This is a genomic window from Pseudomonas sp. B40(2017), from assembly GCF_002112855.1.
GTDB lineage: Bacteria > Pseudomonadota > Gammaproteobacteria > Pseudomonadales > Pseudomonadaceae > Aquipseudomonas > Aquipseudomonas pharyngis.
Map to the genome: position 1 here is coordinate 172712 of NZ_NEIT01000005.1, position 227804 is coordinate 400515.

Consider the following 227804-nt stretch of genomic DNA (forward strand, 5'->3'; position numbering starts at 1 on the left):
CATTGAACCGCAGCCGCTACCTGCTGCTGGTATTCAGTGACAACCGCACCGCCGAAGAACGTGCCAACGATGCCGCGCAGGCTCAGGAAAACCTCGATGCCTTTGGTGGCGGTCCGGTGGTTCCGGCCACGGTGCCGAAAATCGTCACCCCGCCTGCCGCAGCCGCAACCCCTGCCACGACGACAGCGCCGGCTGCGCCTGCCGCCAGCACCACGCCGGCCAAACCTGCTGCAGGCAAACCGCCTGCAGCCACACCAGCGGCCAGCAAGCCACCGGCCAATCAGCCCGCTGCTCGACCAGCGGCCAAGCCGCCTGTCACTGCGCCGGCGACCACCGGGAGGCAAGAATAATGGTCGGAGCTACCGCATCGCGTAACGGCTGGATCGTCTGGCTGACGTTTATCGTCGGCATACTGCTCAGCGTGTCGCCATTGCCGATTTTCATGGAAATCCTGCGCCCGCTGTGGCTGGCCTTGCTCCTGACTTTCTGGGCTTTGTACCTGCCGCATACGGTCGGCATGGTCACGGCGTTCTGCCTGGGGCTGGCCGAAGACGTGCTGCAAGGCGATCTGCTCGGTCAGAATGCATTGATCCTGACCCTGATCACGTTCCTGGTGCTGTCTTTGCAGCAACGCCTGCGGATGTTCCCGATGTGGCAGCAGAGCCTGGTGATTCTGGTGATCTTCGGCCTCGCCCAGCTCGTACAACTGTGGCTCAGTGCCTTGACCGGCAACCGTCAGCCGACCCTCGCACTGGTCCTGCCGGCACTGGTCAGTGCCTTGCTCTGGCCATGGGTCAGCTTCGCTTTGCGTGGATTGCGCCGGCGCTACAAAATCAACTGATTCGGTCAGGCATTTGCCCGTACCAGTGCCTTGCCTCGCAAATGAAGTTCTTTTTGGGCGAGCGGCTGTTGTTGCCAGACAAGGCGCCGTGACGAGTCATAGCGTGCTATGGCGAGGAACGGCAACGCAGTATGGCAACAACAGACGCCGACCAAAGGGAACAGCATTTGTGAGGCAGGGCACCAAACAGGGAGATGTCTTGATGAAAAAGCTTTACCTCGCCTCAGGATCGCCGCGTCGGCGTGAGTTGCTCACGCAGATCGGCATCCCGTTTACCGCCATCAGCGCGGACATCGATGAAACCCCTCTCGCCAATGAATCCCCATCGGCCTACGTCGAGCGCCTGGCGCGCGGTAAGGCCGAGGCCGGGCGGCGCACCGTCGTTTGCGACTTAGCGTTTTGCGTACTGGGCGCCGACACCGCCGTGGTGCTGGACGGCAAAATTCTTGGCAAACCGGTGGACGAAGCTGATGCGTGCGCCATGCTGATGATGTTGTCCAGCAAGGAGCATGAAGTGCTGACGGCGATTGCCGTGCTCGACGGCCAGCGCTGCGAGTCGCGGGTTGTGCGCAGTCGGGTGCGGTTCCGTTCGATCAGTCGCGAAGAAGCCGCCGCCTACTGGGCCAGCGGCGAGCCCCGGGACAAGGCGGGTGGCTACGGCATTCAGGGGCTCGGTGCGGTGTTCGTCGCCGGCCTCAACGGCAGTTACTCGGCGGTCGTCGGCTTGCCGGTGTGCGAAAGCGCAGAACTGCTCGGCCATTTCGGCATACCCTGTTGGCAAACCCTGAACGCGCAATAAGCGTCGAACGGACAAGATGCGGCCATTATCGTGAACATGCCTGAACGAGACCCTGCCATGAGTGAAGAGATTCTGATCAACATCACGCCGATGGAATCGCGCGTGGCGGTGGTCGAAAACGGTGTGCTGCAAGAAGTGCACGTCGAGCGTACGCAAAAGCGCGGGATCGTCGGCAACATCTATAAAGGCAAGGTGGTGCGGGTTCTGCCGGGCATGCAGGCGGCTTTCGTCGACATCGGCCTGGATCGCGCGGCCTTCATTCACGCCTCGGAAATTTCCCTGCGCGAAGGTCCTGCGGTGGAAAGCATCAGTGCGCTTGTACACGAAGGCCAGAGCCTGGTGGTGCAAGTCACCAAGGATCCGATCGGTTCCAAAGGTGCGCGGCTGACCACGCAACTGTCGATCCCGTCGCGTTATCTGGTGTACATGCCGCGCACCGCCCACGTCGGCATTTCCCTGAAGATCGAAGACGAAGCCGAGCGCGAACGCCTCAAACAGGTGGTAAGCGACTGCGTGGCCAAAGAAGGTATTAAAGAGGCCGGCGGCTTCATTTTGCGTACCGCCGCCGAAGGTGCAGGGGCCGATGAGATCCTGATGGACATCCGCTATCTGCGCCGTCTGTGGGATCAGATCAACGAGCAGATCAAGACCATCGGCGCACCGAGTGTGATCTACGAAGACCTCGGCCTGGCGCTGCGCACCCTGCGCGACCTGGTCAGCCCGAAGATCGAGAAGATCCGCATCGACTCCCGGGAAACCTTTCAGAAAACCACGCAGTTCGTCGCCGAACTGATGCCGGAAATCGCCGATCGTCTGGAACACTACCCGGGTGAGCGGCCGATCTTCGACCTGTACGGCGTCGAAGACGAAATCCAGAAAGCCCTGGAACGGAAGGTGCCGCTGAAGTCCGGCGGTTATCTGGTCATCGATCCAGCGGAAGCCATGACCACCATCGACGTGAACACCGGGGCGTTCGTCGGTCATCGCAATCTTGAAGAAACCATCTTCAAGACCAACCTCGAAGCCGCGACCGCGATTGCCCGGCAGATGCGCCTGCGCAATCTGGGCGGGATCATCATCATCGACTTTATCGACATGGAAGACGAAGAGCACCAGCGCCAGGTGCTGCGTACCCTGGAGAAACAGCTGGAGCGCGATCACGCCAAGACCAACATCATCGGCATTACCGAGTTGGGCCTGGTGCAGATGACGCGCAAGCGCACCCGCGAAAGCCTCGAGCAAGTGTTGTGCGAACCGTGCAGCAGCTGTCAGGGCCGGGGCAAGCTGAAAACTCCGGAAACCATTTGCTACGAGATTTTCCGCGAGATCCTGCGTGAAGCCCGGGCCTATCAGGCCGAGGGTTATCGGGTGCTGGCGAACCAGAAAGTCGTCGACCGGCTGCTCGATGAAGAGTCCGGTAACGTGGCCGAACTTGAAGGTTTCATTGGGCGCACCATACGCTTCCAGGTGGAAACCATGTATTCCCAGGAACAATATGACGTGGTGCTGCTCTGAACCCCTGCATCACCTTTTTCCTGAAACGGCTGGCCTCAGCTTTTTGCAGTATTTTTGCCATGGGAGCCAACTGACATGGAACGTCTGACACGCATTTTGGCCGCACTGACCCGCTGGGGTCTGGGCCTGTGCGCGTTGGTTCTGGTATTGATGGCGTTGTACGTCAGTCTCGGCCGGGAACTCACGCCACTGGTTGCCGAATACCGCGCCGATATCGAAGACAAGGCCAGTGCCGCCCTGGGCATGCCGCTGCAGATCGGCGAGCTGGAAGGCAACTGGAGCGGGTTTGCCCCGATCCTGCTGGCCCACGACGTGATGGTCGGCAGCGGCGCCAATGCCCTGCGCCTGGATCGGGTGCGCGCGGTGCCGGATCTTTGGGCTAGTCTGCTGGCCCGCGAAGTGCGCATCGCCCATTTGGAACTCAATGGTCTGAAGATCAGCCTCAAGGAAGGCGAAGACGGAAAGTGGGCGCTGGAAGGCTTGCCGGTGCAGCAGGACCAGCCCATGGATCCCGAGCAACTGTTCAACCGCATGCAAATGATTCAGCAACTGTCGGTGCTCGACAGTCAGGTGACGTTGCAGCCGCTGGAGCAGGCGCCGCTGACCCTCACTTATGTCGGCCTCAATCTAAAGACCGGTTCCAGCCGCCAACGCCTCGATGCGCGCCTGACCCTGCCTGACGGTCAGCCTGTGGCGCTGAGCCTGCGCACACGACTTCGTCCGAATCAGTGGCAGAACAGCGAAGTGGACGGTTATGCCAGCCTGCCGCAGAGCGACTGGTCGAAATGGCTGCCTGAGCGCCTGACCCAACAATGGAATTTCTCCGAGATCAAGGCCGGTGGCGAGCTGTGGGTCAACTGGCGAGAGGGGGCTTTGCAGAGCGCGGCGATCCGTCTCAATGCGCCGCAACTGACCGGCGCCTACGCTGAACGCAAGCCGATCCAGATCAACAATCTGGCGCTCAATGGCTATTTCCAGCGCGGTTCCGAGGGAGCCATTGTCACACTTGATTCGCTGGCGATGAATTTCGGCGAAACCCGTTGGGAATCCCATGTCCAGATCAAACAGACTGCCGCCACCGACAAGAACGAAGAACTCTGGCATCTGCAGGCCGACCGGCTCGACCTGACCCCGATCACACCTTTGCTCAATGCCCTCGGACCTTTGCCCCAAGGCTTCGCCACCGTGGTCGAGCGCCTGAAAGTGACCGGCGGTCTGCGTAACGTGCTGCTGGATTTCCGGCCGAACGCCACCGACGACAGCAAATTCAGCTTCGCCGCCAACCTCGATCAAGTCGGCTTCGACGCCTACCACGGCGCGCCGGCGGCACGGAATGTCAGCGGCAGTCTTACCGGCAATCTCGGTGGCGGCGAGCTGCGCATGGACAGCAAGGACTTCGTCCTGCACCTCGATCCGATTTTCGCCAAGCCGTGGCAATACATTCAGGCCAACGCCCGGTTGACCTGGAAGCTCGATAAAGAAGGTTTCACCCTGATCGCGCCGTACCTGAAGGTGCTCGGCGAGGAAGGCAAGATCGCCGGCGACTTCCTGATCCGCCTGCACTTCGACCACAGCCAGGAAGACTACATGGATCTGCGGGTCGGTCTGGTGGATGGCGACGGTCGCTACACCGCCAAGTACCTGCCGCAAGTCCTGAGCCCGGCCCTCGATGAATGGCTGCGTACGGCGATTCTCAAGGGCGCGGTGGATCAGGGTTTCTTCCAGTATCAGGGTTCGCTGAACAAGAACGCCGGGGAAGCGGATCGCAGCATCAGTCTGTTCTTCAAGGTGCACGACGCCGAACTGGCGTTCCAGCCAGGCTGGCCGCACGTGAGCAAGGTCAACGGTGATGTGTTCATCGAAGACAGCGGCGTGCGGATTCTGGCCAGCAAGGGCCAGTTGCTCGACACCCAGGTCAGCGATGTCTTCGTCAATATTCCCCACGTGCCGAGCGGCGAGCACAGCCATATGTTCCTCGACGGCAGCTTTGCCGGCGGGCTGGGCGATGGCCTGAAGATTCTTCAGGAGGCGCCGATCGGCACCGCCGATACTTTTGCCGGCTGGGAAGGCGAGGGTGACCTGCAAGGCAAACTCAAACTCGATGTGCCGTTGGCCAAGGGTGATCAGCCGAAAATCCTCGTCGACTTCAAAACCGCCAATGCGCGCTTGAAGCTGGCGGAGCCGAAGCTCGAACTGAGCCAGCTCAAGGGCGACTTCCGCTTCGACAGCGCCAAGGGGCTGAGCGGGCAGAACATCAGTGCCCGGGCCTTTGACAAACCGGTGACCGCGCAAATCTTCGCCGACGGCGCCCCCGGCAAACTCAAGACCCGGGTCGCGGCGTCAGGACAGGTCGAGGTCAAGAAACTCACCGACTGGCTGGGCGTGACTCAACCATTGCCGGTGTCCGGGACGATTCCGTATCAGTTGCAAGTGAATCTGGACGGCGCCGACAGCCAATTGATGGTCAGCTCCAGTCTGAAAGGCGTGGCGGTGGATCTGCCGGCGCCGTTCGGCATGGCCGCCGATGTCGGGCGTGACACGGTGTTCCGGATGACATTGCAGGGGCAGGAACGGCGTTACTGGGTCAATTACGATCAACTGGCCAATTTCACTTTCGCAGCGCCACCGAGCAGTTTCGCAGATGGTCGTGGCGAGTTGTTCCTCGGCGCTGGCGAAGCGGTGTTGCCGGGCAACAAAGGCCTGCGGGTGCGTGGCGTGTTGTCGGAGCTGGACGTAAAGCCGTGGCAGGATCTGCTGGACAAATACGCCGGCCAGGATCCAGGCGGCAACGCCAAACAGTTGCTCAGCAGCGCAGATTTCAAGATCGGCAAACTCACCGCCTTCGGCACCACCCTGGATCAGGCAGCCGTGCAGGTGAATCGCAAGCCCGGTGCCTGGGCGCTGGCCCTCGACAGCCAGCAGGCCAAAGGCACGGCGGGCATTCCTGACGCCAAGGGCGCGCCGATTGCGGTGAACCTGCAATACGTGCGATTGCCAGCGCCGGACCCGACGGTGCAGGCCGACGAAAACGCGCCGGACCCGCTGGCTTCGGTCGATCCCAGCAAGATTCCGGCGCTGGATATCACCATCAATCAATTGTTCCAGGGCCAGGACCTGGTCGGCGGCTGGTCGCTCAAGGTTCGACCGACCGGCAAGGGCATTGCCCTGAACAACCTCGATCTGGGCCTCAAGGGCATCCTCTTGCAGGGCAGCGGTGGCTGGGAGGGAGCGCCCGGTGCCACGACCAGTTGGTACAAGGGGCGGATCGGCGGCAAGAACCTCGCCGATGTGCTCAAGGGCTGGGGTTTTGCGCCGAGCGTGACCAGCGAAGAATTCCACATGGATGTCGATGGCCGCTGGCCGGGCTCGCCGGCGTGGCTGGCGACCAAGCGCTTCTCCGGCACACTCGACGCGTCCCTTAACAAAGGCCAGTTCGTCGAAGTCGAGGGCGGCGCCCAGGCGTTGCGCGTATTCGGCCTGCTCAACTTCAACTCGATTGGCCGGCGTTTGCGTCTCGACTTCTCCGACCTGTTCGGCAAAGGCTTGAGTTATGACCGGGTCAAGGGTTTGCTGGTGGCGACCAATGGCGTGTATGTGACGAAAGAGCCAATCAAGTTGACCGGCCCCTCGAGCAACCTGGAACTGGACGGCACGCTGGATCTGGTGGGCGACAAGGTGGATGCCAAATTGCTGGTGACTTTGCCTGTGACCAACAACCTGCCGATTGCCGCGCTGATTGTCGGCGCGCCGGCCGTCGGCGGTGCGTTGTTCCTGATCGACAAGCTGATCGGCGATCGCGTGGCGCGGTTCGCCAGCGTCAAATACACCGTCAAAGGCCCGTGGAAAGAGCCGAAAATCACCTTCGACAAGCCTTTTTGAACAGCCAGCCCCTGAACCGATGGAGTAGCATGGCCGCATACCTCTTGCGGAGTGCGCCATGTCTTTAGCGGTGATTCAAATGGTCAGCCAGAGCGATGTGCTGGCCAATCTGCGCGATGCCCGACGTTTGCTCGAACAGGCAGCCAGCGCCGGCGCGAAGCTGGCGGTGCTGCCGGAAAACTTCGCGGCCATGGGCCGTCGCGACATCGCCGATATCGGCCGCGCCGAAGCGCTTGGCGAAGGCCCGATCCTGCCGTGGTTGAAACAGACCGCCCGCGACCTCAGGTTATGGATTGTGGCCGGCACCTTGCCGTTGCCGCCGGTGGGTCAGCCTGAGGCCAAGTCCCATGCCTGCTCGCTGCTGGTGAACGATCAGGGCGAAATCGTTGCACGCTATGACAAGTTGCACCTGTTCGATGTCGACGTAGCGGACAATCGCGGCCGTTACCGCGAATCCGATGACTATGCTTATGGCAGTGGCGTGGTGGTCGCGGACACGCCGGTCGGGCGATTGGGCCTGACGGTGTGCTACGACCTGCGCTTCCCGGAGCTGTACAGCGAATTGCGTGCTGCCGGGGCTGAACTGATTACCGCACCGTCGGCCTTCACTGCGGTGACGGGGGCGGCGCACTGGGATGTATTGATCCGCGCACGGGCCATTGAAACCCAGTGCTACGTGCTGGCGGCAGCCCAGGGCGGAACGCATCCGGGGCCGCGGGAAACCTTTGGCCACGGGGCGATTGTCGACCCGTGGGGCCGCGTGCTGGCGCAGCAGGAACAAGGCGAAGCCGTGTTGCTGGCCGAGCGCGACAGCAATGAACAAGCGTCCATCCGGGCGCGAATGCCGGTGACCGGTCATCGGCGGTTTTTTTCGCAGGGCGCACAGCGACCTGCTTCAGAACACGAATTTAAGGCGTAAAACCTATGAGCGAGTTGTTGTCCTCAGTCAGTGATCACCTGTTGGCGCCCGGCGGCGTGACGATCGAGAGCCTGCAAGGCGTGCTCGGTGATCTGGCGGGTCCAGGCATCGATGCGGCCGACCTGTATTTCCAGGGGCAGATTTCCGAGTCCTGGTCGCTGGAAGACGGCATCGTCAAGGAAGGTAGTTTCAACCTCGACCAGGGTGTTGGCGTGCGTGCGCAGTCCGGTGAGAAAACCGGTTTTGCCTACAGCAACGCGATCACCCTCGAAGCCCTCGGCGCAGCGGCCCGTGCGGCCCGTTCGATTTCCCGCGCCGGGCAGAACGGCACGGTGCAGGCGTTCAGCACCCAGGACGTCGCCCAGTTGTACGCGCCGGATAACCCGCTGGAAGTCTTGAGCCGCGCTGAAAAAGTCCAATTGCTCAAGCGCATCGACGTGGCGACCCGCGCCCTCGATCCGCGAATCCAGCAGGTCAGCGTGAGCATGGCCGGGGTCTGGGAGCGGATTCTGGTGGCCTCGACCGACGGCGGCCTGGCGGCCGATGTGCGTCCGCTGGTGCGTTTCAATGTCAGTGTGATCGTCGAGCAGAACGGCCGTCGCGAGCGCGGCGGACATGGCGGCGGCGGGCGTACCGACTACCGTTATTTCCTCGCCGAAGACCGTGCCATGGGTTATGCCCGTGAGGCGTTGCGTCAGGCGCTGGTGAATCTGGAAGCGATTCCGGCACCGGCCGGGACCTTGCCGGTGGTTCTGGGCTCGGGCTGGTCCGGCGTGTTGCTGCACGAAGCGGTCGGCCACGGCCTGGAAGGCGATTTCAACCGCAAGGGCAGTTCAGCCTACAGCGGACGCATGGGCGAAATGGTTGCCTCGAAACTTTGCACCATCGTCGATGACGGCACTCTGAGCGGTCGTCGCGGCTCCCTGAGCGTCGACGACGAAGGCACCCCGACCGAGTGCACCACGCTGATCGAAAACGGCGTGCTCAAAGGCTACATGCAGGACAAGCTCAACGCGCGGCTGATGGGCGTGGCCCGCACCGGCAACGGTCGCCGGGAATCCTACGCGCACCTGCCGATGCCTCGGATGACCAACACTTACATGCTCGGCGGCCAGAGCGATCCGGCGGAAATCATCGCCTCGGTGAAAAAGGGCATCTACTGCGCCAACCTCGGCGGCGGTCAGGTCGACATCACCAGCGGCAAATTCGTGTTCTCCACCAGCGAGGCTTATCTGATCGAGGACGGCAAGATCACCGCGCCGGTCAAAGGCGCAACATTGATCGGCAACGGTCCGGAGGCGATGAGCCGGGTGTCGATGGTCGGTAACGATCTGGCGCTGGACAGCGGTGTGGGCACATGCGGCAAGGACGGGCAGTCAGTGCCGGTGGGCGTAGGCCAGCCGACCCTGAAAATCGATGCGATCACCGTGGGTGGCACGGGCGCATAAGAAGGAATGGAGCTTCGGGTGGCGCGCAGTGCGGCCACCCGGTGGCGAATATCAGCGCAGACCGCGTTGAGTCTCGTCCAGCTCACGGATGTACTTGAAGATTTTGCGGCTCGACGCAGGAGGTTTGTTTTGCGCAACCTCGTGCTGGGCCTGACGGATCAGGGAACGCAGTTGCTGGCGGTCGGCGTCCGGGTAATCGACGACGAATTTCTCCAGTACGGCATCGTCACCGGCGATCAGGCGGTCACGCCAGCGTTCGAGGTTGTGGAAACGCTCGTTGTACTGACGGGTAGAGGCGTCGAGTTGATCGAGCAGGGTGAGAATCGCGTCAGTGTCCTGATCGCGCATCAGTTTGCCGATGAACTGCAAGTGCCGTTTACGCGCGATGTTCGCGGTGTGCTTGGGCGCATCGGCCAAAGCCCGGCGCAAAGCGTCGGTCAATGGCAGTTTTGCCTGCAAGTCGGGCTTGAGCGTTGTAAGGCGCTCGCCAAGGTCAACCAGAGCATGCAGCTCGCGTTTGACCTGGGATTTGCTTTTTTCTCCCGTATCGAGGGAGTCGTCGTAAGAATCAACCATGGTGGCAGTCCGCAAAGAAACGCCGCCATGATAACCAGTCGGGGGCCGCTTGTCCGGCCCGGTCGCTCGAAGGCCCCAGCCGAAAGCAGAATTTGAGTGGAGATGAGCATGAGTGCAGTTGAAAGCGTCGGCCCACAGGCATTGCCGGCACTGCAGGAACAGGTCGAGCAGATCATCGCCGAAGCCCAGCGTCAGGGTGCCAGTGCCTGCGAAGTGGCGGTGTCGCTGGAGCAGGGCCTGTCGACGTCGGTGCGTCAGCGTGAAGTCGAAACGGTCGAGTTCAACCGCGATCAGGGTTTTGGCATCACGTTGTATGTCGGCCAGCGCAAGGGGTCTGCCAGCACGTCTGCCACCGGGCCGGATGCGATTCGCGAGACCGTCGCTGCGGCGCTGGCGATCGCCAAGCACACATCGGAAGACGAAGCCTCGGGGCTGGCCGATGCCGCGCTGATGGCCAGGGATATTCAGGATTTCGACCTGTTCCACCAATGGGACATCACGCCGGAGCAGGCCATCGAGAAGGCGTTGCTCTGTGAAGCTGCCGCGTTCGACGCCGATGCGCGCATCAAGAATGCCGATGGCACCACGTTGAGCACTCATCAGGGCTGCCGCGTGTATGGCAACAGCCATGGTTTCATCGGCGGTTATGCGTCGACCCGGCACAGCCTGAGCTGCGTGATGATCGCCGAGGCCGATGGCCAGATGCAACGCGACTACTGGTATGACGTGAACCGCCAGGGCAGTTTGCTGGCGGATCCGGTGAGCATTGGCCAGCGTGCGGCACAGCGCGCGGCGAGTCGCCTGGGTGCGCGCCCGGTGCCGACCTGTGAAGTGCCTGTATTGTTTTCGGCGGAACTGGCGGGTGGGTTGTTCGGCAGCTTCCTGTCGGCGATTTCCGGCGGCAGTCTGTACCGCAAATCGTCATTCCTCGAAGGCACTCTGGGGCAGAAGCTGTTCCCGGAATGGTTGACCATCGACGAGCGTCCACACCTGATGCGCGCCATGGGCAGTGCTTCCTACGATGGTGACGGCCTGGCGACTTATGCCAAACCGTTCGTCGAGAAGGGCGAGCTGGTCTCGTACATCCTCGGCACCTATTCCGGTCGCAAACTCGGCATGCTGAGCACCGCCAACGCGGGCGGTGTGCATAACCTGTTCGTCACCCATGGCGATGAAGACCAGGCCGCCTTGCTGCGACGCATGGGTCGTGGCCTGTTGGTCACCGAATTGATGGGCCATGGTCTGAACATGGTGACCGGTGATTACTCGCGCGGGGCGGCGGGTTTCTGGGTCGAGAACGGGGAGATCCAGTTCGCGGTGCAGGAAGTGACCATCGCCGGCAACATGCGCGACATGTTCAAGCAGATCGTCGCGGTGGGTAACGATCTGGAACTGCGCAGCAACATTCGCACCGGTTCGGTGTTGATCGAAAAGATGACTGTCGCTGGCAGCTAAGCCCAGGCCGGTACACAAAAAGGCGCGTCACCCGATTGGGTGGCGCGCCTTTTTCATGTCTGCAAATTTTTTGGGCTGCTCAGGGCAGCTGAAAAGCCACCCTTGTTTTGGTTCTCATTATCATCTAATAATAAATCTCATTATCGGATGAGCCCAGGATCATGAGTTCTGCCTTGCACGAGCAGCCGTACCTCGAAAGCTGGCGCTGGATGAGTCGCCAGATCCGTTGCGCGATGGATCCCGACGAACCACGACTGATCGAACATTACCTGGCCGAAGGCCGGTATCTGGCCTGCTGCACGGCGACCTCGCCCTGGATGATCGCTGAAACCTCCTTCCGTCTGCTGCTCGACACGGCCACCGATATCGCGTTGCCGTGGCACTGGCGCAGCCTGTGTCTCGATCAAGCCTGGCGCCCCTTGCGTGAAATGGAGCGCCTGTCGCTGTGCAAGTGCCGGCTCAAACGCTGGCAAAGCTACACCTGGCAGCTCGCCACCTGCGAGTTGCAACCCTCGATTCCTCTCATTGAATTAGTCCAAGGATTTACCGATGACCAAGACACGTATTGAGCGCGACAGCATGGGCGAACTGCAGGTGCCGGTGGACGCTCTCTATGGCGCGCAGACCCAGCGTGCAGTGGATAACTTCCCGATCAGCGGCAAACCGATGCCCACCCAGTTCATCCGCGCCCTGATTCTGGCGAAAGCGGCCGCAGCCCGCGCCAATGTCGAACTCAACCAGCTCAGCGCCGCGCAAGGCAAAGCCATCAGCGATGCCGCCCAAGGGTTGCTGGAAGGCGACTTCATGCGGCATTTCCCGGTGGACATCTTCCAGACCGGTTCCGGCACCAGCTCCAACATGAACGCCAATGAAGTGATCGCCACCCTGGCCAGCCGCTTGCTCGACGAACCGGTGAACGCCAACGACCACGTCAACTGTGGGCAGAGCAGCAACGACATCATTCCGACCACTATCCACGTCAGCGCCGCATTGGCCCTGCACGAACAACTGCTGCCGGCGCTGCTGCACCTGGTGCAGGTGATCGAGCGAAAGGCCGAACAGGTCCATCATCACGTCAAGACCGGTCGCACCCACTTGATGGACGCCATGCCGGTACGCCTGAGCCAAGTGCTCAACGGCTGGGCGCAGCAGCTCAAGGCCAATATCGGTCACCTGCAGGATTTGCTCCCAAGCCTGCAATCCCTGGCCCAGGGCGGCACGGCGGTCGGCACCGGAATCAACGCGCATCCGGAATTTGCTGCGCGTTTCAGCCGCCAATTGAGCCAGTTGACCAACGTCCAGTTCACGCCGGGCAAGGATCTGTTCGCCCTGATCGGCTCGCAAGACACCGCTGTGGCCGTATCGGGCCAGCTCAAGGCCACCGCCGTTTCATTGATGAAAATTGCCAACGACCTGCGCTGGATGAACTCCGGCCCGCTCGCCGGGCTCGGTGAAATCGAGCTCGAGGGCCTGCAGCCTGGCTCATCGATCATGCCAGGCAAGGTCAATCCGGTGATTCCGGAAGCCACCGCCATGGTAGCTGCGCAAGTGATCGGCAATGACTCGGTGATCACCATCGCCGGTCAATCAGGCAATTTCGAACTGAACGTGATGCTGCCGATCATTGCCCAGAATCTGCTGAGCAGCATTGAGTTGCTGGCCAACTCCAGCCGTTTGCTGGGTGACAAGGCCATCGCCACCTTCAAGGTCAACGAGTCGCGCCTCAAGGAAGCGCTGTCGCGCAACCCGATTCTGGTGACCGCGCTCAACCCGATCATCGGTTACCAGAAAGCTGCCGAGATCGCCAAGCAGGCCTACAAGCAGGGTCGCCCGGTGATCGACGTTGCGCTGGAGCACACCGACCTGTCGCGCAGCCAGCTGGAAGAGTTGCTCAATCCCGAGAAACTCACCGCCGGCGGCGTGTAAGCACCGCAACCGCTTTGGAGGTTCACCATGGAGCACTGGAAACGCACGATCGAACGGGCCAATCGCTGCTTCATCCTGGGCGAGCTGATCGATGCCCGAGAGGCCTACCTGCAAGCCCTGGCTCTGGCGCAAGTGTTGTTCGAGCGCTGGGCCGATGCCGACGAAGCGGTGGCGGCTTGCGTCATCTCCCACCACAACCTGGCCGATCTGCATCTGCGCCTGAATCAGCCGGAGGAGAGCGCCGAGTACCTGTGCGCGATTCATCAACGGCTGTTGCAGACCATGCAGGACGAGCGCCTGCGTCCGGCGCTACGTGAGGCGGCGCTGCGCCAGAGCAGCAAGACCTACGTCGAGCTGCTCAATTTCATCAGCGAACACGGCGAATACCCGCGCACCCAGCGTTTGCTGCACCCGGATACCGGCAACGCGCGCCGCGCGCCTGCCCCACATCACCATGGAGTCCATTGAAATGGCTTTTACCCTGCCAGCCTTGCCTTACGCCTACGACGCACTGGAGCCGCACATCGATGCGCAAACCATGGAGATCCACTACACCAAGCATCATCAGACTTACATCAACAACCTGAACGCTGCGGTCGAGGGCACCGAATTCGCGGAATGGCCGGTGGAGAAGCTGGTCGCCAGCGTCCAGCAACTGCCGGAAAAGCTCCGCTCGGCGGTGATCAACCAGGGCGGCGGTCATGCCAACCATTCGCTGTTCTGGGAAGTGATGGTGCCCAACGGCGGTGGCAAACCGGACGGTGCGCTGGCCAGGGCGATCGATGAGCAACTGGGTGGCCTCGACAGCTTCAAGGAAGCCTTCACCAAAGCCGCGTTGACCCGTTTCGGCAGTGGATGGGCCTGGCTCAGCGTGACGCCGGACAAGAAACTGGTGGTGGAAAGCAGCGGCAACCAGGACAGCCCGCTGATGAACGGCAACACGCCGATTCTCGGGCTCGACGTGTGGGAGCACGCTTACTACCTGCGTTATCAGAACCGTCGGCCGGAATACATCAGCGCGTTCTACAACGTGATCAACTGGCCGGAAGTCGCTGCACGCTATCAGGCCGCGATGGTTTAAGTCCCTATAAAAACAATCCAAGGCTGACTATGGGCACTGAAACACTGGCGATCGGAAGTGGGCGTATGTTTCGTTACGCAATCGGTTCGCTGCTGCTGTTGGCGGGCATGTCCCTGTTGGTCGCACACGGACTCGATTGGCTGAATCTGGAGCCGAGGTTGTCGCGGGCGTTGCAGGGCGGCGCGATCTGCGCGCTCGGCACCGCGCTGGGAGCTGTTCCGGTGCTGGTAATCCGCAACATGCCCCAGGCGCTGGGCGATACGCTGTTGGGTTTTGGTGCTGGCGTGATGCTGGCGGCAACCGCGTTTTCGTTGATCGTACCGGGAATCGCCGCCGCCGAAAGTCTGGGACTGAGCCCATGGGGCGCCAGCGGCCTGATTTGCTTCGGCATCATGCTCGGCGCCTTCGGCCTTTATCTGGTTGATCGCCGTGTGTCGGGCGCTTCGCCGGAAATGCTCATCGGCACCGTCGAACATCCGGTGATTCCGCCACGGATCTGGTTGTTCGTGTTCGCCATCATTGCCCATAACATCCCGGAAGGCATGGCGGTCGGTGTCTCGGCGGGCGGTGGAATGCCGGACGCAGACAGTCTGGCCATGGGCATCGCCTTGCAGGATGTGCCGGAAGGGCTGGTGATTGCACTGGTACTGGCAGGCGCCGGGATGTCGCGGGTCAAGGCGTTTTTGATTGGCGCATCATCAGGTCTGGTCGAACCGGTGTTCGCGCTGTTATGCGCGTGGCTGGTCAGTCTTGCCGAACTGTTGCTGCCCTTGGGGTTGGCGCTGGCGGCTGGCGCCATGCTGCTGGTGGTGACGCACGAGGTCATCCCCGAGTCGCGACGCAATGGTCACGAGAAGCTGGCCAGTCTGGGATTGCTGATCGGCTTCTGTCTGATGATGGTGATGGATACCGCGTTGGGCTGAACCGGGAGGAGGGAGCGGGCTACTTTCGCCTCAGGCGTTTCAACCGCCTTCGTCGAAGTAGTTTTCGATCAGTTCCACCAGCGCGCGCATGGCTTCCTCTTCCTGGTGGCCTTCGGTACTCAGATAGATTTTCGTGCCCTTGCCCGCAGCGAGCATCATCATCGCCATGATGCTTTTACCGTCAACCGTGGTTTCCGGAGTGCGGCCCACTTTGATCGTGCAATCGGGAAACTTACCCGCCACCCCGACGAATTTTGCAGATGCGCGGGCGTGCAGGCCCAGCTTGTTGATGATTTCGATTTCACGAGCAGGCATCGCGGTGTGAATCCTTTAGCTGAGGTCGCGGTGGCGAACCTGGACGTTCTTCAGGGTCTTCTGCAGCGCCTGGCCAAGACGTTCGGTCAGGTAAACGGAACGGTGATGCCCGCCGGTGCAGCCGATGGCAATGGTGACGTAAGCGCGGTTACTCGCGGCAAAGCGCGGCAACCATTTGTACAGATACGTATAAATGTCCTGGTACATCTCCTCGACCTCCGGCTGCGCCGCCAGATATTCGGCGACCGGCTGATCGAGACCGGATTGCGCGCGCAGCTCCGGTTTCCAGTAAGGGTTCGGCAGGCAGCGTACATCGAACACCAGATCCGCATCCACCGGCATGCCGCGTTTGAAACCGAACGACTCCACCAGAAACGCCGTGCCCGGCTCCGGTTGGTTCAACAGGCGCAGCTTGATGGTGTCGCGCAGTTGGTAGAGATTGAGGTTGGTGGTGTTGATTTTCAGGTCGGCGAGATCGGCAATCGGGCCGAGCAGGGCGCTTTCATCCTGAATGGCTTCTGCCAGCGAACGATTGGCGTTGCTCAGCGGGTGGCGGCGGCGAGTTTCGGAGAAACGCTTGAGCAGGGTTTCTTCGTCGGCATCCAGATACAGGACATCGCATTGAATGTGCTTGGCGCGTACGTCCTCGAGCAATTCCGGAAATCGGGTCAGATGGCTCGGCAAATTGCGTGCATCGATCGATACCGCCACCAGTGGCTGCGCCAGCTCGGTGTGAATCAGGGCGCGTTCGGCCAGTTCCGGCAGTAGACCGGCCGGCAGGTTATCGATGCAGTAGTAACCGTTGTCCTCAAGGACATCCAGGGCAGTACTTTTACCCGAGCCGGAACGGCCACTGACAATGATCAAGCGCATGGTTACGGCCTGTTCTGCTCTTCCAGTACAACCTGGTACAAGGCTTCGTTGCTTGGCGCGCTGCGCAGTCTGTCGCGCACGTCCTTGCGGTCGAGCATGCTGGCGATCTGGCGTAACAGCTCCAGGTGCGCATCGGTGGCGGCTTCCGGCACCAGCAGGACGAACAGCAGGTCCACGGGCGCGCCGTCGATAGCGTCGAAATCGATAGGGGCATCAAGGTGCATCAGCGCACTGATCGGCGCTTCGCAGCCCTTGAGGCGGCAGTGGGGAATGGCGATGCCGTTGCCAAAACCGGTGGAACCCAGTTTTTCACGGGCAATCAATGCCTCGAAGACATCTTGCATCTCCAGATCCGGGACTTCCCGGGCGATCAGGTTGGCAATTTGTTCCAGGGCTTTCTTTTTACTGCCGCCCGGCACGTTCACCAGGGAACGGCCGGGGGTCAGGATACTTTCAAGTCGGATCATGGGGGTGGGGGTTATCGACCGGTAGCGCCCTGAAGCAGGCTCTGGGTCTTTTCCTTATGCTTTTTGAGTTGTTTATCAAGCTTGTCGGTCAGCGCGTCGATCGCAGCGTACATATCGGTATGTTCCGCGTTTGCGACGACCTCATTGCCGGGAATATGCAGCGTGGCTTCGATTTTCTGCTTCAGTTTTTCGACGCACATCGTGACTTGCACGTTGGTGATCTTGTCGAAATGCCCTTCGAGCTTCTTGAGCTTGAGCTCGATGTACTCGCGCAGAGGCTGGGTAACTTCCAGTTGGTGTCCACTGATGTTGACTTGCATACAGCTTCTCCTTCGTTGCCAGTGCATAAAGCGGCAGGCCGAAGAGCCTGCCACTGGAACGCTGTAACGTGGCTTACATCAACCGCTTGCGTTCGCTCGAAGGCGCGATTCCGAGGGATTCGCGGTACTTGGCGACGGTGCGGCGAGCCACCTGAATGCCTTGTGCCTCCAGTAAACCAGCGATCTTGCTGTCACTCAACGGCTTTTTCTGATTTTCCGCGGCAACCAGTTTTTTGATGATCGCGCGGATCGCCGTGGACGAGCATTCGCCGCCTTCGGAGGTACTGACGTGGCTGGAGAAAAAGTATTTCAGTTCATATATGCCCCGTGGGGTATGCATGAATTTTTGCGTGGTTACGCGGGAAATCGTCGACTCGTGCATGCCAACCGCTTCTGCAATGTCGTGCAGGACCAGCGGCTTCATGGCTTCGTCGCCGTACTCCAGAAACCCGCGCTGGTGCTCGACGATCTGGGTGGCCACTTTCATCAGAGTTTCGTTGCGGCTCTGCAGGCTCTTGATGAACCAGCGGGCTTCCTGCAACTGATTGCGCATGAAGGTGTTGTCGGCGCTGGTGTCGGCGCGGCGCACGAAACCGGCGTACTGGGCGTTGACCCGCAGGCGCGGCACCGACTCCTGATTCAGCTCGACCAGCCAGCGCTCGTTGTCCTTGCGCACGATGACGTCAGGCACCACGTACTCGGCTTCGGTGGATTCGATCTGCGAACCGGGGCGCGGGTTCAGGCTCTGCACCAGTTCGATGACCTGCCGCAGCTCGTCTTCCTTGAGCTTCATGCGCCGCATCAACTGGCTGTAGTCGCGGCTGCCGAGCAAGTCGATGTAATCGGTGACCAGGCGCTTGGCTTCGGCCAGCCAAGGGGTCTTGGCCGACAGCTGGCGCAATTGCAGCAGCAGGCATTCGCCCAGGTTACGTGCGCCGATGCCGGCCGGTTCGAACTGCTGGATGCGGTGCAGGACGGCTTCGATCTCGTCCAGCTCGATGTCGAGTTCCGGATCAAAGGCGTCGAGGATTTCTTCGAGGGTTTCGTCCAGATAGCCCTGATTGTTGATGCAATCGATCAGGGTGACGGCGATCAGGCGATCGGTGTCGGACATCGGTGCCAGGTTCAACTGCCACAGCAGGTGGCTTTGCAGGCTCTCGCCGGCGGAGGTGCGGGTGGTGAAGTCCCACTCATCATCGTCGCTGCTTGGCAGGCTGCTGGCGCTGGTCTGGTAGACGTCTTCCCAGGCGGTGTCTACCGGCAATTCGTTGGGGATTCGCTCGTTCCATTCGCCGTCTTCGAGGTTATCGACTGTCGGCGCGGTCTCCTGATAGGAGGGTTCCTGGATCTCGGTGTTGGGCTTCTGTTCGGCGTTGTCGGCCATGGGGTCGGAGTTGTCGAAGTCGTCTCCGTCCTCCTGGCGTTCGAGCATCGGATTGGATTCCAGAGCCTCCTGGATTTCCTGTTGCAGATCCAGGGTCGACAATTGGAGCAGGCGGATGGCCTGTTGCAGCTGCGGTGTCATCGTCAGCTGCTGGCCCATTCTCAAGACTAGCGATGGTTTCATGGCAGGGGCTTAACACCTTATTCGCCGGCGCTATGCGCCATCCACTACAGGGCGCCGGAGCGCCAAACTTAAGCAAATTATATGCCTGAAACTGTCGTGTTTGCCTAGAGCGCTGTAACAATAAAAGCGTATAAAAAGGCGTTTCAACGTTACAGCACCCGGACGACTGGTCGGATGCTGTCGCGCTTACAGGCGGAACTCGTGACCCAGATAGACTTCCTTCACCAGATCGTTGGCGAGGATGGTCGCGGAGTCGCCTTCGGCGATCAACTGGCCGTCGTTGACGATATAGGCGGTTTCGCAGATATCCAGCGTCTCACGGACGTTGTGGTCGGTGATCAGTACGCCGATCCCCTTGGCCTTGAGGTGATGGATGATCTGCTTGATGTCGCCGACCGAGATCGGGTCGACACCGGCGAACGGTTCGTCGAGCAGGATGAATTTCGGTGCCGTGGCCAGTGCGCGGGCGATTTCTACCCGGCGGCGCTCACCACCGGACAGGCTCATGCCGAGGTTGTCGCGGATGTGGCTGATGTGGAATTCCTGCAGCAGGCTTTCCAGTTCCTTGCGACGACCTGCCTTGTCGAGCTCCTGACGGGTCTCGAGGATGGCCATGATGTTGTCGGCCACCGACAGTTTGCGGAAGATCGACGCTTCTTGCGGCAGATAGCCGATACCGGCCTTTGCACGACCGTGCATTGGCTGGTGACTGACGTCCAGGTCGTCGATCAGTACCCGACCCTGATCGGCCTGAACCAGGCCGACGATCATGTAGAAACACGTGGTCTTGCCGGCGCCGTTCGGGCCGAGGAGGCCGACGATCTGGCCGCTGTCGATCGACAGGCTGACGTCACGCACGACCTGACGGCTTTTATAGGCCTTGGCCAGGTGCTGAGCTTTCAGAGTTGCCATTACTGGGTTTTCTCGTCGGTTTTCTTCTTCGGCTGGATCACCATGTCGATGCGCGGACGCGCTTCGGTGACCTTGCTGCCAGTGGCTCGACCGGCGCTGGCCAGTTTCTTCACCGTGTCATAGACGATTTTTTCGCCCTGAGTGGTGTTGTTGTCCTTGTCGACTACTTTGGCCTTGTCGATCAGCACGACGCGATTCTGCGCAGCGTGGTACTGAATGGTCACGCCCCAGCCCTGGACGGGTTTGGCATCACCGGCAGTCTGCAACTGTTCGAAGTAGGCGAGGTTGCCGACCGAGGTCACGACGTCGATGTCGCCGTTAGGCGCACGGGTCATGGTCACGGTGTTGCCTTTGACGATCATCGAACCCTGGGTGATGATCACGTCGCCTTTGTAGGTGGCAACGCCGTTCTTGTCGTCCAGTTGGGCATCGTCGGCCTGAATGCGGATTGGCTGCTCTTGATCGTTCGGCAGAGCCCAGGCGCTCACGCTTCCCAGTGCTGCGCCCAGACTGAGCAAAATAGGGAGGGTTTTAACGAGCCTCATACTGTCCTCTTACGTTCGATAGCAGGTGTATCCTGCTTTCCTTCAAATACGCTTTCATTCCTACGCCAGTCGATACACCGCCAGCGCCGTCGATTCTAACGGGTTGCTGGGTCTGCGCATATTGCTGCTGAGGGAACACGGTCATGCGTGTGCTGGTAATCAGGGTGTCGCGGTTCTTTTCGTCGGTGCGCTTGACCCGAACGGAGTCGATCAGCTCGACCTCGGTGCCACCGGAGTTCACTTCACCGCGTTCGCTGGTCACGTGCCACGGGAAGTCGGTGCCACGGAACATGTTCAGATCAGGCTTGGTGACCAGTGTAATGTCGGTTGCCTTGACGTGCTCGGCCTTGTCGGACGTCATTTCGTACTGCACTTTGCCGTCTTCGAGGTACTGGATCGTGTGCGTATTGGTCGCGTACCAGTCGATCGGGCTTTCCTCTGCCGAAACCGGCGGTTTGTCGAGGAAGCGTTCCGGGCTGATGTTCCAGTAGCCGACCGCACCGAAAATCGCCGCGATGCAACCGAACAGCAGGATGTTGCGAAACTTTTTGCTAAACATGGTTGGACTCACAGATACGCATTGTTGGCGGCGTCGAGGCTGCCTTGGGCGCGCAGGATCAGTTCGCAGAATTCGCGGGCGGCACCTTCGCCGCCACGAGCCTGGGTGACGCCATGAGCGTGTTCGCGAACAAAAGGTGCGGCGTTGGCCACGGCCATGCCCAGGCCTACACGGCGGATCACCGGCAGATCCGGCAGGTCGTCGCCGAGGTAAGCCACTTGTTCATAGCTTAGGCCCAGTTGCTCCAGAAGACCGTCGAGAACGACCAGTTTGTCTTCACGGCCCTGAAACAGGTGCGGGATCCCCAGGTTCTTCGCCCGACGCTCGACCACCGGAGTCTTGCGACCGCTGATGATGGCGGTCTGTACGCCGGCGTTCATCAGCATCTTGATGCCCTGGCCATCCAGTGTATTGAAAGTCTTGAACTCGCTGCCGTCTTCAAGGAAGTACAGGCGCCCGTCGGTGAGGACACCGTCGACGTCGAAAACCGCCAGTTTGATGGCCTTGCCGCGTTGCAGCAGATCGTTGCTCATTTACATCACTCCTGCGCGCAGCAGGTCGGAGAGGTTGAAGGCGCCGATCGGGCGATCCTCTTCATCCACGACAACCAGCGCGTTGATTCGGTGGTCTTCCATGATTTTCAGGGCTTCGGCGGCAAGCATCTCGGCGCGGGCGGTCTTGCCGTGCACGGTCATCACCTGGTCGATGGTGGCGCTGTGGATATCAATGCTGCGATCCAGGGTGCGACGGAGGTCGCCGTCAGTGAAGATCCCGGCCAGCTTGCCGTCGGTTTCCAGGATGACGGTCATGCCCAGGCCCTTGCGGGTCATTTCCATCAACGCGTCCTTGAGCAGGGTGCCGCGCTGTACCTGCGGCAGTTCCTGGCCGGCGTGCATGACGTTTTCCACTTTCAGCAGCAGGCGTCGGCCCAGTGCGCCGCCGGGGTGGGAAAAGGCGAAGTCTTCGGCAGTGAAGCCGCGCGCTTCCAGCAGCGCCACGGCCAGGGCGTCGCCCATGACCAGTGCGGCGGTGGTCGAGGAGGTCGGCGCCAGGTTCAGCGGGCAGGCTTCGTGCTCGACGTGAACGTTGAGGTTGACCTCGGCGGCCTTGGCCAGCGGCGATTGCGGGTTGCCGGTGACGCTGATCAGCTGAATGCCCAGGCGCTTGATCAGTGGCAGCAGAGTGACGATTTCGTTGGTGGAACCGGAGTTCGACAGGGCCAGAATGACGTCATCGCGAGTGATCATGCCCATGTCGCCGTGACTGGCCTCGGCCGGATGCACGAAAAACGCCGGGGTGCCGGTGCTGGCCAGGGTCGCGGCAATCTTGTTGCCGATGTGCCCGGACTTGCCCATGCCGACCACGACAACACGGCCCTTGCTGGCCAGAATCATCTCGCAAGCGCGTACGAAATCGGCGTCGATATGGGGCAACAAGCCTTGTACGGCTTCCACTTCGAGGCGAATGGTGCGTTGTGCCGATTGAATCAGGTCGCTGGTTTGGCTCATGTCAGAAATCGTATAGCCCGATGAAAAGGCGGCGATTATAGCGGTTATGTTGAAAAGCCTCACGCAAGTTCGTCGTGCTTTGTCATTCCTCGTTACCAAAACGCTCCAAATATACCTTCAAGCCCCTCAGCTCGCAGATCCGGGCCGGTGCAGGCCTTGGGCGCTTGCCCTTTGCAGTGATATAGTTCGCCGCCAGTTCGGCCTGCCCGGGATGTAGGGGCTTTCCTCAGAAAGCCAGGCGTCCGAGTGAGAGGCTGCATCGCAAGGAGTTTAGATGAGTGCCGATAACGCCTACGCGGTCGAGCTGAAGGGAGTCTCCTTCAAGCGCGGTGCGCGGAGCATTTTCAATAACGTCGATATCCGCATCCCGCGCGGCAAGGTCACCGGCATCATGGGGCCTTCCGGGTGCGGCAAGACCACACTGTTGCGCCTGATGGGCGCCCAGTTGCGGCCATCCAAGGGCGAGGTCTGGGTCAACGGCCAGAACCTGCCGAAGCTGTCGCGCAGCGATCTGTTCGATGCGCGCAAGCACATGGGCGTGCTGTTTCAGAGTGGCGCCCTGTTCACCGATCTCGATGTGTTCGAGAACGTCGCCTTCCCGCTGCGTGTTCATACCGACCTGCCGGAGGAGATGATCCGTGACATCGTCCTGCTCAAATTGCAGGCAGTGGGGTTGCGCGGTGCGATCGAGCTGATGCCTGACGAGCTGTCCGGTGGCATGAAGCGCCGGGTTGCCCTGGCCCGGGCCATTGCCCTCGATCCGCAGATCCTCATGTACGACGAACCGTTCGTCGGCCAGGATCCGATCGCCATGGGTGTGCTGGTTCGCCTGATCCGGCTGCTCAACGATGCCTTGGGCATCACCAGCATCGTGGTGTCCCACGACCTCGCCGAAACCGCGAGTATTGCTGACTACATCTATGTGGTCGGTGATGGCCAGGTATTGGGGCAGGGCACGCCGGACGAACTGATGGGCTCGGACGATCCGCGTATCCGCCAGTTCATGACCGGTGAACCCGACGGCCCGGTGCCGTATCACTTTCCAGCGCCGGATTACCGCGCAGATCTTCTGGGGAAGCGCCGCTGATGCGCAGAATTACATTAATGGAGCGTGTGCGTCGTTTCGGCCTCGCCGGAATCGACAGCGTCGCAGTGTTCGGGCGTTCGACCCTGTTCCTGTTTCATGCCCTGCTCGGGCGTGGCGGCATCGGCGGCGGGTTTGGCCTGCTGGTCAAGCAGTTGCATTCCGTCGGCGTGATGTCGCTGGTGATCATCGTGGTGTCCGGGATTTTCATCGGCATGGTACTGGCGCTGCAGGGCTTCAATATCCTGTCGAGTTACGGCTCGGAACAGGCCGTCGGCCAGATGGTGGCGCTGACCCTGCTGCGTGAGCTGGGACCGGTGGTGACCGCGCTGTTGTTTGCCGGTCGTGCCGGCTCGGCGCTGACGGCGGAAATCGGCAACATGAAATCCACCGAACAGTTGTCCAGTCTGGAAATGATCGGGGTCGACCCGCTCAAATACATCATTGCCCCGCGTCTGTGGGCAGGCTTCATTTCCCTGCCGGTGCTGGCGATGATCTTCAGCGTGGTCGGCATCTGGGGCGGTTCATGGGTCGCCGTCGACTGGCTGGGTGTCTACGAAGGTTCCTACTGGTCGAACATGCAGAACAGCGTGAGCTTCGGTGACGATGTGCTCAACGGCATCATCAAAAGTGCAGTGTTCGCTTTTGTCGTCACCTGGATCGCCGTATTTCAAGGCTATGACTGCGAACCCACTTCCGAGGGGATCAGCCGTGCCACCACCAAGACCGTGGTTTACGCCTCGCTGGCAGTACTCGGCCTGGACTTTATTCTGACCGCTTTGATGTTTGGAGATTTCTGATGCAAAACCGCACCCTGGAAATCGGTGTCGGCCTGTTCCTGCTGGCAGGGATCCTGGCTTTGTTGCTGCTGGCCCTGCGGGTCAGTGGCCTGTCTCCGACTTCGACCACCGATACCTACAAGCTTTACGCGTATTTCGACAATATCGCCGGTTTGACGGTCAGAGCCAAAGTGACCATGGCGGGCGTGACCATCGGCAAGGTCACCGCAATCGATCTGGATCGCGACAGCTTCACCGGTCGGGTAACCCTGCAAGTGGACAAAAGCGTCGACAATCTGCCGACCGACTCCACAGCATCTATCCTGACAGCGGGGCTGCTGGGCGAGAAGTACATCGGTATCAGCGTGGGCGGCGAAGACACCCGCCTCAAGGATGGTGGAACCATCCACGACACGCAGTCGTCTCTGGTACTGGAAGACCTGATCGGTAAATTCCTGCTCAATACCGTTAGCAAAGACGCCAAATGAGGAGCTTTTGAATGATCTCTACCTTGCGACGTGGCCTGTTGGTGTTGCTTGCGGCACTGCCGCTGGTGGCTAACGCCGTGGCGGCACAATCGGCGCACGATCTGGTTCAGGACACCACGAACCGGATGCTCGCCGACCTGGCGGCCAATAAAGAGAAGTACAAGCAGGATCCGCAGGATTTCTATACGGCGCTGAACACCATCGTCGGCCCTGTGGTCGATGCCGAAGGTATTTCCAAGAGCATCATGACGGTCAAGTATTCGCGCAAGGCAACCCCGGCGCAGATGAAGACCTTCGAGGAAAACTTCAAGCGCGGTCTGTTCCAGTTCTACGGCAACGCCTTGCTCGAGTACAACAACCAGGGCATCACTGTCGATGCGCCCAAGGATGAATCGGGCGACCGCACCAGTGTCGGCATGACCGTCAAAGGCAACAATGGCGCGATCTACCCTGTGCAGTACACCCTGGAGAAGATCAACGGCGAGTGGAAGCTGCGCAACGTGATCATCAACGGCATCAACATCGGCAAGCTGTTCCGTGACCAGTTCGCCGACGCGATGCAACGCAATGGCAACGATCTGGACAAGACCATCAACGGCTGGGCCGGTGAAGTCGCCAAGGCCAAGCAGTCGGCCGAGCAGAACGAGAAGCCTGCCCAATGACCGAGTCGGCCATTCGTCTGGACGAAGCCAGTGAGCTGCAGCTCAGCGGCGTGCTGGATTACCGCACCGGCCCTGATCTTCGGGAGCAGGGCCGGGCGCTGATCAAGTCGTGCACTGCCCCGGCATTGGTGATCGATTGCTCGGCGGTGGAGAAGTCCAGCAGCGTCGGTCTGTCGCTGCTGCTGTGCTTCATTCGCGATGCAAAGGCCGCCGGCAAGGCGGTCAGCATCCGCGGGATGCCCGAAGACATGCGCGAAATTGCTCAGGTCAGCGAACTGACCGAGCTGTTGGCGCAACCCTGAACCCGCATCAATAGAGAAGCCCCCCGTCAGAGTCCTGCGCAGCGGGGTTCGCAGGCGCGGGGCTTTTTTGTATGATGTCCGACCCGTGCGCACAGGGCGCCGATTGAGGTTGAGCATGCAGGCCGTAGAAGTGAAGAGCTTCCTTGAAGGAAAGCTGCCAGGAACGCTGGTGGAAGTTGAAGGCGAAGGCTGCAACTTTCAGCTGAACGTGATTAGTGATGAACTGGCGGCGTTGAGCCCGGTCAAGCGTCAGCAAAGCATCTATGCCCATTTGAACCCTTGGATCGCCGATGGCAGCATCCACGCGGTCACTATGAAATTTTTCAGCAGCGCGGCCTGGGCCGAGCGCACCTGAGCCCTAGGGCGTCGAGATTCTTATGGATAAATTGATTATTACCGGTGGCGCTCGTCTTGATGGCGAGATCCGCATCTCCGGGGCGAAGAACTCCGCCCTGCCGATCCTGGCTGCCACCCTGCTGTGCGATGGCCCGGTTACCGTTGGCAACCTGCCGCACCTGCACGACATCACCACCATGATCGAGCTGTTCGGTCGCATGGGCATCGAGCCTGTGATCGACGAGAAGCTCAGCGTCGAAATCGACCCGCGCACCATCAAGACCCTGATCGCTCCGTACGAACTGGTGAAAACCATGCGTGCGTCGATCCTGGTGCTTGGCCCGATGGTTGCGCGCTTCGGTGAAGCCGAAGTTGCACTGCCTGGCGGTTGCGCCATCGGTTCGCGTCCGGTCGACCTGCACATCCGTGGCCTGGAAGCCATGGGCGCGGTCATCGACGTCGAAGGCGGCTACATCAAGGCCAAGGCCCCTGAAGGCGGCCTGCGCGGCGCGCACTTCTTCTTCGATACCGTCAGTGTGACCGGTACCGAGAACATCATGATGGCTGCCGCTCTGGCCAAGGGCCGCAGCGTGTTGCAGAACGCCGCCCGTGAGCCGGAAGTGGTCGACCTGGCGAACTTCCTGAACGCCATGGGCGCCAAGGTGTCCGGTGCCGGCACCGACACCATCACCATTGATGGCGTCGAGCGTCTGGGTTCGGCTTTCTACAAGGTCATGCCTGACCGTATCGAAACCGGCACCTACCTGGTGGCCGCTGCGGTTACCGGTGGCCGCGTGAAAGTCAAGGACACCGATCCGACCATCCTCGAAGCCGTTCTGGACAAACTCCGTGAAGCCGGCGCAGAAATCACCTGTGGTGAAGACTGGATCGAGCTGAACATGCACGGCAAGCGCCCGAAGGCGGTCAACGTGCGCACGGCACCGTACCCGGCGTTCCCGACCGACATGCAGGCGCAGTTCATCTCGCTCAACGCCATTGCCGAAGGCACCGGTGCCGTGATCGAGACGATCTTCGAAAACCGCTTCATGCACGTCTACGAACTGCATCGCATGGGCGCCAAGATCCAGGTCGAGGGCAACACGGCCATCGTGACCGGTACTGAAATCCTCAAGGGCGCGCCAGTCATGGCTACCGACCTGCGGGCTTCGGCCAGCCTCGTGATCTCGGCCCTGATGGCTGAAGGCGATACCCTGATCGACCGCATCTACCACATCGACCGTGGTTACGAGTGCATCGAGGAAAAACTGCAGATGCTGGGCGCCAGGATCCGTCGCGTTCCGGGCTAGTCGCTGCATCTGGACACAGGGAAGTGTCCGTTGAATTCGTTTTGATCGGGGGTGGCAACGCCCTCGATGTATGTCCGGCGCCGATTGCGACCGGACATGAGTACCTTGATAAGGACTGACGTTTCCCATGTTGACCATCGCACTGTCCAAGGGCCGCATCCTTGACGACACCCTGCCGCTTCTCGCCGAAGCGGGCATCGTGCCGACCGAGAATCCGGACAAGAGCCGCAAGCTGATCATCCCCACGACCCAGGAAGACGTTCGCCTGTTGATCGTGCGGGCCACCGACGTGCCGACCTATGTCGAGCATGGCGCGGCCGACCTCGGCGTTGCCGGTAAAGACGTGCTGATGGAATACACCGGCCAGGGCCTGTACGAGCCGCTGGATCTGCAGATTGCCCAGTGCAAGCTGATGACCGCCGGCAAGGTCGGCGCGGTCGAGCCCAAGGGCCGCCTGCGCGTCGCCACCAAATTCGTCAACGTCGCCAAGCGTTACTACGCCGAGCAGGGCCGTCAGGTCGACATCATCAAGCTCTACGGCTCGATGGAGCTGGCGCCGCTGATCGGTCTGGCCGACAAGATCATCGACGTGGTCGACACCGGCAACACCCTGCGCGCCAACGGCCTGGAACCCCAGGAACTGATCGCCACGATCAGCTCGCGTCTGGTCGTCAATAAAGCTTCGATGAAAATGCAACACGCCCGAATCCAGGCGTTGATCGACACCCTGCGCAAGGCAGTGGAGTCTCGACACCGCGGCTGATGTACCTGCGCGACGTTAAGTCGCGCCCGTCTATCCGCCTCATAGCCAGAATCTCAGGTGCCCAAGCGGAAACGACTGCTAAGTTAGGGCGCCTGAGTTTTTGCCATTCCTATGAGGCTCTCGCTATGACCGCACCGACTGCAATTCGCCGACTCAACGCTGCTGACCCGGATTTCGCGCATCATCTGGATCATCTGCTGAGCTGGGAAAGTGTGTCTGACGACTCGGTCAATCAGCGGGTGCTGGACATCATCAAGGCTGTGCGCGAGCGCGGTGACGCGGCGCTGGTCGAGTTCACCCAAAAATTCGACGGCCTCGAAGTCGCCTCGATGGCGGACTTGATCCTGCCGCGCGAGCGTCTGGAACTGGCCCTGACCCGCATCACCGTGCCGCAACGCGAAGCGCTGGAAAAAGCCGCCGCCCGCGTGCGCAGCTATCACGAAAAACAGAAGCAGGACTCCTGGAGCTACACCGAAGCCGACGGCACGGTGCTGGGTCAGAAGGTCACGCCACTGGATCGCGCCGGTCTGTACGTGCCGGGCGGCAAGGCGTCATACCCGTCGTCGGTGTTGATGAACGCGATTCCGGCCAAGGTCGCCGGCGTGACCGAAGTGGTCATGGTGGTGCCGACCCCGCGCGGCGAAGTCAACGAGCTGGTGCTGGCGGCGGCATGCATCGCCGGCGTCGACCGGGTGTTCACCATCGGTGGCGCGCAAGCCGTTGCCGCATTGGCCTATGGCACCGAAAGCGTGCCGCAGGTGGACAAGGTCGTCGGCCCGGGCAATATCTACGTCGCCACGGCCAAGCGTCACGTGTTCGGTCAGGTCGGCATCGACATGATCGCCGGCCCGTCGGAAATCCTCGTGGTGTGCGACGGCCAGACAGATCCGGACTGGATCGCCATGGACCTGTTCTCCCAGGCCGAGCACGACGAAGACGCCCAGGCGATTCTGGTCAGCCCGGACGCAGAGTTCCTCGACAAGGTCGCCGCGAGCATCGACAAGCTGCTGCCGACCATGGATCGCGCAACCATCATCGAAACCTCGATCAACGGCCGTGGTGCCCTGATCCACGTGCGTGACATGGCACAGGCCATTGAAGTTGCCAACCGCATCGCCCCGGAACACCTTGAGCTGTCGGTCGCCGACCCGCAGGCCTGGCTGCCGCAGATCCGCCACGCCGGCGCGATTTTCATGGGCCGCCACACTTCCGAAGCGCTGGGCGACTATTGCGCGGGTCCGAACCACGTGCTGCCGACCTCCGGCACTGCGCGTTTCTCTTCGCCGCTGGGCGTGTACGACTTCCAGAAACGCTCGTCGATCATCTTCTGCTCCGAGGCCGGCGCTTCCGAGCTTGGCAAGACTGCATCGATCCTGGCTCGTGGCGAATCGCTGAGCGCCCACGCGCGCAGCGCCGAATACCGCATCAAAGACGAAGTGAAGGGGAACTGAACATGAGTAAATTCTGGAGCCCGTTCGTCAAGGATCTGGTGCCTTACGTGCCGGGCGAGCAGCCGAAGCTGACCCGTCTGGTCAAGCTCAACACCAACGAAAACCCGTATGGCCCGTCACCAAAAGCCCTGGCGGCGATGCAGACCGAACTCAACGACAACCTGCGCCTGTACCCGGATCCGAACAGCGATCGGCTGAAAAACGCCGTCGCCAAGTACTACGGCGTACAAAGCAATCAAGTGTTCCTCGGCAACGGTTCGGACGAAGTGCTGGCGCACATCTTCCACGGTCTGCTGCAACACGATCAGCCGATCCTGTTCCCGGACATCAGCTACAGCTTCTATCCGGTTTACTGCGGCCTTTACGGCATCACGTTCGACGCGGTGCCGCTGGATGCGCAGTTCCAGATCAACCCGGCGGACTACGCCAAGCCGAACGGCGGGATCATCTTCCCCAATCCGAACGCACCAACCGGTTGCCTGCTGGCACTGGAAGCGGTCGAGCAGATTCTCAAGGCCAACCCGGATTCCGTGGTGGTGGTCGACGAGGCCTATATCGACTTCGGTGGCGAAACCGCGATCAGCCTGGTGGATCGTTACCCGAACCTGCTGGTGACCCAGACCCTGTCCAAGTCCCGTTCGCTGGCGGGCCTGCGGGTCGGTCTGGCGGTCGGGCATCCAGACCTGATCGAGGCGCTGGAGCGGATCAAGAACAGCTTCAACTCCTACCCGATCGATCGCATGGCGAATGTCGGTGCGGCGGCGGCGTTCGAAGATCGCGAGTACTTCGACAAGACCTGCGCATTAGTCATCGAAAGTCGCGAATGGGTGGTTGCGCAGTTGCAGGCCAAGGGCTTTGAAGTGCTGCCGTCGGCGGCAAACTTCATCTTCGCCCGGCATCCGCAGCACGATGCGGCAGGGCTGGCGGCCAAGCTGCGGGAGCAGGGTGTTATCGTGCGCCACTTCAAGCAGGAACGGATTGCCCAGTTCCTGCGGATCTCGATCGGCACGCCGGAGCAGAATCAGGCGTTGATTGAGGGGTTCGGGCAGTTGTAATCGCTAAAGGAACACAGTTCCCATGCAAGTGGGAACTGTGTAGCCAAATGTCAGGCGGAATTGATGTTAGTGACGGAGAACGTTCCAGAAACTTTGTCATGATTATCAGTGATGAAGTCAAAAGTCCCTTCAGCGATCTGAAGATGTTTTGAGAAGGTTATCTTTAGCGTACCTTCTTGCGCGTAATAATTTTTTCCGCTTGCGTCGGTAAACCTCCAGGTCAGATATGGCTCCTGAAAATCATCCTCGTACTTGGCGGAATTGGGCCCATCCTTGACGGTGCCTGGATACCCGAATGCGATCAGGGATGTGGTATCCGTGTATCCCGCTATATAGCCACCCTTTTCTTCTCCGAAATCATGAAGATGTACCTTTTTGAATTTAACCTCTGTGCCTCCGTTCACGCTGACAACCACTTCCCCAGTGGTCTTGGAGTTTTGCAGATTTTTAAGGGCTTCTTGAATATCCATTATTGCCTCACTCTTCCAGGAAGTTGTCGAGGCTCAAGCGTAAGACAATGTTCCAGAGAGTGAACCTGTCAGATCTGACAGGTGCAGAGAACTATTTTCTTGGTCCTTAATAGCAAGAAGTAATAAAGCAGATGTAAATAAATGAGGCTGTATGAGCGAGTGATCCCGCTCACACAGTAAGTCATCCTTAGTCTTCTTTTTCTTTCAGCGGCGCCGGTGGTGGGCGCAGACCGATTTCAGCCGTCAGCTTCAACTCCTTGCCATTGCGCATCACCTGAATCGTGACCTTGTCGGTCGGCTTGATCCGCGCCACCTGGTTCATCGACTTGCGGCCATCGCCGGCCGGTTCGCCGTCGATGCTGAGGATCACATCACCCAGTTGCAGGCCGGCCTTCTGCGCCGGACCATCGCGGAAAATACCCGCCACCACGATCCCCGGACGCCCGGACAGGCCGAACGACTCGGCCAGTTCCTGGGTCAGCGGTTGCACTTCAATGCCCAGCCAGCCGCGAATCACCTGACCGTGCTCGATGATCGACTTCATCACTTCCATCGCCAGTTTCACCGGGATCGCAAAACCGATGCCCTGGGAGCCGCCGGACTTGGAGAAAATCGCGGTGTTGATGCCGGTGAGGTTGCCGTTGGCGTCGACCAGCGCGCCGCCGGAGTTGCCCGGGTTGATGGCCGCGTCGGTCTGGATGAAGTCTTCGTAGTTGTTCAGGCCCAGCTGGTTGCGGCCGGTGGCGCTGATGATGCCCATGGTCACGGTCTGGCCGACGCCGAACGGGTTGCCGATGGCCAGTGCGACGTCGCCGATGCGGATGTTGTCGGAGCGGCCGACGGTGATCGACGGCAGGGTTTTCAGGTCGATCTTCAGGACCGCGAGGTCGGTTTCCGGATCGCTGCCGATCACTCGGGCCAGGGTTTCGCGACCGTCCTTGAGCGCCACGACGATCTGGTCGGCGCCGCTGGTGACGTGGTTGTTGGTCAGGATGTAGCCTTCCGGGCTCATGATCACGCCGGAGCCGAGGCTCGATTCCATGCGCTTCTGCTTCGGCGAATTGTCACCGAAGAAGCGGCGGAACTGCGGATCCTCGAACAGCGGATGGCTCGGCTTGTTGATGACTTTGGTGGTGTAGAGGTTCACCACCGAAGGCGCGGCGATGGTCACCGCGTCCGCATAGGACACCGGCCCCTGCTGCACGCTGGTGGTCTGCGGGGCCTGTTGCAGGTTGACGTCGAGGCTCGGAAGCCCGACCCACTGCGGGTAACGCTGAATAATCAACAGAGCGATAAGCACGCCGGCCAACAGCGGCCAGCCGAAAAAACGCAGCGCCTTGAGCATTAAGCACGTCCTGGAAAAGTTGCAGGCGGGGTCAGACCGCCCATAATGTCGCGCATTATACGAGGCCGCGCGCGCCTCTGAACGGGATATTTAGGAGTCTTTCATGGCCGTCGCCCTGAGCACCCTGGTCGAAGAAGCCGACCGTTACCTTGGCAGTGCGAAAATTGCCGATTATTGCCCCAATGGTCTGCAGGTCGAGGGCCGTCCGCAGGTGATGCGCATCGTCAGTGGTGTCACCGCCAGCCAGGCGTTGCTCGATGCCGCCGTCGAAGCCGAAGCCGATCTGGTGCTGGTGCATCACGGTTATTTCTGGAAGGGCGAGAACCCGTGCATCACCGGCATGAAGCAGCGCCGTTTGAAGACGCTGCTCAAGCACGATATCAGTCTGCTCGGTTATCACCTGCCGCTGGATCTGCATCCGGATGTCGGCAATAACGTGCAACTGGCCCGTCAACTGGACATCACCGTCGAAGGGCCGCTGGACCCGGACAACCTGAAGATCGTCGGTCTGGTCGGTTCGCTGAGCGAACCAATGACCCCGCGTGACTTCGCTCGCAAAGTGCAGGAAGTCATGGGCCGCGAACCGCTGCTGGTCGAAGGCAGTGCGATGATCCGTCGTGTTGGCTGGTGCACCGGCGGCGGTCAGGGCTACATCGACAACGCCATCGCTGCCGGCGTCGATCTGTTCCTCAGCGGCGAAGCCTCCGAGCAGACGTTCCACAGCGCCCGGGAAAATGACATCAGCTTCATCGCCGCCGGCCACCACGCCACCGAACGCTATGGCGTGCAGGCGCTGGGCGATTATCTGGCGAAACGTTTTGCGCTGGAGCACATCTTCATCGACTGCCCGAATCCGATCTGAGCGCCCGAACAGGCAGGCATATTCATATACCCTTTCGATCTAGTTGGCGTCCTGATTAGAAGGGGGCGCTGTGCTAGGATTCCCCGCTCGAACACGGCCCGCTGGCCGTTCATAAGAAAGCTTTCGTGAGTAGCCATGGTCGACAAACTGACGCATCTGAAACAGCTGGAGGCGGAAAGCATCCACATCATCCGCGAGGTGGCCGCCGAGTTCGACAACCCGGTGATGCTGTACTCCATCGGTAAAGACTCCGCCGTGATGCTGCATCTGGCACGCAAGGCGTTCTTCCCGGGCAAACTGCCGTTTCCGGTGATGCACGTCGACACCCGCTGGAAATTCCAGGAAATGTACAAGTTCCGCGACAAGATGGTCGAAGAGCTTGGCCTGGACCTCATCACTCACATCAACCCCGATGGCGTGGCGCAGAACATCAACCCGTTCACCCACGGCAGCGCCAAGCACACCGACATCATGAAGACCGAGGGCCTGAAGCAGGCACTCGACAAGCATGGTTTCGACGCCGCTTTCGGCGGTGCCCGTCGCGATGAAGAGAAGTCCCGCGCCAAGGAGCGCGTCTACTCGTTCCGTGACAGCAAACATCGCTGGGACCCGAAGAACCAGCGTCCCGAGCTGTGGAACGTCTACAACGGCAAGGTCAACAAGGGCGAATCCATTCGTGTATTCCCGCTGTCGAACTGGACCGAGCTGGACATCTGGCAGTACATCTACCTCGAAGGCATCCCGATCGTACCGCTGTACTTCGCCGCCGAACGCGAAGTGATCGAGAAGAACGGCACGCTGATCATGATCGACGACGAGCGCATCCTCGAGCACCTGTCCGACGAGGACAAGGCGCGCATCGTCAAAAAGAAAGTGCGTTTCCGTACCCTTGGCTGCTACCCGTTGACGGGCGCGGTGGAGTCCGAGGCCGAAAGCCTGACGGACATCATTCAGGAAATGCTCCTGACGCGAACTTCCGAGCGCCAGGGCCGGGTCATCGACCACGATGGCGCAGGCTCGATGGAAGACAAAAAACGTCAAGGCTATTTCTAAGGGGCTGTCATGTCGCATGTTTCTGATTTGATCAGCGAGGACATCCTCGCCTACCTGGGCCAGCACGAACGTAAAGAGCTGCTGCGCTTTTTGACCTGCGGTAACGTCGATGACGGCAAGAGCACCCTGATCGGGCGCCTGCTGCACGACTCGAAGATGATCTACGAGGATCACCTCGAAGCCATCACCCGCGATTCGAAGAAAGTCGGCACCACCGGTGACGACATCGACCTGGCATTGCTGGTTGACGGCCTGCAGGCCGAGCGCGAGCAGGGCATCACCATCGATGTCGCCTACCGCTATTTCTCCACCGCCAAGCGCAAATTCATCATCGCCGACACCCCCGGCCATGAACAGTACACCCGCAACATGGCCACCGGTGCGTCCACCTGTGACCTGGCGATCATCCTGGTCGACGCCCGTTACGGCGTGCAGACCCAGACCCGCCGCCACAGCTTCATCGCCTCGTTGCTGGGCATCAAGCACATCGTTGTCGCCATCAACAAGATGGACCTCAAGGGCTTCGATCAGGGCGTGTTCGAGTCGATCAAGGCCGACTACCTGAAGTTCGCCGAAGGCTTGAAGATGAAGCCGACCAGCATGCACTTCGTGCCGATGTCCGCTCTGAAGGGCGACAACGTGGTGAACAAGTCCGAGCGCTCGCCGTGGTACACCGGCCAGTCGCTGATGGAAATCCTCGAGACCGTGGAAGTGGCGGGCGACCGCAACTTCACCGATCTGCGTTTCCCGGTGCAGTACGTCAACCGTCCGAACCTAAACTTCCGCGGTTTCGCCGGCACCCTGGCCAGCGGCATCGTCAAGAAGGGCGACGAAGTCGTGGTCCTGCCGTCGGGCAAGAGCAGCCGTGTGAAATCCATCGTCACCTTCGAAGGTGAGCTGGAGCATGCAGGTCCTGGCCAGGCGGTAACGCTGACCATGGAAGACGAGATCGACATCTCCCGTGGCGACCTGCTGGTTCACGCCGACAACGTTCCGCCAGTGACCGACAGCTTCGAAGCGATGCTGGTATGGATGGCCGAAGAGCCGATGCTGCCGGGCAAGAAATACGACATCAAGCGCGCCACCAGTTACGTGCCGGGCTCCATCGCCAGCATCGTCAACAAGGTCGACGTCAACACTCTCGAAGAAGGCCCGGCGAGCGCGTTGCAGCTCAACGAAATCGGCAAGGTGAAGATCGCGCTCGACGCGCCGATCGCCCTCGACGGTTACGACAGCAACCGCACCACCGGCGCGTTCATCGTCATCGACCGTTTGACCAACGGCACCGTCGGCGCCGGCATGATCGTCGCTCAGCCGGTGACCCACGGTACGGCTACGCATCACGGCAAACTGGCCCATGTAGCGACCGAAGAACGCGCTCAGCGTTTCGGTCAGCAACCGGCTACCGTGCTGTTCAGCGGCCTGTCCGGCGCAGGCAAGAGCACCTTGGCATACGCGGTCGAGCGCAAGCTGTTTGATCTGGGTCGTGCGGTGTTTGTGCTGGATGGCCAGAACCTGCGTCACGATCTCAACAAGGGTCTGCCGCAGGATCGCGCCGGTCGCACCGAGAACTGGCGTCGTGCCGCGCATGTGGCGCGTCAGTTCAACGAAGCGGGTCTGCTGACGCTTGCGGCGTTTGTGGCGCCGAGTGCCGAAGGTCGTGAACAGGCGAAGGATCTGATCGGCAAGGAGCGTCTGCTGACGGTTTATGTTCAGGCTTCGCCGACTGTGTGCGCCGAACGTGATCCGCAAGGTCTGTATGCTGCCGGTGGCGACAACATTCCGGGCGAATCCTTCCCGTATGACGTGCCGCTGGATGCTGATCTGGTGATCGACACCCAGTCGCTGTCGCTGGATGAAAGCGTCAAGCTGGTGCTGGATCTGTTGCGCAAGCGTGGCGCGATTTAAGCGTTCGCTGCAAAAAGAAAACCCGCAGACAAGTGATTGTCTGCGGGTTTTTTTATAGATCGTTCCCACGCAGAGCGTGGGAACGATCAGTGCCTCGAGGTGCGAACGATCGATTAGCGGCGATCCGGATACTCGCGGTGCATCTGCGCAAGCAGTGCATCCTTGTCTTGCCACAGCTGGTTGATCCAGCCCTGGAATTGCAGGCGGTATTCGCCGTCCTGGTCGTAGTTCCTGCCGATGAACTGCGGTGGGATTTTCAGTTCTTCGAAGTGCACCACTACGTCTCGGACGTTGCCGCACAGCAGATCCCAGAAGCCAGGGCGTCCGCCCGGGTAGTGGATGGTGACGTTGACGATCGATTCCAGTTGTTCGCCCATCGCATCCAGCACGAACGCGATGCCGCCGGCCTTGGGTTTGAGCAGGTATTTGAACGGTGATTGCTGCTGCGCATGCTTGCCTTCGGTAAAGCGTGTGCCCTCGACGAAGTTGAAGATGCCTACCGGGTTGTCGCGGAATTTCGCGCAGGTCTTGCGGGTGGTTTCGAGGTCTTTGCCTTTCTGTTCCGGGTGTTTTTCCAGATAGGCTTTTGAATAGCGCTTCATGAACGGGAAGCCCAGTGTCCACCACGCCAGACCGATGACCGGGACCCAGATCAGTTCCTGCTTGAGGAAGAACTTCAGCGGCTGGATGCGCCGGTTGAGCACGTATTGCAGCACCAGGATGTCGACCCAGCTCTGATGGTTGCTGGTGATCAGGTACGAGTGCTGGTAGTCCAGGCCCTGCAGACCGCTGAGGTGCCAGCGGGTGCGGCGCACCAGGTTCATCCAGCCCTTGTTGTTGCTGATCCAGGCCTCGTGGGTGTGGCTCATCAGCCAACGCGAAGCGCGGCGTGCGAGGCCGAACGGCAGCACTTTGATCAGCGCCACAAGAAACAGGAACGAGCACAGCAGGATCGTGTTCAGCGCCAGCAGCAGCGCGGCGATCACGCCGCGCAGGGGGGCAGGGAGAAAAGCCAGCATCGGGTCAGATATCCAGAGGTCGGTTGGCAGCCTGAATCGCGGTCAGGGCGATGGTGTAGACGATGTCGTCGACCTGCGCGCCGCGCGGCAGATCGTTCACCGGTTTGCGCAGGCCTTGCAGCATCGGGCCGAGGCTCACGCAATCGGCACTGCGTTGAACGGCCTTGTGGGTGGTGTTGCCGGTGTTCAGGTCGGGGAATACGAACACCGTGGCGCGACCTGCCACCTGGCTGTTCGGCGCCAGTTGCCGGGCCACGGTTTCGTTGGCGGCGGCGTCGTACTGCAACGGCCCGTCGATCAGCAGCGAGTGCTGTTGTTCATGGGCGAGCAGGGTGGCTTCGCGGACTTTCTCGACTTCCTCGCCAGTGGCCGATTCGCCGCTGGAGTAGCTGATCATCGCCACTCGTGGCGTGATACCGAATGCGGCGGCCGAGTCGGCGCTTTGCAGGGCGATCTCCGCCAGTTCGCTGGCGCTCGGATGCGGGTTCATCACGCAGTCGCCGTAGACCAGCACCTCTTCCGGGAACAGCATGAAGAACACCGACGACACCAGTGTGCAGCCCGGAGCGGTCTTGATCAGTTGAAGCGCCGGGCGGATGGTGTTGGCCGTGGTGTTGATGATGCCGGAGACCAGGCCGTCGACTTCATCCAGTGCCAGCATCATGGTGCCGATCACCACGGTGTCTTCCAGTTGCTGCTCGGCCATCGGCGCGTTGAGGCTTTTGCTCTTGCGCAGCGCGACCATCGGCTCGACGTAGCGCTCACGGATCAGGTCCGGATCGAGGATTTCCAGCCCCGGCGGCAGCGTGATGCCCTGAGCACGTGCGACAGCTTCGACGTCCGCCGGTTTGGCCAGCAGCACGCAACGGGCAATCCCGCGTTCCTGACAGATTGCCGCTGCCTGTACGGTGAACGGCTCGCTGCCTTCGGGCAGGACGATACGTTTGTTGGCGGCCTGCGCGCGTTGAATCAACTGATAGCGGAACACCGCCGGCGACAGGCGCATTTCCCGTGGCGTGCCACAGCGCTGGTGCAGCCAGTTGGCATCGAGGTGACTGGCGACGAAATCGGTGATGATCTCCGCGCGTTCGCGGTCATCGACGGGGATTTCCTTGTTCAGGCCGTTGAGCAGGTTGGCCGTGTCGTAGGAGCCGGTGCTCACCGACAGCACTGGCAAGCCAGCCTGCAATGCGCCACGGCACAAGTCCATGATGCGTGGGTCGGGCAGGGTGTCGCTGGTCAGCAACAGGCCGGCCAGCGGTACGCCGTTAATGGCCGCGAGGCTGACGGCGAGGATGATGTCGTCGCGATCGCCGGGGGTCACCACCAGCACGCCGGGCTTGAGCAGATCCACGGTGTTGCGCATGGTGCGCGCGCAAATGATGGTCTTGGTCATGCGCCGGGTTTCATAGTCGCCGGCGTTGAGCACCTGGGCGCCCATCAGGTCGGCGACGTCGCGGGTGCGCGGAGCGTTGAGTTCGGGCTGGAACGGAATGCAGCCGAGCAGACGGAAATCACCTGTGCGCAGCAATGGCGAGTGCTCTTTCAGACGCGCGGCGAAGGCGTCCATGCTTTCGTCGGTCTTGACCTTGTTGAGGATCACGCCGAGGACTTTCGGGTCTTTCGGCCCGCCGAACAACTGCGCCTGCAACTCGACGCGGCCTGACAGCTCGGTCAGCACTTCGTTTTCCGGGGCCGAGACCAGAATCACCTCAGCATCCAGGCTCTTGGCCAGGTGCAGGTTGACCCGCGCGGCGTAGCTGGCGCTGCGGGTTGGCACCATGCCTTCGACGACCAGCACGTCTTTGCCGATGGCGGCCTGCTGGTAGAGGGTGATGATTTCTTCGAGCAACTCGTCGAGCTGACCGTCACCGAGCATCCGCTCGACGTGGGCCAGGCCCAGTGGCTGCGGCGGTTTCAGGCCGTGGGTGCGCGCTACCAGTTCAGTCGAACGCTCAGGGCCGGTGTCGCCCGGATGCGGCTGGGCAATCGGTTTGAAGAAGCCGACTTTCAGCCCGGCACGCTCCAGCGTACGCACCAGCCCGAGGCTGATGGAGGTCAGACCCACACCAAAGTCGGTGGGCGCGATAAAAAAAGTTTGCATGCGGATTCTCTAAGGGTGCATGGCAATGGCGATCGTCTCTGTGTGCCGATCTGCCGCAATTCAGTCGCCAAGGTTATCGCTAACCGAGCCTTGTGCGCACCAACCGCAAGCAAAGGGTTGGCCTATTTTTTCAATACGTTGCGCGGCGTCCAGGACCCAAGCCCGGGACTGCCAGGGCGGGAGGTGGCGCAGGTGCTGGGTGTGGCCGCAGGACAGCTCGGCGACCCAGTGGCCGTCCTCGTCCTGATGGAATCCGCGGACGGTCACGGGCGCCAATCGATCCCGTCTGTCCGGGTTCTGTTCGCTTTCGGGCAAATCCTTGTTTAGACTTGTCCGTTCTTCATTCTTATGCAAAAGGTCTCGCCCCATGCTGATCGCCGCCAATAAGGCTGTCTCCATCGACTATACCCTGACCAACGACGCTGGTGAGGTCATCGACAGCTCCGCCGGCGGCGCTCCGCTGGTCTACCTGCATGGCGCAGGCAACATCATCCCGGGCCTGGAAAAAGCCCTGGAAGGTAAAGAAGTCGGCAACGATCTGGAAGTGTCCGTCGAGCCGGAAGATGCCTACGGCGAATACGCCGCCGAACTGGTCAGCACCCTGAGCCGCAGCATGTTCGAAGGCGTTGACGAGCTGGAAGTCGGCATGCAGTTCCACGCTTCGGCGCCGGACGGCCAGATGCAGATCGTCACCATTCGTGACCTGGACGGCGACGACGTCACTGTCGACGGCAACCACCCGCTGGCCGGTCAGCGCCTGAACTTCAAGGTGAAGGTCGTTGCCATCCGTGATGCCAGCCAGGAAGAAATCGCTCATGGTCACGTCCATGGCGAAGGTGGCCATCACCACTGATTTTCTGCGCTAAGCTTTCGAGTACTGGAGAGGCGCCCGAGGGCGCCTTTTTAGTCCGCGGCTGTCCTTGGTGGTCTCGCCAAGTGGCTGTTTCGAGTAGAAAACGGGAATCTGGAGTTCGTCATGAGTGCTTTTCACGACCTTAAGTTGACAGCCCTGGATGGCCAGGAGCTACCGCTGGCACCCTTCAAGGGCCAAGTCGTGCTGGTGGTCAACGTCGCCTCCAAATGCGGCTTGACCCCACAGTACGCGGCGCTGGAAAACCTTTATCAGCAATACAAAGGCAAAGGCTTCAGTGTGCTGGGCCTGCCGTGCAACCAGTTTGCCGGCCAGGAACCGGGCAGTGAGCAGGAGATCCAGGAATTCTGCAGCCTCAACTATGGCGTGAGTTTTCCATTGTCGAAAAAGCTCGAAGTCAACGGTCACGACCGCCATCAGCTATACCGTCTGCTGGCGGGCGAGGGCGCGGAGTTTCCCGGTGACATCACCTGGAATTTCGAGAAATTCCTGCTCGGCAAGGACGGTCGGGTACTGGCCCGGTTCTCGCCGCGCACGGCGCCGGATGATCCTTCGGTGATCACGGCGATTGAAAAAGCCCTGAGCTGAAACACAAAAATCGCAGCCATCGAGCTGCGATTTTTTTCGCCTGCCTTTTGACCCTTAATCATTCAGATCAATAGTGCTATCGGCTGGTTGAAACTGCGCATATTATCGCCGTCATATGATTTGCATGACCGTCGATCAATTTTTCGTGGAGCCTCCCATGCCCGTGCAAGCCCTGTTCAAACCGTTCCAGCTCGGTGCCCTCGAACTGCCGACCCGCGTGGTCATGGCGCCCATGACCCGCTCGTTTTCTCCAGGCGGTGTGCCCAATTCCAAAGTGATCGAGTACTACCGTCGTCGTGCGGCGGCCGGTGTCGGCCTGATCATCACCGAAGGCACCACCGTCGGCCATCAGGCTTCCAACGGTTACCCGAACGTGCCGCACTTCTACGGTGAAGCCGCGCTGGCCGGTTGGAAAAAAGTCGTGGACGCGGTTCACGCCGAAGGCGGCAAGATCGTTCCGCAACTGTGGCACGTCGGCAATGTGCGCCGTCTGGGTACCGAACCGGACGCGAGCGTGCCGGGTTACGGCCCGTCGGAAAAACTCAAGGACGGTCAGGTCGTAGTGCACGGCATGACCAAGCAGGACATTCAGGACGTGATCGCAGCCTTCGCCCAAGCGGCGAAAGATGCCCAGAGCATTGGCATGGACGGCGTGGAAATCCACGGCGCCCACGGTTACCTGATCGACCAGTTCTTCTGGGAAGGCAGCAACCAGCGCACTGACGAATACGGTGGCAGCCTGGCCAACCGTTCGCGTTTCGCCATCGAGCTGATCCAGGCCGTACGCGCGGCGGTGGGCGAAGGCTTCCCGATCATCTTCCGTTTCTCGCAGTGGAAACAGCAGGACTACACCGCGCGTCTGGTGCAAACAGCCGAAGCGCTGGGCGAGTTCCTCAAGCCGTTGTCCGACGCTGGCGTGGACATTTTCCACTGCTCGACGCGCCGTTTCTGGGAGCCGGAATTCGACGGTTCCGACCTGAACCTGGCCGGCTGGACACGCAAGCTGACCGGCAAACCAACCATCACCGTCGGCAGCGTCGGCCTCGACGGCGAGTTCCTCCAGTTCATGGTCAACACCGACAAGGTCGCGCAACCGGCCAGTCTGGAAAAACTGCTGGAGCGTCTGAACAACGACGAGTTCGATCTGGTGGCGGTGGGGCGTGCGCTGCTGGTGGATCCGGACTGGGCGCAGAAAGTGCGCGAAGGCCGCGAGCAGGACATTCTGCCGTTCAGCCGTGAGGCGTTGATGACGCTGGTTTGATCGTTGTGGGAGGCTTGTCGCGCAGGTCGCGGCAAGCCCCCAGCAAATGGTTTTCAAACTGTTCGACGATAGCCGCCCAACCCTGGCGGCTGGCGTGTTGGCGTGCATTCAGGCGCACGCAGCGCAACCTTTCGTCTTCTTCCAGCAGCCACGCTGCTGCCTCGCAGAACGCCTCTTCATCCCCGGGCATCGCCAGCACGCCGTTGTAGCCATGGCGAATATGCTGGGCCGCCGCGGCCTGGTCGTAAGCCACCACCCCCAGGCCTGAGGCCAGCGCTTCCAGCACGACGTTGCCGAAGGTTTCGGTCAGGCTCGGAAACAGAAAAACATCCCCCGACGCATAGTGCGCCGCCAGTGCTTCGCCCCGTTGCGAGCCGCAGAAAATCGCCTCGGGCAGTTCCTTTTCCAATGCCATTCGTTGCGGCCCGTCGCCGATCACGATCAGCTTCAGATTACGTTGTGGGTAAGTGCCCGCGAGCTTTTCGAAACTGCGCTTGAGCAGGCCGAGGTTTTTCTCCGGCGCCAAGCGTCCTACGTGAATGACCGCAATGTCCTGCTCGCCAAGACCCCATTGCTCACGCAAGGCATTCAGGCGCTTGGCTGGGTGAAACAACTGACTGTCGACACCCCGGGACAGTAGCGCGAGGCGTTCGAAGTGGCGACGCTCCAGCTCCAGGCGCTGGCTGACGCTCGGCACCAGGGTCAGGGCCGAACGATTGTGAAACCAGCGCAGATAGTGGGTGAGCACGCGGGTCAGCAAACCCAGCCCGTACTGGTGGGTGTATTGCTGGAAATTGGTGTGAAAGCCGCTGACCACGGCAATACCGAGTCGGCGTGCCGCGCGCAGTGCCGACAGCCCGAGCGGGCCTTCGGTTGCGATATAGAGTACGTCCGGGCGCTGGCGCGTCCAGCGTCGCAGCAGTTTGTGCATCGACGACTGCCCCCATTGCAGCCCCGGATAACCCGGCAACGGCCAGCCTCGGCACAGCAGCAGCGAGTCATCTTCACTTCGCTGCGGATCGTCAGCCTGACGCGGTCGCACCAGTTCCACCCGATGCCCGCGTGCGCGCAAACCGTCGCACAAGCGGCCAAGGGTATTGGCCACGCCGTTGATTTCCGGTGGGAAAGTTTCGCTGATGAGGGTGATATGTAGAGCTGTCGTCATGGCCTCAGTGTCGGCTGAGGCCATGTCGTGGTTGTGACGTTCGGATGATGGATTTGTGACGCGGCCTCAGCGTTGCGTCACCAGATTCTCGGCCCCGCGCTCACGCACCCAGAACAGTGTCGCGCCAGCCACAGCCGCCGGCATCATCAGGATGTTCACCACCGGAATCAGAAGCACCAGATAGACGATCCCGCCGAAGCTCATGCTCTGCCAGCGCTTCTGGCGCAGCCAGGCGAGCATTTCGTTCCAGCCCAGCTTGTGGTTGTCCGCCGGGTAGTCGATGTACTGGATTGCCATCATCCACACCCCGAACAGCAGCCACAGCGGCGCGGCGACGATGTTCACCACCGGGATGAACGAGAGAATGAACAGGCCGATGGCGCGGGGCAGGAAGTAACCGAGTTTGCGCATTTCCCGGGCGAGGGTGCGCGGGATCATGGCGATCAGTTCGCCCCAACTGAAGGCCGGGAAGTCGTCGGTGCCGCGCACCACGACTTCGACCTTTTCCGCGAGGAAACCGTTGAAGGGCGCTGCGATCACGTTGGCCAACATCGTGAAGGTGAAGAACACCATCAGCGCCACCAGCACCACGAACAGCGGCCACAGGATGTAGCTGAGGAAACTCAGCCATTCGGGCAGCGACGGCATCAGCGTGTCGACCCACAGGCTGAATTGGTGACCGGCCAGATAGATCAATCCGACGAACAGCACCAGGTTGATGGCCAGCGGCAGCAGCACGAACAGGCGCAGGCCCGGGCTCAAGACCAGTTTGAGGCCCTCGCGCAGGTATTGCGGGCCGGACAGAACAGGGGCGGGCATAAGGTGCTCCGAGCAAGGGAAAACGCGCCGACCTTACCGACTTTGCAGAACCTGTGAAAGCGCGGCAGGGGGATCGACATTCACTGTAACAAAGACGTCCATCTCGTCAGTGTGTCGGCATAGAGACCACCTATGAGCTGGATTGTTAAACCGTATTTCCTTAATCTTGCCCCCCTCGATACGCTGCACCCAACTTTTTACAGGACTGTCGAGCTCACGCCTTCCCCAAGGTTATCCACAGTCCTTTTTTATTCCCGCCGGCAGTCCGGCGTCCGGCCAGGTGTCTTGGCCGGTCAACAGGAGCAGGTTCATGTCTGAAGTCCGTCATTCGCGAGTGATCATCCTCGGTTCCGGCCCTGCCGGTTACAGCGCTGCCGTCTACGCTGCCCGCGCCAACCTCAAGCCGCTGCTGATCACCGGCATGCAGGCCGGCGGTCAACTGACCACCACCACCGAAGTCGACAACTGGCCGGGCGACGTCCACGGTCTGACCGGCCCGGTGCTGATGGAGCGCATGCGTGAGCACGCCGAGCGTTTTGAAACCGAGATCGTCTTCGATCACATCAATGCTGTGGACTTCGCTTCCAAGCCATACAGCCTGACCGGCGACAGCGGCACCTACACCTGCGATGCACTGATCATCGCCACCGGCGCCAGCGCCCGTTATCTGGGCCTGCCGTCGGAAGAAGCGTTCATGGGCAAAGGCGTTTCGGCCTGCGCGACCTGCGACGGTTTCTTCTATCGCAACAAGCCGGTGGCCGTGGTCGGTGGCGGCAACACTGCTGTGGAAGAAGCGCTTTACCTGGCGAACATCGCCAGCAAGGTCACCCTGATTCACCGTCGCGAAACCTTCCGCGCCGAGAAGATCCTGATCGACAAGCTCAACGCCCGTGTGGCCGAAGGCAAGATCGAGCTGAAGCTGAACGCGACCCTGGACGAAGTGCTGGGTGACAACATGGGCGTGACCGGTGCGCGTCTGAAGAACAACGACGGCAGCTTCGACGAAATCAAGGTCGACGGCGTGTTCATCGCGATCGGCCACACCCCGAACACCTCGCTGTTCGAAGGTCAGCTGGAGCTGAAGGACGGTTACCTCGTCGTTCAGGGCGGCCGTGAAGGCAACGCCACCGCGACCAGCGTCGAAGGCATCTTCGCTGCCGGCGACGTGGCCGACCACGTTTACCGTCAGGCCATCACCTCGGCAGGCGCCGGTTGCATGGCGGCACTGGACACCGAGCGTTACCTGGACGGTTTGCAGAACGCTTCGTTCTAAGATCGCAGAAACGAAAAAACCGGCCAATTGGCCGGTTTTTTCATGCCTGCGATTCGCTCGGGAATCAGCGGCGGGTCAGCGGTTGCGCTTCGAATTTCACGCCCGCCAGACCGTGCTGGATCAGCGCACGGATATTGCCGTGATCGCTGCCTTCAGGCGTTGCCACGACCGAACGGTAGTGTTCGCCGAACGCCAGCAGTGCTTCTTCATCGCTCAAGCCTTCCAGCAACGCCAGACCCAGGGTCTTGCACGAACCTTCGTTCTGCCCGGCGGCGTTCTCCACGCCGCCGTTGTTGAACGCCTGCGGCTGGTAGTCGTAACCGGCGGCGATGAACGACAGGGTGTCGGCAAAAACGTGTTCGCCGCTCTTGAGGCTGGCGCGCAGGGTGTTCAGATCACTCATGGGGTTTTCCTTTGGCGAACGCCGCTTGCTGTTCGGCGCTGGCTTCTTGCTGATATTGGGCTTTCCACTCGGCGTACGGCATGCCGTAAACCACTTCACGGGCATCGTCGAGGCTGACCTCGATCCGGCGCTCGTCGGCCTCGGCCTTGTACCACTTGGACAGGCAGTTGCGGCAGAACCCGGCGAGGTTCATCAGGTCGATGTTCTGCACGTCCTTGCGGCTGTCCAGGTGGGCGACCAGCCGGCGGAAGGCGGCGGCTTCGAGTTCGAGGCGTTGTTGCTCGGTCATGATGGGCTCTGTGCAGTCAAATCGTGGCGCGGATGATAAAAGTCTGACGCCCGGAGCGCCAGACACGTTCAGCGGCTGGCGGCGAGGGTGATCGACACCGACTCGGCAAAACGCAAGGCATGCGGTTTGTCGACTTCGACTTCCGCGTACAGCACCGATTCGTTGGCCATCACCAGATCCAGCAGCTCCTGGGTCAGGCGTTCGAGCAGCGCGAAGCGGTTGCCTTCCACGTGGGCGATGATCGCCTTGGTGATGGTGCGGTAGTTCAGCGCGTGGTCGATGTCGTTGTCACGCACCGCTTCCTGCGCGGCGTACAGGATGGTCAGGTTGATCAGCACATCCTGCTTGTTGAGGATTTCGTCCTCGTTGATCCCGATAAAGGTGCGCAGGCGCAGATCCTTGACCCGGATGCGCGCCATTCCCGGTTGAAGTTGTGGCATTTATTTGCTCCGTCCAATCAATTGCAGGAACTCCTGGCGGGTGTTGCTCGACTCGCGGAAGGCGCCGAGCATGACCGAGGTGTTCATGGTCGAATTCTGTTTCTCGACACCGCGCATCATCATGCACATGTGCCGGGCTTCGATGACCACCGCGACACCGGCGGCATCGGTGACTTGCTGGACCGCCTCGGCGATCTGGCGGGTGAGGTTTTCCTGGATCTGCAGGCGGCGGGCGAACATGTCCACCAGTCGCGCGATCTTCGACAGCCCCAGCACCCTGCCCGTCGGAATATAAGCCACATGGGCCTTGCCGATGAAGGGCAGCAGGTGATGTTCGCACAACGAATAGAGCTCGATGTCGGCGACGATGATCATCTCGTCGGTGTCGGAGGCAAACAGCGCGCCATTGACGATCTCTTCAACGCTCTGTTCGTAGCCGTGACACAGATACTGCATGGCCTTGGCCGCCCGCGCCGGTGTGTCTAGCAGTCCTTCGCGGTCAGGGTTTTCACCGAGACCGATCAGGATCTCGCGGTAATGCTCGGGCAGGGAACGGGTCATGGAGCATCCTCGCGGGGGCGTATTACTTGACGTGCCGCCCGCCGTTGACGGTCAGGGTCGTGCCGGTGACATACGGGTTGTCGAGCAGGTAACGCAGGCTCTGATAAATCACTTCGCTGCCGGGTTCGATGCCCAGTGCGGACTTTGCCAGCGCCTTGGCGCGGTACGCCGCGTCGTCGTCGGGATTGAACAATAGCAGGGCTGGTGCGATGCCGTTGACCTTGATTGTCGGCGCGTAGCGCGCAGCGAAGGACAACGTGAGACTGTCGAGCCCGGCCTTGCTGGCGCAATAGCCGATGTGTTTGCTGCTGCCCTTGCGCGTGACGTCATCGCTGATGTGGATGATGTCGGCAGGGCTCGAACGTTGCAGCAGTTCGGCGCAATGCAGGTTGATCAGGTAGGGCGCCAGCATATGAATGTTGAACATCCGGCTGAAGGCTTCGGCTTCGCCGTCGTCGGTTTCCGCCAGCCATTCCGAGGCGTTGTGCACGATGGCGCGCAGGCTGTCGGTGCGGGACTTCAGTTCGGTGATGAACGCGAGGATCGAGGCTTCGCTGGAAAAATCCGCATGCAACCCGAGGGCGCCCAGATCCCGCAACGTCTTCACCCCCGGGCGTTCGCTGCGGTAGGTGAAGATCACCCGATGGCCATCTTCCAGCAGACGCTGCGCACAATGCAGGCCGACCCGCTGGCCGGCGCCGGTGATGAGGATGGGAGCGGTGGGAGAAGTCATGTACGGCTCGCGTCGAAGTCAGAGCAAAAACTATAACAGCGACGCGAGCGACGGCTTCAGCGATTTTGTGTGGACGGCGTGGCAGGCAATGGGCGAGCAGGCGCCGGGTTGAGCCAGCCGGCCAGCAGGCGGGTCGACAGCGGAATGAAGAAGTAGACCATCAACGGGGTCAGGCACAGCGTGCTGATGAAGACTCTCGGCAACAGGCTCATTTCAGCGAGCAGCGGGCCCAGCACGAAGTTGAACAGCAGCGACACCGGGAAGAACGCCAGCCAGATCGCCACGGCCTGTTTCCAGCGCGGCGGGCGATGACCGGCAGCACCGAACCAGCCTTCGATCCCGCTGACCCGATGTTCCGTCGGGTGGGCAAACAGATCGCTGCCACGGGCCAGCCATGCGGTGCGCGAAGCCGAATGTTCCCAGGCGTGCAGGGTCTGTTCGTCGACGAAGCGGAAAATGATCTGGAATTCATCGTCGCCGGGAGGCGGGGCCAGTACGCCGGAGCCGAGGTAACCGGGGAAGTCGGTGGCCAGTTGTTCGCCTTCTCGCAACCAGGCGATCAGGTCCTGATAACGACCATTGGCGACACGACGCGCGACCATCAGCGTGACGGGGGAAGTAGACATTGTGTATCTCCGTATTGCAGGTGCGTCGCTCCGGGTAGGAGTTTCGCCTGACGCAGCGCCGGGGTAGAGGGCTGCGTTCTTTGACAAGCAAGGATTATTCCTTATTTTCGTGACGAACCCGATACTTTCGTTCCATTTGATCGCTTGAACCGTTCGGGGGCATCAGGAGTAGAATGGATCCAACTTCGCCCACAAACTCTTCCAACAAGGACGTGTCCGCACAAATGCCTGTCATTACAGACGTTCGTCCTGCTTCGCAGGCATCCGTAGCGCTGGATCGCGAGGAGCTTTTTCCTATACGTGAAGTGGCGCGCCTGACCGGCGTGAACCCGGTGACGTTGCGCGCATGGGAGCGACGATACGGATTGATTCAGCCAACGCGCACCGAGAGTGGGCATCGCCTGTATTCGATGACCGATATCGAGCGCGTTCGCAGCATCGTCGACTGGATCGATCGGGGCGTTTCGGTGAGCAAGGTCGGCAAGATCCTGGCCAAGACCGAGCCAATGAAAGTGCTGGCCCACTTCATTCCCGATGATCTGGTGCAGGCGGACTATCTCCAGTGGCAGGAACAGGTTCGGCAGGCAGTCAGTTCGTTTGACGATCAGTTGCTTGATCGGGTCTACGGTCAGATTTTCTCCACCTATGCCTTGCCTGTCGTGTTTCAAGACATCCTGATGCCGCTGTGGCTGCAAATGCTCCAGCGTCAGGATGCGTTCGGACAAACCAGCGAGTGGCTGTTCTTCGATGGTTTTCTGCGAGCGAAAGTGCTGCAGCGCATCGTCGCGCTGCGGGGCTCGCAACCGCGCAAGGTGATCGTCAGCGCGCTGGCCGGTCAGTGTCGCGAGCTTGAGTTGTTGGTGGCAGCGCTGTTTCTCAGCGGCAATGACGCGGGGGTTCGTGTGCTCACCACCGGTCAGCCGTTCGATGAGCTGACGCTGGTGTGCGAGAAGATCAAGCCCGAGGCGCTGGTGCTGTTTTCCAATCACGCCCCGGCACCCGAGCTGCCGCGTCGACTGAATCGTCTGGCGCTGAGTCTTGATTGTCAGTTGATGCTGGCGGGGGATGCGGCCGATCTGGCACAGGACAGCCTGGCGGGATCATCGGTCGGCTGCCTGGGCAATGAAGGATCGACCATGCGCCAGCGCATGAATCAGTTCCTCGCAGGGACGCTGGATACCTGAGAATCAGGTGTGCAGGGCAGGGTGGGTCAGGCGATGCTGTTGCAGGATGAACTGGCGCAGACGCTCGGTTTCATCGGCATCGCTCTGGCTTAGCTCGTAAGCATAAAAGCCGCTTTCGGTTTCCCGTTCGAACGTCCCGCGCAGGGCAATCCGCTCATAGCCCGACGGGCTGAACCACAAGGCAAAGTGCTTCGGCGGCTTGGTCTTGTTGCGCACTTCCAGCAGCACACCCTTGTGCGAAACCTCGTGAACCCACAGCGTACCTGGCTGGCCCTTGGCGTTTTCCAGTGCCACCGGCTCTTCCAGGGTCAGGCGCCATGGACGCACCATCGGCCCGTCTTCATAAATGCTCGGCACCCCAAGACGCAGATGCAGGGCGTGGAATTCGTCTTCCACCAGATGCAGCGGGAAAGTCATCTGCTGATTTTCGAAGTTAGCCTGGATGGTGACTTGCTCATGGGCCGCCAGACGCGTGAGCAAATCACGGATCTGTGAACCACCATTGACCAGCAGGCTCGACGTCGCATCCCGTACATTGAGTTGCGGGTTGTGTTGCATGGTCTGGATGAAATCCAGCTCATCCTGGGTCAGGAGGGCGTCACGCTGCATGGCTAACTCGAAATGAATAATTACAAAGTCATTGGTGATTGTAGTTAATGACAATTAGTTCGTTGTTTTGTTTTCGCCGTTCGTCGCTTTCAAGGCAGCAATTTCTGCTTCCAGTGCCGCAACCTGGGCTTCCAGTTGCGCCACCCGCTGCTGCGCCTTGACCTGAACCGTAACGTCCTTTTGCACACCTACGAAGTAGGTCTGCCCGTCGTCGGCATTTTTTACCGTCGAAAGAGACAGTTCGTTCCAGAACGGCTTGCCGTCCTTGCGGTAGTTGCGCAGGATTTCGCGGCAGGAACCACCGTTCTTCAGCGCCTCGCGAATCACCCCTAAACCGGCCTGGTCGCGATCCCCGGCCTGCAGAAAACGGCAGTCCTGATAGAGAATTTCTTCGCTGGTGTAGCCGGTCAGTTTTTCGAAAGCCGGATTCACGTAGATCAGGATGTTGTCCTGATCACCTTCTTTTTCTGCCACCACGATTCCATCGTTCGACGCGTTGATCACCATTTGCAGGAGACTGGCATTGATCATCTATGAAGCCTTACAAGGAGTTCGATGGCAGGCATTCTAGAAGATCGACCGGCGCTGTCTACTGGCCACCAGCCCTTATCGAGAGCCAATCGCAACAGAGCGCCGCTGGCTGTTACTATCGCCGCTCTTTTTTTCAGTTTCAGGATCAGATTGATGAAAGTCGCCATCCTCTCCGGCTCGGTGTACGGCACGGCCGAAGAAGTCGCTCGCCACGCTCAGAGCCTGTTGAACGCCGCCGGTTTTGAAACCTTCTACAACTCGCGCGCCAGCCTCGCCGATCTCCAGGCGTTTGGCCCTGAAGCCTTGCTGGGCGTGACCTCGACCACCGGCATGGGCGAACTGCCGGACAACCTGCAACCGTTGTATTCGGCCATTCGTGATCAACTGCCGGCAGCCTGGCGTGGTTTGCCCGGCGGGGTGATCGCACTGGGTGACGCCAGCTACGGCGACACCTTCTGCGGCGGCGGCGAGCAACTGCGCGAATTGTTCGGCGAGCTGGGCGTGCGCGAAGTGCAGGACATGCTGCGCATCGACGCCAGCGAAAGCGTCACCCCGGAAACCGACGCCGAGCCTTGGCTGGAACAGTTGATCGCCACGCTCAAGGGCTGATCCCGCGTTCACGCAACAGCGCCAGCCAGGCCTGCGCAGCCTTCGACAGATAGGCGCCCCGGCGCCAGATGAAAGCGATGTCCCAGCGCAAGTAGTCCGGCGCATTCAGGGTCAGGCGCACCACGCCTGGCCGCACCAGACCGCGTGCCACCACGCTGGGCAGCAGCACCACGCCTTGTCCGGCGGCGACCAGAGCCGCAAGAAAATCCGCCTGCCCACTGCGTCCGCCTTCCCTCGGGGTGAAGCCCATTTGCTGGCACGCCTGGAGCAAGCGATCGTTGAGCACGAAACTGCGCTGATACAAAAGGAACGGCGTATCGGCCAACTCCTCCAGACCGATTTCACCTTTTGCCGCCAGTGGGTGATCCACCGGTAACAGCGCATCCAGCGGTTCATCGCAGAATGGCTGAAAGTCGAATTGCGGATCCTTCGGCAGCAGACTGCCACCCAACTCCAGCTCCCCGCTGAGCACCGCCTGTTCGATATTGCGACTGCCACCCTCAAGCAACTGCACGCTGATGTTCGGATAGCGCCGTCGGTATTCGGCAAAAAGCCCGGCAAACAATGCATCGCTGCCCAGCAAGGGCAACCCGAGACGTAACTCGCCGCGTGCCAATTGGCTGAGGTCATCCAGTTCGCTGAGCAATTCATTGCGCAACCGCAGCATGCCTTCGGCCCGGTGCAGCACCACGCTGCCGGCGGCAGTCAGGCGTATCTGTGAACCCAGTCGTTCGAGCAACGGTGTGCCGAGGCTCTGTTCGAGCTGGGCGATCTGCTTGCTCACGGCGGACTGACTGATGTGCAGGTTTTTTGCAGCTTGAGTGAAACCGCCCTGATGCATGACTTCGACGAAACTTCTGAGTTGTTTGAATTCCATGGCCTGATTCCAGATTGGAATGGCTTTGAGTCTAACAATTCGCTTCGGAGATGGCAGTCAGCTTCGTAAGATAGGCATCCGAAAGGAGCTCACCGATGAAAGCCTCAACCCTCAAATACCTTTCTCGCCTGCTGGCCGAACTGGCCGTGCTGCTCGCTCTTTACCTGCTCGGCTGCCAGATCGCAGCGTGGCTGGCCTGGCCGATTCCCGGCGGCGTGATCGGCATGGCGCTGTTGCTGCTGGGTTTTGCGTTCGGCTGGGTCAAACCGGCGGCGCTGCAAATGGGCGCAGGCTTGTTGATGGCCGAGATGCTGCTGTTCTTCATTCCGGCGCTGATGAGCCTGCTGGATTACGGCGCGTTGCTGCGCGATGACGGCTGGCGGATCTTGTTGGTGATCGCGGCCAGCACCCTGATGGTGATGCTGGTGACCGCGTTCACCGTGGAGCTGGCCGTGCGCCTGAGGCGATCCCATGAAGCTTGAGCTGATGCCGATGTTTTGGCTGGCGTTCACCTTGCTGGCCTATTTGTTCAGTCGCTGGCTGTATCGGCGGACCGGACGTTACGTGCTGTCGCCACTGATTCTGGTTCCCGCGTTGCTGCTCGCGCTTGCCGTGCCGTTGCACACCGCTTACGCCGAGTATTCGAGCAACACCCATTGGCTGATGCTGGTACTCGGGCCGGTCACCGTGGCGTTTGCGGTGCCGATCTGGCAACAGCGGCGATTGCTGGTGCGGCATTGGTCGGCGTTGCTGCTGGGCATGCTGGCCGGCAGTGCGGCATCGATTGCCACGTCGTTCGGCCTCGCGAAAGCGCTGGCGCTGGACAGTTCGGTAACGCTGTCGCTGGTGCCGCGCTCGATCACCACACCGTTCGCCATGCCGCTGGCGCAGGACCTCGGTGGCGTGCCTGAGCTGACAGCGGTGTTCGTGATGTTCACCGGGGTGTTCGGCGCCATGCTCGGCGGTGTGCTGCTCAAGTGGCTGCCACTGCGCAGCCCATTGGCGCGCGGTGCATTGTTCGGCGTGGGTGCTCATGGTGCGGGCGTCAGCCGCGCCCATGAAGTGGGCGGCGAAGAGGGCTCGGTCGCGGGGCTGGTGATGGTGCTGACGGGACTGCTCAATCTGTTCGCCGCGCCTTTGTTGGCGTCGTTGCTTTGACATGGATCCAAGCAGATTGCGTCGCTGACTCGTTCAGTCATCAAGCTGGCTGCCAATGCAACTACGCGACCGTCCGGGGCTGACTAGACTGCTGACACACGCAAAAACAATAAGAACGCAGAGGTGCATACAGTGAGCGTAGCCCCCGTCCCTTCGTCCGTGAACGTCAAAGATCAGGTCAGTGCCGCGGAATGGCAGACCCGGGTCGATCTGGCCGCCTGTTATCGTCTGGTCGCTCTGCATGGCTGGGACGATCTGATCTTCACTCACATTTCCGCCAAGGTGCCCGGCACCGAAGATTTCCTGATCAACCCGTTCGGTCTGATGTTCCATGAGATCACCGCGTCCAGTCTGGTGAAGGTCGACCAGGCCGGTAACAAGCTCATGGACAGCCCCTACGAAATCAATCCCGCCGGCTACACGATTCACAGCGCCGTTCATGAAGTGCGGCACGACGTGGCCTGCGTGCTGCACACCCACACTGCCTCCGGTGTCGCGGTGTCGGCGCAGAAGCAGGGCGTGTTGCCGATCAGTCAGCAATCGCTGTTCGTGCTGTCGAGCCTGGCCTTTCACGCTTACGAAGGTGTGGCGCTCAACCATGAAGAGAAAGCGCGGTTGCAGGCGGATCTGGGCGACAGCAATTTCCTGATGTTGCACAACCACGGTCTGCTGACCTGTGGCGGCACCATCGCCGACACGTTCCTGATGATGTTCACCTTCCAGCGCGCTTGCGATATTCAGGTCATGGCGCAGACCGGCGGTGCCGAACTGATCGCCATCGAACCGCAGATTCTGGCAGGCGCCAAGGCGATGATCGCCGGCGTCACCAAAAGTGCTCAAGGCATGGGTGGCGCGCTGGCCTGGCCGGCGCTGCTGCGCAAACTCGATAAACAAGACCCGGGGTATAGACTCTAATGCCTCTCGCCGAGATCCCTCTGAGTGTCTGGCGTAAACGCGGCCAGACGTTTGTCTTCCGTGGTCAGCCGATCCGCTACTGGACAGCCGGGCAGGGCGAACCGCTGCTGTTGATCCATGGCTTTCCGACGGCCAGTTGGGACTGGCATTACCTGTGGCAGCCGCTGTCCCAGCGCTACCGGGTGATTGCCTGCGACATGCTCGGCTTCGGCGACTCGGCAAAGCCGCTGAATCACATTTACAGCCTGCTGGAGCAGGCCGATCTGCAACAGGCCTTGCTGGCGCATCTGTCGGTCGAACAACCGGTGCACATTCTGGCCCACGACTATGGTGACAGTGTTGCCCAGGAGTTGCTGGTCCGGCATTACGAAAACCTGATCGAAGTGGCCAGTTGCGTGTTCCTCAACGGAGGTTTGTTCCCGGAAACTCATCGACCGCTGCTGGCGCAAAAACTGCTGCTCAGCCCTCTGGGCTGGATGATCGGTCGGGCATTCACCCGCGATGCGCTGGTGAAGAGCTTCCAGCAGATTTTCGGCCCGGACACCCGGCCCAGCGAAAGCGAAATGGATGATTTCTGGAGCCTGATCGAATGCAATCGCGGGCAACGCGTCATGCACAAGCTGATTCACTACATTCCTGAGCGCCGGGTTCAGCGTGATCGCTGGGTCGCGGCGATGCAGCGCGGCGAGGTGCCGCTGCGGGTGATCGATGGCGAAGTCGATCCGATTTCCGGGGCGCACATGGTCGAGCGTTATCGCGAGCTGATCCCCGACGCGGACACCGTGCTGTTGCCGGGCATCGGCCATTACCCGCAAAGCGAAGCGCCGGTGCAGGTGCTCAAACACTACCTCGAATTTCGCGATCACTTCGTGTTGCCGCCGCGCAAGGTGGCGTGCTCCTGACTTGGTGCCCGAGGCGCCTGACGCCTCGGCACGTTTCATCATCCCCCAGCCTTATCGCGCACCATTCAGCCTCAGCCGTGTTCGTTGTGACCGCACGCTCTGTGCCTGACACTCAGGGACACTGTCCCTCAGGTCTGCTGGAGTTGCCCCGATGAATGATTCTGTGCGTTTCGAAGATAAAGTCGTGATCGTCACCGGAGCCGGTGGTGGCCTGGGACGCGCTCACGCTTTGCTGTTCGCCAAACAGGGCGCCAAAGTGCTGGTCAACGACCTCGGCGGCTCGACCCAGGGTGAAGGCGCCAACGCTTCGGCCGCTGATCGCGTGGTGGCGGAAATCCGCGAGGCCGGCGGCATCGCCGAAGCCAACCATGACTCGGTCACCGACGGCGACAAACTGGTGCAGAACGCGCTCGATGTGTTCGGCCGAGTCGATGTGGTGGTCAACAACGCCGGGATCCTGCGCGACAAGACCTTCCACAAAATGGAAGACGCCGACTGGGATCTGGTCTACCGCGTCCACGTCGAAGGCGCCTACAAGGTGACCCGCGCCGCGTGGCCGCACCTGCGTGAGCAAAATTACGGCCGGGTGATCTTCACCGCCTCGACTTCGGGCATCTACGGCAACTTCGGCCAGTCCAACTACGGCATGGCCAAACTCGGTCTCTACGGCCTGACCCGCACCCTGGCCATCGAAGGTCGCAAGAACAACATCCTGGTCAACGCCATTGCCCCCACCGGCGGTACGCGCATGACTGAAGGCCTGATCCCGCCGCAAGTGTTCGAACAACTCAAACCGGAACTGGTCAGCCCGTTGGTGGTGTACCTGGCCAGCGAACAGTGCCAGGAAACTTCCGGCCTGTTCGAAGTCGGCGGCGGCTGGATGGGCAAGGTGCGCTGGGAGCGCAGCCTCGGTGCCGGGTTCGATCCTCGCGTCGGGTTTTCCCCGGAAGACGTCGCGGCGCACTGGCAGCAGATCTGTGATTTCGAAGGCGCGGCGCATCCGAAGGACAACATCGAAGCGCTGAAGGAAATGATGGGGAATCTGCAGAAGTATTCGTTGTAACCCGAAGAGGCCACCAGGTGAGAGCCTGGTGGCCGATTTGCCGATCAGGTGTATCTGTTTTCGATCATGAATTTTGGAGGGGACCAGTTGGGGCCTTTAATCGCGACAGACCCTTCGCCGACTGCCAACACCCCGAGTTCAAAAAGCCTTGTGTAGGTTTCCAGCAACTCTCCGCTTTCTATGACTTCACGTCGATATCGGCCAAACATTCTGTCCAGGGAGGGAATAGCTGAGCCGAGGCCGAACACAGTCAAAACATCTTCTACTGGCTCATTTTTGACAATTTGTTCAACGATGCTCATTGCTGCCCTCCTTTTAAAAGGTTTTTGAAAAACACTTCGTCCTGTTTGTCTGCTGCCGCTATGGCATCTTCCGTGTAAAGCAAAGACTCATGATCCGCCAGTTGGAAATCCTCCAATGTTGCGCTGTGCGCGTTGTTCCACATCGGGGATTCTTTGTCTGGCTTGAAGTCATCACTCAATCCTAGCGCTCGAAATCTCTCTAGTTCCCTAATCTCATGAGTGTAATAGCGTAAATCAGTGTCGGTGGCTGCCATTTGACCGTTCAGTATTTTTTCAAGTCGATGAATCATGATGTTGTTCGCATCTGATTGATCAAATCGTGCGATGTGTAGTTTAACCGAGGAAATGCCGGTGCCCGTGATGACTGCCTGACGCCAGTCAAGATGAAGTATCGGTCCACCTGCTTGAGCTGGATTGAAAAGTCGCCCGCTATATATTCCTCTAACAGAAGCCCCCTCATACGGACTGCTGATCACCACATACAGCGGCGCAACCCCCGAGTCCTCCGGAAAGATAATGACGAAGCGCTCCCATTCCTCCTCCAGGCTCGGGTGGAGGTCCAGCCTTCCCTCGATCGGCATGATCGGCGCGCCGCTGTATGTCGACGGATCGGTATCGGCACTCGGGAGCAGCGTGGAGCTGTCGCCCGGGCTGATGACCGGGGTCCAGGTCAGAATGTCGTTGGGCAAATCGGGCAGGACGGTCTCGTAAACCCCGTTGAGCGAATCGAAGGTCGCACGCAGCACCGGAACATCGCTGCGTACCTGAAAGTCGTCAGCGCTGACCACGAAGACTTCGGCGCCGGCGCCCATCCTTCTTGTCCCCAGTCCGATCGGTATCTGCAATGTGCCCTGGCGCTGCGCGATCTCGCGTAATGCCTGCGGCGTGGCAGAAGACAACTCGACCAGCGGCACGCTGACGCTGAAACGCTCACCGTTGCCCAGACGTGAAGGCGCCAGCAAAGCCGCGAACCCGACCGCAACCGGTGCCAGCAGCGAGGCGCCCAAGGCGTTGATGCCGACAACCGCCGAGCGCAGGACCGTGAGGATCGCTGTGGCTGTCGACGGGGTCAGGCGCGCTGCGTTCGAGGCGAATGCGATCACCGGCCCGGCGCTGGCCGCCGCGGCAGACGCTGGATAAACCCGCTGGCCCGCATCCGCTCGTGCCTGTTCACGGGCCTGGCGTGCAGCCTCTGTATGGCGCTGCTGCTTGGCGAGGGCTTCCAAGTGCGCCTGTTCAGCAGCCAGCTGGCGCGCAGCGGCTTCGGCGGCAATCCGCGCCTGTTCCGCGGCTTTGCGTTGTGCCTCGGCCAGCGCCGCCAACCGCGCTTGCTCGCGGGCCTGGACTTCTTGCTGTTCCTGTTGGCGCCGCGCCGTCTCCGCCAAGGCTTTCTGGCGTTGCTGTTCTGCGGCGATCCGCGCCTGTTCGGCGGCGCGGCGTGCGGTTTCTGCGGCCCGGGCCTGCGCGGCGTCATTGGCCTGTACCGCCGCCAGCCAGTTGTGCACGTTGACGTGTTGTTGATGCAGCGTCGCCAGCGTCTGGGTCAGCAATCTGACTTCCATTGCCGCGCGATAGGATTGCTTCCACAGGTTCATCCCCGGTCCGTTGGGACTCAGCACCTTGTCCACGGCGTAGGCCCGGGACAGGAACTGGTAGACCGTCTTGTCGGTGGGATCGCTGCCGTAGAAGCCGTGGGACAGTTGTGCCTGCTGTTGCAGTTGCGCGTTCTTGCGCTGGATCAGCCGGTTGCGCACGCCCAGCTCTCGGCTGATCGCGGCAGCGGGCGGCAGCGGCTGGGTCGACTCTTCCAGGCGGGTCGCGGCCAGATCGACTTCAATGGCTTGCGGGATTTGTGCAGCCTTCGCCTGGTATTCCTGAGTCAGCGGGGTAATGAAGTTCTGCAACACCTGCTGATAACGGGCAGGGCTGCGCGGCGTGCCGAACGGACCGTTATAACGATTGTGATCAACAGTGGAAATGCCGGGGTTGAAATGCGACGGTGCTTCAGCGGTTGTCCACACAGGCTCCGTCAATTCAAATGGAGGTGGTCTTTGCATATTCATATCCTTTTGAATGTGCGTTGGTTTTTCAGAACATAAACGTACGAATCACTAATGGGTATTTGCCCATTGAAGTTACAGGAGAGTTTGCGCAGAGGTATCTGAGAAGGGTGTAGGTTGTAACTTGCGTTTAAGCGTGAACTTTCATTGCTTATACAAAGACTCAGGAAACTTCTTACGTATTAAAAGAACTTTCCTGCGCTGAAAAGGGAAACGGCACTTCAGAGCAGCGCGAGCGCCACGCAATCATTTATCGGGGTCAAAAAGCGCCCATAAAAAAGGCCGCTGCAAACGCAGCGGCCAAGGTAAGACGTTGGATCAAGGAGCTACAAATCAACGTCAGTGAACACCGGGGCGAGGGATCGAAAAACGCTTCGGTCCATCAGAAATCGATTGCCGACGACTCGGTCGCGGACTTTGTGCTTGCTGGCGGTCTGCCGTGAAAGCCCGCACAGAATAAGGGCTGGCGCGTCAGGGAAAAATAGCGATTCCGGACATGCACTGTTACGGGGCATGTAACAGTGGCGCGCACTGGCCTGGTCATTATCCGTTGTGTTGATAGTGGTTCATCCAGCCTGTTCATGGCTGGCGCGAAGCCTCGTCGCAGGCGGGGATTCATCCTTTCGAGCGACAGCGCGAATACCTCCTTGGTGCGCTTATCCTCGCCGTGGCGCGGCAGTAGGGTGGGGCCTTCTGTCACTCACCGGGGAAGACGCATGACAAAAACAACAATGCGCGCCATCTTCACGCCGCAGGCGCTGGCCGCTGCGGTGGCCTTGGGTTGCTGTGCCCAGGCGCACGCGGTCGCTTTCAATATCGGGGAAATCGAAGGCACGTTCGACTCGTCGCTGTCGGTCGGGGCGAGCTGGGGCATGCGCGATGCCGACAAGTCGCTGGTCGGTACGGTCAACGGCGGCACCGGCCAGTCGTCCACCGGTGATGACGGGCGGTTGAACTTCAAGAAGGGCGAGACCTTTTCCAAGATCTTCAAAGGTATCCACGACCTCGAACTGAAATACGGCGACACCGGTGTGTTCGTGCGCGGCAAGTACTGGTACGACTTCGAACTCAAGGACGAAGACCGCGAGTTCAAACCGATCAGCGACAAGGGCCGCAAGGAGGGCGCCAAGTCCTCCGGCGCGCAGATTCTCGATGCGTTCGTCTATCACAACTACTCCATCGCCGATTTGCCGGGCACCGTGCGCGCTGGCAAACAGGTGGTGAGCTGGGGCGAAAGTACCTTCATCGGCAACTCGATCAACAGCATCAACCCGATCGACGTCTCGGCGTTCCGCCGGCCGGGTGCGGAGATCAAGGAGGGGCTGATTCCGGTGAACATGCTGTTCGCCTCTCAGGGGCTCACCGACCAACTGACGGTCGAGGGCTTCTATCAACTGGAATGGGATCAGACCGTCCTCGACAACTGCGGCACCTTCTTCGGTGTCGACGTGGCGGCGGACGGTTGCAACAACGGCTACACCGTCGGCAGCCCGGCGATCGCCCCGTTGGCACCGCTGACGGCAGCCTTCGGCCAGCCGATCCAGGTGACCCGCGAAGGCGTGGTCGTGCCCCGTGGCGGCGATCGCGATGCGCGGGATTCCGGGCAATGGGGCACGGCGTTGCGCTGGCTCGGCGACGACACCGAATACGGCCTTTACTTCATGAACTACCACAGCCGCACGCCGACCGTCGGCACCAGTACCGCCGGTCTGTCGACCCTCGCGGCGCTGCCGGGCATGGTCGGGATCGCCAACCGCCTGGCCCCCGGCAGCGGTTCGGGACTGGCGCAAAGCGTGATGCTCGGGCGCGGCCAGTACTACCTCGAATACCCGGAAGACATTCGCCTGTACGGCGCGAGTTTCTCCACCACGTTGCCGACCGGCACCGCCTGGACCGGCGAGATCAGCTATCGGCCCAATGCGCCGGTGCAGGTCAACACCAACGACCTGACCCTGGCGCTGGTCAATCCGATTGCCGGCGGTACGGCGTCGCCGCTGGTTACCTCGCCGGGGGCCGACAACAAGGGCTACCGACGCAAGGAAGTGACGCAGATCCAGAGCACGCTGACGCACTTTTTCGATCAGGTCTGGGGCGCTGAGCGCCTGACCCTGGTGGGCGAGGCCGCCGTGGTGCGGGTCGGCGGACTGGAGTCGCGCAGCAAGCTGCGTTACGGCCGCGACTCGGTGTACGGCCAGTACGGTTTCGGCGGCGACACTGACGGTTTCGTCACCTCCACCTCCTGGGGCTATCGCGCCCGGGCGATCCTCGATTACGCCAACGTGATCGGCGGGATCAACCTCAAGCCCAACCTGTCCTGGTCCCACGACGTCGCCGGCTATGGCCCTAACGGCCTGTTCAACGAAGGCGCCAAGGCTGTCAGCGTCGGGGTCGATGCCGACTATCGCAACACCTATACCGCGAGCCTGAGTTACACCGACTTTTTCGGTGGTGACTACAACACCCTCGAAGACCGTGACTTCGTGGCCCTGAGCTTCGGTGTGAACTTCTGATCTGCCCGAGAAGGATGAATGCAATGCGCAAGATGATTCTGCAATGCGGTGTCCTGGCCCTGAGCCTGCTGGCCGCCAATGTGATCGCGGCGGTGTCGCCGGAGGAAGCCAACAAGCTCGGCACCAGCCTGACGCCGCTGGGCGCCGAGAAGGCCGGCAACGCCGACGGCTCGATTCCGGCCTGGACCGGCGGTATCCCGAAAAACGCCGGAGCAGTCGACAGCAAGGGCTTTCTGGCTGACCCGTTTGCCAGCGAAAAACCGTTGTTCACGATTACTGCCGCCAACGTCGACAAGTACAAGGACAAGCTGTCCGACGGCCAGGTGGCGATGTTCAAGCGCTACCCCGAAACCTACAGGATCCCGGTCTACCCGACCCATCGCACCGTGGCCGCACCGCCGGAAATCTACGAGTCGGCCAAACGCAGCGCGCTCAACGTCACCAGCATCAACGACGGCAACGGCCTGGCCAATTTCACCGGTAACCGCTACTACGCGTTCCCCATTCCCAAAAATGGCGTTGAGGTGTTGTGGAACCACATCACCCGTTATCACGGCGGCAACCTGCGGCGGATCATCACGCAGGTGACGCCGCAAACCAACGGCAGCTACACGCCGATCCGCTTCGAAGAAGAGATCGCCGTGCCGCAACTGATGAAGGATCTCGATCCGGAAAAAGCCGCCAACGTCCTGACTTTTTTCAAGCAGTCGGTGACGGCCCCGGCGCGCCTGGCCGGTAACGTGCTGCTGGTGCACGAGACTCTCGATCAGGTGAAGGAGCCGCGTCTGGCGTGGATCTACAACGCCGGTCAGCGCCGGGTGCGCCGTGCGCCGCAGGTTGCCTATGACGGTCCGGGCACCGCTGCCGACGGCCTGCGCACCTCGGATAACTTCGACATGTTCTCCGGCGCGCCGGACCGCTACGACTGGAAACTGATCGGCAAGAAGGAAATGTACATTCCGTACAACAGCTACAAGCTCGACTCGCCGAGCCTCAAGTACGACGACATCGTCAAGGCCGGGCACATCAACCAGGACCTGACGCGTTATGAGCTGCATCGGGTCTGGGAAGTGGTCGGTACGGTGAAACCGAACGAGCGGCACATCTACGCCAAACGCCACATGTACATCGACGAGGACAGCTGGCAAGTGGCGCTGGCCGATCATTACGACGGTCGCGGACAGCTGTGGCGAGTGGCCGAGGGACATGCTCAGTACTACTACGATCACCAGGCCCAGGCCTACACCCTCGAAGCGCTCTACGACATCATCGCCGGCCGCTACATTGCCCTGGGGATGAAGAACGAAGAGAAGCACAGCTTCGAATTCGGCTTCGAAGCCAAGGCTGCCGACTATACCCCGTCGGCCTTGCGCGCCGAGGGCGTACGGTAAGGGTTTCGATACATTGGCAAGGCAAAAGGCGACCGCACGGTCGCCTTTTTTATGGGCGCCAATCAGCGTACTGAATACTCGTCAACAAGCAGCAGGGAGAGGGCTAGGGTGAGCGCACAACGATAAAAAGGCGTACCCGATGACCGCCATGACCCACGCTCCGGATCGAGCGGATTTTCTCCCGAGACTGTCTTCCCATCACCTTGCGCGGCCTCGCCTTTGCGCGGCTCTGCTCGAGTCAGCGGCGCGGGTCAAACTGATCTGCGCGCCAGCCGGCAGCGGCAAGACCGCGCTGCTCACCGAATGCCTGCTGCAGGCGCCGGTCAATTGCACCGTGTGCTGGTTGCCGCTGGCAGGTGCGTCCCTTGGCACTGGCGAGTTTTGCGAGCGGCTTGCACACGCTATGGGGCTGGCCGCATCGGACGAATCGTCACTGCTGCATGAACTGTCGCGACGGACTTCGTCGACCTGGGTGTTGCTCGACGATTACTGCCGATACCCGGAGCCTGCGCTGGATGCATTTCTCGACCGAATGCTGGCGATCAGCAGCCCGGCCCTGACGTGGTGGATCGGTACTCGGAGGCGTCCGCCCTGCAACTGGCCGCGCCTGTTGCTCGATGATGCGTTGTACGAATGTGAAGCCGCGGCGTTGGCGCTGACCCGTGACGAGATCGCACAGGTGTTGCGCCACTTGTCCCCGGCCCAGGCCGATAGCGTGGCCGGACGCATCTTTCGGCGCAGCGGCGGTTGGTGCGCCGGGGTGCGGATGTTGTTGATGCAAAAATGCGACTGGTCGCAAAAGACTTTGCCGCAGCAACGCATGGACACCTTGCTGGACTACCTGCAACACGAACTGTTCAGCGGTCTGAGTCCGGAACTGGCCGAGGCCTGGAGAGTGCTGGCGCATTTGCCGCGGTTCAATGCCAGCCTGTGCGACCACTTGTTCGGCGCCGGCGAAGGGGCGCAATGGATGCGCGATCTGCAAACGCTGGGATGCTTTATCGAACCCTGGCGGGCCTCGTCTGAATGGTTGCAAGTCTGTTCCCCGCTGTCGCGCCTGATGCGCAACGAGCCGTGGCCTGCCGGGCGTTCCTGGCATCGCCGGGCCTGTCAGTGGTTCACCGCCGGACGCCATTGGAAATGCGCCTTTGAACAGGCGCTGCTGGCTGAAGAGTACGAAGTCGCGGTGAGCCTGTTGCAGCACTTCAGTTTCGAGCAACTGTTCGAGGAGCAGACGGTCGTGCTGTTGTTGCGTCTTTACGAGCAACGCGGCGAGGAACTGTTAGTGGGGTCTGCGCAACTGGTCGGGTTGATCACGGCGGCGCTGCTGTTCGCCGGGCGTTTCGAACAGGCCGGTGAGTGCATCGCGCAACTGTCCCGCTTCCTGCCGCCATGGTCGGCGGATGAGCAGCGCCAGTTGATCGCCCGATGGCAGGCCCAGCAAGGGTGGTTGTTGCACTTGCAAGGGCGCATGGACGAGGCGCGCGAACATTTCGAGCAAGCCTTGAACGACTTGTCACCGCAGGCCTGGACGGCGCGTCTGTTATGCCTGTCGGGCCGCACTCAGCAAGCGTTGCTGTGTGGTGAGCTGGATCTGGCTCATTCGATAAATCGTGAAGCGCTGTGCCTGGCCCGGGCGGAAGGCTCATTGCTGTTCGAAGCGTTGCTGGAACTCGATCACGCCCAACTGCTGGAGCAACGGGGCGCGTTGGCTCGCGCCGAAGAGTTGCTGGCCAATCTTTGCGCAATGCTCGCGTCCTCCGTCGAGCGACCGACGCCGCTGTTGGGCCGTATCGCCTTGCGTCGGGGGCGACTGGCGCTGAGCATGGGTCAATCAATGCGGGCTGCCGAACTCTTTCAGCAGGGGCTCGACGACTGCCTGCGCAGCTTTGACAAGCGCGTGCTGTACGGCTTTCTCGGTCAGGCGCAGCTGGCCGCTGATCAGAGTGATTATTCGCAAGCATTCATGCACCTGCGCGATGCCGAACGGTTGATGCAGCAGCGGCAAATTCCAGAAACGGTTTATCGCGGTGTTCTGTTGCAGGTCAGCAGTGAGTTCTGGTTGCAACAGGGACGACCCGAACTGGCTCGTGAAGCGTTGAGTCGAGTGCTCAGGCACTATCGTGGCCCGCGTGGACGGCAGGCGCCGCCGGCGACGCTGGAGCTGATCCCGCGTATCGAGTATTTGCTGATTCTGGCCGAGACCCGCTTGAAGCAGGCGCACCAGCCGGTGGCGCGGCTGCAGTCCCTGCTCGAGCAGGCTCAGTCTTGCCGGATGATCGTTCTGGAAGCCGAGCAGTGGCTGGCAATGAGCGAGGTGGCATCGATCCTCAATGATCGGGATTCTGCCCGACAGTATTTCGACAGGGGGCGCAAGTTGGCCTGCCAGTTCAACTTGCAGCGTCTGGTCATGAAATTTGACGAAGCCGCTTCGGATATTCGCCCCGGGTCATCACCCGAACATCCGTTTCTTGATGGCGGTGACAATGAAAGTTCATTGAGCCTGAGAGAATCGCAAGTGTTGGGGTTGATTGCGGCGGGAAGTTCCAATCAACAAATAGCGGACAAGTTGTTCATCTCATTGCATACCGTTAAAACTCATGTCCGGCGAATTCATGCAAAGTTGGGCGTTGAACGCCGGACGCATGCCGTGGCGCGCGCGAGAGTTCTGGGTTTGTGTTGTTAATTGTCAGTTAATAAGTATGTTGTTTTTTTTTAAGTCTGGTCCTTTTAAATGTCTTGCAATGGACAGTGGGTTTTTTATTGGTTTTGCTCCGGTTAAGTTGTTTGCACTGCTTGGACGATGTTTTGTCGTCTGGTTATCCTGTGTAATAACGGAGTTTTATCATGAATACAGTTGAAAGGTTTTCGGCAGAAAACCATCTGAGTGAAATCAATAAACTCAGGTACGGCCTGGAAGGTTTGCTGGGTGCACTACCGTCGTTCAAATCGCTTTTGCAGGATCTGGTGTTAAAAGAACTTCAACAGTTATCACCGAATATTTATATCAGCAAAACGTACATTACCGCCCAGCGTCCAGAGATTGCGAATCCACAACCGACCGGGTTGTTGATGGACGTGTTCATGCAGTGCCTGGTGTCCGGCAATGCGCCCGTCTATGACGCCAGTCTGTACGGCGTCTACGATTGGCCTGACTCCACGGATGAAGAAGACCGGATTCACGGGCTGGATGTAGTAGCCGTCGGTTCGTTGATCGGTAATGTGCTGGGATCGCTGGCGCAGAAGTACACGCCTTTGCTGGCGCAATACTGGGCTGCTTCTTCGGGAAAGGACGGCTTGGGGCGTGATCTGGCTTCGCGCAGTCTTCAGCTGCAGGATGTCTATGCAGCGCTGTTCTGGCAGGAATTTGGCGCAACGGTGCAGATGCAAGGCGTCAGGCCGGAGGTAGAGGAAAGCTATGCAATTTACATCAGGGGCACGTCCCTGACTCCGGCCTACAGTATTTCACTGCAACTGGGAAACGGTCGATTCGCAACGCTGGCCGGCTGCTTTGTCACGTACCTCACGGGGCGCTCTATCCCCGAACTGGTTCTGGACGATGACGAATGGGTTGTCCTCTACACTTCCGTGAACGGCCTGGAAACATTCCGCACGCCCGCCTTGATGCATCAAACGTTGCAGCAACGCCTGGGCAATGCAGAAACCCGGGCACAACTGCTCAGGAGCGTTTCACAGGAAGATGCCGAGCAGGTCGGCAGCGTTCCGGATATCCGTTACCTGAACATTCAAGGCGAAATCTTCCAGACCCTCACCGCCCAGCTTCTTGATAAACAAATGCGTGACGTTGCTTACTTTCTTCGCCGGTTACAGGTGCCGGGCGGGGATCGGCCTGCTCTCGTGCGTTCGGTCGAGAGCGCCCATCAGCAGCAGGCGGTCATCGACGCTGCCAGGGGACGGGTCGCCAGACTACTGGCCCTGATGAAACGAAACGCCCGGCCGCAATGGTTGAAGGATGCCACTGCCAACCATCAGGAAGTATTCGCTTCTCTGGAAAAGGAACTGCTCAGAGGGCAGGTGAACCTGCATGAGGCCTTGGGAGGGGTATCTTCTTTTCAGGACTACGTGCGCGGAGTCGTCGAAACCCACATCAGCGCGGGCGATACCCGGCGAGTGGACCCTGATACTGTCTGGGTAAAAGTGGAATATTCTTTGCGCATTGGCACGCGGCGTATTGAACATGTCGAGCGTAAAACCCTGACTCAGTTGTTCATGTACGGCGTGCATGACACGGCGGCTCCCTACACGATCAAGCTCGAAGCCTTTCACAACAATCCTCGACTGACAGCTTCGAATATCGAACTCGCCATCCGCCAGTTTGATCTGCGTGTGCAATATGCCAATCAGCGCAATCAGCGTTTCGCACAGGCGCGGATTCGCGAAGCCATGCGCGAAGTCCTGGGGCAGGAAATTGCGCTCAGCCACTTCGCCGCCGTCCTGCAAAAACACATCGGCCCGCAAGGGCAGAATTTGGTGCAGCGGTATCTGCATGGCGATTCGGGAGTCGAAGCGTTTGGCGTTGCGTTTCGTCAAGACTACAAGCCGTTCAAGGACATGATTGCGTTTCGTGCAAGGGGTGCTGCGCCAGACCTCCAGTTACATGTGCTGTATGCGCCGGGTGCCCCGACCGGGCAGCAATGGTACGAATTCTCCGATCTGACCGGATTGAAACGACAGTTCATCTCCTGGGGTTTCGAGCCACGTGATCGTGAGTTCCTGACCGCTCAGGCTTTCAGCAAGGATCGCGCTGCCTTCGTGAAAGACGAGCTCTCTTATGTCGAGCCACGCCCTGTGTTTCATCCGGGGTGGTGGGGGCGCGTCACCTTGGTCGAGTGGACTCGGGGGCGCGGTGAAGGGCCACTGATGGGGGCCATCCATGAAATCATCGATTGGGAAATCGCTGAGGAACAGGTGGCCACGCCCGTTTGGTACAGGAATGCGGCGTCGGGGGATCGCGAGATGCTTACCCGAGTGAACACGGATTTCAAGGCGCTCTACGAACTGTCGAAAGACGAGCTGAATATCCCCACGCTGGTTTCTTATTCGCGAGACCAGGTGATGGAACGGTTAAACAGTCACCTGCGTCGTTCTGACCCGAACCACCCCTTGATCGATCCTGATCGCGTTAATGTCAAGGTGAAAGGGCAGGACTGGATGACGCTTACCCAGCTCTTCATTCAATGGCAGCTTTGGCCTGGTGATGATCAGGTGGCATTCGTCTCCAGGGATGGTTCTTCACTGGGAAATCTGAATGCGACGGTCGTCAAATCGTTGATCGGTTTGCGGCCGGGCATGATGTATGAGTGGCATCTGGTCGACCGTTTCGCCAACGGTCCGTCGCTGGATCTCAAGGCGAAGCTGTTCTGCAAGCTCAAGCAGAACGAAATGCTCAGGGCCGCATTGATCCAGAAGATGCAGGGCTCTCTGTCCTCCGAGCAGTTCAACTGGCTGACGGGACTGGTCGATGGGCTCGATCATGACCGTCCTCATCAACTGGAACCGTTCAAGTCGGGCACTACCCCGCAGGAGGGTATCTACGAGCTGAATCTTGAAGGGCGCCGCATCGAGGGCGCTTATACGTTTGGACGGCGGGTGGCAGGGAGGCTGCAGCTGCTGGTCTATATTCCGAAGGCTCCGGACGGGCTGAGTTTCCGCCCGCTCGAATCCTTGACACTGGGGCTCAAGGACGCCGACCTGGGAAATCACGTCATTGCACTGACCAGGCTCGAACATAGGGGTGTCGTACAGAACTTTGTCATTCGCTGCCAAAAAGCTTCAGGCGCTCTCCCGGTCCCTGCGTTGAACAACAGTTATGCCGTGACTCATTTCAAGTTCGAATTCGACAGCATGATTTCCCGTGTGCTCAGCGACGTTGACTATCAAACCACCACACCTGCCGAGCGATTCTGGAACACGGTCATGGTGATCACCGAGCTTGCGGTGGATATCGTCTCGCTGTTTGTCCCGCCGGTGGGATTGGTGAGCAGCATCGTGCGCATCACACGTTCGATCGTCCAGGGCATCGTTGCCTACAGTCTGGGAGATGACAAAGCCGGCAAGAACCATCTCGCCTCGGCGTGGAGAAGCTCCATTCTCTTGTATGTGGGAATTGTGGCAGGCGTTGGCGGATCTGTTTCGGCGGTGGGGCTGCTGTCGCGAGTCAAGGATATTTCCGAGATCGTGTCGACCGTGACCGGGGTGCCGGTGGGGATTGGTTATGTCACCGCCGTGGCTTCTCCCTACGTGATCGCGGACAGTAAAACCCGAATCATCGGCTGACCCCTTGCCTCGTCAATCTGGCTGATAACCCATCCGCCAACTCACGGCCCGCGTCGCAGCCAATAACCGCTGCGCCGCCGGGCCGTTTTCGTCGGCGTGGAACAACGATGTCGGGCCGACGATGGTCAATACCGCCGCGACCTGCCCGAGGGCGTTGAACACCGGTGCCGACAGGGCATCGACGCCTGGCATCAGCAAGCCGTGGACATGATGCAGACCGCGTTCGCGGATCTGTTCGCACAATGCCTCATAAGCTTTTTCGTCCGCCAGCGGATGGCCGCCGACGGCGATTTCCTGTTCGCGCAATTCATCGGTCTCCCGATGCGGCAGGTAGGCGCCGAACACCAGACCGGTGGAGGAACTGAGCAACGGCAATACCGAGCCCAGTTGCGTCACCACCGTCACCGCGCGCACCGCCGGTTCGATGTGCACCACGGTTGCGCCCTGATTACCCCACACCGCCAGGAAACAGGTTTCGTTGAGTTCGTCGCGCAGCTCGGCCAGCGGCAGGGCGGCGACTTTCAGCACGTCCATACTGTTGAGTGCGGCCAGGCCCACGCGCAGCGCTTCGCGGCCGAGGCCGTAGTGGTTGGTGGCGGTGTTCTGTTCGGCAAAGCCCGAGGCAATCAAGGCCTGCAGATAACGGTGAACCTTGCTCGCCGGCATCTGCACATGTTCGGCCAGGCGCGACAGCGAAGTGGACGGTGACAACTCGGCCAGGGCCTTGAGGATGTCGGTGCCGACTTCGGCGGAGCGGACTTTCTGTTTGCCGTTGCTGTCGCTGGTTTTTTCCATGGTGCTGCCGTGTCCCGGAACGAATGGGCGTCTTTATAGCTTGACGCTCGATAGCGAGCAAATTACGTTATGCGTAATTGAATTACGATAAAAATAACCCCGGCGTGCCAAGACCTCCGATCCAGAGCGTCCGGCCATGCCGACTCCCTGTTCAGGAGGCTCCATGAACCTCGATTCAGCTCTGGCTTACCAGTCCGGTTTCGGCAACGAATTCAGCTCCGAAGCGTTGCCCGGCGCGCTGCCCGTCGGCCAGAACTCTCCGCAGAAAGCCCCGTACGGTCTGTACACCGAACTGTTCTCCGGCACCGCATTCACCATGACCCGCAGCGAAGCGCGGCGCACGTGGATGTACCGGATCCAGCCGTCGGCCAATCACCCGGCATTCGTTAAACTGGAGCGGCAATTGGCGGGCGGCCCGTTAGGTGAAGTGACCCCCAATCGCCTGCGCTGGAACCCGCTGGAGATCCCGGCCGAACCGACCGATTTCATCGACGGTCTGGTGAGCATGGCGGCCAATTCCGGCGCCGAAAAACCGGGCGGCATCAGCATCTATCACTATTGCGCCAATCGCTCGATGGAGCGCGTTTTTTTTAATGCCGATGGCGAGCTGCTGCTGGTGCCGCAACTCGGGCGCCTGCGCATCGCCACCGAACTGGGTGTACTGGAAGTGGCGCCGCTGGAAATCGCCGTGCTGCCACGAGGCCTGAAATTCCGTGTCGAACTTCTCGACCCGCAAGCGCGCGGTTACGTCGCCGAGAACCATGGCGCGCCGTTGCGTCTTCCGGATCTGGGACCGATTGGCAGCAACGGTCTGGCCAATCCACGGGATTTCCTGACCCCGGTCGCCGCCTACGAAAACCTGCAACAACCGACCACCCTGGTGCAGAAGTTCCTCGGCCAGTTGTGGGGCACCGAACTCAATCACTCGCCGCTGAACGTGGTCGCCTGGCACGGCAACAACGTGCCGTACAAATATGACCTGCGCCGCTTCAACACCATCGGCACCCTCAGTTTCGATCACCCGGATCCGTCGATCTTCACCGTGCTGACCTCGCCGACCAGCGTCCACGGTCTGGCCAACCTCGACTTCGTGATCTTCCCGCCGCGCTGGATGGTGGCCGAGAACACCTTCCGTCCGCCGTGGTTCCACCGCAACCTGATGAACGAATTCATGGGCCTGATCCAGGGCGAGTACGACGCCAAGGCCGAAGGCTTTGTGCCCGGTGGCGCGTCCCTGCACAGCTGCATGAGCGCCCACGGCCCGGACGGCGAGACTTGCACCAAAGCCATCAACGCGGACCTCAAACCGGCGAAGATCGACAACACCATGGCCTTCATGTTCGAGACCAGCCAGGTACTGCGCCCAAGCCGTTTTGCCCTCGACTGTCCGCAACTGCAATCCACTTACGACGCCTGCTGGGCCACGCTGCCCGCCACGTTCGACCCGACCCGGAGATAACCCATGACTCAGAATTCCATCACCCGCAGTTGGGTCGCTTCGGCCAACGACCACACCGAATTCCCGCTGCAGAACCTGCCGCTGGGCGTGTTCAGCATCGACGGCTCGGCACCGCGCGCGGGCGTGGCGATTGGCGAACACATCTTCGATCTGCAAGTGGCGCTGGAGGCCGGTCTGTTTGATGGCGTCGCGCGCAGTGCTGTCGAAGCCATGCGCGGCGGTCAGTTGAACGCGTTCTTCGAACTCGGCCGCGACGCCCGCGTTGCCTTGCGCGAACGTCTGCTGGAACTGTTCAGCGAGGGCAGCACTCATCGCGGCAACATTGAAGCCCAGGGCGTGAAGCTGCTGCCGCTGGCTGCCGATTGCCAACTGCACCTGCCGGCGCGCATCAGTGACTACACCGACTTCTATGTCGGCATCGAGCACGCGCAAAACGTCGGCAAACTGTTCCGCCCGGACAATCCCCTGCTGCCGAACTACAAACACGTGCCGATCGGCTACCACGGTCGTGCCTCCACCGTGCGCGCTTCCGGTGCCGACGTGCGCCGCCCGAAAGGTCAGACTCTGCCAGCCGGTGCGACCGAGCCGACCTTCGGCCCGTGCGCGCGGCTGGACTACGAGCTGGAACTGGGGATCTGGATCGGTCAGGGCAACGAGATGGGCGAGCCGATCGCCATTGGTGACGCCGCCGAGCACATCGCCGGTTTCTGCCTGCTGAACGATTGGTCGGCCCGTGACATCCAGGCCTGGGAATACCAGCCGCTCGGCCCGTTCCTGTCCAAGAGCTTCATCACCAGTGTCTCGCCATGGGTGGTGACCGCCGAAGCGCTGGCGCCATTCCGCACCGCGCAACCGGCGCGTCCGCAAGGCGATCCGCAGCCGCTGCCGTACCTGCTCGACAAACGCGATCAGGAGGGCGGTGGTTTCGACATCGAGCTGGAAGTGCTGCTGCTCACCGAGAAAATGCGCGAACAGAACCTGCCCGCCCATCGCCTGACCCTGAGCAACACCCGCTATATGTACTGGACCGTCGCGCAAATGGTCGCGCACCACAGCGTCAACGGCTGCCAGTTGCAGGCCGGTGACCTGTTCGGTTCGGGCACCTTGTCCGGCCCTGAAAACGGTCAGTTCGGCAGCCTGCTGGAAATCACCGAGGGCGGTAAAAAGCCGATCGAACTGGCCTCCGGTGAAGTGCGCAAATTCCTTGAAGACGGCGACGAAATCATCCTGCGCGCCCGCTGCGCCCGCGAAGGTTTTGCTTCGATCGGCTTCGGCGAATGCCGTGGCACCGTGCTGGCGGCGCGCTGACAGGAGCGGCTCATGGATCTCTACACCTATTACCGTTCCACCTCGTCGTACCGGGTGCGGATCGCGCTGGCACTCAAGGGCCTCGACTACCAGGCGTTGCCGGTCAACCTGATCGCACCGCCCGGTGGCGAGCATCGGCAACCGGTGTACCTGGCGATCAATCCCCAGGGCCGGGTGCCGGCGCTGCGCACTGACGAAGGCAAGTTGCTGATTCAGTCACCGGCGATCATCGAGTATCTGGAGGAACGTTATCCACAGGTGCCGTTGCTGCCCGAAGACCTTGTTGCCCGCGCCCAGGTGCGCGGCGTTGCGGCGGTGATCGGCTGCGATGTGCATCCGTTGCACAACGTCAGCGTGCTCAATCGCCTGCGCGGTCTGGGGCATGACGAGCCGCAGGTCAACGAGTGGATCGGCCACTGGATCAGTCAGGGGCTGGCGACGGTGGAGCAGTTGATCGGCGACAGCGGCTTCTGTTTCGGCGAGTGGCCGTGCGTGGCGGACGTTTACCTGATTCCGCAGTTGTACGCGGCCGAGCGGTTCAACGTATCGCTGGAGGCGTATCCACGGATTCGTCGGGTGGCCGCATTGGCCGCTGAGCATCCGGCGTTCATTGCAGCGCATCCGGCGAATCAGCCGGACACGCCGTAACCCCTGTGGGAGCGAGCCTGCTCGCGATAGCGGTATCTCTGTCACATTGATCGTGGATGTGCCGCCGTCATCGCGAGCAGGCTCGCTCCCACAAGGCTCTCGTTGCGGCACCAAAAATCATAAAAACAAAACAGGTACCTTGCGATGCACAACCAGATTGCCAGCTTCCGGGCGGCACTCGACGCCCGTCCTGTGTCCCGCTTTCAGTGGTTGCTCCTGATGCTTCTCGCCTTGCTGCTGGTTACCGACGGCTATGACGCCCAGGTGCTCGGTTACGTGGTGCCGGCGCTGGCGCAGGACTGGGGCCTGGAAAAGTCCGCATTCGGCCCGGTGTTCAGCGCCAACCTGCTGGGGCTGACCCTCGGCTCCCTTGCTGTGACGCCGCTGGCCGACCGCTTCGGCGTTCGACGGATTCTGCTCGCCTGTGTGCTGATCTATGCCAGTCTCACCGTGCTGATGGTGTTCGCCGATTCCCTGAATACCCTGATGATCGCGCGCTTCATCTGCGGCATCGGCATGGGCGGTGCGATGCCCAGCGCCATGGCGTTGATGTCGGAATATTCGCCGCCACGCCTGCGCACGCTGATGGTGACGCTGGCGGCCTGCGGTTTTTCCTTCGGCGGGGCGGCGGGTGGTTTTGTCGCGGCGGGTTTTATCGACCGCTTCGGCTGGCAAGCGGTGTTCCTTGCCGGTGGTGTCACGCCGCTGCTGTTGTTTCCGTTTCTCTGGTGGATGCTGCCGGAATCCTTGCCTCGGCTGCTGCGTGACGCTCCACCGTATGCGCGCCTGCGCAAGGTCACCGCGCGGATGCTGCCGGACTGGCAACCGCCCGCCGCATCGGTTGAGCAGAACGAACGCGAGCAGGGCAGCAAACTGACCGTGGTGGAGTTGTTCCGCAACGGTTACGCCCGCCCGACCTTGCTGATCTGGGCCACGTTTTTCGTCAGCCTGATCCTGCTGTATTTCATGATCAGCTGGCTGCCGTCGCTGCTGCTGGAAAGTGGCCTGAAGCTCAACGAAGCGAACCTGGTGACGTCAATGTTCCTGTTCGCCGGCACACTCGGCGCAATCTGCATGGCGTGGTTCGCCGACCGGTTGAAAAGCAAGGTGAGGCTGCTGTCCGGTGTGCTGGCTGGCGCGGCGCTGTGCACGATCCTGCTGGGCCTGAATCACGACAACCCGCGCTATCTGGTGGCCTGTGTGTTCGCGGCAGGGTTCTGCATCATCGGCGGGCAACTGACGCTCAATGCGTTCGCCAGCAATTTCTATCCGGCCCACGTGCGCGCCACCGGCACCGGTTGGGCGCTGGGAGTAGGGCGCTTCGGCTCGATTCTCGGGCCGCTGTTCGGCAGCCTGTTGCTGGCAATGCACATTCCGGTGGAGCAGATTTTCTTCTTCTGCGCGATTCCGGCAGTGATTGCGGCGTTGCTGATCATTCAGGTGCGTTCGCCAGCCACTGCCCTGCTCAGTGGACGACTGAGTTCGGCGGCAGATGCCCCAGCCGTTCCGTCAGGCGAAGTCGCTGAATCGGGTCGTCACTGAGCAATAGCGCGTGCTCCAGATCGAAACGCTCGGCGTTCGGGCAATCGAGGCGCTGGTACAGACTGGCCCGGGCCAGATAGTCGGCGGCGCTGGCGTTACCCAGTTCGAGCACGCGCTCGGCATCGATCAACGCGGCGATGAAGTCGTCGTGGGTCAGGTGCAACTGGCGCAGGTTGCGTGACAGGCGCTGAAGCATCTGCACCGGTTCGGCAGTCAGCAGATGGTCAGCGCTGAGTTTCATCTGGTGGCCGTACTGGCGGTGCAGCAGTTCGCGGCAGTCGTTTGGATACAGACGTCGTCCGCCGCACGGATCGAGCAGGTGATCGGCCCCGGGCACCTTGAGCAGGAAATGCCCGGGGAAGTTCACCCCGACCAGCGGAATCTCCAGGCCACGGGCCAGTTCCAGAGCGATCAGTGCCAGCGCCAGCGGCTGGCCGCGTCGGGTCTGCATGACTTTGTTCACCATTGCGGCCTGTGGGCGCAGCGGTATGAAATCATCTTGCGCGAAGCCCAGATCGGTCATCCGCCGCAACAACGGTTGCGCCAGCTCGCTGACCGGCAGCAACGGCAATCCATAGCTGACCCGCTGTTGCAGCTCCTTGAAGTCCTGCAGCAGTGCTTCGGGATCGACTTGTTTGTCGTGTTCGGCGGCCATCCACAACGCGGCTTCGAACAGCGCGGGCGGTGAACGGTGCAGACATTCGAAAAAACGTTGGCGCGGACTCATCTCAATCTCCGGGGCATGCCTCGTTTTAGCCCCGTCTTTGCCATTCGTCCAGTGCCGGGCCGCTCTGCCATCGGGTTATGCCACAACCCGGTGATCAGTGGCGGCGCTTATTCCGGCGCGCTTCAGCAATTTTCAGGCGCAAGCCTATACTGGCGTCTACCAGAAGTGATTCGGGAGCCTGCCGATGTTCGCTCTCATGCAAAGCACTCGCCTGGAATCGCTGCACCTTAGCGTTGATCCGGTGTCCGGATTGAAGGCGGTCATTGCCATTCATAACAGTCGCCTCGGGCCTGCCCTGGGCGGGTGTCGTTATCTTGCCTACCCGAACGACGAATCCGCAGTCGAGGACGCCATACGCCTGGCCCAGGGTATGAGCTACAAGGCTGCACTGGCCGGTCTCGCCCAGGGTGGCGGGGTGGCCGTGATCGTGCGGCCGGCCCATGTGGAAAACCGCGCCGCACTGTTCGAGGCGTTCGGCCGTTGCATCGATCAGCTCGACGGGCGCTACATCACCGCCATCGACAGCGGCACTTCGGTGGCGGACATGGACTGCATCGCCCAGCAGACCCAGCATGTCACCAGCACCACCTCGGCCGGCGACCCCGCGCCGCATGCGGCGATGGGTGTGTTCACCGGGATTCGCGCCACGGCCATGGCGCGGCTGGGCAGCGACAATCTCGAAGGCTTGCGCGTGGCGATCCAGGGACTGGGCAATGTTGGTTATGCCCTCGCTGAACAGTTGCACGCAGCCGGTGCCGAGCTGTTGGTCAGCGACATCGATCACGGCAAGGTGCAACTGGCGATGGAGCAGCTCAACGCCCATCCGATTGCCAACGACGCTTTGCTCAGTACGCCGTGCGACATCCTCGCGCCGTGCGGCCTCGGCGGGGTGCTCAACAGTCATTCGGTCACCCAGTTGCGCTGCTCGGCGGTAGCGGGTTCGGCCAACAATCAGCTGACGCATCTGGACGTCGCCGATCAACTGGAACGGCGCGGCATCCTGTATGCGCCGGATTACGTGATCAATGCCGGCGGGCTGATTTACGTTTCCCTCAAGCATCGGGGCGACGAACTGACAACCATCACCGCGCACCTGTCGAAGATCAGTTCGCGCCTGACCGAAGTCTTCGCCCACGCCCAGGCGGAAAAACGTTCACCCGCGCGGGTGGCAGACGAGCTGGCGGAAAAGGTGTTGTACCGCTGAGGTTTGTCCGGACATGAAAAAGCCCCTGAGTCTTTCAACTCAGGGGCTATTCAATTCAGAGGCTTCAATTCAGATGCCGATTACTTCGCAGCCTTCGCCGCTTTTGCAGGTTTGGCTGGCGCTTCTGCCGGTTCGGCCACTTCGGCCGTTTCGGTCGCCACAACCGGTGCCGCCGGTGCGTTGATCAGCTCCGACAGGGCATCAGGCTGGCTCTTGAACGCCCGGGCGAACACATCGCGGTTCTTCGCCATGAAGATCCCGACTTCTTCCACTTGCTGCTCGCTCAACGAAGGAACGGCTTTTTCCAGCACTTCGGCCAACAGTTCGGCCAGTTCGAGCATTTTGTCATGACGGTCAGCTTCGGCTTTATCCATGAACAAGCGCTCCAGATCTCGGCTGCTGCGGTATACCACTTCGACGGCCATTCACCACCTCACATGCCTTCACATTAAGTTATCTTTGCGACTACTGTATCTATATACAGAGAAAAGGATAAGCGAATCCCTGCGCTTTGGGTAGTGGCTTTTCAATGTAGACCGGATTCGGATTTTGTCAGCCCGACGTCTGCGCACAGGTGCGACCAAACGCCACGGCGCAGGTTTCGCGGCGGCTCGCCATGATGGCGTGGCCTCTTTTCTGCATGCATCTGCGTACGTGCGCAATAACCGTCACGTCCAGCAAGCAACATCCGCTCGAACCGGGCTAAGGAACCTTCATCGTGAAAATCAACTGGGCCGAGAAACTGCGGCAAAACGTGCATCAACTGGCCGAGTCCCTGGGCAACCTTTTCGTCGAGACTTTCCACTACCTGGCGCTGTTCGCCATTGGTGCGGTAACCGCATGGGCGGCGGTGATGGAGTTTCTCGGGATGCTCGAGGAAGGGCACATCAAGATCGATGACATTCTGTTGCTGTTCATCTATCTGGAACTGGGGGCGATGGTCGGGATTTACTTCAAGACCAACCACATGCCGGTGCGCTTCCTGATCTACGTGGCGATCACGGCACTGACGCGACTGCTGATCTCCAACGTCTCGCACCACAATCCGCCGGACATGGGGATCATTTACCTGTGCGGCGGGATTCTGCTGCTCGCATTCTCGATCTTGGTGGTGCGTTACGCCTCGTCGCAATTCCCTTCGGTGAAGATCGAGAACCCGCACCGCAAGATCGGCACGGGCTCCAGTGAACACCCGGAAGTAGAGAAGGGCGAACTCTAAAGGCCCGCGGCTGGCCGGGGCTGGTGCTTGACCCCGCGCGGTGGCGGAGCGATTCCGTCGCCGCGTGTCATGGCATCAAGGATCGCCATGGCGCTGTGGCCCTGTTCGATGGCGATGCCGAACTGAATGCTTTGCACCAGGCGTTTGAGGCGCTTGGGGTCATTGCGCTGTTCGGCGCTGATCATCCGTTTGGCGACGATCCGCCCGCTTTTGGAGAGGGTCAGCATGATGCTGCCGTCCAGCCCCTGAATGCTCAGGTTGATCTGATAGTCCGGCGCGAAGGCATCGGTAATGATCTGAAAAGGATTGTCCATGATGCGTCACCGCCTGATTGAACGTGCAGTTGTTGACCGGCCTTGATCGGGTTGGTTCGCCAAACCTGACCATCGGCCTTTCCGTGGTCCTGTCTCCTTCAGCGATGTAGCAAGGGACATGCCGGGAATATTGTCGAACAATGAATCCGGCCAAAAAGAAGGCGAGCACCTGGCTCGCCTTCTTCGTTTGCGGCCCGTTTCAGGGCAGAACCGAGTAGATGATCGCAGACAGTGCAATCAGGCCGATCAGCACCACGAACACGTTGGATGCCTGGCCCGAATACTGGCGCAAGGCTGGCACACGGCGGATGGCGTACATCGGCATCAGGAACAGCAGGCAGGCAATCACCGGCCCTCCGAGGGTTTCGATCATGCCGAGGATGCTCGGGTTGAAGGTCGCCACGGCCCAGCAGCTGAGGATCATGAACAGCGCGGTCGCACGGTTCAGCCAGCTCGCCGACATCACCCGGCCACGGCTGCGCAGGCTTTTGACGATCATGCCCTGGAAGCCTTCGCTGGCGCCGATGTAATGGCCGAGGAAGGACTTGGTGATCGCCACCAACGCAATCAGCGGCGCAGCGTAAGCGATGACCGGGGTCTGGAAGTGGTTGGCCAGGTACGACAGGATCGAGATGTTCTGCGCCTTGGCCGCTGCCAGATCCGCCGGCGACAGCGCCAGCACGCAACTGAAGCAGAAGAACATCACCGTGACGACCATCATGCCGTGAGCCATGGCTAGGATGCCGCTGCTCTTGCGTTCGGACTGCTCGCCGTAGCGCTGTTTCTGCTCGACGGCGAACGCGGAAATGATCGGCGAATGGTTGAACGAGAACACCATCACCGGGATCGCCAGCCACAGGGTCTTGAGGAACACCGACATTTCCATCGGTTCTTGAGCACTGGCGAAGAATGCGCCGTTCCAGTTCGGAATCAGGCTGATGCCGAGCAACAGCAGCGCGGCGACGAACGGGTAGACCAGCACGCTCATGGCTTTGACGATCACGCTCTGACCGCAGCGGACGATGGCCATCAGACCGAGGATCAGCGCCAGCGACAGCACCGCGCGTGGCGGTGGGGCGATGTGCAATTGATGTTCGAGGAAGCTGCCGAGGGTGTTGGTCAGCGCCACGCTGTACACCAGCAGGATCGGGAAGATCGCGAAGAAATACAGCAGCGTGATCAGTTTGCCGGCGCCGATGCCGAAGTGTTCTTCCACCACTTCAGTGATGTCACCGGAGCGGCCCGAGAGCACGAAGCGGGTCAGGCCCCGGTGCGCGAAGAAGGTCATCGGGAACGCCAGCAACGCCAGGATCAGCAACGGCCAGAAGCCGCCAACACCGGCGTTGATCGGCAGGAACAAGGTGCCGGCACCAATGGCCGTGCCATACAGGCCGAGCATCCAGGTGGTGTCGAATTTGCTCCAGCCCTTGTGGGCGGTTTCGGTATTGCGTGTGCGGTCTATAGCGGGATTTTCGGCAGCGGGTGTGCGTACATCGGTCATCGTTTTTGCCTCGTTATTATTCTTGCTCGGGCTCACGTGTTACGGGCGGTCAGGGAGTGCTCCTCAGCACTCCACCCAGCTCACGGCCAGGCCGCCCCGTGAAGTCTCTTTGTATTTGTCATGCATGTCGGCGCCGGTATCGCGCATGGTGCGGATCACCCGGTCGAGAGAAATGAAGTGTTTGCCGTCGCCGCGCAGGGCCATTTGTGTAGCGTTGATCGCCTTTACCGCAGCGATGGCATTGCGCTCGATGCACGGCACCTGCACGAGGCCGCCGACCGGGTCGCAGGTCAGACCGAGGTTGTGTTCCAGGCCGATTTCGGCGGCGTTTTCCAGTTGCTCCGGGGTGGCGCCGAGCACATCGGCCAGACCCGCAGCGGCCATGGCGCAGGCAGAGCCGACTTCGCCCTGGCAGCCGACTTCGGCGCCGGAGATCGAAGCGTTTTTCTTGCACAGGATGCCGACCGCTGCCGCGCCCAGGAAGAACGCAACCACGTCGTCGTCCGACGCATCCGGATTGAATTTCATGTAGTAGTGCAGAACGGCCGGGATGATCCCGGCGGCACCGTTGGTCGGCGCGGTCACCATGCGCCCGCCGGCGGCGTTCTCTTCGTTGACGGCGAGGGCGAACAGGTTGACCCACTCCATCGCCGACAGGGTCGAACTGATGACGTTCGGCTTGCCGATTTCCAGCAGGCTGCGGTGCAATTTCGCCGCACGACGCGGCACATTCAGACCGCCGGGCAGGATGCCCTCGTGGCGCAAGCCTTGCTCGACGCATTCGCGCATCACCGACCAGATGTGCAGCAGGCCCTGGCGGATCTCGGCGTCGCTGCGCCAGGCCCGTTCGTTGGCCATCATCAGTTCGGACACCCGCAGGTTGTGCTGCTTGCACAGCGTCAGCAGTTCGACGGCGCTGGAGAATTCGTAAGGCAACTCGACGTCGCCGGCCGGCGCTGCGCCGGATTCGGCTTCGGCCGCTTCGATGATGAAACCGCCGCCGACCGAGTAGTACGTCTGCTCGAACAATTGGCCGGATGCACCGAAGGCTGTCAGCGACATGGCGTTGGGGTGGTAGGGCAGGCTCTCGTCCAGCAGCAGGAGATCGTGCTGCCAGTTGAAGGTGATCGAGCGTTTACCGGCCAGAGAGAGTTGGCCGGTCTCGCGCACTTGCTGGATGCGCGGCTCGATGGTCGACGGATCGATGCTGTCCGGCCATTCGCCCATCAAGCCCATGACCGTTGCGCGGTCGGTGGCATGGCCGACGCCGGTGGCCGAAAGCGAGCCATATAAGCGGATTTCCACCCGCTGCACATCGTTCAGCAAATGCTGATCGATCAATGCCTGGGCGAAGGTCGCGGCAGCGCGCATCGGGCCGACGGTGTGGGAACTGGACGGACCGATGCCGACTTTGAATAGATCGAAAACACTGATAGCCATGCTAAACCCTTACAAGCAATGGAGTAGGAATCGCTGCCATTTTTTGTAGGACAAGCGCAATGTCGGCGATACTGCCTACCTCGCTTCAACGTGACTAACGAAACTTCCTAAGTAAGCCTTTAGCAGGACTAAACCATGAGTCGTCAATTGCATGCCCAGACTTACGTCTGGCTGCAGGTGTTTTCCTGTGCCGCGCGGCACTTGTCATTCACCCGCTGTGCCGAGGAACTGCACATCACGCCGGGGGCTGTGAGTCAGCAAATCCGACAGCTGGAAGAGCGACTGGGGTTTCGCCTGTTTCATCGCCGTGCGCGGGGCGTGGAGTTGAGCGCGGAAGGGCAGCGACTGGCGATCACGGTCAACGAGGCTTACGGCAGCATCGACGCGGAATTGCGACGGCTGGATGCGGGGATGATCAGCGGGATTCTGCGAGTGCGCTCGATTCCGTCGTTCCTCAGCAAATGGCTGACCCCGCGCTTGCCACGCCTGCAACAGCGTTACCCGGACATCCAGTTGCGGCTGGTGGCCGAGGACAGCAGCGTGCCGTTGCATGAAGGGGATTTTGACCTGGCCATCGACCTGAACGACGGCAGTTATCCGGGACTGTTATCCACAGCCTTGCTCGACGAGCAGATTTTCCCGGTGTGCGCGCCGGGCCTGCTGCGCGGACGGCCGCCGCTGCACGGGCCGGCGGATCTGGTGCATTTTCCGCTGCTGCACGACATCACCGCCTGGCGCGGCAGCTATGAATACGCGGAGTGGGAGTTTTATCTCAATGCCATCGGTTTCGAGGGCGCGGATGTGCGGCGCGGGCACACGTTCAATCGCAACCACCTGACCATCGAAGCGGCGATTGCCGGCATGGGCGTGGCGATTGCCCGGCGCACGTTGCTCAACGACGAGCTGGAGCGGGGGACGTTGATCGTGCCGTTCGGGATTTCGGTGCCCAATCACAAGCGCTATGTATTGCTTTATGCGCCGGGGGCCCTGAGCCATCCGGGCGTGCGGGCGGTGCATGACTGGCTGGTGGAAGAGGCGGGGATTTTTCGCAGCCTGCACCCGTTGGGTGATGGCCAATTGTGAGCAGATTTTTCGGAGGGGCGGGGCGACCCAACTCCCGACCTTACCAGCGCTTTACTCGGTTGTCCGGCTTTTTTTGCGAATGAATATTTATCTTTTTTAAGGGGTTGAAATGTTCGTCCGGCGGGCCGATTGTTGTAATCAAGAGGTCACGAAATCCTGTTCCAGGCCTCTTGCGAGCTAGCTGAAATAAGGGATGAACTATGCAAATCCAAGTCAACAGCGACAACCATATTCAAAGCAGCAAACGACTGGAGGAGTGGGTACGAACCACAATTGAGAGCACGCTCGACCGTTATGAGGAAGACCTGACCCGTGTCGAAGTCCATCTGAGCGACGAGAACGGTGACAAACCAGGTCCTCATGATTTGCGCTGCCAACTGGAAGCGCGGCCAAAAGGCCATCAACCGATTTCCGTCACCCACAAGGCCGATTCGCTGGAACAGGCGATCGATGGTGCAGCCGAAAAACTGGAGCACGCGCTGGAGCACCTGTTTGGCAAATTGCGCGGCAAACCGCGAGCCGCTGTGGTGCCATTCACAAGCAAAGCCAATGACAAGCTGTTGGCGGAAGAGTTTGACGAGAACGAACAGGCAGCGATCAACAGTTGATACGCTGATTTTCCAAGCCACCCAATGAGAAAGGGCCTGCAATTGCAGGCCCTTTCTGTTTTCAGCAGGGATCAGAAAGCAACGGAGGTCTGCACGTACACCGTGCGCGGCTCACCGACATACTTGCCCTTGTTGTTGTCATCGAAAGAACGGGTGAAGTACTGGGTGTTGAAGATGTTCTTCACCCCCACCGCCACGTTCAGGTCCGACAGCTGCGGGCCGAAGTCATAACCGGCGCGGCTGCTGAACAGCATGTAACCGGGGATCTTGCCGGTGCTGCCGTCGGCGCTTTCTTTCGAGGTGTTGGCGTTGTCGGCGAACTGGTCGCTCTGGAAGCTGCTGTCCAGGTTCAGTTTCCACGGCCCTTCGGTGTAACCGACGCCGATCGTGCCTTTGTGTTTTGACGAGAACGGCACACGATTGCCCTTGTTCGGCCCATCTTCGCGGATGGTTGCGTCGACATAGGCGTAAGTGGCATAGACATCGAAGCCGGCCAGCGCCGGGCTCAAGTCGTCGAGAGCGTAATTGACGCTGGTCTCGATGCCCTGATGCCGGGTTTCGCCACGGGCGATTACCGAATCATTGGTCTGGTTGCTTTCGTACTGGTTGTCGAAGTTGATCAGGAATGCGCCGATCTCCGCTCGCAGCGCACCGTTGTCGTAACGGGTGCCGAGTTCCCAGGTGCGGGCCTTCTCCGGTTTCACTTCGCCGCTGCTGACGCGGTTGGGCATCTGGCTGTATTGCACGCTACCGAACGAACCTTCGGTGTTGGCGTACAGGTTCCAGCTGTCGGACAGGTGATACAGCACGTTCAGCGCCGGCAGCGCGGTGTTGTAGTCACCCTTGTATTTGACGTTGGTCAGATTGTTTGTCTGCTGCGACTCGATCATCTCGTAGCGCACGCCCGGGGTAATGGTCCACTTGCCGATGTCGATCCGGTCATCGACGAAAAATGCATTGGCTTCCGTGCCGCCACGGGTGTCGCGGTCATTGCGGCTGTTGGTGGTCGGATACTCGTTGCTGGCAATCGGGGTGCGATAGCGCAGTTCGTGGCCGGCTTCGTTGATGTAGCGATAACCGACGCCGACTTCATGGCTGGTGGCGCCGAGGTCGAAGCCTTGAGCGAAGCGGGTTTCCAGACCGCGCACCCAATACTCGCGCGGCGACAGCGACAGGAACGTGCCCTGATCCAGGTAACCGCTGCGCAGGGTCTTGGTGAAGAAGGTATTGGCGGTGAACTCGCGGCGATCTTCCTGATAGCGATAGCCGAAATTGAACATCGTGCGACGGCCCCAGAACTGGTCTTTAGGCCGGGTCGACTGGTACGGATCGGCATCGTAATCGGCGACATTCAGACCGCCGGGCATGTCGGCCTTGCCTTCGTAATACTGGGCCATGGCGTTGAAACTGTTGGCCTCGTCGAGCTGGTATTTGCCCTTGAGGATCAGGTCGTCGATTTCCGTATCGCTGTGTTCGCGCCAGTCGCCACCGCGAGTGCCGGAGTACAGCAACGCGCCGCCCAGACCGTTGGCATTGGTGCCGCCGGCCAGCAGGTTGGCGCTGGTCTTGAAGCCGTCATGGCTGGACGATGGACTGGTTTCAGACTGGAAACCGCCCTTGACGGTCGGCTCGTCCGGAATCGCCCGGGTCACGAAGTTGACCACGCCACCGACGTTCTGCGGGCCGTATCGCACGGCGCCGCCACCACGCACCACGTCCACGGCGTCCATGTTGCCCATGCTGATCGGCGCGAACGACAACTGCGGCTGACCGTAAGGCGCGAACGGCACGGGAATGCCGTCCATCAATACGGTCGAACGTGCAGCCAGGCGCGGGTTGAGACCGCGAATACCGAAGTTCAGCGCCATGTCGTGGCTGCCGGTGCCGTTGTTTTCCGGCGCGTTGACGCCGGGAATGCGGTTGAGCACGTCACGGGCCTGGGTCGCGCCCTGGCGCTCGAACTCTTCGCGGCGGATCACGTCACGGGCACCGGGATGTTCGAAGACGTTGACCTGCGCAGCCTCACCCAGCCAGTCGCCGACCACTTTCGAGGTGTCCAGCTCCAGGGCGCTGTCGTTCGACGGTTGCAGGCTGAAGGCATTGCCACCCTCGGCGCGGGCTTGCAGGCCGGTGCCTTCGAGCAGCGCATTCAGACCTTGTTCCGCTGTGTAGTTGCCTTCCAGACCACGGCTTTGCACACCGCTGGTGACTTGCGAGCCGAACGAGATCAGTACACCGGCTTCACGGCCGAACTGGTTGAGGGCGTTTTCCAACGACGACGGGGCGATGTGATAAGCCTTGGTTTCGGCAGCCTGCGCAAGGGGCAGAGCGCTGAAGCTCAGGCTGGCGCCGAGAACGAGGTTGCGCAGGGTTCGGGCCAGCGGCGTGAGGCGGGTGGGGTGCATGGAGGACGGTCCTGAGAAGGTTGAATCAAGGGGGCTTTCCTTCTCTGTCACGCCAGATCTGAAAAACGGCTCATTTATTTTTGCAGGGGACGCGGAGCGTCCCGGGGCTGCATTCCCACGCGGACGGTTCGACACCTCGACGTGAGAACGATCAGGCTTTAGCTTCGACCGTCACCCAGTAACGGGTAAAGCGCCTCACTTTTACCGGCAGGCTGATTTCCAGCAGGTCGAGAATCCGCTCGCTGTCGTCCAGTGGATAAGTCCCGGAAATCAGCACGTCAGCCACTTTCGCATCGCAATGGAGCTGCCCGCGCCGGTAGCGACCGAGTTCATCGAGGAAGTCGCCCAGACGCATGTGCGCGGCCACCAGCATGCCGTCGGCCCAGGCGCCGCTGTTGGCGTCCAGCGGTTTTGCCACGCTGACGCCGGTGGTGCTGAAACTCAGTTGTCGGGCGACCGGCAGCAGCATCGGCGCGCGACCTTGTGCGTTCAATTCGACCCGACCTTCAAACAGTGCAATCTGCGTGCGGTCGGCAAACTGACGCACGTTGATCCGTGCGCCCTGGGTTTTCAGCACGCCTTGGGCGGTTTGCACGTCGAAGGATTGCGTGGCGGTCAGCAGCATTTCGCCTTCGAGCAGACGGATCAAACCATCGCCCCGGACATCCGCCGCGCTGGCGGTGTTGAGTTGCAACTGGCCGTCGGCGCCGAGCGAGATCTTGCGCCGCTGACCAATCGGGCTGCGGTAATCGGCCAGCAGCGATGGCAACGGATTGTGCTCGCGCATGCCCCAGGTGACCGCCGAACCGGCGCCGAGAATCAGCAACAACTTCAGCGCCTGACGACGGCTGCCGGACTTCGGCGCATTCAGTGCGGCGTGGGCCAGTGGCGACGACAACCCGCGCAACCGCGAATTGACCCGCTGAATGTGCTCCCACGCGCGGCGGTGTTCGCTGTGGGCATCGATCCATTGCTGCCAGGCTTGTTGCTGGCGCGGGTTCAACGGGCCTTGCTGCATTTCCAGCAACCAGTGCACCGCCTGTTCGGCGACCTGCGCGGAAAAATCCATCGACGGGTTCACAGGGCGAAGTAGCAGCGCATCGCTGCCTTGTTCAGATGACGTTTGACCGTGGCCACGGAAATGCCCAGTTCGGCGGCGATCTGCGGATAAGTCAGGCCATCGACCTGCGCCAGCAGAAATGCGCGTTTGACGACGCGCGGCAGGCCATCAAGCAACTGATCCAGCTCCATCAGGGTTTGCAGGATGATGGCTTTCTCTTCTTCCGAAGGCGCAACCATTTCCGGTATCTGCGCGAGCGTGTCGAGGTAGGCGCGCTCCAGGTCCTGGCGGCGGTAATGGTTGAACAGCACGCGCTTGGCCAGGGTGGTGAGGAATGCGCGCGGTTCGATAATCACTGGCGGCTCGCGGGCGGTCAGCACCCGGATGAAGGTGTCCTGAGCGAGATCGGCGGCGCTGTCCGGGCAGCCGAGTTTGCGCCGCAGCCAGCCGGTGAGCCAACTGTGGTGGGCCTGATAGAGCGATTCGACAGGATGGGCGGACGGCAACGGCATCACTCCGGGCGCATGCAGGATGCGTTAGAGAACAAGAATGGTTCGCATTGTAGGGCTGCGGAGGGTGCCCGGCAATCAGACTCTTTTGCGTATGAGAATATTTATCATTAATATTGCTCGCCTGTCGTTCGGCGTCTTGGTCGGACGTTAATCGTTTCAGGGTCGAAACATGAAAGCCAAACTCGCCACACTTCCCCTGTCCTATCGTCTGGCCGTCACTTCGCGGGTGCTCGCGGCGGTGTTCGGCGGCTATCTGGTCGCGGCATTGGCCAGCGTTACGCTGACGTTGTGGCTGCCGCTGAACCGCGCCGAGGCAGTGGTGACCGGCATGACCGTTTCGTTCCTGGTCTTTCTGGTGGCGGTGCTCTGGTGTTTCGCCTGTCGCACGGCGTGGTCGGCATGGGTCGGTCTGCTGGTGCCAAGCGTGATCCTGGCGACCGTTTCCGGGGCAGCGCGCGGTTTGGGTCTGGCATGAAAGAGGGCTTCCGGCAGGCGATGGCCTGGCTGCACACCTGGACCGGGCTGGTTTTCGGCTGGCTGTTGTTTGCGATTTTTCTGACCGGAACCCTGGCCTATTTCAAGGACGAAACCAGTCACTGGATGCAGCCGGAAATCCAGGCGCACCCATTGGATGCCGAAAAAAGCCTGACGCTGGCCCAGCACTATCTGCAACAAAACGCCCCCGACGCTTCGCGCTGGATCATTGGCCTGCCCGACGCCCGCGATCCCGGTCTGAGCGTGGGCTGGCAGCAGACGCCAGCCAAACCGGGCGAACGCGGCGCATTCACCCGCAAGACGCTCGACGCGCAGACCGGTGTCGAAGTGCAGGCCCGGGAAAGCATGGGCGGCGAGTTTTTCTACCGCTTCCACTTCCAGCTGCAAATGCCTTATCCGTGGGGCCGCTGGCTCTCGACCATCGCCGCGATGGTGATGTTTGTCGCGCTGATCACCGGGATCATCACCCACAAGAAAATCTTCAAGGACTTCTTCACCTTCCGCCCGCGCAAGGGCCAGCGTTCGTGGCTCGACGGGCACAACGCGGTGGCTGTGCTGGTGCTGCCGTTTCATCTGATGATCACCTACAGCAGTCTGGTGATCTTCATGTCGATGGTGATGCCGGCGAGCATTCTGGCTTCGTACGGCAACAACGTTCGAGCGTTTTACGACGAGGTTTTTCCCGAATCCAGCATTCCTGAACGGGCCAATCAACCGGCGACACTGGCACCGCTGGCGCCCCTGTTGCTGGCGGCCAGCGAGCAATGGTCGGGTGGACATGTCGGGCGTATCAGCGTGAACAATCCGGGCGATGCCAATGCCTCGGTGGTGATGTCCCGTGCGGGCTCCGACCGAGTGGTGAATGATTCCGGCAGCGCCGTGACCTTCAGCGGTGTCAGCGGACAAGTCATCGGCACAACGCCCGATCAGCCGATGGCGATGGCGGTTGCTGGCAGTTTCTACGGTTTGCACATGGGCCACTTTGCCGGACCGGTGCTGCGCTGGCTGTATTTCATCTGTGGTCTGGCGGGCACGGCGATGATCGGCACCGGGCTGGTGATCTGGCTCGGCAAGCGTCAGCTCAAACACATCAAAAGCGGTGTGATGCCCTTCGAGTTGCGGCTGGTGCAAGTGCTGAACATTGCCAGCATGGCCGGGCTGGTGGCGGCGGTCGCCGTGTTCTTCTGGGCCAATCGTCTGCTGCCGGTGAATCTGGCCGGGCGTGCCGACTGGGAAGTGAACGCGTTCTTCATCGCCTGGGGCTTGAGCGTGGTGCACGCGATGTTGCGGCCGGTACGCAAGGCCTGGGTCGAACAGCTGTCGCTGGGGGCTGCGCTGTTCGTCGCGGTTCCGCTTCTTAACGGTTTGACCTCCCCGTATCACCTCGGCGTGACAGTGCCCGAAGGTGACTGGGCCTTGGCCGGTTTCGACCTGACGTGTCTGGGCAGTGGCCTCTTTCTCGCCTGGGCCGCCCGGAAAATGCAGCGCGCTGGACACATCGTCAGCGTGCAAAAGCCAGCCCGCGAAACGGCCCGGCCGATCACCCTTGAGCATGGGACGAACTGAATGCTGCTGCCGCTGTTGCTTTGTTATTGCGCTTTCACGGCGCTGTGCCTGGCGATGCCTCGGCATCACGAAGAGCTGCTGGGTCAAAAACCTTCGACCCGCCGTCGGCAAGGTTTGAAACTCGCAGGCTGGCTGTTGCTGGGGCTGTCGCTGTGGGCGGCGGTTGCCATGAAGGGCTGGAGTTTTGGTCTGGTCGACTGGTGCGCAGTGTTGATGCTCAGTGCGCTGACGTTGGTGCTGTTGTTGCCCTATCGCCCACGCCTGGCCTTGACCATGGCCGGACTGAGCCTGTTCGCCAGCCCGGTCGCTGCATGGGCCTTGAACTGACATGCTGATCGGCCATCCTCCCGAGCACCGCGACGACGAACCCCACGGCGCCCGTGCGCATTTTCTTCAGGTGTTCCTGTCCCAGCGTTCGCAGATGGAAGCGCTGGTGAGCCGGCGCGTCGGTTGCCGGGCGACGGCGGCGGATCTGGTGCAGGATCTGTTTCTGCGTTTCTGGCGGCGGCCGCTGGTACAGGTCGAAGAACTCAGCACCTACCTGTTGCGTTGCGCCGGCAACATCGCCATCGATCATTTGCGCAGCGAAGGCGCTCGGGTGCGGGTCAACGAAGGCTGGCAACCGGACGAGCCGGACAGCAGCGCCAGCGAACCGCAGGCGGCGCTCGAAGCGGGCAACGATTTGCGCCACGTCGAAGCGGCCTTGCGCGCCTTGCCCGAGCGCACGCGGCAGATCTTTTTGCTCAATCGCATCCACGGGCGCAAGTACGCCGAGATCGCCAAGGCCATGGGCCTGTCCCAAAGTGCTGTGGAAAAACATATGATGCGCGCCCTCGAGGCCTGCAAGGCCAGCCTGCGCGAACCCGCGCCACGCCTGCCAGGGAAAGCACCGTGAATCACACCGACCGCGTCATCCCGACGCCCGCGCAGGAACAGGCCGCTTTTGCCTGGTTGAGCCTGTTGCACGACCGCCCCAGCACCGGCGATCAACTGACCTTCAGTCAATGGCTGCATGCCGATCCGGCTCACGCCGAGGCCTACGCCCAGGCGCAAGTGGTGTGGGAGTTGAGCGAAGGACCGGCGCGCACCCTGGCCGATGAAGACGCGCTGGCGTTGCAGAGTTTGCTCAACGCGATGGATCGACCGCGCCGTGCATCGCTTCGACGCTGGGCCGGCGCGCTGGCGATGGCGGCCTGTCTACTGCTGATGATCAGCCTCGGCAGCGGTTGGCAGCCGCAGCGCTGGATCGATGATCTGGGCGCCGATTACGTGTCGGCACCGGGCGAGATCCGCACCGTGACTCTGGCCGATCAATCGCAGGTAACACTGGACGCCGACAGCGCCATCGCTGTGGACTTCAGTCACGGCGAGCGGCATGTGCAACTGCGCCGAGGCGCCGGATTTTTCAGCGTGACTCACACGGGCGATCCTTTTGTGGTCGAGGCTGAAAAGGGCCAGGCGCGGGTGCTCGGCACTCAGTTCGAAGTGCGCCTGCAACCTCAAGGCGCCCAGGTGACGGTGCTGTCCGGACGCGTCGGCGTGACGGCATCCCCTGACGGCCAACAGCAGATTCTCACTGCCGGGCAGCAAGTGGCGTACGGCGCAGGCACGGCGGAAAAACTGCACGCCGTGGACAGCGAAGCGCAACTGGCGTGGCGCCAGGGCTGGCTGACTTACTACAAGTCGACACTGGCCGATGTGGTGCAGGATCTTCGCCGTTATTACCCCGGACGGATCGTGTTGCTCAACGACGAACTGGGGGCGCGCAAGGTCAGCGGCAGCTTTCCGAGCAAGGATCCGCAAGCCGTGTTGAATTCGCTGCAAGGGGTGTTGGGATTCGAGCAGCATCAAGTGTTGGGCAAGCTGATCATCCTGCGCTGAAAATATTTTCAACTTTGTGGTGAGGTAAACCCGGACGCCATCCGTGTAGTGACTGAAACTGCGAGTCATTCGCATCCGTTGCGGTTCTACACAGGTCATGAGCAATGAAGTCCAGGGCAAAATCGGGTTCGGTCAAACAGTGGTTGGGCGTTTCAGCCTTGAGTTTTTCGGCATTGGCCCTGTTGCCGCTGAGCGTGGCGCTGGCCGCTGAATCCGTCAGCAGCCAGCCGCAAAAGCAATTCAGTTTTTCCCTGGCTGCCAAGCCGTTGCCTCAGGCCCTGAGTGATTTCAGTCGTGTCACCGGGCAGAGCGTGGTCTATACCGATGAAGCGCCTTATGGCCTGACTGCTCCAGCGGTCAACGGCCAGATGAGTGCCGAGCAGGCGCTGCAACGTCTGCTCACCGGATCTGGCCTGACCTTCCGCCGCACCGACAGCCATACCCTGGCGCTCGAACCGCAACCGACCGCAGGCGCGTTGAACCTCGGCGCGACGAACATCACCTCGGTGGTCGACCAGCCGATGAGCTACCAGCCACCGGAAACCAGTTCGGTGATGCGCTCTTCCGCTTCGCTTCAGGAAATCCCCCAGACCGTCAACGTGATTCCGGCTCAGGTCATTCGCGATCAGGCTCCGCGCAATCTTGATGATGCACTGGCCAACGTCAGCGGCATCACCCAGGGCAACACCTTGGGCAGCACCCAGGATTCGGTGATGACCCGCGGTTTCGGCGACAACCGCAACGGCTCGATCATGCGCGACGGCATGCCGGTGGTGCAGGGCCGTGGCATGAACGCCACCGTGGATCGCGTCGAGGTGCTCAAGGGCCCGGCCTCGCTGCTCTACGGGATTCAGGACCCGGGCGGCGTGGTCAACATGGTCAGCAAGAAGCCCGAACTGACCCAGTACAACGCACTGACCCTGCGCGGCTCGACCTACGGCGACGGCAAGAATGGCAGCGGCGGTTCCTTCGACAGCACCGGTGCGCTGGGGGATTCCGGCCTCGCGTATCGCATGGTGCTGGATCACGAAGACGAAGATTACTGGCGCAATTTCGGCACCCACCGCGAAACCCTGGTTGCACCGTCGCTGGCCTGGTACGGCGAGCGCACCAAGCTGTTGTTCGCTTACGAGCACCGTGAATTCCTGACCCCGTTTGATCGTGGAACCCTGATCGATCCACGCACCAACCATCCGCTGGATATCTCGCGCAACGAGCGGCTCGACGAGAAATTCAACGACATGGAAGGGCGTTCCGATCTCTATCACTTTGAGGCCGATCACGAACTCAACGACGACTGGAAAGCCCATTTCGGCTACAGCTGGAATCGCGAAACCTACGACGCCAGCCAGGTCCGCGTAACCGCGATCGACACCAAAAAAGGCACCCTGACCCGCAGCATGGATGGCACGCAAGGCGCGATCAGCACCGACCGCTTCACCACGGCCAGCCTCGAAGGCAAGGTCAATGTGCTGGGCATGCAGCATGATCTGGTGTTCGGCGTCGACGACGAGTACCGCAAGATCTACCGCGCCGACCTGATCCGCCAGAAAAGCCTGAGCACCTTCAGTTACGTCAACCCGGTCTACGGTCGCGAAGTTGAAGGCACCACCGTCAGCCCGGCGGACAGTGCGCAAACCGATCTGCTGCGCAGCGACTCGGTGTTCCTGCAGGACTCGATCCACCTCAACGACCAGTGGATTCTGGTGGCCGGCGGGCGCTTCCAGGAATACGACCAGTACGCCGGCAAAGGCGTGCCGTTCAAGGCCAACACCGACAGCAACGGCCAGAAGTGGGTGCCGCGCGCGGGTCTGGTGTATCGCTATACCGACGCGTTGTCGTTCTACGGCAGCTACACCGAATCGTTCAAACCCAACTCGACCATCGCGCCGCTGAGCGGCAGCAGCACCGTGCTCGATGGCAGCATCGCGCCGGAAGAAGCCAAGTCCTGGGAGCTGGGCGCACGCCTCGACATTCCGGGGCGTGTCACCGGCAATATCGCCCTGTTCGACATCAAGAAACGCAACGTGCTGGTGGCCAATTCCGAAGGCCCGACGACGATTTACAGCGCTGCCGGCGAAGTGCGTTCCCGGGGCCTGGAAGTGGACCTGACCGGCCAGCTCAGCGACCGCTGGAGCATGATCGGCAGCTACGCCTATACCGACGCCGAGGTTACGGAAGATCCGGACTACAAAGGCAACAGGCTGCAGAACGTGGCGAAAAATACCGGCTCGCTGTCGGCGGTCTACGACTTCGGCAGCGTGATCGGTGGTGATCAACTTCGGGTCGGCGCCGGCGCGCGCTATGTCGGTGAACGAGCGGGTAACGCGGTCAACGATTTCGATCTGCCGAGCTACACCGTGGCCGATGCGTTCGCCACGTACGACACCCGGGTCGAGGGGCAGAAGGTCAAGTTCCAGCTCAACGTGAAGAACCTGTTCGATCGCACCTACTACACCTCGGCGGCGAGCCGTTTCTTCGTGTCGATGGGCGATTCGCGGCAGATTTCGTTGTCGAGCACGCTGGAGTTCTGATCAGCGCAAAAACGCCTGGCGATACTCGCCGGGCGTTCCACCCAGCACCTGGCGAAAGCGGTTGGTGAAGTGGCTGGCACTGGCAAATCCACACGCCAGGGCAATCTCGCCCAACGGCAACGCTGTCCCGCGCAACAACTCCCGCGCCCGACTCAAACGCCGCGCCAGCACATACTGATGTGGCGGCAGTCCGAAGCTCACCCGGAACATCCGCGCGAAGTGGTATTCCGACAACGCACACAACCCCGCCAATTGCCCGAGGCTGATCGGCTCGGCCAGTTGGCTGTCGATGAACTCCACCAGTTGCCGGCGCTGATGCGGCGCCAGCCCGCCCTTGAGGCGCAAGCCGTGGCGTACGCCGACCTGGCTCAACAAGGTTTGGCTGATCAGTTCGTGGGCCAGGCTGCTGGTCAGCAGCCGCTCGCCAGGCTCGTCCCAATTGAGAGTGAGTAACTGGCGAAACCGTCGGGCCTGTTGTGGATCTTCCAGAAAAGTCTGTTCGCGCAGCTGCATTTCCCGGGGCTCGCGATCCAGCAGCGTGACGCAACCCAAGGCAAATTGTTCGGCGCTGAAATACAGGTGGGCCAGGCGAATGTCGCCATTGATCACCCACCCCGACTCGTGGTCGGCTGGCAGGATGCACAACTTGTCCGGACTGCCTTTGTTTGCGGGGGCGCCACGGCGGAACGTGCCGGTGCCGCCAGCGATGTAGCAGGAGAGCGTGTGATGGCTCGGCGCGTCATAGTCGCGGGCGTCGTGGTGGTTGGTCCACAAGGCTGCGGACAGGCCGTCCCCCAACTCGGCGCTGCGCACAAGGCATGCGTTGGGCGAGCTGTTCAAGGCTTGAAAGACTTGCAGGGTATCGATGGCGGCCATGGTCGGTTCTCTTCAACGCCTTGCATCCTACTCCGTAGATGTTGCGCTGCCAGCCTGCACGCCGACAAAAGCGCAAGTTTATGCAAGCGAGGGGTGAAGGCGCAGGCGGACACTGAAACCCAATCGAGGAGTGTCTGCCATGAACCTGTCGTTGTATTTGTTGACCGTGCTGATCTGGGGCACCACCTGGATAGCCTTGAAGTGGCAACTGGGCGTGGTGGCGATTCCGGTGTCGATCGTCTACCGCTTTGGTCTCGCGGCGCTGGTGTTGTTTGCGCTGTTGCTGCTCAGCCGTCGGCTGCAACCGATGAACCGGCGCGGGCATCTGATCTGTGTGGCGCAGGGGTTGTGCCTGTTCTGCGTCAACTTCATGTGTTTCCTGACTGCCAGCCAATGGATCCCCAGCGGTCTGGTGGCGGTGGTGTTTTCCACGGCGACGTTGTGGAACGCGCTGAATGCGCGGGTGTTCTTCGGCCAACGCATCGCGCGCAATGTGCTGATGGGCGGGGCGCTGGGGCTGTCTGGCCTAGGTCTGTTGTTCTGGCCGGAGCTGGCCGGGCATCACGCCAGTCCGCAAACCCTGCTGGGCCTGGGTCTGGCACTCTGCGGCACCTTGTGCTTCTCGGCGGGCAACATGCTCTCGAGCCTGCAACAGAAGGCCGGTCTCAAGCCGCTGACAACCAATGCCTGGGGCATGGCCTACGGTGCGGCGATGCTCTCGGTGTGGTGCTTGGTCAAGGGCATTCCATTCGAGATGGAGTGGACGTCGCGCTACATTGGCGCGCTTCTATATCTGGTTATTCCGGGATCGGTGATCGGCTTCACCGCCTACTTGACGTTGGTCGGCCGCATGGGCCCGGAGCGCGCCGCCTACTGCACGGTGCTGTTCCCAGTGGTGGCGCTGAATGTCTCGGCCTTCGCCGAAGGCTATCAATGGACGGCACCGGCATTGGCGGGGCTGGTATTGGTGATGCTGGGGAATGTGCTGGTGTTTCGTAAACCCGAAGTTGCGGTTGTGGCGAAGCATGGAAAGTTGGCCTGAGATTGATTGAGTCTTGAGCGTTGATTATTCAACGCTCGTTTTTCAATGTTATGAAAATCAGTACCGGTAACATGAAATCGACAATGTGCCGTGCCCAGTCTTTCGCATTCCATACTTGTGAAGTGTCCATGTCGAACCATTCAACACCGATGGTTTGCAGGCAAACATAATAGGTGAAGATCGCAATCAGCAAGCCAATGATCGAGAACCTTTTTGCCTCGTGAAAGACAGCCGCGGACTCGTTGACTTTGCGGTAGAGATAATAAGTACCGAGCAGGCAATAAGCGGTGTAGATCGCTTCCGTGGTGATGATGAACCAATAGATCCGGTGGTGCATCATCGGCGATTCAATCGCCCTGTAACGTATGTTCTCGTTGATCTGTGTCGTATCCATGCTCAGGATGTGTCCGACGTACTCATAGTTTGCCGAGTAGTCGGTCACGTTTCCGTACATCACCAGTAGTCCAAAGAAGCTGATGTAAGCCATCAGGCAGACTTTGCTGTAACGGATTAATTGATCGGTATTGGAAATTCTCACGGTTACTATTCTCCGGTGTGTTTATCTTTGTATTGGATAAAGCCGGGAAAGTTTATAGCGGGATGGTTTATTTCGTTGGCGTGTTGATTTGCAAAGTATGTATTGGCTGAAAGTTGAACGGGCAAGCACTTTACAGTACTTGCCCGATTTGTTTATCCGCGCCAGACCTGCGGGTTCACCAGATCCTGCGGACGCTCGCCGAGCAGGGCACTGCGCAGGTTGGCCAGGGCACGATTGGCCATGGCTTCGCGGGTTTCGTGAGTGGCCGAGCCGATGTGAGGCAGGGTCAAGGCGTTTTTCAGCTGAAACAGCGGTGATTCGGCCAGCGGTTCCTTCTCGTAAACGTCCAGACCGGCACCGCGAATCCGGTTGTTCTGTAATGCCTCGATCAGTGCCGGCTCGTCGACGACCGGGCCACGGGAGATGTTCACCAGAATCGCATCCGGCTTCATCAGCGCCAGTTCGCGGTGGCTGATCAGGTGGCGGGTCTTGTCGCTGAGCGGCACCACCAGACAAACGAAGTCGGCCTCGGCCAGCAGTTGGTCAAGGCTGCGAAATTGTGCACCGAGCTGCTGTTCGAGTTCGGTCTTGCGGCTGTTGCCGCTGTAGAGGATCGGCATGTTGAAGCCGAAGCGGCCGCGACGGGCGACGGCAGCGCCGATGTTGCCCATGCCGACGATGCCCAGGGTCTTGCCGTGCACGTCGCAACCGAACAGCGGTGCGCCGACGCTGGCCTGCCATTGGCCTGCCTTGGTCCAGGCGTCGAGTTCGGCGACGCGGCGGGCGCTGCTCATGATCAGGGCGAAGGCCAGGTCGGCGGTGCTTTCGGTGAGCACGTCCGGGGTGTTGGTGAGCATGATCCCGCGTTCGTTGAAATAGGCGAGGTCGTAGTTGTCGTAGCCGACGGAGACGCTGGAGACCACCTCGAGTTTGGCGGCGTTTTCCAGTTGGGCCTTGCCGAGTTTGCGACCGACGCCGATCAGGCCGTGGGCGTGGGGCAAGGCTTCGTTGAACTGGGCGTTGATGTCGCCGTTTTTCGGGTTGGGGACGATGACGTCGAACTCTTGTTGCAGGCGTTCGATCATTGGGGGGGTGATGCGGCTGAAGGCCAGGACTGTTTTTTTCATTGGCATTTGGCTCGGGCTTGGCGGCTGGTGTGATGCCAAGCAAGCTAACATTTTCTGTTTGGGGTTGTCTTGGCGGCCTTTGGGCCGACCAGGCTTCTGGGGTTTGGGTGTATATCCGTTTTTTCGGGTGTTGCGGCTGGCGGTTCCGCTCTTACAGCGGCTCACTTTTTCAAACGCCAAAAAGTAAGCAAAAGGCTTGGCCCCGGCGTTCGGCACCTCGCTTTGGCTCGGTGTTCCTTCGTTCCGGGATTCATCCGGGGGCATCGCCTACGGTTTGCTTCGCTGCACCTCCTCTCGATGCATGCGGCTGCGCCGCACGGTCGCTGCGCTCCCACCCCCGGATGATTCCCTCCACTCAGCCTTCCGATGGGGCCGGCACGTCAAAAGCTTTACTCGAGCTAACGCTCATCGTGTTGAGTGGTGGAAGCGGAAGCGGAAGCAGATGTGGCAAAAGCTGTGGAAGTAGAAGTGGAAGCTGATGTGGATGTGGATGTGGAAGCATGAGTCGAGTTGCGTGGATCTTGAAATCCGAATTCACCTCGGTATGTCACGTCGGCGTACCTCTTGCAAACAACTCGGTCAGTTCCCTCTCCCTCCGGGAGAGGGTTAGGGTGAGGGGGGCCCTCAGCATCACCCTATTTACAGGCCGGCCAACTCAATTAGCCACCCGAACCCCCGCCAGACTCCCACTCATCTCATAAGCCGCCAGTTCCGCCTGATGCCCCGCCAATATCTCCGGCAGCGAACCACGCAGGTACTCGACCCAGGTCTTGATCTTCGCATCCAGATACTGCCGCGACGGGTAGATCGCGTACAGGTTCAGTTCCTGCGAGCGGTAGTTCGGCATTACCCGCACCAGTGAGCCGTTGCGCAAGCCTTCAATCGCGGCGTACACCGGTAACACGCCGACTCCCATGCCACTGGTGATCGCGCTTTTCATCGCGTCGGCGGAGTTCACCAGGAAGGGTGAGCTGTTGATGGTGACCATTTCCTGACCGTCCGGGCCGTCGAAGGCCCATTTTTCTAGGGGGATCACCGGGCTCACCAGGCGCAGGCAGGCGTGGTTCAGCAGGTCGCTGGGTTTTTGTGCGCAGCCGTTGGCTTTCACGTAGGCCGGGGAGGCGCAGACGATGCTGTAGGTGATGCCCAGGCGTTGCGAGACGAAGCCCGAGTCCGGCAGCTCGCGAGCCAGGACGATGGACACGTCGTAGCCTTCGTCGAGCAGGTCCGGCACGCGGTTGGCCATGGTCAGGTCGAAGGTCACGTCGGGGTGGGTCTTGCGATAGCGGGCGATGGCGTCGATCACGAAGTGCTGGCCGATGCCGGTCATGGTGTGCACTTTCAATTGTCCGGCCGGGCGGGCGTGGGCCTCGCTGGCTTCGGCTTCTGCCTCTTCGACGTAGGCGAGGATCTGCTCGCAGCGCAGCAGGTAGCGCTTGCCGGCTTCGGTGAGCGCGATGCGGCGGGTCGTGCGATTGAGCAGGCGGGTTTGCAGGTGGGCCTCAAGGTTGGAGACCGCGCGCGAGACGTTGGCGGTGGTGGTATCGAGCTGCACGGCGGCGGCGGTGAAGCTGCCGGCTTCCGCTACACAACTGAAGGCGCGCATGTTTTGCAAAGTGTCCATGGGGTGCTCTCAAGGGAGATGGCAAATTGTGACACGAAGTTTCAGGGTCTGAGACCCCCGACCAAGGGATTATCTCGTTAACGGTAACAAAGATTCACAGGATTCCCAGCTTATCGCCGTCATGGCGCCCCCCTAGAATTGCGCCCACCTCGAAACATCTCCCACCTCAGGAATTCGCAGCAGTGCCGCGTCGCATCAACAGAGCGCTTTTGCCGCTCAGTGTTCTGGCTTTTTCGTTAGGTCTTGGCGGCTGCATCGGAACCGGAGGGATTGCCCCGCAGGGCAAGGCTCTGGAGGCCAATGAACTGGCCACCGACGAGGCCATCGCCCACGCCGCCCGTGACGCAAACTGGCCCACCGCCCAATGGTGGCAAGCCTACGGTGACCCGCAACTCAACCATTGGATCGACCTCGCCGTGCAGGGCAGCCCGACCCTGGCCATGGCCACCGCGCGCGTGCGTCAGGCCCGGTCCATGGCCGGTGTCGCCGAAGCCGCCGAATCGTTGCAGATCAGTGGCGAGTCGACCCTCAAGCGCCACAACTGGCCGACCGACCAGTTCTACGGCCCCGGTGAGCTGGCCAACAGCACCACCTGGGACAACAACGCCGCGCTGGGTTTCAGTTACGCCCTCGACCTCTGGGGGCGTGAAAGCAACAGCACCGAGCGTGCGGTGGATCTGGCGCACATGAGCGCGGCCGAGGCGCGTCAGGCGCAGCTCGAATTGCAGAACAACATCGTGCGCGCCTATATCGAGCTGTCGCTGCATTACGCCCAGCGCGATATCGTGGCGGCGACGCTCAAACAGCAACAGCAGATTCTCGAGCTGGCGCAGAAACGCCTGAACGGCGGGATCGGCACCCACTTCGAAGTCAGCCAGGCCGAAACCCCGCTGCCGGAAACCCATCGGCAGCTGGATGCGCTGGACGAAGAAATCGCCCTGAGCCGCAACCAGATCGCCGCACTGGCCGGCAAAGGTCCGGGCGCCGGCGCGCAATTGCAGCGGCCGACCCTGTCCCTTGGCGCGGCGCTCAAACTGCCGTCGGCACTGCCCGCCGAACTGCTCGGCCAGCGTCCGGACGTGGTCGCCAGTCGCTGGCAAGTGGCGGCGCAGGCGCGCGGAATCGATGTCGCGCATGCCGGGTTCTACCCCAACGTCGATCTGGTCGGCAGCCTCGGCTACATGGCCACCGGCGGCGGGGCGCTGGAGTTCCTGACCGGCAAGAAGCTCAACTACAACGTCGGCCCGGCGATCTCGCTGCCGATCTTTGACGGCGGGCGACTGCGTGCGGAGCTCGGCGAAGCGTCGGCGGGTTATGACATCGCCGTAGCGCATTACAACCAGACCCTGGTCAATGCGCTGAAGAACATCTCGGACCAGTTGATCCGCCGCGAGTCGATGGACAAGCAGCAGACGTTCGCCGCCGAATCGGTGGCCACGGCGCAGAAGACCTACGACATCGCGATGATCGCCTACCAGCGCGGGCTCACCGATTACCTCAACGTGCTCAATGCGCAGACCTTGCTGTTCAAACAGCAGCAGGTTCAGCAGCAAGTGCAGGCGGCGCGATTGAGTGCCCACGCAGAACTGGTGACGGCCTTGGGCGGTGGGCTTGGCGCGGGTAAAGACGTGCCGACGGCACAACAAACCCAGGCACCGAAAACCCCGGCCCTCCTGCGTTGAACACACAACCCCTGTGGGAGCGGGCTTGCTCGCGAAGAGGGAGTGTCAGGCAGCCCATGTGTTGTCTGACACAGCGCATTCGCGAGCAAGCCCGCTCCCACAGTTTCTCCGGTTCGACTGAATTTTTGAGCACGACCAAATGACTCCCTTGGCCGCACCTTTACGCTGGCTGTACTCCCTGGAATGGCGCCGGGGTTTCTTCGACTGGGCGCGCAGCGACGGCGTGACCTGGGTCTACATCTTCAAGGTGTTGATCGCCGCATTCCTGACCCTGTGGCTGGCGATGCGTCTGGAACTGCCGCAGCCGCGCACGGCGATGATCACCGTGTTCATCGTCATGCAGCCGCAGAGCGGCCAGGTGTTCGCCAAGAGTTTCTATCGCTTCCTCGGCACCCTGGCCGGGTCGGCAATGATGGTCACGCTGATTTCACTGTTCGCCCAGAACACTGAACTGTTCCTCGGCTCGCTGGCGATCTGGGTCGGCATCTGCTCGGCCGGGGCCGCCCGTTGCCGTAACTTCCGCGCCTACGGTTTCGTGCTGGCCGGGTACACAGCGGCGATGGTCGGCCTGCCGGCGCTCGCTCATCCTGACGGCGCGTTCATGGCGGCGGTGTGGCGAGTGCTGGAAATCTCCCTGGGGATTCTCTGCTCGACCCTGGTCAGCGCCGCGATCCTGCCGCAGACCGCCAGTGCCGCGATGCGCAACGCCTTGTATCAGCGCTTCGGTGTGTTCGCCCTGTTCGTCACCGACGGCCTGCGCGGGCGCAGCAAACCGGAGGCGTTCGAGGCCAGCAACGTGCGCTTCATCGCCGAAGCGGTGGGGCTGGAAGGGCTGCGCAGTGTGACCGTGTTCGAAGACCCGCACATGCGTCGGCGCAACGGTCGGCTCAGTCGCCTGAACAGCGAATTCATGGGCATCACCACCCGTTTCAACGCCTTGCACCAGTTGCTCGAACGCCTGCGCAACAACGGTGCCGATCATGTGGAAGCGGCGATCAAACCGGGCCTGCAGGATCTGGCCGAAGTGCTCGACGGCTTCAGCGGCCGCGCCCTGACCAGCCCGGACGCGGCGCGTCTGGTGCTGGCGCTGGCGGCGTACAAGGAAGGCTTGCCGGCGCGGGTGCGCAGCCTGCGGGCGATCTTCCAGGAGAGTGAACCAAGCGACGCCGAGCAGCTGGATTTCCACACCGCATATGAGTTGCTCTATCGCTTCGTCGATGACCTGCACAGTTATGCACAGACCCACGCCTCGCTGGCCGATCACCGCCACGAACGCGAGCGCTGGGACGAGCCGTTCACCCCGCAAACCAGTTGGTGGGCTGCAGCGGCTTCGGGGATTCGTGCGTCATTCATCCTGATCGTGCTTGGCAGTTACTGGGTCGCTACTGCATGGCCGAGCGGCGCGACCATGACCCTGATTGCCGCTGCCACCGTGGGCTTGTCGGCGGCGACACCGAACCCGAAACGCATGGCGTTCCAGATGGCCTGCGGCACGTTCCTCGGGGCGTTGATCGGCTTCGTCGAGATGTTTTTCATCTTCCCGTGGATCGATGGCTTCCCGCTGCTGTGCGTGATGCTCGCGCCGGTGATCGTGCTCGGCTCGTTCCTCGCATCGCGGCCGCAATACGCCGGCGTCGGCCTCGGGCTGCTGATCTTTTTCAGCACCGGTTCGGTGCCGGACAACCTGACGATCTACAACCCCTACACCTTCATCAACGACTACATCGCCATGGTCATGGGCATGCTGGTCTGCGCAGCGGCGGGCGCGATCATTCTGCCGCCGAACAGCCGCTGGTTGTGGCAGCGCCTGGAGCAGGATCTGCGCGGGCAAGTGGTGTACGCGATCAGCGGCAAGCTCAAAGGCCTGGCGTCGAGTTTCGAAAGCCGTACCCGCGACCTGATGCATCAGGCCTATGGGCTGGCGGCCGGTCAGCCGCAGGTGCAGAAAAACCTGCTGCGCTGGATGTTCGTGGTGCTGGAAGTCGGCCACGCGATCATCGAGTTGCGCAAGGAACAGGCGATCCTGCCGGTGCACCCGGCGTATGCCGAATCCCAGCCGTGGCGCCAGGCAATCCGGGTCATGGGGCGCTCGCTGGTGCGGCTGTTCCTGCAGCCGAATTCGAGCAATCTGGAGCGCGCACTGGTCGCGGTCGATCACGCGATCAGCCGGGTCGCCGCCACCGATGAGCCGTTCGCCCCGCACTTCGATACCTCGGCACTGCGGCGGGTGAAAAGCTACCTGCACTTCATCCGCACCTCGCTGCTCGACCCGCAATCGCCCCTTGCTGCCTACGCCATCGCCAAGCCCGAAGGACTTGCCCATGCCTCGTGAAATCGCCTTCCACGGCGTGTACATGCCGACCATGACCCTGATGTTTTTCGTCGCTGCGGCGCTGGCCTGGGCGCTGGACCGGTTTCTGTCGGGGTTCGATCTGTACCGCTTCTTCTGGCACCCGGCGCTGCTGCGCCTGAGCCTGTTTACCTGTCTGTTCGGCGCGATGGCGCTGACTGTCTACCGTTGAGTCTGAGAATTGTCCCGATGAAAAAGTTTTTCAGCCTGCTCGCGACCCTGCTGGTGCTGGCCCTGGCGCTGTGGATCGGCCGCACGTTGTGGGAGCACTACATGAACACCCCGTGGACCCGCGACGGCCGGGTGCGCGCCGACATCATCAACGTCGCCGCCGACGTCACTGGCGAAGTGGTCGACGTGCCGGTGCGCGACAACCAGTTGGTGAAGAAAGGTGATCTGCTGATGCAGATCGACCCCGAGCACTATCGCCTGGCGGTGAAACAGGCGCAGTCGCTGGTGGCTTCGCGCAAGGCCACGTGGGAGATGCGCAAGGTCAACGCCCATCGCCGCGCCGACCTCGACAACCTGGTGATCTCCAAGGAAAACCGCGACGACGCCAGCAATATCGCCGACTCGGCGCTGGCCGATTACCAACAGGCCCAGGCACAACTGGAAGCCGCCGAACTCAACCTCAAACGCACCGAAGTGCGCGCGGCGGTGGACGGCTACGTGACCAACCTCAACGTCCATCGCGGCGATTACGCGCGCATCGGCGAAGCGAAAATGGCCGTGGTCGACATGAACTCGTTCTGGGTCTACGGCTTCTTCGAAGAAACCAAACTGCCTCACGTGCGCGTTGGCGACAAAGCCGACATGCAGCTGATGAGCGGCGAAGTCCTCAAGGGCCACGTGGAAAGTATTTCCCGTGGCATCTACGACAGCGACAACCCGGAAAGCCGCGAGCTGATCGCCGATGTGAACCCGACCTTCAACTGGGTGCGCCTGGCGCAACGGGTGCCGGTGCGGATTCACATCGATGAAGTGCCGGAAGGTGTGCTGCTGGCGGCGGGGATCACTTGCACCGTGGTGGTGAAGCAGGACGCTGTGGATAACTGACAGACCGATTCGCTGCAAATCGCGAGCAGGCTCGCTCCCACACTGGATCTGTGCCGCACTGAAGATCCCATGTGGGAGCGAGCCTGCTCGCGATTGGGACGACTCAATTTCACGAGCAAATACTCAGCATCTACTCGCTGCAAAACGTCTCGTGCAGATGCCGCCAGATCACCCGTCCGGATTCGGTTTTTTCAAACACCACGGTCGAGCGCCGATCCGTGTGCAACCCGCCTGCATCGGTCTGCTGTTCGCGGTAACTCACCGTCGCACCCCCTTCATGCAAGGCAATCCCCGTAAGTTCGCCGAGTTCGATGCGGAACCCGCTCTTCTTCCCGCCCGCCATTTGAAACAACGCACGCAAGGCTTCGGAATCCAGCACACGTCCCAGTGGCGTCACCATGGAGAACCGTGGCGAAAAACGCGTCAGCAATCGCTCCAGCGCTGCCTCGTCTTCTTCCACCGCAAACCATCGCTCGATGGCCTCATGGGCCTGGATCACTTCGTCAAAATAGTCGGTGTAGTCAGTCATGTGGATGTTTCCTGAAGGTGAGGTGAGCGCAGAAGGGCGAGTAATTTTGTCGAGTCGAAACGCAGCACGGCCGCCATCGGCAACAGCGTGAGCAGCGCGGCGGCGAGAAAGCAGTATTTGAATCCGTTGACGCCCAAGGCACCCAGCAATGAACTGAGCAGCGCCGCGCCGAGGCAGAAACCAAGCTGCCGATTGATGTTCCACAGGGCGCTGGAGTGGCCCATTTTCTCCGGCGTGATGCCGACGAACGCCAAGGTCTGCGCAGTCACGCTGCACAGGCTGCCGCCCAATCCCATCAGGGCGTAGGCGAGGATCAACGGGCCGCTTGCAGGTCGGTCGATCTGCATCAGCACGACGATGCCCAGGGATTGCAGCAGCATGCCGGCGATCAGCAACGGCTTGGGGCCGGTCCGGTTGAAACAGCGTTTGCCCAGCATGATCGCCACACCCGAGGCCGCCGCCCAGGCCAGCATCAGCGCCCCGATTTGCGCCGCACTGAAGCCGAGGTCGTGCAGGTACAGCACGGCGATCATGTGAGTGCCGGTGAAGATGCCGGGCACGCACAGGTAGATCAGCATCGCCAGACGCAATGACGGGTTCTTGATCAGTTGCAGATCAAGCACCGCACCCGGTTTGTTCCAGCCATCGCGCAGGTAGATGCACACCGTCATGACGCTGAGCAGCAGGACACCACCCGCGAGATGGCGGGTGGCCGGGGCGCTCGCCAGACTGACGGCGATCAGCAACAGACACAGCGCGGACGCCGCCAGCAGCAGGCCGCGTGCGTCCAGTTTCGGGCGTTCACTCGCAGCCTGATCCGCTTTCAACCAGCGCAGGCCCAGACCGAAAGCGAAAAGCGCCACCGGCAGGTTCAGGTAGAAAATCCAGCGCCACGACAGCGCCTCGACGATCAGACCACCCGCCGCCGGCGACAGCGCCGGCACCATCAGCGCCACGAGCAAAACCACCCCCGTGAAGTGCGCACGTTGTGTCGCCGGAAACTCTCGATAGGCCAGCGCCTGGCCCACCGGCAGCAGCAATCCACCACCCAGCCCTTGCAGCAGTCGCCAACCGATCAGGCTTTCAATCGAACCGGCCTGAGCGATGAGCCCGGAGGCGATCCCGAACAGCAGCAGCGAACCGAGAATCAGCCGCCGCTCGCCGACCCGTGCAGCCAGCCACACACTCATCGGAATGATCAGCGTCAGCCCGAGCATGTAGGCGTTGGTGATCCAGGCCAGTTGCGTCACCGAAGCCTGCAACTGCGCGGCGATGTCCGGGTAGGCGATGCTGGCGGCGAACATGTTCAGCAGGTCGAGGGCGAACCCCAACAGATACACCAGCGCAACTTTCGAGCGATAGGCCATGGCAGCTTCCCTGTGATGAGGCGTGCAGGGTAGGGCGCTGGCGGCGATAGAAATACGCTGATTTGGCTGCTAGTTTGTCAAAAATATTTTGACAGGGAGTGCAGCGAAACATGGTCAGCCTGGATCGATTCGATACCTTCAAGGCCGTGGTCGAGGCCGGCTCGCTGACCGCTGCCGCCGATACGCTGGGGCAGACGCGGGCGGTGGTGAGCTTCAACCTCAAGCGGCTGGAAGAAGAGTTGGGCGTCACCCTGCTCACCCGCAACACCCGGCAATTGGCCCTGACTGATGCCGGCGAACGTTTTTATCGTCGTTGCCTGCGTACGCTAGACGAAGCGCGGCTGGCGATCGAAGAAGCACGTTCGGAACACTCGCAGCTCAAGGGCACGCTGCGCATCACCACGACCGTGGAGTTCGCGCTGGCTCAGGTGGTGCCGGCGCTGGAGGTGTTTCGACAGCAGCAGCCGCAACTGAATATTCACCTGTCCACGTCCTCAACCCACGCCGATCTGATCTCCGAACGGTTTGACATGGCGATCCGCCTGGGCCGCATGCACGACTCCAATCTGCGGGCGGTGCAGTTGTCGACGTTCGAGGTGTTTGCCGTGGCGGCACCGGGGCTGGCCGAGCGATTTGCACCGGTCCATACGCTGGCGGTGCTGGAGTCGATGCCGACGCTGGGGCATGGGCGAGTGCCGGAAATGACGGTCAGCGACCCCGCCGGCACCGAGCATGTCTATCAGCCAAAACCGGGAACCACCGCCATCGTCGCCGACAACTCCGCGACTCTCCGTGCCTTTGCACTGACCGGGCAAGGCGTGGCGATTCTGCCGCAGTGGCTGATTCAGGAAGACCTGGATGCCGGGCGATTACAGCGTTTGCTGCCGGATTACCGCTTCGCCCAGCAAGGGGTTTACGCGCTGTACCCGGACACCCGGCACCTGCCGCTGAAGGTGCGGGCGTTCATTGATTTCATGAAAGGCTGGGGATGAGTGTTGGCTGGCTTGGCCTCTTCGCGAGCAAGCCCGCTCCCACATTTGGAATGCATTCCCCTGTGGGAGCGGGCTTGCTCGCGAAAGCGTCAACTCGGTCTCAGAGCTTTGCGCGCAAGCCGAAGCGCTTCATCAACGTCGACTCCAACAACCCTTTCGGCAGCAAAGTCGCGAGCAACGGCAACGCCCGGCTGCCATTGCCGATGCGGATCAGGCGTGGCGGTTTGCTCTGCTGCACAGCCTTGAGCAATTCGGCGGCAAATTCGCTGGCCGGGGTCGGTTTGTCCTGGGAGGCCTTGGCCCGCGCCCGGATGCCTTCACGCAACGGAAACCACGGCGATTGTTCGTTGATCAGTTGTTCGGCCTCATGCCCGGCATTCTTGGCGAAACTGGACTGGATCGCTCCGGGCTGCACTTCCATGACGCGAATCCCGAACGGCGCCAGCTCCATGCGCAACGCATCGCTCAACGCGTGCACCGCCGCTTTCGACGCGCAATAGGCGCCGGCAAACGGCGTGACCAAAACCCCTGACACACTGCCGATATTCACCACCAGCCCCTTGGCCCTGCGCAGCACCGGAAACAGTGCGCGGGTGACCCCGACAATCGAAAACACGTTGGTCTCGAACTGGCGCTGCATGGCCGCCACACCGCCGTCGAGCAGCGGCCCCATGGCGCCGTAACCGGCGTTGTTGATCAGCACGTCGAGGCCGCCGTGTTGCTGGTTGATCCGATCGGCGAGTTGTTCCAGCGCTGCATTGTCATTGACGTCAAGCTGCACGGCCGTGAACCCGGCAGCGGCAAGTGCCGCAACATCTTCAGCCTTGCGCGCGCTGGCCCAGACCTCGTAGCCGGCGCCTTTGAATGCATCGGCGAGGGCGCGGCCGATGCCGCTGGAACAACCGGTAATCAACGCAACGGGCATGGCGCATTCCTTGTGCAAACAGTGGGAGAGGGGATCAGTCGGAAAAACTACCCTGCAATCGCTCGGCGCGAAACTCCAGGGTTTGCGGGCGATAACCGGGACGCAACGGCGGCATCGGCAAACAGTCTTCCCAGTTGCCGCCGGGCTGCAATTCGCCGGGGCCGCGATAGCGCGGGGCGGCGTATTGATTGTCGGCCAGGTTCACGGTGTCGCCCGGCGCATACGCGGCAATGCGCCAGCGCAGTTCGGTCAGCGGCACGTCGTTACCATTGTTCAACTTGAGCAGCAGCGGACGGTCGGCGGGGCAGTGTTCGGGGGCATAGACGATGCGCAATTCAAGGCGCGCCAGTTGCCTGACCTCGCGGTTGTCCAGCCACACCACCCACATCGCCACCAGCCCCAGGCCCACAGCGGCGGCCATCGACACCGGCAGGGCCTTGGCCGGGTAGCGCAACAGCAGGATCAGCCAGGTGATGACCAGCAAGACGCCGATGAACATGTTCGAACACTCCTTGAACTTGTGCCTGCCATCCTACCGAAGGGGCGCGGGAATGGACATTCGCGGATTGCGCGCAGGTGCCGTTGGTCGGGACTGTCATTTCCGACAGTAGCCGAAACAGCGCTGAGCTTGCTCTGATGCCAGAGGCACACCGAATGCCGATTGCGGGGAAGCGCGCTCCATGAGCTTGCACGTCAATACGCCGAGGATGTCTGTGATCGACCCGCGCGGCTTGCCGGTTCGCTCGGTCGACTATTGTCGAGACATCGAGAACGGACCGGTCGGCTCCCGGATCAACCGCACCCTGCATGACTCTGCGGGGCGTGCGCTGAAACAGTGGGACCCGCGACTTTGGCTGTCGCAAGCCGACGACCCGCTGACGCCGGCCAATCTGATGCAGGTGTTTGCTCTGGACGCCACGGTGATTCGCTCGGACAGCGTCGATGCAGGTATGCAAATCGAACTGAAGGGACTCGCTGCACAAACGATGTTCAGTTGGGACAGCCGTCAGACGCGGCGCGAGATCGAGCACGACAATTTGCTGCGCCCCGTCGCGATATTCGAAGAAGGAGCAGGCGTGCCTCGGCGTTGTGTCGAGCGCCTGACCTACGGTCATCCCGGCAGCGGGGACCCGTCGCGCAACCAGTTCGGTCAGCTGATCCGCCATGACCATCCGGCCGGCAGCGTACTGTTCAACGCGTTTGCAATCAGCGGTGCATGCACCGAGGACACCCGGCACTTCACGCTGGATCCGCTGACACCCGACTGGCCGGAGCAGGAGGCTGAGCGTGCGCGGCTGCTAGAGCCAGGCGCCGGTGAGCTGTCGCGGTGGCGCCATGGTGCATTGGGGGATGTGCTGGAACAGACGGATGCCCGAGACAACCGGCATACATTCGAGCTGACCGTTGATGGCCGTTTGCGCGAACGCCGCCTTCAGTTGAAGGGGGAGCGTGAGCAGATCCTGGTCACTGACATTCGTTACAACGCGCAAGGCAATGTCACGCAGCAAACTGCCGGCAACGGTGTGCACACCACCCGGACCTATCGTCCCGAGGACGATCGTCTGTTGTGCCTGCGGACCGAAGACGCCCGCGGACTCGTGCTGCAACACCTGATTTATGGATACGACAGGATGGGCAATGTCCTGCGGATTGAAGACAAGGCAATGCCGATCCGTTACTTCGCCAACCAGTGCATAGAGCCGGTCAGTTGCCTGGTCTACGACAGTCTTTACCAATTGATCATGGCGTTCGGGTGGGAAGCCGGGCGTGCCAGTCAGGGCCCGCAATCGATGGGCCGCGTCGATCCGGCGGCGGTCAGCAAGTTTCAGCAGGATTACAAATATGATTGGAGCGGCAACCTGCTCAAGCTGATTCATGTCGGACCACAAAGCCACGGACGCAAACTGCAACCGGCGAGCTACAGCAACCGCAGTCTGCCATACGAAGTCACGCCGCCTACCGATGCACAAATCGAAGTTGCATACGATCGAAGAGGCAACTTGCTGCAGCTGGAACCGGGGCGGATGTTGAGCTGGAACCTGCGTAATCAACTGCAATCGGTCAGTCCGGTCGAGCGTGCTTCCGGTATCAATGACAACGAGACCTATCTCTACGATGGCAGCAGTCAGCGGGTACGCAAGATCCGCTCCTTGTTAACCAATGCCCGAACCCTGGTTGCCGATGTGCGCTATTTGCCTGGACTGGAATTGCGCACCGACAACGGCACCGGCGAACGGCTACAGGTCATCGTCGCCGGCGGTGTCCGGGTACTGCATTGGGAGAGCTCGCCGTCCTCGGGCATCAACAATCAGTATCGATACCAACATGTCGATCACCTGGGCTCGGTCAGTCTGGAAACCGCCGATGACGGTACGATGATCAGTCGCGAAAAGTTTCACCCTTTCGGTACCAGCGCCTGGCAGGACGGCGAATTCAGCTACAAATACATCCGTTACTCGGGCAAGGAGCGTGATGCGACGGGGCTCGACTACTTTGGTCTGCGCTACTACATCCCGTGGTTGCAGCATTGGTTGAATCCGGACCCCAAAGGCATGATCGACGGGCTCAATCTGTACTGTATGGTCGCCAATTCACCGGTCACATTTTTCGACAGCGACGGTGGAGGCAAAACCGAAGCCGCTGAATTGAACAATAGTGTGGACAAACAGCAGGCCTTGTTATCAGCAGTCTCATCGGCCGCTGCGAACACCCGCAACTCCATCATGAATCACCTGTATGCCCGTCAACGTTTTCAGGCGCTGGGCAGGCGCATCATCACGCAGTTGGGCAGTTCCGCATTCAGCGCCGGCGCCAGCGCGGCAGGCTCCGCAACTGGGGGCGGCATTGGCGGGTTGTTGGGTCCGGGTGGTGCGAAATTGGGTGCCGCTGCCGGGGAAAAGGCTGCGTCAATGGCAGCAGACCGCCTTGTGTCTAAAGTGGTGGACGCCTATCAACTGGATCGCGCGATCAATTTCAAAGGCAATGAAATGAATCCCAAGGCTTTCATCGAAAGCGTCGAGCCGAAAAAGAGGCCGGGCCTGGCAACGCTGGGATTCGAGCTCGCGGCATCGGATCCACGTACACCCGAAGGGCGCGCCCGGCTCACCAGAGTGGTGGTCGATAAAGCGATTGACAAGGTGGGTGGCGAGCTGGGTTCGGAGGTGCCGGGCCTTATAAGAACGGGGATTGAGTTTTACCATGCCTCGCAAGGATTGGATGCAGCGACACTGAGTGAAGCCCACGAACAAACGCCAGTGGTGATCGACATGCTGGAATTCAGAATGCAGGCGATCAAGGACGAACTGGCGGTATCCAATGATGCAACGGCGGAGGTCTTCGAAAAGGTTTCCGAGTTGTCGGCGCAAACTCCGGTCGTTGTTCACGCGCTGAACCGGAATCAGGACTTCATCGAGCTTGTTGCACCGACGCCCTATGCCGGCAAACGGCAGTCGCTCAAACGAGGGGCACTGGCGAAGTCTCACGCACCCCGGCAGCATTCGTCTGCCTGAATTGAAAAAGCCCCCGCCCAACCCGCTGCGGATAGGGGACGCAGCGGGCTGGACGGGGGCTTCTTGTTACGGAACGCTTACTGCGCGATGGTTTTCACCGACACGCCGCGTTCGACCGGGGTGGAGCGACCGTAGATATCTTCGAAGCGCTCGATATCGTCTTCGCCCAGGTATGAGCCCGACTGCACTTCGATGATTTCCAGCGGGATCTTGCCCGGGTTGCGCAGGCGATGCACCGAGGCGATCGGGATGTAGGTCGACTGGTTTTCAGTGAGCAGAAACACGTTCTCGTCGCAGGTCACTTCGGCGGTTCCGCTGACCACGATCCAGTGTTCTGCGCGGTGGTGGTGCATCTGCAGCGACAGGCACGCGCCCGGCTTGACCGAGATGTGCTTGACCTGGAAGCGGCCACCCATGTCCACCGAGTCGTACGAGCCCCACGGACGGTACACCTCGCAGTGGTTCTGGGTTTCGCTGCGGCCCTGGGCGTTGAGGGTGTTGACCATCTGCTTGACGCCCTGGACCTTGTCCTTGTGGGCGATCATCATGGCGTCCTTGGTTTCGACCACGACGATGTTTTCCAGACCGATCACCGACACCAGTTTGCCGTTGCCGTGGATCATGCAGTTCTTGCTGTCCTGGATCACCACGTCGCCCTTGCTGACGTTGCCGTTGGCGTCCTTCTCGTTGACTTCCCACAGCGACGACCAGCAGCCGACATCGCTCCAGCCGGCGGTCAGCGGCACCACGCAGGCGCGCTGGGTCTTTTCCATCACGGAATAGTCGATGGAGTTGTCCGGGCAGCAAGCGAAAGTGGCTTCGTCCAGGGTGACGGTGTCGGCATCCTGCTGGCTGCGCTCGAGGGTCAGCAGGCAGGTGTCATAGATGTCCGGATCATGCTTTTTCAGTTCTTCGAGGAAGCGGCTGGCGCGGAACAGGAACATGCCGCTGTTCCAGTAATAACCGCCGGACTCTACGTACTCGGTGGCGCGTTTGACGTCGGGTTTTTCCACGAAGTGCGAGACGCGGCTGACGCCTTCCGGCAGCAGCGAATCACCGGTGGACTTGATGTAGCCGTAACCGGTTTCCGGTTTGGTGGCCGGCACGCCGAACAGCACCATCTCGCCGTTTTCGGCGGCAACGGTGGCCAGAGCGAGGGCACGTTGCAGGGCTTTCTGGTCTTCCAGAACGTGGTCGGCCGGCAGCACCAGCATCAGTTCGTCGCGACCTTCATTGACCAGCATCATCGCGGTCAGGGCCACGGCCGGTGCGGTGTTGCGACCGAACGGTTCCATCAGGATCCGCTGGCATTCCAGATTGCGGCTGGCCAACTGCTCGTTGACGATGAAGCGGTGATCCTTGTTGCAGACCACGATCGGGGTGTCCATGCCTTCGAACACCAGACGCTCGAGGGTTTGCTGGAACAGAGTGTGTTCGCCGGTCAGGGCGAGGAACTGCTTGGGAAACTGCTTGCGCGAAAGCGGCCAAAGACGTGAGCCGCTACCACCTGACAAGATCACCGGAATCATATTGTTTACTCCATAAAATCGATTGGTTAGAGGCACGAACGCTGTGTCGTTTCACTCTTGTTGTTGTTCCGTACCGGGCAGCGACGGCTGCCCGGTTTCATGTGCTTAGCGAGTCGACACCGGGCGTTTCACCCAGACTGGCGACAGGTTGCTGCCGTTGCCGGTGACGTACAGCACGGCTGCTTCACCGCGCTCCAGGGCGACTGGTTTGACGTCGCCGACTTTCTTGTCACCTTCGTACAGCGCCAGGCTGACTTTCACCGGGTTGATTTCACGCTCGCCACGGCCCTTGGCGGCCACGTTCGGCACCACGTCGGTCTTGCCGTCGGCGGTCTTCAGGGTCAGCGACTTGTCGCTGAGGTTCTGCACGCGCACCAGGGATTTCTGCTTGTTCTTGAACGGCGGTTCTTCGATCAGTTGCGGCGCGCCGGAAGCGTTGTTGACCAGGGTGTAGTAGTGGTCACCGGCGAGTTTCACCGGCAGGGTCTGGCTGCCGACCTTGGCGCTGTAATCACCGCCCGGCATGAAGCTGAAGTCGCTGCTGGCCAGCGGCGCGACGTCGCTCAGATTGGTGCTGCCGACGGTGGCGCTGACTTCAGCGTTGCTGGCGTTGTAGACGCGCACGAAGGTCGAGCCTTTCGGTGCAGTCGGGCCGTACAGCGCAGCGTCGCCACCGGCGAAGGCCTGGACCGACAGCACGCTCAGACCCGCAACCAGAGCAATGCGTTTAGCGAGACGACGAGGAGTTGTAGTGAAAGTCATGGTGTTACCTCTCTTTCAGTTTTGCGCCCGATCGGGCGTCTCGGATTTAGTGTTGATGGCTACGTTTTGTTGGCGAGCACCGGCTTGTTTGAGCTCTGCGACCCACTGTGGGTCGGCGTCGCCGATTTCGTTGTTCACAGGCAGATATCGTTCAGGAAACTCCCAGATCAGCACCTGTGGCGGGCTGTTCTTGAAGTCATCGCTTTTCAGGTAGCTGAGCATCGGCAGGATCGGGCCGTGGCCGTCTTTGGCGTAATTGACCACGTCGCTGTGCAGCGCTTGCTTGAGCGCACCGACGAAGTTCCAGTTCGGGTTGGCGCTGTAGCTGGTGCCGATCAGGGCCACCGGCACTTCGCTGTTGGCGAACAGGGCGTCGTCCCCGGCAGGTTGTTCGACGGCCACGGTGTTGCGCTTTTGCAGCGGTTCCTTGGCCGGCATCAGGTTTTCGAACAGCGGATCCAGCGGCAGGAACAGACGCAGGTCGCCCTTGTGCGTGACCTTCTCCGCCGGGGTGGTGACGAAGCGCTGTGGCTCGCCGCTGAGCGGGAACTTGTCGGCGATGGTTTTGGCCAGGGTGTTGGCGGCGATTTCCGCGCCTTCAGGGGTCCAGTGGGTGTCGGTGCGCAGGAACACTTGCTGACCGTTCTGCTTGGCCGCTTGCAGCGGGCCGAGCAGGTCGGGAGCGAGGATCTTGTCCGCCGCGACACGGGCGTGGAAGTCCTGATAGAGGTTGGCGTGGATGCTTGCCGGTTTCACTTCACCCAGGTGTTCCGGGTACAGGCGAGCCTTGGCCGGCACGATCGCCATCACCAGTTTCACGCCTTTCTCTTTCAGGGTCTGGCGCACGCCTTCGACCAGCGCGTAGTTGCCTTGCAGGTTCAGCTCTTCATTGACGATCGGGTTGAATTCCTCATCGCTGTACAACCACTGATCGCGACCGAGCACCACGCCCGGACGACCTTCGTTGAATAGTTTGAAATCCAGCGCGGCCCAAAGATTGGTGCCCAGGCGCTTGATCGGGAACTCATCGTCGTAGTGGGTTTCCACGGCTTTGGTCCAGCGGCCGTTGAGCACCGTCGCATCGGCGTTGGTGCTGAAGCCGAAGAAGCTGCGCACCGACCACAGACCGAGCACCAGCAGGGTCACCAGAAACAGCGCGATGTAGAAGATGCGTAATGAGCGGGTCATGTCAGATCCCTCAGAACTGGAAGTAAAGGAACGGCGAGAAGCTTTGCGCCGAGAGTTTGAGAATCGAGGCGATGAACAGCAGCAGGATCAGCCCGCGCATCACGTAGCGCGACCAGTCCGCGGTCCAGTAGGCCGGTTGCACCTGGGCCTCGACGCCGACGGTGTAGCCAGGCTCGTGGATGCTCGCCGGGTTTTCGCCCGGGGCTGCCTTGATCATTCCCGGAGTCGCTGTGGCCGGACCATTGGCCTCGACGTTGATCTCAGGTTTGGTCTTGGCCGGCGGCTGGTTGGTGTACAGATCGCGCAGGCCGAAGAACGCCAGGGTCACGTAAGCCACAACCAGGGTTGCGACTTGCAGGCCGGTGAGGCTGGCCTGGTTGAGTTCCGACAGCGACCAGTCGCCGAAGCTGAACATCGCGCCGTACATGCGGCCGGCAACGTGCAGGTTCTCGGCGCGGAAGATCACCCAGCCCATGACCACCAGCAGGAACGTCAGCGCCCAGCGGATCGGGTTGAGGCTGCGCGGCGCGGTGTTGAGGCCGAGCATTTTTTCGATCGCCAGCCACATGCCGTGCCACGCACCCCAGACGATGTAGGTGATGTTCGCGCCGTGCCACAGACCACCGAGCAGCATGGTCAGGAACAGGTTGCGATAGGTCATCAGCGTGCCTTTGCGGTTGCCGCCGAGGGTGATGTAGAGGTAGTCACGCAGCCAGGTCGACAGGCTGATGTGCCAGCGGCGCCAGAACTCGGTGATCGACTGGCTGATGTACGGCTGCTTGAAGTTTTCCATGAAGCGGAAACCCATCATCAAGCCCAGGCCGATGGCCATGTCGCTGTAGCCGGAGAAGTCGAAATACAGTTGCGCGGTGTAGGCCAGCGCGCCGAGCCAGGCATCGCCCGTGGTCGGGTTTTGCAGGGCGAAGCAATGGTCGGCTACCACGGCGAGGGTGTCGGCGATGAACACCTTCTTGATGAAACCCTGCATGAACCGCGTGCAGCCCTCGGAGAACTTGTCGAGGGTGTGGGTGCGGTTGTTGAACTGGTCGGCCAGGTCACGGAAACGCAGCACGGGACCGGCAATCAGGTGCGGGAAGATCGCCACGAACGCCGCGAAGTCGATCAGGTTGCGGGTGGCCGGGGTGTCGCCGCGGTAGACGTCGATGATGTAGCTGATCGACTCGAAGATGTAGAACGAGATACCGATCGGCAGCAGCACGTGGGTCAGGATGAACGGCTCCAGACCGACCGACGTCATCATCGCGTTGATGCTGTCGACGCCGAAGTTGGCGTACTTGAAGTAGCCGAGGATGCACAGGTCCACCGCCACGCCGAGCAGCAGCCAGCGCTGGGCCGGTTTGGTGCGCACGCCGGCGGCGCCGACTTTCAGGCCGATCCAGTAGTTCCACAGGGTGACGCCGGCGAACAGCGCCAGGAAGTCCACCCGCCACCACGCGTAGAACACGTAGCTGGCGATCAGCAGCAGCAGGTTGCGATAGCGTTGCCCGCTCAGGTAGTACAAGCCGAGAAAGATCGGCAAGAACAGAAACAGGAACACGTTGGATGAAAATACCATCCCGATCTCTCCATGTTTGAACCAACAGTCAAGGGCCAAAGCCCCCCCAAACCCCCCGTGGTGTTGGAGGGGTGAAACGATCAGCGATTAACTGCCCTTGTTGCCCTTTTCGTGGGACGGGTCGTAGACCTTGGTCAGGTCGCCGCCGAGGCGGAAGGTCTTGAACGGCTGCATGCCGTGTTTTTTCTCGATCACATCCGGCGGGCAGGTGTAGAGGGTGCAGAACGGTTCGAGCCAGGCGAATTTCATGTCCTCTTTCAAATCGGTCATGTCCTGCTCTTTGCCGTTCTTCTTCTCGAACTGATCCGGGTCTTTCACCCCGGCCAGCACCCGGTCACCCAGACGTTTCAGCGCACCGTTGTTTTCCTGACGCAGATCCACACCGTTGACCTGGGCGAAACTGGCGATCATCGCCAGCGGCGGCAGGGCGTAGTTGTGATAGGCGAGGGCGCGTTGCTGACGCTTGAGTTCGTTCGGCAGGAAGCCGTCGGCATCGACTTGATTGACGCCGATCTTGTATTCCTTGACTGCCCAATCGAACAGGTCGCGGCGGTTGGTCGCGACCGATGTCGCCATCACCGACCACGCGGCCCAGTACGAGTGGTTATTGGTTTTTTCCAGCGGCAGGTTGTCCCAATCGCTGACCACCTGATCAGCCATTTTGCTGAACCAGGCTTCGATCACCTGGGCTTCCTGCTGGTGCTGGGCCAGGGGATGGGAGTCGGAGAACTTCAGGCGAATGTACGAAGACGCCATGCTGCCCAGCGCCCATTTGCGCATCGACTTGCCGGTGTGGTTGAAGTCCTTGGACATCAACGCATCGGCCTTGGCCCAGGCGGTCAACCAATTCAGCGTGCAATCCAGTTGTTCCGGACGGCCGTCGCGCATGAACTGCATCACCCGCTTGGCGGTGCCGCGCTCCAAGGTGGTGATGTCTTTGGTGGTGTCGCGGAAGGCCTTTTCCGACTGCACGTTCAGCGTCGCGCGAGCCTTGTCCGAGCCTTCGTACTTGCTGCGAAATTGCAGCGGCCCGGTGTAGGGCGTCGGCATCGCATCGCAGCCTTCGCTCTTGTCGCCGGTCTTGAATTTATCCACAGGCGCAAAATAGCCCTGTGGCGGACGCAGTGGTGCGGCGGCCTGCGCGGTACCGGCGAAGATCGCCAGCCCGAGCAGCGTCGGCGCCAAAAGAGTTTTCAGTTTCGGATTTCGCATAGCAGACCTCATTGCCCGACCTGAGCGGTTTGTTGCCCAGCGCCCGGGAATACGTTGCGTTTGCAGATTTTCGCTTCGACTTTCTGTGGCGCGGTGCCCGCTTCCGGACCCTGGACTTCGACTGCCAGCAGGTTTTGCGAGGCCCAGTCTTCGTCCGTGCGCAACTCAAAGGCGAAACGACCGTCGGTGTCGGAGGTTTCCGGTTTCTCGATCTTGATGTCCTCGTGGCGACCGTTCATGTACCAGAGGGTGGCTTGCAGGGTTTTCACCGAGGTGTCGGCGAAGCGGATGTCGACCTGATGGCTGCTGTTCTGCAGGTTCAGGTTCTTGCTGTTGACCAGCAGTTCTTGTTTGCCGCCCGGCTTGAGCGTGGTGCTGGCGGACATTTGCGCCTCTTTGCCTTCGCAGCCGTTGTCGAGCAGCGCCATCATCTGGCGATAGATGGTTTCCTGGTCGAGGCGGTACAGCGGCGAGAATTCCCAGATGAGGATTTTCGGCGGCGTCTTCTGGAATTCGTCGCTGCCCAGGTACTGCAACATCGAACCTTCCAGACCGCCGCCGGGGAAGGCGACGTTGAGAATGTCGGCGCCGATGGCTTCTTCGAGGAACCCGGCGAAGTTGTAGTTCTTGCCGCTGTGCGAAGTACCCACGAGGGTGATCTGCGGATTGCCGGAGTCACCGAACAGATCGCCGTCACCCGCTTCGCCTTTCGGCTCGGTGGTGAACTGGTCCATGTACTGGATCGCGTAACTGGTGCCGCACAGTTGCCCGGCCATGTTGTGCAGGGTGCCGGTCTTGCCCATGCGTCCGGAGCGTTTGGTTTCGAACTCACGCTTGGGAATGTCGGCGAAGGCCGGAATCTGCTTGACCTTCTCGGCGACGATTTTTGCCGTGCGCTGGGCACCGTATGGCGTCCAGTGCTGGTCGCCGCGGAAGTAGAAATCGTGGGCGGGCAGGGTCTCCGGCAGCGATTCGTTGGTCAGCGGCGACAGGTCCGGTACCACGTAACCCATCTTGGCGAAACGGCCGAGCATGGTCTTGTAGTTGCCCAGCGCTTTCTCGTAATCGAACGCGGCTTTTTCCGCCGGGTTGAGCTTGTTGCGGTTCACCAGGCCACGGGTCGGCTGGTAGACGATCACCAGTTCGACGCCTTTGGCCTTGAACGCATCGTGCAGCTGTTGCAGGCGCTTGTAGCCGGCCGGGGTGGTGTTGAACTCGGTGCGCAAGTCTTCCTGGGTCCGGAACAGCCAGTCGCCCTGTGCCTGCACCAGAGTGGTGAAGTTCTGCTGATAGCGCGTGGTGTAGTTCTTCGCGTCATGGGCGGCCGGGCACAGACTGCAGCAAGGTTCGGCCGTGAATTTCGGCGGCTGGACTTCATCGGCGCGGGCGCCGTTGCTGGCCGCCAGGATGCCCACGGTCAGGGCCGACAGGCTGAGTAATTTGATCAGGTGTGGGTGCATAAAATTATCCTCAGTCCTGCAATTCGGTCTGGCGTTCGACAGGGTCGATCAGCACGGCTTTCTGCTGGCGCACCAGCAGGTCGAGAATTTCATCCTGGCGCTCGCCGAGGATGCCGTTGAAGCTGATGCCGCTGGATTTGGTCGGCGCCAGCATCGACACGCGATACAGCTCGACACTCAACGGCGAATCGATCGACAGCGGGCCGCTGCCGTTGGCCGCCAGTTCACCGCCGACCACGATCAGCGAGACCTGGGCGTCGAACGGGTCGAGCTTGATGTCACGGTCGGTGTCGGTCAGGTCCTTGATGTGCCCGTAGACGCCGGTCAGGCCGTTGGCCATGGCGACGTTTTCGTAGAGGCGGATGTTCACGCTGTTACGAATGCGGATGCCGTGGCGCTTGTTGCTGATGACCTTGTTGCCCCACAGCAGGTTGTCGGCGGACTCGTAGAGGGTGATGCCGTCGGTGTGGTTCTTGTAGATCTCGTTGTAGGCAATGATGTTGTTGACGCTGTTTCGGTCGATCACCAGCCCCGAGAGGTGGTTGTCGTAGCTTTTGTTATTGAAGATGAAGCTGTCGTTCACCTCACGGGAAATGATGATCCCGTGTTTCTTCTTCGTGCCGTACACCGTGTTCTCGGCAATGATCAGACCGTGGGAACGGTCGTGCGGGTCGATGCCGTAGACGATGTTGTCCTTGTAGGTGTTGCCCTTGACCACGAAGTCGCGGGTTTCGTAGCAGTAGAAGCCGTACCACATGTCCGAGAACTCGGAGCCGACGATCCAGCCGGTCGGCTCGGGACGCTTGAGCACCTTGGCCATGTTCGGCGTGTACTGGGAAATACTCACGCCGTAGGACTTACTGTTGGCGTAGCCGAAGCTGGCCATCTTGCTGTTGACGATGTAGGTCTCGGTGCCGCCCCAGGCCAGCAGGAACGGGCGGAATTCTTTCGGCGAACGGAAGGTCGCCGGGCCGTTTTCCTTCTCGCGCCAGCCGGTGACCCTGGTGTCACGCACGAACAACTGACCGTCGTTGACCACGAACGAGCCGGCCTCCTGGGACAGGCGCAATTCCTGGGTCTGGCCGTCGATCTCGAGGATGCCTTTGCGGCCGACCACGATCGGCAACTTGGCCAGGTAGACGCCCGGCGAGGTTTCGCTGAAGTACTGCTTGGGCAGTTTCTGCGCCAGTTCTTTCAGGTTCATGTAGCCATCGTCGACGAAGATCGCCTGCGGGATGCCGTGCTGACGCACCACCCATTCGGCCATCTTGTTGTCGCCGCCGATGAAGTCCTTCAGGGCGTCTTCCTGCATCATCCGGCGCACGCTGATCTTGCCCGGTTTGCTGCGCACGATTTTCGCGGCGGCGGCTTCGGCGGTGTAGCCGGAGAGGTCGGGCAATTTCGGCTTGGCCAGTTCCAGCGCTTCGGTCGGCGCGCTGCTGACGGTGTAGGTCTTGGCCTGTTGCAGCTCCTTGGCGGTGGTCGCGGGTTTGGCCGGTTCCACACTGGCGAAGGCGCCGGCCGAGGCCAGCAGCATCGCGCCGGCCAGCAGGCTGAGTGAGCCTTTGCGGGCACTGTTCATGTCGGGCACTCCCTTGGCGGTCAGCATCAGAAGCGCCAGATCACGTCGATGAACGCGCGGTGCATGTACGAATCGACCTGGCTGCCATAGGCGTCACCTGGCTTGAACACGCCGCCACGGAAACGCACCAGCGCCGACGGTTCGTCGATCGACTGGCTCAACGCCGCCAGCAGCAAGCCTTGCTTGAAGTACTTGGTGACCACCAGATCCATTTCCTGGCCCAGATCCTTGTTGCCGTCCTGCAGTGGCAGGGAAGTGCTGGAAAGGATCGCGCCGGTGACGTCGTCGGTGTTGTTCTCCACGGCGTTGATGCCGTTGCTGCCCACCGGCTTGTTGCCGTCCACACGCCAGAACTTGTGGTAGACCAGGCTGGCGTCGTACTGGTCGTTGAGCATCCACGAACCGAACAGGGTGGCGGTCTGCATGTTGTTCATTTCGCCACGGAAGGCTTCGCCGAAACGGTGAACCCGCGAGCGAGTACCGGTGTAGTTCGAGCGGTTGCTTTCCAGGCCGTTCTGTTCGTAATCGGCGCTCGCACGGGCATACGCCGCACCGACCTGCCATTGCGGATCGAGGCGCAGACGCACACCGATGTCGGTCGCCCAGCCGTCGACGTTGTCGCTGCGCTTGGCCTGGGCCGGGCGGGTGCCGTCGGCGTTGAGGGCGTTGACCGTGTCGCGGTCGCCGCTCATGCCGGTGATGCTGCCCCAGTAGTTGACGGTGTTGGTGTTGCGCCAGTTGTAGGCGTCGCTGTCTGCGGTCAGGCCGAGCCAGCTGATGTCGCCGTTTTCTTTCTTGTCCAGCGAATCGCCGGCCACGCCTGGCTCCGGATAGTCGAGCTTGCCGTCGTCGTGGGTGTGGTGACCGCGAATCCCGACCCAGTTGCCCGGTGTCCACTGGTAAGCGGCGTCGGCGTAGGCGTGCAGGCGATCCTTGTCTTTGGGTGCCAGCTCTTTCAAGTCGGTGCGGTATTCGCTGAAGCGTTCGGCGACACCGGCGTTGGCGCGCAGCAGGGTGGTGTCGAAGGTCCAGTTCAGGGCTTCGATGTTGGTGTCGCGCCACTGGCCGTCGTCATTGCGCAGGCGCTGGCGACCGAACTTGAGGATCTCGCCGGGGTAGGGCGTCAGGCCGCTGTAGCCGACCCAGAACTCGCGCATCGCCAGGTAGTTTTTCTTGGTCTTGCGGTCGCCGTTGTCGGTGGTCTGGGTGCCGTCGCTGTCGGACTGCTGCAGGGTGTCGGTCTCGATGATGTCGGTCGAGGTCACGGCCTGGCCCATGGCATAGGCGCTCCACGCGCCGCTTTCGCCGTAGACCCACGGGCGCAGGTCGAGGCCGACGCCGTTGACGTCGCCGCCGCTGGCGGTACCGAGGTCGCGGTCGTCTTCGGACTGGCCGGTGATTTTCACTTCCAGGCCGAAGTTCTTCGATTCAGTCATCGCGGCCAGGGTCGGGCAAGACCAGATCAGCGCGAACGTGAGGCCAATGCCGGCCTTCACAAAGGGATTCAATTTCATGGTTTTTCCTCGCCGTCTTCTTCTTGCAGGGCGTGCAGTTGCAGCGTGTTCTGGTTCAGGGCGCCACGGGCCGCCTGTTCCTGTTGCAGCAGGCGCTGGGCTTCGGCCAGACGCTCGGGCGGCAGTTGCGCGGCGAGGGTGGTCGCCAGCTCATCGGCTTGCGGAGTGTTTTGGGCTTTGGCCAACTGGCTGAACACGTAGGCATTGAGCGGGTCGGGCTTGGTGCCCTTGCCTTGGGAAAACAGCTGGGCGATGGCGAAGTCGGCGCTGTTCTGGCCGTTGCGCGCAGCGGTCAGCAGATGGTCGAGGGCTTTCTGCGGATAGACCTTGCCCAGGTAGCCACGGCGGTAGATCTGGCCGAGGTAGTAATCGGCGGCGACTTCGCGGCCGACGGCTTTCTGGAAATGTTCCTCGGCGACTTTGGCGTCGGCCGGGACCAGTTTGCCTTCGTAGTAGAGCTTGCCCAGCAGCAGTTCGGCGCGCGGCTGGTCGGCGGCGCGGCCGTTGTCCAGGTACTTCATCATCTGGTCGACGTCGCCCAGTTCCGGGAAGTCGTAGAGCAGTTGCGCGAGGGTGACCCACGACGCCGGGTAACCCGGCGCGATCGGCTCGAGCAGTGACTGCGCGGTTTTTTCGTCGGTCTTGCCCAGGGTCGAATCGGCCAGCACACGGGCCACGGAATCCACCCGTTGAGCGCTGACGGTGCCGCGGCTGTAACCGGCCTGCAGTTGTTTGATCAGCTCGGCCTGTTGCTCCGGCGCGCCACGTTTCTGATAGACCGTGGCCAGCTCGACGTAGCAGATGTCGGTGGTGTTGAGCGCGGCCTTGCAGATTTTTTCCACGTCATCCAGATGCTGGTCGTACGTGCCCTGGGTGCGATACAGCAGTACCTGCGCGAGACCGGCTTCCGGGTAACCGGATTTGCGCCACTGGTCGATCTGTTGCTGAGCGTTGATGTTCGGGAAGCTGTGCGGGTATTGCAGGTACAGCATCGCAAGCGGGATCAGCGTGTTGCCTTCGCCACTGGCGGCGGCCTTTTTCAGCAGGCTTTCGGCTTCCTGATGCTCGGCTTCGGTGGAGCCGGGCTTGGCCACCAGCAAACGACCGAGTCGGGCCTGGGCACGCGGCGAAACACTGGCGGCGGCGCGGTAGGTGGCTTCGGCCTGTTTCATTTGTTCCGGATCGCGGCTGTCGACCTGAATATCGGCAAGGCCCACCTGGGCTTCGCTGTACCCCAGATCGGCCAGCGCACGGTAGTTCTGCGCGGCGGTCGCGGTGTCACCGCGCTTGAGCGCTTCGTTGGCCAGACGCTGGTCGGGCAGGCCGGCGCAACCGGCCAGACTCACTGCCAGCGCAATTGCGCACAACGCATAACCAGTGTGGGAGCCAGCCTGCTGGCGATTCAGGCGACTCGGTACATCAGATACACCGCGCCGATCCCATCGCGAGCAAGCTCGCTCCCACAGGGTCGGCGGTGTGTTCAAGACAGGAGTAGTCACGGGCATGTCCTCGACTTAAAGACCGGCAGCCATGGCTTTGTCGATCAGCCAGTTCAGGTTCGGACCACGGTCGCTGTTGACTTCCACCGGGCGGCCGGCGAAGCGGCTGTCCAGCGGTTCGTCAGGCTGAATCTGCACGCGGATGTCGGAGGACAGGTCGGCACTTTTCAGGCTGGTGCTGCTGACGATCTTGCCGGTGCGGGTCTTGTCTTCGCCGGCGATCTGGAAGCTCACCGGGGTGCCCGGACGCACGTCGCCGAACTGGCGATAGGAGAAGCGCGCATCGACGGTGGCCTGGGTGTTGCGCGGCACCAGCTGGAAGATCACGTCGCCCTTGCTCGCGTATTGACCGTCGGCCACCAGTTGCTGGGCCACGGTGCAATCGCACGGCGAGGTCAGAGTGCCGGTCATCTGTTTGCCGAACAGTTCCTCAACCTTGGCCGGGGACAGTTGATCTTCTTCCAGGTGACCTTTGAGTACGTCGAGCATGCTGGTGCTGAACGTCGCCAGCGGTGCGCCCTTGGCAGCGACGCCGTCGGACTTCACCAGGCTTTGCACGGTGCCGTCGCGCGGCATGGTGATGTTCATCCCCGGCACGCTGACCAGACCGGCCTGCGCATGGCTGACGAAGTACATGCTGTACACCGATTTGAAAATGAAACCCGCCGCCACCAGCCCGACCGCGAAGATACCGGCGCTGAACGTCACCGCTTTCAGACGCCCGAACGGGGTCATGCCGGAGTCGCCGTCCTTGACCTTGCGTGCCTTGGTGAAGTTGTCGCGCTGCAGGGTTGCCAGCACTTCGCCGATGCTGACGATGTCGCCGGCCAGGTGCGAAGTGATCAGGTGGCGCAGGGTGGAAATGTCCTGCGGCTCGAGGTTCTGGAACTGGCAGCCAGCACGACCCGTCTGGCGGTCGTAGGAGCGCACTTGCAGTTCAACGTCCATGGCCAGGCCGAGGTTGTCGATGACGAACTGCAGACGCGCCTTGTACACCTCGCCGACGGTCAGCGGCAGTTGTCCGGCGTTGAACGCCAGACCACCGGCGGACAGGTCGAGGACCCGCGCTTCAACCGGAGTCCGGTCGGGGCCGAAGAAACGCAGCTTGGCCGGGATTTTCACACGGGCGTGCTGACGCTGGGCTTCGGATTCATGCACTACGTTGGCGTTGACGGCGGTATTCATGGGGGCGATTTCCTTGTTAATTCAATAGGGGCAGGTCAGACCATCATCAGCAGCACGGCGACGAAAATGCTGCCGGCGGAGAAGGTCATGGTCCGAGACGACCAGGTGTTGAACCAACGTTGAAAGCTGGCGAGATCACGGGTCAGGGAAGTGGGTTGGCGAGTCCAGGATTGTTGGTCGAGGCGGAAGAACACGTAGATCTTCACCAGCGCACCGACGATCTGGTTGTAATAGAGAATTGCCGGGTAAGCCGGGCCGATCCGGTGGCCGGAGCAGGACAGCAGCAGCGTCAGAATCAGACGGGTGATGCCGATCCACAGCAGGTAAACCAGGATGAACGCGGTGCCGTACTTGAAGCTGGCGATGATTGCCACGGTCAGGCCGAGCAGCGAAGTCCACATCGATACGCGCTGGTCGAACAGCACCACCGAGGTGAAGGCGCCGAGGCGTTTTACACCCAGGCCCAGCGCTCGGGAGTTCTGGCGCAGGTTGTTGCCGTACCAACGGAACATCAGTTTGCGGCTGGCCTTGATGAAGCTCTTTTCCGGCGGGTGTTCAACGGTGTTGATCGCCGCATCCGGCACGTAGAAGGTGTCGTAGCCCAGACGCATCAGGCTGAACCAGCTCGACTTGTCGTCGCCGGTCAGGAATTTGAAACGGCCCAGGCGCCAGTGTTGCAGCGAGTCGCTTTCAACGTCGGCGATGAATTCCGGGTTGGTGACCACGGTGGCGCGAAACACCGACATGCGCCCGGTCATGGTCAGCACGCGTTTGGACAGGGCCATCGAGCACATGTTGATGTGGCGCTGGGCGAAACGCAGCTTGTGCCATTCGCTCATGATGTACCCGCCGCGCACTTCGCAGAACTCGTTGGTGGTCAGGCCGCCGACGTTGCCGAACATCTGGAACCACGGCACGGTTTTGCGCACGACGCCTTCGCCGAGCACGGTGTCGCCATCGATCACGGCTACCACGGCACGGTCGTCCGGCAGGTGACGGGAGATCGCGCGGAAACCATAGGCCAGGCCATCGCGTTTGCCGGTGCCGGGAATGCGTACGAAGTCGAGTTTCACGCGGTCTGGCGGATTCATCCGCGCCCACAGTGCCTTGACCAGCAGCTCATCGGACATTTCGACGATGGAGCAGACCACGGTGGTCGGCAGTTCGCAGTCGATGGCTTCGCGGATCACCGAGCTGTAAACCTGCGCGGTGGTCAACGCGTCGATGCGGAAACTGGTGACCATCAGAAACACATGGGACGGGTCCGCCGCCTTACCCAGCTTGCGAACCTTGCGGCGCAGGTGCGGGTAGACGATGTAGAGAAAAATCATGCCGCGCACAAAGTGCGTGGCACCCATCGAGTAGCGCCAGATACCTACGGCGCCAATCAGGAAAATGAAGTCCTTCGACTCGGAGTCGAATGTGGACGTGGGCAGCATCAGGGCCAGGCCCATCAGCAGGCTCAGAAACAAAAGCCAGCCGGCGGATTGCAGAAAAAAATGTTTGAGCTTGGACATGACCGTCATCCGAAGGTGATGGGGGCTTCAAGCCGCCCGCCGATTCACGGCGTGCGGCCTGAAGCTCGAGGCTTGCTGCTGCGTTACCAGCAGATCCCTTCGGTGCGGCTACCGGCGCTGGTGGCCTTGGACATGAAGCCCACCAGGTCGATCACCTGCTTGCCCTGCGGCGCTTCTTCGGCGAGGGCGCGGAACTTCTCGTCGCGGTTGCCGAGGATGATCACGTCGGAGTTGTCGATCACCGAATCGAAGTCCGAATTGAGCAGGGACGATACGTGCGGGATCTTCGACTCGATGTAGTCCTTGTTCGCGCCGTGGACACGGGCGTACTGGACGTTGCTGTCGTAGATGCTCAGGTCGTAGCCTTTGCCGATCAGCATCTCGGCCAGTTCCACCAGCGGACTTTCGCGCAGGTCGTCGGTGCCGGCCTTGAAGCTCAGGCCCAGCAGGGCGACTTTGCGTTTGTCGTGGCTTTCAACGATGTCGAAGGCGTTCTGCACTTGCGATTCGTTGCTGCGCATCAGCGAGTTGAGCAGCGGCGCTTCGACGTCCAGGGAACCGGCGCGGTAGGTCAGGGCGCGCACGTCTTTCGGCAGGCACGAACCGCCGAAGGCGAAGCCCGGGCGCATGTAGTACTGCGACAGGTTGAGGGTCTTGTCCTGGCAGACCACGTCCATCACTTCGCGGCCATCGACGCCCACCGCTTTGGCGATGTTGCCGATCTCGTTGGCGAAGGTCACTTTGGTGGCGTGCCAGACGTTGCAGGTGTACTTGATCATCTCGGCGACGGCGATGTCCTTGCGGATGATCGGTGCGTCGAGTTCTTCGTACAGCGATTGCAGAACGTCACCCGAAGCCTTGTCGAACTCGCCGATGACGGTCATCGGTGGCAGGTCGTAGTCGGCGATTGCGGTGGATTCACGCAGGAACTCAGGGTTGACCGCCACGCCGAAATCGACGCCGGCCTTCTTGCCGGAGCAGTCTTCGAGAATCGGGATGACAACGTTTGCCACGGTGCCCGGCAACACGGTGCTGCGTACCACGATGGTGTGGCGGGTGGACTTTTCACGCAGGACAAAACCGATCTCGCGGCATACCGCTTCGATGTAGTTCAGTTCCAGGTCGCCGTTCTTCTTGCTCGGCGTGCCGACGCAGATCATCGACAGGTCAGTGTCGCGAATCGCCTCGGCGAAGTTGGTCGTGCCGCGCAGACGACCGGTCTGGATACCTTGTGCCAGCAACTCGCCCAGGCCCGGTTCGACAATGGGAGATTTGCCAGCGTTGATCATGTCGATCTTGTCTTTGGCAACATCGACGCCCACTACGTCGTGGCCCCGAGCAGACAGGCAACCGGCACATACTGCGCCAACGTAACCCAAACCAAATATGCTGATGCGCATCGCAATTACCTCTGTATATATCAGGCCTTAGAGGGCCGGAGTTAATGGTGTTCAGCGTTCATTAGTGCACTCGAAAGTGCGGCATACAGGCGCCACAATGCCGTGTGCAGGCATACTTAAGTTCCGAGTGTCTAAATAAGTGCACTCAAGATGTGCGCAACCAGGCCTTGTTGTTATGACGTGCCCTGTTATGCAGCCGATCTTCTTTGGAGAAGACTCTTGTGCAATCGTCTTGCGCGCTCGATGTCAGGATGAAAGTCCCGTAAATCAAGCGGTTGGGTGCTCAGGTGAGCACGTTTATAAGGGCGCGGCCATGGCCTTTGTAGGGGATATTAATGGTGCGTATCTCCTGTCCATCGTCTGCTTTGAGACTAGTTAGTCATCTAGGCAAGTTGCTGTGACAACTTGGTTACATGGCTATCTGCTCCGCGTAAGTTATCTCGTACAAACTCGGCGAGAATCGTTACCGGTGGTATGAGCTATGCATTCGGACGAAGTTCCTGTCCGCTCATCGCGAAATCTGAAATTTCTTGAAATATTGTCAGAGATGGCACCAGTATCAATTTGATAGCAGTTTCGTTTTCGACCTTTAATAACAGGCGAAAAATCACGTTAGATAGTTTTGTGCCACTACGGTGAAAAAATTTAGGTGCCACTACTGAAAAAAATGATCAGTGTCGAGTGAAACTAATCTTAGAAAAGACAGGGAGGTTTTTCTGGCGCCAGTAAAATGGCGAAATGTGGCGAGGGATTTTTGACATCGTGCGAGCTGCACGACTCTTCATATAAAGAGTCGTGCATTAGGCATGCTTTATTCGGGGGCGTGATCGCGTAGAAACACCAGATTATCCGGTTTCGATTGCTCGGCGCTGTAGCGATAACCCTGCACATCGAACTGTTTGAGCAGGGCCGGATCGTTGATTTTTTCCTGGATCACGAAACGGCTCATCAGGCCTCGGGCCTTTTTCGCGTAGAAGCTGATGATCTTGTACTGGCCGTTCTTCAGGTCCTTGAACTCGGTGTTGATGATCCGCGCATTCAGGGCTGTGCGTTTCACCGCCGAAAAGTATTCGTTGGACGCGAGGTTGAGCAGCACGTCGTCGCCCTGATCGGCCAGTGCTTCGTTCAGCCATTCGCTGATGCGCGTGCCCCAGAAGGCGTACAGGTCCTTGCCTCGGGCGTTGGCCAGTTTGGTGCCCATTTCCAGGCGATACGGCTGCATCAGGTCGAGCGGGCGCAGCAGGCCGTAGAGGCCGGAAAGCATGCGCAGGTGCTGTTGCGCGTAGTCGAAATCGGCTTCGCTGAACGACTGGGCGTCGAGACCGGTGTAGACGTCACCCTTGAACGCGAGCAGCGCCTGCTTGGCGTTTTCCGGCGTGAACGCTGGTGTCCAGCTGCCGAAGCGCGCGGCGTTGAGGCCGCCGATCTTGTCGGACACGTGCATCAGTTCGCTGATCTGCGCCGGGCTCAGTTCGCGCAGTTGCTGGATCAGTTCCTGGGAATGGTCGAGGTATTGCGGCTGAGTGAAGCGCTGGGTCGCCGGCGGTGTTTCGTAATCGAGGGTCTTGGCGGGGGAAATCACCATCAGCATGAAGTCGTCTCCTTTAATCGTGGGGGCGATTCTAGGGGGTTGGAACGGATCACTCCAGCTATCACGTCCATAGGTGATCGGCGGTTTGCCAGCCGGATCGGCTATAGTGCGGCGCGGGTTTTGTTATGGAGACACCCTTTGCGCATTGTTCTTTTCTTCACCGCGTGGCTGTTGAGCGTCGGTGCCGTTGCGGCGCCGGGCGATATCGCGACGCTGGATCGCAGCACCTGGCCGGAAAAGCTCGATAATCCGACCCTGTTCGACGTCGCCTCGCGAGCGGAAATTTTGATGTTCGCCCGAGGCCTGCTCGGCACCGAAGCGCTGGATGAAGCGGCGCTGGCCCAGCGCCTGGGGCTGCGCACAGTCAATCTGGAGGCGATCAACAGCCTGCGCGAGCGGCTGTGGCAGCGTCTGCTCGCCAACTACAACTTCGCCCAGCAAAGCTGCGATCAGGATGCCTCGTTCTGCTTCCTCGTCGAAGACCTGCCGACCCTGCGCGAGCAGGCCGCCAAATTCGTGGTCAGCGACGAAAGCTATTACACCAAATGGGCCGAGCCGAGCCGGATCTTCCATCTGCAATATCTCGATGAACTGATGCGCAAGGCGGCGCTGTCACCGCAGACCAGCAGCGAAATCGATCATTTCGGTGACTACGAGCGCAACGGCGACGACATGCACGATCGCCTGTTTCTGCTGAGTTTCGACAGCGCCGCCAACCTGCAACCGGACAACACTGACTGGCTCACCGAGTACCTGCGCAAGTCGAACCTGAGCGGCACCTTCTTCATGTTGGGCAAGGATGTTCAGGCGCGGTTGGCCGAGCGTTCCGTCAGCAGCCTGCAAGCGGCATTTTCGCAGCAGTGCGTCGGCGTGCAGGGCTGGGAATTCAGGTCCCACAGCCACTGGCAGGACTGGCAGGATTCGGTGCGGCGCAGTGCCGACCTGGTCCGCAACAAACTGCCGGAAAACTACGTGCCGCTGTTCCGTCCACCGGAAGGCCAGCGTCGCAGCGATGCCCGGGGGTTCTTCAACAGTCAGGGTCTGCAAGTGGCGCTGTGGGACATCGATGCCCAGGACGGCGCCGGCAAGCTCAAGGGCAGCCAGAGTGCGCAACGGGTCCTGACCCTGATGCTGTTGTGGCGGCACGGGGTGATCAATTTCAACATGAAACAGGATGCAGTGAAGACTGCGTTGCCGTGGCTGATCACGCAAACCGCGCAAAGCGGCATTGGCTGGGAAGACTGTCAGGACGCGTTTCGCTGAAAAACGGCAAGAGCCCGGAAACATTGGGCTTGGGGTGAATTTTTTGCAGAATTCGATGCAGGCGGACTTCCGACTCTAACGGGGGCAGGGCAGTCCGCCAAGGGCTTTTCGTCACTTTGCAAAATAAACTTCAAAAAAGCGTCAAAGTGCTTTTTTCTGTCACGGGTTTTGGAGTATTACGAAGTCAGACCGCCGAAACCTGCAACACAGGTGGCGTCTTCCAAGACCCATTTTGTGTGCGGTTCACCTGCTATCCCGACAAAAGCTGTGCAGGTGGATTCGGCAGTCACTTCGAGGCGCAGCACCGCCGAGGTATTGCGTCGAATGGCTCCCACAAAGGTGACCGAGTATGGATGATCACGGACGTAGCCCTTCCTCCAACCAGCCAATCCTTTATGTACTCGATACCAACGTACTGATTCACGATCCGAACGCCCTGCTGAATTTTGAAGAACACCACGTCGCGATCCCGATGACCGTGCTTGAAGAGCTGGACAAGCTCAAGAGCGGGCATCACAGCGTGGCCGCCGAATGCCGTCAGGCGATCCGGCTGATCGACAAGACCCTGGGCGATGCCTCACCCGATGATGTCGAACAGGGCGTGCCGATCCAGCGCGGCAAGGGCGGTCCGAAGGGCTTGCTGTCGATTCTGATGAGCAAGCAGGCCGAATCGAACCTGATTCTGCCCGAGCATCTGAACGACAACAAAATCATCAACCAGCTGATCGACCTGCACACCCGCGAACCGAGCAAACCGGTGGTGCTGGTCACCAAAGACATCAACATGCGCCTCAAGGCGCGCGCCTGCGGGATCGACGCCGAGGACTACAGCACCGACCAACTGGTCGACGACGTGTCCCTGCTGCCCAACGGCTATCACAACATGACCGGCTCTTTCTGGGACCGCGTGAGCAAGGTCGAAACCCGTCAGGACCACGGTCGCACCTGGCATCAGGTGCAGCTGATCGACAACCTGCCTGCCGTGCACATCAACGAGTTCATCATCGATGAGCAGGGCTTCGTCGGCTGGATCAAGGAGATCGAAGAGGACAAGCTGCTGATCCTCGACCTGCACCAGGAACCGCTGCTGCACCAGGAAGCCTGGGGCCTCAAGCCACGGGACATCTATCAGAGCCTGGCGCTGTACGCGCTGCTGGATCCGGACATACACCTGGTCAACCTGTCCGGTGCCGCCGGCTCGGGTAAAACCATTCTGGCGCTGGCCGCGGCGATCGAGCAGACCATGGTCAGCAAGCGTTATCGCCGCATCATCGCCACCCGCAGCGTGCAGGGCCTGGACCAGGAAATCGGCTTCCTGCCCGGCACCGAAGCGGAAAAAATGGAGCCTTGGCTCGGCGCCATCACCGATAACCTCGAAGCCTTGCACATGGATGACGAAAACACCCATGGCAGCGTCGACTACATCCTCAGCAAAGTGCCGTTGCAGTTCAAATCGCTTAACTACATTCGCGGTCGCAGCTTCCAGCAGAGCCTGATCCTGATCGACGAATGCCAGAACCTCACGCCGCACCAGATGAAAACCATCATCACCCGGGCCGGCGCCGGTTCCAAAGTAGTGTGCCTGGGCAACCTGGCACAGATCGACACCCCTTACCTGTCCGCGACCAGCTCCGGGCTGACCTACCTGACCGAACGTTTCAAGGATTTCCCCAACGGTGTGCACATCACCCTGCAAGGGGTGCCTCGCTCGATCCTGGCCGAATACGCCGAATCGCATCTGTAACCGTCAAACCGAACCGGGCGACTGCAAAGTCGCCCGGTTTTTTATGTGCGCAATTCTGACCCCCAGGTTTACAATCGACGCTCCTGATCAGGAGTAATCCCGTGCTGACTCATCTCGATTCCCAAGGTCGCGCCAACATGGTCGACGTCACCGAAAAAGCCGTGACGTTCCGTGAGGCGACGGCCCAAGCGCTGGTGCGCATGCTGCCCGATACCCTGCAGATGATTGTCAGCGGCGGCCATCCCAAGGGCGACGTGTTCGCCGTGGCGCGCATTGCCGGCATTCAGGCGGCGAAGAAAACCAGTGATCTGATTCCCCTGTGCCATCCGTTGATGCTGACCGGCGTCAAGGTCGAACTCAGCGCCGAAGGCGATGACACGGTACGCATCGTGGCTCGCTGCAAACTGTCCGGGCAGACCGGCGTCGAGATGGAAGCGTTGACCGCCGCCAGCGTCGCCGCTCTGACCATCTACGACATGTGCAAGGCCGTGGACCGTGGCATGACCATCGAAAGCGTGCGTCTGCTGGAGAAGGTCGGCGGCAAGAGCGGGCATTTCCAGGCGGAGCAGCCATGAACCTGACCGTGAAGTTTTTTGCCCGTTACCGCGAGGCGCTGGGCGTGGATTCGGTGGAGGTCGAGGGTGATTTCGCCACCGTCGATGACGTTCGTGCGTTGCTGGCGCAGCGAGAGGGCGCCGAGGTGCTGAGCGAACAGAACCTGATGTGTGCGCGCAACGAAGACCTCTGCCAGCTCGACGAGCCGGTGGTGGACGGCGACGAAGTGGCGTTTTTCCCCACCGTGACCGGAGGCTGAGCCATGGGGATTCGGGTGCAATCCGAACCGTTCGATCCGGGTGCCGAAGTCAACGCGATGCACGCGGCGAATGTCGGCGTCGGCGCGGTGGTGAGTTTTGTCGGCTACGTGCGCGACTTCAACGATGGCCTCGATGTCGCCGGAATGTTCCTCGAACACTATCCGGGCATGACCGAAAAGGCCCTCGGCAAGATTGCCTTGGAGGCCGAGCAGCGTTGGCCGTTGTTGAAGCTGGAAGTGCTGCACCGCATCGGCGCGCTGGAACCGGGCGAGCCGATCGTTTTTGTCGCCGCCGCCAGCGCCCACCGCCAGGCGGCGTTCGACGCCTGCGCCTTCGTCATGGATTACCTGAAAACCCGCGCACCGTTCTGGAAGAAAGAGAACACCAGCGACGGCCCGCGCTGGGTCGAGGGTCGCGACAGCGATCATGCGGCGGCGGATCGCTGGAAGCAGTAATCCCACAGCGCCCTTCAGTAGTCATCGCTAGCAGGCTGGCTCCCACTTTGGCATGCGTTCCCCTGTGGGAGCGAGCCTGCTCGCGATGGCGCCATCTGCTACACCGCTACTCCACATGTTTCGTCCCGACCACCGGCCGAATGCAATCCCGTTTGCCTGATTGACGGTTTGTACGTAAAAGTCCAGTATGGATTTACAAGTACAAAAAAGTCTTTCCCCGTTTCCAGCTTTTTCTTCTGTCTTGCCAAACCAACAACAACCCGCGAGAGAACGAACATGAAGAAATTCCCCCTCATCACCGGTCTGGCATTGAGCCTGTTGGCCTGCAGCAGCGCGTTCGCCGCCGAGAAAACCCTGCGCATCGGTATCGAAGCGGCGTATCCGCCCTTCGCCTCGAAGACCGACAAGGGTGAAATCGTCGGTTTCGACTACGACATCGGCAATGCCCTGTGCGCGCAGATGCAGGTCAAGTGCGTGTGGGTCGAGGGCGAGTTCGACGGTCTGATTCCTTCCCTGAAAGTGAAGAAAATCGACATGGCGCTGTCGTCCATGACCATCAACGAAGACCGCAAGAAGTCGGTGGACTTCACCCACAAGTACTATTTCACCTCGTCGCGGCTGGTGATGAAGGAAGGCGCGAGCGTCGATGACCAGTACGCCAGCCTCAAAGGCAAGACCGTCGGCGTGCAGCGTGCAACCACCACCGACCGTTACGCCACCGAGGTGTTCGAGCCCAAGGGCATCAACGTCAAACGCTATGGCAACAACGAAGAAATCTACATGGACCTGGCGGCCGGTCGTCTCGACGCAATCTTCGCCGACACCATCCCGCTGAACGACTTCCTGTCGATGCCGCGCGGCAAGGGTTACGCCTTTGTCGGGCCTGAGCTGAAGGATCCGAAGTACGTGGGCGAGGGCGCGGGGATTGCGGTGCGCAAGGGCAATACCGAACTGGTCAGCCAGTTGAATACCGCCATCGACGGCATTCGCGCCAGTGGCGAGTATCAGAAGATTTCCGAGAAGTACTTCAAGTCCGATATCTACGGCGACTGACGGTCCGCCATCGCTGGCAAGCCAGCTCCCACAGAGATTTTCGATATACACAAAACCTGTGGGAGCTGGCTTGCCAGCGATGAGGCCTTAACATTCACCGCAAATCTTCAGCCCTTCAATTCCTTCAAATGCTTGTACACCGTCGCCCGCCCCATGTTCAGCACATTGGCCACATAGTTCGAGGCGCTCTTGCCCTTGAATGCCCCTTCGGCGTGCAGCGCCAGCACCAGTTCGCGTTTGTGATCGCGGGTCAGCAGGTTCAGGCTCAGTTGCCGTTCCCGTAGCCAGGCGTGCAGGAAGGTGTTGATCCGCTCCTGCCAGTCATCGCGAAACAGCGAGTCCGGTTGCGGGATCAGTTTGCTCGGCGAGAGGAACAGGTCCAGCGCAGCCTTGGCGTTCTCGAACAGCGAAATATTCAGGTTGATGCACAGCACCGCCAGCGGATGCCCTTCGCTGTCGCGCAGCACGGTACTCAGGCTGCGAATTTTCTGGCCGTCCCAGTTGAGCTTTTCGTACGGGCCGATGTTCCGTTCGCTGACGTCTTCGCTGAGCATGTCTTCCAGCGACGATTCATCGCCGATCACCCGTTTCGACAGGTTGTTGGCGATGTAATCGACCTTCTGCGTGCGCAGGTCGTGCAACACCACTTCGGCGTGGGGAAAGAACAGCGTGGCAATGGCGTCGGCGATGGCGTGGTAGTTATCCAGTGCGGCGTCATGCAGCTCGGGCGTGTGTTCGGGGGCGGTCATAACTGTGGAGCTCCAGGCAACGTCAACGCCCCCGTGATCCGGGGGCGTTGCGAGTGTGCCGCAATCCGTCGGGCGCGTCATCCGGGTGGACGGTCAGGCCAGGCGGGCAGGGGCGAGCATGGCGGCGGTCAGGCCGAATTGCTGAAGGTGTTCGGGTAACGATTCACCACGCACCAGCGCCGCACTGGCCTGGCCCATCGCCGGCGAAGTCTGGATGCCGTAACCGCCCTGGGCCGCGACCCAGAACAGCCCCGGCACCTGCGGATCGAACCCGGACAGCAAATCGCCGTCAGCGACGAAACTGCGCAGGCCGGCCCAGGTGCGGGTCGGACGGCGGATGGTCAGGGTCGTCGCTTCCTCGATCTGGTAAATGCCCATGGCAATGTCCAGTTCTTCGGGCTGTACGTCGTGGGGTTCGACCGGGTCGGCGTTGGCCGGCGAGCCGAGGAACATGCCGGCGTCGGGCTTCATATAGAAGGATTCGTCGAGGCTGACCAGCATCGGCCAATGGTGGATGTCGACGCCCTCCGGGCCGGCGAAAATGAACGCGGCCCGGCGTTTCGGTTGCAGGCCCAGCGGCCGGGCACCGGCCAGGGCAGCGATCTTGTCGGCCCAGGCGCCGGCGGCGTTGATCACGACGGGAGCGCTGAAGGTCTGGCCGTTGGTCTGCACTTGCCAGATACCGTTGGCATCGCGGCTCAGGCCGAGCACTTCGCAATCGGTCTGAACCTGACCGTTGTTGCGGCGGATACCGCGCAGATAGCCCTGATGCAGGGCGTCGGTGTCGATGTCGCTGGCGGTCGGGTCGTAGATCGCGCCATGGACTTTCTCCCGGCGCAGGATCGGCAGCCGCGCGCAGGCTTCATCCGCGCTGAGCAACTGCATCTGCGGCACCGTGGCCTTGGCGCTGAGGTATTGATTGTTCAGCTCGGCGGCGTCGCCGGTGAAATCCACGGTCATTTCGCCGCGCGGGGTCAGCAGCGGGTGCTCGCAGAAGCCGCTGGGCGGATGGTCGAAGAATTCACGGCTGGCCTGGGTCAGCGCCCGAACCTGTGGCGTGCCGTACGCGGCGGTAAACAATGCGGCCGAGCGCCCGGTGGAGTGATAGGCCGGGTGCGACTCGCGCTCCAGCACCACGACCTTGCCGTGCTGCGACAGCCAGAAACCGGTGGAAGCGCCGGCAATCCCGCCGCCGATGATGATGAAATCTGCATGACTCATGAAAATCTCCGGTGTCAGCGCTGCAATTGATAGACGGCGTTGGCCAGGGCGATGTCTTCCAGGCCCAGACCGATGGAGCGGAAAAACACGTGAAGGTTGTAATCCGGACGCTGCACTTTTGCGCTGAGCAGATCCGCCAGGTCACCGAGGATCGCGCTGTGGTCCCAGCCATGTTGTTCGCTGGCGATCAGCATCTCGCCGGCCGAGCCCGGGGTGGTCAGACGATAGTCACAGAACACCTGCATGTCGTTGAGGCTCTGTGGCGGCACTTCGTGGGCGCGCGGTGCGTTGGTGCTGATCGAGGTGATCAGCGCCGGTTTGCTCAAGGTTGCCGGGTCAATCACCGGGCCTGCGGACGAAGTGCAGAGCATGATCACGTCGGCCCCGGCGATGGCGGTTTCGCGGCTGTCGGCGATGTTCACCCGTGGATCGAGGGCTTGCAGTTGGCGGGCGGTTGCCGGGTCTTCGCTTAAGGTGGGCGAGTACACACTGATGCTCTGCCAGTCGCGCAAGGTTTTGACGTAATGCAGATGCGCCTGGGCGACCTTGCCGCTGCCGATGATTGCCAGACGCGTGGCGTTCAACGGGGCGAGGGCATCGACCGCCACGGCCGTGGTCGCAGCGGTACGGGCAGTGGTCAGTTCGCCGGCATCGCAGAGCAGCAGCGGTTGGCCGGTGTGCATCGACATCAGCAATGTCCACGCCGTCACCAGCGGGCCTTGTTCGCGAACGATGTACGGCGAGGTCTTGACTCCGTACACGCCGTCTTCCGCCAGCACGCCGAGATAGTTGATGAAGTCCCCGGCGCCCTGGGGAAATTCCACCAGTTGCTGCGCCGGTTGCACGGCATGCCCGGCCGCCAGGTCGCGGAACAGCTTGCGCAGGATCTGCGGCACATCGATCCGGGCCAACAGCTCGCGGGCCTGGGTTTGGTCGATCACGTAAGGCGTACTGGACATGTCGGACTCCGCAGATTGTTTATAAACTAATTTGTCCATTATGGACTTTTAGTTTTGTTGAACAATATCCGGGCGAAAAAAAAGCGCAGTCCGTTGCCGGCTGCGCTTCGCTTTATAGCGTCGCTTACTGTGGACGCTTGCGCTCAACCGCCCGCAATAGATGGGTCGGCGGCGTTTCACAGCTGATCTTGCGACCGAGCTTTTCTTCGATGGACGGCAACTGATAGGAGTCGTCCTCACCGGCGAAGCTGATCGACACGCCGTCGGCGCCAGCACGACCGGTACGGCCGATGCGGTGCACGTAGTCGTCCGGGACTTCCGGCAGGGTGAAGTTGATCACGTGGCTGATGCCGTCGATGTGGATGCCGCGACCGGCCACGTCGGTGGCAACCAGTACCCGGATCTTGCCTTCGCGGAAGCCTTCGAGCGTCTTGATTCGCTTGTGCTGCGGCACGTCGCCGGACAGTTGCGCGGCGTTGATGCCGTCACGCACCAGGCGCTCCTCGATGCGGCGCACTTCGTCCTTGCGGTTGGCGAACACGATCACTCGTTCCCAGCCGTTGTCGTTGACCAGGTTGAACAGCAGTTTGTATTTGTCGGCACCGGCCACCGCGTAGATGTGCTGCTCGACGTTCTCGTTGGCCACGTTGGTGACTTCGATTTCGACGATCGCAGGATCGGTGGTCCACTGCTTGGCGAGGTTCATCACGTCATCGGTGAAGGTCGCGGAGAACAGCAGAGTCTGGCGTTCGCTTTTCGGCGGGGTCTGGCGAATGATCTGCCGGACCTGCGGGATGAAGCCCATGTCGAGCATGCGGTCGGCTTCGTCCAGCACCATCACTTCGACCATGTCCAGATGCACGTCACCGCGCTGGTTGAAGTCAAGCAGGCGGCCCGGGGTCGCGACGAGGATGTCGCAATGGCGCGCTTCGAGGTGCTTGAGCTGCTTGTCGAAGTCCATCCCGCCGACGAACGTCATGACGTTGAGGCCGGTGTACTTGGTCAGGTCGGCGGCGTCCTTGGCGATCTGCACCACCAGCTCGCGGGTCGGCGCGATGATCAGCGCCCGTGGCTCGCCCATGTAGCGCTCTTTCGGCGGCGGGGTCTGCAACAGCTGGGTGATGATCGAGATCAGGAACGCGGCGGTCTTGCCGGTGCCGGTCTGGGCGCGGCCGATGGCGTCTTTGCCGGCGAGGGTATAACCCAGCACCTGGGCCTGGATCGGTGTGCAATACGGGAAACCCAGGTCGTGGATGGCGTGCATCAGTTCCGGGGCGAGCTTGAAATCGTGGAAGCGGGTCTTGCCTTCCTGCGGCTCGACGACGAAGTCTTCGAGTTTCCAGGGAATCACCGGCGCCTTGGGCTTGGGTTCGCGACGTGGTTTGGCCGGTTTCGGTGTTTCGCTGCGGGCCGGCTCGGTAGCGGGCGCGGCAGCTGGAGCGGGTTTCGGTTCGCGTTTGGGCGTCTGGCGGTCGGCCTGGCTGGCATCGTTGCGATGACCGGGGGCGTGCGACGGCGCAGTGGGGACTGGCGCGAGCTGCTCAGCCTCGCTTTTACCGAACATTTTCTTGAGTGCTTTGAGCACGGTCATCTCATCAATTGGTTAAGGAATGTACGCCGGCCAGTGTAATGCAAGAAACGGGCGCGGCGTAGTGGGATGATCAAAGGGCGACCCCTGTCGCAATTGTCAGCGCAGGCGTTCGCTCAACCATGCGCCGATGTCGCGAATTTCTTCGGGTAACACTTCGTGCTCCATTGGGTATTCCTGCCATGTCACGGTGACACCATGGGCCTTGAGATACTCATAAGCCGTGCGTCCCATGGAGTTCTGCACCACGTTGTCAAACTGGCCGTGCAGCGCCAGCACCGGAATCCGCTGCTGGCTGGCGGACAACTCCAGTTCATCGCTGAACGTCGGCGCGTATGTCGATAGTGCCAGCACCCCGCCCAACGGCCCCTGCCATTTCAGAAACGCGGTGTGATAGACCACGGCGCCACCCTGGGAAAAACCAGCGAGGAAAATTCGCGAGGCGTCTATTCCGATGCTTCGCTGTTCTTCGATCAATTCGATGATGCGGTCGGCGGAGGCTTCCAGCTCATCGCGGTCGATCGCCCGGGCCGGGCTCATGGCCTTGATGTCGTACCAGCTCGGCATGGCATATCCGCCATTTATCGTCACTGGACGGGTCGGCGCCTGGGGCAGGACGAAACGCGTGCTCAGCAGGCTTTCCTGAAGCGCTTCGGCCACCGGCAGAAAGTCGTAGCGGTCGGCGCCGAGGCCGTGCAGCCAGATCACGCAGGCGTCTGCGGGCTTAACAGGCTGAAGAATCAAGGGCTCGGTCATGTCTGCTCCAAAAATGTGCGGGCGCTCTCATTAAGTGCGTGGTTCGAGTGCGCGTCCGGTTGATCCGTTAAGAAGATGTCGCAAGGTTACAAGTTTTGCTATTGACCTGTCGCCGAATCGATTCCGCGACAGGTGTGGTACGGGCTTTGCTATGGAAGTTTCTGTACGAAGCATCCTACGCGTGGCGGTAACACTATCAGTGTATGACCCGCGACGGGATGGCAACGAATCCGGTGATGGATGTTCGCCAATGGCCGCAACGGGCTTAGCGAACGTGAAAGGGCTACCGCCCGTTCGGCCGACTGGTGAGAAGTGAGTTGTCCATGATGTGGATTGTCTCCTACTAGACTCATAGCGAAGGTCCTGCGTCGGTTGACCCCAAAAAAAGCCAACACGGGTCAACAACGCCTCAAAAGGGTGCGACTGGACTCAAGCTCCGACACAACAAGAGCAAAACTGGAGGTTTGAATGAAGATGTTGAAATCCACTCTGGCGATCGTGACTGCTGCTGCAGTACTGGGTGTCAGCGGGTTCGCTCAGGCGGGTGCAACCCTGGATGCAGTGAAGAAGAAAGGTTTCGTGCAGTGTGGCGTCAGCGATGGCTTGCCAGGTTTCTCGGTTCCGGATTCCACCGGCAAGATCGTGGGTATCGATGCTGACGTCTGCCGCGCCGTGGCCGCTGCCGTGTTCGGCGATGCGACCAAGGTCAAGTTCAGTCAGTTGAACGCCAAGGAGCGTTTCACCGCGCTGCAGTCGGGCGAGATCGACATCCTGTCGCGCAACACCACCATGACCAGTTCCCGTGACGCGGGCATGGGCCTGAAATTCCCGGGCTTCATTACCTACTACGACGGTATCGGCTTCCTGGTAAATAACAAGCTGGGCGTGAAGAGTGCCAAAGAGCTGGACGGTGCAACCATCTGCATCCAGGCCGGTACCACCACCGAGCTGAACGTTTCCGACTACTTCCGCGGCAACGGTCTGAAATACACCCCGATCACTTTCGACACCTCCGATGAAAGCGCCAAGTCGCTGGAATCCGGTCGTTGCGACGTGCTGACCTCCGACAAGTCCCAGCTGTTCGCCCAGCGCAGCAAGCTGGCTTCGCCGAAGGACTACGTGGTTCTGCCGGAAACCATTTCCAAGGAACCCCTGGGCCCGGTCGTGCGTAACGGCGACGACGAGTGGCTGGCCATCGTGCGTTGGGTTGGCTACGCGCTGCTGAACACTGAAGAAGCGGGCATCTCTTCGAAGAACGTCGAAGCCGAAGCCAAAGCGACCAAGAACCCGGATGTCGCTCGTATGCTCGGCGCAGACGGCGAATACGGCAAAGACCTGAAACTGCCGAAGGACTGGGTCGTACAGATCGTCAAGCAAGTCGGCAACTACGGCGAAATCTTCGAGAAAAACCTCGGCAAGAGCACTCCGCTGGAAATCGACCGCGGCCTGAACGCGCTGTGGAACAACGGCGGCATTCAATACGCACCACCAGTGCGCTGATGGTTCTGTCACCCGGCAGGCCAACTGCCGGGTGACGTTCTGTTCCATTATTTCCGGGGCACTTCATGCAAAATTCAATCGGCGCACCAAAGCAGAGGCTCAGCCTCAGCGATCCACGAGTGCGTGCGTGGGTATTTCAGATCATCACCATCGTGGCGGTGGTCTCCCTGGGCTGGTATCTGTTCGATAACACCCAGACCAATCTGCAACACCGGGGTATCACTTCGGGGTTCGACTTTCTGGAGCGCAGTGCCGGGTTCGGCATCGCTCAACACCTGATCTCCTACACCGAAGCGGACAGTTATGCCCGGGTGTTTGTCATCGGCCTGCTCAACACGCTGCTGGTGACCTTCATCGGCGTGATCCTGGCCACGATCCTCGGCTTCATCGTCGGCGTCGCGCGCCTGTCGAAGAACTGGATCATCGCCAAACTGGCAACGGTGTACGTGGAGGTGTTCCGTAACATCCCGCCACTGCTGCAGATCCTGTTCTGGTACTTCGCGGTGTTCCTGACCATGCCGGGGCCGCGCAACAGCCACAACTTCGGCGATACCTTCTTCGTCAGCAGCCGTGGCCTGAACATGCCGGCCGCGCAAATGGCCGACGGTTTCTGGGCGTTCGTGATCAGCATCGTGGTGGCCATCATCGCCATCGTGCTGATGAGCCGCTGGGCCAACAAGCGCTTTGAAGCCACCGGCGAGCCGTTCCACAAGTTCTGGGCCGGTCTGGCGCTGTTCCTGGTGATCCCGGCGCTGTGCGCGCTGATCTTCGGTGCACCTGTGCACTGGGAAATGCCGAAACTGCAGGGCTTCAATTTCGTCGGTGGCTGGGTGCTGATTCCGGAACTGCTGGCCTTGACCCTGGCGCTGACGGTGTACACCGCCGCGTTCATCGCCGAGATCGTGCGTTCGGGCATCAAGTCGGTCAGCCACGGCCAGACCGAGGCGGCGCATTCGCTCGGCCTGCGCAACGGCCCGACCCTGCGCAAGGTGATCATTCCGCAAGCGCTGCGGGTCATCATCCCGCCGCTGACCAGCCAATACCTGAACCTGGCGAAGAACTCCTCGCTGGCGGCCGGTATCGGTTATCCGGAAATGGTTTCGCTGTTCGCCAGCACCGTGTTGAACCAGACCGGTCAGGCGATCGAAGTCATTGCCATCACCATGAGCGTGTACCTGGCGATCAGTATCAGCATTTCCCTGCTGATGAACTGGTACAACAAGCGCATCGCGCTGATCGAGCGGTAAGGAATAGCGCATGAGTACTCATACTTTCAAACCCGACATGCCACCGCCGGCCAAGGTCTTCGGCCCGATGGCGTGGATCCGCGCGAACATGTTCTCCAGTTGGCTCAACACCCTGCTGACCCTGTTCGCGTTTTACCTGATCTATCTGGTGATTCCGCCGATCCTCAGCTGGGCGATCATCGATGCCAACTGGGTCGGCACCACCCGTGCCGACTGCACCAAGGACGGCGCCTGCTGGGTCTTCATCCAGCAGCGTTTCGGCCAGTTCATGTACGGCTACTACCCGCCGGAACTGCGCTGGCGCGTGGACCTGACGGTCTGGCTGGCGGTCATCGGCGTGGCGCCGCTGTTCATCAAGCGCGTGGCGCACAAGGCGGTGTACGGCCTGAGCTTCCTGGTGGTCTACCCGATCGTTGCCTGGTGCCTGCTGCATGGCGGCGTCTTCGGCCTCGACACCGTGGCGACCAGCCAGTGGGGCGGTCTGATGCTGACCCTGGTGATCGCCACTGTCGGCATCGCCGGTGCGTTGCCGCTGGGGATTGTCCTGGCGCTGGGCCGGCGTTCGAACATGCCGGCGATCCGTGTGGTCTGCGTGACCTTCATCGAGTTCTGGCGCGGCGTGCCGTTGATCACCGTGCTGTTCATGTCCTCGGTGATGCTGCCGCTGTTCCTGCCCGAAGGCATGAACTTCGACAAGCTGCTGCGGGCGCTGATCGGCGTGATCCTGTTCCAGTCGGCGTACGTCGCCGAAGTGGTGCGCGGCGGTCTGCAAGCGATCCCCAAGGGCCAGTACGAAGCCGCGGCCGCGATGGGTCTCGGTTACTGGCGCGCCATGGGCCTGGTGATTCTGCCGCAAGCCCTGAAGCTGGTGATTCCCGGCATCGTCAACACCTTCATCGCGCTGTTCAAGGACACCAGCCTGGTGATCATCATCGGCCTCTTTGACCTGCTCAACAGCGTCAAGCAAGCCGCTGCCGATCCGAAATGGCTGGGCATGGCCACCGAAGGCTACGTGTTCGCCGCCCTGGTGTTCTGGATTTTCTGTTTTGGTATGTCGCGCTATTCCATGCATCTGGAACGCAAGCTCGACACTGGCCACAAGCGTTAGGAGTTTTTTCGATGAGCGAAGCAATCAAAAAGCCAGTGGGCCCTGAAGGCATCATTCAGATGCAGGGCGTGAACAAGTGGTACGGCCAGTTCCACGTGCTGAAAGACATCAACCTCAATGTGCGTCAGGGCGAGCGTATCGTGCTGTGCGGTCCGTCGGGCTCCGGCAAGTCCACCACCATCCGCTGTCTCAACCGTCTGGAAGAGCACCAGCAGGGCCGCATCGTGGTCGATGGCGTGGAGCTGACCAACGACCTCAAGCAGATCGAAGCGATCCGCCGCGAAGTCGGCATGGTGTTCCAGCACTTCAACCTGTTCCCGCACCTGACCATTTTGCAGAACTGCACCCTGGCGCCGATGTGGGTGCGCAAGATGCCCAAGCGCAAGGCCGAGGAAATCGCCATGCATTACCTGGAACGCGTACGCATTCCGGAGCAGGCGCACAAGTACCCGGGGCAACTGTCCGGCGGTCAGCAGCAGCGTGTGGCGATCGCCCGCGCGCTGTGCATGAAACCGAAAATCATGCTGTTCGACGAACCGACCTCGGCACTCGACCCGGAGATGGTGAAAGAGGTGCTCGACACCATGATCGGCCTCGCCGAAGACGGTATGACCATGCTCTGCGTAACCCACGAAATGGGCTTTGCCCGCACCGTGGCCAACCGCGTGATCTTCATGGACAAGGGCGAAATCGTCGAGCAGGCGGCACCGAACGACTTCTTCGACAATCCGCAGAATGATCGGACGAAGCTGTTCCTGAGTCAGATCCTGCATTGATATCTGATGAATAAAACCAACCCGGCCTTGTGCCGGGTTTGTTTTTTGGGAGTCAGGAAACGGTGAGAGCTTCTTGTTCTTTGTGCTCGGTGAACTTGAAGGCGTTCCTCAGATCCGCCCCTTCACCCAGGGCTTTCGCATCGGCGAGCAAGTGCGGATAGCGATCGAGCAGGCGCATCAGCAGCATCAACGCCTTCGGCGGAAGCACTTCGCCGCGCTCATAGCGGGAAAATGCGTTGTGTCCGCCACCAGAAAGCAGTTGCACCGTTTCTTTTTGCGTCAGGTGCAATTTGCGCCGGATGCGCTTCATCTCGTTACCGATCATTTGTCGGGCAGCAATCACCAGATCATCACCGGCTTGCGTGTAGCGTTCTGCACTATCGGTATCGGCGTCCCACTCGACCTCACCGCATTTGCGACATTCCCAGCCAGCAAGGTCATCGATACGACGTTCCATGCCTTTGACACTGATGGTTTCGCCGCGGCCCTCGAAATGTGTCATTCCCTCACGTGCACCGCAGCTGAAACATTGCCGGGTCTTCATTGGTTTTTCTCCTTGAAGGAGATTACCGGTGGGCCACCTTCGGGGCGGTATGTCACCTTGATGTAAATCTCCAGATCGTGTGAGTGCGTGTGATAAACGTCTTGCCAGACTCGATGATCGTCATAGGTGGTCATCGACTTGTACAACATCCTGTTCTGCAGTTCGAAAACGATTTCTTGCATCTCTATGATGCTGAAGCCGAGATCCAGTCCGGTTTTTTCTGCGCTCTTGGTGAATGCCTGTCTTCCCCGTCGCCTGACCTCAGCCTTGATCACCACCAAGTCGTAATGGGGTGTGTTCTTTTCCATAAGAAACCAAAACCCTGTCCCTGAAATTACCCTTAAAGGGTAATTTTGACTAATCGAAAATCCCGCTCCATTTGCCTCTCTCTGACCCTAGGTGGTTGCTGTCCTACATGGAGCTGACTAACATGTCAGAAAATTCATCCCATGATTGGATGAAAGGGCGAATCCTATGTCAGACATTTCTCCACTTATTAAGCGATCCCTGGTCGATCAGGCCCTGGATCAGTTGCGCCAACGCATCACCGACGGCACGTGGCAGGTCGGTCAGCGTCTGCCGACCGAGCCCGAGCTGTGCGCAGAACTCGGCATCAGCCGCAACACCGTGCGCGAGGCGATGCGGGTACTGGCGTTCTCAGGGTTGATCGAGATTCGTCAGGGTGACGGCAGTTACCTGCGGGCGGTGGTCGATCCGATGGACACGCTCAAGGCGCTGTCCAAGTGCTCGCTGGATCAGGCTCGGGAAACCCGGCACATCCTTGAAGTCGAGGCCATCGGCCTGGCGGCCTTGCGTCGCACCGACGACGACCTTGTGGCTCTGCGCGAGGCACTGGGGCACGCCGGCAGTCACTACCACGGCGACCTCGACAGCTACATCGCCTGCGATCTGGTGTTCCACCGCCGTCTGGTGGACGCCGCGCACAACCCGACCCTCAGCGAGCTGTATCGCTATTTTTCCAGCATCGTCGGCGCGCAATTACGCCAGACCCTGAACATCGTCCCCCGTCGACAGGAAGTCTTCGATTTGCATGTCGCCTTGCTGGAGGCCGTCGAGCAACGCGACCCGGAGCGAGCAAAAGCCCTGTCGAGGCAACTGATCAATGAACCTTGAAACCGAGAAAACCATGTCCCGCCCAGAAGTCTCCACAGCACCCGTTCGCAAGGCCGAGCTCGAAGAGTTGTTGATCGATGCCGAAGCCGATGACGAACAGGTGCAGCAAAGCCATCCGCCGGTACGGCGCCCGTGGCTGTTGCTGCTGGGGTTGATTCTGGTGGCGTTGAACCTGCGTCCGGCGCTGTCGAGCATGGCGCCGCTGCTCAGTGAGGTGTCGAAAAGCCTCGGTTTGTCCGCCGCTCAAGCGGGTTTGTTGACGACGTTGCCGGTGCTCTGCCTCGGTCTGTTCGCCCCGCTGGCCCCGATACTCGCGCGGCGTTTCGGTGCCGAGCGGGTGGTCTTGGGGATTCTTTTGACACTGGCCGGCGGCATTATCCTGCGCAGCAATTTCGGTGAGATCGGTCTGTTCGCCGGCAGCGTGCTGGGTGGCGCGAGCATCGGCATCATCGGCGTGTTGCTGCCGGGCATCGTCAAACGCGACTTCGCCAAACATGCCGGCACCATGACCGGTGTCTACACCATGGCCCTGTGCCTGGGCGCGGCGATGGCGGCGGGGTCTACCGTGCCACTGAGTGAGCACTTCAACCATAGCTGGGCCATGGGCCTGGGCTTCTGGGTGATTCCGGCACTGCTCGCGGCAGTGTTCTGGCTGCCGCAAATCGGCCAGAAGCACGGTGCGCACAACGTTGCCTACCGGGTACGCGGTCTGCTGCGGGATCCGCTGGCCTGGCAGGTGACCTTGTACATGGGCCTGCAATCGTCGCTGGCCTACATCGTGTTCGGCTGGTTGCCGTCGATCCTTATCGGTCGCGGGCTGACGCCAACCCAGGCCGGTCTGGTGCTGTCCGGCTCGGTGATCATCCAGCTCGCCAGCTCCCTGGCGGCACCGTGGCTGGCCACCCGCGGCAAGGATCAGCGGCTGGCGATCGTGGTGGTAATGGCGCTGACCCTTGGCGGCCTGTTCGGTTGCCTGTACGCGCCGATCGAAGGCCTGTGGGGCTGGGCGATCCTGCTGGGCCTGGGGCAGGGCGGTACGTTCAGCCTGGCGCTGACCCTGATCGTGCTGCGCTCGCGGGATTCCCATGTCGCGGCCAACCTGTCGAGCATGTCCCAGGGCTTTGGCTACACCCTCGCGTCGATGGGGCCATTCGCGGTCGGCGTGGTGCACGACTGGACCGGCGGCTGGAACGCCGTGGGCTGGATCTTCGGCATCATTGGTGCCGGGGCGATCCTCGCCGGCCTCGGTGCCGGTCGCGCGCTGTACGTGCAGGTGACAAGCGAAAAGGTCTGACGCGCACACATTGTCGGTATTCGAAATGCGAATGCCGATAGTGTTTCAGGCGTTTGCGGATTATCGTGCTGGCAATCTGTACCTTTCCTGGAGATTGCCCATGAGTGAAGAAGCCCACAGCGCCCTGATCACCCGTTTCTACCAGGCTTTCCAGCGCCTCGACGCCGAGGCCATGGCCGCCTGCTACACCGACGACGTGGTGTTCAGCGATCCGGCCTTTGGCGAGCTGCGCGGTCGTGATGCCGGCGACATGTGGCGCATGCTCACCACTCGCGCCAAGGACTTCTCCCTGACCTTCAACAACATCCGCGCCGACGAGCGCAGCGGCGGCGCCCACTGGGTGGCGACCTACCTGTTCAGCCAGACCGGCAATGTCGTGATCAACGACATCCAGGCGCGCTTCGTTTTCCGTGACGGCAAGATCTGTGAACACCACGACCACTTCGATCTGTGGCGCTGGTCGCGTCAGGCGCTGGGCTTCAAGGGCCTGCTGCTGGGCTGGACGCCACTGGTGCGCAACGCCGTCCGCGCCCAGGCGCTGAAAGGGCTGAAGGCATTTCAGGCGAGTCGCTGATAAGATCGCCGCCTGTTTTCCTTACGCCTGAATTGCCCCGTGACCAGCCTCAGCGAAAATCCTCTCGATGCCGACGTTCCAGTGAGCAAGTCCTGGTTCGTTTACCTCGTACGCGCCGCCAACGGCTCGCTGTACTGCGGGATCAGCGATGATCCCGTGCGCCGTTTTGCCAAGCACCAGAGCGGCAAGGGCGCGCGGTTCTTTCTCTCAAGCCCGGCGATGGCGCTGGTCTACACCGAGCGTTGTCGCGACAAAAGTGATGCGTTGCGCCAGGAGCGATTGATCAAGAAGCTCAGGAAGAGTGCGAAGGAATGTCTGGTGGCGTCTTATCGGCCTGATTGATCAGGTGCAAACGGTAGAAATTACTGGATGTCGAAGCACTGCCTCGGGCACAGAACAGGCGAAAAAAAACCGCCTTTGCGGGGCGGTTTTTTTTGTAAACGCCGGTTTGCGGCCGGGTTTACTGCATCTCAATGGACACACTAGCGTGGACGAAGATTATTCGGCTTTGCGCCCATTATCAACCTGACTGATCAGTTCCCATCAGCCGGATCCGTAGGCTGCGAACGAATTGCACGCTAAGCTGCGGGCTCATTTTCTGTGCGGCGGAGCCGAGCATGTCCGAGTTGATTCTGCATCATTACCCGACCTCTCCATTCGCCGAAAAGGCCCGGCTGCTGTTGGGTTTCAAGGGCTTGTCCTGGCGCTCGGTGCACATCTCGCCGGTGATGCCGAAACCGGACCTGACTGCCCTGACCGGTGGCTACCGCAAGACCCCGGTGCTGCAGATCGGCGCCGATATCTACTGCGACACCGCGCTGATCGCCCGCCGCCTCGAGCAGGAAAAGGCCCAGCCTTCGTTCTTCCCGGAAGGCCAGGAGATGATCGCCGCCAGTTTCGCCGCCTGGGCCGATTCGGTGGTGTTCCAGCATGCGGTGAGCCTGGTGTTCCAGCCGGAATCGGTGGCGGTGCGTTTCGGCAAGTTGCCGCCGGAAGCGATCAAGGCGTTCCTCGCCGATCGGGCCGGGCTGTTCAGTGGTGGCAGCGCGACCAGGCTGTCGGCCGAGCAGGCCAAACACAACTGGCCGACTGTCATGGCACGTCTGGAGCAACAGTTGCAGCGTGAAGACGGTGACTTTCTGTTCGGTGAGCCTTCGATTGCCGACTTCGCCATGGCCCATCCACTGTGGTTTCTCAAGGCCACGCACGTGACGGCGCCGTTGGTGGATGCTTATCCGGCAGTGTCGGCGTGGCTGGGTCGGGTGCTCGGTTTTGGCCATGGCGCGGCCAGCGAGATGAGTTCGGAGGAAGCACTGGAGATCGCGCGCAGCTCTAAGCCCGCAGCGTTGCCGGATGAGGTGTTCACTGATCCGAACGGGTTCGTGGCAGGTCAACAGGTGCTGATCGCAGCGACAGACTACGGTGTTGATCCGGTGGCCGGTGAGCTGGTGTTTGCCGGTCGCGAGGAGCTGATCCTGCGCCGTGAAGACGAACGCGGCGGAGTGGTGCATGTGCACTTCCCGCGTTTCGGTTTCCGGATCGAGAAACGCTGAAACAACCGAGGGAGCCGATTGGCTCCCTCGTTCATTTCAGTGCAGCGAGAATCTCGTCCGGATCGAACCCGCGGATCAACGTGCCATTGACGTCGATCAGCGGAATCCCGCGTCCGCCCAGCGCTTCATACGCCTTGCGTGCTTCGGCATCCTTCTCGATATCGAATTCCTTGAACGCAATGCCTTTCTGATCGAGAAAGCGCTTGGTCTGCTTGCAGTAGCCGCACCAGTCTGTGGCGTACAGCACAACCCTGGCGTTGGCGCGAACCTGCTCGGACGCCATCTGCGACGGGTTGAACACCCGCTCGATCTTGCCCCAGTTCTGATAGACCACGACCACCAGCAGAACCAGCAGAACCTTTTTCAGCACATTGCCGAGCATCAGTTGCGGCGCTTCAGTTGATCGGTCAGCGAGGTCGGCAGGCCTTTGATGACCAGGGTCCCGGCTTCTTCGTCGTACTCGATTTTCGAGCCCAGCAGGTGCGCTTCAAAGCTGATCGACAGGCCTTCGGCGCGACCGGTGAAGCGACGGAACTGATTGAGCGTGCGCTTATCCGCCGGGATCTCCGGCGACAGGCCGTAATCCTTGTTGCGGATGTGATCGTAGAAGGCCTTCGGGCGTTCTTCGTCGATCAGCTCAGACAGTTCTTCCAGCCCCATGGGTTCGCCGAGCTTGGCCTGGCTGCTGGCATAGTCGACCAGGGTCTTGGTCTTCTCGCGGGCGGAATCTTCCGGCAGGTCTTCGCTCTCGACGAAGTCGCTGAAGGCCTTGAGCAGGGTGCGGGTCTCGCCCGGGCCGTCGACCCCTTCCTGGCAGCCGATGAAGTCGCGGAAGTACTCCGAAACCTTCTTGCCGTTCTTGCCCTTGATGAACGAGATGTATTGCTTGGACTGCTTGTTGTTCTGCCACTCGGAAACGTTGATCCGCGCCGCCAGGTGCAGTTGACCGAGATCGAGGTGGCGCGAAGGCGTCACATCCAGTTCATCGGTCACCGCCACGCCTTCGCTGTGGTGCAGCAGGGCGATGGCCAGGTAATCGGTCATGCCTTGCTGATAGTGGGCGAACAACACGTGGCCGCCGACCGACAGGTTCGATTCTTCCATCAGCTTTTGCAGGTGCTCGACCGCGACCTTGCTGAACGCGGTGAAGTCCTTGCCGCCTTCCATGTATTCCTTCAGCCAGCCGCTGAACGGGAATGCACCGGACTCCGGATGGAACAGCCCCCAGGCTTTGCCCTGTTTGGCGTTATAGCTCTCGTTGAGATCGGCGAGCATGTTCTCGATGGCTGCGGACTCAGCCAGTTCGGAGTCACGGGCGTGCAGGACTGCGGGTGTGCCGTCGGGTTTTTTGTCGATCAAATGGACGATGCAATGACGGATCGGCATAGGCTTCTCGGCTGGTGGAAGGGAGGAGGGCGGGCTCCCCCGAAAAAGCGCCCAGTGTACCGCAACCACTGGATTTGGCGCGGGGTGAAGGGCAAATCCGGGTCACCCGGCGGCCCTTATGCATTTATTTACCGATTTAGCGCAATAAACCTGACCATTTGGCTAGCTAGAGGCGGATATTTCCTTGTCTCTGTGCTAGTTTTGCCCGGTCTTGTGCGAAGTCACCGCGACAAGCATGCATTCAGCTTTTGTCAGGTCGAACCAAACCTTGATTTCGGCATCTATAACCCCGACTCGTCGTGGTTATCGCCGAGGGTGCCAGATCCAGAAGATCGGGCTCGATGGCTGACACTGCACTCTGCAATCCATATGAATTTGATAGGGAAGGAACACTACATGGCTCTTACTAAAGACCAACTGATCGCCGACATCGCTGAAGCTATCGACGCGCCGAAAACCACCGCGCGTGCCGCTCTGGACCAACTGGGCCAAATCGTTGCCGATCAGCTGGAAAACGGTGCCGAAATCACTTTGCCAGGTATCGGCAAGCTGAAAGTGACCGAGCGTCCTGCCCGCACTGGCCGTAACCCATCGACTGGCGCTGCCATCGAAATCCCTGCCAAGAAAGTGATCAAGCTGGTTGTGGCCAAAGGCCTGACCGACGCTGTGAACAAGTAAGACGCAGCGATAAAAAAACCGTGCGCCGGAGTGATCCGGGCACGGTTTTTTTATGTCTGCGATTCAGTGACTGCTGAATCGCGCGGACGAATTCAGCTCTTGCGCACCCAGCGTTCACGCCGCCAGATCTGCTGCTCGGACTTGGTCTGGAAGGTCCAGGCGACGAAGCGACTCTGTTTCTGCCCTTGGGACATTTCCACCACCTGGCTTTCCAGCGCACCGGCCTTCTTCAGAGCGGTTTCGATGGCAGGCAGGTTCGAAGCTTTCGAGACCAGGGTGCTGAACCACAACACCTTGTGCGCAAAGTTCGCGCTTTCGGCGATCAGTTGCGTCACGAAACGCGCTTCGCCGCCTTCACACCACAACTCGGCCGACTGACCGCCGAAGTTCAGCACCGGCAATTTGCGCTTCGGGTCGGCCTTGCCCAAGGCGCGCCATTTACGCTCGCTGCCCTTGGTGGCCTCTTCCATCGAGGCGTGGAACGGCGGGTTGCACATGGTCAGGTCAAAGCGCTCGCCAGGCTCCAGCAGGCCGATCAGGATGTGCTTGCGGTTCTCCTGCTGGCGCAGCTGGATGACCTTGTTCAGATCGTTGGACTGAACGATGGCTTTAGCGGCGGCCACGGCGGTCGGATCGATCTCCGAGCCGAGGAAGTGCCAGCGATATTCGCTGTTACCGATCAGCGGATACACGCAGTTGGCGCCCATGCCGATATCCAGCACATTGACGATGGCGCCGCGCGGAACCACGCCGTCGTTGTTGCTGGCCAAGAGGTCAGCCAGGAAGTGGATGTAGTCGGCGCGGCCCGGCACCGGCGGGCACAGATAATCGGCCGGGATGTCCCAATGCTGGATGCCGTAGAACGACTTGAGCAGCGCCCGGTTGAACACACGCACTGCATCGGGACTCGCGAAGTCGATGCTTTCCTTGCCGTACGGGTTGGTGATCACGAACTTTGCCAGTTCCGGCGTGGTCTTGATCAACGCCGGGAAGTCGTAACGACCCTGATGGCGATTGCGCGGGTGCAGGCTGGCTTCTTTACGCGGCTCCACGGGCTTGGCCGGGGTGGCGGAGTCAGGCTTCTTGCGCGCAGGTTTCGGTGTACGTGGGGCGTTCATGGGCGTGGTCGATTCGGGTAGGGCTGAAAGTGGCGGCTATTGTCCCACAGGGAGCCGTGTTGTTGGCCGGAAAAGTGCCGGGCACAAAAAAGGGAGGCCGTTGCGGGCCTCCCTTTTTCAGTGCGATTTGCCGTTACAGGCTGGCAATCCGCGCGTGCTGCTCGGCCAGCTTGGCCAGAGCCTGTTCGGCTTCGGCCAGTTTGGCGCGTTCCTTCTCGATGACTTCGGCCGGGGCCTTGTCAACGAAACCGGCGTTGGACAGCTTGCCGCCAACGCGCTGGACTTCGCCCTGCAGACGCAGGATTTCCTTGTCCAGACGCGCCAGCTCGGCGTTCTTGTCGATCAGACCGGCCATCGGCACCAGCACTTCCATCTCGCCGACCAGTGCGGTGGCGGACAGCGGCGCTTCTTCGCCGGCGGCCAGTACGGTGATCGATTCCAGACGCGCCAGCTTCTTCAGCAGCGCTTCGTTTTCGGTCAGGCGACGCTGGTCTTCAGCGCTGACGTTCTTCAGGTAGATCGGCAGTGGCTTGCCCGGGCCGATGTTCATTTCGCCACGGATGTTACGCGTGCCGAGCATCAGGCCCTTGAGCCATTCGATGTCGTCTTCGGCCGCCGGATCGATGCGCTCTTCGTTGGCCACCGGCCAAGGTTGCAGCATGATCGTCTTGCCCTGAATGCCGGCCAGCGGCGCGATGCGTTGCCAGATTTCTTCAGTGATGAACGGCATGAACGGATGCGCCAGACGCAGCGCCACTTCCAGTACCCGAACAAGCGTGCGGCGGGTACCGCGCTGACGCTCGACCGGCGCGTTTTCGTCCCACAGCACTGGCTTGGACAGTTCCAGGTACCAGTCGCAGTACTGGTTCCAGATGAACTCGTACAAGGCTTGCGCCGCCAGGTCGAAACGGAACTGATCCAGTTGACGGGTCACTTCGGCTTCGGTGCGTTGCAGTTGCGAGATGATCCAGCGATCCGCCAGCGACAGCTCGTAGGCTTCGCCGTTCTGGCCGCAGTCTTCGCCCTTGTCCAGAACATAACGCGCGGCGTTCCAGATCTTGTTGCAGAAGTTGCGATAGCCTTCGACGCGGCCCATGTCGAACTTGATGTCGCGACCGGTGGACGCCAGCGAGCAGAAGGTGAAGCGCAGGGCGTCGGTGCCGTAGCTGGCGATGCCGTCGGCGAACTCGTCGCGGGTCTGCTTCTCGATCTTCTTCGCCAGTTTCGGCTGCATCAGACCGGAAGTGCGTTTCTGCACCAGGGTTTCGAGCTCGATACCGTCGATGATGTCCAGCGGGTCCAGGACGTTGCCCTTGGACTTGGACATCTTCTGACCCTGGCCATCACGCACCAGACCGTGCACGTAAACGGTCTTGAACGGAACCTGCGGCGTACCGTCCTCGTTCTTGATCAGGTGCATCGTCAGCATGATCATCCGGGCAACCCAGAAGAAAATGATGTCGAAACCGGTGACCAGCACGTCGGTGGAGTGGAATTTCTTCAGGAACTCGGTCTTTTCCGGCCAGCCCAGGGTGGAGAAGGTCCACAGGCCCGAACTGAACCAGGTGTCGAGAACGTCGTTGTCCTGTTGCAGCGCAACGTCCGGGCCGAGGTTGTGCTTGGCACGTACTTCGGCTTCGTCGCGACCGACGTAAACCTTGCCCGACTCGTCGTACCAGGCCGGAATCCGGTGGCCCCACCACAGCTGACGGCTGATGCACCAGTCCTGGATGTCGCGCATCCACGAGAAGTACATGTTTTCGTACTGCTTCGGCACGAACTGGATGCGACCATCTTCAACGGCAGCAATCGCAGGCTCGGCCAGCGGCTTGGTGGACACGTACCACTGGTCGGTCAGCCAAGGCTCGATCACGGTGCCGGAGCGGTCGCCTTTCGGCACTTTCAGGTTATGGTCGTCGACGCTGACCAGCAGGCCGGCGGCGTCGAACGCAGCCACGATCTGCTTGCGCGCTTCGAAACGCTCGAGACCGGCGTACTCGGCCGGAATCTTGCCGTCGATGCTGTCGTTCAGCGTGCCGTCGAGGTTGAACACCTGCGCTGCCGGCAGCACGTTGGCGTTCTTGTCGAAGATGTTCAGCAGCGGCAGGTTGTGGCGCTTGCCGACTTCGTAGTCGTTGAAATCGTGGGCCGGGGTGATTTTCACGCAGCCGGTGCCGAATTCAGGATCGCAGTAATCGTCGGCGATGATCGGAATGCGGCGGCCGACCAGCGGCAGCTCGACAAATTTGCCGATCAGGGCTTTGTAGCGCTCGTCGTTCGGGTTCACCGCGACGGCGGAGTCGCCGAGCATGGTTTCCGGACGGGTGGTCGCGACGATCAGGAAATCGTTGCCTTCAGCGGTTTTCGCGCCGTCGGCCAGCGGGTATTTCAGATTCCACAGGAAACCTTTCTCGTCGTGGTTTTCCACTTCGAGGTCGGAAATCGCCGTGTGCAGTTTGGTGTCCCAGTTGACCAGACGCTTGCCGCGATAGATCAGACCGTCTTCGTGCAGGCGCACGAAGGCTTCCTTAACGGCTTCCGAGAGGCCGTCGTCCATGGTGAAGCGCTCGCGGCTCCAGTCCACGGACGAGCCGAGACGGCGGATCTGACGGCTGATGTTGCCGCCGGACTGATCCTTCCATTCCCAGACTTTCTCGAGGAATTTTTCGCGGCCCAGATCGTGGCGATTCTGGCCCTGGGCTTCGAGTTGACGCTCCACCAGCATCTGCGTGGCGATACCGGCGTGGTCTGTGCCCGGCTGCCACAGGGTGTTGCGACCCTGCATGCGGCGGAAACGGATCAGGGCGTCCATGATCGCGTTGTTGAAACCGTGTCCCATGTGCAGGCTGCCGGTGACGTTCGGCGGCGGGATCATGATGGTGTAGGAGTCGCCCGCGCCTTGCGGGGCGAAGTAGTTCTCGGACTCCCAGGTGTTGTACCAGGAAGTTTCAATGGCGTGCGGCTGGTAGGTCTTATCCATGCGCGGCGGGACCCTATTGGCATTTATTCAGGAAAAGCCGGGAAGTATAGCGGGGCAAGGGGCGCAGGGCGAGCGGGGCGGGCCGGGTGGAGGCTTAAATGTGGGAGCTGGCTTGCCAGCGATGCAGGCGCCGCGGTTTTTCAGGAAAAGCGCGGTGATGCTATCGCTGGCAGGGCGGCTCCCACAGGAGATCAGGGAATTATTCGTACTGGCCGAGAAGCCGTTCCATCCGCGCCTCGAGGCGACGTTTGATTTCGGTTTCGATGTGCGGCGCGAAATCGTCGATCACGTCCTGCATGATCAATTGCGCAGCAGCGCGCAGTTCGCTGTCCAGGTGCAGGATAGCGTCGGGACCTTTATCCACAGGTGCAGCGGCAGGTTGCGGGGGTGGCGTCGGCGCGGGTGCAGCTTCGACGGCGTGCGGCGTGTTGTCGACCGAATCGAACAACATCGGAATCTGTTCCTGTTCGCCATCATCGACCGTGTCGGTCAAGAGCGGCGGTTGCAGGTTGTCATCGCCGAGCAACTGGCGGATGGACTCAAGGTCATCCAGCAGATGCGCGGGTTTTTGCAGCGGTTTTGGAGTGTCCATCGGCGTACTCAGAGTCGCTGTAAACGGTGGTCTTGCAGAGGATAGCCCTGTTCGCGGTAGAAACGGAAACTCTCCCGCGCCGCAGTGCGAATCGCCGGATCTTCCACCACAACCTCCGCCACCCGGGCGAATTTGTTGGCGAAAACCGGGACTTTAAGGTCGAGGTTGACCAGCAAGTCTGCGTGCTGGCCGCAGTCATCGCCCAGTCCCAACACGATCAGTCCTTCCGGTTCGCTCTCAGCCGGGCCGTGAGGCACGAAGGTTTCGCCCTTGAACGCCCACAGTCGCGCATCGAGATCATCACGCTGGGCGGCATCGCTGCAATGCAGGTAGATGCGATGGCCCATGCGCCAAGCCTTGTCAGTGAGCTTGCAGGCAAAATCCAGACGCGCCGAAGGATCGGCACTGGGCAGGATATAAAAGTCGACTTTGGTCATTGCGGTTCCTGAGCCTTGAACGGCGCCGCCCGAAGGCAGCGCCGCCCAGGTTCATCGGTTTCAGGCTTTGGCGCGATCCAGCAGGTATTGAGTCAGCAACGGAACCGGACGGCCGGTTGCGCCCTTGTCCTTGCCGCCGCTGGTCCAGGCGGTGCCGGCGATGTCCAGGTGCGCCCAGTTCAGGTTTTTGGTGAAGCGCGACAGGAAGCAGGCGGCGGTGATGGTGCCGGCCTTCGGTCCGCCGATGTTGGCAATGTCGGCGAACGGGCTGTCCAGTTGCTCCTGGTATTCATCGAACAGCGGCAGTTGCCAGGCGCGGTCGTCGGCAGCCTTGCCGGCGCTCAGCAGTTGCTCGATCAGCTCGTCGTTGTTGCCCAGCAGGCCCGACGTGTGGGCGCCCAGCGCAACGACGCAGGCACCGGTCAGGGTGGCGATGTCGATCACCGCTTGCGGCTTGAAGCGCTCGGAGTAGGTCAGTGCGTCGCACAGCACCAGACGGCCTTCGGCGTCGGTGTTGAGGATTTCCACGGTCTGGCCGCTCATGGTGGTGACGATGTCGCCCGGACGCGAAGCGGTGCCGCTCGGCATGTTTTCGGCGCAGGCCAGGATGCACACCAGGTTGATCGGCAGTTTCAGTTCCAGCACGGCGCGCAGGGTACCGAACACGCTGGCGGCGCCACCCATGTCGTACTTCATCTCGTCCATGCCGGCGCCCGGCTTCAGGCTGATGCCGCCGGTGTCGAAGGTGATGCCTTTACCGACCAGCGCGTACGGCTTCTCGGATTTCTTGCCGCCGTTGTATTGCATGACGATCAGGCGCGGCGGCTGGGCGCTGCCCTGGCCGACGGCGTAGAACGAACCCATGCCCAGCGACTTGATCTTCTTCTCGTCGAGGACTTCGACTTTCAGATCCTTGAACTCTTTACCGAGGTTCTTGGCTTGCTCGCCGAGGAAGGTCGGGTGGCAGATGTTCGGCGGCAGGTTGCCCAGGTTACGGGTGAATGCCATGCCGTTGGCGATCGCGGTGGCGTGGTTCACGGCGCGTTGCACTTCGGCCTGAGCGGCCTTGATGGTCAGCAGGGTGATTTTCTTCAGGGCGCGCGGTTCGGCTTTCTGGCTCTTGAACTGGTCGAAGGTGTATTCGCCATCGACCAGGGTTTCGGCCAGCAGACGGGTCTTGCCGTAGCTGTCGCGGTTTTTGACGATGATTTCATCGAGTGCCAGCACGGCGTCGCTGCCACCCAGGCCTTTAAGCGTGTTGAGGATGCCGGCGACGATCTTGCGGAACGGACGGTCGCCCAGTTCTTCATCCTTGCCCACGCCGACCAGCAGCACGCGTTCGGCTTTCAGGTTCGGCAGGCTGTGCAGCAACAGGCTCTGGCCGACCTTGCCGGCCAGGTCGCCACGCTTGAGCACGGCGCTGATGGCGCCGCCGCTCAGTTCGTCGACCTGTTTGGCGGCAACGCCGAGTTTGCGGCCTTCGCCGACGGCAACCACCAGGGTGGCGGTTTTCAACGTTTCTGGGCTAACGCTTTTTACAACCAGTTCCATGTCCGGATCCCTGAATGAATGGTCAACACACAGGCGTTCGACGTGTCCGCCGTCGCCTGCTTATAGAGAGAAGAGGCGCAGGCCAGTGCCTGCGACAGAGGCGGCAGTTTGAACCTCGCTCACCGCGCCTGACAACCCTCGGTTGTACGATCTTCAACGGATTGCATGCTTGCGTGAGTGTGCGCAGTGACAGGCGCCCTCAATCACAGGATAATGCCGCATCTTTTTTCGACGGCTCTGCCTTGCGGGCCCGTCGATACGTTTGCTTGTTTGGCCGCCTTAGCCTGACAACCCTGGAGTGTCTGGTTTGATCGTCTTCCGTTATCTGTCCCGCGAAGTCCTGTTGACCCTGAGTGCGGTAAGCGCCGTGCTGCTGGTCATCATCATGAGCGGTCGCTTCATCAAATACCTTGCCCAGGCCGCTGCGGGCCAGCTCGATCCGGGATCACTGTTCCTGATCATGGGCTTCCGTCTGCCGGGCTTCCTGCAACTGATCCTGCCACTGGGCCTGTTTCTCGGGATCCTGCTGGCGTACGGCCGGTTGTACCTGGAAAGCGAGATGACCGTGCTCTCGGCCACCGGCATGAGCCAGCAGCGTCTGTTTCGCATGACCCTGTTCCCGGCCACCCTGGTGGCACTGGTGGTTGCGTGGCTGAGCCTGAGCCTGGCCCCGCAAGGCGCCAACCAGTTCCAGCTGCTGCTGAACAAGCAGGACGCCCTGACCGAATTCGACACCCTCGAGCCAGGCCGCTTCCAGGCCCTGCGCGACGGTACGCGGGTGACCTACACCGAAACCCTGAGCGACGATCGGGTCAACCTTGGCAGCGTGTTCATTTCGCAGAAGAACCTCGGCGCCAACCAGAAAGATCGCGGGATTTCCGTGCTGGTGGCGGAAAAGGGCCGTCAGGAAGTGCGTCCCGACGGCAACCGCTACTTGATCCTCGACAATGGCTACCGCTACGACGGCAGCCCGGGTCAGGCCAACTACCGCGCCATCCACTACGAAACCTACGGCGTACTGCTGCCCAAGCCGGATGTCAGCGAGGAAGTCACCGACCGTGACGCCATGCCGACCTCGTCCCTGCTGGGCAGCGACGACATTCGCTCGAAAACCGAACTGCAATGGCGTCTGTCGCTGCCGTTGCTAGTGTTCATCGTGACCCTGATGGCGGTGCCGCTGTCGCGGGTCAACCCGCGTCAGGGGCGTTTCCTCAAGCTGCTGCCGGCGATTCTTCTTTATATGGCTTACCTGACCATCCTGATTGCCGCCCGCGGCGCCCTCGAGAAAGGCAAGATTCCACCTGCGCTCGGCTTGTGGTGGGTGCACGCGATCTTCCTGGTCATCGGTCTCGGCCTGCTGTACTGGGAACCTCTGCGCCTGAAGCTGGCCAGCCGTCGCAGCGCAGCGCTGGAGGTGGCCCGTGGTTAAACTCGACCGCTATATCGGCAGCAGCGTGTTCATCGCGATCATCGCAGTGCTGGCAATCATTCTCGGCCTGGCCACCTTGTTTGCGTTCATCGACGAGATGGGCGACGTCAGTGATACCTATACCCTGGTCGATGTCCTGAGCTTCGTGCTCCTGACCGCACCGCGGCGTATGTACGACATGCTGCCGATGGCGGCGCTGATCGGCTGCCTGATCGGCCTCGGCAGTCTGGCGAGCAGCAGTGAGCTGACCGTGATGCGCGCCGCCGGTGTGTCCATCGGGCGCATCGTCTGGGCGGTGATGAAGCCGATGCTGGTGCTGATGCTGGCCGGCGTGCTGATCGGCGAGTACGTGGCACCGGCCACCGAAAGCATGGCTCAGGCCAACCGCTCGCTGGCGCAAGGCAGCGGCGACGCGCAGAGCGCCAAGCATGGCATGTGGCACCGTCAGGGCGAGGAGTTCATTCACATCAACTCCGTGCAACCCAACGGTCGTCTGTACGGCGTGACCCGCTATCACTTCGACAAGGAGCGCCATCTGCTGAGCTCGAGCTTCGCCAAGCGCGCCGAGTTCGACACCGATCACTGGCAGCTCACCGACGTGACCACCACCAAATTCCACGAGCGCAGCACCGAAGTGGTCAATACGCCGGTCGAGCGCTGGGATGTCTCCCTGAGCCCGCAACTGCTGAGCACCGTGGTGATGGCGCCGGAGTCGCTGTCGATCACCGGCCTGTGGGGTTACATTCACTATCTGGCCGATCAGGGCCTGAGCAACGGTCGTTACTGGCTGGCATTTTGGGTCAAGGTGTTGCAGCCGCTAGTGACCGCCGCGCTGGTGCTGATGGCGATCTCCTTCATCTTCGGTCCGCTGCGTTCGGTTACCCTCGGTCAGCGGGTGTTCACCGGCGTGCTGGTGGGTTTCACCTTCCGCATCGTTCAGGATCTGCTGGGCCCGTCCAGTCTGGTGTTCGGCTTCTCGCCGCTGTTCGCGGTGCTGGTGCCGGCTGGCGTGTGTGCGCTGGCAGGTGTCTGGCTGTTGCGCCGAGCCGGTTGATGAACAAGGTTTCACCCACGCTTTAGCCTTGAAAACGCCTCGGTCGACAGACCGGGGCGTTTTTGCATGCAATCCGGGTGACAGGCGAACGTGACGCTTGCGCCGTGTATCAGGTACAATTCCCGGCTATTTTTCGGCGGGCCAAGCCTGCAGCCTTTTTGAGTGTTGATCCGTGAGTGATTTGAGTCATATCCGCAATTTCTCCATCATCGCCCACATTGACCATGGCAAGTCGACGCTGGCTGACCGTTTCATCCAGATGTGCGGTGGCCTGGCCGAGCGTGAAATGGAAGCCCAGGTACTGGATTCCATGGATCTGGAGCGCGAACGCGGGATCACCATCAAGGCCCACAGCGTTACCCTCTATTACAAGGCCAAAGACGGCGTCACCTACCAGCTGAACTTCATTGACACCCCGGGCCACGTCGACTTCACCTACGAAGTCAGCCGTTCCCTGGCGGCCTGTGAAGGTGCGTTGCTGGTGGTCGATGCGGGGCAGGGCGTTGAAGCCCAGTCCGTGGCCAACTGCTACACCGCCATCGAGCAGGGCCTCGAGGTCATGCCGGTGCTGAACAAGATCGACCTGCCACAGGCCGAGCCCGATCGCGTCAAGGACGAGATCGAGAAGATCATCGGCATCGACGCCACCGACGCCGTCACCTGCAGCGCCAAGACCGGCCTGGGTGTCGACGAAGTGCTCGAGCGTCTGGTTGCTACCATTCCTGCGCCAACCGGCAACATCGAAGATCCGCTGCAAGCGTTGATCATCGACTCCTGGTTCGACAACTACCTGGGCGTTGTCTCCCTGGTGCGCGTGCGTCATGGCCGTGTGAAGAAGGGCGACAAGATCCTCGTCAAGTCCACCGGCAAGGTGCATCTGGTCGACAGCGTTGGCGTGTTCAACCCGAAACACACCGCCACCGCTGACCTGAAGGCCGGCGAAGTGGGCTTCATCATCGCCAGCATCAAGGACATTCACGGTGCACCGGTCGGTGACACCCTGACCCTGAGCTCCACCCCGGACGTTCCGGTGCTGCCAGGTTTCAAACGCATCCAGCCGCAGGTTTACGCCGGTCTGTTCCCGGTCAGTTCCGACGACTTCGAGGACTTCCGCGAAGCGCTGCAGAAACTGACCCTGAACGACTCGTCGCTGCAATACACGCCGGAAAGCTCCGACGCGCTGGGCTTCGGCTTCCGCTGCGGCTTCCTCGGCATGCTGCACATGGAAATCATCCAGGAGCGCCTGGAGCGCGAATACGACCTGGACCTGATCACCACGGCGCCGACGGTAATCTTCGAACTGGTGCTGAAAACCGGTGAAACGATTTACGTCGACAACCCGTCGAAGCTGCCGGACGTCTCGTCGATCGAAGACATGCGCGAGCCGATCGTGCGCGCCAACATCCTGGTACCGCAGGAGCATCTGGGCAACGTCATCACTCTGTGCATCGAGAAACGCGGTGTGCAGGTCGACATGCTGTTCCTCGGCAATCAGGTGCAAGTGACCTACGACCTGCCGATGAACGAAGTGGTGCTGGACTTCTTCGATCGTCTGAAATCCACCAGCCGCGGCTATGCTTCGCTGGACTACCATTTCGATCGTTACCAATCGGCTAATCTGGTGAAACTGGACGTGCTGATCAACGGCGACAAGGTCGACGCTCTGGCGTTGATCGTGCACCGTGACAATTCGCACTTCAAAGGTCGCCAGTTGACCGAGAAGATGAAAGAACTGATTCCTCGTCAGATGTTCGACGTGGCCATCCAGGCTGCCATTGGCGGTCAGATCGTCGCCCGGACAACCGTCAAGGCACTCAGAAAGAACGTATTGGCCAAGTGCTACGGCGGCGACGTCAGCCGTAAGAAAAAACTGCTTGAGAAGCAGAAGGCCGGTAAGAAACGCATGAAACAGGTCGGCAACGTGGAAATTCCACAAGAAGCCTTCCTCGCCGTGCTCAGGTTGGAATAGTCAGGTCCTATGTCACTAAATTTCCCGCTGTTGCTGGTCATTGCCGTGTTCGTCTGCGGTCTGTTGGCGTTGCTCGATCTGTTGATCCTGGCACCGCGTCGGCGTGCCGCCATCGCCTCCTATCAGGGCAGCGTCAGCCAGCCTGATGTGGTGGTGGTCGAGAAGCTGAACAAGGAACCGCTGCTGGTCGAATATGGCAAGTCGTTCTTCCCGGTGCTGTTCATCGTCCTGGTGCTGCGTTCGTTCCTGGTGGAACCGTTCCAGATTCCGTCCGGCTCGATGAAACCGACCCTGGACGTCGGCGACTTCATTCTGGTGAACAAGTTTTCCTACGGGATCCGTTTGCCGGTGATCGACAAGAAGATCATCGAAGTCGGTGACCCGCAGCGCGGCGATGTGATGGTATTCCGCTACCCGAGCGACCCCAACGTCAACTACATCAAGCGTGTAGTCGGTCTGCCGGGCGATACCGTGCGGTACACCGCCGACAAGCGCCTGTTCGTCAACGGCGAGTCGATTGCCGAGCAACTGGTCGGCTCCGAGCCGGGTACGCTGGGCAGCGCGGAACTCTACAAGGAAAAACTCGGCGCCGCCGAGCACCTGATCCGCAAGGAAATGAGCCGCTACCGCGCCACGCCGGACCATACCTGGACCGTGCCGGCCGGGCACTACTTCATGATGGGCGACAACCGCGACAATTCGAACGACAGTCGCTACTGGGATGATCCGAACATTCCCAAGGATCTGCTGGGCATGGTTCCCGACCAGAACATCGTCGGCAAGGCCTTCGCGGTCTGGATGAGCTGGCCGGAACCGAAACTCAGCCACCTGCCGAACTTCTCGCGGGTCGGCCTGATCAAGTAAACAAACACGGCGCTGTTGACCACAGCGCCGAATGCATTTCTGGCGTCGGCACAACCGGCTCCGGGGCATGAAGCCACGATATTCAGGACGTCATTTTTGAACACAGCGTTAATTGTCCCAGGCCTGCGCCGTATCCCGGCGATGGCAGTGGAATCCAGCCACGAACTCAGCGTGGGTAAACCGTGAGCGTTTCTCTAAGCCGTCTCGAGCGTCAGCTCGGTTACACCTTCAAGGACCAGGAACTGATGGTCCTGGCCCTTACGCACCGCAGCTTTGCCGGACGCAATAACGAGCGTTTGGAATTCCTCGGCGATGCGATCCTCAATTTTGTTGCCGGCGAAGCCTTGTTCGACCGTTTCCCGCTGGCGCGCGAAGGCCAGTTGTCGCGTTTGCGCGCACGGCTGGTAAAAGGTGAGACGCTGGCGGTGCTGGCCCGCGGTTTCGATCTGGGCGATTACCTGCGTCTGGGTTCTGGCGAGTTGAAGAGCGGCGGTTTCCGTCGCGAGTCGATTCTGGCCGACGCCCTTGAAGCACTGATCGGTGCGATCTATCTCGACGCCGGCATGGAAGTCGCCCGCGAACGTGTACTGGCCTGGCTGGCCGGCGAGTTCGAAGGCCTGACGCTGGTCGACACCAACAAGGATCCCAAGACCCGCCTGCAGGAATTCCTGCAATCGCGCGGCTGCGAATTGCCGCGTTATGAAGTGGTGGATATCCAGGGCGAGCCGCACTGCCGTACCTTCTTCGTCGAGTGCGAAGTTGTCCTATTGAATGAAAAAAGCCGGGGTCAGGGTGTGAGCCGTCGCATTGCCGAACAAGTAGCGGCCGCCGCAGCACTGATTGCCCTGGGTGTGGAGAATGGCAATGACTGATACAAACGCAACGCGCTGTGGCTATGTTGCCATCGTCGGCCGTCCCAACGTGGGCAAGTCCACGCTGCTGAACCACATCCTCGGCCAGAAGCTGGCGATCACCTCGCGCAAGCCGCAGACCACTCGCCACAACATGCTCGGGATCAAGACCGAGGGCGATGTGCAGGCGATCTACGTCGACACCCCCGGCATGCACAAGGGTGGCGAAAAAGCCCTGAACCGCTACATGAACAAGACCGCTTCGGCGGCGTTGAAAGACGTCGACGTGGTGATCTTCGTGGTCGACCGCACCAAGTGGACCGAAGAAGACCAGATGGTCCTCGAGCGCGTGCAGTACGTGACCGGCCCGCTGATCGTCGCACTGAACAAGACCGACCGCATCGAAGACAAGGCCGAGCTGATGCCGCACCTTTCGTGGTTGCAGGAACAACTGCCGAACGCGCAGATCATTCCGATCTCGGCGCAACACGGGCACAACCTCGACGCCCTGGAAAAGGTCATCGCCGACCATCTGCCGGAGAACGATCACTTCTTCCCGGAAGACCAGATCACCGACCGCAGCAGCCGCTTCCTCGCTGCCGAACTGGTGCGAGAAAAGATCATGCGTCAGCTCGGCGCCGAGCTGCCGTACCAGATCACCGTGGAAATCGAAGAGTTCAAGCAGCAGGGTGCGACGCTGCACATCCATGCGCTGATCCTCGTCGAGCGCGACGGCCAGAAGAAAATCATCATTGGCGACAAGGGCGAGCGCATCAAGCGCATCGGCACCGAGGCGCGCAAGGACATGGAGCTGCTGTTCGACTCCAAGATCATGCTCAACCTGTGGGTCAAGGTGAAGGGCGGCTGGTCCGATGACGAGCGTGCGCTGCGTTCGCTGGGTTACGGCGACCTGTAAGCGCTGATCCCGAGAACACCGATACCCACTGTGGGAGCGAGCCTGCTCGCGATAGCGGTATTTCAGTCGACACCCTTGTTGTCTGATACACCCTCATCGCGAGCAAGCCCGCTCCCACATTAGTTTTGGGTTTGTGTGTAAAACTGCGTTTCGTCATCGAGAACTCAATGTCGCAAAGCCCGCCTCCCGCCCAATCCGCCTACGTCCTGCATTCGCGCGCCTACCGCGAAACCAGCGCCTTGGTGGACTTCCTCACGCCGCAAGGTCGGCTGCGGGCGGTGTTGCGCAGTGCGCGGGGCAAGGCCGGGACGCTGGCGCGCCCGTTTGTGCCGCTGGAAGTGGAGTTCCGCGGCAAGGGTGAGTTGAAGAACGTCGGGCGCATGGAGAGTGTCGGCAACGCCACGTGGATGGTCGGCGAGGCGCTGTTCAGCGGTCTGTATCTCAATGAGCTGTTGATCCGCCTGTTGCCCGCCGAAGATCCGCATCCTGCGGTGTTCGATCATTACGCTGCCACGTTGCTGGCATTGGCCGAGGGGCGGCCGCTGGAACCGCTGTTGCGCTCCTTCGAATGGCGGCTGCTCGACGACCTCGGTTATGGCTTTTCCCTGAACACCGACATCAACGACGAACCTATCGCTGCGGATGGCCTATACCGTTTGCAGGTGGATGCCGGGCTCGAACGGGTCTACCTGCTGCAACCCGGACTGTTCAACGGCACCGAACTGCTGGCCATGGCCGAAGCCGACTGGTCGGCACCGGGCGCGCTGTCCGCCGCCAAGCGCTTGATGCGCCAGGCATTGGCCGTGCATCTGGGCGGTCGTCCCCTCGTCAGTCGCGAGCTGTTTCGCAAGCCCTGATCTCGCCGTATGCTGTGCGCCGAATCTTTCCACTCAGGAGCGCATCCGTGACCACCAGCAATCGCATTCTTCTTGGCGTGAACATCGACCACGTCGCCACCCTGCGTCAGGCCCGTGGCACGCGCTATCCGGATCCGGTCAAGGCAGCGCTGGACGCGGAAGAGGCGGGCGCCGACGGCATCACCGTGCACCTGCGCGAAGATCGCCGGCACATTCAGGAGCGTGACGTGCTGCTGCTCAAGGACGTGCTGCAAACCCGCATGAACTTCGAAATGGGCGTTACCGAAGAAATGATGGCGTTCGCTGAGCGTATTCGTCCGGCGCACATCTGTCTTGTGCCGGAAACCCGTCAGGAGCTGACCACCGAAGGCGGTCTGGATGTGGCGGGGCAGGAAGAGCGGATCAGGGCGGCGGTCGAGCGTTTGTCGAAGATCGGCAGCGAAGTGTCGCTGTTCATCGACGCCGACGAGCGGCAGATCGCTGCGTCGAAGCGCGTCGGCGCACCGGCCATCGAGCTGCACACCGGGCGTTACGCCGATGCCGAAACGCCGACCGAAGTGGCTGAAGAGCTCAAGCGTGTGGCGGACGGCGTGGCCTTCGGTCTGGCTCAGGGCCTGATCGTCAATGCCGGCCATGGCCTGCACTATCACAACGTCGAGGCGGTTGCCGCAATCAAGGGCATCAACGAGCTGAACATCGGTCACGCGCTGGTGGCGCACGCGTTGTTCGTAGGCTTCAAGTCTGCTGTCTCTGAAATGAAAGCGCTGATCCTGGCCGCCGCCAAGCACTAAGCCTCGACAAAGAAGCTGTGGGAGCGAGCCTGCTCGCGAAAGCGGTGTATCAGTCAACGATGATGTCGGCTGACACGACGCCTTCGCGAGCAGGCTCGCTCCCACATTTGTTTTGGGGTGTTTGTTACAACGGGGCGGGCTCTTGAGCCGGTTTCGATTTGTCGATCCCCGGCACATGCAGGTTGCCCTCGGCCACCTGATCGCCTTCAAGCTGCGGCTGGGTCACCCAGGTGAGGATGTCGTAGTAGCGACGGATGTTCGCCACGAAATGCACCGGTTCGCCGCCTCGGGCGTAGCCGTAGCGGGTCTTGCTGTACCACTGCTTCTGCGACAGGCGCGGCAGGATCTTTTTCACATCCAGCCACTTGTCCGGGTTCAACCCTTCCTTGGCCGCCAGTTTGCGTGCGTCATCCAGATGACCGCTGCCGACGTTGTAGGCCGCAAGAGCAAACCAGGTGCGATCCGGTTCCTGGATCGATTCGTCGAGCTGATCCTTCATGTAGGCCAGGTACTTGGCGCCACCCATGATGCTCTGCTTCGGATCGAGGCGGTTGGACACGCCCATGGCCTGGGCGGTGTTCTGGGTCAGCATCATCAGCCCGCGCACGCCGGTCTTCGACGTGACCGCCGGTTGCCACAGCGATTCCTGATAACCGATCGCCGCCAGCAGGCGCCAGTCGACTTTCTCTTTCTTGGCGTAGGCCTTGAAGTGTTGTTCGTACTTGGGCAGCCGCTGCTGCAAGTGCTGGGCGAAGGTGGTGGCGCCCATGTAGCCAAGAACGTCGACGTGGCCGTAGTAGCGGTCCTTCAGGCGTTGCAGGGTGCCGTTCTTCTGCACCTTGTCCAGGTAACTGTTGATCTCGTTGAGCAGGCTGTTGTCTTCGCCGGCGGCCACGGCCCAGCTCTGGCTGCGCGCGTCGCCGAGGTCGAAGGCCACGCGGATATTGGTGAAGTACACCTGGTTCATCGCCACTTCGTTGGAATCGACCAGGGTCAGGTCGATCTGACCTTCATCGACCATACGCAGCAGGTCGACCACTTCAACGGCGTCGGACTCTTCGTATTGAATGCCAGGATATTTCTGTTTCAGCTCCGCCAGTTGTTCGGCGTGGGTGCTGCCCTTGAGCACCATGATCTTCTTGCCCACCAGATCGCCGGCGTCGGTGGGGCGTGACTGGCCGTTGCGATAGATGATCTGCGGGGTGACTTCGAGGTAGGAGCGGGAGAAGCGCACCTGCTTCTTGCGCTGTTCGCTGCTGACCAGGCCGGCGGCCGCCAGTACCGGACCGTTCGGCTTGCCGACCTGATTGAACAGGTCGTCGAGGTTGTCGGCGGTTTCGATCTTCAGCTCGACCCCCAAATCGTCGGCAAAGCGCTTCACCAGCTCGTATTCGAAGCCGGTTTCACCGCTGCGATCCTGAAAGTAGGTGGCGGGGCTGTTTCGGGTGACCACCCGCAGCACGCCATCCTCCTTTACGCGCTCGAGTGTGTTGGGTTTATCAACACAGCCACTGAGCATCAGGAAGAGTCCGGTAGCGATCAGCCATTTGGCGTATCGCGGACGCAAAGCCGTTGGGGAAAACATGTGCGCAGTATACGCAAAGGACAACGGGCGCCATATCTCGACAGTCGAGGGGTTGTCTGCTAGGCATCACAAAACCGCGCGAAACCCCGCAGAAACGGGCCCGAAAGGCATTTTGTGACAGAAAAAATAACCCGCCTTGCAACACCCCATAAATTTGACCCTCAAGGCAGGAACACCACTCGACATCCGGGTGCAACCGTGCGTAGCGTTTCGGGTGATGTTGAGGGCGGTTTAGGCTAGAATGCACGGCCTCAAAGCACACCCCTTCCCGAGGCTGTCCCGAAGATGTTGATCCTGCGCGGCGCTCCTGCCCTTTCTGCCTTTCGCCACAGCAAACTCCTTGAGCAACTGAGCCAGAAGGTTCCAGCTGTCAGTGGCCTGTATGCTGAATTCGCTCACTTCGCCGAAGTCACCGGCGTCCTGACCGGCGACGAACAGCAGGTGCTTGCGCGCCTTCTGAAGTACGGTCCAAGCGTTCCGGTTCAAGAGCCGACCGGTCGTCTGTTCCTGGTGTTGCCACGTTTCGGCACCATCTCGCCATGGTCGAGCAAGGCCAGCGACATCGCCCGCAACTGCGGCCTGAGCAAGATCCAGCGCCTGGAGCGCGGCATCGCGTTCTACGTGGCCGGTCAGTTCAGCGAAACCGAAGCGCAGCAGATTGCAGCCGTATTGCATGACCGCATGACTCAGATCGTTCTGGCCAACCTCGAGCAGGCCGCCGGTCTGTTCAGCCACGCCGAACCGAAGCCGCTGACCGCCATCGACATCCTCGGCGGCGGTCGCGCCGCGCTGGAAAAAGCCAACGTCGAACTGGGCCTGGCCCTGGCCGAAGACGAGATCGATTACCTGGTCAACGCCTTCAACGGTCTCAAGCGCAACCCGCACGACATCGAACTGATGATGTTCGCCCAGGCCAACTCCGAGCACTGCCGCCACAAGATCTTCAACGCCAGTTGGGATATTGACGGCGAGAGCCAGGAAAAAAGCCTGTTCGGCATGATCAAGAACACCTATCAGATGCACAGCGAAGGCGTGCTGTCCGCTTACAAGGACAACGCCTCGGTGATCGTCGGCAACGTCGCCGGCCGCTTCTTCCCGGATCCGGAAACCCGCCAGTACGGCGCGGTGCAGGAGCCGGTGCACATCCTGATGAAGGTCGAAACCCACAACCACCCGACTGCGATCGCTCCGTTCCCGGGTGCATCCACCGGTTCCGGTGGCGAGATCCGCGACGAAGGTGCAACCGGTCGTGGCGCCAAGCCGAAAGCCGGCCTGACCGGTTTCACCGTGTCGAACCTGCAGATCCCGGGCTTCGAACAGCCGTGGGAAGTGCCGTACGGCAAGCCCGAGCGCATCGTCAACGCGCTGGACATCATGATCGAGGGCCCGTTGGGCGGCGCCGCGTTCAACAACGAATTCGGTCGTCCGGCCCTGACCGGTTACTTCCGTACCTTCGAACAATCGATCACCACCCCGCACGGTGATGAAGTTCGCGGTTACCACAAGCCGATCATGCTCGCTGGCGGCATGGGCAACATCCGTGAAGAACACGTCAAGAAAGGCGAGATCGTTGTCGGCTCCAAGCTGATCGTGCTCGGCGGCCCGGCGATGCTGATCGGCCTGGGCGGCGGCGCTGCTTCCTCCATGGCCACCGGCACCAGCTCGGCGGATCTGGACTTCGCTTCCGTTCAGCGTGAAAACCCTGAAATGGAACGTCGCTGCCAGGAAGTCATCGACCGTTGCTGGCAGCTGGGCGACAAGAACCCGATCAGCTTCATCCACGACGTGGGTGCGGGCGGTCTGTCCAACGCCTTCCCGGAACTGGTCAACGACGGCGACCGCGGTGGCCGTTTCGAACTGCGCAACATTCCAAACGACGAGCCGGGCATGGCCCCGCACGAAATCTGGTCCAACGAATCCCAGGAACGTTACGTTCTGGCGGTCGGCCCGGCCGATTTCGAGCGCTTCAAGGCGATCTGCGAACGTGAGCGTTGCCCGTTTGCCGTTGTCGGTGAAGCCACCGCCGAGCCGCAACTGACCGTGACCGACAGCCACTTCGGCAACAACCCGGTGGACATGCCACTGGAAGTGTTGCTGGGCAAGGCACCGCGCATGCACCGTTCGGTGGTTCGCGAAGCCGAGCTGGGCGATGACTTCGATCCGTCGAACCTCGACATCGGCGAAAGCATCGAGCGCGTTCTGCATCACCCGGCCGTGGCGAGCAAAAGCTTCCTGATCACCATCGGCGACCGCACCATCACCGGCCTCGTGGCCCGTGACCAGATGGTCGGCCCTTGGCAGGTTCCAGTGGCCGACGTGGCCGTCACCGCCACCAGCTTCGACGTCTACACCGGTGAAGCGATGGCGATGGGCGAGCGCACTCCGCTGGCACTGCTGGATGCTCCGGCGTCGGGCCGCATGGCCATCGGCGAAACCCTGACCAACATTGCCGCTTCGCGCATCAACAAGCTCTCCGACATCAAACTGTCGGCGAACTGGATGTCCGCTGCCGGCCACCCGGGCGAAGACGCGCGTCTGTACGACACCGTGAAAGCGGTCGGCATGGAACTGTGCCCTGAGCTGGGCCTGACCATTCCGGTTGGCAAGGACTCGATGTCCATGGCCACCCGCTGGAACGACAACGGCGAAGACAAGACCGTCACCTCGCCGATGTCCCTGATCGTGACCGGTTTCGCGCCAGTGGCTGACATCCGTCAGACCCTGACTCCGGAACTGCGCATGGACAAGGGCACCACCGACCTGATCCTGATCGACCTCGGTCGCGGCCAGAACCGCATGGGCGCCTCGATCCTCGCGCAGGTTCACGGCAAGCTCGGCAAGCAGGCTCCGGACGTCGACGACGCCGAAGACCTGAAAGCGTTCTTCGCCGTGATCCAGGGCCTCAACGCCGACGGTCACCTGCTGGCGTACCACGACCGTTCCGACGGCGGTCTGCTGACCTCCGTGGTGGAAATGGCCTTTGCCGGTCACTGCGGTCTGAGCCTGAACCTGGACAGCGTTGCCGAAAGCGCCGCTGAAATCGCCGCCATCCTGTTCAACGAAGAACTGGGTGCCGTGATCCAGGTTCGCCAGGACGCCACCCCGGACATCCTCGCCCAATTCAGCGCGGCTGGTCTGGGCGACTGCGTCTCCGTGATCGGTCAGCCGATCAACAATGGCCAGATCAACATCACCTTCAACGGTGACACCGTGTTCGAAGGCCAGCGTCGTCTGCTGCAACGTCAGTGGGCCGAGACCAGCTACCAGATCCAGCGTCTGCGCGACAACGCCGACTGCGCCGAGCAAGAGTTCGATGCGCTGCTGGAAGAAGATAACCCGGGCCTGAGCGTCAAGCTGAGCTACGACGTCAACCAGGACATCGCCGCGCCTTACATCAAGAAAGGCATCCGCCCACAGGTTGCGGTACTGCGTGAGCAGGGCGTCAACGGTCAGGTGGAAATGGCGGCTGCGTTCGACCGCGCCGGTTTCAACGCGATCGACGTGCACATGAGCGACATTCTGGCCGGCCGCGTCGACCTGAACGAGTTCAAGGGTCTGGTGGCCTGCGGTGGTTTCTCCTACGGCGACGTTCTCGGCGCCGGTGAAGGCTGGGCCAAGTCCGCACTGTTCAACAGCCGTGCCCGCGATGCGTTCCAGGGCTTCTTCGAACGTAACGACAGCTTCACCCTCGGCGTGTGCAACGGTTGCCAGATGATGTCCAACCTGCACGAGTTGATCCCGGGCAGCGAGTTCTGGCCGCACTTCGTGCGCAACCGCTCCGAGCAGTTCGAAGCGCGCGTGGCGATGGTTCAGATTCAGGAGTCGAACTCGATCTTCCTGCAGGGCATGGCCGGTTCACGCATGCCGATCGCCATCGCTCACGGTGAAGGCCATGCCGAATTCGAAAGCGAAGAGGCACTGCTCGAAGCCGATCTGTCGGGTTGCGTGGCGATGCGTTTCGTCGACAACCACGGCAAGGTCACCGAAGCCTACCCGGCCAACCCGAACGGTTCGCCGCGCGGGATCACCGGCCTCACCAGCCGCGACGGTCGCGTGACGATCATGATGCCGCACCCGGAGCGTGTGTTCCGTGCCGTGCAGAACTCGTGGCGTTCGGAAGACTGGAACGAAGACGCACCTTGGATGCGTATGTTCCGTAATGCTCGTGTGTGGGTGAACTAAGCGTCGTGTACAAGCTCGGGTTTTTTGTTCCTGACAGTCATGTCGAGGTGGTCAAGGACGCTGTGTTCGCTGCCGGTGGTGGGCGGATCGGTGACTATGACCACTGTGCTTGGCAGGTGCTTGGCTCTGGTCAGTTTCGGCCTCTGGACGGGAGTCAGCCGTTCATTGGTCAGGCTGGGCAGGTCGAGCGGGTCGAGGAGTGGAAGGTTGAGCTTGTCGTTTGCGATGAGTTGATTCGCTCGGTAGTGGCGGCTCTTAAGTTGAGCCATCCCTACGAGACACCGGCTTATGAAGTGTGGCGGCTGGAGGATTTTTGATCTTCCTTGGCTGCTGATACGGAAAACCCGCTGGGAGTGATTTCAGCGGGTTTTTTGGTTTTTTGGTTTTGGGATTGAGTGAATATCCGTTGCTTCGGGTGTTGCCACTGGCGGTTTCGCCCTTACGGCGAGTCACTTTTTTCAAACGCCAAAAAAGTAACCAAAAACGCTGGGCCCCGGCGTTCGGCCCCTCGCTTTGGCTCGGTGTTCCTTCGTTCCGGGATTCATCCGGGGGCATCGCCTACGGTTTGCTTCGCTGCACCTCCTCTCGATGCATGCGGCTTCGCCGCACGGTCGCTGCGCTCCCACCCCCGGATAAATCCCTCCACTCAGCCTTCCGATGGGGCCGGCACGTCAAAAGCCTTACTCGAGCTAACGCTCATCGTGTTGAGTGGTGGGAGCGAAAGCAAAAGCGGAAGTTGAAGCAGGAGCAGGAGCAGGAGCAGAAGAAGGGGAGGAAGCAAAGGAAGCAAAGGAAGCAAAGGAAATAGAGGAAATAGAGGAAATAGAGGAAATAGAGGAAATAGAGGAAGCACGATTCGAGTTGCATGCATTTTATAACCCGAGTTCACCTCGGTATGTCACGTCGGCGTACCTCTCCCAAACAACGCGGTCAGTCCCCTCTCCCTCAGGGAGAGGGTTAGGGTGAGGGGGGATTCTGAGTCCGCACAAAGATGCGTCAAATCACCCCCCACCCATCGCTTCAGAGGTCGCCCTAAACCTTGGCACTCACCTCACTCCGATTGACCAACCCCTCCAGCGCCGCACTCAAGCTCTGCGCCCGCTCACCTACCAGCAAGTGCCATACGCCATCCTCCAGCGCGCTCACACCCAGACATCCAAGTTCTTTCAATCGGCTTTCCGACAGCGCTTTGCCATCGGCCAGTTGCAGGCGGATGCGGCTCATGGCGATGCAGTCGAGTTGCAGCACGTTGTCGCTGCCGCCCAGGGCGCTCAGCCATTGCTGGGCTTGCGGTGCGGCTATAGCAACGGGCTCGCTGGTTTCGACGACTGTGACAGGAGCAGCCACTACGACTCGGCCCAATGCGGGCATCGCCAGGCGGATTTCGTCGGCAATGCTGTCGGCCATCGGCCCAACGACCACCTGCAGGCTGCCGCCCTTGCCCGGACGTACCACGGCCATTGCACCCAGTGCTTTCAAATCGGCATCGGAGGCTTTGTTGCGATCGACCATTTCCAGTCGCAGCCGCGTGGTGCACGCGCCGACGGTAACCAAATTCTCGGCACCTCCCAAGGCTTTGATATACGCAGCGGCGCGCTCGTTTTCTGTCAGCACGGATTTCTCGGCAGCGGCCACGTCTTCACGTCCCGGGGTTTTCAGATTGAAACGGCGGATACAGAAGTCGAACACCGCGTAATAGATGACGGCATAGACCAGTCCCACCGGCACCACCAGCCAGCCGTTGGTGGAGCGTCCCCAGCCCAGCACCATGTCGATGAAACCACCGGAGAAGGTGAAGCCCAGATGAATATTCAGCGCATTGGTGATCGCCATCGACAATCCGGTCAGCAACGCATGCACCAGATACAGCAGCGGCGCCAGAAACATGAAGGCAAATTCGATGGGCTCGGTCACCCCGGTCAAGAATGAGGTCAGGGCCATCGACAGGAAGATCCCGCCCATGACCTTACGGCGTTCCGGCAGGGCGTTGCGGTACATCGCCAGACACGCGGCCGGCAGACCGAATATCATCATCGGGAACATGCCGGTCATGAACTGGCCGCCCTTGGGATCGCCGGCGAAGTAACGCGACAGATCTCCAGTCACCAGAGCGCCGGTGGTCGGGTCGGTGAAGTTGCCGAACACGAACCACGCCATGTTGTTGAGGATATGGTGCAGGCCGGTGACGATCAGCAGGCGGTTGAAAACGCCAAACACGAAGGCGCCAAGGCTGCCGCTTTCCATCATCAAGGCGCCGAAGCTGTTGATGCCGTGCTGGATCGGCGGCCAGATGTAGCCGAACACCACGCCCAGACCGACCGCCGCGAACCCGGTGACGATCGGCACAAAACGCCGGCCACCGAAAAAGGCGAGGTACTCCGGCAGCTTGATGTCCTTGAAGCGGTTGTACAGCGCGCCGGCCATCAGGCCGCTGACGATCCCGGCGAGCATGCCCATGTTGATGCTGGCGTCGAGCACCTTGAGGGTGGAGATCATCACCAGATAACCGATCACCCCGGCGAGGCCGGCGGTGCCGTTGTTGTCCCGGGCGAAACCGACCGCGATGCCGATGGCGAAGATCATCGCCAGGTTGGCGAAGATCACCTGGCCGGCGTCGTGGATGATCGCGATGTTCAGCAGGTCAGTGTCGCCCAGGCGCAGCAGCAGGCCGGCGATCGGCAGGATCGCGATCGGCAGCATCAGCGCGCGGCCGAGGCGTTGCAGGCCTTCGATGAAGAGTTGGTACATGGCGTTTGTCCTTGTTGTTTTTGTTAGCGCAGAGGCCAATGTTGATGACAGGCATGACGCACCGCGGCGGCGCTGCTCAGCTTGAGCAAGTCCCGGGCGAGGCGTTGGCATTCGGCTTCGTGTAGCTGGCGCACGCGGTCCTTGATTTCGCCGATCTGGACCGGGCTCACCGACAGTTCGGTCACGCCCAGGCCGATCAACACCGGCGTCGCCAGTGGATCCGAGGCGAGGGCGCCGCACACGCCGACCCAGCGTTTATGCACCGCCGCGCCTTCGCAGGTCATGGCGATCAGGCGTAGCAGCGCCGGGTGCAAGGCATCGACCCGCGCGGCAAGGCCGGCGTGGTCGCGATCCATGGCCAGGGTGTATTGCGACAGGTCGTTGGTGCCGATGGACAGGAAGTCGGCGTGTTCGGCCAGTTGCTCGGCCTGCAACGCGGCGGCCGGGACTTCGATCATCACGCCGATTTCCGGACGTTGATTGATGCCCAGTTCCAGGCACAACGCATTGACCTGTTGACGGATATGCAGCAGTTCGTCGACCTCGGTGACCATCGGCAGCAGGATCCGGCAACGCTGCAACGGGCTGACTTGCAGCAGCGCACGCAGTTGCTGATCGAGGATTTCCGGGCGGGCCTGGGCCAGGCGAATGCCACGCAGGCCGAGCACCGGGTTGGCCTCTACTGGCAGCGGCAGGTAATCGAGTTGTTTGTCGCCACCGACGTCGATGGTGCGGATGATCACCGACTTGTCGCCCATGGCATCAATCACGGCTTGATAGGCAGCGCGTTGCTCTTCGACGTCCGGCGCAGTCTGGCGGTCGACGAACAGAAATTCGGTGCGCAACAGGCCGACGCCATCGGCGCCATTGGCAAACGCATCCGCCGCTTCATGGCTGGAGGCTACGTTGGCGACCACTTCGATGCATACGCCGTTGCGGGTTTCGGCCGGCAGATGGGCCTGGGCCTGCTGGGCGTCGCGCCGTTGTTGACGGTCGATTTGCGCCTGCTGCACTTCGGCCAGACGCTCGGCATTCGGCGTCAGTTCGAGACGACCGCCGTCGGCGTCGAGGACCACCGACAGGTCTTGCGCTTGATCGAGCAGCGCCGAGCCCAGTGCGACCACGCACGGCAGGCCTTTGCCCCGAGCCAGAATGGCCACGTGGGAAGTCGCGCCACCTTCGGCCATGCACAAACCGGCGACGCCTTGCGCGCTCAGTTGCAGCAGGTCCGACGGCGTCAGTTCGTGGGCGGCGACGATGGCGCCGACCGGCACGTCGTAGTGCCAGGTTTCGCCGAGCAGGGCGCGCAGCACTCGTTGCCTGAGGTCGCGCAGATCGTTGGCGCGCTCGGCCAGCAGTGGGCTGCCGGTGTTTTGCAGCACTTCGCATTGCGCATCGATGGACTGGCTCCAGGCGTGGGTCGCCGCCGTGCCGGTTTCAATCGATTGCTGGGCGGCGTCGAGCAAGGCCGGGTCTTCCAGCAAGGCCAGGTGCGCGGCGAAGATCGCTTCCTCGTCGGCATTGCGCTGTTTTTTCGCCTGGACGAGGGTGCCGTCGATTTCGCTGCGAACCTGATTAAGCGCGGTGTCGAGAATCTGTAGTTGATGCTCGGGCTGATGATTGCCGGTGTCGGCCGGCAGGCTGATCGCGTTCAGACGAAACAGCGGCCCGCCGACCAGACCCGGTGCGGCGCAAACGCCGTGCAGCACGCCAGCCTCGGCCGAGCGATTGCGTGGAGCGGCGGCAACCGGTGCGGCGGCATGATGGTCTTCGGGCAGTGCGGTGGCCAGCGCAGTGAGCAAGGCTTGCAGCGCAGCCTGTGCGTCCGGGCCCTGGCAACTGACCTGCACTTCGTCCTGCTCGCCAATCGCCAGGCCCATCAAGCCGATGAGGCTGTTGCACGATGCCGACTTGCCGGCGAAATGCAGCTGGGACTGGCTCTTGAACCCTTGCGCGGTCTGGCGGATCAACGCCGCCGGGCGCGCATGCAGACCGCCGCGATGGGCAACCTGCACGTGACCGAGAACTTCCGGGCCGCCGAGTTCTTCTGCATTCGCCGCTGTGCTGTGACGAGCGATGATGTGCAGCAGCGGCTCGCCGACCTTCACCGTTTTCAGGGTGATGGGGCGCGCCTGAAAATCCTGGCTGTTGGTCAGGATCAGCAGGCTGACCAGGCTTTTGCACTGGCGGCCGACCTTGTCCAGGTCATAGCGCAGCAGCGGCTGGCCATTGCTGACCCGCGCGCCTTCCTTGACCAGCATCGAGAAGCCTTCGCCCTGCAACTCCACCGTGTCCAGACCGAGGTGCAGCAACAGCTCGGCGCCGTTGTCGGCGCGCACGGTCAGCGCATGGCCGGTGCGGGCAACGTGGATCACCACCCCGGCGCAGGGCGAATACAGGGTGTCGTTCAGCGGATCGATGGCAATGCCGTCGCCCATCGCGCCGCTGGCGAACACCGCGTCCGGAACGTTGGCGAGCGTGAGCACCGGGCCGCTGAGCGGGGCGCTTAAAGTCAGCTCTTTATTGTTGTTGTGCATGGCTCGGTCTCATCAGGAAAACGTTCGGTTCGGACTCAGTGCGTACGGGTGACTTTGCTCAGGTGTCGCGGCTGATCCGGGTCCATGCCACGGGCCACGGCCAGACCGGCCGCCATCACGTAGAAACTCTGGATCGCCAGGATCGGATCGAGGGCCGGGTGCTCGGCACGGCTGAGGGTCAGGTCGCGTTCGCTCACGTCATCCGGGGCGGCCAGCAGCACGCGGGCGCCGCGCTGACGCATCTCGGCTGCCAGGCTCAGCAGACCGGCCTGTTCGGCGCCGCGCGGGGCGAACACCAGCAACGGGTAGTGTTCGTCGATCAGGGCCATCGGGCCGTGGCGGACTTCGGCGCTGCTGAAGGCTTCGGCCTGGATCGCCGAGGTTTCCTTGAATTTCAGCGCGGCTTCCTGGGCGATGGCGAAACCGGCGCCCCGGCCAATCACCATCAACCGCTCGCAATCGCGCAGGGCGTCGATGGCCGGGCTCCAGTCCTGTTGCGCGGCTTCGCGCAGGCCTTCGGGCAGGGCGTTGTGCGCCTCCAGCAATTCGGCGTCTTCTTTCCAGTGCGCGATCAGACGGGCGCTGGCGCTGAGGGTGGCGATGAAACTCTTGGTCGCGGCGACACTGCTTTCGGTGCCGGCCAGCAATGGCAGGCTGAATTCGCACGCAGCCTCCAGCGGCGAATCGGCGGCGTTGACCATCGACACACTGAGCGCGCCACGCTTGCGCAACAGGCGCAGGCTGTTGACCAGATCCGGGCTCTGGCCCGACTGGGAAAACGCGAACGCAACCTGACCGCTGACCTTCAAGGGCGCCTGTTGCATGGTCACCACCGACATCGGCAACGACGCCACCGGAACCCCCAGTTGCTGCATGGTCAGGTAGGCGAAGTAGCTCGCCGCATGGTCGGAGCTGCCACGGGCAACGGTCATCGCCACTTGCGGCGGTTGACGACGCAGGCGCCCGGCGATCTCGATCATTGGCGAGTCGAGCTGTTGCAGTTGGGCTTGCACGGCCTCGAATGAGGACAGCGCCTCCTCAAGCATTTTTGAAGTCAATGTCTTCTCCTTCGACCATGACGGCGGTCAGTGTGAGTGAGCGATCCAGCCGCACGCAGTCGGCCCAGGCGCCAGGTGCAAGGCGCCCGCGTTCGGTGATGCCGAGGTAGTCGGCGGGGAATTGCGAAAGACGTTGCGAGGCCTCGGCGATCGGCAGACCGATCTTCACCAGATTGCGCAGGGCCTGATCCATGGTCAGGGTGCTGCCCGCCAGGGTGCCATCGGGCAGGCGCACGCCGCCCAGGCATTTGGTGACGGTGTGGCTGCCGAGCTTGTATTCGCCGTCGGGCATGCCGGCGGCGGCTGTTGAGTCGGTCACGCAGTACAGGCACGGAATCGAACGCAGGGCCACGCGGATCGCGCCGGGGTGCACGTGCAGCAAGTCCGGAATCAGTTCGGCGAATTTGGCGTGGGCCAGCGCCGCACCGACGATACCCGGCTCGCGGTGATGCAGCGGGCTCATGGCGTTGTACAAGTGGGTGAAACTGGTGGCGCCGGCTTCGAGGGCGGCGACGCCTTCCTCGTAACTGCCGAGGGTATGACCGATCTGCATGCGGATGCCACGGCTGCTGAGTTCACGAATCAAACCGTCATGGCCGGCGATTTCCGGGGCGATGGTGATCACCCGAATCGGCGCCAGTGCCAGATAGTCTTCGACCTCGGCCATCAACGCGGTGTGGGCAAAGTTCGGTTGTGCGCCGAGTTTGCCGGGATTGATGTAGGGGCCTTCGAGGTGAACGCCGAGAACCCGGGCGGCACCTTTCGGGCGCTGTTCACAGAACTCGCCGACTTCCTTGAGCACGCTGGAAATCTCGGCACTCGGCGCGGTCATCGTGGTGGCCAGCAGCGAGGTGGTGCCGAAGCGCACGTGGGTCTTGGTGATGGTCTCGAAGGCGCTGGCGCCCTCCATGATGTCCTTGCCGCCACCGCCGTGGACGTGCAGGTCGATGAAACCCGGCAGCAGATACGGCAAGTCATTGGTCGCCGGATCGCAAGGCTCGCCTTCGATCGACACGACTCTGCCGTGTTCGTGGATCAGCCGGCCGCGAATCCAGCCGTCAGCGGTGAGGATGTTGTCTTCAGACATTTCGCTTCTCTCGTTTGGCCTGGCTGCTGATCAGCGGCGAAGCTCTGCAACAAAGTCGTAGTAGTCGTTGCGGCAATAGGTGTCGGTGACTTCGATCGGCGTGTTGTCTTCCAGGTAGCCGACCCGGGTCATCAGCAGCATCGCGGTGCCGGGGGCGATGCCGACCAGTGCGGCGAACTCGTCCGAGGCATTGATGGCCTGGATGTGCTGCAAGGCGCGCACGATCGGCTTGCCGATGCTGTCGAGGTGTTCGTAGAGGGAATCGCCCACCACCTGTGGCTTGGGCATGATCGAGGCGGGCAGGGTGCTCATCTCGATGGCCATCACGGTGTCGTCGGCCTTGCGCAGGCGTTTCATGCGCGCGACCTTGTCGTTTGGCGACAGGCCGAGGCGGATCAATTCTTCGTGGGTCGGCAGGGTGATTTCCCGCTCCAGCCATTGCGAGCTGGGCACGAAGCCCTTGAGGCGCAGCATCTCGCTGAAACCCGACAGACGCGACAGCGGTTGTTCAAGGCGTGGGGTGATGAAGGTGCCGGAACCTTGCAGGCGGCGGATCAAACCTTGATCGAGCAGGACTTCCAGCGCCTTGCGCGCGGTGACCCGGGAAATCCCCAGCATTTCGCTGAGACTGCGCTCCGACGGCATCGCCTGTTCGGCTTTCCACTGGCCGGCATGGATCGCCGCTTCCAGATTGCGCGCCAGTTGCAGGTACAGCGGCGTCGGCTGGGAGTCGTCGGGACGTAGGGCGTGGAGGTCGTTCATGTAAGGCTTTTCCGGCGCTGATATAGGATTGTTGTCGCTCGGTTGTCGGGCGAAAACTAATACCACTTGCATACCATGTCAACGCGTCGGAAATGCCTGTAGGTCTATGGTTTCGAGGGTTTCAAGGTGGGTGGTTTCAAGTGGTATTAGAGGTGGACTGTAAAACGCAAAAGATCGCAGTCTGCGGCCGTTCTGGCGGGTGAAAGTGGTATCACCGTTCAGGCCTGGCCGCAGGCTGCGATCTTTTGAATTTATTTTTTACGGGCGACCAATGGTCAGGAGAAAGGGCCGCTTCGCGGCCCGGAGGGAACAGGTGCCCTGGTTACGGAATCAGGGGCGGATTTCGATCATCGTGCCATCCGGCACCAGGTTCCAGACTTCGCGCATGTCGACGTTGCGCATGGCAATGCAGCCGTCGGTCCAGTCCAGGGTGTGGAACAGTTGTTCGGGATTGTCCTCGGAGTCCGGCGTGCCGTGGATCATGATCATTCCGCCAGGCTCGACGCCTTCGCGGCGGGCGCGGGCGGAGTCGCTGATGTTCGGGTAGGAGATGTGCATCGACAGGTTGAATTTGTCGCTGGTCTTGCGCCAGTCGATCCAATAGAAACCTTCCGGTGTGCGCTTGTCGCCCTCAATCAGCTTCGGGCCTTTTTTCGCGCCCTTGCCCAGGGAAATGCGATAGCTCTTGAGTGGCTTGCCGTCGGCGATCAACTGCAGTTGATGAGCCGATTTGAGCACCAGTACTTTTTCGATGAGCGGGGTGTTCGATGGCGTCACAGTGGTCACGAATGACGCTTGGGAGACGGTGACGAACGACAGGCAGAACAGGGCAAGCAACCAGCGCATTGAAACGATTCCCCAGAAATGAAGCAGATACTTTATTTATAGATAGTGTGCAGGCGCTGTCGCGGGCTGCGTAAGCCGGTTATCGGCCGGCCATCGTCGAAATCAAGTGATGGCTGGTTGAGTGAGCGGCGGGATCGATTCGGAACGAACCGGATAGACCTCGACGCGCCGGTCAGCGAAGAAACATTCCAGGGTACGGCCCACCGTGCGGAAAGCCAGTTCGTCCCAGGGAATGTCGGCTTCGTCGAACAGTTGTACTTCCAGGCTTTCGGGGCCGGCGGCGAAGTCCAGATCTGCCAGCTCGGCGCGGAAAAACACATGCACCTGGCTGATGTGCGGCACGTCGATCAGGGTGTAGATGCTCAGGTTGCGTACCCGGGCGCAGGCTTCTTCGGCGGTTTCGCGGATGGCGGCCTGTTCGATGGTCTCGCCGTTCTCCATGAACCCGGCGGGCAGCGTCCAGTAACCGAGGCGTGGCTCGATGGCGCGGCGACACAGCAGGACTTTGCTGCCCCAGGTCGGCACGCAACCGGCCACGATATTGGGGTTCTGGTAGTGAATCGTCTGACAGCTGTCGCAGACGAATCGCAGCCGCGAGTCGCCTTCGGGAATGCGCTGGGTCACCGGGTTGCCGCACTGGCTGCAAAATTTCATGCTGGGGTTCCTGAATGCTGCGCCTATCTTGGCGTGCAGCGGTATCAGTCGGCAAGTTGTCGTTTCGCGACATGACCCCCGTTCGGGGGTTGGGCGGTCGCAATGATTGGTGCATGATGCAGGGTAAGGCACCGATCGAGAACACTTATGCTGGACGAGCTACTGCACCGGGTAAGCAATCACACGCCGCGCACGCTGGAGACCGACACGCGTTTCCCCGAGGCCGCTGTCCTGGTGCCGATTACTCGCAGTGACGAACCCGAACTTGTCCTCACCCTGCGGGCCAGCGGGCTTTCGACCCACGGCGGCGAAGTCGCCTTCCCGGGCGGGCGTCGGGATCCGGAAGACCCGGACCTGGTGTTTACCGCTCTGCGTGAAGCCGAAGAGGAAATCGGCCTGCCGCCGGGACTGGTCGAAGTGATCGGTCCGCTCAGCCCGCTGATTTCCCTGCATGGCATCAAGGTCACTCCGTATGTCGGGGTGATTCCCGATTTTGTCGAATACCAGGCCAATGATGCCGAGATCGCTGCGGTGTTCAGTGTGCCGCTGGAGTTCTTCCGCAAGGATCCGCGCGAACACACCCACCGCATCGACTATCAGGGTCGCAGTTGGTACGTGCCGAGCTATCGTTACGGCGAATACAAGATCTGGGGACTGACGGCAATCATGATCGTCGAGTTGATCAACCTGCTCTATGACGCCAGAATCAGCCTGCATCAACCGCCCAAAAGCTTCATCAATACCTGAAGCCATCGTTCGAATGGCCAGCCACCATGAGCCCTGAGGAAAACAAGATGAAATACCGCCTGGGCGACGCCCGTGTCGACACCCATCCGCAGAGCTGGGTCGCCCCCAACGCCGTGCTGGTGGGCAAGGTCAGACTGGAAGAGGGCGCCAACGTCTGGTTCAACGCCGTGTTGCGGGGCGACAACGAACTGATCCTGATCGGCAAGAACAGCAATGTGCAGGATGGCACCGTGATGCACACCGACATGGGCTATCCGCTGACCATCGGCACCGGCGTGACCATCGGCCACAACGCCATGCTCCACGGCTGCACGGTCGGCGACTACAGCCTGATTGGCATCAACGCGGTCATCCTCAACGGCGCGAAGATCGGCAAGAACTGCATCATCGGCGCCAATTCGCTGATCGGCGAAGGCAAGGAAATTCCTGACGGCTCGCTGGTGATGGGCTCGCCGGGCAAGGTGGTGCGCGAACTGACCGAGCCGCAGAAGAAGATGCTCGAAGCCAGTGCCGCGCACTATGTGCATAACTCCCAGCGCTATGCGCGCGATCTGGTCGAGCAGGAAGAATGACAACCCCGGAAAGACCTGTCGCCTCGCCGTGCGTGAGCATTTGCGCGCTGGACGAGGACGACATTTGCACCGGTTGTCAGCGCACGGTCGAGGAGATCACTCGCTGGAGCCGTATGACCAATGATGAACGCCGGGTTGTACTCGGGCTCTGCCATGAGCGGGCGAAGGCCAGTGGCCTGGTCTGGATGATCGGCAAAACGCCAGGGCAATAACCGATTTGATTGGCGCCATCGAAGGGCTGAAGTAACCTGTGCGCCAAATTGACAGGTCACGCCCATGATTTTCCTCATCGCTTACATCAGCAGCGTCGTGCTGATCAACTTCGCCTTTTCCACTGCGCCGCACCTGGACATCATCTGGTCGGCCTGGGGCGGGCTGGTGTTCGTGCTGCGCGACATGGTGCAGACCCGTTTCGGTCATGGCGCGATCGTGGCGATGCTGGCAGCGCTGGTGCTGTCCTATGTCACGTCCGATCCGTCGATTGCGCTGGCCAGCGCCACGGCATTCGCGGTCTCCGAGTGCATCGACTGGCTGGTGTTCACCATTACCAAGCGCCCGTTGCGCGACCGCTTGTGGATCAGTTCGGCGCTGAGCATTCCGCTTGATACCTTCATCTTCTTTGGCATGATCGACCTGCTGACACCGCCGGTGCTCATCACCGCGCTGGCCTCGAAGTTCGCCGGTGTTACCGCCGTCTGGCTGATCATGGCCTGGCGCGAACGCAAACAGGCTGTCGCCGGCTGAAGCCAAACCCTCAGGTTCATGTAAAATGCCGCGCTTTCTCCCCATGGAAAGCGCGTCTGGCGTTGCTTTCCTCGATGATCCGCTTCTTTGAGGACCTGAGATGACCCGTATCGGAACTCCATTGTCGCCGACCGCGACCCGCGTATTGCTGTGTGGCTGTGGTGAGTTGGGCAAGGAAGTGGTAATCGAGCTGCAACGCCTGGGCGTTGAAGTGATCGCCGTTGACCGTTACGCCAATGCGCCGGCCATGCAGGTTGCCCATCGCAGCCACGTGATCAACATGCTCGACGGCGCCGCCCTGCGTGCCGTGATCGAAGCTGAGAAGCCGCACTTCATCGTGCCGGAAATCGAAGCCATCGCCACCGCCACTCTGGTCGAACTGGAAGCCGAAGGCTTCACCGTGATCCCGACCGCTCGCGCCGCGCAACTGACCATGAACCGCGAAGGCATCCGTCGTCTGGCTGCCGAAGAGCTGGACCTGCCGACTTCGCCGTACCACTTCGCCGACACCTTCGAGGATTACAGCAAGGCCGTTCAGGACCTCGGCTTTCCGTGCGTCGTAAAACCGGTGATGAGTTCGTCGGGCAAGGGCCAGAGCCTGCTGCGCAGCGCCGATGACGTGCAGAAAGCCTGGGATTACGCGCAAGAGGGTGGTCGCGCCGGCAAAGGTCGGGTGATCATCGAAGGCTTCATCGATTTCGACTACGAAATCACTCTGCTGACCGTGCGTCACGTCGGCGGCACGACGTTCTGTGCTCCGGTCGGCCACCGTCAGGAGAAGGGCGACTATCAGGAATCCTGGCAGCCACAGGCCATGAGCCCGGTGGCGCTGGCTGAATCCGAGCGCGTTGCCAAAGCCGTGACCGAAGCGTTGGGCGGCCGTGGCCTGTTCGGCGTCGAGCTTTTCATCAAGGGCGATCAGGTGTGGTTCAGCGAAGTGTCGCCGCGCCCGCACGACACTGGTCTGGTAACCCTGATTTCTCAGGACCTGTCGCAGTTCGCCCTGCACGCCCGGGCGATCCTCGGCCTGCCGGTGCCGCTGATCCGTCAGTTCGGCCCATCGGCTTCAGCGGTGATTCTGGTGGAAGGCCAGTCGACCCAGACTGCATTCGCCAACCTCGGTGCTGCACTGAGCGAGCCGGATACCGCGCTGCGTCTGTTTGGCAAGCCTGAAGTCAACGGTCAGCGCCGCATGGGTGTTGCACTGGCCCGCGACGAGTCGATTGAAGCTGCTCGTGCCAAAGCGACCCGTGCTTCCCAGGCTGTTGTTGTAGAGCTGTAATCACGCCATCTGATCGCTCCCGCCCGCGCGGGAGCGATCTTTGCGCTTACACCACCTGATTCAGGTCGTTATTGCGCGTCTCCTTCAGGCACAGCACAGCGATCAGGCTGAGCACCGCGGCCGCCGACACATACCCGCCGACGTAACTCAAACCGCCCATCGCCACCAGTTTCTGCGCGAAGAACGGTGCCGCCGAGGCCCCGACAATCCCGCCGAGGTTGTAGGCCGCCGATGCGCCGGTATACCGCACGTGCGTCGGGAACAGTTCCGGCAGCAGAGCGCCCATCGGGGCGAATGTCACGCCCATCAGGAACAGCTCGATGCACAGGAACAGGGCCACGCCCCAGGTCGATCCCTGAGTCAGCAACGGCTCCATCAGAAATCCGGAAAGAATCGCCAGCACACCGCCGACGATCAGCACCGGTTTGCGTCCGTAACGATCACTGGCCCATGCCGACAGCGGCGTCGCGGCCGCCATGAACAGCACCGCGAAGCACAGCAGTCCGAGGAAAGTCTCGCGGCTGTAACCCAATGTGGATACGCCATAGCTCAGGGAAAACACGGTCGAGATGTAGAACAGCGCGTAACACACCACCATGGCGGCGGCGCCCAGCAACGTCGGTGCCCAGTATTGGCTGAACAGCTCGACCAGCGGCACTTTCACTCGTTCCTGACGGGCGATGGCATTGGCGAACACCGGGGTTTCGTGAAGCTTGAGGCGCACGTACAGCCCGACCATCACCAGCACGGCGCTGAGCAGGAACGGAATCCGCCAGCCCCAGCTGCGGAATTGATCGTCGCTCAGGCTCATGGCCAACGTCAGGAACAGACCGTTGGCAGCCAGAAAACCAATCGACGGGCCGAGTTGCGGGAACATGCCGAACCACGCCCGTTTGCCTTTCGGGGCGTTTTCGGTCGCCAGCAGCGCCGCGCCACCCCATTCGCCCCCCAATCCCAGGCCCTGGCCGAAGCGCAGCACGCAGAGCAGGATCGGTGCCCAGGCGCCGATACTGTCATAACCCGGCAGCACGCCGATCAGCGTGGTGCAGACACCCATCAGCAGCAGTGAGGCCACCAGCGTGGATTTACGGCCGATGCGGTCGCCGAAGTGGCCGAACAGCGCCGAGCCCAGCGGTCGTGCAAGGAAGGCGATGCCGAAGGTCAGGAAGGCGGAGAGCATCTGCGCCGTGCCGGAGGTCTGCGGGAAGAACACCGGCCCGATCACCAGCGCGGCAGCGGTGGCGTAGACGTAGAAATCGTAGAACTCGATGGCCGTGCCGATGAAACTCGCGGTGGCCACGCGGGTGGCGGAGTTGGTCGGTTGGGCGGGCGTGGTGTCGCTGTAAGCGGTACTGGTCGTCATGCGGTGATCCCTGACAGTCATGAGCTCCGTTGGAGCGAATTATTATGGTCGAACACCCAGGGATGTGGGATGAGGCGCGATCGCTGCTTCAGGTAGGAACAGTCGTCGGTGTGATGCGGATATTGCCGATGAACCGGCCGGAACCAGTCGGGTGCGGGGTAAGCACGCGGTTCGGCGGGGCTTGGGTAAGCCCCGCGATTATAGGAAGGTGGCTAACGATTGAACAAGGGGCTGCCTAGCGGGCCGTGACCAGCGCCGGAGCGGAAGAGGTGTGCCAGATCAGCACCTTGCTCACCCGGTTCTCTTCGGTTTCGAGAATCTCCAGCCGGTAGCGGCCGATCTTCAGGCAGACCGCGCTTTCCGGGATGGTTTCCAGCGCTTCGGTCACCAGGCCGTTGAGGGTCCGGGGGCCGTCGCTGGGCAGGTGCCAGCCCAGGCATTTGTTCAGTTCGCGGATCGACGCGGCGCCGTCGATCACCATGCGGCCATCGGCTTGTGGGTGGATGTGCGGGTTGTCGAGGCTGTGCTCGCTTTCGAATTCGCCGACGATCTCTTCGAGAATGTCTTCCAGGGTGACAATCCCCAGCACTTCGCCGTACTCGTCCACCACCATGCCCAGCCGCCGCTGCTGCTTGTGGAAGTTCAGCAGCTGCAGTTGCAGCGGGGTGCTTTCGGGAACGAAGTAGGGCTCGTAACTGGCCGCCAGCAAGGCTTCGCGGGTCAGGTTGCCATTGTCCAGCAAATGGCGGACCTGCCGGGTGTTGAGCACCGCCTCGACCTGATTGATATCGCTGTGAAACAGCGGCAGACGAGTACGACGGTTGTGGCGCAGTTGCTCGGTGATTTCTTCGATCGGATCGTCGAGGTTGATGCCGTCGACATCGCTGCGCGGCACCAGAATGTCGTTGACCGTGATGTTATCCAGCGCATGGATGCCCGAAACCGGGTGCGGGCGCACTGGATGATCGGGGTCATCATGACGCTCCGCCGGCACATCGTCTTCGCTCTGTTGCACCACCTGGGCCTTGCGGATGAACGGGCGCATCAGCAAACCACTGACGCGGCTGAGCAGCCAGGCAAGCGGGTAAACGACCTTCAGCGGTACTGTCAGCAGCGTATTGCCGAACGACAGCACCGCATCCGGATAACGCTGGGCGAGGGCGCGGGGGAAATAGTCGGCAAAAACCAGCAGCAGGGCGCCGGCGCCAAGGCAAGCCGCCCAGGGGCCGTTTTCTTCACAGAGAAAGATTGCCAGCAGCGTGGCCAGAATAACGGCGAGGGCGCGGCACAGGGTATTGCAGAGGATCAGGCTGTCGAGCGGGAAGCTGAGCTTGGCCAGGGGCTTGTCGCTGGCGCGGGATGCGGTGCGTTGCGCGAGCAGGTGCTGTTGCGCCGCTTCGACGGCGGTAAACAGCCCTGACCAGAGAATCAGCAGGACAAATACCGCGAGCATCGGCCCTATGGGCAAACCGTCCATTTATGCCGCCCGTCAGATGTGCAGGATGTATTCACGGACCAGTTTGCTGCCGAAATACGCGAGCATCAGCAGGCAGAAACCGGCGAGGGTCCAGCGGATTGCCTTGTGTCCGCGCCAGCCGAGGCGGTTACGGCCCCACAGCAGGACGCTGAACACGATCCAGGCCAGGCAGGCCAGCAGGGTTTTATGCACCAGGTGCTGGGCAAACAGGTTCTCGACGAACAGCCAGCCGGAGATCAACGACAGCGACAGCAGCGTCCAGCCAGCCCAGAGGAAGCCGAACAGCAGGCTTTCCATGGTTTGCAGTGGCGGGAAGTTCTTGATCAGCCCGGACGGGTGCTTGTGCTTGAGCTGATGATCCTGCACCAGCAGCAACAAGGCCTGGAACACCGCGATGGTGAACATGCCGTAGGCGAGGATCGACAACAGGATGTGCGCGAGGATGCCCGGTTCTTCATCGATGATCTGCACCGTACCGGCCGGCGCGAACTGCGCCAGCAGCACCGTGATCGCACCCAGCGGGAACAGCAGCACCAGCAGGTTTTCCACCGGAATCCGCGAGCAGGCGAGCAGGGTCAGGGCAATGACCGCCGCAGCGATCAGGCTCGAAGCGCTGAAGAAATCCAGGCCCAGACCGATCGGCGTCAATAAATGCGTAAGCAGGCTGGCGCTGTGGGCCAGCACGGCGAGAACGCCGAGCGAGACCAGCAGGCGCTTGTTGGCCTTGGCGCCAGTGGCCAGGCGGGTGCCCTGATAGAGGGTCGCAGCGGCGTAGAGAAGGGCGGCGGCGAGGGTGGTCAGCAAACTCGGTGACAAGGGGAGCATAAATCCTGTTAGGCAAGCCCGAAAGGGGCTGAGTTTGGCATAGAACCGCCGTTGCACGAAAGACCGGCAAGCTGACAGCGAGGTGTCCGCCAGCCGCAGTCTTCGCTATAATCCGCGACCTGCCCACGCCGCAGGCTCGCCGAGCACATGTTGATTCCGGTCTGGGCCGCCATTATCCCGGTCTACACAGGGCCTGAAAGGATCGCGCAATGTTTGAAAACTTAACCGACCGTCTCTCGCAGACGCTGCGCCATGTCACCGGCAAGGCGAAGCTGACCGAGGACAATATCAAAGACACCCTGCGCGAAGTGCGCATGGCGTTGCTCGAGGCCGACGTCGCCCTGCCGGTGGTCAAGGACTTCGTCAATTCGGTCAAGGAGCGCGCTGTCGGCACCGAGGTGTCGCGCAGCCTGACGCCGGGCCAGGCGTTTGTGAAGATCGTCCAGGCCGAACTCGAAAGCCTGATGGGCGCGGCCAACGAAGACCTGAACCTGAGCGCCGTGCCGCCCGCCGTCATTCTGATGGCCGGTCTGCAGGGCGCGGGTAAAACCACCACCGCCGGCAAACTGGCGCGCTTCCTTAAAGAGCGCAAGAAAAAGTCGGTCATGGTCGTGTCGGCGGACATCTACCGTCCTGCTGCTATTAAACAGCTGGAAACCCTGGCCAACGACATCGGCGTGACGTTCTTCCCGTCCGACCTGAGCCAGAAACCGGTCGACATCGCCAGCGCAGCTATTAAAGAAGCAAAACTGAAATTCATCGACGTGGTCATCGTCGACACCGCCGGTCGTCTGCACATCGATGAAGAGATGATGGGCGAGATCAAGGCGCTGCATGCCGCGATCAATCCGGTTGAAACCCTGTTCGTGGTCGACGCCATGACCGGTCAGGACGCGGCCAACACGGCCAAGGCCTTCGGTGATGCGCTGCCGCTGACCGGTGTGATCCTGACCAAGGTCGACGGTGATGCCCGTGGCGGTGCCGCGCTGTCCGTTCGCGCGATCACCGGCAAGCCGATCAAGTTCATCGGTATGGGCGAGAAGAGCGAAGCGCTCGATCCGTTCCACCCTGAGCGTATCGCCTCGCGAATCCTCGGCATGGGCGACGTGCTCAGCCTGATCGAACAGGCTGAAGCGACCCTCGACAAGGACAAGGCCGACAAGCTTGCCAAGAAGCTGAAGAAGGGCAAGGGCTTCGACCTCGAAGACTTCCGTGATCAGCTGCAACAGATGAAGAACATGGGCGGCCTCGGCGGGCTCATGGACAAGCTGCCGAGCATCGGCGGTGTCAATCTCTCGCAAATGGGCAATGCCCAGAGCGCCGCAGAGAAGCAGTTCAAACAGATGGAAGCCATCATCAATTCCATGACCCCGGCCGAGCGCCGCGACCCTGAGCTGATCAGCGGTTCGCGCAAGCGTCGGATCGCCATGGGTTCCGGCACCCAGGTGCAGGACATCGGTCGCTTGATCAAGCAGCACAAGCAGATGCAGAAGATGATGAAGAAATTCTCCGCCAAGGGCGGAATGGCGAAAATGATGCGCGGCATGGGCGGAATGTTGCCCGGCGGCGGCATGCCAAAGATGTAAAAGAACTCGCCGGTCGTCGCACCGGCGCAGTCCCGCAAGGAAGCGGGATCCACAGCAAACCCGCACTCGGCGGGAGCTGACTGGCCGTTTTGAACGACGGCCCCATATGCAAATCTGCACGGCATGCCACGGGCGCCGGAAAAAGTCATTTGCAAAAGTCCGGATATTCCTTAGAATATGCGGCCTTTCGGGCACCCATGCCCGCTGTGCATTTAGATTTGCAGCACCGACTACAGGAACGATGTTCACATGCTAACAATCCGTCTTGCCCTTGGCGGCTCCAAAAAGCGCCCGTTTTACCACCTGACCGTAACCGACTCCCGCAACCCGCGTGACGGTTCCCACAAAGAACAGGTTGGCTTCTTCAACCCTGTTGCCCGTGGTCAGGAAATCCGTCTGTCCGTGAACCAAGAGCGCGTTGCCTACTGGCTGAGCGTTGGTGCACAGCCTTCTGAGCGTGTTGCTCAGTTGCTGAAGGAATCTGCCAAGGCTGCAGCCTGAGCAGTATGAGCGCGACGCCAGAAAAAGCTGATGACCTGATCGTTGTCGGCAAGATTTTTTCGGTTCACGGCGTTCGCGGCGAGGTGAAGGTCTTTTCCTTTACCGATCCGATTGAAAACCTGTTGGGCTATCGCAACTGGACGCTTCGGCGCGAAGGCGTGGTGAAACAGGTCGAGCTGGTCAGCGGCCGATCCACTCAAAAGGATCTGGTTGTGAAGCTCAAAGGCCTCGACGATCGCGATGAAGCCCGTCTTCTGAGCGGTTACGAGATTTGCATCCCGCGAAGCCTTTTGCCCGACCTGACCGCCGACGAGTACTACTGGTACCAGTTGGAAGGTCTGAGCGTCATCAACCAGGACGAACAATTGTTCGGCAAGGTTGATCACCTGTTGGAGACCGGCGCGAACGATGTATTGGTGGTCAAGCCCTGCGTTGGCAGCCTGGATGATCGCGAGCGGTTGTTGCCCTATACGGAGCAATGCGTGCTGGCAATCGACCTGGAAGCAGGCGTGATGAGGGTGGAATGGGACGCGGACTTCTAAGCAATGGCCAGCCTGCGCGTAGACGTCATTACGCTGTTCCCCGAGATGTTCTCGGCCATCAGTGAGTACGGCATTACCAGTCGTGCGGTCAAACAGGGGCTCTTGCAGCTGACCTGTTGGAATCCGCGGGATTACACGACGGATCGACATCACACTGTGGACGATCGCCCGTTTGGCGGTGGTCCGGGCATGGTGATGAAGATCAAGCCCCTGGAAGATGCTCTGGTTCAGGCCAAGGCAGCAGCCGGGGAGGCGGCGAAGGTGATTTACCTGTCCCCCCAAGGCCGTCAACTGACTCAGTCGGCGGTACGCGAACTGGCGAAATCGGATGCATTGATCCTGATTGCCGGTCGCTATGAAGGCATTGACGAGCGCTTTATTGAGGCTCATGTCGATGAAGAGTGGTCGATTGGTGACTATGTGTTGTCTGGCGGCGAGCTGCCGGCCATGGTCATGATCGATGCGGTTACACGACTGCTGCCCGGAGCTTTAGGGCATGCGGATTCCGCTGAGGAAGATTCCTTTACGGATGGTCTGCTGGATTGCCCGCACTACACCCGACCTGAGGTGTATGCGGATCAGCGTGTTCCCGACGTGTTGCTGAGTGGCAATCACGCGCATATCCGGCGTTGGCGTTTACAGCAGTCCCTTGGTAGGACCTATGAACGACGCGCCGATCTTCTGGAAAGCCGCTCGCTTTCTGGAGAAGAGAAGAAGCTGCTCGAGGAATACATCCGCGAGCGGGACGATAGTTAACAACGTATCGATGGTAGATCAGACGATTTACCTTAGGAGCACAGCATGACCAACAAAATCATCCTTGCACTCGAAGCAGAGCAGATGACCAAAGAAATCCCTACCTTTGCCCCAGGCGACACCATCGTCGTTCAGGTGAAAGTGAAGGAAGGCGATCGTTCCCGTCTGCAAGCGTTCGAAGGCGTTGTCATCGCCAAGCGTAACCGCGGCGTGAACAGTGCGTTCACCGTTCGTAAAATCTCCAACGGTGTTGGCGTAGAACGTACTTTCCAGACCTACTCCCCGCAAATCGACAGCATGGCTGTCAAGCGTCGCGGTGACGTACGTAAAGCCAAGCTGTACTACCTGCGCGACCTGTCGGGTAAAGCAGCTCGCATCAAGGAAAAACTGGCTTAAGTCCAGCTTCCGATGCAGAAAAAAGCAGCCTACGGGCTGCTTTTTTGTTGCCCGCAATTTATCCACCGCATTTCTGTTTCAGGCCTGACCCATGACCCCTCGCGAGCAAGAAATCGAACGCCGCACCGAACTCTCGGTGACCCGCGTGACCAAGGCGGTTTTCCCGCCGACCACCAACCACCACAACACCCTGTTCGGCGGCACTGCGTTGGCCTGGATGGACGAAGTGTCCTTCATCACCGCCACGCGCTTCTGCCGTTTGCCGCTGGTGACAGTGTCGACCGATCGCATCGATTTCAATCATGCGATCCCGGCAGGCTCCATCGTCGAACTGGTTGGGCGGGTGATCAAGGTCGGCAACACCAGCCTCAAGGTCGAGGTGGAAGTGTTCGTTGAAAGCATGAGCTGCGACGGTCGTGAGAAAGCCATTCACGGGCAGTTCAGCTTTGTTGCCATCGATGATGACAAGCGTCCGGTGCCGGTGCTGCCGGGTTTCGCGGCCTGATCCAGCACCGAGCCGCGGCATTCGCGGGCAAGCCCGCTCCCACGCGTTTTGTGTTGTCCGCTGATGATGTGTTCGACATGGACACTGTGGGAGCGGGCTTGCCCGCGATTCGGTCTGTCAGGCGCTGACGCTCTCCGGCTGAATCAGCGCCACCAGCGTCCACCCCGGTCCCGGCTTTAGCACGGTTTCCGGCGTCACGACATGTACCCAGCCGCTGTCATCGCGCATGAACAGCAGCGTCGCGCGATTGCCATGCAGCGCACGGTAATTGTCCCAGCCAAACCCGTCCGTCAGCGTCGTGCTGTAAAGATCGGCACCTTGCCCGAGTTGGCTGGCCAGTCTGGCGTAAGTCAGCGCCTCGCTCCCCAGTTGGTTGCCGCGATGTTCGAGGCTGGCACGGTGCTTGTCGCTGCGCCGGCTTTCCTGACCGCTGGCCAGCCCGAACAACCGCTGATGGCCAAAGTCATGACGAAAGCGCATGGCCGCCAGCGTATTGAGTTCGCCCGACGGTGACAGCGCCAGCAAATGCCCCAGTCCGACCAGGTCCAGATGCGCATCGGCGTGCTGCGAGGCCGGATTGCCGAAGTAGGTCGGCAAGCCATCCATGCGCGCCGCCCGGATGTTTTCCCAACTTGAATCTGTTAGCAGCACCCGGTTGCCCAGCTGTTGCAGCGACTTGCCGAGCAGGCGCGCAGGCCCGTTCGCCCCGACGATAAGGAAGCCACTGGGCGCAGGCTCCGCCACCTTCAACAAACGCGCCAGTGGCCGGGCGGTTGCACTTTGCAGCACGACGGTGCCGATGATCACCGCGAAGGTCAGTGGCACCAGCAACAGCGCGCCTTCATGGCCCGCTTCATCCAGGCGAATCGCAAAGATCGCCGAGACCGCCGCCGCGACAATCCCGCGCGGGGCAATCCAGCACAACAGCGCACGTTCACGCCAACTCAGGCTCGAACCGGCGGTGCTCAGCACCACGTTCAACGGTCGGGCGATCAGCTGAATCACCAGCAACAGGATCAACACCAGCGGCCCGAGACCGATCAACGCGTTCAGATCCAGTCGGGCCGCCAGCAGAATGAACAGCCCGGAAATCAGCAACACGCTGAGGTTTTCCTTGAAGTGCAGGATGTGCCGCACATCCACACCCTTCATGTTCGCCAGCCACATGCCCATCAGTGTCACCGCCAACAGCCCGGATTCGTGCATAGCCTGGTTGGCAGCGATGAATATCCCCAGCACCGCGGCGAGCGATGCCAGATTGTGCAAATACTCCGGTAGCCATTGGCGTCGGATGATCGTGCCGAGCAGCCAGCCACCGGCAACGCCGAACCCACTGCCGCAGACAATCACCCCGCCGAAGGTCAGCAGACTCTGTTCCAGGCCGTGGCCTTCGGCCCGGGCGATGATGAAGCTGTAGACCACCACCGCGAGCAGCGCGCCGATCGGGTCGATCACAATCCCTTCCCAGCGCAGGATGTTGGCGATCGAAGCCTTCGGCCGCACCACGCGCAGCATCGGCACGATCACGGTTGGCCCGGTAACCAGGGTCAGGCTGCCGAACAGGATCGCCAACAGCCAGTCGAAACCCAGCAGCCAGTGCGTCGCGACCGCAATCACTACCCAGGTCGAAAGGGCACCGATTGTGACCAGTCGATGCACGACGCTGCCGATCTCGCGCCATTCCGACAGGTGCAGGGTCAGGCTGCCTTCAAACAGAATCAGTGCCACCGCCAGCGACACCAATGGCATCAGCAACGGGCCGAACATTTCCTGTGGGTCGAGCCAGCCCAGCACGGGGCCCGCCAGAATGCCGGTCAGCAGCAGAAACAGAATCGCCGGCAGCTTCAGGCGCCAGGCGAGCCATTGGCAGCCCAGTGCGGCAGCGCCGATACCACCGAAAGCCAACAGAATTTGCTGCTCGTTCATTGAAGCTCCCTGTTCCTTGAAATAGCGGGCTATGAAAGACTAGCGGCCATTTCAACCGTTCACTCTTTATTTGCGCGCAGTGCCAAACCTGCGTGTCTTGAGCGCCCATGCCTGCCATCGACCACCCACTGATCGACCAGTTTCTCGACGCCCTCTGGCTGGAAAAAGGTCTCTCCGACAACACTCGCGACGCCTACCGCAGTGATCTCGCGCTGTTCAACGGCTGGTTGCAGGACAAAGGTCTCGAACTGGTCAATGCCGGTCGAGAACTGATCCTCGATCACCTGGCCTGGCGTCTGGAACAGAACTACAAACCTCGTTCCACCGCGCGATTTCTCTCCGGTGTGCGTGGTTTTTATCGCTATCTGCTGCGGGAAAAACTGATTTCGGTTGATCCGACTTTGCGCGTGGATATGCCACAACTCGGTCGGCCGCTGCCCAAATCCCTGTCGGAAGCCGACGTCGAAGCGCTGCTGAAGGCGCCGGACTTGAGCGAAGCCATCGGCCAGCGCGATCGCGCCATGCTCGAAGTCTTGTATGCCTGCGGCCTGCGTGTCACCGAGCTGATCAGCCTGACGCTGGAACAGGTCAACCTGCGTCAGGGCGTGTTGCGGGTGATGGGCAAGGGCAGCAAGGAGCGGCTGGTGCCGATGGGCGAGGAGGCGATTGTCTGGGTCGAGCGCTACCTGCGTGACGGTCGCGGCGAGCTGCTCGGCGGTCGCCCGAGCGATGTGCTGTTTCCCAGTCAGCGCGGCGAGCAGATGACTCGCCAGACCTTCTGGCATCGAATCAAGCATCAGGCCAAGGTCGCCGGGATCGGCAAGTCACTGTCGCCGCACACCTTGCGTCACGCGTTTGCCACCCACCTGCTCAACCATGGCGCCGACTTGCGGGTGGTGCAGATGCTGTTGGGCCACAGCGACCTGTCGACCACGCAGATCTACACTCACGTCGCCCGGGCACGTTTGCAGGATCTGCATGCCAAACATCACCCGCGCGGCTGAGCGCCGTTTGTCTTGCGACAGGCGCATTCGGCCACGGGAGCCTTATGTGGTAGGCTTTGCCGGTTTGCACGATGGGCGGTTATGACCCGGTGTTCCGGCACGGGCGTTCTGATCGTTCCATTTGTCCGCCTTCAGGAGTTCTCATGCGTCTGACCCAGATTTTCGCCGCCGCAGCCATTGCGTTGGTCAGCACCTTTGCCGTCGCCGATGACGCGGCCGACAAAGCGATTCGCCAAAGCCTGGAAAACCTCCAGCTCGACGTGCCGGTCGATACCATCACCGCCAGTCCGCTGCCAGGCCTGTACGAAGTCAAGCTCAAGGGCAGTCGCGTGCTCTACGCCAGCGCCGACGGCCAGTACATCGTTCAGGGCTACATGTTCCAGCTCAAGGACGGCAAACCGGTCAACCTGACCGAGAAGACCGAGCGCCTGGGCATTTCCAAACTGATCAATGCGATCCCGGTAGCCGAGACCGTGGTTTACCCGGCCGTGGGTGAAACCAAGTCGCACATCACCGTTTTTACCGACACCACTTGCCCGTACTGCCACAAGCTGCACGCTGAAGTGCCCGAGCTGAACAAGCGTGGCATCGAAGTGCGTTACGTCGCGTTCCCGCGTCAGGGCCTGAATTCGCCGGGTGACGAACAGCTGCAAGCGGTGTGGTGCTCGAAAGACAAGAAAGCGGCCATGGACAAAATGGTCGATGGCAAGGAAATCAAGGCCGCCAAGTGCGATAACCCGGTTTCCAAACAGTTCGCCCTCGGTCAGTCGATCGGCGTGAATGGCACACCGGCCATCGTTTTGGCTGACGGACAAGTCATTCCGGGCTACCAGCCTGCGCCACAAGTCGCCAAACTGGCGCTGGGCGCGAAGTAATTCGCATCGTCACGCTCAGGCGTTGACGAGCGTGGTCCGGCGGCAGGATTGCCGGGCCATCAACAGAGAGCCGCGAACCTGCGGTTGTTTTCACGGCCGGCCTCGCGTCGGCCGTTTTATGGGGAGTTCACAGTGAAACCGGTCAAAGTAGGCATCTGTGGGTTAGGGACCGTCGGTGGCGGAACCTTCAACGTACTTCAGCGCAACGCCGAGGAAATTGCTCGTCGTGCCGGGCGTGGAATCGAAGTGGCACAAATTGCCATGCGCACGCCAAAGCCTCAGTTCCAGACGACCGGTATTGCGATTACCAACGATGTCTTCGAAGTGGCCACGAACCCTGAGATCGACATCGTCATAGAGCTGATGGGCGGCTACACCGTTGCCCGCGAGCTGGTACTCAAGGCCATCGAGAATGGCAAGCATGTGGTCACCGCGAACAAGGCTCTGATTGCCGTTCACGGTAATGAAATTTTCGCCAAGGCACGCGAGAAAGGCGTGATCGTGGCGTTCGAAGCGGCGGTAGCCGGCGGCATTCCGGTGATCAAGGCGATCCGTGAAGGCCTGTCCGCCAACCGTATCAACTGGGTCGCCGGGATCATCAACGGCACCGGCAACTTCATCCTCACCGAAATGCGCGAGAAGGGTCGCACCTTCGAAGACGTGCTGGCCGAGGCGCAAGCGCTGGGTTACGCCGAAGCTGATCCGACTTTCGACGTCGAAGGCATCGACGCGGCGCACAAGCTGACGATCCTGGCGTCGATCGCATTCGGTGTTCCGCTGCAGTTCGACAAGGCTTACACCGAAGGCATCACCAAGCTGACCACCGCCGACGTGAATTACGCCGAAGCGCTGGGCTACCGCATCAAGCATCTGGGCGTGGCACGCAGCACCGCCGCCGGTATCGAGCTGCGCGTACACCCGACGCTGATCCCGGCCGATCGCCTGATCGCCAACGTCAACGGTGTGATGAACGCGGTGATGGTCAACGGTGACGCTGCCGGTTCGACCCTGTTCTACGGCGCCGGCGCCGGCATGGAGCCGACCGCTTCGTCGGTGATCGCGGATCTGGTGGACGTGGTTCGCGCCATGACGTCCGATCCGGAAAACCGCGTGCCGCACCTGGCCTTCCAGCCGGACTCGCTGTCGGCCCATCCGATCCTGCCGATCGAAGCCTGCGAAAGCGCCTACTACCTGCGCATTCAGGCCAAGGACCATCCGGGCGTACTCGCTCAGGTGGCGAGCATCCTCTCGGAGCGCGGCATCAACATCGAGTCGATCATGCAGAAGGAAGTCGAGGAACACGACGGCCTGGTGCCGATGATCCTGCTGACCCACCGCGTGCTGGAACAGCACATCAACGACGCTATCGCCGCCCTCGAAGCGCTCGCGGGCGTGGTCGGTCCGGTTGTGCGGATTCGTGTCGAGCACTTGAACTAAGCCGATCTCCTTCACCGGTCCCGCCAGCGGGGCCGGTGTCGTGAACACTGTCCATTGGAGTCAGTCATGCGTTACATCAGTACCCGCGGCCAGGCACCGGCCCTGAATTTCGAAGACGTCCTGCTGGCCGGTCTCGCCACCGACGGCGGTCTGTACGTCCCGGAAAACCTGCCACGTTTCACCCAGGAAGAAATCGCTTCCTGGGCCGGCCTGCCGTATCACGAGCTGGCCTTCCGCGTCATGCGCCCGTTCGTCACCGGCAGCATTCCGGACGCCGATTTCAAAAAGATTCTTGAAGAAACCTACGGTGTGTTCGCCCACAACGCCGTTGCGCCGCTGCGTCAGTTGAACGGCAACGAATGGGTGCTGGAGCTGTTCCACGGCCCGACCCTGGCGTTCAAGGACTTCGCCCTGCAACTGCTCGGTCGCTTGCTCGACTACGTGCTGGAAAAACGCGGCGAGCGCGTGGTCATCGTCGGCGCCACCTCCGGTGACACCGGTTCGGCCGCCATCGAAGGCTGCAAGCACTGCGAAAACGTCGACATCTTCATTCTGCACCCGCACAACCGCGTGTCCGAAGTGCAGCGTCGGCAGATGACCACCATCCTCGGTGAGAACATCCACAACATCGCCATCGAAGGCAACTTCGATGACTGCCAGGAAATGGTCAAGGCCAGCTTCGCCGACCAGAGCTTCCTCAAGGGCACCCGCCTGGTTGCAGTGAACTCGATCAACTGGGCGCGGATCATGGCCCAGATCGTTTACTACTTCCACGCGGCCCTGCAATTGGGCGGCCCGGCGCGTTCGGTGTCGTTCTCGGTGCCGACCGGCAACTTTGGCGACATCTTCGCCGGCTATCTGGCGCGCAACATGGGCCTGCCGATCAACCAGCTGATCGTCGCCACCAACCGCAACGACATCCTGCACCGCTTCATGAGTGGCAACCAGTACGTCAAGGAAACCCTGCACGCCACGCTGTCGCCGTCGATGGACATCATGGTCTCGTCGAACTTCGAACGCCTGCTGTTCGACCTGCACGGTCGCAACGGCGCGGCGATTGCCGGGCTGATGGATTCGTTCAAGCAGGGCGGCGGTTTCAGCGTCGAACAGGAACGCTGGACCGAAGCACGCAAACTGTTCGACTCGCTGGCCGTGGACGATGCGCAAACCTGCGAAACCATCGCCGAAGTCTACGAGCAGACCGGTGAAGTGCTGGATCCGCACACCGCCATTGGCGTGAAAGCCGCGCGCGAATGCCGTCGCAGCCTGGACATCCCGATGGTGATTCTGGGCACGGCGCATCCGGTCAAGTTCCCGGACGCGGTGGAGAAAGCCGGTGTAGGAAAAGCTCTCGAACTACCTGCACATCTTTCTGATTTGTTTGAGAGAGAAGAGCGCTGCACCGTCCTGCCGAATGAGCTGAAAGCCGTGCAAGCCTTTGTCAGTCAGCATGGCAACCGAGGCAAGCCCCTCTAAGCCCGCAAAGCTGTCACATTTTGAAGCCCGTCTCCTGACGGGCTTTCTTGTTTATGCATGCCACACTGCCCGGGTTTCACCCACGAAGGACGGGTGAGTCGATGACGAAGGATGTGGCAATGCGGTTTTTTTCAGGATTGAAACCGGCGCTGTGCTGGTTGTGTGTGTGGGCGATGTTCGGGGTGTCGCAGTGGACCGAAGCGGCCCATCTGGCGAGGCATTCCGATGGGGTGACAACCGTTCAGCCTATCGAGCTGGATGAGCATGAGCGACAGTGGATTCGAGATAACCCCAGAGTGACGGTCGCCTCGGTGCAGTACCCGTTGTATCTGTTTCAGGATGAACATGGTCATTGGAGCGGCTTGAACAACGATGTGCTCACGCATATCAGCGCCATGACCGGATTGCAGTTCGTCCATCAGGAGTCGTTTTCCACCGATCACATGCTGGAACGGCTTCAGAGTGGCGTGGCCGATATCAGCACGACCCTGGCGATGAACGACGAGCGCAAGGCATTCCTGGACTTCAGTCACGCGTTCGGCGGAGCCGGCTGGGTATTCGTCGGTCATTCGGGCGAACCGGCGATACAGTCGTTCGAAGCGCTGGCAAAGCGGGTATTGGTCCTGCCGGCCCGGCATGCGCTGGAGGACAGCATTCGACGTGACTACCCGTCGATCCAGATCCGCTCGGTGAAAACGTATGCCGAGGCGCGAGCGCTGGTCGAGAGTGGCGAGGCCTACGCCACCATCGAGAACGAGATCGGGGCTCAGCTGTTTCCCTCGGGCCTGCTCAAGGTCGGTGGTCTGGTGGAGGGCAAGTGGGAGGCGGATCATCTGGCGGTACGCAAAGGGCTGCCTGAGCTTGTGAGCATCCTCAACAAGGCATTGGGCGCTTTCTCGGCGGCCGAACTGCGTGCCATGCGCCTGAAATGGCTGGATGGCATTGCTCCCGCTCCGGTTCCCTCGATCGGCTCGCTCCTGATCAAGTGGGGGTGTTGGGCGATGGGTGCGCTTGGGGTGTTCGGGCTATTGCCCTTGCTGTGGAACCGCCGTTTGGCGGCCGAGGTAAAGCAGCGACGGGCGGCTGAAAAGGATCTAAGTGATCAACTGGCTTTCCAACATGCATTGATCGATGCGATGCCCGATCCCGTATTCGTTCGCGATCTGCAGGGGCGGTTGATCATGTGCAATCGCAGTTATGAAGATGCGCTGTCGGTTCGGCTGGAACAGGTACAGGGCCGGATGCTGTTCGAGATCGATGCACTTCCGCAGGCCACGGCACTGATGCTGCACGAAGAATTCATGGCGCAGTTGGGCACTCGTAAAACACGTTTCAGCAAACGGCAGCTGGTGTTCAAGAGCGGCCCCCGTCAGATCTACCAATGGACGGTGCCGTTTTACAGTGCGGATGGAAAACTGCGTGGCCTGCTGGGTGGCTGGACGGACATCACCGAGCGGAGGAAGGAGAGCGGGTGTCAATGTCTGCATTAAAGATGGGAAAAGTCCTATAAACCGCGATTCCTTTTCTGATGGGAGGCTTAGGACGACTGCCCTAGAGTGACAGGCCACTGCGGCGTGAATCCGCGATTGCCGCTCCAGAGGTCGTCCCATGCGCTCGCTCAAGATCCTGATTCTAGAACCCAATCCGTTCCAGCTGATGGCGTTGCACCAGATGCTCAACGCCATCGGTATCTATGATGTGCTGACCGCGCCGTCGCTGGGTTCGGCAAAGCGGTCACTGGAACGTCGCGGGGCGGTCGACATCACCCTGTGCAATCCACAATTGCAGAACGGGGACGGGTTGGCGCTGATCCGGCATCTGGCCGAGCGGCAGGACGCGCGGGCGATGATTCTGCTGGGGGCCGTGACACCCAGCCTGCTGCAAGAGCTGGAAACCTTGCTCGGCGAACACGGGATCACCTTGCTGGGCCGCCTGCACACGCCGGTGTCGGCGGTGTTGATGAGGAGTCTGCTGGACACCTACATGACAAGCCACCGGAATTGCGTGGACGCTTGAACCCCCATGGTTATTTTCCTGTCATCTTCACCCTGCATGCTCCGATAGGCCGGTGACGCTCCGGGAGAGGCCGGCGACAAGCAGAACTTTCCTCTCGGGCCGGTGGTCATTTACTGTGAACACGCCCCAGGCACTGTGTTTTCGGACTATTGAGTGGAGATCGAGATGGAAAGTATCAGTCTATTGCTCGGTGAGGCTCTGAGCCCGTATCAAGTGACGTTGACCCCTCGGGGTCGCCATGGCGAATGCCTGGTGACCTTGAAGAACGGCAGCGGCGCGATCGTGGTGGAGCGCGAATTCAATCAGGCGCAATTGAGCGACAAGCGTCAACTGACAGATGTGGTCGACGGTCTGCACCGTGACATCCTGATTGCCGAAGGCCGGCTGGAACCCTGTGTGATCGCCGCGTTGCGAAACGCAGCCCTCGACAAGCACCCGGCCCTCTGAAACTGATTTTTCATTTGTGGGAACCTTCCTGCATCCAGGTCGGTCAGACCCGGTAACAGCAGGAGCAAGCATTGTGCTCCGGTGCTTGTCGCTTGCTGCTACGGGTCTTTGATACAGGCCACGTTTAACCCCGAGTCGTCTCCCCACTTCTCGGGGTTTCTTTTTGCCCGGATTTCACTGCGCGGCTTGTCGCTGGAAGAAAATCCGCGCCTGTTCCAGATAATCCTGACGCCTTTCGGGGTCGAGCCAATCGGCGTAGAGCTGGTTGAGATGATCGTGGGGCAGGGTGCGCAACAGCTGATTGATCTCGGTGATCGCCTGGCGACCCGCCGTGGTGTCGGTGCAGCCGACATGGCCCGACAGGTACTTGCCCGTGCCGCGAATCGGGAAGAACAGCAGTTCGTCCTCGGTGATCTCGGCCTGGCGCGCCTGATAACGGATTTCCGGCCAGTAACCCAGCACCACCTGCAAACGTCCCAGGCGCTGCATCGACAGCAGGCTGCTGAGCGCATCGTTGCCGTAATGGGGCGTCAGCGCGCCGCTCGGTGCCTGATGCAGCAATGTATCGATGTACTCGCCATAACTGCGCTCGGCTACCACGCCGACTTTTCGCTCGCCGTTGGCCAGAAATGCCGACAGGTCGACTTCATCGTCGACCAGAAACGGCTTCAGCACTTCGCGATCTCTCTGACGCACCACCAGGCCATTGCTGACAGCGCGAAACGCAGGGATGGAGAAGGCGATCCATTGCGCCCGCTCCCTGTTCCAGATCAGCGAAGGATCGCAGGCGAAGGGATGTTCATGCAGCATTTGAGTGCCACGGGCGCGATTGACCCGCAGCAAGGTGTGTTCGTATTGCGGCATGCCGGCAATGAGCATTGGCATCAATTGATCGATAACGCCCTGGCCCTTTTTCGGACCCTCGAAGATCGTCAGTGGCGGCAGGTCGCGCAACAGCCAGATCAGCGTCGGTTTGGCCTGCGCCCACGCTGGCAGTACCATCAGGAACAGCAGGCCGAACAACCGCCAGGTCCACCAATGGTGGGCGCGGTTCGAGGCCGAGGGCATCAGGGGCTTCAGCTCAGATGGCTCCGTCTTCGCGCAGCCGGGCGATCTGCTTCTCGTCGTAGCCAAGATCGTGGAGTACCTGCGCATTGTGCTCACCGAGCTGCGGTCCGACCCATTCGGACGTGCCGGGTGTCTCAGAGAGTTTCGGCACGATGCCCGGCATCTTGAAAGGTTTGCCGTCCGGCAATTTGGCGTGGAGGAACATTTCCCGGGCCAGGTATTGCGGATCGTTGAACATGTCTTCGGCACTGAAGATCCGGCTGGCCGGTACTTCGGCCTGATTCAGCAGATCCAGCACGGTTTGCAGCGGCAGCGAATTGACCCAGCGATCGATCACCCCATACAACTCGTCACGACGGCTGTCGCGCCCGTCGTTGCTGGCCAGCGCCGGGTCGTTTGCCAGATCTTCACGGCCGATGATCAGCATGAAGCGCTTGAAGATTGCATCGCCGTTGGCGCCGATCTGCACGTGTTTGCCGTCGGCGCTGGTGTGGATCGAGGACGGGGTGATGCCCGGCATGATGTTGCCGGTACGCTCGCGAATGAAGCCGAACACATCGAACTCCGGCACCATGCTTTCCATCATGGCGAAGATCGCTTCGTACAGCGCCACATCGACCACCTGGCCGAGACCGCCGTTGACCTCGCGATGACGCAAGGCCATCAACGCGCCGATCACTCCCCACAAAGCCGCAATCGAATCGCCGATGGAAATTCCGGTGCGCACCGGCGGGCGGTCTTCGAAACCGGTGATGTAGCGCAGGCCGCCCATGGATTCGCCGACCGCACCGAAACCTGGCTGATCCTTCATTGGCCCGGTCTGGCCGAAACCGGACAGGCGCACCATCACCAGTTTCGGGTTCAGCGCGTGCAGAGTTTCCCAGCCCAGGCCGAGTTTTTCCAGCACGCCGGGGCGGAAGTTCTCGATCAGGATGTCGGCTTCACCCAGCAGTTTTTTCAGGATCGCCAGGCCATCGGGGTGTTTGAGGTTCAGCGTCAGGGACTTTTTGTTGCGCGCCTGGACGAACCACCACAACGAAGTCCCTTCATACAGCTTGCGCCATTTGCGCAACGGATCCCCGCCGTCCGGCGACTCGATCTTGATCACTTCGGCGCCGAATTCGCCGCAGATGCGCGAGGCAAACGGCCCGGCAATCAAAGTACCCAATTCAATGACTTTCAGACCGCTGAGCGGTTTGTTGGCGAACGGCATGCGAGATCCTGTAGGACAAGGCTGAGCAGATACAGCGTTTTAACATAGCCGGCTGTCAGTCGCGCAAGGTTGATCGCCATCAATTCGTGGATTGCCTACAGCATCGGTTAGACTTGCCGACTTTCCTCGTATCAAGAAGCCCGTTCATGGCCCAGCCGTCCACTACCTACAAATTCGAACTGAACCTCACCGACCTCGACCGCAGCGTCTACGAGAACGTGAAGCAGACCATCGCCCGCCATCCTTCGGAAACCGAAGAACGCATGACCGTGCGGCTGTTGGCCTACGCGCTCTGGTACAACGAGCAACTGTCGTTCGGGCGTGGTCTGTCGGACGTGGATGAACCTGCGTTGTGGGAAAAGAGCCTGGACGACCGCGTCCTGCACTGGATCGAAGTCGGCCAGCCGGACGCCGATCGCCTGACCTGGTGCTCGCGCCGCACCGAACGCACCAGCCTGCTGGCCTACGGCAGCCTGCGCGTCTGGGAAGGCAAGGTGATTCCGGCGATCAAAAACCTGAAGAACGTCAACATTGCCGCTGTTCCGCAGGAAGTGCTGGAAACCCTGGCCAAGGACATGCCCCGCGTCATCAAGTGGGACGTGATGATCAGCGAAGGCACGATCTTCGTCACCGACGACCGTGGCCAGCACGAAGTCCAGCTCACCTGGCTGCAAGGCGAGCGCGGTTAAGTCCGCGCTACTCCCGAAAAATCCCACGTATTCAAGAGAAGCTTCTGTCACCCCATGCGTATCGATCCTCGCCCGTTGCCCGCCACTCTGCCGTTTCTCGGTGAACTGCCACCCCTGCTGACCCGCCTGTACGCGGCGCGGGGCGTGCAGTCCGAAGCGGAGCTGGACAAGAGCCTGGCGCGGCTGATTCCGTTCCAGCAGCTCAAAGGGATCGATGCGGCGGTTGATCTGCTGGTGACGGCGCTGGAGCAGCGTCAGCGGATCCTGATCGTCGGTGACTTCGACGCTGACGGCGCGACGGCCAGCACCGTGGGCGTGCTCGGCTTGCGCCTGCTGGGCGCGGCACACGTCGATTATCTGGTGCCCAACCGCTTCGAATACGGCTACGGCCTGACTCCGGAAATCGTCGAAGTTGCAATGACCCGCGAGCCGCAGTTGCTGATCACCGTCGACAACGGTATTTCCAGCGTTGAAGGTGTCGCGGCCGCGAAGCGCCATGGCCTGAAGGTTTTGATTACTGACCACCACTTGCCCGGCGATGAGCTGCCGCAAGCAGATGCGCTGGTCAATCCGAACCAGCCCGGCTGCGAGTTTCCGAGTAAGGCGCTGGCCGGGGTCGGGGTGATTTTCTATGTGTTGATGGCCTTGCGCGCACGCTTGCGCGGCCTTGGCTGGTACGAGAACAAGCCGCAACCGAACATCGGCGAGCTGCTGGATCTGGTAGCACTGGGCAGCGTTGCCGACGTGGTGCCGCTGGATGCCAACAACCGGATTCTGGTGCACCAGGGGCTGGAACGGATTCGCGCCGGACGTGCGCGGCCGGGGATCAAGGCGATCCTGGAAGTGGCCAAGCGAGAGGGTTCGCGCATTACCTCTACCGATCTCGGTTTCATCGTCGGCCCGCGCCTGAACGCGGCGGGGCGTCTGGATGACATGAGCCTGGGCATCGAATGCCTGCTGACCCACGACCCTGCGCTGGCCCGGGAAATGGCCGCACAACTGGACGGCATGAATCAGGATCGCAAATCCATCGAGCAAGGCATGCAGCGTGAAGCGCTGGCCCAGCTCAAGGACTTGCCGGTCGAGTCGATGCCGTTCGGATTGTGCCTGTTTGATCCGGAATGGCATCAGGGTGTCATCGGTATTCTGGCTTCGCGGATGAAGGAGCGTTACTTCCGCCCGACCATCGCCTTCGCCGATGCCGGTGACGGTCTGCTCAAGGGCTCTGGGCGTTCGGTTCAGGGCTTTCATATTCGTGATGCGCTGAGCGTGGTCGCGGCGCAGCATCCGGATCTGATCGCCAAGTACGGCGGTCACGCGATGGCGGCAGGCCTGACTTTGCCGCAGGAGAATTTTCCGTTGTTCGCCGAGGCATTTGACGCCGAGGTGCGTAGACAGCTTCGCGAAGAAGACCTGACCGGGCGCCTGCTGTCGGACGGCACGCTGGCGGTCGAGGAGTTTCATCTGGAACTGGCTCGGGCCCTGCGTCACGCCGGGCCGTGGGGCCAGCATTTCCCGGAGCCGCTGTTTCATGGCGTGTTCCAGTTGGTCGAGCAGCGAGTGGTCGGCGAGCGGCACCTTAAAGTGGTGCTGAAAACCGAATGCGGCTCGGTGAAGCTGGATGGCATCGCCTTCGGCATCGATCGTGATATCTGGCCGAACCCGACGATCAAATGGGTCGAACTGGCGTACAAGCTCGATCTCAACGAGTTCCGCGGCAATGAGACCGTGCAACTGATGATTGCCCACATCGAACCGCGTTGACGCCTTCGCGAGCAAGCTCGCGCAGGCGGACTTACATACACAGAATTACTCTGAACCCTCCCTCATCCCCGGATGTCGACTAGGCTCTAAGCACTGCTTGATTGGCCTTGTGACGTCTTGTCGAATTTTTTGCCCGCGGGGGCGGGTGCTGCATCTTTTTCCTGTCACTCGTCGACTTTTCAAACAGAACCCTGGAGCCTGCCCACTGATTTGAGAGGTGCCCCATGAGTCTGCTGCTTGAACCCTTTACCCTTCGCCAACTGACCCTGCCCAACCGCATCGCCGTGTCGCCCATGTGCCAGTACTCCAGCGTCGATGGCCTGGCCAACGACTGGCATCTGGTGCACCTCGGCAGCCGTGCCGTGGGGGGCGCTGGCCTGGTATTCACCGAAGCCACGGCAATCACGGCCGACGGGCGGATCACCGCTGAAGACTTGGGCCTGTGGAACGACGAACAGATCGCACCGTTGCAACGCATCACCCGTTTCATCACCGCCCAAGGCGCAGTGGCCGGCATTCAACTGGCCCACGCCGGGCGCAAGGCCAGCACCCATCGGCCATGGATCGGCAAGCATGGCAGCGTGAAACCGGAGGATGGTGGCTGGACGCCGGTCGGGCCTTCGCCGATTGCCTTCGACCCACAACACACCCAACCGAAACAGCTGGATGAGAGTCAGATCGCCCAAGTCATTCAGGACTTCGTGGCCGCGGCCAAACGCGCGCTGACCGCTGGTTTCAGTGTGGTCGAGGTGCATGCGGCGCACGGTTATCTGTTGCACCAGTTTCTGTCGCCGCTGAGCAATCAGCGCCGCGACCAGTACGGTGGTTCGTTCGAAAATCGTATTCGTCTGGTGCTGCAAGTGACCGAAGCGGTGCGCGCCGTGTGGCCGGAAGAACTGCCGGTGTTTGTGCGCCTGTCGGCTACCGACTGGGTCGAGGACGGCTGGAACCCGGATGAAACCGTGGAGCTGGCGCGACGCCTGAAAGCCTTGGGGGCTGATTTGATCGATGTCTCATCGGGCGGCACGGCAGCCAACGCCGAAATCCCCGTGGGTCCGGGATATCAGACGCGCTTCGCCGAACGGGTGCGCAAGGAGTCAGGCATCGCCACCGGGACCGTGGGAATGATTACCGAGCCGGCCCAGGCCGAGCACATCCTGCGAACCTGTCAGGCCGACATCATCTTCCTTGCCCGTGAGCTGCTGCGTGATCCGTACTGGCCGCTGCACGCCGACGATGACCTGGGCGGCCGCAAAGCGGTGTGGCCGGCGCAGTATCAACGTGCGACCCATCGTGATCAGCCGATTCATGAGTCTGATCTGCGGGATTGATCCGGCCTGTCGCAGCGCCTATAAAACCCGCCATTGAAAAGGCGGGTTTTTTCTTGCCTATCGTTTGAAATGCAAAGGAATGGATCGCATGTTGATCGAACGAGAGTTGACGGAATCCGACTTGCCGCTGCTGGCGCTGATCGACCGCAGTGAACTGGTCGAGGAATGTTATCGCGTGGAAAACGGTGAGCTGGTTCTGTATCCGGCGCGTTTCGACATGCGCGGGTGGCCCGAAGGGGAGGCGGAGGAGAATGCGCGGATATTGGAAAAATGCTGGCGCAGTGGCGGTTGGCTACACGGGATTTTCGATGGCGAGACACTGGTGGCAGCGGTGGTTGTGGATAACCGGGTTATTCACAATCAGGGTCTGAACATGCGGCAGTTGAAGTTTCTGCACATCAGCCGTGCCTTGCGTGGGCAGGGGCTTGGCGGGCGATTGTTTGCCCTGGCCTGCGCCCATGGTCGGAGGATCGGCGCCGAGGCGCTGTATGTCTCGGCGACCGAGTCGCGCAATACCGTGGAGTTCTATCAGCGCCAGGGTTGCCGGTTGGTTGATCACCCGGATCCTGAGTTGTTTGATCAAGAGCCCAAAGACATTCATCTGTATTGCCCACTGACCTGACGCGGTGCCTTCCATCCGATGTTGAATATTCTGACGCTTTCGCGAGCAAGCCCGCTCCCACCCTGGCTCCGTGTCGGTCACACGCTGTGTGATCGAACCAGATCCAATGTGGGAGCGGGCTTGCTCGCGAAGAGGCCCGCGCTGGCGCCTCAAAACATCAAGGATACTTGCGCTTGTCCGGCGCTGGCGGGAAGTACTGGTACAACCAGGTCTCGCTCAGCGTGCGGTCATTGGTGCGTATGAACAGTCGCAGCTCAACCGGCTCCACGCTGTCATTGGTCGGGTACCAGTCGAACAGAATCCGGTAACCCTTGATGTCATCCAGCACCAGCACGCTGAAATCCTGCACCTTGCCGTTGGAGCAAGTCACCACCGGTTCGATCCCGGTGCCCTGCGGCAGGCGATCCAGGCCGCCACCGGTGAAGTCCACAGCAAAGCGACGGGCCCAGACCGGAGGGTAATGCTCGCCCGGTGCCCAGCCTTCGACGAATCCACCCATGCCCGAGCGAGTCGCATGCACCCGCGCCAGCGGCGTGCCGACCGGCGGCAGGGCGCTCCAGTAGAGCTTGTAGCCGTAGTTCAGCGAATCGCCGGCGGCTACCGGTTTCTTCGGCGTCCAGAACGCAACGATGTTGTCCAGGGTTTCGCCGGTTGTAGGAATTTCCAGCAGATCGATAGAGCCTTCGCCCCACGCGGTTGTAGGTTCTACCCACAGGCTCGGACGTTTGCTGTACCAGTCGACGGTGTCCTGATAGTTGGCGAATTCGTGGTCGGTCTGCACCAGACCGAACCCTTTCGGATCGGTGTCGGCGAAGGCGTTGAATTGCAGGGTCGCCGGGTTGTTCAGCGGGCGGCAGATCCACTCGCCGTTGCCGCGCCACATGGCCAGACGATCCGAGTCATGGATTTGCGGGTGAATGGTGTCGCACATCCGGCGCTCGTGGGTGCCGCAGCTGAACATGCTGGTCATCGGCGCGATGCCCAATTGTTCGATGGCGGCGCGGGCGTTGATGTGGGCGTCGACTTCCATTACCACGCGTTCGGCCTGGCAATCGATGTCGAAACGATAGGCACCGGTCGCGCTCGGCGAGTCGAGCAGGGCGTAGACCACAAAGCGGGTCGCGTTCTGACCCGGCGTCTCGAACCAGAACTTGGTGAAGTCAGGGAATTCTTCGCGTTTCTTGGCGTAGGTGTCCACGGCCAGGCCACGGGCGGAGAGGCCATATTGGCCAGTGGCATCCACCGCGCGGAAGTAGCTGGCGCCGAGGAACGACACCACGTCATGCCGATCCAGTTCCGGCGCCTTGAACAGCTTGAAACCGGCAAACCCCAGATCGCCCTTGAGCTGCTGGGTGTCGACCGAGGTGTTCTCATAGTTGAACAGCTGAGGGCGGAAATGCACCTCGCGGGCCGTGCGGGTCTTGGGATCGACGCTGTACATGCGCACCGGCTGACGGAAACCCATGCCGACGTGGAAGAACTGCACATCGAGCTGACCCTTGTTCTCCTTCCACAGCGAATGCTCGCCGTCGTAGCGGATCGCATTGAAGTTTTGCGGGGTCATGGTCGCCAGGGTCGGCGGCAGCACCTGTTTGGTGTCCTGATAAGCGCTGCCGGCCAGTTGTTTGGCCTGGCGCTTCAGCGTTTCGAAGTCGAAGGCCTGGGCTTCACCGTCGGCGGCACCGCCAGAGGCGGCCCAGGCGCGTGCGGCGAGCAGGCCGGAGGCGGAAAGGCCGGTGTAAGCCGCAATGGCCATGGACGCTTTGAGCAAATTCCTGCGGTGCATAAATACAACCTGTCGTGGACAATCCCGCGCCGTTCCTGGCACGTACTGGATCAGAAATTACGGTTCGGACAAGCCTTCGGCCAAACGCTACGGACTAGTAACAGATGCCCGCTAGCTTAATCGGTTCGCCGATTTTGCAAAATTCATTGATAGCACGGCGACAGCGTCTCAATGAAACAAGACGTTACGGTTATTTATCTCACAGACTTTTCTGATTTATAGGGCATATCTGCTTTTTTCGACTAATTACTCTAAAAACAGCTTTTCAGCGCCGATTTAATTTCTATTCTATGGGCATCGCCGGTCACGACCCATCCGACCGGCAGGGCTCAAATCGCTGCTTAAAGGAGCAGGGCGATGCGGTTTTCGAGAAATTTCTGACGTACTGGAAAAGGACATCGTCCATGACAAAAGGACAAGGCATCACCGAAATGTTAGGCATCTTTCCCTGCCTCTCCAACGTCCGGCGAAGACGCCGGCTCAGTCCCGACGAACTGAAACTGGTGGAGCGTTACCGGGAGTTGTCGGAGAGCGACCGGATTGCGATGCGGTATCTGGTGGATGCGATGAGGAGTGTTTCGCGGTTTTGAAACAGGAGGTTCACCGTGAAAGCCATTTGGCTTTCACGGTGGCCAGATCAATCAACTTACCCGCGTCAGCGTCGGCGATGCCGACATGGATTGCGTGCAGATGCTCGGCAACCGCACATTGTTTGACGAGTTTTTGCAGGTAGTCTTCAGCAAAATTCTCGTCACTCGGGATGATTTCTAGAATGGGCTGAAGTGCGGGGATGGCGTTGCGCATCAGTTAGGGACTCGCTCAGAAATGTGTCGAGGTTGATGGTGAACATTGAAGGGGCTGACTCTGGAGTCCGCCCCTTTTTTCATTGGGCCAAGTGAGGCCGTCAGCTACATGTCCCCGATACCTGATAGGGCTGCTGACCGAGCACCAACTCCGGCATATCACGCCATTTCACCCAAGCCTGTTGTTGCCAGTGCAACAGCGGCACGGTGACGCCTGCCCAATGCACCGAGCTCAGGCTTGGGCAGTTTTCCGCTGTTGCTGAGCTGGTTTCCCGCAGGATGGGAATCACCTCATTGCTCAGCCATTGCCGAAGGTTGCGGTTTTCCGGGATGAAATGGTGGACGAGCAGCGCGTACATGCCGGATTCGCTGACCATCGGTGTCTCGACAACTTTGCCGTACTTGCGCAGCCGAACGGTGCGGCGTTGGTCGGGGTCGAGTTTGAGCGTGACGCGTGGGTTCAAGGGATGGCCCATCATGCGGCCCAGATCTTGAGCACAGAACCAGGCTTGATGATCAAGCAGGAGGGCGTGGAGGAAGCGGTTGTGGCGGGTGAAAACCGTAGGGATAAAGTGCGTCTGGGTCTCTGGTGAATTTGGCGCGTGCATAGTCAATTTCTGCTCCATGTTGAAATGAGAGCCGCCACTAATCCTTCGACAGATTTGGGTGGCGAACCGTGCGGCGTTCGAAGTCGGAACATTCTCGATCAACATGGAAGCCGAGAGGCCCGCGCCACACGGTCCGCCATAACGCGAATCCGAAAGGCAAAAAAGCCTCGGTTTCTATGGAGGACGCAGTTGCGCCATGTTGATGATGTACCGGCTTCGACCCCGGGCCGCTGATTGGGCAGCGACGGGGTAAAGCCTATCGGTCAGGCGCTAGCGGCGCCAAGTCTACTCTGCCGACGCCATTCGTAGGAAAGGGGACTGAATGCTGAGGGTTCGGTCTGTAGGAAGCGAGTAACTGACGCTGAAAGAAATCAGCCCCGAAATTGTGATAAATCCGGGGCTGTTTTTCTTAGCGACTAACTTTCCAGGCATCCCCAGCCGGCGCCTTCCCATGGTCATACGGCTTGCCGATCCACATATAAACCAGTCCCAGACCAATCACGATCGCCGTGCTCAGCACCATCGCGTAGTTGATGTACCACGCGGCATCCGGGGTACGTGGCCAGGCCATGTTGATGATTGCGCCGACGCCATACACCAGCGCGCCGATGTTCACCGGCCAGCCCCACGCGCCGAGGGTGAATTTGCCGCTGGGTTTCCAGCCTTTGCTGCGGGCGTACAGGGCGGCGAGGACGATCATCTGGAATGCGAGGTAGATGCCGATGGCCGCGAAGCTGACGATGGTCGCCACGGCGTCTTGCAGGAAGAAGCCGAGGGCGATGATCAGGCCGGGCAGGACGCCGGACACGAACAGCGCCGCAACCGGCACCTGAGTCGTAGGAGAAATCTTTTTCAGCAGTCGGCTGCCGATGACCATTTCATCGCGAGCGTAGGAATACAGCAGACGACTCGCCGCAGCTTGCAAGCTGATGACGCAGGAGATGAAGGAAATCATCACCACGCCCATCACCACTTTCGAACCGACCGGGCCGAAGGCGTTGTTGAGGATGGTGGTGACCGGGTCCTTGTCGGTGCCGTTGATCACCGCTTGCATGTCCGGCACGGCGAGGATCAGCGCGAGGCAGGCGAACATCGCCGCGATGCCGCCGATGTAGATGGTCATGCGCATGGCCACCGGGATTTTCTTGCTCGGGTTCGGGGTTTCTTCGGCTACATCGCCGCAGGCTTCGAAGCCGTAGTAGAGGAACATCCCCGCCAGCGACGCGGTGAGGAAGGCCGGCAGATAGGACCCGTCGACGCTGATGTCGAAAGTGTTGAACAGCACGCTGATCGGCTGGTGGCGCTCGAAAATCAGCAGGTACACGCCGACGATCACCGCGCCCACCAGTTCGCAGAGGAAACCGAACATGGCGATCCGCGCCAGCACTTTGGTGCCGCTGAGGTTCACCAGGGTGGCGAACAGCGTCAGCACCAGGGCGATGACGATGTTGGTGTTGTTGCTCGGCTCAAAACCCAGCATGGCCGCGAGGTACGGGCCGGCGCCGACCGCAACGGCGGCGATGGTCACGCACAGGGCGATGGAGTAGATCCAGCCGACCATCCATGCCCATTTCTTGCCGACCAGGCGACGTGCCCAAGGATAAACGCCACCGGAAATCGGGAACTGCGACACCACTTCGCCGAAGATCAGGCACACCAGCAATTGACCGCAACCGACCAGCAAATAGGCCCAGAACATCGGCGGCCCGCCAGCGGCCAGGCACAGGCCGAACAGGGTATAAACCCCTACGACCGGTGACAGATAAGTGAAGCCCAGCGCGAAGTTTTCCCACAGGCTCATGCTGCGGTTGAAGTTGGAGGTGTAACCCAGTTGGCGCAGTTGTTCGGCATCGCTGTCGGCAACGGCGGCTGAGAGATCGGGTGATGCACTCATGTGTGTTTGCTCCGTGAAATCGGCAGATTTCGGATGGCCGAAACCGTGGCGGGGCCATGAAGACGCCGCCCGGATCGGTAGTTATTGTTTTGAATGCCTGGTGGTGCGTAATGCCGGTTTCCTTCCTGAAACCGAGGTGACGCCATCGCCAGCAGGCTGGCTCCCACGAGGACTGTATTGAATCTGTTGGAGCCAGCCTGCTGGCGATGCTTTTAGTGCTTGAACATCACATGCCGAACCGTGGTGTAGTCCTCCAGCCCGTACATGGACATGTCCTTGCCGTAGCCGGACAGTTTCTGACCGCCGTGGGGCATTTCGCTGACGAGCATGAAGTGCGTATTCACCCAAGTGCAGCCGTACTGCAACCGCGCAGACAGTCGATGCGCACGTCCGACATCCGCTGTCCACACCGAGGACGCCAGGCCGTAGTCCGAATCGTTGGCCCACTCCAGCGCCTGAGCCTCATCGGTGAACTTGGTCACCGACACCACCGGCCCGAACACTTCGCGGCGGACGATCTCATCGTCCTGTTGCGCGTCGGCCAAAACGGTCGGCTCGAAGAAGAAACCACTGCCTTCGACAGCCTTGCCGCCAGTGATCAAGCGAATGTGCGGTTGCGCCACGGCGCGTTCGACAAACCCGGCCACGCGGTCGCGATGCTGGGCGGTGATCAGCGGTCCCAGTTCGGTCGACGGATCATCCTGCAAGCCGTACTTGATGCTGCGAACCGCTGCACCGAGCTTCTCGACGAACTTGTCGTAGATACCTTGCTGGGCGTAGATCCGGCACGCGGCGGTGCAATCCTGGCCGGCGTTGTAGAAGCCGAAGGTGCGAATACCTTCGACCGCCGCATCAATGTCGGCGTCGTCGAAGATGATCACCGGGGCCTTGCCGCCCAGTTCCATGTGCATGCGTTTGACGCTGTCGGCGGTGCTGGAAATGATGTTCGAACCGGTGGCGATGGAGCCGGTCAGCGAGACCATGCGCACTTTCGGATGAGTTACCAACGGGCTGCCCACGCTCGGCCCACGACCGAACACCAGATTGAGTACACCGGCCGGGAAAATATCCGACGCCAGTTCGGCCAGACGCAACGCGGTCAGCGGGGTTTGTTCCGACGGCTTGAGCACCACGGTATTACCGGCGGCGAGGGCCGGGGCGATTTTCCAGGCGACCATCATCAGCGGGTAGTTCCACGGCGCGATGGAGGCGATTACGCCCACCGGGTCGCGGCGGATCATCGAGGTGTGGCCGGGCAGGTATTCGCCGCCGGCCGAACCGCTCATGCAACGGCTGGCGCCGGCGAAGAAACGGAACACATCGGCAATCGCCGGGATCTCGTCATTCAGCGCGGCGCTGTAGGGTTTGCCGCAGTTGTCCGATTCCAGTTTGGCCAACTCTTCGCCGTGGGCTTCGATGGCGTCGGCGAGTTTGAGCAGCAGCAGCGAACGGTCTTTCGGCGTGGTCTGCGACCATTCGGCGAAGGCACTGTCCGCAGCGCGGACGGCGGCATCGACCTGGGCCTCGGTGGCCTCGTTGATTTCCACCAGCACTTCGCCGCGCGCCGGGTTGAGCACCGGTTGCGCGGGGCCTTCGCCGTTGACCAGTTGGCCGTTGATCAAGAGTTTGGTTTGCATGTTGTTGTCCTCTTTCTACTGCAAATTCAGGGTGGGAAAGGTCAGGGAAATCATTTGCCGCCGCTGCCGGCCACGCTCTCGCCACCCCGGGTCAGGTAGTAGGCGCCGAGGATCGGCAGCATGGTCACCAGCATCACGAGCATCGCCACGACGTTGGTCACGGGTACGTCCCGTGGGCGGCTCAACTGGTTGAGCAACCACAGCGGCAAGGTGCGTTCATGGCCGGCGGTGAAGGTGGTGACGATGATTTCGTCGAACGACAGCGCAAACGCCAGCATGCCGCCGGCGAGCAACGCCGAGCCGAGGTTCGGCAGGATGATGTAGCGGAAGGTCTGCCAGCCGTCGGCGCCGAGGTCCATCGACGCCTCGATCAGACTGTGTGAGGTGCGGCGCAGACGGGCGATGACGTTGTTGTAGACGATCACCACGCAGAAGGTCGCGTGGCCGACGATGATGGTGAACATCCCCGGCTCGATCCCCAGCGTCTTGAAGGTCGCCAGCAGCGCGATCCCGGTGATGATCCCCGGCAATGCAATCGGCAGGATCAGCATCAGCGAAATGCCCTGTTTGCCGAAGAAGTCCCGGCGGTACAGCGCAGCGGAAGCGAGGGTGCCGAGCACCATGGCGATCAGCGTGGCGATGGCCGCGATCTGCAACGACAGCTTGATCGCTTCCAGCACGTCCGGCCGGGAAAATGCCACGCTGAACCAGTGCAGCGTGAAGCCTTTCGGTGGAAAGCTGAACGCCGCGTCTTCGGTGTTGAAGGCGTAGAGGAAGATGATCAGGATCGGGAAGTGCAGGAACACCAACCCGCCCCAGGCTGCGATTTTCAGCCCTATGGATGCTTTCTCAGAGTGCATCGAAGGCCCCCAGACGTTTGACGATGGACAGGTAAATGGCGATCAGCACGATCGGCACCAGCGTGAACGCTGCGGCCATCGGCATGTTGCCGATGGCGCCCTGTTGCGCGTAGACCATGCTGCCGACGAAGTAGCCAGGCGGGCCCACCAGCTGCGGCACGATGAAGTCGCCCAGGGTCAGCGAAAACGTGAAGATCGAACCGGCGGCAATCCCCGGAACCGACAGCGGCAGAATCACCTGCATGAAAGTCTGGCGCGGCTTGGCCCCGAGGTCGGCGGAGGCTTGCAGTAACGACGGCGGCAAGCGTTCCAGCGAGGCCTGGATCGGCAGGATCATGAACGGCAGCCAGATGTAGACGAACACCATGAACCGCCCCAGGTGCGAGGTCGACAAGGTGCTGCCACCGACCCCGGGAATCCCCAGGATGAACTGCAGCACCGGCTCCAGCCCCAAGTGCTGAACGAACCACTGCGCCACGCCGCCCTTGGCCAGCAGCAGCGTCCAGGCGTAGGCCTTGACGATGTAACTGGCCCACATCGGCATCATCACCGCGATGTAGAAAAACGCCTTGGTCTTGCCGGTGGTGTAGCGCGCCATGTAGTAGGCAATCGGGAACGCGACGATGGCGCTGGCGATCGAGACCACGATGGCCATGCTCAGGGTGCGCAAGATGATGTCGAAGTTCGACGGCTGAAACAGCGCAGCGAAGTTGGCCAGAGTCAGGTCGGGCGTCACCGCCATGGTGAAGTCATCGAAGGTGTAGAAACCTTGCCACAACAGCACCAGTAGCGAGCCCAGATAGATCGCGCCAAACCACAAAAGCGGCGGCACCAGCAGCATCGACAGATACAGGTTCGGCTTGCGATAGAGCAGGTTGGAAAACCTGCGCAACGGCGCCGATTGCGGGAGGGCGAGGGCGGTCATGTCACACCCCGCTCGCAACGGTGTCGTGCAGCGCAATCATCGCTTCCCGCGCCCAGCGTGCGCTGATGCGCTGACCGGTCTGGTGTTGCGCGCTGCTGTCGATCCACTGATTGTTGGCCTGGCTGATGCTCAGGGTCTGGCCGTTTTCCAGGGTCAGTTCATAGCGCGTGGCGCTGCCCTGATACTGGATGTCATGCAGCAGGCCGCTGACCTCAATCTCGTGGCTGGCCAAGGGGCCTTCTGCGAAGCGCACGTGTTCCGGGCGGATCGAAAACGGCTGCGGATGGCCGCTGAGCTGGCGCGCCAGATCGCCACGAATCACGTTCGAAGTGCCGACGAATTCGGCGACGAACGTCGTGGTCGGTTTCATGTACAGATTACGCGGGGTGTCGACCTGCTCGATGCGACCCTTGTTGAACACGGCCACGCGGTCGGACATCGACAGCGCTTCGGTCTGGTCGTGAGTGACGAAGATGAAGGTGATGCCGAGCTGGCGTTGCAGCTTCTTCAGTTCGCTCTGCATCTGTTCGCGCAGCTTCAGGTCGAGAGCGCCCAACGGCTCGTCGAGCAACAGCACGCGCGGGCGATTGACCAGCGCGCGGGCGAGGGCGACACGCTGGCGCTGACCGCCGGACAACTGCACCGGTTTACGCGCGCCGTAGCCGCCGAGGGCGACCATGTCCAACGCTTCTTCGGCGCGCTTGTGGCGTTCGGTCTTGCTCACGCCTTTGACTTTCAATCCGTAGGCGACGTTGTCCAGCACGTTCATGTGCGGGAACAGCGCGTAATCCTGAAACACCGTGTTGACGTCGCGCTGATAGGGCGGCAGACCGGCGGCTTCGGCGCCGTGAATGCGGATCGAGCCAGCGCTCGGTTGTTCGAACCCGGCGATCAGGCGCAGGCACGTGGTCTTGCCGGAACCTGAGGGGCCGAGCATGGAAAAGAACTCGCCGTCCTGGATATCGATGGACACCCGGTCAACGGCCTTCACCTCGCCGAACTGCCGGGAAACGTTGGTGAACTGGACTGCAAGCGTCATGGTGCGGTGCTCCGAAAAGACGAAGGCCGTCGCAGCGGCCCTGCCTGGACTTCTGACAAAACTGGATCGTTTGGCGGTGTATGCGATGGTTTTTGGCTAACTCATCTGGTCGATACGCCGCGATCTGCTTTTAGCTCCCTCTCCCTCCGGGAGAGGGCGGGGGGTGAGGGCAGCGGTTTCGGCCATTGCCCTGAAATTAAAAGCAAGATCAAAAGCCACCCCCTCATCGGCACGCCGCCCGCCCAGCCCTCTCCCCCAGGGGGGCGAGGGGGAAAGGGAGCAGACCGCGTTGTTCCAGGTTTTACCTACCGCCCATAATCGCAATGTAGTCCTGCGTCCACCGGCTATACGGCACAAACTTCCCACCCTCAGCCTGCGGTGTTTTCCAGAAAGCGATCTTGTCGAACTGATCAAACCCGTTGGTCTTGCACCCCTCGGCGCCGAGCAATTCACTGCCCTGGCAAGCCGCCGGAACCGCCGGCAACGAACCAAACCACGCCGCCACATCACCCTGGACTTTCGGCTGCAGCGACCAGTCCATCCATTTGTAGGCGCAGTTCGGGTGCTTGGCTTCGGCGTGTAGCATGGTGGTGTCGGCCCAGCCGGTGGCGCCTTCTTTCGGCACGGTCGAAGCGATCGGCTGTTTCTCGTTGATCAGGCCGTTGACCTGATACGGCCAGGCGCTCGACGCAACCACGCCTTCGTTCTTGAAGTCGCTCATCTGCACCGTGGTGTCATGCCAGTAGCGGTGGATCAGCTTCTGCTGGGCGCGCAACAGTTCCAGCACAGCCTTGTACTGATCTTCGGTGAGCTGGTACGGATCCTTGATCCCCAGCTCAGGCTTGGTGGATTTCAGGTACAGCGCCGCATCGGCGATGTAGATCGGGCCGTCGTAGGCTTGCACGCGGCCCTTGTTCGGCTTGCCGTCAGGCAGATTCTGCGCGTCGAACACCACGTTCCAGCTGGTCGGCGCGGTCTTGAACACGTTGGTGTTGTACATCAGCACGTTCGGGCCCCACTGGTACGGGGTGCCGTAGGTCTGGCTGTTGACCACGTACCATGGCGCGTCTTTCAGGCGCGGGTCGAGGGATTTCCAGTTCGGGATCAACGCGGTGTTGATCGGCTGCACACGCTTGCCGACGATCAAGCGCAACGAGGCATCGCCCGACGCGGTCACCAGGTCGTAACCGCCCTTGGCCATCAGGCTGACCATTTCGTCAGAGGTGGCGGCGGTTTTCACATTGACCTTGCAGCCGGTTTCCTTCTCGAAACCGGTCACCCAGTCGTAGGCCTTGTCGCTTTCACCGCGTTCGATGTAGCCGGGCCAGGCGACGATATCCAGCTGCCCTTCGCCGGCGCCGACGGCTTTCAGCGGCTCGGCGGCCTGCAGGCTGGCGCTGGCCAGCAGGGCCATGGTGATTGCACTGAGCAGTGCGGTCTTGTGCACGAACATGGTGAACCCTCTTCTTCAAATTATGGTCGGGGCAGTTGTGAACGCGGTGAAGCATGCCGTGGTCGGCTTGTTATTAGCGTAGTCAGAGATGCTGGCCGTGGCGGGCCATGATGTGCCGCACCACGCTGTAATCCTGTAGCGAATCGCTGGATAAGTCTTTGCCGTAACCGGAGCGTTTCAACCCGCCGTGGGGCATTTCGCTGACCAGCATGAAATGGCTGTTGATCCAGGTGCAGCCGTATTGCAGGCGTGCGGCGACCTGCATCGCCTTGTCCAGGTTCTGGGTCCACACCGATGAGGCGAGGCCGTATTCCGAGTCGTTGGCCCAGTCCACCGCTTGCGCGAGTTCGTCGAAGCGGGTCACGGTCACCACCGGGCCGAACACTTCGCGCTGGACGATTTCATCGCTCTGTTTGCAACCGGCCAGCAGGGTTGGTTGATAGAAGAACCCGGCGCCGGAATGCACCGCTGCGCCGGTCACCCGTTCGATGTGCGGCTGGCCGAGGGCGCGCTCGACAAAACTGGCCACGCGGTCGCGCTGACGGGTGCTGATCAGCGGGCCGATTTCGTTGTCGGCATCGCGTTTGCCAGCGAAGCGCAGGCTGCTGACCGCCGCGCCGAGTTCGGCCACCAACTTGTCGTGAATTCCGGCCTGGGCGTAGATCCGGCACGCGGCGGTGCAATCCTGCCCGGCGTTGTAATAGCCATAAGTGCGCACGCCTTCGACCACCGCTTTCAGATCCGCATCGTTACAAACGATCACCGGCGCCTTGCCACCGAGTTCGAGGTGCGTGCGTTTCAGGGTTTTGGCAGCGGCCTGGAGGATTTTCTGGCCGGTGACGATATCGCCGGTCAGCGACACCATCCGCACTTTCGGGTGGCCGACCAAGTGACTGCCGACGCCTTCGCCGCCACCGCAGACGATGTTGATTACCCCGCGCGGCAGGATCTCGGCCAGTGCCGGGGCCAATGCCAGAATCGACAGCGGCGTGTGCTCGGATGGCTTGAACACCAGCGTATTGCCGGCGGCGAGAGCCGGGGCGATCTTCCACGCGGCCATCATGATCGGGTAGTTCCACGGCGCAATCGAGGCGACGACGCCAATCGGATCGCGGCGCACCATGCTGGTGTAGCCGGGCACGTATTCGCCGCTGAGCTGGCCGGTCTGGCAGCGCACGGCGCCGGCGAAGAAGCGGAATACATCGACGGTGGCGGTCAAGTCGTCTTGCCGCGCCAGATGCAAAGGCTTGCCGCAGTTCAAGGCTTCGAGGCGGGCGAGGTGATCGGCGTGCTTTTCGACGGCGTTGGCGATTTCCAGCAGCAGGTTCGAGCGTTGTTGCGGGGTGGTGCGCGACCACTCGGCAAAGGCGCGGTGGGCGGCGAGGATGGCGGCTTCGACTTGCTCGGTGCTGGCCTCGGCGATCTGGGTCAGGACTTCGCCGGTGGCCGGGTTGAGGATCGGTTCGACAAAACCCTGGCCGGCGACCAGTTCGCCGTCGATCAGCAACGCGGTGTGCATGTGGGTCTGCGCGCCAGCCATTTTCCGTGATCTCTTTTCTTGTATGGCCATGTTGCTCCCTGTTCCGGGAGCCGACCGTCTTATCGATGCAGCAAGACTAGTGCGCGGCTCCGGGGTCGACAAATTCTAAATACTGAAGGTGGCATTCGATTAAATAGATGGCTTGCGTCCGCCGTGGGGCTGTTCGCGGGCAACGGTCAGGAAAGGATCGACCAGCGCGGGGCGGGCGGTGCCACGACGCCAGGCCAGACCGACGTCAAGGGTCTGGTTGAGATCGGCAATCGGCCGCGCTTCGATGATGTCGCCTTCGAGCGACCATGGGCGATACGTCATGTCCGGCTGGATCGAAACACCGAGGCCCGCCGCTACCAGGCTTCGCACTGCTTCGGTGGACGCGGTTCTGAGGGTGATTTTTGGTTGCAGTCCGGCGCCACGCCACAGACGTTGGGCGTTGCGATCCATTTCATCGACGTTCAGTTGAATCAACGGCTCCCGGGCGACATCGGCAAGGTTGATGCTGTCGTGTTCCAGCAGCGGGTGCTGGGCCGGCAGCCACAAACGGTGCGGCGAGTGGGTCAGCACTTCGGTCTGCAAGGCATGGCGGTCTTCGAGGTTGGAGAGGATCAGCACACCGACATCGATCTCGCCGCTGACCAGCAAATGCTCGATGTACGGCCGCTCGTCCTCCATCACCCGGATCTCGACATTGGGGTAGGCGCGCTGGAAACGGGTGAGCAAATCCGCCAGGTAATAACCGGCCACCAGACTGGTCACCCCGACGATCAACTGCCCGGCGACCTGATCGGTGCTTTGTTGCAGGCTGCGTTTGGCATTGTCCACGGTGGCCAGAATCAGGTGCGCCTGGCGCAGGAACTGGTGGCCCTGATGGGTCAGCGTCATGCCCTTGGCGTGGCGATTGAACAGGCTGACGCCGATTTCTTCCTCCAGTTGCTGGATGGCCAGGGTCAGGGTCGATTGGGAAATGAACGCGGTTTGCGCAGCGGCGGAGATCGAGCCGGTCTCGGCCACGGCGATGAAATGGCGGATCTGACGCAAGGTCATCATGGAAGGTTTACCCGGTGGGCGGTTTTTATAGATTGCCTCGAGTGTATATCTATTTTCGCGAAGGGCTGCCGTGGGCCAGGCAACATCTGGAAGCACACTCGCAACCAGGTGACGGGCACTTTCGAACTAGGCTGAGGGCCTTATTGATCCGGATAACCCCTGTTTGGAGACGGAACATGAACACCCGTGGATTGCTCGATCAACTCCTCAAGTCCGGCCAGGATCTGTTGCAGAACAAGGCGGGCGGGGCGCAGAACAAACCGGCTGCCGGTGGTTTGGGCGGCTTGCTGGGCGGATCTTCCAGTAACGGCGCACTCGGCGGCTTGCTGTCAGGCGCAGGCGGCGGTGCCCTGGCGGCCGGCGCCATGGGCCTGCTGCTGGGCAGCAAAAAGGCCCGCAAGGTTGGCGGCAAAGTCGCCCTCTACGGCGGCCTCGCCGCCCTGGGCGTGATCGCCTACAAAGCCTACGGCAACTGGAACGCCCAAAAAGGCACCGCCCCACAAAGCGAACCGCAAACCCTCGATCGCCTGCCACCGGCGCAAGTCGAACAACACAGCCAGGCCATCCTCAAAGCCTTGGTCGCCGCCGCCAAGGCCGACGGCCACATCGACGACCGCGAACGCCAACTGATCGAAGGTGAATTCACCAAACTCGACAACGATCAGGAACTCAAACACTGGCTCCACGCCGAACTCAACAAACCCCTCGACCCCACCGACGTCGCCCGCGCGGCAAGCACGCCGGAGATGGCCGCCGAGATGTACGTGGCGAGCGTGATGCTAGTGGATGAGGAGAACTTCATGGAGAAGAGCTATCTGGATGAACTGGCGCGGCAACTGAAGCTGGAGCCGGGGTTGAAGGTGGAGCTTGAGAAGCAGGTTCGTGTAGCTACCCAGTAAAACTGTTGTCAGCGATATCAGAACCCGCAATCCCGCACAGGATGGCGGGTTCTTTCGTTGCAGCAGCTGAAATGACCAATCCATCGCCCCTTTTTGCCATTGCGTCACTGGTACGCCACCCTCCGATTCCTTGAAAGTCCCAATCCAGAGCCCGTCGTGTTTTATGACCGGAAGGCCTGGGCGCGGCAAACCGTCTTATAAATGAAACACCGCCCTCAGCTATACTCCCCCGCATTTCGACCCGCCCCGAGGACTGACTGTGAAGAACTGGACGTTGCGCCAACGCATTTTGGCGAGCTTTGCGGTGATTATCGCCATCATGCTGTTGATGGTGGTCGTCTCGTATTCGCGGCTGCTGAAGATCGAAGCCAGTGAAAACAGCGTCCGTGACGACGCGATTCCCGGCGTCTATTACAGCTCGATGATTCGTGGCGCCTGGGTCGACAGTTATCTGCAAACACAGGAACTGCTGGGGCTCAAGGAAGGGCAGGGCATCAGCAGTGAAGATGCGGCCGATTACAAGGCTTTCGAATCCCGGCTTCAGGAACAGATGGCCAATTATCGTGGCACGGTGGTGACGGACGAGGACAAGCTCGAATTCGCGGCGTTCGAGAAGTATCACGATGCCTACCTGAAAATTCAGGATGCGGTGCTCGACTTGCACAAGCGCAATCTGGAAGCCGATGCGGTCAAGCTGTTCCACGAGCAATTGACTCCGACCTGGTACTCGGGCCGGATGAAGCTCAACGACATCATTGGCGAGAACAAGAAAGTCGCCGACAAGGCCATGGCCAACATTGATGAGGCCGTGGCGGCGGCCAAGGTCAGCATGTTCGTCTCACTGCTGGTGGCCGTGCTGGCCGCCGGTTTCTGCGGTCTGCTGCTGATGCGCGCGATCATGGCGCCGATGAACCGCATCGTGCAGATCCTCGACATCATGCGCACCGGCGATCTGAGCAGCCGCTTGAACCTCGACCGCAAGGACGAGTTCGGTGCCGTGGAAACCGGCTTCAACGACATGATGACCGAGCTCACCTCGCTGGTGTCCCAGGCCCAGCGCTCGTCGGTACAGGTCACCACCTCGGTGACCGAGATCGCCGCCACCTCCAAGCAGCAACAGGCGACCGCCACCGAAACCGCTGCGACCACCACTGAAATTGGCGCGACATCCCGCGAAATCGCGGCAACCTCTCGCGACCTTGTACGCACCATGACTGAAGTCTCCACCGCCGCCGATCAGGCCTCGGTGCTGGCCGGTTCCGGGCAACAAGGCCTGGCGCGGATGGAAGACACCATGCACTCGGTGATGGGCGCGGCGGATCTGGTGAACGCCAAACTGGCGATCCTCAACGAGAAGGCCGGCAACATCAATCAGGTGGTGGTGACCATCGTCAAGGTCGCCGACCAGACCAACCTGCTGTCCCTGAACGCCGCGATCGAAGCGGAGAAGGCCGGTGAATACGGTCGCGGTTTCGCCGTGGTCGCCACTGAAGTGCGGCGTCTGGCGGATCAGACTGCTGTCGCCACCTATGACATCGAACAGATGGTCCGCGAGATCCAGTCGGCGGTGTCCGCCGGGGTGATGGGCATGGACAAGTTCTCCGAGGAAGTGCGTCGCGGCATGGCTGAGGTGCAGCAAGTGGGCGAGCAACTGTCGCAGATCATCCATCAGGTGCAGGCGCTGGCGCCGCGGGTGTTGATGGTCAACGAAGGCATGCAGGCCCAGGCCACCGGCGCCGAGCAGATCAACCACGCGCTGGTGCAGCTGGGTGATGCCAGCAGCCAGACCGTCGAATCGTTGCGTCAGGCCAGTTTCGCCATCGACGAACTGAGCCAGGTGGCCGTGGGCCTGCGCAGCGGCGTTTCGCGATTCAAAGTCTGATGAGCGAAATCACCGCCAAACGCAGCGCTGCGCCGGTGGCGAAGCAGGCGTTGTTCCTGCTGTTTCGCATCGGCAGCGAACGCTACGCCTTGCGTGCCATGGAAGTGGCCGAAGTGCTGCCGCGCCTGCCGTTGAAGCCGATTGCCCGGGCGCCGCACTGGGTGGCGGGGGTGTTCGCCTACCGTGGCACAGTGGTGCCGGTGATCGACCTCAGTGCCCTGACCTTCGGCCATCCTGCGCAAGCGCGTACCAGCACGCGACTGGTGCTGGTGCATTACCGCGTGGATGACTCGCAACCCTCGCAATGGCTGGGCCTGATCCTCGAACAGGCCACCGATACCCTGCGCTGCAACCCGGCTGATTTCCAGCCGTACGGCCTCGACAATCGTCAGGCGCCGTACCTGGGCCCGGTGCGTGAGGATGCGCAGGGGCTGGTGCAGTGGGTGCGGGTCAACGACTTGCTGGACGAGTCGGTGCGCACGTTGCTGTTCCCGACACCGCCGCTGGATCCGGCGCGGCTTGAGGAGCAGCCATGAGCAGCGACCAGCGCTTCTTCGATTTCCTCAAGGAACGCATCGGCCTCGACGTCGCTTCGGTCGGGCCGGCGATCATCGAACGGGCCGTGCGCCAGCGCATCACCCTGTCGCAAACGGTGAATGCCGATGAGTACTGGCAGACCCTGCAAGGCTCGCGGGATGAACAGCAGGCGCTGATCGAAGCGGTGATCGTCCCCGAGACCTGGTTTTTCCGTTACCCGGAATCCTTCGCCACTCTGGGCAAACTGGCGCGCAAACGCCTGGGCGAATTGAACAATATGCGCGCGCTGCGCATCCTCAGCCTGCCGTGTTCCACGGGCGAAGAACCCTATTCGATTGCCATGGCGTTGCTCGATGCCGGCCTCAAGCCCCATCAGTTCAAGGTCGATGGCATGGACGTCAGCCCCTTGTCAGTGGACAAGGCGCGGCGGGCGCTGTACGGCAAGAACTCGTTTCGCGGCCAGGAACTGGACTTTCGCGAGCGGCATTTTTTCGCCGAGAACGAGGGCTTTCGGGTGAATGAAATCGTCCGCGAGCAGGTGCGCCTGCAGGTCGGCAACGTGCTCGATCCGTCATTGCTGGTCAACGAGCCGCCGTTCGATTTCGTGTTCTGCCGCAACCTGCTGATCTATTTCGATCAGCCGACCCAGCAGCAGGTGTTCGCCGTGCTCAAGCGCCTGACCCATGTCGATGGCGTGCTGTTTATCGGCCCGGCCGAGGGCAGTCTGCTTGGGCGGTTGGGCATGCGTTCGATCGGGATTCCACAGTCCTTTGCCTTCAGCCGTCACAGCGACCCACAACCCGAACCGTTACCGATGCCGACCGCGATTGCGCTGCCGTTGCCTGCGCGCCAACCGCTGCGCAGCACGCCACCGCCGCCGGTGCGCAACCGTCCGTTTGCTGGCGTGACGCCTTTGCCGGCGACGGCTAAAAGCACCAACCCCGAAGCGGCGACCTTGCTGGCCAACATCGCCGCCCTGGCCAACGAAGGCAAAAGCGCCGAAGCCCGGGCCGCGTGCGAGCAGTATTTGCGCAGCCATGAGCCGGTGGCCCAGGTGTTTTACTGGCTCGGCCTGCTCAGCGATGTCGCCGGCAGCGCCTTCGAAGCCCAGGGCTTTTACCGCAAAGCGTTGTACCTCGAGCCGCAACACCCCGAAGCCTTGATGCACCTGGCCGCGCTGTTGCAGGCCCAGGGCGACACGGCCGGCGCCAGACGATTGCAGGAGCGCGCCGCCCGCAGCGACCGCACCGCCGACAGTGAGCGTAAACGATGATCCCGTCCGACACCTTGAACGTCACCCACGAAGACGCCCGGGCCATCGACGATTGCTGGAACCGCATCGGCATCCATGGCGACAAGTCCTGCCCGCTGCTGGACGAGCACATCCATTGCCGCAATTGCTCGGTGTATTCCGCCGCCGCCACACGCCTGCTCGACCGCTATGCGTTGCAGCAGGACGAGCGCGATCCGGTGGCAACCCAGGTCGAAACCGAGCTGAAGACCCGGTCGTTGCTGATGTTCCGCCTCGGCGAAGAATGGCTCGGCCTGGCAACGCGCAGTCTGGTGGAGGTCGCGCCATTGCAGGCGATTCACTCGCTGCCGCACCAGCGCTCCCGGGCCTTGCTTGGCGTGGCGAACGTGCGCGGTGCGCTGGTGGCGTGCCTGTCGCTGGTTGAACTGCT

The 227804-nt window shown here is 61.0% G+C and carries 213 protein-coding genes and 1 pseudogene (2 of these 214 running past the window's edge); 116 read left to right on the forward strand and 98 right to left on the reverse strand.

The window, feature by feature from the left end:
- The 7 genes from mreC to tldD form a co-directional block, all read left to right on the forward strand.
- Positions 1-350: the 3' end of a rod shape-determining protein MreC gene (gene mreC, locus CAF76_RS14860; protein WP_085647683.1), read on the forward strand. It extends 775 nt beyond the left edge of the window; the window shows 350 of its 1125 coding nt (coding positions 776-1125); its start codon lies off the left edge, out of view; its stop codon occupies positions 348-350.
- A complete protein-coding gene (gene mreD, locus CAF76_RS14865) occupies positions 350-841 on the forward strand; it encodes a rod shape-determining protein MreD (RefSeq protein ID WP_064593386.1) in 492 nt (163 codons plus the stop codon). The genes mreC and mreD overlap by 1 nt, the downstream gene beginning before the upstream one ends.
- 202 nt (positions 842-1043) lie before the next feature.
- Positions 1044-1640 (forward strand): nucleoside triphosphate pyrophosphatase, encoded by a 597-nt coding sequence (locus CAF76_RS14870; RefSeq protein ID WP_085647684.1) that lies wholly within the window; start codon positions 1044-1046, stop codon positions 1638-1640.
- A gap of 57 nt (positions 1641-1697) precedes the next feature.
- Complete coding sequence (rng, locus tag CAF76_RS14875; protein ID WP_007953605.1) at positions 1698-3155, forward strand: ribonuclease G; 1458 nt, start codon at positions 1698-1700, stop codon at positions 3153-3155.
- Between the two features lie 75 nt (positions 3156-3230).
- Complete coding sequence (locus CAF76_RS14880; protein WP_085647685.1) at positions 3231-7034, forward strand: YhdP family protein; 3804 nt, start codon at positions 3231-3233, stop codon at positions 7032-7034.
- A 58-nt stretch (positions 7035-7092) separates the two neighbouring features.
- Positions 7093-7953: a carbon-nitrogen hydrolase family protein gene (locus CAF76_RS14885; protein ID WP_007953603.1), complete on the forward strand. Its 861-nt coding sequence runs from the start codon at positions 7093-7095 to the stop codon at positions 7951-7953.
- A gap of 5 nt (positions 7954-7958) precedes the next feature.
- Positions 7959-9401 carry a metalloprotease TldD gene (gene tldD / locus CAF76_RS14890; RefSeq protein WP_085647686.1) on the forward strand — a complete coding sequence of 481 codons (1443 nt, stop codon included), beginning with the start codon at positions 7959-7961 and terminating at the stop codon, positions 9399-9401.
- 51 nt (positions 9402-9452) lie between these two features.
- On the opposite strand, the gene yjgA is transcribed toward tldD, so the two are convergent.
- Entirely contained in the window at positions 9453-9977 is a 525-nt protein-coding gene (gene yjgA, locus CAF76_RS14895) for a ribosome biogenesis factor YjgA (protein WP_007953598.1), read from the reverse strand.
- Positions 9978-10085: 108 nt separating this feature from the next.
- Here yjgA and pmbA point away from each other — a divergent pair, with 108 nt between their 5' ends.
- From pmbA to CAF76_RS14925, 6 genes are all read left to right on the forward strand, one after another.
- Positions 10086-11432, forward strand: a complete 1347-nt coding sequence (gene pmbA / locus CAF76_RS14900) for a metalloprotease PmbA (RefSeq protein ID WP_085647687.1) — start codon at positions 10086-10088, stop codon at positions 11430-11432.
- A 161-nt stretch (positions 11433-11593) separates the two neighbouring features.
- Positions 11594-12001, forward strand: a complete 408-nt coding sequence (locus CAF76_RS14905; RefSeq protein ID WP_085647688.1) for a FagA protein — start codon at positions 11594-11596, stop codon at positions 11999-12001.
- Positions 11982-13358 (forward strand): aspartate ammonia-lyase, encoded by a 1377-nt coding sequence (locus CAF76_RS14910; protein WP_085647689.1) that lies wholly within the window; start codon positions 11982-11984, stop codon positions 13356-13358. The genes CAF76_RS14905 and CAF76_RS14910 overlap by 20 nt, the downstream gene beginning before the upstream one ends.
- Before the next feature lie 27 nt (positions 13359-13385).
- Complete coding sequence (locus tag CAF76_RS14915) at positions 13386-13826, forward strand: hypothetical protein (RefSeq protein WP_064593392.1); 441 nt, start codon at positions 13386-13388, stop codon at positions 13824-13826.
- A gap of 1 nt (position 13827) precedes the next feature.
- Positions 13828-14439: a superoxide dismutase gene (locus CAF76_RS14920; protein WP_085647690.1), complete on the forward strand. Its 612-nt coding sequence runs from the start codon at positions 13828-13830 to the stop codon at positions 14437-14439.
- A 29-nt stretch (positions 14440-14468) separates the two neighbouring features.
- Complete coding sequence (locus CAF76_RS14925; RefSeq protein ID WP_085647691.1) at positions 14469-15362, forward strand: ZIP family metal transporter; 894 nt, start codon at positions 14469-14471, stop codon at positions 15360-15362.
- Between the two features lie 39 nt (positions 15363-15401).
- Here the strand turns inward: CAF76_RS14925 and CAF76_RS14930 are convergent, their stop codons facing one another.
- The 10 genes from CAF76_RS14930 to CAF76_RS14975 all read right to left on the reverse strand — a co-directional run bounded on the left by CAF76_RS14930 (position 15402) and on the right by CAF76_RS14975 (position 22428).
- Entirely contained in the window at positions 15402-15677 is a 276-nt protein-coding gene (locus CAF76_RS14930) for an HPr family phosphocarrier protein (RefSeq protein WP_064593396.1), read from the reverse strand.
- Between the two features lie 15 nt (positions 15678-15692).
- Positions 15693-16550: an RNase adapter RapZ gene (gene rapZ, locus CAF76_RS14935; protein WP_085647692.1), complete on the reverse strand. Its 858-nt coding sequence runs from the start codon at positions 16548-16550 to the stop codon at positions 15693-15695.
- Between the two features lie 2 nt (positions 16551-16552).
- On the reverse strand, positions 16553-17017 hold the full coding sequence (gene ptsN, locus CAF76_RS14940) for a PTS IIA-like nitrogen regulatory protein PtsN (protein ID WP_007953580.1): 465 nt from the start codon (positions 17015-17017) through the stop codon (positions 16553-16555).
- A gap of 11 nt (positions 17018-17028) precedes the next feature.
- Positions 17029-17337, reverse strand: coding sequence for a ribosome hibernation-promoting factor, HPF/YfiA family (gene hpf / locus CAF76_RS14945; protein ID WP_011332471.1), 309 nt, complete (start codon positions 17335-17337; stop codon positions 17029-17031).
- Between the two features lie 73 nt (positions 17338-17410).
- The gene (locus CAF76_RS14950) at positions 17411-18904 is read right to left on the reverse strand and encodes an RNA polymerase factor sigma-54 (RefSeq protein WP_011332472.1); all 1494 of its coding nucleotides are present in this window, start codon (positions 18902-18904) and stop codon (positions 17411-17413) included.
- 186 nt (positions 18905-19090) lie between these two features.
- Positions 19091-19816 (reverse strand): LPS export ABC transporter ATP-binding protein, encoded by a 726-nt coding sequence (gene lptB, locus CAF76_RS14955; protein ID WP_007953572.1) that lies wholly within the window; start codon positions 19814-19816, stop codon positions 19091-19093.
- The gene (lptA, locus tag CAF76_RS14960) at positions 19816-20361 is read right to left on the reverse strand and encodes a lipopolysaccharide transport periplasmic protein LptA (protein ID WP_085647693.1); all 546 of its coding nucleotides are present in this window, start codon (positions 20359-20361) and stop codon (positions 19816-19818) included. The genes lptB and lptA overlap by 1 nt, the downstream gene beginning before the upstream one ends.
- Positions 20348-20920, reverse strand: a complete 573-nt coding sequence (gene lptC, locus CAF76_RS14965; protein WP_007953568.1) for an LPS export ABC transporter periplasmic protein LptC — start codon at positions 20918-20920, stop codon at positions 20348-20350. Before lptC ends, lptA begins: the two co-directional genes overlap by 14 nt.
- 8 nt (positions 20921-20928) lie before the next feature.
- Positions 20929-21453, reverse strand: coding sequence for an HAD family hydrolase (locus tag CAF76_RS14970; RefSeq protein ID WP_085611339.1), 525 nt, complete (start codon positions 21451-21453; stop codon positions 20929-20931).
- Positions 21454-22428, reverse strand: a complete 975-nt coding sequence (locus CAF76_RS14975; RefSeq protein WP_064593399.1) for a KpsF/GutQ family sugar-phosphate isomerase — start codon at positions 22426-22428, stop codon at positions 21454-21456. It lies immediately after the preceding gene.
- A 274-nt stretch (positions 22429-22702) separates the two neighbouring features.
- On the opposite strand from CAF76_RS14975, the gene CAF76_RS14980 reads away from it, so the two are divergent.
- The 10 genes from CAF76_RS14980 to hisC all read left to right on the forward strand — a co-directional run bounded on the left by CAF76_RS14980 (position 22703) and on the right by hisC (position 30655).
- On the forward strand, positions 22703-23515 hold the full coding sequence (locus CAF76_RS14980; RefSeq protein ID WP_064593401.1) for an ATP-binding cassette domain-containing protein: 813 nt from the start codon (positions 22703-22705) through the stop codon (positions 23513-23515).
- Complete coding sequence (gene mlaE / locus CAF76_RS14985) at positions 23515-24312, forward strand: lipid asymmetry maintenance ABC transporter permease subunit MlaE (RefSeq protein WP_007953561.1); 798 nt, start codon at positions 23515-23517, stop codon at positions 24310-24312. The genes CAF76_RS14980 and mlaE overlap by 1 nt, the downstream gene beginning before the upstream one ends.
- Positions 24312-24779, forward strand: coding sequence for an outer membrane lipid asymmetry maintenance protein MlaD (gene mlaD / locus CAF76_RS14990; RefSeq protein WP_007953559.1), 468 nt, complete (start codon positions 24312-24314; stop codon positions 24777-24779). The genes mlaE and mlaD overlap by 1 nt, the downstream gene beginning before the upstream one ends.
- Before the next feature lie 11 nt (positions 24780-24790).
- Positions 24791-25441 (forward strand): phospholipid-binding protein MlaC, encoded by a 651-nt coding sequence (locus CAF76_RS14995; RefSeq protein WP_039769300.1) that lies wholly within the window; start codon positions 24791-24793, stop codon positions 25439-25441.
- Positions 25438-25743 (forward strand): lipid asymmetry maintenance protein MlaB, encoded by a 306-nt coding sequence (locus tag CAF76_RS15000; protein ID WP_039769302.1) that lies wholly within the window; start codon positions 25438-25440, stop codon positions 25741-25743. The genes CAF76_RS14995 and CAF76_RS15000 overlap by 4 nt, the downstream gene beginning before the upstream one ends.
- 115 nt (positions 25744-25858) lie before the next feature.
- The gene (locus CAF76_RS15005) at positions 25859-26098 is read left to right on the forward strand and encodes a BolA family protein (RefSeq protein WP_039769303.1); all 240 of its coding nucleotides are present in this window, start codon (positions 25859-25861) and stop codon (positions 26096-26098) included.
- Positions 26099-26120: 22 nt separating this feature from the next.
- Positions 26121-27386: a UDP-N-acetylglucosamine 1-carboxyvinyltransferase gene (murA, locus tag CAF76_RS15010; protein ID WP_064593402.1), complete on the forward strand. Its 1266-nt coding sequence runs from the start codon at positions 26121-26123 to the stop codon at positions 27384-27386.
- A gap of 127 nt (positions 27387-27513) precedes the next feature.
- Positions 27514-28149, forward strand: a complete 636-nt coding sequence (gene hisG / locus CAF76_RS15015; protein ID WP_007953554.1) for an ATP phosphoribosyltransferase — start codon at positions 27514-27516, stop codon at positions 28147-28149.
- A gap of 125 nt (positions 28150-28274) precedes the next feature.
- Positions 28275-29600 carry a histidinol dehydrogenase gene (gene hisD, locus CAF76_RS15020; protein ID WP_007953552.1) on the forward strand — a complete coding sequence of 442 codons (1326 nt, stop codon included), beginning with the start codon at positions 28275-28277 and terminating at the stop codon, positions 29598-29600.
- 2 nt (positions 29601-29602) lie between these two features.
- Positions 29603-30655: a histidinol-phosphate transaminase gene (gene hisC, locus CAF76_RS15025; protein ID WP_085647694.1), complete on the forward strand. Its 1053-nt coding sequence runs from the start codon at positions 29603-29605 to the stop codon at positions 30653-30655.
- Positions 30656-30705: 50 nt separating this feature from the next.
- Here the strand turns inward: hisC and CAF76_RS15030 are convergent, their stop codons facing one another.
- Together CAF76_RS15030 and algW are read right to left on the reverse strand one after the other, a co-directional pair.
- The gene (locus CAF76_RS15030; RefSeq protein WP_085647695.1) at positions 30706-31125 is read right to left on the reverse strand and encodes a hypothetical protein; all 420 of its coding nucleotides are present in this window, start codon (positions 31123-31125) and stop codon (positions 30706-30708) included.
- Positions 31126-31312: 187 nt separating this feature from the next.
- Positions 31313-32470, reverse strand: coding sequence for a Do family serine endopeptidase AlgW (gene algW / locus CAF76_RS15035; RefSeq protein WP_085647696.1), 1158 nt, complete (start codon positions 32468-32470; stop codon positions 31313-31315).
- Between the two features lie 103 nt (positions 32471-32573).
- On the opposite strand from algW, the gene CAF76_RS15040 reads away from it, so the two are divergent.
- The 3 genes from CAF76_RS15040 (at position 32574) to cysN (ending at position 36293) form a co-directional block, all read left to right on the forward strand.
- Positions 32574-33332: a Nif3-like dinuclear metal center hexameric protein gene (locus CAF76_RS15040; RefSeq protein ID WP_011332485.1), complete on the forward strand. Its 759-nt coding sequence runs from the start codon at positions 32574-32576 to the stop codon at positions 33330-33332.
- Between the two features lie 135 nt (positions 33333-33467).
- Positions 33468-34385: a sulfate adenylyltransferase subunit CysD gene (gene cysD, locus CAF76_RS15045; RefSeq protein ID WP_007912374.1), complete on the forward strand. Its 918-nt coding sequence runs from the start codon at positions 33468-33470 to the stop codon at positions 34383-34385.
- A gap of 9 nt (positions 34386-34394) precedes the next feature.
- Positions 34395-36293, forward strand: a complete 1899-nt coding sequence (cysN, locus tag CAF76_RS15050; protein ID WP_064593408.1) for a sulfate adenylyltransferase subunit CysN — start codon at positions 34395-34397, stop codon at positions 36291-36293.
- Between the two features lie 113 nt (positions 36294-36406).
- Here cysN and CAF76_RS15055 read toward each other — a convergent pair whose 3' ends face one another.
- Genes CAF76_RS15055 through CAF76_RS15065 form a run of 3 tightly spaced genes read right to left on the reverse strand, consistent with a single transcriptional unit; the run spans position 36407 to position 39785 of the window.
- Positions 36407-37312 (reverse strand): acyltransferase, encoded by a 906-nt coding sequence (locus CAF76_RS15055; RefSeq protein ID WP_085647697.1) that lies wholly within the window; start codon positions 37310-37312, stop codon positions 36407-36409.
- 4 nt (positions 37313-37316) lie between these two features.
- Positions 37317-39416, reverse strand: coding sequence for a phosphate acetyltransferase (pta, locus tag CAF76_RS15060; protein ID WP_011332488.1), 2100 nt, complete (start codon positions 39414-39416; stop codon positions 37317-37319).
- A 60-nt stretch (positions 39417-39476) separates the two neighbouring features.
- Positions 39477-39785 (reverse strand): DUF3565 domain-containing protein, encoded by a 309-nt coding sequence (locus CAF76_RS15065; protein WP_085647698.1) that lies wholly within the window; start codon positions 39783-39785, stop codon positions 39477-39479.
- Between CAF76_RS15065 and CAF76_RS15070 the strand changes: the two genes are divergently transcribed.
- The 3 genes from CAF76_RS15070 (at position 39784) to CAF76_RS15080 (ending at position 42136) form a co-directional block, all read left to right on the forward strand.
- Positions 39784-40269: a peptidylprolyl isomerase gene (locus CAF76_RS15070; protein ID WP_011332490.1), complete on the forward strand. Its 486-nt coding sequence runs from the start codon at positions 39784-39786 to the stop codon at positions 40267-40269. The genes CAF76_RS15065 and CAF76_RS15070 overlap by 2 nt on opposite strands.
- Before the next feature lie 123 nt (positions 40270-40392).
- Entirely contained in the window at positions 40393-40875 is a 483-nt protein-coding gene (locus tag CAF76_RS15075; RefSeq protein ID WP_007959082.1) for a glutathione peroxidase, read from the forward strand.
- 157 nt (positions 40876-41032) lie between these two features.
- Complete coding sequence (locus CAF76_RS15080) at positions 41033-42136, forward strand: NADH:flavin oxidoreductase (protein ID WP_064600676.1); 1104 nt, start codon at positions 41033-41035, stop codon at positions 42134-42136.
- Here the strand turns inward: CAF76_RS15080 and CAF76_RS15085 are convergent.
- Entirely contained in the window at positions 42105-43325 is a 1221-nt protein-coding gene (locus tag CAF76_RS15085; protein ID WP_085611347.1) for a glycosyltransferase family 1 protein, read from the reverse strand. The genes CAF76_RS15080 and CAF76_RS15085 overlap by 32 nt on opposite strands.
- A 42-nt stretch (positions 43326-43367) precedes the next feature.
- Positions 43368-44120: a sulfate transporter CysZ gene (cysZ, locus tag CAF76_RS15090; protein WP_011332493.1), complete on the reverse strand. Its 753-nt coding sequence runs from the start codon at positions 44118-44120 to the stop codon at positions 43368-43370.
- Positions 44121-44430: 310 nt separating this feature from the next.
- On the opposite strand from cysZ, the gene trxB reads away from it, so the two are divergent.
- Positions 44431-45393 (forward strand): thioredoxin-disulfide reductase, encoded by a 963-nt coding sequence (gene trxB, locus CAF76_RS15100; RefSeq protein ID WP_039769336.1) that lies wholly within the window; start codon positions 44431-44433, stop codon positions 45391-45393.
- 64 nt (positions 45394-45457) lie between these two features.
- Here the strand turns inward: trxB and CAF76_RS15105 are convergent, their stop codons facing one another.
- The 6 genes from CAF76_RS15105 to CAF76_RS15130 form a co-directional block, all read right to left on the reverse strand.
- Positions 45458-45796, reverse strand: a complete 339-nt coding sequence (locus CAF76_RS15105) for a HopJ type III effector protein (RefSeq protein WP_011332495.1) — start codon at positions 45794-45796, stop codon at positions 45458-45460.
- Positions 45789-46085: a DUF1244 domain-containing protein gene (locus CAF76_RS15110; protein WP_064382510.1), complete on the reverse strand. Its 297-nt coding sequence runs from the start codon at positions 46083-46085 to the stop codon at positions 45789-45791. The genes CAF76_RS15105 and CAF76_RS15110 overlap by 8 nt, the downstream gene beginning before the upstream one ends.
- A gap of 68 nt (positions 46086-46153) precedes the next feature.
- Entirely contained in the window at positions 46154-46525 is a 372-nt protein-coding gene (folX, locus tag CAF76_RS15115; protein WP_007957207.1) for a dihydroneopterin triphosphate 2'-epimerase, read from the reverse strand.
- A complete protein-coding gene (gene folE, locus CAF76_RS15120; RefSeq protein ID WP_064593419.1) occupies positions 46526-47086 on the reverse strand; it encodes a GTP cyclohydrolase I FolE in 561 nt (186 codons plus the stop codon). It lies immediately after the preceding gene.
- A 22-nt stretch (positions 47087-47108) separates the two neighbouring features.
- A complete protein-coding gene (gene folM / locus CAF76_RS15125) occupies positions 47109-47819 on the reverse strand; it encodes a dihydromonapterin reductase (protein WP_064593421.1) in 711 nt (236 codons plus the stop codon).
- Positions 47820-47875: 56 nt separating this feature from the next.
- A complete protein-coding gene (locus tag CAF76_RS15130) occupies positions 47876-48445 on the reverse strand; it encodes an antibiotic biosynthesis monooxygenase (RefSeq protein WP_064593423.1) in 570 nt (189 codons plus the stop codon).
- Positions 48446-48669: 224 nt separating this feature from the next.
- Between CAF76_RS15130 and CAF76_RS15135 the strand changes: the two genes are divergently transcribed.
- Positions 48670-49629, forward strand: coding sequence for a MerR family transcriptional regulator (locus CAF76_RS15135; RefSeq protein ID WP_085647699.1), 960 nt, complete (start codon positions 48670-48672; stop codon positions 49627-49629).
- A gap of 3 nt (positions 49630-49632) precedes the next feature.
- Here the strand turns inward: CAF76_RS15135 and CAF76_RS15140 are convergent, their stop codons facing one another.
- Entirely contained in the window at positions 49633-50238 is a 606-nt protein-coding gene (locus tag CAF76_RS15140) for a hypothetical protein (protein ID WP_039769347.1), read from the reverse strand.
- A gap of 54 nt (positions 50239-50292) precedes the next feature.
- The gene (locus CAF76_RS15145) at positions 50293-50769 is read right to left on the reverse strand and encodes a PAS domain-containing protein (RefSeq protein ID WP_085647700.1); all 477 of its coding nucleotides are present in this window, start codon (positions 50767-50769) and stop codon (positions 50293-50295) included.
- 153 nt (positions 50770-50922) lie between these two features.
- Between CAF76_RS15145 and CAF76_RS15150 the strand changes: the two genes are divergently transcribed.
- Positions 50923-51378 carry a flavodoxin gene (locus CAF76_RS15150; RefSeq protein WP_064593430.1) on the forward strand — a complete coding sequence of 152 codons (456 nt, stop codon included), beginning with the start codon at positions 50923-50925 and terminating at the stop codon, positions 51376-51378.
- On the opposite strand, the gene CAF76_RS15155 is transcribed toward CAF76_RS15150, so the two are convergent.
- The gene (locus CAF76_RS15155) at positions 51368-52255 is read right to left on the reverse strand and encodes a LysR family transcriptional regulator (protein WP_064593432.1); all 888 of its coding nucleotides are present in this window, start codon (positions 52253-52255) and stop codon (positions 51368-51370) included. The genes CAF76_RS15150 and CAF76_RS15155 overlap by 11 nt on opposite strands.
- 95 nt (positions 52256-52350) lie before the next feature.
- On the opposite strand from CAF76_RS15155, the gene CAF76_RS15160 reads away from it, so the two are divergent.
- The 5 genes from CAF76_RS15160 to CAF76_RS15180 all read left to right on the forward strand — a co-directional run bounded on the left by CAF76_RS15160 (position 52351) and on the right by CAF76_RS15180 (position 56293).
- The gene (locus CAF76_RS15160) at positions 52351-52737 is read left to right on the forward strand and encodes a CidA/LrgA family protein (protein ID WP_074691777.1); all 387 of its coding nucleotides are present in this window, start codon (positions 52351-52353) and stop codon (positions 52735-52737) included.
- The gene (locus CAF76_RS15165) at positions 52727-53413 is read left to right on the forward strand and encodes an LrgB family protein (RefSeq protein WP_064593437.1); all 687 of its coding nucleotides are present in this window, start codon (positions 52727-52729) and stop codon (positions 53411-53413) included. The genes CAF76_RS15160 and CAF76_RS15165 overlap by 11 nt, the downstream gene beginning before the upstream one ends.
- A gap of 132 nt (positions 53414-53545) precedes the next feature.
- On the forward strand, positions 53546-54328 hold the full coding sequence (locus tag CAF76_RS15170) for a class II aldolase/adducin family protein (RefSeq protein WP_085647701.1): 783 nt from the start codon (positions 53546-53548) through the stop codon (positions 54326-54328).
- On the forward strand, positions 54328-55230 hold the full coding sequence (locus tag CAF76_RS15175) for an alpha/beta fold hydrolase (protein ID WP_085647702.1): 903 nt from the start codon (positions 54328-54330) through the stop codon (positions 55228-55230). Before CAF76_RS15170 ends, CAF76_RS15175 begins: the two co-directional genes overlap by 1 nt.
- A 151-nt stretch (positions 55231-55381) precedes the next feature.
- A complete protein-coding gene (locus CAF76_RS15180; protein ID WP_064593443.1) occupies positions 55382-56293 on the forward strand; it encodes an SDR family oxidoreductase in 912 nt (303 codons plus the stop codon).
- A gap of 44 nt (positions 56294-56337) precedes the next feature.
- On the opposite strand, the gene CAF76_RS15185 is transcribed toward CAF76_RS15180, so the two are convergent.
- Complete coding sequence (locus tag CAF76_RS15185) at positions 56338-56595, reverse strand: hypothetical protein (protein WP_064593445.1); 258 nt, start codon at positions 56593-56595, stop codon at positions 56338-56340.
- Positions 56592-58652, reverse strand: a complete 2061-nt coding sequence (locus CAF76_RS15190) for an S-type pyocin domain-containing protein (RefSeq protein ID WP_085647703.1) — start codon at positions 58650-58652, stop codon at positions 56592-56594. The genes CAF76_RS15185 and CAF76_RS15190 overlap by 4 nt, the downstream gene beginning before the upstream one ends.
- Before the next feature lie 719 nt (positions 58653-59371).
- Between CAF76_RS15190 and CAF76_RS15195 the strand changes: the two genes are divergently transcribed.
- The 4 genes from CAF76_RS15195 (at position 59372) to CAF76_RS15210 (ending at position 68853) form a co-directional block, all read left to right on the forward strand.
- Positions 59372-61165, forward strand: coding sequence for a DUF1302 domain-containing protein (locus CAF76_RS15195; RefSeq protein ID WP_085647704.1), 1794 nt, complete (start codon positions 59372-59374; stop codon positions 61163-61165).
- A 23-nt stretch (positions 61166-61188) separates the two neighbouring features.
- Positions 61189-62556 carry a DUF1329 domain-containing protein gene (locus CAF76_RS15200; RefSeq protein ID WP_085647705.1) on the forward strand — a complete coding sequence of 456 codons (1368 nt, stop codon included), beginning with the start codon at positions 61189-61191 and terminating at the stop codon, positions 62554-62556.
- A gap of 139 nt (positions 62557-62695) precedes the next feature.
- Positions 62696-65242 carry a LuxR C-terminal-related transcriptional regulator gene (locus CAF76_RS15205; RefSeq protein ID WP_085647706.1) on the forward strand — a complete coding sequence of 849 codons (2547 nt, stop codon included), beginning with the start codon at positions 62696-62698 and terminating at the stop codon, positions 65240-65242.
- Between the two features lie 161 nt (positions 65243-65403).
- Positions 65404-68853, forward strand: a complete 3450-nt coding sequence (locus tag CAF76_RS15210) for a dermonecrotic toxin domain-containing protein (RefSeq protein ID WP_085647707.1) — start codon at positions 65404-65406, stop codon at positions 68851-68853.
- Between the two features lie 12 nt (positions 68854-68865).
- Here the strand turns inward: CAF76_RS15210 and CAF76_RS15215 are convergent, their stop codons facing one another.
- A complete protein-coding gene (locus CAF76_RS15215; protein WP_085647708.1) occupies positions 68866-69648 on the reverse strand; it encodes an IclR family transcriptional regulator in 783 nt (260 codons plus the stop codon).
- A gap of 163 nt (positions 69649-69811) precedes the next feature.
- On the opposite strand from CAF76_RS15215, the gene hmgA reads away from it, so the two are divergent.
- The 4 genes from hmgA (at position 69812) to CAF76_RS15235 (ending at position 74605) form a co-directional block, all read left to right on the forward strand.
- Positions 69812-71107, forward strand: coding sequence for a homogentisate 1,2-dioxygenase (gene hmgA / locus CAF76_RS15220; RefSeq protein ID WP_085647709.1), 1296 nt, complete (start codon positions 69812-69814; stop codon positions 71105-71107).
- Between the two features lie 3 nt (positions 71108-71110).
- Positions 71111-72415 carry a fumarylacetoacetase gene (gene fahA / locus CAF76_RS15225; protein WP_085647710.1) on the forward strand — a complete coding sequence of 435 codons (1305 nt, stop codon included), beginning with the start codon at positions 71111-71113 and terminating at the stop codon, positions 72413-72415.
- Positions 72416-72427: 12 nt separating this feature from the next.
- Positions 72428-73063, forward strand: coding sequence for a maleylacetoacetate isomerase (maiA, locus tag CAF76_RS15230; protein WP_085647711.1), 636 nt, complete (start codon positions 72428-72430; stop codon positions 73061-73063).
- 144 nt (positions 73064-73207) lie between these two features.
- Positions 73208-74605 carry an aromatic acid/H+ symport family MFS transporter gene (locus CAF76_RS15235; RefSeq protein WP_085647712.1) on the forward strand — a complete coding sequence of 466 codons (1398 nt, stop codon included), beginning with the start codon at positions 73208-73210 and terminating at the stop codon, positions 74603-74605.
- Here CAF76_RS15235 and CAF76_RS15240 read toward each other — a convergent pair.
- A complete protein-coding gene (locus CAF76_RS15240; RefSeq protein WP_085647713.1) occupies positions 74529-75332 on the reverse strand; it encodes a SirB1 family protein in 804 nt (267 codons plus the stop codon). The two genes, CAF76_RS15235 and CAF76_RS15240, sit on opposite strands and share 77 nt — an antisense overlap.
- Before the next feature lie 184 nt (positions 75333-75516).
- On the opposite strand from CAF76_RS15240, the gene CAF76_RS15245 reads away from it, so the two are divergent.
- Positions 75517-76536, forward strand: a complete 1020-nt coding sequence (locus tag CAF76_RS15245) for a Glu/Leu/Phe/Val dehydrogenase dimerization domain-containing protein (RefSeq protein WP_064593472.1) — start codon at positions 75517-75519, stop codon at positions 76534-76536.
- A 167-nt stretch (positions 76537-76703) separates the two neighbouring features.
- On the opposite strand, the pseudogene CAF76_RS15250 reads toward CAF76_RS15245, so the two are convergent.
- Positions 76704-76961, reverse strand: a pseudogene (locus CAF76_RS15250) (YebG family protein); the annotation flags it as partial.
- Between the two features lie 293 nt (positions 76962-77254).
- Between CAF76_RS15250 and CAF76_RS15255 the strand changes: the two are divergent.
- Positions 77255-77755 (forward strand): phosphate-starvation-inducible protein PsiE, encoded by a 501-nt coding sequence (locus CAF76_RS15255; RefSeq protein WP_007957255.1) that lies wholly within the window; start codon positions 77255-77257, stop codon positions 77753-77755.
- On the opposite strand, the gene CAF76_RS15260 is transcribed toward CAF76_RS15255, so the two are convergent.
- The 3 genes from CAF76_RS15260 to CAF76_RS15270 form a co-directional block, all read right to left on the reverse strand.
- Positions 77752-78069 carry a DUF3509 domain-containing protein gene (locus tag CAF76_RS15260; RefSeq protein WP_085647714.1) on the reverse strand — a complete coding sequence of 106 codons (318 nt, stop codon included), beginning with the start codon at positions 78067-78069 and terminating at the stop codon, positions 77752-77754. The genes CAF76_RS15255 and CAF76_RS15260 overlap by 4 nt on opposite strands.
- Before the next feature lie 199 nt (positions 78070-78268).
- Positions 78269-79570, reverse strand: coding sequence for an HAAAP family serine/threonine permease (locus tag CAF76_RS15265; protein ID WP_085647715.1), 1302 nt, complete (start codon positions 79568-79570; stop codon positions 78269-78271).
- A gap of 63 nt (positions 79571-79633) precedes the next feature.
- On the reverse strand, positions 79634-81010 hold the full coding sequence (locus CAF76_RS15270; protein WP_085647716.1) for an L-serine ammonia-lyase: 1377 nt from the start codon (positions 81008-81010) through the stop codon (positions 79634-79636).
- Between the two features lie 135 nt (positions 81011-81145).
- Here CAF76_RS15270 and CAF76_RS15275 point away from each other — a divergent pair, with 135 nt between their 5' ends.
- Together CAF76_RS15275 and CAF76_RS15280 are read left to right on the forward strand one after the other, a co-directional pair.
- Positions 81146-82093 carry a LysR substrate-binding domain-containing protein gene (locus CAF76_RS15275; protein WP_011332523.1) on the forward strand — a complete coding sequence of 316 codons (948 nt, stop codon included), beginning with the start codon at positions 81146-81148 and terminating at the stop codon, positions 82091-82093.
- Between the two features lie 200 nt (positions 82094-82293).
- Positions 82294-82701, forward strand: coding sequence for an HPF/RaiA family ribosome-associated protein (locus tag CAF76_RS15280; protein ID WP_011332524.1), 408 nt, complete (start codon positions 82294-82296; stop codon positions 82699-82701).
- Positions 82702-82772: 71 nt separating this feature from the next.
- Here the strand turns inward: CAF76_RS15280 and fecA are convergent, their stop codons facing one another.
- The 3 genes from fecA to CAF76_RS15295 form a co-directional block, all read right to left on the reverse strand.
- A complete protein-coding gene (gene fecA / locus CAF76_RS15285) occupies positions 82773-85106 on the reverse strand; it encodes a TonB-dependent Fe(3+) dicitrate receptor FecA (RefSeq protein WP_085647717.1) in 2334 nt (777 codons plus the stop codon).
- A gap of 151 nt (positions 85107-85257) precedes the next feature.
- Entirely contained in the window at positions 85258-86187 is a 930-nt protein-coding gene (locus CAF76_RS15290; protein ID WP_085647718.1) for a DUF4880 domain-containing protein, read from the reverse strand.
- Entirely contained in the window at positions 86184-86672 is a 489-nt protein-coding gene (locus tag CAF76_RS15295; RefSeq protein ID WP_064600677.1) for a sigma-70 family RNA polymerase sigma factor, read from the reverse strand. Before CAF76_RS15295 ends, CAF76_RS15290 begins: the two co-directional genes overlap by 4 nt.
- A gap of 175 nt (positions 86673-86847) precedes the next feature.
- Here CAF76_RS15295 and CAF76_RS15300 point away from each other — a divergent pair, with 175 nt between their 5' ends.
- From CAF76_RS15300 to CAF76_RS15325, 6 genes are all read left to right on the forward strand, one after another.
- Positions 86848-87153: a DUF3649 domain-containing protein gene (locus tag CAF76_RS15300; protein ID WP_085647719.1), complete on the forward strand. Its 306-nt coding sequence runs from the start codon at positions 86848-86850 to the stop codon at positions 87151-87153.
- Positions 87150-88739 (forward strand): PepSY domain-containing protein, encoded by a 1590-nt coding sequence (locus CAF76_RS15305; protein WP_085647720.1) that lies wholly within the window; start codon positions 87150-87152, stop codon positions 88737-88739. The genes CAF76_RS15300 and CAF76_RS15305 overlap by 4 nt, the downstream gene beginning before the upstream one ends.
- Positions 88740-89066: a DUF3325 domain-containing protein gene (locus CAF76_RS15310; RefSeq protein WP_085647721.1), complete on the forward strand. Its 327-nt coding sequence runs from the start codon at positions 88740-88742 to the stop codon at positions 89064-89066.
- A 1-nt stretch (position 89067) separates the two neighbouring features.
- Positions 89068-89634 (forward strand): RNA polymerase sigma factor, encoded by a 567-nt coding sequence (locus CAF76_RS15315; RefSeq protein ID WP_074691725.1) that lies wholly within the window; start codon positions 89068-89070, stop codon positions 89632-89634.
- On the forward strand, positions 89631-90620 hold the full coding sequence (locus CAF76_RS15320; RefSeq protein ID WP_085647722.1) for a FecR family protein: 990 nt from the start codon (positions 89631-89633) through the stop codon (positions 90618-90620). Before CAF76_RS15315 ends, CAF76_RS15320 begins: the two co-directional genes overlap by 4 nt.
- Before the next feature lie 104 nt (positions 90621-90724).
- Positions 90725-93154, forward strand: a complete 2430-nt coding sequence (locus tag CAF76_RS15325; RefSeq protein WP_085647723.1) for a TonB-dependent receptor — start codon at positions 90725-90727, stop codon at positions 93152-93154.
- On the opposite strand, the gene CAF76_RS15330 is transcribed toward CAF76_RS15325, so the two are convergent.
- Complete coding sequence (locus tag CAF76_RS15330) at positions 93155-94030, reverse strand: helix-turn-helix domain-containing protein (protein WP_085647724.1); 876 nt, start codon at positions 94028-94030, stop codon at positions 93155-93157. It lies immediately after the preceding gene.
- Between the two features lie 139 nt (positions 94031-94169).
- On the opposite strand from CAF76_RS15330, the gene CAF76_RS15335 reads away from it, so the two are divergent.
- Positions 94170-95072 (forward strand): DMT family transporter, encoded by a 903-nt coding sequence (locus CAF76_RS15335; protein WP_064593500.1) that lies wholly within the window; start codon positions 94170-94172, stop codon positions 95070-95072.
- Between the two features lie 28 nt (positions 95073-95100).
- Here CAF76_RS15335 and CAF76_RS15340 read toward each other — a convergent pair whose 3' ends face one another.
- From CAF76_RS15340 to CAF76_RS15350, 3 genes are all read right to left on the reverse strand, one after another.
- Positions 95101-95610, reverse strand: coding sequence for a DUF2165 family protein (locus CAF76_RS15340; RefSeq protein WP_082934356.1), 510 nt, complete (start codon positions 95608-95610; stop codon positions 95101-95103).
- Positions 95611-95762: 152 nt separating this feature from the next.
- Positions 95763-96737: a D-glycerate dehydrogenase gene (locus CAF76_RS15345; protein ID WP_085647725.1), complete on the reverse strand. Its 975-nt coding sequence runs from the start codon at positions 96735-96737 to the stop codon at positions 95763-95765.
- Between the two features lie 655 nt (positions 96738-97392).
- Positions 97393-98361 (reverse strand): LysR family transcriptional regulator, encoded by a 969-nt coding sequence (locus tag CAF76_RS15350; RefSeq protein ID WP_085608127.1) that lies wholly within the window; start codon positions 98359-98361, stop codon positions 97393-97395.
- A 182-nt stretch (positions 98362-98543) separates the two neighbouring features.
- Here CAF76_RS15350 and CAF76_RS15355 point away from each other — a divergent pair, with 182 nt between their 5' ends.
- The 4 genes from CAF76_RS15355 to CAF76_RS15370 all read left to right on the forward strand — a co-directional run bounded on the left by CAF76_RS15355 (position 98544) and on the right by CAF76_RS15370 (position 103449).
- On the forward strand, positions 98544-100043 hold the full coding sequence (locus tag CAF76_RS15355) for an efflux transporter outer membrane subunit (protein ID WP_085647726.1): 1500 nt from the start codon (positions 98544-98546) through the stop codon (positions 100041-100043).
- A 139-nt stretch (positions 100044-100182) separates the two neighbouring features.
- A complete protein-coding gene (locus tag CAF76_RS15360) occupies positions 100183-102375 on the forward strand; it encodes an FUSC family protein (RefSeq protein WP_085647727.1) in 2193 nt (730 codons plus the stop codon).
- Positions 102365-102565: a DUF1656 domain-containing protein gene (locus CAF76_RS15365; RefSeq protein WP_003221811.1), complete on the forward strand. Its 201-nt coding sequence runs from the start codon at positions 102365-102367 to the stop codon at positions 102563-102565. The genes CAF76_RS15360 and CAF76_RS15365 overlap by 11 nt, the downstream gene beginning before the upstream one ends.
- 17 nt (positions 102566-102582) lie before the next feature.
- Positions 102583-103449, forward strand: a complete 867-nt coding sequence (locus CAF76_RS15370; protein ID WP_085647728.1) for an HlyD family secretion protein — start codon at positions 102583-102585, stop codon at positions 103447-103449.
- 130 nt (positions 103450-103579) lie between these two features.
- Here CAF76_RS15370 and CAF76_RS15375 read toward each other — a convergent pair whose 3' ends face one another.
- Entirely contained in the window at positions 103580-103978 is a 399-nt protein-coding gene (locus tag CAF76_RS15375) for a DUF4440 domain-containing protein (protein WP_085611395.1), read from the reverse strand.
- On the reverse strand, positions 103975-105345 hold the full coding sequence (locus CAF76_RS15380) for an MFS transporter (protein WP_085647729.1): 1371 nt from the start codon (positions 105343-105345) through the stop codon (positions 103975-103977). The genes CAF76_RS15375 and CAF76_RS15380 overlap by 4 nt, the downstream gene beginning before the upstream one ends.
- Positions 105346-105455: 110 nt before the next feature.
- Here CAF76_RS15380 and CAF76_RS15385 point away from each other — a divergent pair, with 110 nt between their 5' ends.
- Positions 105456-106337, forward strand: a complete 882-nt coding sequence (locus tag CAF76_RS15385) for a LysR family transcriptional regulator (RefSeq protein ID WP_085647730.1) — start codon at positions 105456-105458, stop codon at positions 106335-106337.
- Between the two features lie 100 nt (positions 106338-106437).
- On the opposite strand, the gene CAF76_RS15390 is transcribed toward CAF76_RS15385, so the two are convergent.
- Both CAF76_RS15390 and CAF76_RS15395 read right to left on the reverse strand, forming a co-directional pair.
- Entirely contained in the window at positions 106438-107262 is an 825-nt protein-coding gene (locus tag CAF76_RS15390) for an SDR family oxidoreductase (RefSeq protein ID WP_085647731.1), read from the reverse strand.
- Positions 107263-107296: 34 nt separating this feature from the next.
- Positions 107297-107761 carry a multidrug transporter gene (locus CAF76_RS15395; protein WP_085647732.1) on the reverse strand — a complete coding sequence of 155 codons (465 nt, stop codon included), beginning with the start codon at positions 107759-107761 and terminating at the stop codon, positions 107297-107299.
- A gap of 181 nt (positions 107762-107942) precedes the next feature.
- Here CAF76_RS15395 and CAF76_RS15400 point away from each other — a divergent pair, with 181 nt between their 5' ends.
- Positions 107943-110771 (forward strand): RHS repeat domain-containing protein, encoded by a 2829-nt coding sequence (locus tag CAF76_RS15400; protein WP_085647733.1) that lies wholly within the window; start codon positions 107943-107945, stop codon positions 110769-110771.
- Between the two features lie 77 nt (positions 110772-110848).
- On the opposite strand, the gene CAF76_RS15405 is transcribed toward CAF76_RS15400, so the two are convergent.
- From CAF76_RS15405 to yaaA, 13 genes are all read right to left on the reverse strand, one after another.
- Positions 110849-112300 carry a mannose-1-phosphate guanylyltransferase/mannose-6-phosphate isomerase gene (locus tag CAF76_RS15405; RefSeq protein WP_064382465.1) on the reverse strand — a complete coding sequence of 484 codons (1452 nt, stop codon included), beginning with the start codon at positions 112298-112300 and terminating at the stop codon, positions 110849-110851.
- Between the two features lie 105 nt (positions 112301-112405).
- Positions 112406-113062 carry an alginate O-acetyltransferase AlgF gene (locus CAF76_RS15410; RefSeq protein WP_085647734.1) on the reverse strand — a complete coding sequence of 219 codons (657 nt, stop codon included), beginning with the start codon at positions 113060-113062 and terminating at the stop codon, positions 112406-112408.
- Positions 113063-113077: 15 nt separating this feature from the next.
- Entirely contained in the window at positions 113078-114250 is a 1173-nt protein-coding gene (locus CAF76_RS15415; RefSeq protein WP_085647735.1) for an alginate O-acetyltransferase, read from the reverse strand.
- A gap of 10 nt (positions 114251-114260) precedes the next feature.
- Positions 114261-115826: an MBOAT family protein gene (locus CAF76_RS15420; protein WP_085647736.1), complete on the reverse strand. Its 1566-nt coding sequence runs from the start codon at positions 115824-115826 to the stop codon at positions 114261-114263.
- An 87-nt stretch (positions 115827-115913) separates the two neighbouring features.
- Positions 115914-117038 carry a mannuronate-specific alginate lyase gene (locus tag CAF76_RS15425; protein WP_085647737.1) on the reverse strand — a complete coding sequence of 375 codons (1125 nt, stop codon included), beginning with the start codon at positions 117036-117038 and terminating at the stop codon, positions 115914-115916.
- Positions 117039-117046: 8 nt separating this feature from the next.
- Positions 117047-118498 carry an alginate O-acetyltransferase gene (locus CAF76_RS15430; protein WP_085647738.1) on the reverse strand — a complete coding sequence of 484 codons (1452 nt, stop codon included), beginning with the start codon at positions 118496-118498 and terminating at the stop codon, positions 117047-117049.
- A 10-nt stretch (positions 118499-118508) separates the two neighbouring features.
- Positions 118509-120080 carry a mannuronan 5-epimerase AlgG gene (gene algG, locus CAF76_RS15435; RefSeq protein ID WP_085647877.1) on the reverse strand — a complete coding sequence of 524 codons (1572 nt, stop codon included), beginning with the start codon at positions 120078-120080 and terminating at the stop codon, positions 118509-118511.
- Between the two features lie 26 nt (positions 120081-120106).
- The gene (locus CAF76_RS15440) at positions 120107-121594 is read right to left on the reverse strand and encodes an alginate export family protein (RefSeq protein WP_085647739.1); all 1488 of its coding nucleotides are present in this window, start codon (positions 121592-121594) and stop codon (positions 120107-120109) included.
- Positions 121591-123093, reverse strand: coding sequence for an alginate biosynthesis TPR repeat lipoprotein AlgK (gene algK, locus CAF76_RS15445; protein WP_178076180.1), 1503 nt, complete (start codon positions 123091-123093; stop codon positions 121591-121593). Before algK ends, CAF76_RS15440 begins: the two co-directional genes overlap by 4 nt.
- 15 nt (positions 123094-123108) lie before the next feature.
- On the reverse strand, positions 123109-124278 hold the full coding sequence (locus tag CAF76_RS15450; protein WP_039769455.1) for an alginate biosynthesis protein Alg44: 1170 nt from the start codon (positions 124276-124278) through the stop codon (positions 123109-123111).
- Positions 124279-124313: 35 nt separating this feature from the next.
- Positions 124314-125795 (reverse strand): mannuronan synthase, encoded by a 1482-nt coding sequence (alg8, locus tag CAF76_RS15455; RefSeq protein ID WP_163974069.1) that lies wholly within the window; start codon positions 125793-125795, stop codon positions 124314-124316.
- Between the two features lie 83 nt (positions 125796-125878).
- Positions 125879-127195 (reverse strand): nucleotide sugar dehydrogenase, encoded by a 1317-nt coding sequence (locus tag CAF76_RS15460; RefSeq protein ID WP_011332560.1) that lies wholly within the window; start codon positions 127193-127195, stop codon positions 125879-125881.
- A gap of 811 nt (positions 127196-128006) precedes the next feature.
- On the reverse strand, positions 128007-128786 hold the full coding sequence (gene yaaA, locus CAF76_RS15465; RefSeq protein ID WP_064382456.1) for a peroxide stress protein YaaA: 780 nt from the start codon (positions 128784-128786) through the stop codon (positions 128007-128009).
- 138 nt (positions 128787-128924) lie between these two features.
- Between yaaA and CAF76_RS15470 the strand changes: the two genes are divergently transcribed.
- The 6 genes from CAF76_RS15470 (at position 128925) to CAF76_RS15495 (ending at position 134116) form a co-directional block, all read left to right on the forward strand.
- Positions 128925-130049 (forward strand): polysaccharide deacetylase family protein, encoded by a 1125-nt coding sequence (locus CAF76_RS15470; protein WP_085647741.1) that lies wholly within the window; start codon positions 128925-128927, stop codon positions 130047-130049.
- A gap of 349 nt (positions 130050-130398) precedes the next feature.
- The gene (locus tag CAF76_RS15475; RefSeq protein ID WP_011332563.1) at positions 130399-131793 is read left to right on the forward strand and encodes a PhoH family protein; all 1395 of its coding nucleotides are present in this window, start codon (positions 130399-130401) and stop codon (positions 131791-131793) included.
- A gap of 101 nt (positions 131794-131894) precedes the next feature.
- Positions 131895-132368 carry a cyclic pyranopterin monophosphate synthase MoaC gene (moaC, locus tag CAF76_RS15480; protein ID WP_064382454.1) on the forward strand — a complete coding sequence of 158 codons (474 nt, stop codon included), beginning with the start codon at positions 131895-131897 and terminating at the stop codon, positions 132366-132368.
- Positions 132365-132607, forward strand: coding sequence for a molybdopterin converting factor subunit 1 (gene moaD / locus CAF76_RS15485; RefSeq protein WP_064593540.1), 243 nt, complete (start codon positions 132365-132367; stop codon positions 132605-132607). The genes moaC and moaD overlap by 4 nt, the downstream gene beginning before the upstream one ends.
- Positions 132608-132610: 3 nt before the next feature.
- Positions 132611-133063, forward strand: coding sequence for a molybdopterin synthase catalytic subunit MoaE (moaE, locus tag CAF76_RS15490; RefSeq protein ID WP_011332565.1), 453 nt, complete (start codon positions 132611-132613; stop codon positions 133061-133063).
- Between the two features lie 276 nt (positions 133064-133339).
- Positions 133340-134116, forward strand: a complete 777-nt coding sequence (locus CAF76_RS15495) for an ABC transporter substrate-binding protein (RefSeq protein ID WP_085611408.1) — start codon at positions 133340-133342, stop codon at positions 134114-134116.
- A gap of 107 nt (positions 134117-134223) precedes the next feature.
- Here the strand turns inward: CAF76_RS15495 and CAF76_RS15500 are convergent, their stop codons facing one another.
- The 5 genes from CAF76_RS15500 to CAF76_RS15520 all read right to left on the reverse strand — a co-directional run bounded on the left by CAF76_RS15500 (position 134224) and on the right by CAF76_RS15520 (position 139389).
- On the reverse strand, positions 134224-134865 hold the full coding sequence (locus CAF76_RS15500; protein ID WP_064593544.1) for a transcriptional regulator: 642 nt from the start codon (positions 134863-134865) through the stop codon (positions 134224-134226).
- 93 nt (positions 134866-134958) lie between these two features.
- Positions 134959-136086, reverse strand: coding sequence for an FAD-binding oxidoreductase (locus tag CAF76_RS15505; protein ID WP_085647742.1), 1128 nt, complete (start codon positions 136084-136086; stop codon positions 134959-134961).
- A 14-nt stretch (positions 136087-136100) separates the two neighbouring features.
- Positions 136101-137045: an ornithine cyclodeaminase family protein gene (locus CAF76_RS15510; protein ID WP_085647743.1), complete on the reverse strand. Its 945-nt coding sequence runs from the start codon at positions 137043-137045 to the stop codon at positions 136101-136103.
- A gap of 124 nt (positions 137046-137169) precedes the next feature.
- The gene (gene rhlB / locus CAF76_RS15515; protein ID WP_064593549.1) at positions 137170-138636 is read right to left on the reverse strand and encodes an ATP-dependent RNA helicase RhlB; all 1467 of its coding nucleotides are present in this window, start codon (positions 138634-138636) and stop codon (positions 137170-137172) included.
- 96 nt (positions 138637-138732) lie between these two features.
- Complete coding sequence (locus CAF76_RS15520; protein WP_085647744.1) at positions 138733-139389, reverse strand: alpha/beta hydrolase; 657 nt, start codon at positions 139387-139389, stop codon at positions 138733-138735.
- Between the two features lie 468 nt (positions 139390-139857).
- Here CAF76_RS15520 and CAF76_RS15525 point away from each other — a divergent pair, with 468 nt between their 5' ends.
- The 4 genes from CAF76_RS15525 (at position 139858) to CAF76_RS15540 (ending at position 144020) form a co-directional block, all read left to right on the forward strand.
- The gene (locus tag CAF76_RS15525) at positions 139858-140889 is read left to right on the forward strand and encodes an amino acid ABC transporter substrate-binding protein (protein WP_007957332.1); all 1032 of its coding nucleotides are present in this window, start codon (positions 139858-139860) and stop codon (positions 140887-140889) included.
- 65 nt (positions 140890-140954) lie between these two features.
- Positions 140955-142136: an amino acid ABC transporter permease gene (locus CAF76_RS15530; protein ID WP_085647745.1), complete on the forward strand. Its 1182-nt coding sequence runs from the start codon at positions 140955-140957 to the stop codon at positions 142134-142136.
- Between the two features lie 10 nt (positions 142137-142146).
- The gene (locus CAF76_RS15535) at positions 142147-143244 is read left to right on the forward strand and encodes an amino acid ABC transporter permease (protein ID WP_007957335.1); all 1098 of its coding nucleotides are present in this window, start codon (positions 142147-142149) and stop codon (positions 143242-143244) included.
- 11 nt (positions 143245-143255) lie between these two features.
- The gene (locus CAF76_RS15540; protein WP_007957337.1) at positions 143256-144020 is read left to right on the forward strand and encodes an amino acid ABC transporter ATP-binding protein; all 765 of its coding nucleotides are present in this window, start codon (positions 143256-143258) and stop codon (positions 144018-144020) included.
- 52 nt (positions 144021-144072) lie between these two features.
- On the opposite strand, the gene CAF76_RS15545 is transcribed toward CAF76_RS15540, so the two are convergent.
- Both CAF76_RS15545 and CAF76_RS15550 read right to left on the reverse strand, forming a co-directional pair.
- Positions 144073-144564: a type II TA system antitoxin MqsA family protein gene (locus CAF76_RS15545; protein WP_064593552.1), complete on the reverse strand. Its 492-nt coding sequence runs from the start codon at positions 144562-144564 to the stop codon at positions 144073-144075.
- Positions 144561-144872, reverse strand: a complete 312-nt coding sequence (locus CAF76_RS15550; protein ID WP_074691191.1) for a type II toxin-antitoxin system MqsR family toxin — start codon at positions 144870-144872, stop codon at positions 144561-144563. Before CAF76_RS15550 ends, CAF76_RS15545 begins: the two co-directional genes overlap by 4 nt.
- Before the next feature lie 166 nt (positions 144873-145038).
- Here CAF76_RS15550 and CAF76_RS15555 point away from each other — a divergent pair, with 166 nt between their 5' ends.
- The 5 genes from CAF76_RS15555 (at position 145039) to CAF76_RS15575 (ending at position 149119) form a co-directional block, all read left to right on the forward strand.
- Positions 145039-145698, forward strand: coding sequence for a FadR/GntR family transcriptional regulator (locus CAF76_RS15555; RefSeq protein WP_085647746.1), 660 nt, complete (start codon positions 145039-145041; stop codon positions 145696-145698).
- Positions 145688-146992, forward strand: a complete 1305-nt coding sequence (locus CAF76_RS15560; protein ID WP_085647747.1) for a CynX/NimT family MFS transporter — start codon at positions 145688-145690, stop codon at positions 146990-146992. The genes CAF76_RS15555 and CAF76_RS15560 overlap by 11 nt, the downstream gene beginning before the upstream one ends.
- Positions 146993-147092: 100 nt before the next feature.
- Positions 147093-147566 (forward strand): nuclear transport factor 2 family protein, encoded by a 474-nt coding sequence (locus CAF76_RS15565; protein ID WP_085647748.1) that lies wholly within the window; start codon positions 147093-147095, stop codon positions 147564-147566.
- Between the two features lie 39 nt (positions 147567-147605).
- Positions 147606-147908 (forward strand): GIY-YIG nuclease family protein, encoded by a 303-nt coding sequence (locus CAF76_RS15570; protein ID WP_085647749.1) that lies wholly within the window; start codon positions 147606-147608, stop codon positions 147906-147908.
- A gap of 275 nt (positions 147909-148183) precedes the next feature.
- On the forward strand, positions 148184-149119 hold the full coding sequence (locus CAF76_RS15575; protein WP_085647750.1) for a glutathione S-transferase family protein: 936 nt from the start codon (positions 148184-148186) through the stop codon (positions 149117-149119).
- Positions 149120-149150: 31 nt separating this feature from the next.
- Here CAF76_RS15575 and CAF76_RS15580 read toward each other — a convergent pair whose 3' ends face one another.
- Complete coding sequence (locus CAF76_RS15580) at positions 149151-149501, reverse strand: glutaredoxin family protein (RefSeq protein ID WP_064593565.1); 351 nt, start codon at positions 149499-149501, stop codon at positions 149151-149153.
- Complete coding sequence (gene yejK / locus CAF76_RS15585) at positions 149501-150505, reverse strand: nucleoid-associated protein YejK (protein ID WP_039769496.1); 1005 nt, start codon at positions 150503-150505, stop codon at positions 149501-149503. Before yejK ends, CAF76_RS15580 begins: the two co-directional genes overlap by 1 nt.
- Before the next feature lie 396 nt (positions 150506-150901).
- Between yejK and CAF76_RS15590 the strand changes: the two genes are divergently transcribed.
- Entirely contained in the window at positions 150902-151183 is a 282-nt protein-coding gene (locus CAF76_RS15590) for an HU family DNA-binding protein (protein WP_007957357.1), read from the forward strand.
- Between the two features lie 92 nt (positions 151184-151275).
- Here the strand turns inward: CAF76_RS15590 and rlmF are convergent, their stop codons facing one another.
- The 5 genes from rlmF to CAF76_RS15615 form a co-directional block, all read right to left on the reverse strand.
- A complete protein-coding gene (gene rlmF / locus CAF76_RS15595; RefSeq protein WP_064593569.1) occupies positions 151276-152301 on the reverse strand; it encodes a 23S rRNA (adenine(1618)-N(6))-methyltransferase RlmF in 1026 nt (341 codons plus the stop codon).
- Positions 152302-152434: 133 nt separating this feature from the next.
- Positions 152435-155281, reverse strand: coding sequence for a valine--tRNA ligase (locus CAF76_RS15600; RefSeq protein ID WP_085647751.1), 2847 nt, complete (start codon positions 155279-155281; stop codon positions 152435-152437).
- A gap of 199 nt (positions 155282-155480) precedes the next feature.
- Positions 155481-155873, reverse strand: coding sequence for a hypothetical protein (locus CAF76_RS15605; protein ID WP_064593575.1), 393 nt, complete (start codon positions 155871-155873; stop codon positions 155481-155483).
- An 8-nt stretch (positions 155874-155881) separates the two neighbouring features.
- A complete protein-coding gene (locus CAF76_RS15610) occupies positions 155882-156310 on the reverse strand; it encodes a DNA polymerase III subunit chi (protein WP_064593578.1) in 429 nt (142 codons plus the stop codon).
- 60 nt (positions 156311-156370) lie between these two features.
- Positions 156371-157861: a leucyl aminopeptidase gene (locus tag CAF76_RS15615; protein WP_007957362.1), complete on the reverse strand. Its 1491-nt coding sequence runs from the start codon at positions 157859-157861 to the stop codon at positions 156371-156373.
- Positions 157862-158168: 307 nt separating this feature from the next.
- Here CAF76_RS15615 and lptF point away from each other — a divergent pair, with 307 nt between their 5' ends.
- The 8 genes from lptF (at position 158169) to pdxJ (ending at position 166592) form a co-directional block, all read left to right on the forward strand.
- Complete coding sequence (gene lptF, locus CAF76_RS15620; protein WP_064593584.1) at positions 158169-159290, forward strand: LPS export ABC transporter permease LptF; 1122 nt, start codon at positions 158169-158171, stop codon at positions 159288-159290.
- Positions 159283-160344 (forward strand): LPS export ABC transporter permease LptG, encoded by a 1062-nt coding sequence (lptG, locus tag CAF76_RS15625; RefSeq protein ID WP_085647752.1) that lies wholly within the window; start codon positions 159283-159285, stop codon positions 160342-160344. Before lptF ends, lptG begins: the two co-directional genes overlap by 8 nt.
- Positions 160345-160516: 172 nt before the next feature.
- Positions 160517-162313, forward strand: a complete 1797-nt coding sequence (lepA, locus tag CAF76_RS15630) for a translation elongation factor 4 (protein ID WP_039769508.1) — start codon at positions 160517-160519, stop codon at positions 162311-162313.
- A 9-nt stretch (positions 162314-162322) separates the two neighbouring features.
- The gene (gene lepB, locus CAF76_RS15635; protein WP_064382430.1) at positions 162323-163177 is read left to right on the forward strand and encodes a signal peptidase I; all 855 of its coding nucleotides are present in this window, start codon (positions 162323-162325) and stop codon (positions 163175-163177) included.
- A gap of 182 nt (positions 163178-163359) precedes the next feature.
- On the forward strand, positions 163360-164049 hold the full coding sequence (gene rnc, locus CAF76_RS15640; RefSeq protein WP_011332589.1) for a ribonuclease III: 690 nt from the start codon (positions 163360-163362) through the stop codon (positions 164047-164049).
- A complete protein-coding gene (gene era, locus CAF76_RS15645) occupies positions 164042-164944 on the forward strand; it encodes a GTPase Era (protein WP_039769512.1) in 903 nt (300 codons plus the stop codon). Before rnc ends, era begins: the two co-directional genes overlap by 8 nt.
- 167 nt (positions 164945-165111) lie before the next feature.
- On the forward strand, positions 165112-165801 hold the full coding sequence (recO, locus tag CAF76_RS15650) for a DNA repair protein RecO (protein WP_085647753.1): 690 nt from the start codon (positions 165112-165114) through the stop codon (positions 165799-165801).
- Between the two features lie 47 nt (positions 165802-165848).
- The gene (gene pdxJ, locus CAF76_RS15655) at positions 165849-166592 is read left to right on the forward strand and encodes a pyridoxine 5'-phosphate synthase (protein WP_064382428.1); all 744 of its coding nucleotides are present in this window, start codon (positions 165849-165851) and stop codon (positions 166590-166592) included.
- A gap of 124 nt (positions 166593-166716) precedes the next feature.
- Here pdxJ and mltF read toward each other — a convergent pair whose 3' ends face one another.
- Positions 166717-168177 (reverse strand): membrane-bound lytic murein transglycosylase MltF, encoded by a 1461-nt coding sequence (gene mltF, locus CAF76_RS15660; protein WP_011332593.1) that lies wholly within the window; start codon positions 168175-168177, stop codon positions 166717-166719.
- A gap of 285 nt (positions 168178-168462) precedes the next feature.
- Between mltF and purL the strand changes: the two genes are divergently transcribed.
- Positions 168463-172359 carry a phosphoribosylformylglycinamidine synthase gene (purL, locus tag CAF76_RS15665; protein ID WP_085647754.1) on the forward strand — a complete coding sequence of 1299 codons (3897 nt, stop codon included), beginning with the start codon at positions 168463-168465 and terminating at the stop codon, positions 172357-172359.
- A gap of 5 nt (positions 172360-172364) precedes the next feature.
- The gene (locus CAF76_RS15670; RefSeq protein WP_064593592.1) at positions 172365-172676 is read left to right on the forward strand and encodes a YqfO family protein; all 312 of its coding nucleotides are present in this window, start codon (positions 172365-172367) and stop codon (positions 172674-172676) included.
- Between the two features lie 715 nt (positions 172677-173391).
- On the opposite strand, the gene nagE is transcribed toward CAF76_RS15670, so the two are convergent.
- The 7 genes from nagE to CAF76_RS15710 all read right to left on the reverse strand — a co-directional run bounded on the left by nagE (position 173392) and on the right by CAF76_RS15710 (position 182051).
- On the reverse strand, positions 173392-175107 hold the full coding sequence (gene nagE / locus CAF76_RS15680) for an N-acetylglucosamine-specific PTS transporter subunit IIBC (RefSeq protein ID WP_085647756.1): 1716 nt from the start codon (positions 175105-175107) through the stop codon (positions 173392-173394).
- 23 nt (positions 175108-175130) lie between these two features.
- Positions 175131-177644: a phosphoenolpyruvate--protein phosphotransferase gene (gene ptsP / locus CAF76_RS15685; RefSeq protein ID WP_085647757.1), complete on the reverse strand. Its 2514-nt coding sequence runs from the start codon at positions 177642-177644 to the stop codon at positions 175131-175133.
- A 35-nt stretch (positions 177645-177679) separates the two neighbouring features.
- Positions 177680-178702: an SIS domain-containing protein gene (locus tag CAF76_RS15690; RefSeq protein ID WP_143491814.1), complete on the reverse strand. Its 1023-nt coding sequence runs from the start codon at positions 178700-178702 to the stop codon at positions 177680-177682.
- Positions 178683-179789, reverse strand: coding sequence for an N-acetylglucosamine-6-phosphate deacetylase (gene nagA / locus CAF76_RS15695; protein WP_085647759.1), 1107 nt, complete (start codon positions 179787-179789; stop codon positions 178683-178685). The genes CAF76_RS15690 and nagA overlap by 20 nt, the downstream gene beginning before the upstream one ends.
- A gap of 30 nt (positions 179790-179819) precedes the next feature.
- Positions 179820-180551 carry a GntR family transcriptional regulator gene (locus tag CAF76_RS15700; protein WP_064593607.1) on the reverse strand — a complete coding sequence of 244 codons (732 nt, stop codon included), beginning with the start codon at positions 180549-180551 and terminating at the stop codon, positions 179820-179822.
- 330 nt (positions 180552-180881) lie between these two features.
- The gene (locus CAF76_RS15705; RefSeq protein WP_007954614.1) at positions 180882-181397 is read right to left on the reverse strand and encodes a murein L,D-transpeptidase family protein; all 516 of its coding nucleotides are present in this window, start codon (positions 181395-181397) and stop codon (positions 180882-180884) included.
- A gap of 102 nt (positions 181398-181499) precedes the next feature.
- Entirely contained in the window at positions 181500-182051 is a 552-nt protein-coding gene (locus tag CAF76_RS15710) for an NUDIX hydrolase (RefSeq protein ID WP_085647760.1), read from the reverse strand.
- Between the two features lie 147 nt (positions 182052-182198).
- On the opposite strand from CAF76_RS15710, the gene CAF76_RS15715 reads away from it, so the two are divergent.
- The 5 genes from CAF76_RS15715 (at position 182199) to purT (ending at position 185396) form a co-directional block, all read left to right on the forward strand.
- Positions 182199-182798, forward strand: a complete 600-nt coding sequence (locus tag CAF76_RS15715) for a CoA pyrophosphatase (protein ID WP_039769535.1) — start codon at positions 182199-182201, stop codon at positions 182796-182798.
- Positions 182799-182845: 47 nt separating this feature from the next.
- Positions 182846-183370: a gamma carbonic anhydrase family protein gene (locus CAF76_RS15720; protein WP_025112181.1), complete on the forward strand. Its 525-nt coding sequence runs from the start codon at positions 182846-182848 to the stop codon at positions 183368-183370.
- Positions 183367-183582 carry a DUF1289 domain-containing protein gene (locus tag CAF76_RS15725; protein ID WP_007954618.1) on the forward strand — a complete coding sequence of 72 codons (216 nt, stop codon included), beginning with the start codon at positions 183367-183369 and terminating at the stop codon, positions 183580-183582. Before CAF76_RS15720 ends, CAF76_RS15725 begins: the two co-directional genes overlap by 4 nt.
- 64 nt (positions 183583-183646) lie before the next feature.
- Positions 183647-184114: a preQ0 transporter gene (locus tag CAF76_RS15730; protein ID WP_085611431.1), complete on the forward strand. Its 468-nt coding sequence runs from the start codon at positions 183647-183649 to the stop codon at positions 184112-184114.
- A 100-nt stretch (positions 184115-184214) separates the two neighbouring features.
- Entirely contained in the window at positions 184215-185396 is a 1182-nt protein-coding gene (gene purT, locus CAF76_RS15735; protein ID WP_039769540.1) for a formate-dependent phosphoribosylglycinamide formyltransferase, read from the forward strand.
- 46 nt (positions 185397-185442) lie between these two features.
- Here purT and CAF76_RS15740 read toward each other — a convergent pair whose 3' ends face one another.
- The 3 genes from CAF76_RS15740 to CAF76_RS15755 form a co-directional block, all read right to left on the reverse strand.
- A complete protein-coding gene (locus tag CAF76_RS15740; RefSeq protein WP_085611432.1) occupies positions 185443-186759 on the reverse strand; it encodes an MFS transporter in 1317 nt (438 codons plus the stop codon).
- A gap of 235 nt (positions 186760-186994) precedes the next feature.
- Positions 186995-188236 carry a transporter associated domain-containing protein gene (locus CAF76_RS15750; RefSeq protein ID WP_085647761.1) on the reverse strand — a complete coding sequence of 414 codons (1242 nt, stop codon included), beginning with the start codon at positions 188234-188236 and terminating at the stop codon, positions 186995-186997.
- A gap of 12 nt (positions 188237-188248) precedes the next feature.
- Positions 188249-189061: an inner membrane protein YpjD gene (locus tag CAF76_RS15755; protein WP_039769548.1), complete on the reverse strand. Its 813-nt coding sequence runs from the start codon at positions 189059-189061 to the stop codon at positions 188249-188251.
- Between the two features lie 209 nt (positions 189062-189270).
- On the opposite strand from CAF76_RS15755, the gene ffh reads away from it, so the two are divergent.
- From ffh to CAF76_RS15785, 6 genes are all read left to right on the forward strand, one after another.
- A complete protein-coding gene (gene ffh / locus CAF76_RS15760) occupies positions 189271-190647 on the forward strand; it encodes a signal recognition particle protein (RefSeq protein ID WP_039769551.1) in 1377 nt (458 codons plus the stop codon).
- A 249-nt stretch (positions 190648-190896) separates the two neighbouring features.
- Positions 190897-191148, forward strand: coding sequence for a 30S ribosomal protein S16 (rpsP, locus tag CAF76_RS15765; RefSeq protein WP_003185073.1), 252 nt, complete (start codon positions 190897-190899; stop codon positions 191146-191148).
- A gap of 5 nt (positions 191149-191153) precedes the next feature.
- Positions 191154-191690 (forward strand): ribosome maturation factor RimM, encoded by a 537-nt coding sequence (gene rimM / locus CAF76_RS15770; RefSeq protein WP_011332613.1) that lies wholly within the window; start codon positions 191154-191156, stop codon positions 191688-191690.
- Positions 191691-191693: 3 nt separating this feature from the next.
- Positions 191694-192446 carry a tRNA (guanosine(37)-N1)-methyltransferase TrmD gene (trmD, locus tag CAF76_RS15775; protein ID WP_003221981.1) on the forward strand — a complete coding sequence of 251 codons (753 nt, stop codon included), beginning with the start codon at positions 191694-191696 and terminating at the stop codon, positions 192444-192446.
- A gap of 45 nt (positions 192447-192491) precedes the next feature.
- Entirely contained in the window at positions 192492-192842 is a 351-nt protein-coding gene (rplS, locus tag CAF76_RS15780) for a 50S ribosomal protein L19 (protein ID WP_003175895.1), read from the forward strand.
- Positions 192843-192933: 91 nt separating this feature from the next.
- Positions 192934-193347, forward strand: a complete 414-nt coding sequence (locus CAF76_RS15785) for an acyl-CoA thioesterase (protein WP_011332614.1) — start codon at positions 192934-192936, stop codon at positions 193345-193347.
- 117 nt (positions 193348-193464) lie between these two features.
- Here CAF76_RS15785 and CAF76_RS15790 read toward each other — a convergent pair whose 3' ends face one another.
- On the reverse strand, positions 193465-195273 hold the full coding sequence (locus CAF76_RS15790) for a sodium:proton antiporter (protein ID WP_085647762.1): 1809 nt from the start codon (positions 195271-195273) through the stop codon (positions 193465-193467).
- 107 nt (positions 195274-195380) lie between these two features.
- Between CAF76_RS15790 and xerD the strand changes: the two genes are divergently transcribed.
- The 7 genes from xerD (at position 195381) to CAF76_RS15825 (ending at position 202528) form a co-directional block, all read left to right on the forward strand.
- Positions 195381-196277 (forward strand): site-specific tyrosine recombinase XerD, encoded by an 897-nt coding sequence (gene xerD / locus CAF76_RS15795; RefSeq protein WP_039769558.1) that lies wholly within the window; start codon positions 195381-195383, stop codon positions 196275-196277.
- Positions 196278-196420: 143 nt separating this feature from the next.
- Entirely contained in the window at positions 196421-197152 is a 732-nt protein-coding gene (gene dsbC, locus CAF76_RS15800) for a bifunctional protein-disulfide isomerase/oxidoreductase DsbC (protein WP_039769559.1), read from the forward strand.
- A 132-nt stretch (positions 197153-197284) separates the two neighbouring features.
- A complete protein-coding gene (locus CAF76_RS15805) occupies positions 197285-198589 on the forward strand; it encodes a homoserine dehydrogenase (protein WP_011332618.1) in 1305 nt (434 codons plus the stop codon).
- Positions 198590-198655: 66 nt separating this feature from the next.
- Positions 198656-200065, forward strand: a complete 1410-nt coding sequence (gene thrC / locus CAF76_RS15810) for a threonine synthase (protein WP_064382412.1) — start codon at positions 198656-198658, stop codon at positions 200063-200065.
- 119 nt (positions 200066-200184) lie between these two features.
- Positions 200185-201555 carry a transporter substrate-binding domain-containing protein gene (locus tag CAF76_RS15815; RefSeq protein WP_064593633.1) on the forward strand — a complete coding sequence of 457 codons (1371 nt, stop codon included), beginning with the start codon at positions 200185-200187 and terminating at the stop codon, positions 201553-201555.
- A gap of 118 nt (positions 201556-201673) precedes the next feature.
- The gene (locus CAF76_RS15820; protein WP_085647763.1) at positions 201674-202081 is read left to right on the forward strand and encodes a response regulator; all 408 of its coding nucleotides are present in this window, start codon (positions 201674-201676) and stop codon (positions 202079-202081) included.
- A gap of 165 nt (positions 202082-202246) precedes the next feature.
- Positions 202247-202528 carry a DUF3509 domain-containing protein gene (locus CAF76_RS15825; protein WP_064382409.1) on the forward strand — a complete coding sequence of 94 codons (282 nt, stop codon included), beginning with the start codon at positions 202247-202249 and terminating at the stop codon, positions 202526-202528.
- Between the two features lie 174 nt (positions 202529-202702).
- On the opposite strand, the gene CAF76_RS15830 is transcribed toward CAF76_RS15825, so the two are convergent.
- Positions 202703-203596: a TIGR02285 family protein gene (locus CAF76_RS15830; protein ID WP_178076181.1), complete on the reverse strand. Its 894-nt coding sequence runs from the start codon at positions 203594-203596 to the stop codon at positions 202703-202705.
- A 13-nt stretch (positions 203597-203609) separates the two neighbouring features.
- Positions 203610-204809: a CaiB/BaiF CoA-transferase family protein gene (locus CAF76_RS15835; RefSeq protein ID WP_085611440.1), complete on the reverse strand. Its 1200-nt coding sequence runs from the start codon at positions 204807-204809 to the stop codon at positions 203610-203612.
- 146 nt (positions 204810-204955) lie between these two features.
- Here CAF76_RS15835 and CAF76_RS15840 point away from each other — a divergent pair, with 146 nt between their 5' ends.
- From CAF76_RS15840 to CAF76_RS15855, 4 genes are all read left to right on the forward strand, one after another.
- Positions 204956-205498 (forward strand): YaeQ family protein, encoded by a 543-nt coding sequence (locus CAF76_RS15840; RefSeq protein WP_011332624.1) that lies wholly within the window; start codon positions 204956-204958, stop codon positions 205496-205498.
- Positions 205499-205552: 54 nt separating this feature from the next.
- Entirely contained in the window at positions 205553-207262 is a 1710-nt protein-coding gene (gene recJ / locus CAF76_RS15845) for a single-stranded-DNA-specific exonuclease RecJ (RefSeq protein WP_085647764.1), read from the forward strand.
- A 224-nt stretch (positions 207263-207486) separates the two neighbouring features.
- Positions 207487-208593: an NADH:flavin oxidoreductase/NADH oxidase gene (locus tag CAF76_RS15850; RefSeq protein ID WP_064593650.1), complete on the forward strand. Its 1107-nt coding sequence runs from the start codon at positions 207487-207489 to the stop codon at positions 208591-208593.
- Between the two features lie 88 nt (positions 208594-208681).
- Positions 208682-209215 (forward strand): GNAT family N-acetyltransferase, encoded by a 534-nt coding sequence (locus tag CAF76_RS15855; protein ID WP_085647765.1) that lies wholly within the window; start codon positions 208682-208684, stop codon positions 209213-209215.
- Positions 209216-209372: 157 nt separating this feature from the next.
- Here the strand turns inward: CAF76_RS15855 and CAF76_RS15860 are convergent, their stop codons facing one another.
- Positions 209373-211001 carry a glucan biosynthesis protein D gene (locus CAF76_RS15860; RefSeq protein WP_085647766.1) on the reverse strand — a complete coding sequence of 543 codons (1629 nt, stop codon included), beginning with the start codon at positions 210999-211001 and terminating at the stop codon, positions 209373-209375.
- Positions 211002-211405: 404 nt separating this feature from the next.
- Here CAF76_RS15860 and CAF76_RS15865 point away from each other — a divergent pair, with 404 nt between their 5' ends.
- Entirely contained in the window at positions 211406-211591 is a 186-nt protein-coding gene (locus tag CAF76_RS15865) for a hypothetical protein (RefSeq protein ID WP_085647767.1), read from the forward strand.
- A 10-nt stretch (positions 211592-211601) separates the two neighbouring features.
- On the opposite strand, the gene CAF76_RS15870 is transcribed toward CAF76_RS15865, so the two are convergent.
- From CAF76_RS15870 to CAF76_RS15915, 10 genes are all read right to left on the reverse strand, one after another.
- The gene (locus CAF76_RS15870; protein ID WP_085611443.1) at positions 211602-211805 is read right to left on the reverse strand and encodes a hypothetical protein; all 204 of its coding nucleotides are present in this window, start codon (positions 211803-211805) and stop codon (positions 211602-211604) included.
- Positions 211806-211905: 100 nt separating this feature from the next.
- On the reverse strand, positions 211906-212412 hold the full coding sequence (locus tag CAF76_RS15875) for a Bro-N domain-containing protein (RefSeq protein WP_085647879.1): 507 nt from the start codon (positions 212410-212412) through the stop codon (positions 211906-211908).
- 409 nt (positions 212413-212821) lie between these two features.
- On the reverse strand, positions 212822-214306 hold the full coding sequence (locus CAF76_RS15880; protein WP_085647768.1) for an APC family permease: 1485 nt from the start codon (positions 214304-214306) through the stop codon (positions 212822-212824).
- A gap of 212 nt (positions 214307-214518) precedes the next feature.
- Positions 214519-215943 (reverse strand): gamma-aminobutyraldehyde dehydrogenase, encoded by a 1425-nt coding sequence (locus CAF76_RS15885; protein ID WP_085647769.1) that lies wholly within the window; start codon positions 215941-215943, stop codon positions 214519-214521.
- A gap of 50 nt (positions 215944-215993) precedes the next feature.
- Positions 215994-216803, reverse strand: a complete 810-nt coding sequence (locus tag CAF76_RS15890) for an ABC transporter permease (RefSeq protein WP_085647770.1) — start codon at positions 216801-216803, stop codon at positions 215994-215996.
- The gene (locus tag CAF76_RS15895; RefSeq protein ID WP_085647771.1) at positions 216793-217728 is read right to left on the reverse strand and encodes an ABC transporter permease; all 936 of its coding nucleotides are present in this window, start codon (positions 217726-217728) and stop codon (positions 216793-216795) included. Before CAF76_RS15895 ends, CAF76_RS15890 begins: the two co-directional genes overlap by 11 nt.
- Before the next feature lies 1 nt (position 217729).
- Positions 217730-218767: an ABC transporter ATP-binding protein gene (locus tag CAF76_RS15900; RefSeq protein ID WP_085647772.1), complete on the reverse strand. Its 1038-nt coding sequence runs from the start codon at positions 218765-218767 to the stop codon at positions 217730-217732.
- Positions 218768-219068: 301 nt separating this feature from the next.
- Entirely contained in the window at positions 219069-220220 is a 1152-nt protein-coding gene (gene ydcS / locus CAF76_RS15905) for a putative ABC transporter substrate-binding protein YdcS (protein ID WP_039769598.1), read from the reverse strand.
- Between the two features lie 82 nt (positions 220221-220302).
- On the reverse strand, positions 220303-221790 hold the full coding sequence (locus tag CAF76_RS15910) for a gamma-aminobutyraldehyde dehydrogenase (RefSeq protein ID WP_064593679.1): 1488 nt from the start codon (positions 221788-221790) through the stop codon (positions 220303-220305).
- Between the two features lie 99 nt (positions 221791-221889).
- Positions 221890-222804 carry a LysR family transcriptional regulator gene (locus CAF76_RS15915; protein ID WP_007954670.1) on the reverse strand — a complete coding sequence of 305 codons (915 nt, stop codon included), beginning with the start codon at positions 222802-222804 and terminating at the stop codon, positions 221890-221892.
- A 176-nt stretch (positions 222805-222980) separates the two neighbouring features.
- Between CAF76_RS15915 and CAF76_RS15920 the strand changes: the two genes are divergently transcribed.
- From CAF76_RS15920 to CAF76_RS15940, 5 genes are all read left to right on the forward strand, one after another.
- On the forward strand, positions 222981-223703 hold the full coding sequence (locus CAF76_RS15920; RefSeq protein ID WP_011332638.1) for a tellurite resistance TerB family protein: 723 nt from the start codon (positions 222981-222983) through the stop codon (positions 223701-223703).
- Positions 223704-223962: 259 nt separating this feature from the next.
- Positions 223963-225585, forward strand: a complete 1623-nt coding sequence (locus tag CAF76_RS15925; RefSeq protein ID WP_074691247.1) for a methyl-accepting chemotaxis protein — start codon at positions 223963-223965, stop codon at positions 225583-225585.
- A complete protein-coding gene (locus CAF76_RS15930) occupies positions 225585-226121 on the forward strand; it encodes a chemotaxis protein CheW (protein ID WP_085647773.1) in 537 nt (178 codons plus the stop codon). Before CAF76_RS15925 ends, CAF76_RS15930 begins: the two co-directional genes overlap by 1 nt.
- Complete coding sequence (locus tag CAF76_RS15935; protein WP_085647774.1) at positions 226118-227395, forward strand: protein-glutamate O-methyltransferase CheR; 1278 nt, start codon at positions 226118-226120, stop codon at positions 227393-227395. Before CAF76_RS15930 ends, CAF76_RS15935 begins: the two co-directional genes overlap by 4 nt.
- Positions 227392-227804, forward strand: the 5' portion of a protein-coding gene (locus CAF76_RS15940) for a chemotaxis protein CheW (protein ID WP_007954679.1). It continues 271 nt past the right edge of the window; the window shows 413 of its 684 coding nt (coding positions 1-413); it begins with the start codon at positions 227392-227394; its stop codon lies off the right edge, out of view. Before CAF76_RS15935 ends, CAF76_RS15940 begins: the two co-directional genes overlap by 4 nt.

Excerpts from the sequence above, each read along its gene's own strand:
- mreD (WP_064593386.1), top strand. The coding sequence starts at position 350 with ATGGTCGGAGCTACCGCATCGCGTAACGGCTGGATCGTCTGGCTGACG.
- CAF76_RS14870 (WP_085647684.1), top strand. The coding sequence starts at position 1,044 with ATGAAAAAGCTTTACCTCGCCTCAGGATCGCCGCGTCGGCGTGAGTTG.
- rng (WP_007953605.1), top strand. The coding sequence starts at position 1,698 with ATGAGTGAAGAGATTCTGATCAACATCACGCCGATGGAATCGCGCGTG.
- CAF76_RS14880 (WP_085647685.1), top strand. The coding sequence starts at position 3,231 with ATGGAACGTCTGACACGCATTTTGGCCGCACTGACCCGCTGGGGTCTG.
- CAF76_RS14885 (WP_007953603.1), top strand. The coding sequence starts at position 7,093 with ATGTCTTTAGCGGTGATTCAAATGGTCAGCCAGAGCGATGTGCTGGCC.
- tldD (WP_085647686.1), top strand. The coding sequence starts at position 7,959 with ATGAGCGAGTTGTTGTCCTCAGTCAGTGATCACCTGTTGGCGCCCGGC.
- yjgA (WP_007953598.1), bottom strand. The coding sequence starts at position 9,977 with ATGGTTGATTCTTACGACGACTCCCTCGATACGGGAGAAAAAAGCAAA.
- pmbA (WP_085647687.1), top strand. The coding sequence starts at position 10,086 with ATGAGTGCAGTTGAAAGCGTCGGCCCACAGGCATTGCCGGCACTGCAG.
- CAF76_RS14905 (WP_085647688.1), top strand. The coding sequence starts at position 11,594 with ATGAGTTCTGCCTTGCACGAGCAGCCGTACCTCGAAAGCTGGCGCTGG.
- CAF76_RS14910 (WP_085647689.1), top strand. The coding sequence starts at position 11,982 with ATGACCAAGACACGTATTGAGCGCGACAGCATGGGCGAACTGCAGGTG.
- CAF76_RS14915 (WP_064593392.1), top strand. The coding sequence starts at position 13,386 with ATGGAGCACTGGAAACGCACGATCGAACGGGCCAATCGCTGCTTCATC.
- CAF76_RS14920 (WP_085647690.1), top strand. The coding sequence starts at position 13,828 with ATGGCTTTTACCCTGCCAGCCTTGCCTTACGCCTACGACGCACTGGAG.
- CAF76_RS14925 (WP_085647691.1), top strand. The coding sequence starts at position 14,469 with ATGGGCACTGAAACACTGGCGATCGGAAGTGGGCGTATGTTTCGTTAC.
- CAF76_RS14930 (WP_064593396.1), bottom strand. The coding sequence starts at position 15,677 with ATGCCTGCTCGTGAAATCGAAATCATCAACAAGCTGGGCCTGCACGCC.
- rapZ (WP_085647692.1), bottom strand. The coding sequence starts at position 16,550 with ATGCGCTTGATCATTGTCAGTGGCCGTTCCGGCTCGGGTAAAAGTACT.
- ptsN (WP_007953580.1), bottom strand. The coding sequence starts at position 17,017 with ATGATCCGACTTGAAAGTATCCTGACCCCCGGCCGTTCCCTGGTGAAC.
- hpf (WP_011332471.1), bottom strand. The coding sequence starts at position 17,337 with ATGCAAGTCAACATCAGTGGACACCAACTGGAAGTTACCCAGCCTCTG.
- CAF76_RS14950 (WP_011332472.1), bottom strand. The coding sequence starts at position 18,904 with ATGAAACCATCGCTAGTCTTGAGAATGGGCCAGCAGCTGACGATGACA.
- lptB (WP_007953572.1), bottom strand. The coding sequence starts at position 19,816 with ATGGCAACTCTGAAAGCTCAGCACCTGGCCAAGGCCTATAAAAGCCGT.
- lptA (WP_085647693.1), bottom strand. The coding sequence starts at position 20,361 with ATGAGGCTCGTTAAAACCCTCCCTATTTTGCTCAGTCTGGGCGCAGCA.
- lptC (WP_007953568.1), bottom strand. The coding sequence starts at position 20,920 with ATGTTTAGCAAAAAGTTTCGCAACATCCTGCTGTTCGGTTGCATCGCG.
- CAF76_RS14970 (WP_085611339.1), bottom strand. The coding sequence starts at position 21,453 with ATGAGCAACGATCTGCTGCAACGCGGCAAGGCCATCAAACTGGCGGTT.
- CAF76_RS14975 (WP_064593399.1), bottom strand. The coding sequence starts at position 22,428 with ATGAGCCAAACCAGCGACCTGATTCAATCGGCACAACGCACCATTCGC.
- CAF76_RS14980 (WP_064593401.1), top strand. The coding sequence starts at position 22,703 with ATGAGTGCCGATAACGCCTACGCGGTCGAGCTGAAGGGAGTCTCCTTC.
- mlaE (WP_007953561.1), top strand. The coding sequence starts at position 23,515 with ATGCGCAGAATTACATTAATGGAGCGTGTGCGTCGTTTCGGCCTCGCC.
- mlaD (WP_007953559.1), top strand. The coding sequence starts at position 24,312 with ATGCAAAACCGCACCCTGGAAATCGGTGTCGGCCTGTTCCTGCTGGCA.
- CAF76_RS14995 (WP_039769300.1), top strand. The coding sequence starts at position 24,791 with ATGATCTCTACCTTGCGACGTGGCCTGTTGGTGTTGCTTGCGGCACTG.
- CAF76_RS15000 (WP_039769302.1), top strand. The coding sequence starts at position 25,438 with ATGACCGAGTCGGCCATTCGTCTGGACGAAGCCAGTGAGCTGCAGCTC.
- CAF76_RS15005 (WP_039769303.1), top strand. The coding sequence starts at position 25,859 with ATGCAGGCCGTAGAAGTGAAGAGCTTCCTTGAAGGAAAGCTGCCAGGA.
- murA (WP_064593402.1), top strand. The coding sequence starts at position 26,121 with ATGGATAAATTGATTATTACCGGTGGCGCTCGTCTTGATGGCGAGATC.
- hisG (WP_007953554.1), top strand. The coding sequence starts at position 27,514 with ATGTTGACCATCGCACTGTCCAAGGGCCGCATCCTTGACGACACCCTG.
- hisD (WP_007953552.1), top strand. The coding sequence starts at position 28,275 with ATGACCGCACCGACTGCAATTCGCCGACTCAACGCTGCTGACCCGGAT.
- hisC (WP_085647694.1), top strand. The coding sequence starts at position 29,603 with ATGAGTAAATTCTGGAGCCCGTTCGTCAAGGATCTGGTGCCTTACGTG.
- CAF76_RS15030 (WP_085647695.1), bottom strand. The coding sequence starts at position 31,125 with ATGGATATTCAAGAAGCCCTTAAAAATCTGCAAAACTCCAAGACCACT.
- algW (WP_085647696.1), bottom strand. The coding sequence starts at position 32,470 with ATGCTCAAGGCGCTGCGTTTTTTCGGCTGGCCGCTGTTGGCCGGCGTG.
- CAF76_RS15040 (WP_011332485.1), top strand. The coding sequence starts at position 32,574 with ATGGCCGTCGCCCTGAGCACCCTGGTCGAAGAAGCCGACCGTTACCTT.
- cysD (WP_007912374.1), top strand. The coding sequence starts at position 33,468 with ATGGTCGACAAACTGACGCATCTGAAACAGCTGGAGGCGGAAAGCATC.
- cysN (WP_064593408.1), top strand. The coding sequence starts at position 34,395 with ATGTCGCATGTTTCTGATTTGATCAGCGAGGACATCCTCGCCTACCTG.
- CAF76_RS15055 (WP_085647697.1), bottom strand. The coding sequence starts at position 37,312 with ATGCTGGCTTTTCTCCCTGCCCCCCTGCGCGGCGTGATCGCCGCGCTG.
- pta (WP_011332488.1), bottom strand. The coding sequence starts at position 39,416 with ATGCAAACTTTTTTTATCGCGCCCACCGACTTTGGTGTGGGTCTGACC.
- CAF76_RS15070 (WP_011332490.1), top strand. The coding sequence starts at position 39,784 with ATGCTGATCGCCGCCAATAAGGCTGTCTCCATCGACTATACCCTGACC.
- CAF76_RS15065 (WP_085647698.1), bottom strand. The coding sequence starts at position 39,785 with ATGGGGCGAGACCTTTTGCATAAGAATGAAGAACGGACAAGTCTAAAC.
- CAF76_RS15075 (WP_007959082.1), top strand. The coding sequence starts at position 40,393 with ATGAGTGCTTTTCACGACCTTAAGTTGACAGCCCTGGATGGCCAGGAG.
- CAF76_RS15080 (WP_064600676.1), top strand. The coding sequence starts at position 41,033 with ATGCCCGTGCAAGCCCTGTTCAAACCGTTCCAGCTCGGTGCCCTCGAA.
- CAF76_RS15085 (WP_085611347.1), bottom strand. The coding sequence starts at position 43,325 with ATGGCCTCAGCCGACACTGAGGCCATGACGACAGCTCTACATATCACC.
- cysZ (WP_011332493.1), bottom strand. The coding sequence starts at position 44,120 with ATGCCCGCCCCTGTTCTGTCCGGCCCGCAATACCTGCGCGAGGGCCTC.
- trxB (WP_039769336.1), top strand. The coding sequence starts at position 44,431 with ATGTCTGAAGTCCGTCATTCGCGAGTGATCATCCTCGGTTCCGGCCCT.
- CAF76_RS15105 (WP_011332495.1), bottom strand. The coding sequence starts at position 45,796 with ATGAGTGATCTGAACACCCTGCGCGCCAGCCTCAAGAGCGGCGAACAC.
- CAF76_RS15110 (WP_064382510.1), bottom strand. The coding sequence starts at position 46,085 with ATGACCGAGCAACAACGCCTCGAACTCGAAGCCGCCGCCTTCCGCCGG.
- folX (WP_007957207.1), bottom strand. The coding sequence starts at position 46,525 with ATGCCACAACTTCAACCGGGAATGGCGCGCATCCGGGTCAAGGATCTG.
- folE (WP_064593419.1), bottom strand. The coding sequence starts at position 47,086 with ATGACCCGTTCCCTGCCCGAGCATTACCGCGAGATCCTGATCGGTCTC.
- folM (WP_064593421.1), bottom strand. The coding sequence starts at position 47,819 with ATGACTTCTCCCACCGCTCCCATCCTCATCACCGGCGCCGGCCAGCGG.
- CAF76_RS15130 (WP_064593423.1), bottom strand. The coding sequence starts at position 48,445 with ATGTCTACTTCCCCCGTCACGCTGATGGTCGCGCGTCGTGTCGCCAAT.
- CAF76_RS15135 (WP_085647699.1), top strand. The coding sequence starts at position 48,670 with ATGCCTGTCATTACAGACGTTCGTCCTGCTTCGCAGGCATCCGTAGCG.
- CAF76_RS15140 (WP_039769347.1), bottom strand. The coding sequence starts at position 50,238 with ATGCAGCGTGACGCCCTCCTGACCCAGGATGAGCTGGATTTCATCCAG.
- CAF76_RS15145 (WP_085647700.1), bottom strand. The coding sequence starts at position 50,769 with ATGATCAATGCCAGTCTCCTGCAAATGGTGATCAACGCGTCGAACGAT.
- CAF76_RS15150 (WP_064593430.1), top strand. The coding sequence starts at position 50,923 with ATGAAAGTCGCCATCCTCTCCGGCTCGGTGTACGGCACGGCCGAAGAA.
- CAF76_RS15155 (WP_064593432.1), bottom strand. The coding sequence starts at position 52,255 with ATGGAATTCAAACAACTCAGAAGTTTCGTCGAAGTCATGCATCAGGGC.
- CAF76_RS15160 (WP_074691777.1), top strand. The coding sequence starts at position 52,351 with ATGAAAGCCTCAACCCTCAAATACCTTTCTCGCCTGCTGGCCGAACTG.
- CAF76_RS15165 (WP_064593437.1), top strand. The coding sequence starts at position 52,727 with ATGAAGCTTGAGCTGATGCCGATGTTTTGGCTGGCGTTCACCTTGCTG.
- CAF76_RS15175 (WP_085647702.1), top strand. The coding sequence starts at position 54,328 with ATGCCTCTCGCCGAGATCCCTCTGAGTGTCTGGCGTAAACGCGGCCAG.
- CAF76_RS15180 (WP_064593443.1), top strand. The coding sequence starts at position 55,382 with ATGAATGATTCTGTGCGTTTCGAAGATAAAGTCGTGATCGTCACCGGA.
- CAF76_RS15185 (WP_064593445.1), bottom strand. The coding sequence starts at position 56,595 with ATGAGCATCGTTGAACAAATTGTCAAAAATGAGCCAGTAGAAGATGTT.
- CAF76_RS15190 (WP_085647703.1), bottom strand. The coding sequence starts at position 58,652 with ATGCAAAGACCACCTCCATTTGAATTGACGGAGCCTGTGTGGACAACC.
- CAF76_RS15195 (WP_085647704.1), top strand. The coding sequence starts at position 59,372 with ATGACAAAAACAACAATGCGCGCCATCTTCACGCCGCAGGCGCTGGCC.
- CAF76_RS15200 (WP_085647705.1), top strand. The coding sequence starts at position 61,189 with ATGCGCAAGATGATTCTGCAATGCGGTGTCCTGGCCCTGAGCCTGCTG.
- CAF76_RS15205 (WP_085647706.1), top strand. The coding sequence starts at position 62,696 with ATGACCGCCATGACCCACGCTCCGGATCGAGCGGATTTTCTCCCGAGA.
- CAF76_RS15210 (WP_085647707.1), top strand. The coding sequence starts at position 65,404 with ATGAATACAGTTGAAAGGTTTTCGGCAGAAAACCATCTGAGTGAAATC.
- CAF76_RS15215 (WP_085647708.1), bottom strand. The coding sequence starts at position 69,648 with ATGGAAAAAACCAGCGACAGCAACGGCAAACAGAAAGTCCGCTCCGCC.
- hmgA (WP_085647709.1), top strand. The coding sequence starts at position 69,812 with ATGAACCTCGATTCAGCTCTGGCTTACCAGTCCGGTTTCGGCAACGAA.
- fahA (WP_085647710.1), top strand. The coding sequence starts at position 71,111 with ATGACTCAGAATTCCATCACCCGCAGTTGGGTCGCTTCGGCCAACGAC.
- maiA (WP_085647711.1), top strand. The coding sequence starts at position 72,428 with ATGGATCTCTACACCTATTACCGTTCCACCTCGTCGTACCGGGTGCGG.
- CAF76_RS15235 (WP_085647712.1), top strand. The coding sequence starts at position 73,208 with ATGCACAACCAGATTGCCAGCTTCCGGGCGGCACTCGACGCCCGTCCT.
- CAF76_RS15240 (WP_085647713.1), bottom strand. The coding sequence starts at position 75,332 with ATGAGTCCGCGCCAACGTTTTTTCGAATGTCTGCACCGTTCACCGCCC.
- CAF76_RS15245 (WP_064593472.1), top strand. The coding sequence starts at position 75,517 with ATGTTCGCTCTCATGCAAAGCACTCGCCTGGAATCGCTGCACCTTAGC.
- CAF76_RS15260 (WP_085647714.1), bottom strand. The coding sequence starts at position 78,069 with ATGGACAATCCTTTTCAGATCATTACCGATGCCTTCGCGCCGGACTAT.
- CAF76_RS15265 (WP_085647715.1), bottom strand. The coding sequence starts at position 79,570 with ATGACCGATGTACGCACACCCGCTGCCGAAAATCCCGCTATAGACCGC.
- CAF76_RS15270 (WP_085647716.1), bottom strand. The coding sequence starts at position 81,010 with ATGGCTATCAGTGTTTTCGATCTATTCAAAGTCGGCATCGGTCCGTCC.
- CAF76_RS15275 (WP_011332523.1), top strand. The coding sequence starts at position 81,146 with ATGAGTCGTCAATTGCATGCCCAGACTTACGTCTGGCTGCAGGTGTTT.
- CAF76_RS15280 (WP_011332524.1), top strand. The coding sequence starts at position 82,294 with ATGCAAATCCAAGTCAACAGCGACAACCATATTCAAAGCAGCAAACGA.
- fecA (WP_085647717.1), bottom strand. The coding sequence starts at position 85,106 with ATGCACCCCACCCGCCTCACGCCGCTGGCCCGAACCCTGCGCAACCTC.
- CAF76_RS15300 (WP_085647719.1), top strand. The coding sequence starts at position 86,848 with ATGAAAGCCAAACTCGCCACACTTCCCCTGTCCTATCGTCTGGCCGTC.
- CAF76_RS15305 (WP_085647720.1), top strand. The coding sequence starts at position 87,150 with ATGAAAGAGGGCTTCCGGCAGGCGATGGCCTGGCTGCACACCTGGACC.
- CAF76_RS15310 (WP_085647721.1), top strand. The coding sequence starts at position 88,740 with ATGCTGCTGCCGCTGTTGCTTTGTTATTGCGCTTTCACGGCGCTGTGC.
- CAF76_RS15315 (WP_074691725.1), top strand. The coding sequence starts at position 89,068 with ATGCTGATCGGCCATCCTCCCGAGCACCGCGACGACGAACCCCACGGC.
- CAF76_RS15325 (WP_085647723.1), top strand. The coding sequence starts at position 90,725 with ATGAAGTCCAGGGCAAAATCGGGTTCGGTCAAACAGTGGTTGGGCGTT.
- CAF76_RS15330 (WP_085647724.1), bottom strand. The coding sequence starts at position 94,030 with ATGGCCGCCATCGATACCCTGCAAGTCTTTCAAGCCTTGAACAGCTCG.
- CAF76_RS15335 (WP_064593500.1), top strand. The coding sequence starts at position 94,170 with ATGAACCTGTCGTTGTATTTGTTGACCGTGCTGATCTGGGGCACCACC.
- CAF76_RS15345 (WP_085647725.1), bottom strand. The coding sequence starts at position 96,737 with ATGAAAAAAACAGTCCTGGCCTTCAGCCGCATCACCCCCCCAATGATC.
- CAF76_RS15350 (WP_085608127.1), bottom strand. The coding sequence starts at position 98,361 with ATGGACACTTTGCAAAACATGCGCGCCTTCAGTTGTGTAGCGGAAGCC.
- CAF76_RS15360 (WP_085647727.1), top strand. The coding sequence starts at position 100,183 with ATGACTCCCTTGGCCGCACCTTTACGCTGGCTGTACTCCCTGGAATGG.
- CAF76_RS15365 (WP_003221811.1), top strand. The coding sequence starts at position 102,365 with ATGCCTCGTGAAATCGCCTTCCACGGCGTGTACATGCCGACCATGACC.
- CAF76_RS15370 (WP_085647728.1), top strand. The coding sequence starts at position 102,583 with ATGAAAAAGTTTTTCAGCCTGCTCGCGACCCTGCTGGTGCTGGCCCTG.
- CAF76_RS15375 (WP_085611395.1), bottom strand. The coding sequence starts at position 103,978 with ATGACTGACTACACCGACTATTTTGACGAAGTGATCCAGGCCCATGAG.
- CAF76_RS15380 (WP_085647729.1), bottom strand. The coding sequence starts at position 105,345 with ATGGCCTATCGCTCGAAAGTTGCGCTGGTGTATCTGTTGGGGTTCGCC.
- CAF76_RS15385 (WP_085647730.1), top strand. The coding sequence starts at position 105,456 with ATGGTCAGCCTGGATCGATTCGATACCTTCAAGGCCGTGGTCGAGGCC.
- CAF76_RS15390 (WP_085647731.1), bottom strand. The coding sequence starts at position 107,262 with ATGCCCGTTGCGTTGATTACCGGTTGTTCCAGCGGCATCGGCCGCGCC.
- CAF76_RS15395 (WP_085647732.1), bottom strand. The coding sequence starts at position 107,761 with ATGTTCATCGGCGTCTTGCTGGTCATCACCTGGCTGATCCTGCTGTTG.
- CAF76_RS15400 (WP_085647733.1), top strand. The coding sequence starts at position 107,943 with ATGAGCTTGCACGTCAATACGCCGAGGATGTCTGTGATCGACCCGCGC.
- CAF76_RS15405 (WP_064382465.1), bottom strand. The coding sequence starts at position 112,300 with ATGATTCCGGTGATCTTGTCAGGTGGTAGCGGCTCACGTCTTTGGCCG.
- CAF76_RS15410 (WP_085647734.1), bottom strand. The coding sequence starts at position 113,062 with ATGACTTTCACTACAACTCCTCGTCGTCTCGCTAAACGCATTGCTCTG.
- CAF76_RS15415 (WP_085647735.1), bottom strand. The coding sequence starts at position 114,250 with ATGACCCGCTCATTACGCATCTTCTACATCGCGCTGTTTCTGGTGACC.
- CAF76_RS15420 (WP_085647736.1), bottom strand. The coding sequence starts at position 115,826 with ATGGTATTTTCATCCAACGTGTTCCTGTTTCTGTTCTTGCCGATCTTT.
- CAF76_RS15425 (WP_085647737.1), bottom strand. The coding sequence starts at position 117,038 with ATGCGAAATCCGAAACTGAAAACTCTTTTGGCGCCGACGCTGCTCGGG.
- CAF76_RS15430 (WP_085647738.1), bottom strand. The coding sequence starts at position 118,498 with ATGCACCCACACCTGATCAAATTACTCAGCCTGTCGGCCCTGACCGTG.
- algG (WP_085647877.1), bottom strand. The coding sequence starts at position 120,080 with ATGAACAGTGCCCGCAAAGGCTCACTCAGCCTGCTGGCCGGCGCGATG.
- CAF76_RS15440 (WP_085647739.1), bottom strand. The coding sequence starts at position 121,594 with ATGAAATTGAATCCCTTTGTGAAGGCCGGCATTGGCCTCACGTTCGCG.
- CAF76_RS15450 (WP_039769455.1), bottom strand. The coding sequence starts at position 124,278 with ATGAATACCGCCGTCAACGCCAACGTAGTGCATGAATCCGAAGCCCAG.
- alg8 (WP_163974069.1), bottom strand. The coding sequence starts at position 125,795 with ATGTCCAAGCTCAAACATTTTTTTCTGCAATCCGCCGGCTGGCTTTTG.
- CAF76_RS15460 (WP_011332560.1), bottom strand. The coding sequence starts at position 127,195 with ATGCGCATCAGCATATTTGGTTTGGGTTACGTTGGCGCAGTATGTGCC.
- yaaA (WP_064382456.1), bottom strand. The coding sequence starts at position 128,786 with ATGCTGATGGTGATTTCCCCCGCCAAGACCCTCGATTACGAAACACCG.
- CAF76_RS15475 (WP_011332563.1), top strand. The coding sequence starts at position 130,399 with ATGGATGATCACGGACGTAGCCCTTCCTCCAACCAGCCAATCCTTTAT.
- moaD (WP_064593540.1), top strand. The coding sequence starts at position 132,365 with ATGAACCTGACCGTGAAGTTTTTTGCCCGTTACCGCGAGGCGCTGGGC.
- moaE (WP_011332565.1), top strand. The coding sequence starts at position 132,611 with ATGGGGATTCGGGTGCAATCCGAACCGTTCGATCCGGGTGCCGAAGTC.
- CAF76_RS15495 (WP_085611408.1), top strand. The coding sequence starts at position 133,340 with ATGAAGAAATTCCCCCTCATCACCGGTCTGGCATTGAGCCTGTTGGCC.
- CAF76_RS15500 (WP_064593544.1), bottom strand. The coding sequence starts at position 134,865 with ATGACCGCCCCCGAACACACGCCCGAGCTGCATGACGCCGCACTGGAT.
- CAF76_RS15505 (WP_085647742.1), bottom strand. The coding sequence starts at position 136,086 with ATGAGTCATGCAGATTTCATCATCATCGGCGGCGGGATTGCCGGCGCT.
- CAF76_RS15510 (WP_085647743.1), bottom strand. The coding sequence starts at position 137,045 with ATGTCCAGTACGCCTTACGTGATCGACCAAACCCAGGCCCGCGAGCTG.
- rhlB (WP_064593549.1), bottom strand. The coding sequence starts at position 138,636 with ATGACCGTGCTCAAAGCACTCAAGAAAATGTTCGGTAAAAGCGAGGCT.
- CAF76_RS15520 (WP_085647744.1), bottom strand. The coding sequence starts at position 139,389 with ATGACCGAGCCCTTGATTCTTCAGCCTGTTAAGCCCGCAGACGCCTGC.
- CAF76_RS15525 (WP_007957332.1), top strand. The coding sequence starts at position 139,858 with ATGAAGATGTTGAAATCCACTCTGGCGATCGTGACTGCTGCTGCAGTA.
- CAF76_RS15530 (WP_085647745.1), top strand. The coding sequence starts at position 140,955 with ATGCAAAATTCAATCGGCGCACCAAAGCAGAGGCTCAGCCTCAGCGAT.
- CAF76_RS15535 (WP_007957335.1), top strand. The coding sequence starts at position 142,147 with ATGAGTACTCATACTTTCAAACCCGACATGCCACCGCCGGCCAAGGTC.
- CAF76_RS15540 (WP_007957337.1), top strand. The coding sequence starts at position 143,256 with ATGAGCGAAGCAATCAAAAAGCCAGTGGGCCCTGAAGGCATCATTCAG.
- CAF76_RS15545 (WP_064593552.1), bottom strand. The coding sequence starts at position 144,564 with ATGAAGACCCGGCAATGTTTCAGCTGCGGTGCACGTGAGGGAATGACA.
- CAF76_RS15550 (WP_074691191.1), bottom strand. The coding sequence starts at position 144,872 with ATGGAAAAGAACACACCCCATTACGACTTGGTGGTGATCAAGGCTGAG.
- CAF76_RS15555 (WP_085647746.1), top strand. The coding sequence starts at position 145,039 with ATGTCAGACATTTCTCCACTTATTAAGCGATCCCTGGTCGATCAGGCC.
- CAF76_RS15560 (WP_085647747.1), top strand. The coding sequence starts at position 145,688 with ATGAACCTTGAAACCGAGAAAACCATGTCCCGCCCAGAAGTCTCCACA.
- CAF76_RS15565 (WP_085647748.1), top strand. The coding sequence starts at position 147,093 with ATGAGTGAAGAAGCCCACAGCGCCCTGATCACCCGTTTCTACCAGGCT.
- CAF76_RS15575 (WP_085647750.1), top strand. The coding sequence starts at position 148,184 with ATGTCCGAGTTGATTCTGCATCATTACCCGACCTCTCCATTCGCCGAA.
- CAF76_RS15580 (WP_064593565.1), bottom strand. The coding sequence starts at position 149,501 with ATGCTCGGCAATGTGCTGAAAAAGGTTCTGCTGGTTCTGCTGGTGGTC.
- yejK (WP_039769496.1), bottom strand. The coding sequence starts at position 150,505 with ATGCCGATCCGTCATTGCATCGTCCATTTGATCGACAAAAAACCCGAC.
- CAF76_RS15590 (WP_007957357.1), top strand. The coding sequence starts at position 150,902 with ATGGCTCTTACTAAAGACCAACTGATCGCCGACATCGCTGAAGCTATC.
- rlmF (WP_064593569.1), bottom strand. The coding sequence starts at position 152,301 with ATGAACGCCCCACGTACACCGAAACCTGCGCGCAAGAAGCCTGACTCC.
- CAF76_RS15600 (WP_085647751.1), bottom strand. The coding sequence starts at position 155,281 with ATGGATAAGACCTACCAGCCGCACGCCATTGAAACTTCCTGGTACAAC.
- CAF76_RS15605 (WP_064593575.1), bottom strand. The coding sequence starts at position 155,873 with ATGGACACTCCAAAACCGCTGCAAAAACCCGCGCATCTGCTGGATGAC.
- CAF76_RS15610 (WP_064593578.1), bottom strand. The coding sequence starts at position 156,310 with ATGACCAAAGTCGACTTTTATATCCTGCCCAGTGCCGATCCTTCGGCG.
- CAF76_RS15615 (WP_007957362.1), bottom strand. The coding sequence starts at position 157,861 with ATGGAACTGGTTGTAAAAAGCGTTAGCCCAGAAACGTTGAAAACCGCC.
- lepB (WP_064382430.1), top strand. The coding sequence starts at position 162,323 with ATGTCACTAAATTTCCCGCTGTTGCTGGTCATTGCCGTGTTCGTCTGC.
- era (WP_039769512.1), top strand. The coding sequence starts at position 164,042 with ATGACTGATACAAACGCAACGCGCTGTGGCTATGTTGCCATCGTCGGC.
- recO (WP_085647753.1), top strand. The coding sequence starts at position 165,112 with ATGTCGCAAAGCCCGCCTCCCGCCCAATCCGCCTACGTCCTGCATTCG.
- mltF (WP_011332593.1), bottom strand. The coding sequence starts at position 168,177 with ATGTTTTCCCCAACGGCTTTGCGTCCGCGATACGCCAAATGGCTGATC.
- purL (WP_085647754.1), top strand. The coding sequence starts at position 168,463 with ATGTTGATCCTGCGCGGCGCTCCTGCCCTTTCTGCCTTTCGCCACAGC.
- nagE (WP_085647756.1), bottom strand. The coding sequence starts at position 175,107 with ATGTACCAACTCTTCATCGAAGGCCTGCAACGCCTCGGCCGCGCGCTG.
- ptsP (WP_085647757.1), bottom strand. The coding sequence starts at position 177,644 with ATGCACAACAACAATAAAGAGCTGACTTTAAGCGCCCCGCTCAGCGGC.
- nagA (WP_085647759.1), bottom strand. The coding sequence starts at position 179,789 with ATGTCTGAAGACAACATCCTCACCGCTGACGGCTGGATTCGCGGCCGG.
- CAF76_RS15700 (WP_064593607.1), bottom strand. The coding sequence starts at position 180,551 with ATGAACGACCTCCACGCCCTACGTCCCGACGACTCCCAGCCGACGCCG.
- CAF76_RS15705 (WP_007954614.1), bottom strand. The coding sequence starts at position 181,397 with ATGCGCTGGTTGCTTGCCCTGTTCTGCCTGTCGTTCGTCACCGTCTCC.
- CAF76_RS15710 (WP_085647760.1), bottom strand. The coding sequence starts at position 182,051 with ATGAAATTTTGCAGCCAGTGCGGCAACCCGGTGACCCAGCGCATTCCC.
- CAF76_RS15715 (WP_039769535.1), top strand. The coding sequence starts at position 182,199 with ATGCTGGACGAGCTACTGCACCGGGTAAGCAATCACACGCCGCGCACG.
- CAF76_RS15720 (WP_025112181.1), top strand. The coding sequence starts at position 182,846 with ATGAAATACCGCCTGGGCGACGCCCGTGTCGACACCCATCCGCAGAGC.
- CAF76_RS15725 (WP_007954618.1), top strand. The coding sequence starts at position 183,367 with ATGACAACCCCGGAAAGACCTGTCGCCTCGCCGTGCGTGAGCATTTGC.
- CAF76_RS15730 (WP_085611431.1), top strand. The coding sequence starts at position 183,647 with ATGATTTTCCTCATCGCTTACATCAGCAGCGTCGTGCTGATCAACTTC.
- purT (WP_039769540.1), top strand. The coding sequence starts at position 184,215 with ATGACCCGTATCGGAACTCCATTGTCGCCGACCGCGACCCGCGTATTG.
- CAF76_RS15740 (WP_085611432.1), bottom strand. The coding sequence starts at position 186,759 with ATGACGACCAGTACCGCTTACAGCGACACCACGCCCGCCCAACCGACC.
- CAF76_RS15750 (WP_085647761.1), bottom strand. The coding sequence starts at position 188,236 with ATGGACGGTTTGCCCATAGGGCCGATGCTCGCGGTATTTGTCCTGCTG.
- CAF76_RS15755 (WP_039769548.1), bottom strand. The coding sequence starts at position 189,061 with ATGCTCCCCTTGTCACCGAGTTTGCTGACCACCCTCGCCGCCGCCCTT.
- ffh (WP_039769551.1), top strand. The coding sequence starts at position 189,271 with ATGTTTGAAAACTTAACCGACCGTCTCTCGCAGACGCTGCGCCATGTC.
- rpsP (WP_003185073.1), top strand. The coding sequence starts at position 190,897 with ATGCTAACAATCCGTCTTGCCCTTGGCGGCTCCAAAAAGCGCCCGTTT.
- rimM (WP_011332613.1), top strand. The coding sequence starts at position 191,154 with ATGAGCGCGACGCCAGAAAAAGCTGATGACCTGATCGTTGTCGGCAAG.
- trmD (WP_003221981.1), top strand. The coding sequence starts at position 191,694 with ATGGCCAGCCTGCGCGTAGACGTCATTACGCTGTTCCCCGAGATGTTC.
- rplS (WP_003175895.1), top strand. The coding sequence starts at position 192,492 with ATGACCAACAAAATCATCCTTGCACTCGAAGCAGAGCAGATGACCAAA.
- CAF76_RS15785 (WP_011332614.1), top strand. The coding sequence starts at position 192,934 with ATGACCCCTCGCGAGCAAGAAATCGAACGCCGCACCGAACTCTCGGTG.
- CAF76_RS15790 (WP_085647762.1), bottom strand. The coding sequence starts at position 195,273 with ATGAACGAGCAGCAAATTCTGTTGGCTTTCGGTGGTATCGGCGCTGCC.
- xerD (WP_039769558.1), top strand. The coding sequence starts at position 195,381 with ATGCCTGCCATCGACCACCCACTGATCGACCAGTTTCTCGACGCCCTC.
- dsbC (WP_039769559.1), top strand. The coding sequence starts at position 196,421 with ATGCGTCTGACCCAGATTTTCGCCGCCGCAGCCATTGCGTTGGTCAGC.
- thrC (WP_064382412.1), top strand. The coding sequence starts at position 198,656 with ATGCGTTACATCAGTACCCGCGGCCAGGCACCGGCCCTGAATTTCGAA.
- CAF76_RS15815 (WP_064593633.1), top strand. The coding sequence starts at position 200,185 with ATGCGGTTTTTTTCAGGATTGAAACCGGCGCTGTGCTGGTTGTGTGTG.
- CAF76_RS15820 (WP_085647763.1), top strand. The coding sequence starts at position 201,674 with ATGCGCTCGCTCAAGATCCTGATTCTAGAACCCAATCCGTTCCAGCTG.
- CAF76_RS15825 (WP_064382409.1), top strand. The coding sequence starts at position 202,247 with ATGGAAAGTATCAGTCTATTGCTCGGTGAGGCTCTGAGCCCGTATCAA.
- CAF76_RS15830 (WP_178076181.1), bottom strand. The coding sequence starts at position 203,596 with ATGCCCTCGGCCTCGAACCGCGCCCACCATTGGTGGACCTGGCGGTTG.
- CAF76_RS15835 (WP_085611440.1), bottom strand. The coding sequence starts at position 204,809 with ATGCCGTTCGCCAACAAACCGCTCAGCGGTCTGAAAGTCATTGAATTG.
- CAF76_RS15840 (WP_011332624.1), top strand. The coding sequence starts at position 204,956 with ATGGCCCAGCCGTCCACTACCTACAAATTCGAACTGAACCTCACCGAC.
- recJ (WP_085647764.1), top strand. The coding sequence starts at position 205,553 with ATGCGTATCGATCCTCGCCCGTTGCCCGCCACTCTGCCGTTTCTCGGT.
- CAF76_RS15850 (WP_064593650.1), top strand. The coding sequence starts at position 207,487 with ATGAGTCTGCTGCTTGAACCCTTTACCCTTCGCCAACTGACCCTGCCC.
- CAF76_RS15855 (WP_085647765.1), top strand. The coding sequence starts at position 208,682 with ATGTTGATCGAACGAGAGTTGACGGAATCCGACTTGCCGCTGCTGGCG.
- CAF76_RS15860 (WP_085647766.1), bottom strand. The coding sequence starts at position 211,001 with ATGCACCGCAGGAATTTGCTCAAAGCGTCCATGGCCATTGCGGCTTAC.
- CAF76_RS15865 (WP_085647767.1), top strand. The coding sequence starts at position 211,406 with ATGACAAAAGGACAAGGCATCACCGAAATGTTAGGCATCTTTCCCTGC.
- CAF76_RS15870 (WP_085611443.1), bottom strand. The coding sequence starts at position 211,805 with ATGCGCAACGCCATCCCCGCACTTCAGCCCATTCTAGAAATCATCCCG.
- CAF76_RS15875 (WP_085647879.1), bottom strand. The coding sequence starts at position 212,412 with ATGCACGCGCCAAATTCACCAGAGACCCAGACGCACTTTATCCCTACG.
- CAF76_RS15880 (WP_085647768.1), bottom strand. The coding sequence starts at position 214,306 with ATGAGTGCATCACCCGATCTCTCAGCCGCCGTTGCCGACAGCGATGCC.
- CAF76_RS15885 (WP_085647769.1), bottom strand. The coding sequence starts at position 215,943 with ATGCAAACCAAACTCTTGATCAACGGCCAACTGGTCAACGGCGAAGGC.
- CAF76_RS15890 (WP_085647770.1), bottom strand. The coding sequence starts at position 216,803 with ATGCACTCTGAGAAAGCATCCATAGGGCTGAAAATCGCAGCCTGGGGC.
- CAF76_RS15895 (WP_085647771.1), bottom strand. The coding sequence starts at position 217,728 with ATGACCGCCCTCGCCCTCCCGCAATCGGCGCCGTTGCGCAGGTTTTCC.
- CAF76_RS15900 (WP_085647772.1), bottom strand. The coding sequence starts at position 218,767 with ATGACGCTTGCAGTCCAGTTCACCAACGTTTCCCGGCAGTTCGGCGAG.
- ydcS (WP_039769598.1), bottom strand. The coding sequence starts at position 220,220 with ATGTTCGTGCACAAGACCGCACTGCTCAGTGCAATCACCATGGCCCTG.
- CAF76_RS15910 (WP_064593679.1), bottom strand. The coding sequence starts at position 221,790 with ATGGCCATACAAGAAAAGAGATCACGGAAAATGGCTGGCGCGCAGACC.
- CAF76_RS15915 (WP_007954670.1), bottom strand. The coding sequence starts at position 222,804 with ATGATGACCTTGCGTCAGATCCGCCATTTCATCGCCGTGGCCGAGACC.
- CAF76_RS15920 (WP_011332638.1), top strand. The coding sequence starts at position 222,981 with ATGAACACCCGTGGATTGCTCGATCAACTCCTCAAGTCCGGCCAGGAT.
- CAF76_RS15930 (WP_085647773.1), top strand. The coding sequence starts at position 225,585 with ATGAGCGAAATCACCGCCAAACGCAGCGCTGCGCCGGTGGCGAAGCAG.
- CAF76_RS15935 (WP_085647774.1), top strand. The coding sequence starts at position 226,118 with ATGAGCAGCGACCAGCGCTTCTTCGATTTCCTCAAGGAACGCATCGGC.